This window comes from Kitasatospora sp. cg17-2 (assembly GCF_054031055.1).
On the sequence record NZ_CM132923.1, the window covers coordinates 4,453,943 to 4,676,617 of the forward strand.

The window sequence follows — 222,675 nt, forward strand, 5'->3', positions numbered from 1 at the left end:
GGCCGAACCGATCCGCACCTGCGTCACCTGGGCGATCCGGGCCGCGCCCGGCACCAGCAGATCCGCCAGCGGCGTCGGCAGCCAGACGGTCAGCGCGCACGGCGCGGGGGCCGCGAGGGCGCCCAGCAGCCGATGGGCGTCGGCCGGCGAGACGAACGTCGGGATGATGTCGAGCAGCCCGTCCGCCACCACCTCGGACACGTCGCTGCGGTGCCCCTGGGCGAGCCGACGGAGCAGCAGCTGCTCGGCGGCGGTGATTCGGACGGTCAGCATGACCTCGTCGCACTCCATTGCGCGATTTCCTCCTCAGTTCCTCCCCGTGCCGGACCGGGTGGCCCGGCACGCACTACCCCCGTCGCACCTCGGCCCGGCTTCCTGGTCTGGAGCGCCGGGCCGGTGTGTGGTTCCGGTTCCGGTCAGAGCCCCGCGTAGGAGTGCTTGCCGGTCACGAAGATGTTCACGCCGTAGTAGTTGAACAGCCAGCAGGCGAAGGCGCCGAGGGCCAGGTAGGCGGCCTTGCGTCCCTTCCAGCCGGCCGTGGCGCGGGCGTGCAGGTAGCACGCGTAGGCGACCCAGGTGATGAACGACCAGGTCTCCTTCGGGTCCCACTCCCAGTACTTGCCCCAGGCGGCCTCGGCCCAGATCGCGCCCGCGATGATGGTGAAGGTCCAGAGCGGGAAGACCAGCGCGTTGATCCGGTAGGACAGCTTGTCCAGGGTCGAGGCGGCGGGCAGCCGGCGCCAGATCGACGGCGAGGTGCCGAGCGGGCCCTTGGTCAGGCCGGCCGCCGTCCGCTTGTCGAAGGAGTCCTTGCCCAGGTAGAGCAGGGTCGTGATGAACCCCGCGTAGAAGGCGCCGCCGCAGACGATCGCGGTGGAGACGTGGATCGCCAGCCAGTACGAGTGCAGGGCCGGGACGAGCTGCTCGGACTCGGTGTACAGCACCTCGGTCGCGATGCCGAGGGTGAGCACGACGGCCAGGGTGACCGGCAGGCCGAGCCAGCGGACCGGCTTCTTCGAGAGCAGCAGGCCGATGAAGGCCAGCGTCATGGCGAGCGCGAAGGCGCAGGAGAACTCGTACATGTTGCCCCACGGCCAGCGGGACACCGAGAGGCCGCGGGTGAGGACGCCGCCGATGTGCAGCAGGGCGCCGAGCACGGTGAGCGAGACCGCGATCCGGCCGGACAGGTCGGCCTTCTCGCTGGTGCCGGCCGCGCCGGGGCCGTCGACGTCCTCGTCGCCGCGCCCGCCGGTCACCACCGTCGCGCCCTCGCCGGCCAGCGCCGTGCGGGTGAGCGTGGTGGTGCCGCCGCCCGCCGAGGCGACGGTGACGGTGACCTTCTTGGCGCCCTTGGCCCTGGCCTCCGCCGCGGCGACGGTCCCGGCCAGGCCCGCCTGCTCGGTGGAGCGGACGGCGACGGCGCCCTTGGAGCCGAAGGTCCACTCGAACATGTAGGCGAACATGGCGATCAGGTAGACCGCCATCGCCGAATAGATCAGCTTGTTGGACAGGTCGGCCAGCTGCGGGTCGACCGACGAGGCGAGGTGCACCGTCTACTCCTTGGAGTTCTGATCGGCGGGAACTGCGGATTCTGCGGGTGCCGAGACCTCGTCGGCCTCCGCGGAGCGGTCCTCGGACTCGTCGTCGGACTCGTCGTGGGGTTCGTTCCCGGGCTCGTTCCCCGGTTCGTTCCCGGGCTCGTTCTCAGGCTCGTCCTCGGGCTCGTCGTCGAGCGCCGGGGCGTCGTCCTGGAGGTCCACCGCGAGCGCGGCCAGCTCCTCGGCGATCTTCGCCGACTCGCTGCGGCCCAGCCCGGCCAGCTCGACCTGCGTCCCGCCGCCCGGCAGGGCCACCGCCCGCACCCAGATCCGGCGCCGCTGGATGAACAGCGAGCCGATCAGGCCGGCGATCGCCAGCACCGCGCCGATCAGCGCGATCGCGTTCCCCGGACGGTGCGAGACGTTGAAGCTGGCCCACTGCTTGTAGCCCTCGAAGGTGACCGAGCCGTAGCCGTCGGGCAGCGCCCAGGCCTCGCCCGGCTTCATCCGGACCTTGGCCGGCTGGCCGTCCTGCTGGAGCTGGGTCAGGTTCTTGGTGTTGAGCTGGTAGATGTTCTGCGGCAGGCCGGAGTCGGTGCCCAGGTCGCCCGCGTAGGCGTTGAGCACGATCACCGGGTCCGCGTCACCGGGGAACAGCGAGCGCGGGCCGGTGTTCCGGTCGAAGGCCACCGGGGCGGTCGGCAGGAAGAAGCCGGACAGGCCCAGCTGGGTCCGCTTCCCGTCCTTCTCGCCGTAGTCGGAGACCTTGATGACACCGGTGGAGGTCAGGTTGCCGTCCTGCGGCAGGAACGGGGTGGCGCCGGTGTAGACGATGTCGCCGGCGCCGTTGCGCACGGTGATCACCGGGGCGTAGCCGTGGCCGATCAGGAAGAACTTGCTGCCGCCGATCTCCAGCGGGTGGTTGACCTCGATCTTGCCCTGCTTGAGCTTCGCCGGGTCGCTGCCCGCGTAGTAGTCGACGTTCGCGGTGAACTCCCGCGCGCTGCCGATCTGCGAGCCGTTGTTCTGGAACTTCGAGGTGAACCTGTTCAGCTTCACGTAGAAGGGGTCGAGGTCCTCGGTCCCGTAGAACCGGGTGCCGGTGAAGTCGTCGAGCTGGGTGATCGTGTTGGAGTAGCCCTCCCCCTCGACCAGCAGCTTGCCGCCGGTGCCGCTGGCCAGGCTCGCCCAGGCGAAGCCCCCGAGCAGCGCGAACAGCGACAGGTGGAAGACCAGGTTGCCGACCTCGCGCAGATAGCCCTTCTCGGCCGCCACCGCGCCGCCGTCCAGGTGCGCCCGGAAGCGCCGCCCGCGCAGCAGCCGGTGGGCGGCGGCGTTGACGGCCGCGGCGTCCGCGTCCGTCCGCCAGACCGCGTACACCGGCATCCGGGTCAGGTTGCGCGGCGCCGCCGGCGGCCGGGAGCGCAGCACCCCGACGAACTGCCAGGTGCGCGGCACGATGCAGCCGGCCAGCGAGACGAACAGCAGGATGTAGATCGCGGAGAACCACACCGAGCTGTAGACGTCGAACAGCTGGAGCTTCTCGTAGATCGGCGCGACCGTCGCGTGCTGCGCCTTCCAGGACTCGACCTTGAACTGGTTCTGACCGTTCTGCGGGATCAGCGAGCCCGGGATGGCCGCCAGCGAGAGCAGGAAGAGCAGGATCAGCGCGACCCGCATCGAGGTCAGCTGGCGCCACATCCAGCGCAGCCAGCCGACCACGCCGATGCCGGTGGGGCCGTCGGACTCGGCCGGGGCGGTGGTGAGCCGCTCGGCCGCGGCCTCGGTGGCGCCCTGCGCCGCGTCACCGGCCCGTTCACGGTCGGTCGTCGTGTTGGTCACGGGTCAGATTCCGATCTGGAAGCCGGCGAACTGGTTCTGCAGGTCACTCACCATGGCGTCCCAGACTCCGGTGACCAGCAGCAGACCGACCACGACGAGCATGCCGCCGCCGATCCGCATGACGAGCGGGTAGTGCCGCTTCACCCAGCCGAAGGCGCCCAGCGCCCGGCGGAAGGCCAGCGCGGCCACGATGAACGGTACGCCGAGACCGAGGCAGTAGAAGACCATCAGCAGCGCACCGCGCTGGGCGTCCGCCTGGTTGAGCGCGAGGTTGGTGACGGTGGCCAGGGTCGGCCCCATGCACGGGGTCCAGCCGACCCCGAAGACCACACCCAGCAGCGGCGCGCCGAGCAGCCCGACCACCGGGCGGCGGTGGGTGCGCACCTCGCGCATGCTCAGTCCGGGCACCAGCCCCATGAAGGCCAGGCCCATCACGATGGTGAGCGCCCCGAGCACCTTGCTGATGACCGCCTGGTGCTCCTTGAGCGTGTCGCCGAACTGTCCGAACAGCGCGCCGCTGGAGACGAAGACGGCGGTGAAGCCGAGGATGAACAGCCCCGCGCCGGCCAGCATCCGGCCGCGCCGGGCCCCGCGCGCGTCGGCGAGGTCGGCGGCCGAGAAGCCGGTCACGTAGGACAGGTAGCCGGGGACGAGCGGCAGCACGCAGGGCGAGAAGAACGACACCAGGCCGGCCGCCAGCGCGATCGGCGCCGCGACCAGCAGCGCCCCGCTCTGGATGGTCCCGATGTTGTCGGCGAGCTGCAGCGTCCCGCTCACCGCTGCTGCTCCGCCAGCACCGGCTGGAGCATCGTCTCGAGGGCGTCGTCGGTCTGGCCGCCGACGGCCCGGGCGGCGAGCCGGCCGTCCCGGTCGACCACCAGGGTGGTCGGGATGGACTGCGGGTTGAGGCTGCCCTTGGGGAACTTGAGCAGCTGGGCGCCGGCCGGGTCGTAGATGCTGGGGAAGGTGACGCCCTTCTCCTGCTCGAAGCGGACGGCGTTCTTGATCTCGGTGTCCCGGGTGTTGATCCCGAGGAACTGCACGCCCTGGTCCTTGTACTTGTCCCAGATCCGCTGGAGGTCGTCGGCCTCCGAGCGGCACGGGCCGCACCAGGAGCCCCAGACGTTCAGCACGACGACCTTGCCCCGGTAGTCGGAGAGCTTGGCCGGGGCGCCCTCCAGGGTGTCGCCGCCGATGTCCGGCGCCTCCTGGCGGTGGCCGACGGCGGCGGTGGAGATGTTGCTGCCCTTGGCGGTGACGAAACCGATCTGCCCGTCACCACTGGCCGAGGAGCCGGAGGAGCTGCAGGCGGTGAGGACCAGCGCGGCAGCGGCGGCGGTGACCGCGGCGGCGGCGAGACGGGGACGGGGGCGCGTCATGCCAGACATGTGAAAAGTTTCGCATGGAGTCACGGGCAGGTACCGGGGGGTCCGGCATTGTCTGCCGGACCCCCTCTGACCTGCGGCGGGACCGATCTCCGGGGTGTCGCGGGAGTGTGACCCAGGTCTTACTCACACGGCTCTTACACCGAATCGGGAACCATGAACACCGTTCCGCTCGTCCGGTCCTCCTCGGCGTACCCGGAACCGGGAGATCCGGTTCGGCCCCTGTCCGGTTCTCGGCGCCGACCGGCCCCGGAGCCGGCGTCAGGCGCCGAAGCTCTTGCCCACCGGCTTGCTCCTGCCGCCCTTGCCGACCAGATGGGCCGGCAGCAGGTCGCGGGCCGGCTCGCGGTAGCCCACCGAGACGATCCGGTCGCCCTCGTAGGTGAAGCTGGTCAGCGAGGCCAGCGAGCACTGCCGGTTGCGCGGGTCGTGCCAGAGCCGGCGGCGCTCCACGAAGGAGCGGACGATCCAGATCGGCAGCTGGTGGCTGACGCAGACCGCCTCGTGCCCCCGCGCGGCGTCCCGGGCGGCGGCCAGCGCGCCCATCATCCGCACCGCCTGCTCCAGGTACGGCTCGCCCCAGGACGGCTTGAACGGGTTGGTCAGGTACTTCCAGTAGGACGGGTTGCGCAACGAGCCGTCGCCCACTCCGAAGGTCTTGCCCTCGAAGATGTTCTCCGCCTCGATCAGCCGGTCGTCCGACGCGAGGTCCAGGCCGTGCGACCGGGCGATCGGCGCGGCGGTCTCCTGGGCGCGCTCCAGCGGGGACGCCACCACGTGGGTGATGTCCCGCCCGGCCAGGTCCTCGGCGACCCGCTCGGCCATCTCCCGGCCCAGTTCGGACAGCCGGTAGCCCGGGAGGCGGCCGTAGAGGACGCCCTCCGGGTTGTGCACCTCACCGTGCCGCATCAGATGGACGACGGTGATGTCCTTGGCGCTCACTTCTCAGTACTCCTGGGACTCGTAAGGGCTGGGCGCCGGGCCTGGTGGCCCCGGCGGTGGCTCAGGCGGCGGCTTCGGCGGCGGCCCGGGCGGCGGCGGGCAGGGCGGCGGCGATCCGCTCGATCGCCCGCTCGTCGTGCGCCGAGGAGACGAACCAGGACTCGAAGGCCGACGGCGGCAGGTAGACGCCCTGCGACAGCATCGAGTGGAAGAACGCGGTGAAGCGGAAGGACTCCTGGGTCTTCGCCTCGTCGTAGTTCGTCACGGCGTCCTCGGTGAAGAACACCGAGAACATGTTCCCGGCGGTCTGCAGCCGGTGCGTCACGCCCTCCTTGGCGAGCGCGGCGGAGACCAGGCCGGAGACCTCGGCGGCGACCCGGTCGACGGCCGTGTAGACCTCGTCGGTGCAGCCCCGCAGCTGGGCCAGGCCCGCCGCGGTGGCGATCGGGTTCCCGGACAGCGTGCCGGCCTGGTAGACCGGTCCGGCCGGGGCGAGGTGGGCCATCACGTCGGCACGGCCGCCGAAGGCCGCCGCCGGGAAGCCGCCGCCCATGACCTTGCCGAAGGTCAGCAGGTCGGGCGCCCAGCCCTCGTGCGCCGCCTCCAGGCCGTACCAGCCCGCCTTCGACACGCGGAAGCCGGTCATCACCTCGTCGGAGACGAACAGCGCGCCGTTCTCCCGGCAGAGCCGGGCCAGGCCGCCGTTGAAGCCGGGCAGCGGCGGGACGACGCCCATGTTGCCGGGCGAGGCCTCGGTGATCACGCAGGCGATCTCGCCGGGGTGGGCCCGGAAGGCCGCCTCGACGGCGGCGAGGTCGTTGTACGGCAGCACGATGGTGTCGCCGGCCTGGGCGCCGGTGACGCCCGGGGTGTCCGGCAGCCCGAAGGTGGCGAGGCCGGAACCGGCGGCGGCCAGCAGCGCGTCCACGTGGCCGTGGTAGCAGCCGGCGAACTTCACGATCTTGGCCCGGCCGGTGAAGCCCCGGGCCAGCCGGATCGCCGACATGGTGGCCTCGGTGCCGGAGGAGACCAGCCGGACCTGCTCGACCGGGGCGACCCGGGCGACGATCTCCTCGGCCAGCTCGACCTCGCCCTGCCCGGGCGTGCCGAAGGAGGTGCCGCGGGAGACCGCGTCCCGCACCGCGTCCAGGACGGCGGGGTGCGCGTGGCCGAGGATCATCGGACCCCACGAGCAGACCAGGTCGACGTACTCGCGGCCGTCGGCGTCGGTCAGGTAGGGGCCGGTTCCGGACACCATGAAGCGCGGCGTGCCGCCGACGGCGCGGAAGGCGCGCACCGGGGAGTTGACGCCGCCGGGCGTGACGACCGAGGCACGATCGAAGAGCGACTGGGACTGGGGTGCTTCGTAGGGGTAGCTCACGGGAGACATGGTCTCAAATCGTGTCCTTCACCTCTGCATGTCGGACCTCATCATCTGGAACGATGATCCGGGCGCCCGAGTCTGTACGGTTATCCGTACAACAGGACCCCTGGCTGCGACGGCCACCCGGACCAGTCAGACTATGTACCCGGAGTGTCTCCGGGGTTCGTCCGGCCGCGAGGGTGGGCAGGAACCCCGGGTCGATGCAGGGGTGTGAAGAGGACTGCCGCGTACCTCGACTGGGTACGGCGGCGCATGACGGGTAAGGAGCACGTCCGGAGGACACCGGACGTGCGGGGGTCTGTCGATTCCGGCGAGTTCCGGTGAGGATGGTCCGAGTGTCCGAGGCGCAGGACGGCTACGACGAGGCCGCGGGTGGCCCCCGCCGGCCCGCCGAGACCGCACGCGGGGGTACGGGAGCGGGAACGGGGCGTGGCGGCCGTGGCCGTGAGAGGCGGGGTGAGGGACGCGTGGGGGTGACGTACAAGTACTTCGGCGCACCCGACCGGGCGACCGCGGCCCGGGTCCCGACCGCGCTGGGCCCCGGCGGGCTCGGCCTGGACGCGGGCGAACTCGGCTCGCTCGGCCGGCTCGGCGATCTGATGGAGACCAGCGGCTCGCCCAACGGCCACCTCTCCACCAAGATCAAGCCGGAGACCATGAGCGCGATGGTCCTCACCGGCATCCAGGGCGTGCCGCTGCACCAGGTGCCCCCGCTGGAACTGGTCGTGCTGCACCCGGACTACGCCGTCGTCCAGCTCCCCCACAACGTCGTCGAACCGCTGCGGAAGGCCGACGAGACCGAGCTCGGCGCCGCCGCCTTCATCTGGTCCACCGTCCCCGACCGCCGGGGCCCGCGCGACGCCTTCGTGATCTACAGCATGCTGCACGAGTGGCAGGACTTCGCCAACCGCCTGCACGACGCCGGCCACCAGCTGTACTGCCTGGTCTGGCCCTGACCCACCCGCTCCGCCGGACGTTCGACGGGCGGGTCCCCGGCGTGGTGCCGGGGGCCCGCCCGTCGGTGTCGGGGGAGGCTCCGGGGGGTCAGCCGCCCGAGCCGTAGCTGGTGTTGGCGCAGATGTCGTCGTCCGCCGAGCGGGCTTCCTCGGTGACCGAGCTGGGCAGCGGGGCGGGGGCGACCGGGGTGCCCGGAGCGGCCGTGCCGGCGCCGCCGTTGGCGTCGGCGTAGTCCTTGCCGAGGACGACGCTGATGCCGGCCGCCGTGGTGGAGGTGAGGGTGGCCCCGGGGAACAGCGCGGCGACCTTCTCGGCGTTGGCCTTCTGCCCGGCGCCGTACTCGACCGTGGTGGTGAGCTTGTTGGTGGACTTCGCCTGGTTGACGCCGGTGACGGTGAACTGCGCCGCCTTCAGCGCGTCACCCGCCTTGGCCCCCAGCCCGTTGACGGTCGTTCCGTTGTAGACCGCGACCTTGATCGGGGTCGCCGCGGTGCGCGCGGGCGGCGCGGTGGTGGTCGGCGGGGCCTCCGGGGTGGCCGCGGGAGCGGCCGGGGTCTCCGGCGCCGCGGCCTGCTCGCCGGTGGCGTCCTTGCCGTCCAGGGTGCGGTCGGCCTTGATGGCCTCCCACAGCTTGTCCACGTCGGGCTTCACCAGGTCGAGGTTGGCATCGCTGTAACGCCACGGCGGGGTCACGAACTTGAGGTCGTGCAGGTCGATGTTCTTCAGCGAGAGGGCGAAGGACATCAGCTTGTCGACCGAGTTGAGCCCCTCGTCCACCCGCAGCGACTTGGTGGCCGCGTCGGCCAGCGGCAGCAGGGTGGTGGGCTCCAGGCCCTTCTTCTTCACCGTGCTGATCATCGAACTCATGAAGGCCTGCTGACGCTTCATCCGGCCGATGTCGGAACCGTCGCCGATGCCGTGCCGCAGCCGGACGTAGTCGAGCGCCTTCTGGCCCTCCACCTTCTGCCGTCCGGCCGGGAGGACCTGGGCGCCCCTCTTCTGGAGGTTCGGGTTGATGTCGCCCTCGTAGATGACCTTGGGCAGGCAGACCTCGACGCCGCCGACGGCCTTGGTCATCGCCGCGAAGCCCGAGAAGTCGACCACCAGGGTGTGGTCGACCCGGATCCCGGTGAGCTTCTCCACCGTGTTCTGGGTGCAGGCGGCGTTGCCCTCCGACGAGTCGCCCTGCGAGAACGCGGCGTTGAACAGGACGTCCTTGCCCTTCTGCTCCTTGGTCCACTTGCCGTTGGGGAGCTTGCAGGGCGGGATGGTCACCAGGGTGTTGCGCGGGATCGAGACGCCGATGGCGTTCTTGTGGTCGGCGTAGACGTGCAACAGGATCGTGGTGTCCGAGCGGGCCCCTTCGGCGTCGCCGCCGCCGAGGTCGGAGTTGCCGGCGCCCCGGCTGTCGGAGCCGATCAGCAGGATGTTCACCGGCTTGTTGCCGTTGGCGTCCGCCGCGGACTCCGGCGGGCGGTCCTTGCTGAGCCCGTCCGAGTCGATGGTCTTGATGTTGCCGTTGAGCTTGAAGTAGATCGCCCCGCCGGTCCCGGCTATGAGCACCAGGGCGCCCACGGCCGTCCAGCCGACGATCTTCTTCATGTTGCGCTCGGGCTTCTTGCCGCGCCCACCGGCCTTGCGGTGGCCCGAGCCGGCCGATCCGCCGTCACCGCCCGCGCCGCCGCGGCCGCCCTTGCCCTGGGCCGCGCGCCTGGCCTCGGCCCGGCCGCCGGTCCTGGGCGCCGGGATCGAGCCACCGGTGCCGGCCGTACCGGTGCCGGAACCGCCCGCGGCGGCGCCGTCCGCGGAACCGCTCCCGGACGCACCCGAACCCGCCGAGCCGGTCGGATCCTCCGAACGCGGCCTGGCCACGCTGGACCGACTCCTGTCTCGGCGACCCGACATCCCCGCACCTCTCACGGCTGTGTCCTCGAACGATCGGCGGCCAGGACGTCCGCCCCGGCGCCACGTGGAGCATACAAGCCGACCGGAAACGACCTGTCGCCGCTCCGGGGCCTGGGGCAGTCGTCGAAGCCCCGGCCCCGCCCGCGGGGCGGGCGGGGCCGGGGGCCGGGTCCGTGCACCAGGGGCGTGCGTGCCCCGGAGGGGGTCCGTCACCTCTTCTGACGCGGCAGCAGCGCGGTGACGGCGAAGGCCAGGGCCAGCAGCCCGGCGGCGACCGCGAAGGCGAGCCGGAAGCCTCCGGTGAGCGCCTCCGCCGCGGGCCGGCCGGCGGCGGCCAGGGCCTCGCCGCGGGAGGTGGCCAGGGTGGAGAGCACGGCCACCCCGAGCGCGGCACCGACCTGCTGGGTGGTGTTGAACAGCCCGGAGGCCGTCCCGGCGTCCGCCTCGCCGGCGCCGGACATGCCCAGCGCGGCCAGTCCGGAGAGCACCAGCCCGCCGCCGCCGACGAGCAGCATGGTCGGCAGCAGGTCGACCAGGTAGCCCGCGTCGGCCGGCAGCCGGGTCAGCAGGCCGAGCGCCGCGACCAGCAGCCCGAGGCCGGCCAGCAGGACGGCGCGCTCGCCGAACCGGGCGCTCAGCCGGGCGGACAGCAGCAGGGAGACGGCACCGATGGCGACGGCGGCCGGGAGCATGGCGAGGCCGGTGGCGGCGGGCCCGTAGCCGCGGACGTTCTGCAGGTAGAGGGCGACCAGGACCTGGAAGCCGAACATCCCGGAGATGACCAGCACCTGCACCGCGTTGGCGGTGGAGACGGCCCGCGAGCGGAACATCCGCAGGGGCAGCAGCGGCGTCGCGGCCAGGGCCTGCCGGACCAGGAAGCCGGCCAGCAGGACCAGCGAGAGCGCGCCGAGGCCGAGGGTCCGCGCGGAGGTCCAGCCGTGCTCGGCGGTGCCGACGACGGTGTAGATGCCGAGCATCAGCGCGGCCGTGATCAGCACCGCGCCCAGGGCGTCGGCGCCGGCCCGCAGCCCGGGGCCCCGGTCGGGGGCCAGGACGCGCAGCGCCAGCAGGGCGGCGGTCAGGCCGAGCGGCAGGTTGATCAGGAAGATCCAGTGCCAGTCCAGCGCCTCGGTGAGGACACCGCCGAGCACCTGGCCGATCGACGCGCCGGCCGCGCCGACGAAGCTGAACGCGCCGATGGCGCGGCCGCGCTCGCCCGGCTCGGGGAAGAGCGTGACCAGCATGCCGAGGCTGACCGAGGAGGCCAGGGCGCCGCCGACGCCCTGCAGGAAGCGCGCGGCGATCAGCAGCTCCGGGCCGGTGGCCAGGGCGCACAGCAGCGAGGCCGCGGTGAACAGCGCCAGGCCGGAGACGAACACCTTCCGGCGGCCGACGAGGTCCCCGAGCCGGCCGGCGAGCAGGAGCAGCCCGGCGAAGGCGATCAGATAGGCGTTGACGGTCCAGGTCAGGCCCGCGGGGGTGAAGCCGAGGTCCTGCTGGATGGCCGGCAGGGCGACCGTGACGATCGAGCCGTCCAGGACGATCATCAGCATCCCCGCGCAGAGCACCGCCAGGGCGAGGAGTCGCGAGCGGGTCGGGGCGGGCGCGCTCGGAGCGGCCGCCTTCGACGGTCGAGCGGTCGGGGCGTGCGTGGTCATAACGGATCTCCCGGTGGGTCGGCTACCGGGTAAGACGTTAGCAGATGGTTTTGTTGTGGACTATCTCTTCCGAGAGAATCTCCCTGGGGATGATCCTCTTCCTTGTTCCAGCCCCGGGAGCGGCTTCGGCCCTTGGAGCGGTTCCAGCCCCGGGAGCGGCCTCAGCCCCGGGAGCGACGGGCCCGGCGGACCGTCCGCTCGCTCTCCACCGGCTCCGCCAGCGGCCCGCCCACCAGCCGGGTCAGCGCCGCGACGAAGGCCGTGCGCTCCTCCTCCGGCAGCGCCTCCAGCACGTCCCGGTGCACCCGGTCGGCGATCGCGGTGCCCTGCTCGACGGCCCGCTCCCCCGCCTCGGTCACCGAGATGATCCGGGCCCGGCGGTCGACGGCGGACGGCCGGCGCTCGGCCAGCCCGGCCTTCTCCAGCTCGTCGACGGTCACCACCATGGTGGTCTTGTCCAGGTCCGCCAGCTCGGCCAGCTGGATCTGGGTGCGCTCGGCCTCCATCGCGTGGAACAGCACGCAGTAGGCGCGCGGGGTGATCCCGAGCTCGGTGAACGCGGCCGACATCCGGGTCGCGAGCACATGGCTGGCATGGTCCAGCAGGCCGGAGAGGTCACGGATCTGCCGCACGGGCGGGCTGGTCGTCATGCCCTCGAGGTTAGCAACGACCGTCCGCCGACGGACGATCCCGTGCGGGACTGTTTCCGGACGGCGGGTACCTCGGCACACGGCGCGCCGGGGTGCCGCAGCCCACCGGGGTGCCGCGCGCGCCGGGGTGCCGCCGGGTTACGGGATGCCGAGCTCGAACAGCGCGTACCCCGCGTACCAGCCCGCCGCCACCGCCGGCATCGCGAACAGGCCGGCCACCGTGCTCGGCCGCAGCCGGCGCAGCGCCACCGCCAGGCCGACGCACAGCGGGAAGGCCGGCAGCAGGTAGCGCGAGATGTTGCCGTAGATCTGGTTGCTGCTCAGCGCCATGAAGACGGTCAGCAGCGTGTAGATCACCAGGACCAGCGGCGGCCGCAGCCTCAGCAGCAGCACCAGCAGTCCGGGCAGGGCGATCAGCAGGCACACCGCGATGAGGTCCGGCGCCGGGTTGGACTGCCAGAACGTCCAGTGCCCGGTGACCGTGTCCAGGGTGCTGCTCAGGGTGGACGAGCCCCAGTCGAAGTAGCGGTTCCAGGCGCCGCGCTGGAGCTTGAAGTAGCCGGTCCAGTCGCCCATCCGCCAGCCGACCCAGGCGATGTACCCGAGCATGCCCCAGGGCGTCATCAGCATCGCGGTCAGCGGCCGGGCCACCCCGTCGGTACGCCGCACCAGCGCCACCAGCGCCGAGATCGAGACCGCGGCGATCACCGTGGCCGCCGTGGGCCGGTTGAGACCGGCCACCAGGGCGAGGGTCCCGGCGGCGATCCAGCGGCGGGTCATCACGCAGTAGCAGGCCCAGGCCGAGAGGGCGACGAACAGGGAGTCGGAGTAGACCGCCCACTCCACGCCCGACCCCGGGAACAGGCCCCAGATCACCGCCGCCGTCACACCGGCCCGGAAGCCGCCGAGCCGCTCCGCGATCGCGAAGATCCCGGCGGCGGCGACGAAGGAGGCCAGCACCGAGACGACGATCCCCGAGCCGTACGGTCCGAGCCCGGTCACCGCCCCGACCAGCCGCATCAGCCAGGGGTAGAGCGGGAAGAACGCCGCCGAGTTCTCGTAGTAGGTGGCCAGCGGGTAGCCGTGCAGCGGGATCAGCTGCGGGTCGTAGCCGTTCTCCGCGATCCGCTGGTACCAGATGCCGTCCCAGGTGCCGAGCACGTCCCAGGGGCGGGCGCCGCCGCCGCGCCCCGGGTCCTTCTTCAGGAAGTCCTCGGTGTGCGAGAGCAGCAGCAGGAAGACGGTCAGCCCGGTCGCCTTGACCACCGCGTACGCGCCGAGCGCCGGCGCGAAGCGGTCGACCAGGGCGCCGATCCGGCCCGGTCCCTGGACCGGGGCGTCCGGCCGGCCGGTCTCCTCCGGGTCCGCCGACCCGGACGGCGGCGACGAAGGGGAGGACGACGAGGGCACGCCCGCGCCCCCGCCCGACGACTCGGTGCTCGATGCCGTGCTCATCAGCTCTGGTACTCCCCGCCCCACTCGCGTCCGGCGCGCCGACCGACACCGCGACGCCGGGCGAGCCTACGACACCCCGGTCGCCGCACGGGCGGGCAGCCCGCCCCGCGGGCGGACGGGCGGGTCGTGGACGGACCGGCCGCGGCGGCGGCGGGGAGCGGGCCCGGCCCCACCGGGGGACCGGGAGGGGCAGGAGGGGCAGGAGGGGCGGTGCCGACGGCGGCCGCCGTCGGCACCAGGGGCGACAACGCCGCGAGCCGCCACTCCGCACCCCAGGAGGGAAGCGCGGGAGCGGCGGCTCGCACCGGCCGGACCGAGGATCGATCAGCCGTTGTTGACGCAGGTGTTGCCGAAGGACGGGTTCAGCAGACCGATGATGTCGATCGTGTTGCCGCACAGGTTGACCGGCACGTGCACCGGAATCTGGAGCTGGTTGCCCGAGATGACACCCGGGGAACCGGCGGCGACGCCCTCCGCGCCGGAGCTGGCCATCGCGGAACCGGCACCGGCGGCCACGATGCCGACAACAGCGGCGCCGACGGCGGCCGTCTTCTTGATGCTCATGAGGAGCCTCCTGACTGTTCGACAGAGATGCACGGGGAGTGCGACATCTCCAACGAGACCCGGTCGAGCCGGTTGCGAGGGCATGCCCACTGTCACCCATCCGGACGAACGGACCCCCGGCCGGGCATTCGGGTGACTGCCGCATCCGACCGTTTCCCCCGGCGCGCTGCCTCGTTCTCACAGTCGGAACACGCTCCACCTGCCCGCTACGACGAGGAGATCCGCCGCCGGTCCAAGCCCGTCCGGAATTCCTCCCGGTCGCGCGTCGATGCGAATTCTTCCCGGCCGTGCGGGAATCGTTCGCGGCGCACGGTACCGCGGCGGCCGCTCATCGCCCGCGCCACGGGCGACACGCGCCATCTGGGCCGCCCGAGTGACAATCACGGTATTCCCAGAAGCCACCGGGCCAGGATTTCACCTCGCCCGGATCCCGACTATTCCACAGACGGTCGGGCAGAAATCGGAGGAAGAACCACATGCGTAACCTCAAGAAGGCTGCCGCCCTGTCCCTCGCCGCCGCCGGCCTGGTGGTCGGTGCGGCCGGTGGCGCGTTCGCCAGCTCCGGTGCCCAGGGTGTCGCCGCCGGCTCCCCGGGTGTGCTCTCCGGCAACCAGATCCAGATCCCGGTGCACATCCCGGTCAACGTCTGCGGCAACTCCATCGGGCTCGTCAGCATCCTGAACCCGGCGTTCGGCAACACCTGCGTCAACCAGGGCTGACCCGGCCGTCGCCGCACCGGCGACAGTCGATCGGCCGTGCCCGTGCCGTACCCCGCCCCGGGCGGGGTGCGGCCCGCTCAACCCGTGTGTGATCTAGGAGATCAACCCCCATGCAGAACGTGAAGAAGGCCGCCGTCCTCTCCGCCGCCGCCGCCGGCCTGGTGCTCGGCGCCGCGGGCGGTGCCGCCGCCAGCTCCGGCGCGGAGGGCGTCGCCGCCGGCTCGCCCGGTGTCGCCTCCGGCAACCAGCTCCAGGTCCCGGTGCACATCCCGGTCAACCTGTGCGGCAACTCCATCAACGTGATCGGTCTGCTGAACCCCGCGTTCGGCAACACCTGCATCAACGCGGAGGCGGAGCACCACCACCACGACATGGACGACTGCTGATCCCCATCGGCACGCGTTCCGCCCGCACTGCCCCCCGGCCCGCCGGCCGGGGGGCGGTTCGGCGTACCCGGGCGCGGTCCGGCCGCCCGGGGCACCCCTCCCCCCGAAGGTGATTGCGCATGGTTTCGAAGAAGAGCGGGGCCGGCCTCGCCGCCGCCCTGGGCGCCGCGGTGCTGCTCGGCGGCGCCGGTGCGGGCGCGGCGCACGCGGCCCCCGCCGAGGGCGGTGCCGCCCTGGCCAAGACCGACGTCAACCAGGCACTCGGCGGCACCACCACCGGGCTCGGTTACGCCGTGGCGCCGGTCAAGGACCTCCGCCTGGACCCGTGGGCCAACTCCTCGGCCGACGTGCTGAACAACGGCGCGACCGTGCAGCCGGAGAACTCCGGCCTGGCCCCGATCGGCACCGACCTGCTGACCGGGCCGCTCAGCGCCGGCGGCGGTCCGCGCGACCTGCCGCTGGTCGGCGGAGTGCTCGGCACGCTGCCGGGCTGAGCCGCCGCACCGGCACCGCGCACGCCGGAGCCCGGCACCCCGTCCTGCGACACGGGGTGCCGGGCTCCCGGGCTGTCCGGGGCCGGACGGCCCTCCTACAGCTGGGCCAGGCCCGCCAGACCGGTCTCCTGGACCACGCCGGTGGTGGTCGCGGTCGTGGTGGTCGCCAGGTTGTCCACCGAGTCGGTCACCGAGATCCGCTCGTCCTCGTTGCCCAGCGTGGCACTGGCGCCGGGCACCGCCTGCACCGCGCCGGTCACCAGCCTCGGGTCGATCTCGTCCACCTTGACCCGGCCGTCGGCGAGCTGGCCGGTGCCGTCCTTGGCCAGCGAGAGCGGCTTGCCGAGACCGATCCCGGGGGTGTCGGCGTGCAGCGGCGCCGCCGGGGCGTCCAGCAGCAGCTCGCCGAGGTCGGCGCCCTGGTCCAGCAGCGGCAGCGGCAGCTCGGCCTTGGCGGTCGGACCGACCCGGCCGGTGCCCAGCGGCGGCACGATGCGCTCCGGGATCAGCGCGTCCCCGGTGGTGTGGGCGGGCACCGGGGGCATCACCAGCGAGGTCGGGATGCCGCCCGAGATCCGGCTGTCCAGCGGCGCCAGCGGGATGTCCACCGGCACCTGCTGGGTGGCCAGCTGCTCCTCCAGCGCCCCCACCTGCTCGGGCCCGACCGGGGCGGCGGAGGCCGCCCCCTGGGAGGCGAGCATGCCCGCACCGACCGCCAGCAGCATCGCGCCGGCCCGCTTGGAGAACCTCATGCTTTTCACCGTTCTGCCTGTCCGTAGTGGAGATCTCTACAGGGAAGGCTGCGCGGGCGCAGCCGAAAGCAATGTGCTCAACGAGCCACCCGGATCCCGGATTGCGGCCGTTAACCGGTTCGGGCTAATAATCCGACAAGAAACACCCGGCCGTCGCGCCTCCCGGACTCTTTTCAGAAATCCCCGTAACCTTCCGTGCCGTCATTCTTTGATCTGAGCGTCAGTGACCGCAGACCGGGTCTGAGCGTTGTACGCGTTGTACGCACGGAAACCAAGAGCTTTTCAGAGAGGGATCTCCCCATGATCCAGAAGTCCTTCGCGGCCGCCGGCCTGGCCGCCGCCGCGCTGGCCGTCGCCGCGGCGCCGGCCTCGGCCATCGGTGACTCGGACGGCTCCGCCGGGTCGTTCCAGGGCAACGGCGGCACCAACTTCACCGGCACCGTCGGTGACCACAGCCCGAACTTCCACTTCCTGGACAACGCGAACGTCTGCCTGCCCGAGATCCACAACATCGCGGTCGGCGTCCTCGGCGTGGCCGTCCCGGTCGAGGTCCCGATCGCCAACAGCGGTGGCAAGCAGTACTGCACCCAGGGCCAGGGCACCCAGAGCAAGGGCGACTCGGGCGTCTCCCACCTGATCGGCTGACCTGCTCGTCCCAAGCTGCGTCACCCCTCCTGATCCACCCTTCGAATCGCTCCCCGATTCACCCCTGAGAGGAACACCGAAATGATCAAGAAGTCTCTCGCCGCCGCCGGTCTGGCCGCCGCCGCCATCGCGATGTCCGCCGGTTCCGCCTCCGCCATCGCCGACTCGGACGGCGCCGCCGTCTCCGCCCAGGGCAACGGCGGCACCAACCAGACCGGCACCCACGGCGACCACAGCCCGAACTTCCACACCCTCGACAACGCGAACATCTGCCTGCCGGAGGTCCACAACATCGCGGTCGCCGTCCTCGGCGTGGCCGTCCCGGTCGAGGTGCCGATCCTCAACAGCACCCCGAAGCAGATCTGCAACGTCGGCCAGAACACCCAGTCCTCGGGCGACGCGGGTGTCTCGCACCTGATCGGCTGATCAGGCCGCACGGCGCGACGGAGGGCCCGGGGACGTCTGGTCCCCGGGCCCTCCGGGCGTACCGGGCCGGACGCCGGCCGGGCCGCACCGGCGGCGTCCGGCCGGGTGACAGGCCGTCGGCGGGGCGCGTGGGGCGCCGCGACGGACGGCAGCGTGTGGTCCCGTGTCAGGGCCGGCCCCCGGCAACGGACCGGAGCACACGTCAGAGGCCGAGCGTCCGCACGGGGCGCTCCGGAAGAGAGGGCAGATCCATGAAGAACAAGCTGGTCAAGGTCACTCTGACCGCCGTCGGCGCGCTGGCGCTGGCCGGCCTGGCCGCCCCGGCGGCCTCCGCGCACGTCGGCCTGGCCGGCGGCGCCGAGTTCGCCGCCTCGGCCCACCCGGTGTTCGCGGCCGGCGAGTGGGGCGGCATCGCCCACACCTCGCACATCCACACCGGTGCGCACGGCTGGGGCGCCGCCACCTCCACCGACGCGGTCGGCGGCGAGGAGGGCTTCGCCCACATCGCCGACTGGTAGCGAGCACGGAGGCCGGGTCCCCTCCCGAAGGGGGCCCGGCCTCCGCCGTGTCCGGGGATCCTGTCCCGGTGCCGGTCCGGCTACTTCACCATCGCGGCGGCCTCGAGGGCCCAGTAGGTGAGGATCTGCTCGGCGCCGGCCCGGCGCAGCGAGGTCAGCGTCTCCAGGATCATCCGCTCGCGGTCGATCCAGCCGTTGGCCGCGGCCGCCTCGACCATCGCGTACTCGCCGGACACCTGGTACGCGGAGACCGGCACCGGCGAGGCGTCGGCGACCTGGCGCAGGATGTCGAGGTAGGCCATGCCGGGCTTGACCATCACCAGGTCGGCGCCCTCGGCGATGTCCAGCTCCAGCTCCCGCAGCGCCTCCCGGGCGTTGGCCGGGTCCTGCTGGTAGCTCTTGCGGTCGCCCTTCAGCGAGGAGCCGACCGCCTCCCGGAACGGGCCGTAGAACGCCGAGGCGTACTTGGCGGTGTAGGCGAGGATGCCGACGTCCTGGTGGCCGGCCTCGTCCAGGGCCCGGCGGACCACCCGGATCTGGCCGTCCATCATCCCGGACGGACCGACCAGGTGGACGCCCGCGTCCGCCTGCACCCGGGCCATCTCGGCGTAGCGCTCCAGGGTGGCGTCGTTGTCCACCGAGCCGTCCGCGGCCAGCACGCCGCAGTGGCCGTGGTCGGTGTACTCGTCCAGGCAGAGGTCCGACATGACCACCAGGGAGTCGCCGACCTCGGCGACCACGTCCCGGATCGCCTGCTGGAGGATGCCGTCCGGGTTGGTGCCCTCGGTGCCGGTCGCGTCCTGCGTCTCGGGGACGCCGAACAGCATGACGCCGCCCAGGCCCGCCTCGGCCGCCTCGGTGACGGTCTTGCGCAGGGTCTCCCGGGTGTGCTGGACCACGCCCGGCATCGACGAGACCGGGACCGGCTCGCGCACGCCCTCGCGGACGAACAGCGGCAGGATCAGCTCCGCCGGGTGCAGCCGGGTCTCCGCGACCAGCCGGCGCATCGCCGGGGTCGAGCGCAGCCGGCGCGGGCGGACGTACGGGAATTCAGCGGACACGGCTTCTCTCTCCGAACGGTGGTGCTGGTGCCGGGGGCGGCGGATGGTCCGCCCCCGGCCTCGATTCAGCGCGCGGCCTTGCGGCGCGAGCCGGGGCGGCGCTCACTGGGCCGGTAGACCGGCTCGCCGGCGGCGGTCGCGGTGTCCCGGCGCTTGGCCCCGAAGTCTGCCAGGGCCTGGGCCAGCGCCGCGGCCGACGGGGCCGGGGCCATCACGTCGACCCGCAGGCCGTGCTCCTCGGCGGTCTTCGCGGTGGCCGGGCCGATGCAGGCGATGACCGTCACGTTGTGCGGCTTGCCGGCGATGCCGACCAGGTTCCGCACGGTCGAGGACGAGGTGAACAGCACCGCGTCGAAGCCGCCGCCCTTGATCGCCTCCCGGGTCTCGGCCGGCGGCGGCGAGGCGCGCACCGTCCGGTACGCCGTCACGTCGTCGACCTCCCAGCCCAGCTCGACCAGGCCGGCCACCAGGGTCTCGGTGGCGATGTCGGCGCGCGGCAGCAGCACCCGGTCGATCGGGTCGAACACCGGGTCGTAGGGCGGCCAGTCCTCCAGCAGCCCGGCCGCGGACTGCTCCCCGGACGGCACCAGGTCCGGCTTCACACCGAAGTCGACCAGCGCCTGCGCGGTGGTCTCGCCGACCGCCGCGACCTTGATCCCGGCGAACGCCCGGGCGTCCAGGCCGTACTCCTCGAACTTCTCGCGCACCGCGCGCACCGCGTTCACCGAGGTGAAGGCGATCCACTCGTACCGGCCGGTGACCAGGCCCTTGATCGCCCGCTCCATCTGCTGCGGGGTCCGCGGCGGCTCGACCGCGATGGTCGGCACCTCCTGCGGCACCGCGCCGTACGAGCGCAGCTGCTCGGACAGGCCGTGCGCCTGCTCCTTGGTGCGCGGCACCAGGACGTTCCAGCCGAACAGCGGCTTGGTCTCGAACCAGGAGTGCGAGGAGCGGTGGGCGACCTGCTCACCGACCACGGCTATGACCGGGGTGGCGGGGTCCACCGGAGCGGACACCGGCGCGGGCAGCACCCGAGCGGCCTTGAGGTCCGCCGCGATGGTGGCCAGGGTCGCGGTGAAGGTCCGCTGGCGGGTGGTGGTGCCGGAGAGCGTGGCGCTGAGCGCCGACTCCGGCTTGCGGCCGTTGGAGACCAGCGCGTTGGCGGTGGCCGGCAGCTGGCCCAGGGTGGTGCGCACGACCAGGGTGGTCTCCGGCGCGCCCAGGTCCACCGGGGAGCCGGCCAGCAGCGCGGCGGCCTCCACGAAGCGGACGTCCGTCCCTGCGGCGCCGCGCAGCGGCACCCCCGCGTAGGCCGGCACGCCGACCGACTGGGCGACGCCCGGGATCACCTCGAAGGCGATCCCGGCCCCGGCGCAGCCGAGCATCTCCTCGGCGGCGCAGCCGTCCAGGCCCGGGTCGCCGTCGACGGTCCGCACCACGTGCTTGCCGGAGCGCACGGCCTCGGCGACCAGGCGCGCCAGGTCGAAGTCCGGCCCCTCGGTGCCGGGGGCGTGCACCTGCACACCGGAGGGACAGTGGCTGCGCACGGCGGCCGCGGTCAGCGGGTCGGCGACCAGGACGTCGGCCGAGGCCAGGACCTCGACCGCGCGCAGGGTCAGCAGGCCCGGGTCGCCGGGGCCCGCGCCCAGGAAGGTGCACCGGCCGGTGGCGGGCACCGTGCCCCCGAACGGGCTGTCGGCCGGGAACGGGCTGTCGGTGGCGGCGGTGGGGCTCATCGGGCTCGCTCCCCCATCAGGGCGGCCGCGCCCGCGTCGAGCAGCCGGGCGGCCAGCGCGCGGCCGAGGGCCACCGCCTGCTGCTCGGCGGTCTCGTCGAGGACGATCGGACCGTGGGCGGACATCTTCAGCAGGTCGGCGCCGTCGACGGTGCCGACCACGCCCTCCAGCCGCAGTTCGGATCGGTGGTCCCAGCCGGCCAGCGCGGCGACCGGTGCGGAGCAGCCGGCCTCCAGGGTGGCGAGCAGGGCCCGCTCGGCGGCCACCGCGACCCGGGTGGGGGCGTGGTCGAGGGCCGCCAGCGCGGCGGCCAGACCGCCCCCTTCCGGGAGCGCAGCGGCGGCGGTGCACTCGATGGCGAGCGCGCCCTGGCCGGGGGCCGGGACCATCAGCTCGGGGTCGAGGTGCTCGGTGATCTCCGCGGACCGGCCGAGCCGGTTCAGACCCGCGGTGGCCAGCACCACGGCGTCCAGCTCGCCGGAGGCCACGAAGCCGATCCGGGTGTCCACGTTGCCGCGGATCGCGACGGTCTCCAGCCGGTCGCCGCGTTCGCGGGCCCAGGCGTTCAGCTGCGCCATGCGGCGCGGCGAGCCGGTGCCGATCCGGGCCGGGCGGCCGGCTCCGGCCAGCTTCTCGACCAGTTCGCCGAGGGTCAGGCCCTCGCGCGCGACCAGGGCGTCGCGGCTGTCCTCGCGCTCGGGGACGGCGGCCAGCAGCAGGCCCTCGGGGGCCGCGGTCGGCAGGTCCTTGAGCGAGTGCACGGCGAAGTCGATCCGTCCCTCCAGCAGCGCGTCGCGCAGCGCGGAGACGAACACACCGGTGCCGCCGATCTGGGCCAGCGCCTCGCGGGAGGTGTCGCCGTAGGTGGTGATCTCCACCAGTTCGACGGGGCGCCCGGTGAGGCGGGTCACCTCGCGGGCGACCATGCCCGACTGCGCCATGGCGAGCGCGCTGCGCCGGGTGCCGAGCCGCAGGGGTGCCGCGGTGGTGTCCGGTGCCTGGCCGGTGAGCGGTTGACCATTCATGGGGTGATCGTCCCGGTGGTACTCGTGGGATGGCTGACGGTTCATCCGGCGCCCCCGCCCGCGGGCTGGGTGCCGATCGGGGTGCCCGAGACCGCGTGGACGGCGGCCGGGTCGAGGTCGAACAGTTCACGCAGTGCCTCCGCGTAGGAGGCGCCGCCGGGTTCGGCGGCCAGCTGCTTCACCCGCACGGTGGGGGCGTGCAGCAGCTTGTCGACGACCCGGCGGACGGTCTGGCCGATCTCGGCGCGCGAGCGCTCGTCCAGACCGGGCAGCCGGGAGTCCAGGCGGGCCAGCTCGGTGGCGACCACTCCGGAGGCCATCGCGCGCAGCGCCACCACGGTGGGGGCGATCCGCGCGGCCCGCTGGGCGGCACCGAAGGCGGTGACCTCCTCGGCGACGATGCCGGTGACGGCGTCGACGTCCCCGGCGCCGGGGGTGGCGGCGTGGGCGTGCGAGAGGCTCTCCAGGTCGACCAGGAGCGCGCCGGGCAGCTCGTGCACGGCGTGGTCGACGTCGCGCGGCATGGCGAGGTCGAGGAAGGCGAGGGGGGTCGCGGCGGCGCGCGCCGCGACGGCGGCGGCGACGTCGTCCGCCCCGATCACCGTGCCGGCCGCGCCGGTGCAGGAGATCACCAGATCGACGTCGGCCAGCGCCTCGGGCACCTTGGCCAGGTCCAGGGTGCGGGCGACGTCCCCGCCGAGGATCTCGACCAGCCGCTCGGCGCGCTCCGGCGTCCGGTTGGCGATCAGCAGGTCCGTCACGCCGGAGCGGACCAGGGTGGCGGCGGCCAGCGAGCTCATCGAGCCCGCGCCGACCACCAGCGCCCGCTTGCCCGCGATCGCGCCCGCGCCGGCCGCGACCTGCTCCAGGCCGAAGGTCACCAGGGACTGGCCGGCCTTGTCGATGCCGGTCTCGCTGTGCGCCCGCTTGCCGACCCGCAGGGCCTGCTGGAAGAGCTCGTTGAGGCCGCGCGCGGCGGTGTGCTCCTCCTGCGCCTTGGCCAGGGCGTCGCGCAGCTGGCCGAGGATCTGGCCCTCGCCGACCACCATCGAGTCCAGGCCGCAGGCCACCGAGAAGAGGTGGTGGACCGCGCGGTCCTCGTAGTGGACGTAGAGGTGGGAGGTCAGCTCCTCCAGGTCGACCCCGCTGTGGTGGGCGAGCAGCAGCGACAGCTCGGCGACGCCGGCGTGGAACTTGTCCACGTCCGCGTACAGCTCGATCCGGTTGCAGGTGTTGACCAGCGCCGCCTCGGCGACGGTCGCGGACGCGGCCGCGTCGTGCAGCAGCCGGGTCGGCACCTCACCGGTCAGCGCGGCCCGCTCCAGCACGCCGACCGGGGCCGTGCGATGGCTCAGCCCTACGACGAGAAGACTCACGCCCGCCCCCTGGTCCCACGATTCTCGGTCCCGCTCATGCCGGCATCACCGCGGACAGCTCGCCCTCGCCGGGCTTGCCCGGCTTGCCCTGCGCCGTCGGCTCGGCGTCCTTGGCCGGCTCGGCGGCGGTGCGGGGCTTGGTGCTGCCGCCGGCCGCGCGGCGCAGCTTGGCCGCGGCGGCGCGGACCGGGCCGGGGGCGCGGTCGAGCACGGACTCCGTGCGGTCGGGCTCGTCGCCGGCCTTGCGCTGCTCGTGGAAGGCGAGGATCTGCAGCTCGATGGAGAGGTCCACCTTGCGCACGTCCACGCCGTCCGGGACGGTCAGCACGGTCGGGGCGAAGTTCAGGATGCTGGTGACACCGGCCTCGACCAGCCGGTCGCAGACCTGCTGGGCGGCGCCGGGCGGCGTGGTGATGACACCGATCGAGACGTGCTGGCTCTCCACGATGGATTCCAGTTCGTCCATGTGGCGCACCGGCAGGCCGGCCGCGCTGCTGCCGACCACGGTCGGGTCGGCGTCCAGCAGGGCGGCCACCCGGAAGCCCCGGGAGGCGAAGCCGCCGTAGTTGGCGAGCGCGTGGCCGAGGTTCCCGATGCCGACGATGACGACCGGCCAGTCCTGGGTCAGGCCCAGCTCGCGGGAGATCTGGTAGACGAGGTACTCGACGTCGTAGCCGACCCCGCGGGTGCCGTACGAGCCCAGGTACGAGAAGTCCTTGCGCAGCTTGGCGGAGTTCACCCCGGCCGCGGCCGCCAGCTCCTCGGAGGAGACGGTCGGCACCGAGCGCTCGGAGAGCGCGGTGAGCGCGCGCAGGTACAGCGGAAGCCGGGCGACCGTCGCCTCCGGGATGCCCCGGGCGCGCGAAGGTCGACGCGCGGCGCCCTGGTCGGGCGTCTGCGAACTGCTCTGTGGTGATCGGCCGATTGCCACGGTGCTCCTGTGGGTGAAGCTGGGCTTTGGCAGCCAGGCTATGCGTTTGTGAACGTGTGCACAAAGATGGTGTCCGATTTGTCCACACACAGTGATGCGCATCACGCCGTGGACCCCATAGCACCGGCCCCTTTCCGGGCCACCGCCGGGGGCGGTGCAAGGGGTGGCCGAGGGCCGTACAGCAGGCCGTTCGGCAGCACCGGCGGAGCCGGGCGGGAGGACCCCCGCAGGACCAGCGGCACCGGCTCCCCGGACAGGCGGGACCGGGCCCGCCCCAGCCTCGGCCACGGCACCGCGGCCGCCTCCCGCAGCGGCCCCGCCCAGTCGCCCGGCGGGCCGGACGGCGCGTCCAGGCAGTGGCGCAGCAGGCCGGCGGTGGCCCGGGCGTCGCCGAGCGCGGTGTGCGCGGCGAAGCCGTCGAGGCCGGCCGCCGCCACACAGGCCGCCAGGCCGAAGCCGCCGGCCTCCGGCAGCCGGTCCCGGGCCAGCCGCATCGTGCACAGCGAGGGCACCGGCGGCAGCGGGACCCCGATCCGGGCGAACTCGCGGTCCAGGAAGGCGTGGTCGCAGGTGACGTGATGGCCGACCAGCACCCGGCCGGCCAGCAGCTCCAGCAGCAGCGGCGCGATCTCGCGGAAGCGCGGGGCGCCCTCGACGTCCTCCTGCGCTATCCGGTGCACATGGGTCGGGCCGACCGGGCCGAGCGGGTCCAGCAGGGTGCAGAACTCGCCCTCGGGGCGGAGCCGCTCGTCCAGCAGCACCACCGCCACCTCGACCACCCGGTGCCGCCAGGGGCTGCGGCCGGTCGCCTCCACGTCCACCACGGCGAAGCCCCCGCGCGCGGCCGACGGCTCGGCGGGCGTGATCGGGGGCGGACCGGGAAGCACGGCGGCACTCCTCGTGTGCTCAGCCCCCCATGGGCGCGGACGAGTTCGATCGTAAGCCGACCGACGGCCGGTGCCCCAAGCCCGGAACGCGGATTCTTCACAACGATTCGGCGAACCGCCCCCGCCGTTCGGCGGGGGCGCGGGAGGCGCCCGGCGGAGCGGGCCGGAGCCTCCCCGCCGGGTCCGCCGGGGCCCGGGTCAGGCGCCGAGGGCGCTGCGCAGGCGCTTCTCGTCCACCCGCCAGAAGTCGTGCTGGCGCCCGTCGATCAGGGTCACCGGGATCTGCTCCCAGTAGAGGTGGTGCAGCTCCGGGTCCTGGGTGATGTCCTTCTCCTCGAAGGCCGCGCCCAGCTCGGCCGTCACCCGGACGATCACCTCCCGGGCGTCGTCGCACAGATGGCAGCCAGGCTTGGCCACCAGGGTCACCGTCCGGTCGGCCGACCCCGGGCCCCGGTTCTTGTCACGTCGCAGCAGTGGACTCACCCCGCCATTGTGCGCCGCCCCGACGGGCGGGCCGGACCCGGCCGCCCCTCCCGCCGTTCACCCGGCGGGCACGTCGCCGTCACGGCCGCCGCACAGGTGGCTGGCTATGCTCGATGACATGGCCGTGCTCCGAAGGCTCACCCAGTCAAGGCGCCCCACCGGCCCGCGGACCGCGCTGGCGGGCGAGGCCGCGGCGGAGGCGGCGGAGGCCGCCCTGCGGGCCGCCCCGGCACCGGCCGGGGAGGTCCCGACGGAGCCGGCCGACGGCACCGGGCCCGCGGCGGACGCCGGGCCGGCCGAGGAGGCCGGGCCCGCCGGGGACGCGGAACCCGCCCGACGCGGCCGGACGCCCAGGCCGCCCGCCGAGAACCACACCCCCGAACCGGACGACCCGCGCGCCGCCGCCTTCTTCGACTGCGACAACACCATCCTGCGCGGGGCCGCGATCTTCTACCTCGGGGTCGGCCTCTACCGCCGGGGCTTCCTCACCCGCCGCGACATCGCGCGCTTCGCCTGGCAGCAGGCCTGGTTCCGGCTGTACGGCGCCGAGGACCCGGACCACATGGCCGACGCCCAGCACACCGCCCTGGGCCTGGTCGCCGGCAAGCGCACCGCCGAACTGGAGGCGCTCTGCGAGGAGGTCTTCGAGGAGGTCATCGCCGACAAGGTGTGGCCGGGCACCCGCGCCCTGGTCCAGATGCACCTGGACGCCGGGCAGCGGGTCTGGCTGGTCACCGCCGCGCCGGTGGAGGTGGCGCGGATCATCGCGGCCCGGCTCGGCATGACGGGGGCGCTCGGCACCGTCGCCGAGGCGCGCGACGGCGCGTACACCGGCCGGCTGGTCGGCGAGCTGCTGCACGGGCCGGCCAAGGCCGCCGCGGTGGGCTCGCTGGCCCGGCGGGAGCGGCTCGACCTCGACCGCTGCGCCGCGTACAGCGACTCGGCCAACGACATCCCGATGCTCTCGCTGGTGGGCCACCCCTACGTGGTGAACCCGGACGGCGCGCTGCGGCGGCACGCCCGCGCGCAGGGCTGGCGGGTCCGGGACTTCCGGACCGGGCGGAAGGCCGCCCGGGTCGGGCTGCCGGCCGCCGCCGCGCTCGGCGTGACCGCGGGCGCGGTCGCGGCCTGGGCCGCGCTGCACCGCCGGCACCACGCCTGAACGGAGCGGACGCCGCGCCGGACGGAGCGGACCGAACGACCCGGGTCGGGCGACCGGGCCGGGCGGACCCCGCGGACGGCCGTCCGGGGCCCGCGCCGGGGTGAGTCCGGTCAATTCGCGCGCTGACGATGCCGCCCGTACGGGCGAACTCCCGCGCGTCGCGGGCCCGTCCGGCCCCCTCGACCGAACTCGCCAGCCAGTGACCGGATCTGATCGTTCGCCAGCTCGACAAAGTCGGGGGTTATCGGGCCCCAGAACCGGGAAACCGCCCGCCTCACCACCGAATTGGTCACCAGGCGCACCCGTTCTGTCACGTTGAGCCAGGCGATCGCCGACATGTTCGGTCACTGTCGGCCGGATATACGTTCAATGCGGATCCCAAACGACCACTTCGACCACACGGTGTAGCTGTCATTGCACAAAGCGTTATTCTCTCCTGGATGCACGTCACCCAACCGCCCCAGCGCGACCCGGGGGGCGCGGACGTGCTCTCCGCGCAGGCGGAGGTGATCCGTCCACAGTTCTGCCTCTGGGAGTCCCGTGTACCCACCCGTCCGGAACGACGCGCCTGCACCCTCCCGCCCGTCGTCCGCGCCCCTGCGCTCCCGCACCAGCCTCCGCGGCCGCCCGGTCCCGCCCCGGCAGATCTCCACCGGCCTGGAGCTGCTGCGCACCCTGCTCCGCAGCCAGCTCCCCGTCACCCCCCAACTGGTGCCCGCCGGAGCCGCGTTCGGCCAGACCCAGGACCGCCCCGGCACCCCCCTGCTGCGCACCACCGCGGCCGGTTCGGCCGGGGCCGGCACCCGGGGCCGGGCCGGCAGCACCGGCGGCCGCAGCCGCTCCCGCACCACCACCGGCCCCGGTTACGAGACCGAGCACAACCCGATCATGGAGCTGGTCGAGCGCGCCCAGGCCGGCGAGAGCGAGGCCTTCGGCCGGCTCTACGACCACTACTCGGACACCGTCTACCGCTACATCTACTACCGGGTCGGCAGCCGGGCCACCGCCGAGGACCTCACCAGCGAGACGTTCCTGCGCGCGCTGCGCCGGATCGGCACCTTCACCTGGCAGGGCCGGGACTTCGGCGCCTGGCTGGTGACCATCGCCCGCAACCTGGTCGCCGACCACTTCAAGTCCAGCCGGTTCCGGCTGGAGGTCACCACGGGCGAGATGCTCGACTCCAACGAGTGCGAACGCAGCCCCGAGGACTCGGTGCTGGAGTCGCTCTCCAACGCGGCACTGCTGGAGGCGGTCCGCCGGCTGAACCCGCAGCAGCAGGAGTGCGTCACGCTGCGCTTCCTGCAGGGGCTGTCGGTCGCCGAGACCGCCCGGATCATGGGCAAGAACGAGGGCGCCATCAAGACCCTCCAGTACCGGGCCGTGCGCACCCTGGCCCGCCTGCTCCCGCCCGACGCCCGGTGAACCGGCGGCGGTCCGGGGAGGCCCCCGGGGAAGCGGCGGGAGAGATAGTGGGCGGGCCGTCACCCTCGGCGGCGGCCCGACACATCCGGGTGAAGGGTCGGTCCGATGATCAGTCGTGCGTAACCGACCACCCGCGCCGCTCGTTGGCCAGCTTGCAAGCCTCCACCAGGCGTGCGGTCAAGTCGAATTGCGACCTCTCACCCGATGGAGTGGCTTTGGCTTGCCGGGGCAACCGTCCGGCAGGCCGGGGTGTCGACAACGACGAAGGGAGGTGTGGCCCGTGACGGCAAACGTGCTGGAGCACCGGCGGGCGAAGGCCTTCGCCGAGGCGCTGGAGGCCCACCAGGCGGAGCAACGCGCTGCCGACGGCAACGGAACGGCCACCACCGCTACCGGCAACGCCGGTTCGGTCGCGATGGCCGAACTCATCGACACGGTCGGCGCGCTCGGCGCGCTGCCCGTCCCGGAGCTCGACCACGAGGTCCGGACCGTCCAACGCGCCCAGCTGATGGCCGCGTTCGAGCAGGCCTTCGCGGGCGGGCCGGGCATCACCGTGCCGCGCCAGCGCCGCCACCGGGCCGTCCGCACGGCGCCGCGCGGACGCTGGAGCCGCCGGTTCGCGATCGGCGGGCTCGTCGCCGGCCTCGCCGTCGGCAGCTTCGCCGGCGCCGCGGCCGCCAGTGGAAACGCCCTCCCCGGCGACCCGCTGTACGGCATGAAGCGCGGACTGGAGGGACTGCGGCTCAACCTCGCGGACACCGACAGCGAGCGCGGCGAGCTGCTGCTCGACCACGCGGCCACCCGGCTCGGCGAGGCCCGGTCGCTGGTGGGCCGGTCCGGCACCGGCGGTTCGCTCAGTCCGGGCACCGTCGAGCAGGTCCGCAAGGCCCTCGACGACATGCACAACGACGCCCTCAAGGGCCGCGACCTGCTGCGCGCCGTCTACCGGAACAACGGCTCGCTCGACCCGATGCGCACCCTGGCCGGCTTCGCCCACGACGAGGACGGCACCTGGGCCGAGGTCCAGTCCCGGCTCCCGGACCAGCTGGTCCCGCAGGCCCACCTGGTGGACCAGCTCTTCGACGACATAAGCCAGGACGTCGCGCCCCTGCGTCTGGTCCAGCAGCCCGCCAAGAGCGGGATGCCGGACGACGGCGGGGCGGGCGACGGCACCCGCGGACCGGACGGGCAGGGCGGCCCCTCGGCCGGCACCTCGCCCGGCGGCCCGGCGGTCGGCGGGGCACCGGTCCAGGGCGGTGCCACCGGCGGACCGGCCGGCACCTCGGTCGGCGGTCGGCCCGGCAGCACCCCGCTGGTCCCGCCGCAGGGCGGCGCGCCCGCACCGGCGGCGCCCGCGGCCCCCGGCGCACCGGTCGCACCGGCGCCCAGCGGTGAGACCAATGTCGTGCCGGCCCCGGTCGGCGGCCTGGTCGACAACCTCACCAGCGGGCTCACCGGGGCCAAGCCCTCGCCCAGCGCGGACGCGCCGGCCCCGGCCCCGGCGCCGGACCGGTCCCCGGCGCAGCCGTCCGAGTCGCCCAGCGCGAGCGGCGGCCCGGCCCAGCAGCAGGGGGTCGAGGTGCCCCCGCTGATCCCGGGCCTGCTGCCCGGTCTGCGGATCCTCGGCGGCTGACCCGGCCGAGCGGTACGGCGGGGCCCCGGCGGACGTGCTGTCCGCCGGGGCCCGGCCGTTTCCCGAGAGACCCGGAAGGCCCCGGAACGACTCAGAAGGACCCGGAACGACTCAGAAGAAGACCGAGCGCCGCCGCACCAGCAGCTGGTACAGCGTGTGCTGGATGGTCTCCCGGACCTCGTCGGCCAGGTCGAAGACCAGCATCGGGTCGTCCGCCGCCTCCACCGGGTGCCGGTCGGTCGCGATCGGCTCGCCGAACTCGATGATCCACTTGGTGGGCAGCGGCACCGCCCCCAGCGGGCCCAGCCACGGGAAGGTCGGCGTGATCGGCACGTACGGCAGGCCCAGCAGCCGGGCCAGGGTCCGGAAGTCGCCGATCATCGGGTAGGTCTCCTCCGCCCCGACGATCGAGCACGGCACGATCGGCACCCGGGCCCGCAGCGCCGAGGAGACGAAGCCGCCGCGGCCGAAGCGCTGGAGCTTGTACCGCTCGGAGAACGGCTTGCCGACCCCCTTGAAGCCCTCCGGCCACACCCCGACCAGTTCGCCGCGCTCCAGCAGGGCCTGGGCGTCCTCGTTGCAGGCCAGGGTGTGCCCGGCCTTGCGGGCCAGCTCGTTGATCCCGGGCAGGACGAACACCAGGTCGGCCGCGAGCATCCGCAGGTGCCGGTGGTGCGGGTGGTGGTCGTGTATCACCACCTGGGTCATCAGCGCGTCCAGCGGGATCGTCCCGGAGTGGTTGGCGACGATCAGCGCGCCGCCCTCGGCCGGGATGTTCTCGATCCCGCGCACCTCGATCCGGAAGTACTTCTCCGCCAGCGGCCGCAGCAGCCCGAGCAGCACCTCCTCGGTGAGCTCCCGGTCGAAGCCGAACTCGTCCACCTCGTAGTCGCCGGTGATCCGGCGGCGCAGGAAGGCCAGGCCGTCGGCGGCCCGGTCCTCCCAGCCCTTGCCGAACGCGCGGGTCGCGGCGGCGCCGAGCCGACCGGCCAGCGCGCCGCCGACGGCGCCGGCCACCCGGTCGGCCAGGCCGGAGCCGTCGGCCGGCGGCTCGCTCCAGCTGGGGGCGGACTCGATCGGGATGACCTTCGCCTCACCCGGCGCGTTCTCGGCGGCGGCACTCATGCGGGCTCAGCTCCTGGGTCGGTGCGGTCGGGCGGGGGCGCCCGGGGCGGTGGTGCCCGGGCCGGCAGTCCGGCCGGCCTCCGGGCCGAGCAGCGCGGCCAGCCCGTCGGTGACGGCGGTCAGCCGCCGCGGCGGCAGCAGGCCCGGCGACTGCGCGGCGGCGAAGTCCGCGAAGGCCTCCGGGGTGCTGAACACCGGGCGGTAGCCGAAGGACTCGCGCAGCCGGACGGTGTCCACCACCCGGCCGTGGGTCAGCAGCCGCAGGTGCTCGGGCGAGACGTCGACCAGCCGGGTCTGCCGGGCCAGTCCGGCGATCCAGCTGACCGCCGGCAGCAGCAGCGGCAGGGTCGGCCGGCCCAGTCGGCGGGCGCACTGGGAGAGCAGCAGCACGCCCTCCCCGGCGACGTTGACGGTGCCGGTGTTCACGGTGCCGGGCCCGGCCGGGAAGGAGGCCCGGCAGAGCACCTCGACCACGTCGTCCTCGTGCGCGAACTGCAGCCGGGGGTCGTAGCCGAGCACGGTCGGCAGGACCGGCAGCGCGAAGTAGTCGGTCAGCGGGGTGTCGGCGCCCGGGCCGACGATGTTGGCGAACCGCAGCACCGTGACCGCGACGTCCGGACGGCGCCGGGCGAAGCCCCGGACGTAGCCCTCCACCTCGACCGCGTCCTTGGCGAAACCGCCGCCCGGCAGGGTCTTCGGCTGGGTCCGCTCGGTGAACACGGCCGGGTCGCGCGGCGCCGAGCCGTAGACGCCGGTGGTCGACTTCACCACCAGCCGGCGCACCCCCGGCGCCTTCTGGCAGGCGCCGAGCAGTTGCATGGTGCCGATGACATTGGCCTCCTTCACCGCGGAGCGGTTGGTGGAGCCCAGTCCGGTGGCGCTGACCGCGAGGTGCACCACGGTGTCGACGCCGTGCTCGGCGATCACCCGCGCCACGGCGGGGCGGCGCAGGTCCAGCTGGTGGAAGCGGTACGGCGCGGCGGGCCCGTCCGGCTCGGCGAGCGCGCGCAGCGCGGGGCTCGGTGGCTGCACGTCCACGCCGACCACCAGGTCCACCCCCGGCCGGCGGCGCAGCTCGGCGGCGAAGCGGGCGCCCAGGTGCCGGCCGACGCCGGTGACGAGCACGACCGTTCCCACAGCGCTGCACCCCATTCCTCGGCCCGGGAGACCTGCGTGCACCGTACCGCGCCGCCGCGGCGGGCCGGGAAACACCGGGCCGGTGAACCCCGGTCCGGGAATCGACCGGCAGGGGGAGCGGCCGAACCGGTGACGCCCGGCCCGGAGAACGACGCCGCCCGCCCAGGCCGGAGGGCCAGGACGGGCGGTGTCAAGCGCTGGGCGCGCGAGCGCGGCCGGGGACGCTTACTTCTTGTTGCGACGCTGAACGCGCGTGCGCTTGAGAAGCTTGCGGTGCTTCTTCTTGGCCATACGCTTGCGACGCTTCTTGATGACAGAGCCCACGGAACAACCCTCGCTCACTGAGACTCTCGCCCGTGAGAGACGGAGTCCATACGACTGACGTGAGGGCCCAGCCTACCGTCCACTCGCCCAGGGTCGTAATCGCACCCCGGAAGCAGGCGAACCGCAGGCGAATCCGGAGCGAACGGAGACGGGGTCCACCGGTGGTGGACCCCGCCCGGACCGGCCTTCGCCTACGCGCTTTCGAGCCGCACGTAGGACTCCTTGAGGTACTCGTGCACTGCCTGCTGGGGCACCCTGAACGAGCGGCCGACCCGGATGGCAGGCAGCTCACCGCTGTGCACCAACCGGTAGACCGTCATCTTGGAGACCCGCATGACCGCGGCCACCTCGGCCACGGTCAGGAAGACGACGTCCTGCAAGGGGCGTTCGCCGGAACTCATGACCATCACCCGACCCTTACCCGTGTGCAAGGCACCGGCTTCCCCTCCGGTGACTCCACCGGCACACGTGTATCCCCAGAGTAGTTATGGGTGGTACCAGTGGGAAGAGGGAGAAGCCCAGTCCTCGTACGGTGAGGGATAAGTCGGTTGCAGTACGTAGTCGATCGGCGATTTGTACCGGTCGGCCTGCGCACGGAACGCGACCGGGCACCAGGTCCTCACAAGCGGACGGCGCCCCTTCGACTTCCGCTCAGGGCAGCAGGCCGTGGTGCGGCAGGACGGCGCGCCGGGCGGCCAGAATCGCCTGGTCGAGGCGGTCCGCCGGATCGTATCCCGCGTCGAAGTCGCGCCAGACCGGACGGGCGCCGTCGGTCATCCGCAGCGGGGCGGGGCCCCGGGTGCGCCGGTAGACCTCGGCGCGCCAGGACTCCGGCGTCTCGGTGGCCGGGTCGACCGGCCGTCCCGCGGCGGTGGCCACCAGGTGGGTCCAGGCCCTCGGGACGACGTCGACGACCGCGTAGCCGCCCCCGCCGAGCGCGATCCACCGGCCGTCGGCGTGCTCGTGCGCCAGCCCGTGCAGCTCCTCGGCGATGGCCCGCTGGGCGTCCACGGTGACGGCCAGGTGGGCGAGCGGGTCCTCCAGATGGGTGTCGGCGCCGTGCTGGGTGACCAGGACCTGCGGGCGGAAGGCGGCGAGCAGCTCGGGCACCAGGGCGTGGAAGGCGCGCAGCCAGCCGGCGTCGCCGGTGCCGGCCGGCAGCGGGAGGTTGGCGGCGGAGCCCTCGGCGCCCGGGCCGCCGGTCTCGGTGCTCCAGCCGGTCTGCGGGAAGAGCGTGGCCGGGTGCTCGTGCAGCGAGACGGTGAGCACCCGGGGGTCGTCCCAGAACGCCTGCTGGACGCCGTCGCCGTGGTGGACGTCCACGTCGACGTAGGCGATCCGCTCGGCGCCGAGTTCGAGCAGCCGGGCGATGGCGAGGGCCGGGTCGTTGTAGACGCAGAAGCCGGAGGCACGGTCGGGCATCGCGTGGTGGAGGCCGCCGGCGAAGTTCACCGCGTGCGGGGTCTCGCCGCGCCAGACGGCCTCGGCGGCGGCGACGGACTGGCCGGCGATCAGCGCGGAGGCGGAGTGGAGGGCGGGGAAGGACCAGTTGTCGTCGGTGCCGAGGCCGTGCCGCGGGTCCTGCCGGTCGGGGTCGGCGGCGGCCCGCTTGACCGCCTCGACGTACGCCGCGGTGTGCACCAGGCCGAGGGTGGAGTCGCCCGCGGCGGGCGCGGAGCGGACGGTGACGCCCGGTCCGGCGGCGAGGCCGAGGTCCTCGACCAGGCGCATGGTGAGCGACAGCCGGGTGGGATCCATCGGGTGGCCCGGGCCGAAGTCGTAGGCGGTGACCGCCTCGTCCCAGAAGAGGTGCAGGCCGCAGGAGGGGTCACGCTCGGCGTCGGGCATGGCCTCCACCGTAGTGGGTGACGGCCGCGCGACCGGGCAACGGGTCCTTGAACGCCGGCGGTACGGGAGTCAGATCCGGGTGCCCGCCCCCGGGACGGACGCGGCGGCGCCGACGGGGTCGGACCCGGGGGCGGGCACCGCGGCACGGACGGCGGCCGGGACGGCGGCGCGGGCGGCCCGGCGGCCGGCCAGCCGGCAGCCGAGGCAGTCGGGGTGGCCGTGGCGGCCGGCCGGGTCGGGGGTGCGCCAGTGCCGCAGTCCCGGCGGGCGCGGCCCGGTGGCCTTGCCCCGCCCGGCCAGGTGCAGCGCCCAGGCGGCGACCGCCCCGAGGAGGACCAGCGCCGCCCCGGCCCAGAGCCCCGGCCCGGAGCCCGCGACGAAGGCCGCGCCCGCGACGGCGAAGCCCAGGGTGACGACGGCGGTGCCGGTCCAGCCGGCGACGGTGTGGCCCATGTCGTGATCGGCGTGTGCGCCCATGTGTCCTCGTTTGGTGTGATGGACGGGTCCACCCGGGCTCCCGTCCGCGAACGGACTGATGTCTTATCTCACGAGGTAAGTAACTTAGATGCTAAGGAGATTTCCCGTGGAGGGCAAGCCGCGCCCCGAGGCGTCGCCCGAGCAGGCGCTCTACGCGATGGACCGGATGATCGCGCTCTCGCAGTTCGGCCAGCAGGACATCGCGGCGCGGCTCGGCCTGAACGTCACCGACCTCACCTGCGTCGGCTTCCTGATCGAGGCGGCGACGGCCGGCGAGGCCCTGGCCGCGGGCGATCTCGCCGAACGCGCGCAGCTCACCACCGGCGCGGTCACCGGCGTGCTCAACCGGCTGGAGAAGGCCGGGTACGCCCGGCGCGAGGCCGACCCGGACGACCGCCGCCGGGTGCGGGTGGTGCTGGAGGCCGCCGCGCAGGACCGGATCATGGAGGTCTACGGCCCGTTCTACGGACGGATCAACGACCTCTTCGCCGACTACACCCCGGCCGAGGTCGCCGTGCTCACCGACTGGTTCACCCGCGCGAAGGCGATCCTGCACGAGTCGCTGGCGGAGATCAGGGAGGCGACACCCTGAGGCCGACCCCCCTGGACCCGTCCCCCGACGGCGGCGCGCCCTACGGCGTGCCCCGGACGGCGTCCCGGACGGCCGGACCGGCGGCCGGACCGGTTGGCGAACCGGCGGGCGAACCTGCGGCCGGGCCGGCGGATGCCGGGGACACCGCCGCCGGCGCGGCGAAGCGGTCCGCCAGCGGCAGCACCGCCAGCACCAGCAGCATCGGCGCCAGCAGCGCCCAGCGGTACGAACTCGCGTCCGCGAGCGCCCCCACCAGCGGCGAACCCACCAGGAACCCCACGTAGTTGAACAGGTTGAGCCGGGCCACCGCCGCGTCCGAGTCGGCCGGGAACAGCCGCCCGCCGGCCGCGAACACCTGCGGGATGATCGCGCAGATCCCCAGCCCCAGCACGGTGAACCCGGCGATCCCGGCCCAGGCGGCGGGCGCGGCGGCGGCCAGCGCGAACCCGAGCGCCGACAGCGCGGCACCGGACCGCACCACCGGGACGGCGCCCCAGCGCTGCACCGCGCGGTCGCCGAGCGCCCGGCCCAGCAGCATCGCCACCATGTAGCCGAGGTAGGAGAGCTTGGCGACGTCCTCGGGACTGCCCAGCCCGTCGGTCAGGTACTTGACGCTGTAGTTGGAGACCGAGGCGTCGGCGATGTAGGCGAAGGCCATCACCAGGCAGAGCGGCAGCAGCGGCCGCCAGGGGATCGACCGGGCGGCGGCGGCCGCGGCCTCCCGTACCGCGTCGCCGAGTTCGGCCGGTCCGGCGAACCTCGTGCCCGCCAGCAGCGCGAGCGGGGCGACCACCGCGGCCGCCGTCCCGAACAGCACCGGCAGTCCGAGCCCGACGTGCGCGCCGAGCCCGGCGACGGCCGCGCCGACGATGCCGCCGAGGCTGAACGCGGCGTGGAAACCGAGCATCACCGAGCGGCCGTAACGGTGCTGGAGCCCGACCCCGAGCATGTTCATACTCGCGTCCAGCGCGCCGACCAGCAGCCCGAAGGCGCCCAGGGCCAGCGCCAGTTGCCAGAGCCGGTCGCCCAGACCGGCGGCGGCCAGGGTGGCGCAGACCGCCGGCTGGACCACCCGCAGCACGGCCCGCGCGCTCGTCCGGCGCACCAGCCGCTCGGAGGCGATCGACCCCACCCCGGCCAGCACCGGCACCGCGGCCAGGAAGAGCGGCAGCAGGGAGTCGCTCAGCCCGTACCGGTCCTGGATCTCCGGGATGCAGGTGACCAGCAGGGCGAAGGTGACGCCCTGCAGGAGGAAGCTCGCGGCCAGCGCCGCCCGGCCGACCCGCAGCCCCGGCGTGACCGGGCCGCCCCCGTCCCCCGCGTCCCCCGCGTCGCTCCCGGAACGGTAGGCACTCTCGGTAGGCACATCCACCTCGCTACTGGCCGGTACGGCGGTCGGTGGCGAGAGCGTAGGCGCTGACGGGCGTTCGCGGGAGGGGGTGCGCGCGTGAGACACCCGCGCGGAGGTCCGCCGACCGACCTCGCGCCACCTGCGGCATCGCCTCCGGCGCCGTCCCACAGCTGTCTCATGATCGGCCCGCGGAGCGGATTGAGACAGTCCGGGCCTTGGCCGTCCGCCCCCGAACGAGCAGAGTCGTCGCCAGTCCGGCCCCACGCCGGACGCACCGACCGTGTGCCGACCGCGGCACACGTTCACAGGGAGGGAACCCTCATGCGCAAGATCATCACCGGCCTGGCCGTCGCCGGCCTCGTGTTCGCCGGCGGCGTCTCCACCGCCACCACCGCCTCCGCCGCGAGCAGCGGCCAGCCCTGCTCCGAGTGGAGCACCTCCGAGCCGCTGCTGAAGGCCAACGCCACCGGCAACGCGGTGCGCGAGCTGCAGTGCGAGCTCAACCGCTCCATCCACCCGGACCGGGGCTACAAGCTGATCGCCGACGGCGTGTTCGGCCAGGCCACCCTCAACGCGGTGATCTACTTCCAGGGCTGTGTGCACCTCCAGCAGGACGGCGAGGTCGGCCCGCAGACCTGGTCGAAGCTGGACTACTGGAACGTGCAGCCGAACTACGCCTGCTGACCGTCCGCCACAGGAGCGGTCCGTCGCAGGACCGAGGGGTGGGGCACCGGCGCGCGGTGCCCCACCCCTCGGGGGTTCCGGGCGCTAGCGGTCGAGCAGGGGGAGCGCCTCGGCGAGGTCGCCGATCAGGCCGGTGGCACCGGCGGCGGTCAGCTTCGCCGGGTCGGTCAGCGCGGTGTAGCCGTACACGTCCATACCGGCCGCGCGGGCGGCCAGCACGCCGTTCGGGCTGTCCTCCAGCACCAGGCAGGCGGCCGGGTCGACGCCGAGGGTGCGGGCGGCGTGCAGGAACAGGTCCGGCGCCGGCTTGCCCACCCCCACGTCCTGGGCGCTGAAGATCCGCTCCTCCGGGAACCACCCGCGCAGACCGGTGACGTCCAGCGCGGCGCGGATCCAGCTGTGGTGCGCGGACGAGGCCAGGCAGTACGGCACGGACCGCTGCCGGAGCTCCTTCAGCAGCGTCTCCGCGCCCCGCACGGCGGCGAGTTCGGTGGTGAAGGTGTCGAAGACCCGGCCGTGGAACGACTCGTCGAAGCCCTCCGGGAGGAGAGCGCCGTCGTACCGCTCGGCGATCACGTCGTGCACCCGGTGGGCCGCGGTGCCCATGAAGTCCCGGTAGGAGTCCTCGACGGTGGTCGGGTAGCCCAGTTCGGTCAGGTACTCGGCGAGCACCCGGTTGGAGAGCGGCTCGCTGTCCACCAGGACACCGTCGTTGTCGAAGATCACCAGTTCGTAGGCCATGCGGGCGACCCTACCGGCCGTCCCCGCCGGTCACTTGCCGCCGGAGGCCAGCTCCCGGGAACGGTCCCGGGCCGCCTCCAGGGCGCTCAGCAGGGCCGCCCGCACCCCGTGGTTCTCCAGCTCGCGGATGGCGGAGATGGTGGTGCCGGCCGGCGAGGTGACCGCCTCGCGCAGCTTCACCGGGTGCTCCCCGGAGTCCCGCAGCATCACCGAGGCGCCGATCGCCGACTGCACGATGAGGTCGTGCGCCACCTGCCGGGGCAGCCCGAGCAGGATGCCCGCGTCGGTCATCGCCTCGACCAGGAAGTAGAAGTACGCCGGGCCGGAGCCGGAGAGCGCGGTCGCCGCGTCCTGCTGGGACTCGGGCAGCCGCAGCGCCTTGCCGACCGAGCGGAAGATCTCCTCCGCCCGCTCCAGGTGCGCCTCGGCGGCGTGCGACCCGCCGGAGATGACGCTCATGCCCTCGTCCACCAGCACGGGCGTGTTCGGCATCACCCGGACCACCGGGGTGCCGGGCGCCAGCCTGGCCTCGAACCAGGCGGTGGGGATGCCGGCCGCGGCCGAGATCACCAGCCGGTCGGGGTCGATGTGCGGCGCCAGCTCGTCCAGCAGGGTGCCCATGTCCTGCGGCTTCACCGCGAGGATCAGGGTGTCCGCGAGCTTGGCGGCCTCCGCGTTGCCCACCGCGCCGACCCCGTACCTGGCGGCCAGTTCGGCGGCCCGCTCGGGCCGGCGGGCCGTCACCAGGACGTCCGCCGGGTCCTTGCCGGCCCGCAGCAGACCGGAGAGCAGGGCCTCCCCGATCTTGCCCGTGCCGAGGAAGGCGATCTTCTGTCCGTGTGCCGCGCTGCTGGTCATGGCCGCTCCTTGCCTCCGGTGCCGCGTCCCGTCGTCCCGGCCATCCTCGCACCGCGCCCCTCCCCGGGGCGGCACCGTCCACCCTGCGGGCACCCGGCGGAGCGGCACCCCTAGGGCGAAACTCCGGGTTCTCCCCTATGGCCCGGCGGTGGACGCGGGCGCACCGTGGAGGCATGGCACACGGAGAGATGTCCCGACGTGAGAACCGGCAGGTCGCCGTCGCGGCGGCGACCTTGGGACCGTGGCGGACCGCCGCGGGGGTCGGTGCGCTGGTGGGGGCGACGGACCTGGTGATCGATCTGATCGACGGGGACTGGTCGCTGAGCATGCTGGCCGGTCCGGCCGGCGTCGCCCTGTTCTTCTTCTTCCTGGTCGGCACGGTGGGCGGCCGGCTGCGCCGGGACACCGCCGACCGGCGGCTGCAGAAGTGGGCGAACGAGCACCCCTGGCAGGCCGCGCTCCCGGCGGCGGGCGGAATGCTCCTCCTGAACACGCTGGCCCAGCTGTTCCTCGGCGACGCGGGCGTGTTCGAGGCGTTCTTCCTCTCGCTGTTCCCGGCGGCCATGGTCCTGGGTGTGGCGGGGGTGGTCGGCTCGGTGAAGCGTGCCCGCAGCAAGGACTGACGTTCCGGGAGGAAACGGGTGGTCTGCCGCCCCGCGCCGACCCGGTGTTCACCCGACGGTGCGACCCCGATCGAACAGCTGTCACACCCCGTCGGCATACTGGCGCGATGCCGATCGCCGAAGACCCCGAACCGCGTCCGTCCGAGGAGCCGAAGGACGGGAAGGACCCGTTCGCCAACCTCGTGCTCGACGAGGAGTTCGTCCGCGGCGCCGCCGTGAAGGAGCAGACGGGCCGCACCCGGATGCTCGCCGCCCGGTGGCAGCACACGCCGCCGGTCGACCCCGGCGGCCGCCGCTCGGTGAACGACGGGCCCCGGCCGCCGAAGCGCTTCGCCCGCAGGCCCCGGCCGGTCGACCCGTGGGGCAACCCCCGGCCGCGCCGCGGCGGGTGGTGGCGGACGCCGCTGTTCGTGGTGCTCACCGTCGCCCTGGTGCTCGCCGCGCTGAACGTCGAGGGCCTGCGGTCCTGGTACTCGACCCGGTTCGGCGACGGCTCCGGCGGCACGACGGCCGGCACGCCGGTGGCGACCGTCGCACCGGAGACCGGGGCGCCGACCGCCGCGCCGCCGCCGGTCGACCCGGCGCAGCCGACCGTCGACCACCCGTGGGCGGGCTCCCCCGCCGAGGGGTGGCCCACCACCGTCGACGCCTTCGGGCCCGAACCGGGCACGGTCACCAGGATCGGCGTGTTCGGCGCCGACCAGGTCGCCGCGCAGGTCGAGCTGGTCAAGCGGTACCTGACGGCGGCCAATCTGGACCCGCGCACGGTGGCCGGCGGCCGCCCGGAGGCGGCCCTGGCCATGCTGAGCCCGGAGGGCCGGGCCCAGGCCGAGAAGGCGCTGGCCGCGCCCTCCCGCGACCAGGACCCGACCGGCTGGTTCAGCCGCTTCGACGGGCGGGACGCGATCCCGGTCGGCGACACCTACCGGCTCCAGGGCCGGATCAGCGTCGAGGGGGACGGCAAGCGGGGCGTGCTGGTGCACACCGACTTCACCTTCGTCTACCCGCTCCGGCCCGGCCCGGACGCCGCCAAGCGCGCCACCGCGCCCAAGCCCTCCGGTCCGCCGCGGCCGACGGGCAGCCCGGCCCCCGGCGGGGGCGGCGTGGCGAAGCCGGTCGGCCTGCTCACCCCGGCGGCCGACGTGGCCGGGGACACCTGGACGGCGCGGACCGTCGTGCGCCGGGTGGACACCTTCCGCTTCTACGACCCGGCGAAGTTCGACGTCGAGCGGGACCGGCTCTACTTCGAGCGGACCATGACCGACGCGGGCAACACCGAGTGCGGGGTGTACGACGGCTCCTACCACCCGCAGTTCGACCAGTTCACGGCCGCCCAAGCCCCGAACCCCGACCAGTCCGGGCCGACCTCGGACCCGTACGACCGCAGCCAGGAGCTGCGCGCGGACGGCGTCTGCGGCACGGTCAGCCGCAGCTGACCCGGCCGGGGCCGCGCCGGATCAGCGCGCGCGTGCGGCCGCGGCCCTGGGCGCCGGTACCGGTGCCGGGCCGGCCGCTGCGGCCGGCCTGCTCGTGCTGGGCGAGCGCCTTCTCGTAGCGGGCCCGGTGCAGCGCCTCGCCGGGGGCCTCGCGCAGGGCGCGGAGGAAGTAGGCGAGCAGCGAGCCGACCCCGCCGATCACCCAGACCACGCCGAGCGACTTGTCCTCGGCCATCCAGCCGGTCAGCGCGTCCCGGCCCTCGGTGAGCAGCTTCCAGGTGCGCAGCGCGGCGAGCAGCGAGCAGATCGCGACGGCGGCGACCAGCAGTCCGTTGAGGAAGCCCCCGTTGTCGGCGACCCGGATGCCGTCGACGGCGAGGCGCAGCACGAAGGCGCCGGCCGCGGCGGCGAGCAGCGCCCCGAGCGGGACGAGGACGCGGCGCAGCCGGTAGTCGCCGCCGCGATCGACCCAGCTGGTGCCGAACCAGCGGATCGGCTCCGGCTCGGGGGTGCCGGCGGGCTGGGTGGTGGGGGTGCGTTCCTGGGTCACGGGTCCGATTATCCCCGCTGGGCGGGAACGGCGGAGGCGCCGTCCCGGTGGCCGGGACGGCGCCTCGTGACCGCGGTCGGGGTCAGCCGAGCTTGCTGACGTCCCGGACGGCGCCCTTGTCGGCGGAGGTGGCCATCGCGGCGTAGGCGCGCAGGGCCTGGCTGACGTGGCGCTCGCGGTTCTTCGGCCGGTAGCCGTGGCCGGCCTCCAGGGCGCGGCGGCGCTCGTCCAGGACCTCGGCCGGGACCTCCAGGGAGATCCGTCGGCCCGGGATGTCGATGGCGATGGTGTCGCCGTCCTCGACCAGGGCGATGGTGCCGCCGGACGCGGCCTCCGGGGAGGCGTGGCCGATCGACAGGCCCGAGGTGCCGCCGGAGAAGCGGCCGTCGGTGACCAGCGCGCAGGCCTTGCCCAGGCCCCGGCCCTTGAGGAACGAGGTCGGGTAGAGCATCTCCTGCATGCCGGGGCCGCCCTTGGGGCCCTCGTAGCGGATGACGACGACGTCGCCCTCCTTGATCCGCTTGGCGAGGATCGCCTCGACCGCGTCCTCCTGGGACTCGACGACGACGGCCGGGCCGCTGAACGTCCAGATCGACTCGTCCACGCCGGCGGTCTTCACGATGCAGCCGTCCTCGGCGAGGTTGCCGTACAGCACGGCGAGCCCGCCCTCGACGGAGTAGGCGTGCTCGACACCGCGGATGCAGCCCCCGGCGGCGTCGGTGTCCAGCGACTCCCAGCGCTCGGACTGCGAGAAGGCCTCGGCGGAGCGGACGCAGCCGGGGGCGGCGTGCCACAGCTCGACGGCCTCGGCGGACGGCGAGCCGCCCCGGACGTCCCAGGTCTTGAGCCACTCGGTGAGCGAGTCGGAGTGCACGGTGTGCACGTCCTCGTTCAGCAGCCCGCCGCGGTGCAGCTCGCCGAGGATGGCCGGGATCCCGCCGGCCCGGTGCACGTCCTCCATGTAGTACGCGCCGTTGGGCGCGACCTTGGACAGGCACGGCACCTTGCGAGAGGTGGCGTCGATGGCCCGCAGGTCGAAGTCCAGCTCGGCCTCCTGGGCGGCGGCGAGCAGGTGCAGGATGGTGTTGGTCGAGCCGCCCATGGCGATGTCGAGGGCCATGGCGTTCTCGAAGGCGGCGCGGGAGGCGATCGAGCGCGGCAGGACGGAGTGGTCGTCCTGGCCGTAGTGCCTGTTGGTGATCTCGACGACGGTCCGGCCGGCGGCCTCGTAGAGGGCGCGGCGGGCGGTGTGGGTGGCGAGCAGCGAGCCGTTGCCGGGCAGCGAGAGGCCGATCGCCTCGGTGAGGCAGTTCATCGAGTTGGCGGTGAACATGCCCGAGCAGGAGCCGCAGGTCGGACAGGCGTTCTCCTCGATGATCGCGATGTCCTCGTCGGAGACGTTCTCGTTGACCGCCTGCGAGATCGCGTCGACCAGGTCGAGCTTGCGCACCGTGCCGTCGACCAGGGTGGCCTTGCCGGCCTCCATCGGGCCGCCGGAGACGAAGACCGTCGGGATGTTCAGCCGCAGTGCGGCCATCAGCATGCCGGGGGTGATCTTGTCGCAGTTGGAGATGCAGATCAGCGCGTCCGCGCAGTGCGCGTTGACCATGTACTCGACCGAGTCGGCGATCAGGTCGCGCGAGGGCAGCGAGTAGAGCATGCCGCTGTGGCCCATCGCGATGCCGTCGTCCACCGCGATGGTGTTGAACTCGCGGGGGATGCCGCCGGCCTGCTTGATCGCCTCGGACACGATCCGGCCGACCGGCTGGAGGTGGGTGTGGCCGGGGACGAACTCGGTGAAGGAGTTGGCGACCGCGATGATCGGCTTGCCGAAGTCCTCGCGGGCTACGCCGGCCGCCCGGAGAAGCGCCCGGGCGCCTGCCATGTTGCGACCGTGGGTGACCGTACGGGACCTCAGCTCGGGCACTGTGCTCCACTCCTTCGGAGGCTGACTGGCGGCCCCGCTCGATCAGGAGGGTGCGGGGCCACTGTGTCTGTCGAGCCTACGCCCGCCGTCCGGGCGGCGGACACGGCGTCCGCGATGCGGTCAGCCGGGTGGGCGCACCGCCGGGCCGGGCCGCCCCCGGCGCGGCTCAGGACGGGGTGATCGCGACGGTCAGGTCCAGCACGTACGGCTCGACGACCGTGCCGTCCGGGAACTCCGCCCGCAGGGCCTCGCGCTCGACGGCCAGCAGCGGCGCGCGCTGCTCCGGGGTGAGCGCGGCGAGGTAGGAGCGGGAGGTGAGGTCGGTGATCATGTGGTCCACGGTGATCCGGCGCTCCCAGCGGAGCCGGGTGCGCTCCACCCGCAGGTCGTACGGGGCGAGGTGGGAGGCGACCTCGTCGACGGCGCCGTAGCCGTGGTAGGTCGTGGGCAGCGCGGCGTGCAGCCGCTCGCCCATCGCCCGCACCCAGGCCGCGTTGCTGTCCTTCACGTTCCACCAGAGGGCCAGCGCGCCGCCGGGCCGCAGGACCCGGACCGCCTCCGGCACGGACTTGTCCGGGGTGGTCCAGTGGAAGGCCTGGGCGTAGGTGACGAAGTCCGCCGAGGCGTCGTGGAACGGCAGCTCGTCGCCGCTGCCCCGGACCAGCCCGAGCCCGGGCGAGCCGGCGAGGAACTGCGCGGCCATGCCCGCGTTCGGCTCCACCGCGAGCACGTCGGCGCCGCGGCCGGCCAGCAGCCGGGTGGAGATGCCGGTGCCGGCGCCGACGTCCAGCACCCGCGCGCCCTCCAGACCGCGCCCGGCCAGCCGCTCCAGCGCGTCGAACAACTCCTGCGGGTACGAGGGCCTGGCCCGGTCGTACTCCGCCGCCACGCCGCCGAAGGACTTCGCGAGTTCGCGGAAGTCGCTGCTGGGCCCGGTTCCGGTCTTTTCCGCCATGTGTCCCCCTGTGGACGGCAGTTCGTGTGCCGTCAGCGTACGCGCGCGGAGGTGGCCAGGTGCAGGCGGGTGAAGGCGAGGGCCTCGGCGAGATCGGCCTCGCGTTCGGCGGGCGACGTCGAGCGGCGGGTGTTGACCTCCAGCACGACGTGGCCGTCGAAGCCGGTCCGGGCGAGGTGTTCCAGCAGTTCGGCGCAGGGCTGCTTGCCCCGGCCGGGGATGAGGTGCTCGTCCTTGCCGGAGCCGGAGCCGTCCGCCAGGTGGATGTGGGCGAGCCGGTCCCCCATCCGCTCGACCATCGCGAAGGCGTCCACCCGCGAGGTGGCGACGTGCGACAGGTCGATGGTGAAGTGCCGGTACTCCTCCTCGGTGACGTCCCAGCCCGGCGCGTACGCCAGCATCTCGCGGTCCTTGTACCGCCACGGGTACATGTTCTCGACCGCGAAGCGGACGTCCGTCTCCCCCGCCATCCGGTGGATGCCCTCGACGAACTCCCGGGCGTACTGGCGCTGCCAGCGGAACGGCGGGTGGACGACGACCGCGCTCGCGCCGAGCTTCTCGGCCGCCGCGCGGGCGCGGACCAGCTTGGTCCACGGGTCGGTGCTCCACACCCGCTGGGTGATCAGCAGGCACGGCGCGTGCACGGCGAGGATCGGCATCCGGTGGGCGTCGGAGAGCCGGCGCAGCGCCTCGATGTCCTGGCTGACCGGGTCGTTCCAGACCATCACCTCGACACCGTCGTAGCCGAGTTTGGCGGCCAGCTCGAAGGCGACCGCGGTGGTGGCCGGGTAGACCGAGGCGGTGGAGAGGACGACCTTGGTGTCCGGGATGTGCAGGGCCGGGTGCGGGGGCAGGACCAGGCGGTCGGTGGTGCGCAGCAGCGGCGGGCGGGCGGCGGCCTGGCGGGCGGCCTTGACCGACTTCACGGACTGGACGGCGGCCTTGGCGGCACCGGCCGCCCGGGCGGTCCGGGTGGGCTCGGCGCCGGGGGCCTTGGGGCCCTTGGGCGCCCTGGCGGTCTTCGCCGCTCCGGTGGCCCCGGTCGCCCGGGTGGCCTTGGTGGCTTTGGTGGACTTGGTGGCCGCGCGGCTCGCGGCCTTGCGGGCCGCCTTCTCGGCGACGCCGCCGGCCGCCTCCCGGGCCGCCTTCACGGCCTTGACGCCCTTCACGGCCTTGCCGAGCCTGCGGGTCGGTGCGGGATCCGCGGCGACGTCCGGAGCGGGATCCCGGGCCGGATCCGGGGCGGCGTCCGGGCCGGTGCGGCGCCCGGTGCGGCGCGGGGCGTCCGGCCGCGGCTTCCCGTCCTGGGGCCCGCGGCCCTCCCGCGTCCCGTCCTCGTCCGCTGGTTGCGCCACGGGAGACAGCGTAAGCGGACCACGCCCCGAACGGGGAGCCGGTCGGCGCGCGCCCGGCCGCCCCGCTCCCGGGGTCAGGGGGTGAGCGCGACGGGCCGACGGCGGTCGGCCGGGCTGTCCATGGCGTCCAGCCGGCGCAGGATGATGCCCTCGCGCAGCGCCCAGGGACAGACGTCCAGCTCGTCCAGGCCGAACAGGTCCATCGCCGCGTCGGCGACCAGCGCGCCCGCGAGCAGCTGCTTGGCGCGGCCCTCGGAGACCCCGGGGATCTGCGCCCGTTCGGCGACGGTCATCGCCGACAGCCGGGGCAGCCAGGCGGCGAGGTTGTGGCGGGTGAGCCGGCGGTCGGTGTACGGACCGGCGTCGGCCGGGGCCGCGCCGGTCATCCGGGCCAGCTGCTTGAAGGTCTTGGAGGTGGCGACGGCGTGGTCCGGCGCGCCGAGCCGGGAGACCTCGCCGACGACGGTGGCGATCTCGGCGCGGATGTGCCGTCTGAGCTCGCGCAGCCGCTCCGGGTCGGCGACGTCGCCGGGCAGCCAGCGGGCGGTCAGCCGGCCGGCGCCCAGCGGCACCGAGCAGGCCACGTCCGGCTGCTCGTCCAGGCCGCAGGCGATCTCCAGCGAGCCGCCGCCGATGTCGAGGTTGAGCAGCCGGCCGGAGGACCAGCCGAACCAGCGGCGGACCGCGAGGAAGGTGAGCCGGGCCTCGTCCTGGCCGGAGAGCACCCGCAGTTCGACCCCGGTCTCCTCGGCGACCCGGCGCAGCACCTCCTCGCCGTTGGCGGCCTCGCGCACGGCGGAGGTGGCGAAGGGCAGTATGTCGACGACGCCCTTGTCCTCGGCGACCCGCAGCGAGGAGGCGATCATGCCGATCAGCTTCTCGACCCCGGATCCGTCGATCGCGCCCTGCTCGTCGAGGAGTTCGGCGAGCCGCAGCTCGGCCTTGTGGGAGTACGCGGGCAGGGGTGCGGCGCCCGGGTGGGCGTCGACCACCAGGAAGTGGACCGTGTTGGAACCTACGTCGAGTACACCGAGTCGCATAACCCTCCACGCTACGCGATCCCACGCCGGAGGAGACCGGTCGTGCCGGTGTTCGTGCTGGTCCGGGTACTGATCGCGGCCCGGGGAGGGCCGACCCGGCCGGACCGGGGCCCCGGTTCGAACGGCATTCGGCCGGTGTTGCCCCGGAGTTCACCGGGCCCGGCGGTGAACTCGCCGTGAACCGCGCGACCACGGACGGTTCGCAGCTCCGCGGAGGCTCTACCCTTGCCGGGTGGCAGCAGCAGACACGTCCCAGCACAGCGGCACCTCCAAGGGCGGGAAGAAGAAGTCCGGGAGCGGCGGCCCCGGCGCCGTCGACCTGGCGATGCCGACCCTCCGCTCCGAACTCCGCCCCGAGGTCCCGCTCGACTTCGCGCGCGCCTGGGTCGAGTTCACCGACCCCGAGGACGAGGAGCAGGTCTTCCGCTGCGACCTGACCTGGCTGACCTCCCGCTGGTCGTGCATCTTCGGCCAGGGCTGCCAGGGCATCCGCGAGGGCCGGGGCGAGTCCGACGGCTGCTGCACCCTGGGCGCGCACTACTCGGACGAGGACGACGAGAAGCGTGTCGTCGGCCACGCCGCCCGGCTGACCCCGGAGCTGTGGGAGAACCACGCGCACGGCACGGACGCCAAGGGCCGGATCAAGGTCGACGGCGGCATCACCATGTTCGACGAGGACGGCGACCGCCAGACCCGGCGGGTCGACGGCGCCTGCATCTTCGTGAACAGCCCCGGTTTCGCCGGCGGAGGGGGCTGCGCCCTGCACGCGCTGGCGCTCGCGGAGGGCCGTGAGCCGCTGGAGACCAAGCCGGACGTCTGCTGGCAGCTGCCGGTCCGCCGCACCTACGACTGGATCGACCGGCCCGACGACACCCGCTACCTCCAGGTCACCATCGGCGAGTACGACCGCCGGGGCTGGGGCCCGGGCGGCCACGACCTGCACTGGTGGTGCACCGGCAGCCCGGACGCGCACCAGGGCGCCGACCCGGTGTACGTCAGCTACCGCCCGGAGCTCACCGAGCTGATGGGCCGGGCCGCGTACCGGGTGCTGGCCGGCCTCTGCGAGGAGCGGATCGCCACCAAGGGCGACCGCAAGGTGGCCCCGCACCCGGCCGACCCGGTGAAGCGGCCGAAGGCGCCGAAGAAGTAGCGCGCCCCGGCGGCGAGCGGCCCACCGGCCGCTCGTCGCCGGCCGGCTACTTGTCGATGTCGCCGACGACGAAGAACATCGAGCCCAGGATCGCCACCATGTCCGCGACCAGCGTCCCCGGCAGCAGCTCGGTCAGCGTCTGGATGTTGTTGAACGAGGCCGAGCGCAGCTTCAGCCGCCACGGCGTCTTGTCGCCGCGCGACACCAGGTAGTAGCCGTTGACGCCGAGCGGGTTCTCGGTCCAGGCGTAGGTGCTGCCCTCCGGGGCCTTGAGCACCTTGGGCAGCCGCAGGTTGACCGGCCCCGGAGCGAGCACCGCCAGCTTGTCGAGGCAGGCGTCGGCGAGGTCGAGCGCGTTGACGGTCTGCTCCAGCAGGCACTCGAAGCGGGCCAGGCAGTCGCCCTCCTCGCGGGTGACCACCGTCAGCACCTGCCGCAGCTCCTCGCTGCCGTACGCCAGGTAGGGCTCGTCCCGGCGCAGGTCGAGGTCCAGCCCGCTGGCCCGCGCGATCGGGCCGCTGGCGCCGTACGCCTCGGCCTGCGCCCGGGTCAGGACGCCGACCCCGGCGGTGCGGGCGCGGAAGATCTCGTTGCCCAGCACCAGGTCCTCGAAGACCGGCAGCTGGGAGCGGACCACGGCGACGGCGGCGCGGACCCGGCCGAGCCAGCCGGCCGGCAGGTCCTCCTTGAGGCCGCCGACCCGGTTGAACATGTAGTGCATCCGGCCGCCGGAGGCCTCCTCCAGCACGTGCTGGAGGTCCTCGCGGCCGGTGAAGGCATGGAAGATCGGGGTGATCCCGCCCAGCTCCAGCGGGTAGGAGCCGAGGAACATCAGGTGGTTGAGGACGCGGTTCAGCTCGGCCAGCAGGGTGCGGATCCACACCGCCCGCTCGGGCACCTCCATGCCGAGCATCCGCTCGACGCCGAGCACCACGCCCAGTTCGTTGGAGAAGGCCGAGAGCCAGTCGTGCCGGTTCGCCAGCATGATGATCTGCCGGTAGTCCCGGGCCTCGAAGAGCTTCTCCGCGCCCCGGTGCATGTAGCCGATCACCGGCTCGGCGCTGACGATGCGCTCGCCGTCCAGCACCAGGCGCAGCCGCAGCACACCGTGGGTCGCCGGGTGCTGCGGGCCGATGTTGAGCACCATGTCGGTGCTGCCCGCCCCGCCCGTGAAGTTCTCGGCTCCCGCCCCGATGCCGACCGTGGTCTCCCTCATGGGGTCAGAGTCTGCCATCCCGGCAGCGCCCCGAGGCTCGGCGGTACCGGCATCCGGACGGCCTGCGAGAGCCAGCCGAATCCGCCCAGGCCGGCGGGGTCGGTGAGCTCGGCGCCCTCGCCCGCGCCGCCGAGCGCGCGCAGGTAGCCGACCGGGTCGCTGGAGGCGAGGGCCAGCGGCGGTCGGGCGCCGCTGACCCCGAGCGCCCGCAGCGCCTCCCGCTGCGTCGTCCACAGGCTGTGGAAGCCGGGCGCCGCCACCGCGTCCAGTGCCACGTGCGCGGTGACGTCGCACGAGCCGTCGGGCACCGGGGCCACCTCGCGGCCGGCCCGGAAACCGGTCCGGGTGGGGAACGGCGGCCGGCCCCCGGCGGTGTGCCCGTAGTCGACGGCGACGGCCAGGCCCCGCTCCAGGCCCGCCACCGCGTGCGCCCAGGCGGCGTCCCTGGGCGCGCCGAACTCGACGAAGTCCCCGGGCCGTTCGGCCGGCCACCAGCGGGCGGCCCAGTCGGCGTCGGCCGCGTCCACCGGCCCGCCGAGCCGCTCCTCGCCGGTCGCCGGGTCCACCTCCAGGTAGCGGAGCAGCCCGTCCTCGCCGACCTCGCCGGTGTCCAGCGGCACGTTGTCCAGCCACTCGTTGGCGAACAGCAGCCCGGTGACGCCGCGCGGCACCTCCGCCGTCCACACCGTCGCGGCCCGGCTCCGCTCCGTCCACAGGCCTGTGGACGGAGCGGCGGGCGGGAGGTCCGGGCGGTCGGCGAGCTCCACCGCCCACACCCGCAGCCGCTCCCCCAGCTCCTCCGGCAGTTCGGCCAGCACCCCGGCGACCAGCTCGCCCCGGCCGGCCCCGACGTCCACGAAGGCCAGCTCCTCCGGACGGCCGAGCGCCGCGTCCACCTCCAGCAGCAGCCGGGCCACCGCCCGGGCGAACAGCGGCGAGGCGTGCACCGAGGTCCGGAAGTGCCCGGCCGGGCCCTCCGGCCTGCGGTAGAAGCCGCCGTCGGGGTCGTAGAGGGCACGCTCCGTGGCGGGCGCCCACCGCATCCAGGTCATGGGGCGGGACGCTACACACCCGGTCCGTACCCGCCCAATCCCTACGGCAGCGGCATGCCGGGCTCTCCGACCTAGGGAGTAGGGCGGATCGCCCTCCCGGCGGACCTGGGCACGGTGCGCGACTGCCTACGCTTGAGTCGTGCATCGACTCAACGCCTGGCTCCGCCGTCACCCCATGGTGATCGACTCCGTCTGGGCCGCGATGGTGCTCTTCGTCGGCGTGCTGCCGGAGGACGGGAGCGTGGACAGCGGCTGGCGGATCGGGATCCACTACGCCGTCGCCGTCCTGCTGCCCCTGCTGATGGTCTTCCGCCGCCGCTTCCCCGACGCCACCGTGGCCGCCGCGGGCCTGATCGGCTTCACCCAGGTCCTGCTGGACGTCAACCCGGCCATCTCCAGCATCGCCTACCTGGTGTTCGCCTACACCGGCGCCGCGTTCGGCCGGCCCTGGACGTCCCGGTTCGCCCTGCTCGGCGGCCTGGCCGCGGGCCCGCTGGTGTACTGGCGGCTGCATCCGCAGAAGATCCAGTCGGTCGGCGACTCCGACGTCCACTTCGTCAGCTACTCCGCCCCCGAGGCGCTGCTCATCATCGGCCTGATGACCACCCCGTTCCTGCTCTGCTGGGGCTGGGGACGGCTGACCCGGGTGCGCCGGGCGTACCTGGTCGAGCTGGAGGACCGCGCGGCCCGGCTGGAGCGGGAGCGCGACGCCCAGTCCAAGGTCGCGGTCGCCGCCGAGCGGGCCCGGATCGCCCGCGAGCTGCACGACGTGGTCGCGCACAACGTCTCGGTGATGATCGTCCAGGCCGACGGCGCCGCCTACGTCCTGGACAACTCGCCGCAGCAGGCGAAGGAGGCGCTGAGCACCATCGCCTCCACCGGCCGACAGGCGCTGGTCGAGATGCGCCGGCTGCTGGGCGTGCTGCGCAGCGCCGACAGCAAGGGCGAGGAGTACGTGCCGCAGCCCGGCGTCGAGGAGCTGCCGGAGCTGCTCGACCAGGTCCGCACGGCCGGCCTCCAGGTGGACTTCGCCACCTCCGGCCACCCGCGCGAGCTGCCGCGCGGCGTCGAGCTGACGGTCTACCGGATCGTCCAGGAGGCGCTGACCAACGTCCGCAAGCACGGCGGCCCCGATGTCCACGCCCGGGTCGCGGTCGACTTCGGCGAGCGCGAGCTCGCGGTGCTGGTCGAGGACGACGGCCGCGGCAGCACCGACGAACAGCTCGCCGCCGGCGGCCCCGACGGGCAGGGCCACGGCCTGATCGGCATGCGCGAGCGGGTCGGTATGGTCAGCGGCAGCCTCGACATCGGGCCGCGCCCCGGCGGCGGATTCCGGATCCGCGCCGTCCTGCCGCTCAAGGCCGCCTGACCCCCGGACACCCGCAGTCCCGCCGACGGGCGCCACCGCCCCCGCCGTCCTCCCCGAGGAACCTAGGAGCCACCCATGACCATCCGCGTGATGCTGGTCGACGACCAGGAGCTGCTGCGCACCGGATTCCGGATGATCCTCCAGTCCCAGGGGGACATCGAGATCGCCGCCGAGGCCGGGGACGGCGCCCAGGCCGTGGAGAAGCTCCGGCACACGGAGGTGGACGTGATCCTCATGGACGTCCGGATGCCGCGGCTGGACGGTGTGCAGGCGACCCGGCGGATCTGCCTGGCCGAGGACGGCAGCCCGCTGCCGGACGCCCCGCACGTGCTCATCCTCACCACCTTCGACCTCGACGAGTACGCCTTCGCCGCGCTCAAGGCCGGGGCCAGCGGCTTCCTGCTCAAGGACGTGCCGCCGACCGAGCTGGTGGCCGCGATCCGCGCCGTCCACGGCGGGGACGCCGTGGTCGCGCCGACCACCACCCGCCGCATGATCGACCGCTTCGCCGAGGTGCTGCCGACCCCGCAGAGCGGCCCGGGCGGCTCCGACACCCTGGGCCCGCTCACCGAGCGCGAGCGCGAGGTGTTCCTGCTGGTCGCCCAGGGCCTGTCGAACGGGGAGATCGCGGCCCGGCTGGTGCTCTCCGAGGCCACCGTGAAGACCCACGTCGGGCGGATCCTGGCCAAGCTGGGCCTGCGCGACCGGGTCCAGGCCGTGGTCCTGGCCTACGAGGCCGGGCTGATCCGGGCCGGCGCCACCGACTGACCCGCCCGCGCCCTCTCCCGCGCTCCGCCGCCCACCCGCGCTCCGGCCCCGCCCACGCTCCGGACCCGGCCCCGTGCCCGGTCCGGAGCGAACCGCTCCGCGGGCCCGGCCCCGCCCGTAGAATGGGCCGGTACGTCCGGTACCCCGGCAGTGGACTGGAACGGAACCCCTGGACAAAGGTGGACGCGTGAGTCCGTCCGACTTCGCCGACCGAGGCGAGTTCGCCCCGCTCGCCGACGGCCTCGGCGACCCGGCCGACCCCGGCAACCGCCCCGCCCGCCTGGCCGTCGGCGTGGTCGGCACCGGCCGGGTCGGCCCGGCGCTCGGCGCCGCCCTCCAGCTCGCCGGCCACAAGGTGGTCGCCGCCTCCGCGGTGTCCGCCGCCTCGCGCCGCCGGGCCGAGACCCTGCTGCCGGGCGTACGGATCGTCACCCCGCCGCAGGTGCTGGCCGCCGCCGACCTGGTCCTGCTCACCGTCCCCGACGACGCGCTGGCCGACCTGGTCACCGGCCTGGCCGCGACCGGCGCCGTCCGGCCCGGCCAGATCCTGGTGCACACCTCCGGCGCGCACGGCGTGGCCGTGCTGGAGCCGGCCGCCGCGGCCGGCGCGCTGCCGCTCGCGCTGCACCCCGCGATGACCTTCACCGGCACCTCCGTCGACCTGGCCCGGCTGGCCGGCTGTCCCTTCGGGGTGACCGCCCCCGAGGAGCTGCGCCCGGTCGCCGAGGCGCTGGTGGTGGAGATGGGCGGCGAACCCGAATGGGTGCCGGAGAGCGTCCGCCCGATGTACCACACCGCCCTCGCGCACGGCGCCAACCACCTGGTCACGCTGGTCGCGCAGGCGATGGAACTGCTGCGCACGGCCGGCGTCGCCGAGCCCGGCCGGATGCTCGGCCCGCTGCTCGGCGCCGCGCTCGACAACTCCCTGCGCTCCGGCGACGCGGCCCTCACCGGCCCGGTCGCCCGGGGCGACGCCGGCACCGTACGCCGCCACCTGGCGCAGCTCAGTACGGTGTCCCCGGACATCCCCGCCGCCTACCGGGCGATGGCCCGGGCCACCGCCCAGCGGGCCCTGGCCCGCGGAACGATCGACGAAACGTCGGCGGCGGCGCTGCTGGACGTACTGAACGAGGAGAAGCAGTAATGGCACGCGGCAAGCAGCCGGGCAAGACCCAGCACGCCCCGAAGGTCCACCGGGCCGTCGTCACCCGCACCGTCGACGACTTCGAGTCGGCGTTCTGGCCGGACGAGCAGCCGGTCGACAACGCGGTCGTGATGACGATGGGCGCCCTGCACGAGGGCCACGCCGCGCTGATCCGGGCCGCCCGCAAGCAGGTCGGCCGGGACGGCCGGGTCGCCGTCACCGTCTTCGTCAACCCGCTGCAGTTCGGCGCCGGCGAGGACCTGGAGCGCTACCCGCGCAGCCTGGACGACGACGTGCGGCTGGCCGAGGCCAGCGGCGCCGACGTGGTCTTCGCGCCGTCCGTCGACGAGGTCTACCCGAACGGCGAGCCGCAGGTGCGGATGGCGGCCGGCCCGATGGGCGAGCGCTTCGAGGGCGCCACCCGGCCCGGCCACTTCGACGGGGTGCTGACCGTCGTCGCCAAGCTGCTGCACATCACCGACCCGGACTTCGCGTTCTTCGGCGAGAAGGACGCCCAGCAGCTGGCGGTCGTCCGCCGGATGGTGGCCGACCTGGACTTCGACGTCGAGATCGTCGGCGTGCCGACCGTCCGCGAGGAGGACGGCCTCGCGCTCTCCTCCCGCAACCGCTACCTCTCGGCCGAGGAGCGCGACCACGCCCTGGCCCTGTCCGGAGCCCTGTTCGCCGGCCGGGACGCGGCCGCGCGCGGCCCCAAGGCCGTGCTCGACGCCGCCTCGGCCGTGCTCGACGCCGCCGAGGGCGTCGACCTCGACTACCTCGCCCTGATCGATCCGTACGACTTCACCGAGGCCCCGGACGACTTCCAGGGCGAGGCGGTGCTGGCCGTCGCCGCGAAGACGGGCGCGACCCGTCTGATCGACAACGTCCGCATCGTCGTCCGGTAGCCACCGCGCCGGACCGCACCACTGCACCACTGCACCACTGCACCACTGCACCACCGAACCGCAGTACCGCAGTACCGCAGTACCGCAGCACCCGGACCGGAACGCCGGACCGAAACAAACGCTCGCCCGCAGAGCGTTGGGCAGCAAGTACCCCCTAGGCATGCACTCACAGGAGGCGTGACCCGCAATGCTCCGCACCATGCTCAAGTCCAAGATCCACCGGGCCACCGTGACCCAGGCCGACCTGCACTACGTCGGCTCGGTCACCGTGGACGAGGACCTGCTCGACGCCGCCGACCTGCTCCCCGGCGAGCTGGTCCACATCGTCGACATCAACAACGGCGCCCGGCTGGAGACATACACCATCGCCGGCCCGCGCGGCTCCGGCGTCATCGGCATCAACGGCGCCGCCGCCCGGCTGGTCCACCCCGGCGACCTGGTCATCCTGATCGCCTACGGGCAGATGGACACCGCCGAGGCCAAGGGCTACCTCCCCAAGGTGGTCTTCGTCGACGAGCGGAACCGGGTCACCGGCACCGGCGGCGACCCGGCCGAGGCCGGGGAGGGCACCGGACTGCTGCGCGGCGACGCGGCGTACCGTGGCGACAACGGTGCGGCCGACCCGGTCGCGCGCTGAAGGAGCCACTGAAGTCATGTCCGTCACCCACCGCCTCACCGCCCCCGCACCGGGCTGGACCACCGACACCGACGTCGTCGTGGTCGGCTCCGGCGTGGCCGGGCTCACCGTCGCCCTCAACGTCCGCCGGGCCGGCCTGCGGGCCATGGTGGTCACCAAGGCGATGCTGGACGACGGGTCCACCCGCTGGGCCCAGGGCGGCATCGCGGCCGCCCTGGGCGAGGGCGACACCCCCGAGCAGCACCTGACCGACACCCTGGTGGCGGGCGCCGGGCTGTGCGACGGGGACAGCGTCCGCACCCTGGTCACCGAGGGCCCGGACGCGGTCCGCCGGCTGATCGCGGTCGGCGCGGCCTTCGACCGGGGCGAGGACGGCGACGTCCTGCTCACCCGCGAGGGCGGCCACCACCGGAACCGGATCGCGCACGCCGGCGGGGACGCCACCGGCGCCGAGATATCCCGCGCGCTGGTCGAAGCCGTCCGCCGGGACCCGGACGTCGAGCTGATCGAGCACGCCCTGGTGCTCGACCTGCTCACCGACGCCGACGGGCACGCCGCCGGGCTCACCCTGCACGTGATGGGCGAGGGCCAGCGGGACGGCGTCGGCGCCGTCCGCGCCCGCGCGGTGGTGCTCGCCACCGGCGGCATGGGCCAGGTCTTCTCGGCCACCACCAACCCGGCGGTGTCCACCGGCGACGGCGTGGCGCTCGCGCTGCGGGCCGGCGCCGAGGTCACCGACCTGGAGTTCGTCCAGTTCCACCCCACCGTGCTCTGGCTCGGCCCCGAGGCGGAGGGCCAGCAGCCGCTGGTCTCCGAGGCGGTCCGCGGCGAGGGCGCGCACCTGGTCGACGCGGACGGCGTCCGGTTCATGCTCGGTCAGCACGAGCTGGCCGAACTCGCCCCGCGCGACATCGTCGCCAAGGCGATCACCCGCCGGATGCGGGAGCACGGCACCGACCACATGTACCTGGACGGGCGGCACTTCGGCGCCGAGATGTGGCAGCGGCGCTTCCCCACCATCCTGGCCTCCTGCCGCGCGCACGGCATCGACCCGGTCACCGAGCCGATCCCGGTCGCGCCGGCCGCGCACTACGCCTCCGGCGGGGTGCGCACCGACACCCGCGGCCGGACGTCCGTGCCCGGCCTCTCCGCGTGCGGCGAAGTGGCCTGCACCGGGGTGCACGGCGCCAACCGGCTGGCCTCCAACTCCCTGCTGGAGGGCCTGGTCTTCGCCGAGCGGATCGCCGCCGACCTGACCGCCCGGCACGCCGCCGGGGACCTGCCCGAGCGCGTCGTCGACGTCGAGGCGGCCAGGGCCGCCCGCCCGGTGCCGCTGCCCGCGCCCGAGGCGCGGGCCGAGATCCAGCGGCTGATGTCGCGCGGCACCGGCGTGCTGCGCTCGGCTGCGTCGATGGCCGCCACCGCGGCGGGCCTCGCCCGACTCGCCGAGCAGACCCGCGCCGCCGTCGCCGAGGAGAAGCCGGCCGACCCCCGGGTGGAGACCTGGGAGGCCGCCAACCTGCTGCTGGTCGCCGACGCCCTGGTCACCGCCGCCGCGCAGCGCGAGGAGACCCGCGGCTGCCACTGGCGCGAGGACTTCCCGGAGCGCGACGACGCGCACTGGCAACGCCATCTGATCACCACCCTCACCGCCTCCGGCGGACCCGTCAGCACCCTCGAGGAGCCGTAACACCATGACCGACGCGACCGACGTGACCCACCTGCACGAGCACGAGCACGACGAGCTCCCGCTGGCCGGCGGCTGCGGCGACGGCTGCGCCTGCGGGGACGGCGAGGGCTACGAGACCGGCCTGGACCCCCAGCTCGCCGAACTGCTGGAGGAGGCCGGCCTGGACCCGGTCGAGGTCGAGGACATCGCGACCCTGGCGCTGGCCGAGGACCTCGCCGGCGGCGAGGACGTCACCTCGGTGGCCACCGTGCCCGCCGACGCCGTCGCCACCGCCGACTTCACCGCCCGCGAGGCGGGCGTGGTGGCCGGCCTGCGGATCGCCGAGGCCGTCGTCTCGCTGGTCTGCGAGGAGGAGTTCGAGGTCGAGCGGCACGTCCAGGACGGCGACCGGGTCGAGGCCGGCCAGGTGCTGCTCTCGGTCCGCTCCCGCACCCGGGACCTGCTGACCGCCGAGCGCAGCGCGCTGAACCTGCTCTGCCACCTGTCCGGCATCGCCACCGCCACCCGCGCCTGGGCGGACGCCCTGGAGGGCACCGACGCGGTGGTCCGCGACACCCGCAAGACCACCCCGGGCCTGCGCGCGCTGGAGAAGTTCGCGGTCCGCTGCGGCGGCGGCGCCAACCACCGGATGGCGCTCTCGGACGCGGCCCTGGTGAAGGACAACCACGTGGTCGCGGCCGGCGGCGTCGCCGAGGCGTTCCGGGCCGTCCGGGCCGCCTACCCGGAGCTGCCGGTCGAGGTCGAGGTCGACACCCTGGAGCAGATCGCCCCGGTCCTGGACGCCGGCGCGGAGCTGATCCTGCTGGACAACTTCACCGTCCCGCAGCTGCGCGAGGCGGTCGCCCTGGTGGCCGGCCGGGCCGAGCTGGAGGCGTCCGGCGGACTCACCCTGGCCACCGCGCGCGAGGTCGCCCAGACTGGGGTCCAGTACCTGGCGGTCGGCGCGCTGACCCACTCCTCGCCGATCCTGGACATCGGCCTGGACCTGCGCGCCTGACCGTCCGTCCGACCCGTTCGCCCGTTCGCCCCTGGTCCTCGACGCAGAAAGCACCTGATGCTGCTCACCATCGACGTCGGCAACACCCAGACCACCCTCGGCCTGTTCGGCGGTGAGGAGGTGGTCGAGACCTGGCGGATCTCCACCGATCCGCGCCGCACGGCGGACGAGCTGGCGGTGCTGCTGCACGGCCTGATGGGCTCGCAGGGGGCGAACGGCTCGCGCACCGCGATCGCGGACGCGAAGGTCGAGGGCCTGGCGATCTGCTCCTCCGTCCCCTCCGTGCTCCACGAGTTCCGCGAGGTGGCGCGCCGGTACTACGGCGACGTCCCCGCGGTGATCGTGGAGCCGGGGGTGAAGACGGGGGTGCACGTCCTGATGGACAACCCCAAGGAGGTCGGCGCCGACCGGATCGTCAACGCGCTGGCCGCCAACCACCTCTACGGCGGCCCCTGCATCGTGGTCGACTTCGGCACCGCCACCACCTTCGACGCGGTCAACGCCCGCGGCGACTACGTCGGCGGCGCGATCGCCCCCGGCATCGAGATCTCGGTCGAGGCGCTCGGCAACCGCGGCGCCCTGCTGCGCAAGATCGAACTGACCCGCCCGCGCAACGTGATCGGCAAGAACACCGTCGAGGGCATGCAGTCCGGCATCCTCTACGGCTTCGCCGGGCAGGTCGACGGCCTGGTCGACCGGATGGCCCGGGAGCTGTCCAAGGACCCCGACGACGTCCAGGTGATCGCCACCGGCGGCCTGGCCCCGCTCGTCCTCGGCGAGGCCGGCTCCCTCGACGTCCACGAGCCCTGGCTCACCCTCATCGGCCTGCGCCTGGTCTTCGAACGCAACCGCCCGAGCTGACCCGGGGGCGCCGCAGCGTCCGAACGTGGGGGCTCGGCGCGACACTACCGACAAATCGGATATTCCTCACGTAGTGTCAGCCCATGCCTACGCCACACGGATCGCGCGGCGGCATGGCCTTCAGCGCCGACGAAGTCCGCGTGCTGCGCCGCGCCCTCGCCCAAGCCCTGCACCCCGCCGTCCCCGTCCACCTCCAGCTCCCCGACCGGTCGCTGCTGTACGCCGACGCGGGTGCCGCCCTGTGGGCCGAGGACGTCCAGGACGCACTGCGCCTGACCGAGGCGATCGACGAGGCCGTCCAGGAGGGGGGCCGGCTGCGCGCCTTCCTCCTCGCCGACCTCACCCGCTACCGGGCCGCCCTGCCCGGCAGCGCCAGCGGCTACCTGGAACGGCTGGAGGAGGCGGTGACCGACGGCTACCTCCCGGGACCGGAGGACCTCACCGCGCTGCGCGGACTGTCCCGCCAGCCCTGCGGCCAGCACGAGCGCTCCCGCCGCTCCCGGCTGGCCGGTCGCTGCCACGCGCTGGCCGAGGCCGCCGTCCGCGAACGGCTCGCCCTCACCACCGGCCAGCGCCACCTCGTCGCCGTACCGAGCCCCGCCGCACCCCCGAGCAGTCCCCTCATCCCTGTTGGAGGACGGATCCCGATGAGCAGCACCGAGCACCCCGCCGAGCAGCCCGCCGCCGCCCGCAAGGGCGCGCCCCGCGGCCCGCAGGACCAGCAGCCCGCCCGGCCGCACCGGATGCCCACCCCGGCGGAACTGTTCGGCCGCCGCCCCAAGGCCGCGCCGCATCCGGACCGGCCGGCCCACCCGGCGGCGCCCGAGGACCTGGAGCTGGCCACCGGCACCGGCTGAGCCCGCCCCGCCACCGCCTCCCGGGGAGGCCGCGCCGCACCGAGCGGCCCGGCCTCCCCGGTCCGTCCGTCGACCATCGCGTTCCCCGGGCCGCTCGTTCCGGTCACAACTCGATAACCATCACCGCGCGCGCCGCCGGATCGCTCCCGTCCTGACCGAATTGATGGGCGATCAACCGGCTTGACGTCCGTCCGGCCGTCCATAGGGTCGCGGGGACACCCCACGATCAAGAGGATCCCCGTGAACTCGACCCGCGCGCGCCGGGTGCTCGGCTCGGCCGCGGCCACGGCCGTCGCCGCCCTGTCCGTCGGCACGCTCGCCGTCCCCGCCCACGCCGCGGGACCGGCCCTCAGCCTCGAAGTCGGCTCCCTGATCCAGATCCAGGGCGAGCCGACCACCCAGCCGCAGTTCGGCGAGAACGTCTTCCTCCGGATCGGCCGGACCGGCACCGCCCCGGTCCAGGGCGCCAGGCTCACCCTCGACACCTCCGGGCTGGACGGCGTCGCCGTGCTCACCGCCTCCGGCGGCCGCTGCGTCACCGCGGCCCGGACGATCACCTGCGACCTCGGCTACCTCAACAGCGACAGCGTCAACATCACCGACCACCTGTGGGCGAGCGCCGTGCCCGGGGCCAAGGCCGGCACGAGGGGCGTGGTGCACGCCGCGCTGACCGCGCCCGGCGCCGAACCGGCGGACAAGGACTTCGCGGTCGAGGTCGGCGGCGCCGCGTTCCGGGCCGCCGAGATCGCCGCCAAGCAGCACGCCAAGGTCGGCAGCACCTTCACCCCGGCCGTGCGGTTCGCCAACCGCGGCGGCGTCTCGGCCGCCCGGGCGGTCGTCGAGGTCCTGATCCTGCCCGGCCTGAAGGTCGAGAACTGGCCGTCCAACTGCGAGTACGCCACCGACCCGGGCCAGATCGGCCGCGAGGGCTTCGGCACGCCGATCGCGACCATCCACGGCATCTGCACCGTCGAGGGCGAGATCCTGCCCAACGAGCCGGTCCGGCTGAACGGCCTCGACCTCACCGTCACCTCGGAGGCCGAGTACACCATGGCGGACTTCATGGTCTTCGCCGACCCGAACGCGGCCGGCACCCAGGGGGCGGAACTGCGCCGGCGGCTCTCCTTCGAGCGCGGCACCGGCGCGCCCGCCACCCTGACCCGGGACTCCGCCGAGGGCATCCCCTCCGGCTACCCCGACGCCAACGGCCACTTCACCGAGCAGGAGGTGTTCGCGGACAACGGCGCCGACTTCGGCCTGACCGGCACCTGGACCCCGGACGCCTCCGGCCGCGCGGGCACGCTCACCGTCACGGCCGCCAACCGCGGTCCGGCGTCGATCTTCGACCGCAGCGGCGGCGAGGGCACCCCGTTCGTCCGGATCCAGCTGCCCGAGGGCGCCACGGTCACCGACCTGCCCGAGAACTGCCGGGCGAACAACCGCGTCCTGGGGGAGCCGCAGGACCGCCCGCTCAACAAGTTCGACTGCAAGGCCTTCGACTTCTTCATGGCGAACGGCTCGTCCAGCCGCCACGTCCTGGGCCTGGCGCTGGACGAGGGCACCGTCCCGCTGTCCGCCACCGTCTCGTTCCAGAACCAGCTCAGCGACCTGGAGGAGGGCTACCCGAGCGCCCCCATGAGCTGGGACCCCGACCCGGACAACGACCGGATCAAGGTCGCGCTGCGCTCGGCCCCCGTGCCCGACCCCGTCGTCCCGGACAACGGGGCCGGGACCCCGGTGGAGCCGGTCGCGCCGGTCGTACCGGCCTCGGCGGCGGACTCCACCGGCACCGGCACCGCGACCGGGGCCACCGCGACCGGCTCCACCGGCCGCAGCACCGGCACCGCCGCGGCGGGCCGGACCGCCACCGGGAGCACCGGCACGGTGGCGCTCGACCTCGCGGACGGCGGCGAGCTGGCCGACAGCGGTCGGGGCGACGCCGTCCCGCTGGCCTGGGCCTCCGCCACCGCGCTGACCCTGGGCGGCGCCGCGCTCCTCGGCTCCCGCCGCCTCGGCCGCCGGCGCTCCTGAACCCGTCGCGCGGGGCGCGGGCGGCGTACCCCGCCCCCGTCCCGCGCGGCGCGGCAATCCCGTGGCGGAGCACCACCGAGGGCTGGCTACCCTGGTGGGGTGAGCGATCAGAGTCCCATCACCGCGACCGACGACCTTCCCGAGCAGATGCGCGTCCGGCGCGAGAAGCTGGACCGGCTCCGGGCGGCCGGCATCGACCCGTACCCGGTCGGCTTCCCCCGCACCAGCACCATCGCCGACCTCCGGGACAAGCACCCGGACCTGGCCCCGGACACCGCGACCGGCGAGCGGACCGGCATCACCGGCCGGGTGATCCTCTCCCGCACCGGCGGCAAGCTCTGCTTCGCGACCCTGCGCGACGGCTCCGGCGACCTCCAGGTGATGCTGTCCCTGGACAAGCTGGGCGAGGAGCGGCTGGCGGCCTGGAAGTCGGACATCGACCTGGGCGACCAGGTCGGCGTCGAGGGCGAGGTGATCACCTCCCGACGCGGCGAGCTGTCGGTGATGGTGGACCGCTGGGAGCTCACCGCCAAGTGCCTGCGCCCGCTGCCCGACAAGCACAAGGGCCTGACCGACCCGGAGGCCCGGGTCCGCCAGCGGTACGTCGACCTGATCGTCAACCCCGAGGCCCGCGAGATCCTGCACCTGCGCTCCAAGGTGGTCCGCTCGATCCGCCGCACCTACGAGGAGCGCGGCTACATCGAGGTCGAGACCCCGATGCTGCAGCCGGTGCACGGCGGCGCCAACGCGCGTCCGTTCAAGACGCACATCAACGCCTACGACATCGACCTCTTCATGCGGATCGCCCCCGAGCTCTACCTCAAGCGGCTGGTGGTCGGCGGCGCGGAGAAGGTCTTCGAGATCAACCGCAACTTCCGCAACGAGGGCGCGGACTCCACCCACAACCCGGAGTTCACCTCGCTGGAGTCGTACGAGGCCTACGGCGACTACGACACCCAGGCCGAGCTGATCCGGGCCACCATCGTCAACGCGGCCCGGGACGCGCTGGGCACCACCGTGATCAAGGGCCTGGACCCGCACGGCGTCGAGCACGAGATCGACCTGGCCGAGCCCTGGGCCGAGGTGAGCGTCTACCCGGGCATCTCCGCGCACCTGGGCACCGAGGTCACCCCGGAGACCGGCGTCGAGGAGCTGCGCAGGCTGGCCTCCGAGCACGGCATCCCCTTCGAGAAGACCTGGGGCCACGGCCAGATCGTGCTGGAGATGGTCGAGCGCCTGCTGGAGGAGAACGCCGTCCGGCCGACCTTCATCAAGGACTACCCGACCGAGGTCTCCCCGCTGACCCGCCAGCACCGCTCGATCCCGGGCGTGGCCGAGAAGTGGGACCTGGTGATCTTCGGCACCGAGATCGGCACCGCCTACTCCGAGCTGATCGACCCGGTCGAGCAGCGCGCCCGCCTCACCGCGCAGTCCCTGCTCGCGGCCGGCGGCGACGTCGAGGCGATGCAGATCGACGAGGACTTCCTGCGGGCCCTGGAGTACGCGATGCCGCCCACCGGCGGCCTCGGGCTCGGGGTGGACCGCCTGATCATGCTGCTCACCGGCAAGAACATCCGGGAGACCGTGCTCTTCCCGCTGGTGAAGCCGGAGCCCAAGGCGTCCGCCGGTACGGCGGAGCAGACCGAGGAGGAGTGACCTGATGGACTACGTCAGCGCGATCGTCCCACCGCTGGTCATGGCGATCGGCTTCGGCTTCCTGGTGCGGGCCATCATCCGCACCCAGGGCGGCGCCCAGAAGGCCAAGGAGGACCTGGTCGACTGAGTGCCCGCACGGCCGCCCGGCCTCCGCCGGACGCCCCCGTCGCACCCCGCGCCGCCATTCCCGGATTCCGGGGGTGGCGGCGCGCCGGTTTCGCGGCACTTCACAAGTTTTGCCCCGTTCACTCCCTATCCTGGCCGGACTATGGTCCGGCAACTCGGCGAACTTGAGAACGCCATCATGACCCGGGTGTGGCAGTGGAACCGTCCGGTCACGGTTCGCGAGGTCCTTCTGGATCTGCGGTCGGAACGGGAAATCGCGTACACCACGGTGATGACCGTCCTGGACAAGCTGCACCGAAAGGGCTGGCTCCGCCGGGAGCGCGTCGGCCGGGCCTATCGATATGAACCGGTCTCCTCGCGCGAGGCGTACACGGCGGCCCTGATGAACGACGCCTGGGCGACCGGCGACAATCCGGCCGCGGCCCTGGTGCACTTCTTCGGCCTGATGTCGCCGGAGCAACGGGAGGCGCTGCGGGACGCCTTGCGGGTGGCCGCTCTGTTCCCGACCGATCCGGCGGCCCCGGATTCCCCGGAGAGCGGACCGGAGAGCGGACCGGGGGGCGGAGCGGATACCGGGGAGACCGGATCGGGGCCGGCACGATAACGTCCCGCCATGGAGGTCACCATCCGCCGGGCGCGGACCACGGACGTGCGGGCAGTGCGCGGGCTCATCGACACCTACTCGCGTGACGGGATTCTGCTCGACAAGCCCACCGTCACGCTGTTCGAATCGGTGCAGGAGTTCTGGGTCGCGGAACGCGACGACAACGGGACGGTAGTGGCCTGCGGCGCGCTCCACGTCATGTGGGAGGACCTCGCCGAGGTGCGCACGCTCGCCGTCGACGAGTCCTGCCGGGGCCACGGCGTCGGACACCTGCTGCTGGAGAAGCTGCTGCAGACCGCCCGTTGGCTCGGCGTCCGTCGGATTTTCTGCTTGACGTTCGAGGTCCCGTTCTTCGCGAAACACGGTTTCGTGGAGATCGGAGAGGCCCAGGAAACCGATGATGGTACGACAGACCCGGCGGCGATCGCTACGGATGTCTATGAAGAACTTCTCCGCTCGTACGATGAAGGTGTTGCCGAGTTCCTCGACCTGGAGCGGGTGAAGCCCAACACGCTGGGCAACTCGCGCATGCTGCTGCACCTGTGAGCCGCCCCCGGACGGTCAGGGGTTTGTGTTTTCCGGGAAAAGGCGCTTTCCTTTCCTTAGGCAATGGGTCGTTTAGCGGAAAGGGAAGCCCGTGGCACAGAGGGTGCAGGTCATTCTTGAAGACGATCTCGACGGCGGGTCGGCGGACGAGACGGTGACGTTCGCGCTCGACGGCGTTGCCTACGAGATCGATCTGAAGAGCGCCAACGCGGACAAGCTCCGCGGTCTGCTGGCGCCGTACGTCGAGAAGGGGCGCAAGCAGAGCGGCCGCCTCGCCGGCCCCCGCCGCGCGGGCCGCAGCACCGCCCCGCGCCCGTCCGGCAGCGTCCCGGACACCGCCAAGATCCGCGCGTGGGCCAAGGAGCAGGGCCTGGAGGTCAACGACCGCGGTCGCGTCCCCAGCAACGTGCGCGAGGCCTACGAGAAGGCCAACGCGGCCTGATCCGGGCACGGCCCGGCCGCCCGGACGGGTGCGGTGCCACGGGCACCGGCCGGAGCGTCCACGGCACACGCGCGGGGCGCGGAGGGATTCCCTCCGCGCCCTGCGGCGTACGTCCGGACGGCGCCGCGGCGGCCCGGCGCGGGCGCGGGCGCCCGTTCGGGCAGCGGGCCGGGTACGGACTCGGGCGGCAGAACGGTCACGGCCTGTGCAACGCTGGAGGGGCGAAGCGGTAACGCGGACACCACCGGGATGGCGTACCGGCCACCGCGGCCGCGACTGACCGACCGTCAGTGGCGGCCGACTTCTCGCCAGGCGAACACCGCCACCGCGGAAACTGCGCGAGAACCGCCCCGATACCGGGTATGAATGCAGATGGACGGGGTCCGTGGCCCCGTCCGCGACAGTACGCGTGACCGGTCGGACGCCCACCGACTGCGCCGCGGCGGCGGTTGTTCGCCGATGGCGTAGCGGTATCCGGTGCATCCGGCCCGCGTGCGGGAACACCGTCTCCCAACATCGGGTTGGGATTGGTGTCGGCTGGTCGCGCAGCATGTCGCTCCTCGCGAGGGGAGCGAATCCGTGGGCCGCGCCGCTGAGCGGGACTAGCATGCGGAAGGACAGGGCGGGGACGGACCCCGAACTGCCCGACCGCTCTGAGGAGCGATAAACGATGTTCGAGAGGTTCACCGACCGCGCGCGGCGGGTTGTCGTCCTGGCTCAGGAAGAAGCCCGGATGCTCAACCACAACTACATCGGCACCGAGCACATCCTCCTGGGTCTGATCCACGAGGGTGAGGGTGTCGCCGCTAAGGCCCTGGAGAGCCTCGGGATTTCTCTTGAGGCCGTTCGCCAGCAGGTCGAGGAGATCATCGGCCAGGGCCAGCAGGCCCCGTCCGGTCACATTCCCTTCACCCCGCGGGCCAAGAAGGTCCTGGAGCTGTCGCTCCGGGAGGCCCTGCAGCTCGGCCACAACTACATCGGCACCGAGCACATCCTGCTCGGCCTGATCCGCGAGGGCGAGGGCGTCGCCGCCCAGGTCCTGGTGAAGCTGGGCGCCGACCTGAACCGGGTCCGTCAGCAGGTCATCCAGCTGCTCTCCGGTTACCAGACCCCCGGCGGCAAGGAGTCGGCCACGGCCGGCGGGCCGGCCGAGGGCACCCCGTCGACCTCGCTGGTCCTGGACCAGTTCGGCCGCAACCTCACCCAGGCCGCCCGCGAGGCCAAGCTCGACCCGGTGATCGGGCGCGAGAAGGAGATCGAGCGGGTCATGCAGGTGCTGTCCCGCCGCACCAAGAACAACCCGGTCCTGATCGGTGAGCCCGGCGTCGGCAAGACCGCCGTCGTCGAGGGCCTGGCCCAGGCGATCGTCAAGGGCGAGGTCCCGGAGACGCTCAAGGACAAGCAGCTCTACACGCTGGACCTGGGCGCCCTGGTGGCCGGCTCCCGCTACCGCGGTGACTTCGAGGAGCGCCTGAAGAAGGTCCTCAAGGAGATCCGCACCCGCGGCGACATCATCCTGTTCATCGACGAGCTGCACACCCTGGTCGGCGCGGGCGCCGCCGAGGGTGCCATCGACGCCGCCTCGATCCTCAAGCCGATGCTGGCCCGCGGTGAGCTCCAGACCATCGGTGCCACCACGCTCGACGAGTACCGCAAGCACCTGGAGAAGGACGCCGCGCTGGAGCGCCGCTTCCAGCCGATCCAGGTCGCCGAGCCCTCGCTGCCGCACACCATCGAGATCCTCAAGGGCCTGCGCGACCGCTACGAGGCCCACCACCGGGTCTCGATCACGGACGCCGCCCTGGTCGCCGCCGCCACCCTGGCCGACCGGTACATCTCGGACCGCTTCCTGCCGGACAAGGCGATCGACCTGATCGACGAGGCCGGCTCCCGGATGCGCATCCGCCGGATGACCGCGCCGCCGGACCTCCGCGAGTTCGACGAGAAGATCGCCGACGTGCGCCGCGAGAAGGAGAGCGCGATCGACGCGCAGGACTTCGAGAAGGCCGCGTCCCTGCGCGACGACGAGAAGCAGCTCCTGCAGGCCAAGGCCAAGCGCGAGAAGGAGTGGAAGGCCGGCGACATGGATGTCGTCGCGGAGGTCGACGAGGAGCTCATCGCCGAGGTCCTGGCCACCGCCACCGGCATCCCGGTCTTCAAGCTGACCGAGGAGGAGACCTCCCGGCTGCTGCGCATGGAGGACGAGCTGCACAAGCGCGTCATCGGCCAGAAGGACGCCATCAAGGCGCTCTCCCAGGCCATCCGGCGCACCCGTGCGGGCCTCAAGGACCCGAAGCGCCCCGGCGGCTCGTTCATCTTCGCCGGCCCGTCCGGCGTCGGTAAGACCGAGCTGTCCAAGACGCTCGCCGAGTTCCTCTTCGGCGACGAGGACGCGCTGATCGCGCTGGACATGTCGGAGTTCTCGGAGAAGCACACCGTCTCCCGGCTCTTCGGCTCGCCCCCCGGCTACGTCGGCTACGAGGAGGGCGGCCAGCTCACCGAGAAGGTGCGCCGCAAGCCGTTCTCCGTCGTCCTCTTCGACGAGGTCGAGAAGGCCCACCCGGACATCTTCAACTCGCTGCTGCAGATCCTGGAGGACGGTCGCCTGACCGACTCCCAGGGCCGCGTGGTCGACTTCAAGAACACCGTCATCATCATGACGACCAACCTCGGCACCCGGGACATCTCCAAGGGCTTCAACCTGGGCTTCGCGGCCCAGGGCGACACCCAGACCGGGTACGACCGGATGAAGGCGAAGGTCGGCGAGGAGCTCAAGCAGCACTTCCGCCCCGAGTTCCTGAACCGCGTCGACGACATCGTGGTCTTCCACCAGCTGACCGAGGAAGACATCATCCAGATCGTCGACCTCATGATCGACAAGGTGGACGAGCGGCTCAAGGACAAGGACATGGGCCTGGAGCTCAGCGTCGAGGCCAAGAAGCTGCTGGCCAAGCGCGGCTACGACCCGATCCTGGGCGCCCGTCCGCTGCGTCGGACCATCCAGCGCGAGATCGAGGACCACCTCTCCGAGAAGATCCTCTTCGGCGAGCTGCGGGCCGGCCACATCGTGGTCGTCGGTGTCGAGGGCGAGGGCAAGGAAGCGAAGTTCACCTTCCGCGGCGAGGAGAAGTCCGCGGTCGCGGACACTCCGGCCGCCGTCGCCTCGCCGGGTCCGGACCTGACGAAGTAGCAACATTTAACAGACAACAGCAACGGTTAGGGCCCCCGGCGTTCGCGCCGGGGGCCCTGACCGTTTTCCGCACGCCCGTCGAAACTGTGATCAGGACCACGAATCAGCAGGTCGCTGGCCTGAACGGGGGCCGGTGCGGGTGCGATCGAAGCTACGGTCATCTTTAATGACAATGATGTTGACAGGACGTCAGCTGATACGCAGTCGCGGAGGATAGCGCTGTGGCCATGTCACGGTCAAGGTCTATCTTTTCCGTCCACGCTTGGATCAAATGACGTCCACCTGTCTTTCATTGGTTTACCGGAAGGCCAAGAGCCGGACGGTTTGGGGAGGACGTCACAACGTTGAAGATGACCAGGAAAGCCGCTTCGGCCGTCTCAGTCGCGGCGGTCATAGCCGCGCTCGGCGCGGGACTGCTCCCGAGCACGGCGGTCGCCGCCGGTGCCGCCCCCGTCCCGCAGGACCCGGCCGACGCCGTTCAGACCAGCACTGAGCACAACATTCCCGGCCCGCTGACCGAGAAGGTCGAGGCCGAGCAGAAGGCCGCGACCGAGCAGCTGCTCGCGGGCACGGCCCAGATCGAGCAGCACGGCGGCGGCTCCAGCATCAAGCTGGGCAAGGACAAGTACGTCGAGCTGGCCCGTGAGCGCACGGACAAGATCTTCACCATCCTGGTGGAGTTCGGCGACGAGGTGGACAACACCACCAAGACCCCGGACGGCAAGATCAAGTACGGCGGCCAGCCCGGCCCGCAGCGCAACCAGATCGAGAAGCCCGACGCCGCGACCAACAACTCCACCCTCTGGCAGGCTGACTACAACCAGCAGCACTACCAGGACCTGTACTTCAACAAGTCCGGTGACTCGCTGAAGACCTACTACGAGAAGCAGTCCTCGGGCCGCTACTCGGTCGACGGTCAGGTCACCGACTGGGTGAAGGTCAAGTACAACGAGGCCCGTTACGGCTCGGACTACTGCGGCCAGCACGTCTGCGCCAACGCGCAGGACCTGATCCGCGACGCGATCAACACCTGGGTCGCCGACCAGAAGGCCAAGGGCCAGACGGACGCGCAGATCAAGGCCACCATCGCGCAGTACGACCAGTGGGACCGGTACGACTACAACCACAACGGCAACTTCAACGAGCCGGACGGTTACATCGACCACTTCCAGATCGTGCACGCCGGTGAGGACCAGTCGGCCGGCGGCGGCAAGCAGGGCACTGACGCCCTGTGGGCCCACCGCTCGTACGCCTACGGCACCGGCGCCGGCACCACCGGCCCGGACACCAACAAGCTCGGCGGCACCCCCGTCGGCGGCACCGGCGTCTGGGTCGGCGACTACACCATGCAGCCCGAGAACGGCGGCCTCGGTGTCTTCGCCCACGAGTACGGCCACGACCTCGGTCTGCCGGACCTCTACGACACCTCCGGCAGCGGCATCGACAACTCGGTCGGCTTCTGGTCGCTGATGTCGTCCGGTTCCTGGCTCGGCGAGGGCAAGAACTCGATCGGCGACATGCCGAACGACCTCGACGCCTGGAGCAAGCTCAAGCTCGGCTGGCTGAAGTTCGACAAGGCCAAGGCCGGCACCGAGTCGACCCACCACATCGGCCCGGTCGAGTACAACAGCGCGCTCCCGCAGGCGCTCGTCGTCGACCTGCCGAAGAAGGCCGTCACCACCACCATCAACAAGCCCTTCGCGGGCGCCAACGAGTGGTGGAGCGGCAGCGCGGACGACCTCAACGTCTCGCTGACCCGTGACCTCGACCTGACCGGCAAGGCCAAGGCCTCGCTGTCGGCCAAGGCCTGGTACGACATCGAGCAGGACTTCGACTACGGCTACGCCGAGGTCTCCACCGACGGTGGCGCCAACTGGGTCGCCCTCGACGGCACCTACAACGGCGTCGCGCTGCCGAAGGACCCCTCCGGCAAGGCCTCGCTGACCGGCAACTCGGGCGACAAGTGGGGCGACCTCGCCTTCCCGCTGGACGCCTACGCCGGCAAGGCCGTCAAGGTCCGCTTCCGCTACACCACCGATGGCGGTCTGCACCTCAAGGGCCTGGCCCTGGACGACATCGCGGTGACCGCGGACGGCGCCAACGTCTTCACCGACGGTGCCGAGAACGGTGACAACGGCTGGACCGCCAAGGGCTTCTCGCGGACCACCGGCTCGTTCACCAACGACTACAACCAGTACTACATCGCGGAGAACCGGCAGTACGTCTCGTACGACCGCACCCTCAAGGTCGGCCCGTACAACTTCGGCTTCGCCGACAAGCCGCTCTTCGTCGAGCACTACCCGTACCAGGCCGGTCTGCTGATCTGGTACTGGGACGAGTCGCAGACCGACAACAACGTCACCAACCACCCGGGTCAGGGCCTGATCCTGCCGGTCGACTCGCACCCGACCCCGCTGAAGTGGAAGGACGGCTCGCTGATGCGCCCGCGCATCAACGGCTACGACTCCACCTTCGGCTCGCGCCGCACCGACGGTCTGACCCTGCACAAGGCGGGCGTCGAGACGGTCATCCCGAAGGCCAAGGGTGTCGACGAGTTCTCCGACCTGAAGTCCTACTGGACCAAGGACAACCCGTACAGCAGCGTCATCGTCCCGAAGACGGGCACCAGCATCGAGGTCGAGAACGAGTCCTCGAACTACCTGGAGACCTGGATCCGCGTCCGCCCGGTCGACAACTGATCGAACCGAGCTCTGACGCCCGGTCCGTGACCAGGCACCGCTGAGCCGATCCGGCCCGCTCCCGCACCCGCGGGGGCGGGCCGGATTCTTTGCTGGACTCTTTGTACCCGGACGGTCCAAACCCGGCGGGCAGGTGGTGCTCCTCACAGCCCTCGGGGGCGGTACGAGCGGGGGTAGTAGGACGGCGGGACCGGCGGGGCCGGTCCTCGTCCCATGAACGGAGCATCCGATCGCATGATCGTTACTCCGTCGGTTTGAATTTCCGGCCCGATGATGACTACACGCCGTAGTACGTCACACGGTTTGGGAGTCCGGTCGGTGACGGTTACACCTGAGTGGTCCCCCACTCTGCACGCCCGAACGGGCTCAGCGTGCTGCCCCCGTACGTGTTCGTGAGGTTCCGATGTCTCCTGTCCCGCCGCTGGGGCCGACCCTGTGCCGGCTCGCCGACTCCTTCCTTCGGCAGACCGACCGGAACCGCTCCACCACCGCCGCCGCGGCCGGGGCGGCCGTCCTGACCGGTGCCCTGGTGCTCACCGCCGCGGTCAGCGCCTCGGCGCAGACCATCGCCCCGACCACCCCCGGCAGCTCGGTGTTCACCGCGCCGCACGGCGCGGCCCCGGCGCCCGCACTGGTCCAGGTCGCCGGACCCAGCCCGTACACCCTGCCGTCGGAGCAGTCCTCGGCCCAGGACTCGGTGGCGATCGCCGTCAATCTGCTGCCCGCGCAGGCGGAGGCCCCGGCGCCGTCCGCCGACCAGGCCCCGGCCGAGGGGCAGCCCGAGGGAGGGGCCCCGGCCGAGGAGCAGGCACCCGCCGCCGAGCCGGAGCCCGCCGCACCGGAGCAGGCCCCCGCACCCGCCGCCCCTGCCCCTGCCCCCGCGCCGACCCCGGCCCCGGCCCGGCAGTGGTCCGCGCCGATCCCGGGAGCGCCGACCAGCAACCCCTACGGCGTGCGCAACCCCGAGTACGCGGCCGGGTACCACACCGGCGTGGACTTCGCGGTATCCCCCGGCACCGCGCTGCTCGCGGTCGGCAACGCCACCGTGGTGTCGGCCGGCTGGGACGGCGCGTACGGCAAGGAGGTCGTCCTGCGGCTGGCCGACGGCCGCTTCGCCCAGTACGCGCACATGTCGGCGCTCGCGGTGTCGCCGGGCCAGAAGGTCGCGGCCGGGCAGCAGATCGGCCGCTCCGGCAACACCGGCAACTCGACCGGGCCGCACCTGCACTTCGAGATCCGCTCGGCCAACCAGTACGGCGCGGTGATCAACCCGATCGCCTACCTCGCCGCGCGCGGGGTCACCGACTTCTGATCCCCCGGGCAGTGGGGGCGAGGGCCGCTCGGGGGATTCGGGCGGCGGCGGGCGAGGGGCAGCGGGGCGCGGGCCGGTCGGTGCGCGCCCCTCGAACAACTCAGTCCGTCGGGGCGGGCCGCACGATCAACCGGCAGATCTCCAGCGCCACGTGCTGGGCGGCCTCGATCGCCTCCTCGCGGGTGGCCTCGGCGACCGGGATGTCCCCGACGTAGCGGTCGACCCCGGGCCGCTGGTCCTGGTACAGCAGGAAGAGCGCCGAGTTGATGGTGAAGAGGGACATCATCGCCCGCAGCCGGTCCTCGAAGGTCGCCCCGGGGCCGTGCACCAGCCGGACCAGGGCGATCATGCGGTCCCGGAACTCCTGACCGGCCGGCAGGTCGCGCAGCGCGGGCTGGTTCTCCTGGAAGAAGCGCAGCAGCGGCACCCGCTCGGCCATCCCGGCCGCGAACCGGCGGATCAGCTCGTCCCGCACCTCGGGGGTCCAGGTCTGCTCGCGGCCCCAGGCGATCAGCTCGTCGATCGGCGCCGCGGTGGTCGCCACGATGCCGTGGACGATGTCTTCCTTCGTCTTGAAGTGGTAGTAGAGCGCGGCCTTGGTGACGCCCAGCCGGTCCGCGATCTCCCGCAGCGAGGTGCGCTCGTAGCCCTGCTCGGAGAAGAGCTCCAGGGCGATCGCGACGATGCGCGCCCGGGTGTCGCTACGGGGGCTCTGCGTCGTGCCCATCGCCTGCCTCTGACTGCGTCGTGGTTCGGTCCCCGGCGACCTGCGGCCGCCGCGGCATGAGCGGCGGGCGCCCCGACCGGCGACCACTGGTGCGCCCATTCTTCCTGCCCCGGGAGTCCACCGAAAAACTGGCTTGACGACCGGCTAGTGAACAACCTACCGTGCCCACGGTCCACAAACTAGCCGGGCGACAAGTAAGGGGGCTTCCGCAGGCCCCACCGGTCGCCCGCCCCCTGTCCGGGAGTCCCACCCATGTCACAGCCCAAGGCCGGCACCGCGGCCCCCGAGAAGCAACCGGCCGAGGACGAGCAGCCCCGTTCGGCCCGCGAGATCCGCCTGGTCATGATCGGCCTGGTCGTCACCATGCTGCTCGCCATGCTCGACGGCCTGATCGTCGGCACCGCGATGCCGACCATCGTCGGCGAGCTCGGCGGCGCCGAGCACCTCTCGTGGGTGGTCACCTCCTACACCCTGGCCACCGCCGCCTCCACCCCGATCTGGGGCAAGCTCGGCGACCTCTACGGCCGCAAGGGCGTCTTCCTCACCTCGATCGTGATCTTCCTGGCGGGCTCGGCGCTCTCCGGCCTCTCCCAGGACATGACGGAGCTCATCGGCTTCCGCGCCCTCCAGGGCCTGGGCGCCGGCGGTCTGATGGTCGGCGTGATGTCGATCATGGGCGCGCTGGTCCCGCCGCGCGACCGCGGCAAGTACCAGGGCATGTTCGCCGCGGTGATGGCGCTCGCCACCATCGGCGGTCCGCTGGTCGGCGGCTTCATCACCGACCACCTGAACTGGCGCTGGACCTTCTACATCAACCTGCCGCTCGGCGCCGTCGCGCTCGCCGTCGTCGTGGTCACCCTGAAGCTGCCGAAGGTCCGCAGCAAGGCCAGGATCGACTACCTCGGCGCGCTGCTGCTCACCACCGGCATCACCTCGCTCACCCTGATCACCACCTGGGGCGGCCAGGAGTACGCCTGGGGCTCGAAGCAGATCCTCGGCCTGAGCGCGCTGGCCGCGTCCACCCTGATCGGCTTCTGCTACGTCGAGCAGCGGGTCGAGGAGCCGATGCTGCCGCTGTCGCTGTTCAAGAACCTGAACTTCACCCTGGTCTCGATCATCGGCTTCGTGGTCGGCTTCGTGATGTTCGGCTCGACCGTCTTCCTGCCGCTCTACCAGCAGACCGTGCAGGGCGCCTCGGCGACCAACTCCGGCCTGCTGCTGATGCCGATGATGTTCGGGATGCTGGTCGTCTCGCTGGTGGTCGGCCAGGCGGTGACCAAGACCGGCAAGTACCGGATCTACCCGATCATCGGCACCGTCGTGATGACCGCCGGCATGGTGCTGCTGTCGACCCTCTCCACCGACACCTCGGGCTTCACCTCCGCCTGCTGGATGGTGGTGCTCGGTGCCGGTATGGGCTTCCTGATGCAGATCACCATGCTGGTCGCGCAGAACAGCGTCGAGCTCAAGGACATGGGTGTGGCCAGCTCCACCGCCACCCTGTTCCGCACCATCGGCGGCTCCTTCGGTGTGGCGCTCTTCGGCGCGCTGTTCAACAACCGGGTCACCGAGACCATGAACGAGCGGCTCGGTTCGGCCGCCGGGGCGGGTTCCGCGCAGGGCGGCGACCCGGCCCAGCTGAGCCCGAACGCGCTCAAGGCGCTGCCCGCGCCGGTCCAGGACGCCTACCACCACGCGGTGGCCAACGGCATGCACACCGTCTTCCTCTGGGGTGCGGCCGCCGCCGTGATCGCGGTCGCCGCCGCCGTCTTCATGCGGGAGGTGCCGCTGCGCGGGGCCGGCGAGCCGCCCGCCGACGCCAAGGACGGCGAGGCCGGCAAGGGCGCCTCGGTCGGCAACGCCGAGGCCGTCGCGATCTGACCGGGTCCGCCCCGGAACGCACCGGGCCCCCGCTCGCCGAACCGGCGGGCGGGGGCCTCTGTCGTTCCCGGGGTCGGTACCGCTACCGGGGCAGCCGGTAGACGCCCTGCTCGACCGGCTCGACCAGCCCGTCGGCGACCAGCCCGTCCAGGGCGCGGGCGCGCTGCACGGCGTCCGGCCAGACCTCGTCGAGCCGGGCCTGCGGCACCTCGTCGTGCGCCTCGCGGAGCACCGCGAGCAGCTTGCCGCGCACCTGGCGGTCGGTGCCCTCGTAGGTCTGGCCGCGCCGGGCCGGGCCCTCGTAGGGCGGGCGGCCGGCCCGCTGCCAGGCGCAGGAGGTGAACAGCGGGCAGTCCCCGCACTCCGGGCTCCGGGCCGTGCAGACCAGCGCGCCCAGCTCCATCACGGCGACCGCCCAGGTGGCGGCCGTGCGGTCGGCGGCGGGCAGCAGCGCGGTCGCGGTCCGCCGCTCGGCCGCCGTGGTGGCCTGCGCCGGGTACTCGGCACCGGTCACGGCGCGGGCGAACACCCGGCGGACATTGGTGTCCAGCACCACGTGCCGCTGGCCGAAGGCGAAGGAGGCCACCGCCGCCGCGGTGTACTCACCGACCCCGGGCAGCGAGAGCAGGGTCGCGTGGTCCTCCGGGACCTCGCCGCCGTGCTTCTCGGTGATCGCCACCGCGGCGCCGTGCAGGCGCAGCGCCCGGCGCGGGTAGCCCAGCCGCCCCCACATCCGGACGGCCTCGCCGGGCGCCTCGGCGGCCAGGTCGGCCGGGGTGGGCCAGCGCTCCATCCAGGTCTCCCAGACGGGCAGGACGCGCTTCACCGGGGTCTGCTGGAGCATGAACTCGCTGACCATCACGGCCCAGGGCGAGGCGTCCGGCGTCCGCCAGGGCAGCTCCCTGGCGTTGGCCGCGTACCAGTCGAGCACGGTCGCGTGCAGGACCGGCAGGGGCAGTCCGAGCTTCGGCGCGGCCTCGGCGGACGTCCCGGGACCCGGGGGCGCGGCGGGGCCGGCGGGTGCGGGGAGGACGGGGGTGACGGTGTTGGCAGCCATGGCCCTTCGATCCTCCCACGCCCGAGCCGACCACCGAAGCGGATCATGAGATTCCGGTTCAGCGCGCAAAACACCCCATTCAGCCTCGCCCGAACGGCGCAAATGGCGGATCATGTGAAGGAAGGGGTGACTGTGCGGTGTTGGTGCGTCAAGGGGCACACACTGTCTCGTAGAGTTTGGGCGTGCCCTCTCTCCGTCAACCCGTAGGACCGCTGCCGGCCTCGATCTACTGGCGTCGGCGTGTCGTCGTGATCGTCGCCGCCGTCGCGGTCGCCGCCCTCGTCATCTGGCTGATGGCCGATCAGGGCGGGGGTGGCGACGGAGCGAAGGACAAGGCCGCACAGGCCGCACCGACCCAGTCGCAGAACCAGACGCCCGCCCAGGCGATCACGCCGGGCGCCTCGCCGAGCGGACCGGCCAACAACTCCCGGCCCGGCAGCGGCAGTGGCGGCGGCAGCGCCTCCGGCGGCGCGGTGGGCGGCTCCGGCGGCGGCGACGTCAGCCTCAGCACCGGCGGCACGACCGGCGGCACCGCCCCGGCACCCGCCACCGGCGGGGCGGCCGGCGGCGGCGCGGCCGGCGGTGCGGCGGCGGCGGCGCGGCCGGCGGTGCGGCCGGCGGTGGCACGAGCGGCGGCGGCACGGGCACGAGCGGCGGAAGCGCCTCGGGCGGCGGCGCTCCGGCCGGTACCGGCGGCGCGGGCGGCAACGGCGGCCAGCCCCCGGTGAACACCACCGACATCATGGCCCTGCCGGTCTGCGCCTCCTCCCAGGTGACGCTCAATCTGGCCAGCGCCCAGAACTCCTACCAGCCCAAGGACAAGCCCAAGCTGGCGCTGACCATCAACAACTCCTCGGCCACCAACTGCCGGGTGGACCTGGGCCGGACCGCCTCCGCGATCACCGTCACCGCCAGCAACGGCGAGCGCATCTGGTCCTCCGGCGACTGCCCGGCCGACCGGAGCAGCGCCTGGGTCCAGCTCCCCGCCAACGGCGGGCTGACCGAGACCTTCGGCTGGGACCGGGTCCGCAGCAAGCCTCAGTGCGCGACCGCCGACCCGGCGACCGCCCCGGCCGGCAACTACCTGGTGGTCGCCGACCTCACCGGCCTCTCCGGCGGCCAGGCCTCGGCCCGCTCCCCGATCCGGCTGGAGAACTGAGGCCGGTCCTTCCGGACACGCAGAAGGCCCGGACCGTTTCCACGGTCCGGGCCTTCTGCATGTCCGGGGCCGGGCACCTCGTGGCGCCCGCGTCCGATCAGACGTAGCGCTCCAGGATGGACGATTCGGCAAGGCGGGACAGGCCCTCGCGGACCGAGCGGGCCCGGGTCTCGCCGACGCCCTCGACCGTCTGCAGATCGTCGATGCTGGCGGCCAGCAGCTTCTGCAGTCCGCCGAAGTGCTCCACCAGGCGCTCTATCACCGTGTTGGGCAGGCGCGGGATCTTGGCCAGCAGCCGGTAGCCGCGCGGCGAGACCGCCGAGTCCAGCGACTCCGGCGTGCCCGAGTAACCGAGCGCCTTGGCCACCGTCGTGAGGTCGAGCAGCTCGGCGTGGGTCAGCGCCTCCAGGTCGGCCAGGACCTCGGTGACGGTCCGGCCCTTCTTGGCGGCGCGCTCCGGGAAGTAGTCCCGGGCGACCAGCTCGCGCTCCGGCTCCACACCCGCGATCAGCTCGTCCAGCTGGAGCGAGAGCAGTCGGCCGTCGATGCCGAGCTCCAGCACGTAGCCGGCGATCTCGGTGGCGATCAGCCGGACCATCTCCAGCCGCTGCGCGACGGCGGTGACGTCCCGGACCGTCACCAGGTCCTCGATCTCCAGTGCGGAGAGCGTGCCCGCCACCTCGTCCAGGCGCAGCTTGTAGCGCTCCAGGGTGGCCAGCGCCTGGTTCGCGCGGGACAGCACGGTGGTGGAGTCCTCCAGCACCCGGCGGGTGCCGTTGACGTACATGGCGATCAGCCGCATCGAGTGCGAGACCGCCACCACCGGGAAGCCGGTCTGCCGGTTGACCCGCTCGGCGGTGCGGTGGCGGGTACCGGTCTCGTCGGTCGGGATGGTGGAGTCCGGCATCAGGTGGACGCCGGCCCGGACGATCTTGGTGATGTCCTTGTCCAGCACCACGGCGCCGTCGAGCTTGCACAGCTCGCGCAGCCTGGTCGCGGTGAACTCGACGTCGAGCACGAAGCCGCCGGTACAGATCGGCTCGACGGTCTTGTCGAAACCGAGCACGATCAGACCGCCGGTGTTGGCCCGGAGCACCCGCTCCAGACCGTCACGCAGTGCGGTGCCGGGGGCGATGGCGGTGAGGGAGGCCCGCAGCAGGGCCTCCTCGCGGGAGGACTTGTCCGCCCGGTCGCTGGCTGCCACGTGACTCCTCCGGTCGACCCCGTACCGGTCGCCTCGTGCGGGGGGCGCCGGCCTGCGGTCTGTTGCTCTGTCGCTTAGTACTGCCTTATCACCAATGAGACAGGGGAAAGTCTAACTGCGTGCGGCAACGACAGGGCTTGGGTCAGTGCAGTTCGTCGGAGTCGAGCGACTCCCACCCCTCCATGACCTCCTCCGGGTAGGCCGCCGGCCGGTGCGCGCGGGGGGCCGGCGGCGCCGACGGGGCCTCACCCTTCGGCTTCGCGGCGGCCCGACGGCGGCCCGGGAGCGCGCGCAGCGCCTCGCCGATGTCCGCCACCTCGACCACCTTCATGCCCGGCGGGACCTTGCCCGGGTCCGGCGGGACGAGCGCGTGGGTGAAGCCCAGCCGGTGCGCCTCGGCCAGCCGCCGCTGCACACCCGTCACCCGCCGCACCTCACCGGCCAGGCCGACCTCGCCGATCGCGACCAGGTTGCTGGGCAGCGGGGTGTCCGAGGAGGAGCTGGCCACCGCGAGGGCGATCGCGAGGTCCGCCGAGGGCTCGGAGAGCTTCACACCGCCGACGGTGGCGGTGTAGATGTCCTGCTTGCCGAGCTTCACGCCGCCGTGGCGCTCGACCACGGCGAGGATCATCGCGATCCGGGGCGACTCCAGGCCGGAGGTGGTCCGGCGGGGCGAGGGGATCTGCGAATCCACCATCAGCGCCTGCACCTCGGCGACCAGGGGGCGCTTCCCCTCCAGGGTCACGGTCAGGCACGTCCCGGGCACCGGCTTGTCACGCCTGGTCAGGAAGAGGCCGGACGGGTCGGCCAGGCCCTCGATGCCCTCGTCGTGCAGCTCGAAGCAGCCGACCTCGTCGGTCGCGCCGTACCGGTTCTTGATCCCGCGGATGATCCGCAGCCGGGCGTGGCGGTCGCCCTCGAAGCTCAGGACGACGTCCACCAGGTGCTCCAGCAGGCGGGGGCCCGCGATCTGGCCGTCCTTGGTGACGTGGCCGACCAGCAGGGTGGCCATGCCCCGGTCCTTGGAGGCCCGGATCAGCGCGCCGGCCACCTCGCGGACCTGGGCCGGGCCGCCGGGCGCGCCGTCCAGCTCGGCGGAGGCGATGGTCTGCACCGAGTCCAGGATCAGCAGACCGGGGTCGACCGCCTCGATGTGGCCGAGGACGGCGCCGAGGTCGGACTCGGCGGCGAGGTAGAGGTGCTCGGAGAGCGCGTTGATCCGGTCCGCGCGCAGCCGCACCTGGCCGGCCGACTCCTCGCCGGTGACGTAGAGCGTGCGGTGCTGCGCGCCGGCGGCCTTGGCCGCGACGTCCAGCAGCAGGGTGGACTTGCCGACGCCCGGCTCGCCGGCCAGCAGCACCACGGCGCCCGGGACCAGACCGCCGCCGAGCACCCGGTCCAGCTCGGGCACGCCGGTGGAGCGGGCCGTCGCCACCTGGCCGTCCACCTGGCCGATCGGGCGGGCGGGCGAGCTGACCGGCCCGGCGGCCGTCGTCCGGATCGGCACCGCGCCGTACTCCTCGACCGTGCCCCAGGCGTTGCACTCCGGGCAGCGGCCGACCCACTTGGGCAGTTGGTTGCCGCACTCGGTGCAGCGGTAGGCCGGGCGCGGCTTGGCGGTGGTCTTGGTACGGGCAGCCATGCGGTCACCGTAGCGCCCGGGTACGACAACGCGGGGGGCGGCCGGGCCGGGCGGCCCGGGCGGGGAGGCGCGGGGGCGGGAAGGCGCCGGGGCGGGAAGGCGCCGGGGGCGGGAGCGGGATCCGGTCCACGAATGAGCGATGTTGTTACCCGAAAGAAGTACAACCGCGCGGAATGGCCCGGGACGGGCCGCCGCCGTCTCTACCGTCGGACGGGTGACGACGAGTACGGAAGGGCCGCGCGACGCCGTCCTCGCGGCATACGAGCGACAGGTCGACGGCCTCTTCACCTACTGCCTCTCGGTGCTGTGCGAGCACGAGGCCGCGGCGGCCGCCCTGCGGGAGGTGCGCGAGCTGGCGGTGCGGCACGGGGCCCGGCTGGCCGAGCCCGGGCTGCTCCGGGCCTGGCTCTACTCGCTGGCCCGGTACTGCTGCCTGCGGCGGCTGGCGGACGGCCCGCAGGGCGGTCCGGAGACGGGTGCGGCGGGTGCGGCGGGCACGACGGGTGCGGCGCGGAGCGCGCGCGGGATCGGGGCGGTCGGGGCGGGCCGGGAGGCAGTGGGCAGGGACGCGGCGGGAGGGGACGGCGACGGCGGGACGGAGGCGGTCCGGCGGCGGCGCGAGCTGGCCTCGCTGGCCTGGCCCGAGGCAGCCGGCACCGACCCCGAGCAGCGCGAGGCGCTGGAGCTGGCGGTCCGCCACCGGCTCAGCCCGATCGAGGTGGCCGCCGTCCTGGGCCGGCCCTTCGACACCGTCCGGGTGCTGCTCGCCTCCGCGCGGGCCGAGGTCGACCGGACCAGGGCCGCCCTGCTGGTGCTCGGCGTGGGCAGCTGCCCCGAACTGGACCGGCTCGGCGGCGCCGGGGCGGAGAGCTGGCGGGACTGGGTGCTCGGCCCGGCGCTCCGCCGGGAGCTGGTGCAGCACGTGGTGGACTGCCCGACCTGCCGGGGCACGGCGGAGCGGGTCGCGGACCAGGTGCCGCAGGGCCCGGGGCTGTCCGGGCTGCCGGTGCTCACCGCGCCGGTCGGAGCGGGGTCGGGGCCGGACTCGGGAGCGGGGACGGGAACAGCGACGGGAGCGGGGGCGGGAGCAGGGGCGGCGGGCTCACCGGCCGGCGGGTCCGGCGCTCCGGCGGGCGCCCTGGCGTTCCTGCCGTCGGCGCCCCGGGAGCCGACCGGGCGACGGGCGGGCACGCCGGTCCCGGTGACCGAGCCCGGGCTCCGCTTCGACCAGGGCGGGTTCCCCCGCCATCGCGCGCCGGACTCCGGACGCGGGCCCACGGTGCGGCGTCGGGTGGTGACCACCGGGGTGCTGGCCGCCGTGCTGGCCGCGCCGGTCGTCGCGCTGTGGGCCGGGCACCGGAGCGGCGGCGGGCCGGGGGCGGCCGCGGCGGTCTCCTCGGTCCGGGTCGAGGAGGACGGGCGCCCGGCGGGCGGCAGGCGCCCCGGGGGCGCAGCGGACGGTACGGCGGGCCGGGGCCCGGACGCCTCGGTCGTCCCGGTGGACGGCACGGTGCTCGGCGCCGTGATCGGCGCGGCCGGGGGGACCGGCGGAGTCGGCGGGATCGGCGCTGCCCCGGGCCGGGGCAGCGGACCGGCGGTGGCCGGGATGGAGCTCGCCGGGGCGGGGCCGGTCAGTGCAGAAACGTTGCTTCCTGGGATCCAGGGCCCACTGATCCCGGTCCCCGCCCACGGCGCGACCCCGCTCGCCAGCCCCACCCTGGTCGCGGCTCCGGCCCCCGTCGGCGGGACGGCGGTGGTGCCGTCCGGCCCGGGTGCCTCCTCGAACGGGGCTCCCGCACCGTCCGGTCTGCTGACCGTCGAGGCCGGCGAGTACGGCAACCGGACGGTGCTCACCCTCACGAACTCCGGCGGCACCGAGATCCGCTGGCACGCCGTGGTGGACGTGTCCTGGCTGCGGCTCAGCCGCGACTCCGGGACGCTCGCGCCCGGTCAGCGGATCACGGTGATCGTCAGCGTCGACGAGGACCTCGCCCCGGCGACCCGCTGGACCGCCCGGATCGCGCTGCCGCCCTCGCAGGCCGTCGTCACCCTGGAGGGCGGACCGCAGCACCGGGGCGGGTCCACCTCGGCTCCGGCCGAGCCGGGCACCGGCGAACCGACCGCCGTGCCGAGCCCCACCCCCACCGGCGGGCCGGCCCCGTCCGGCACCCCGGCACCCACCGCCGCGCCGACGGTCACCCCGGCCCCGACGAGCACCCCGACCGGCGGCACGACCCCGACCGCGACGCCCACGCCGCCGGCTCCGACACCGACTCCCACGTCCACGCCGAGCCCGACCGGGTCGGCGACCCCGTCCCCCGCCCCGTCCACAGCCGCCCCCTCGGAGCCGCCCGCTTCGCCGGGTCCTTCGGCGCACTGAGCCGTTCGGGAGGGCCGCGCGGCGCAGGGCGGCTCGGGGCGGCTCGGGGCGGCTCGGCACGGGGCAGCGCGCGGCGCTACCGCCGGCGCAGCGGCGGGAGGCGGTACGACCCGTCCAGGGCCGCCGGGCCCGGCCGGTAGAGCCGCATCACCGGGCGGAACGGGCCGTCGGGCGCGGGCAGCCAGTTGGCGGCCCCGGCCGGGTCGGCGGGCCGTTCGTGGCCCAGGTGGAGGGTGAGACCGCCGTCCGGGTCGCGGACCAGGCCGGGGGTCCGGTCGCCGATCGCGTACCGGCCGCCCGGGTCGGGCACCAGGCGGTGGTCGGGCAGGCCGTACACGGTGAGGGACCAGAAGGCCGCCACCGGCGGCAGGCCGTCCGGCGGGAAGCGGAGGGTGTACTGGTGGGCGCCGTCCAGCGGGCGGCCGTCGGCGTCCTCGGTGGTGGCCGCCGACAGCGCCTCGTAGGCGTGGCTGCCCCAGAGGCCGGCCCGGGCGGCGGCGGCCCGGCTGAGGTAGGCGGCGCGGCGGTCCGCGATCCGCCACTCGGGGCCGTCCAGGGTCCCCGGGCCGAGGAAGTCGACATTGTGGTCGAACAGGTGGAGGGCCGCCCGCCATTCGCCGGCCGGGTGGTCCTCGGGCGGCCGGGTGGCGTCCTCGACCCGTTCGCGACCGGCGGCGAGGCCGCTCGCCAGGGCGAGCGTCCAGTCCGGGACGGCCCCGCGGTACGGGGAGGGCCCGGGGTCGAGCAGGCCGAGCGGTGCGAACCGCTGCTGGTAGTCCTGGTCGGGCCCGGCCGGGGGGAAGGCGGCCGCCCAGATCCGGAGCCGTTCGAAGAAGGCCAGCCGTTCGGGCACCTCCGGGTCCGGCGCCGGCAGTCCGGCGGCGAGGCCACCCGGTTCCATCGGTTCGAGGACCAGCCCGGCCTGGAGCGCCCGCACCCGGGACAGGTCCTCCGGGCCGGCGCAGGCGAACCGGCCGACCAGGACGGCGACGGTCGTCGGCGCGACGATCACCCGGTCCGGGTCGGTCGGGGTGCCGTGCCACCCGGGCGGCACGATCAGCCAGGTCTGGGCGGCCGTGCCGGTGGCCCGGCTGCCGATGTAGGCGAAGTTGGCGGTCCACGCGTCGACGAACTGCAGCACGTAGTAGGCCGGTCCGGCCTCCGGCACCCGCAGCAGCTGCGGCCCCTCGGAGAGGTCCAGCGGGGCGACCGAGTAGAGGACGTCGACGTTGGCGGAGCCGAAGTCGTCCTCGGGGCCCGCCCGGCGGGTGGCGTGGGCGAAGCGGTTGAACGGGGCGGGCGGCAGGACGCCCAGACCGCCGTTGACGAAGCGGTCGAGCATGGTGAGGCCGGCGACCAGCGGATAGCCGTAGACGTAGGCGTCGGCGGCCATGGCCTCCAACTCCGGCTGGGTCATGGGGGCGTCCTTCCCGGGCCCGGGGTACAGCTCGGATGCTATGCGGGTCCCCGGGAGGCGGCATCCCGGTGAGGGCTGCGCCAGCGGGTGGAGGGCGGCAGCGGGTGGACGGGCGCGGGGGCGGACGGGCACGGAGCGGCCGGTCCGGGGGCGGGCTGCCGGAAGCCGGGCCTCCGCCCAGGGCGAACGGCGGTATGCGGAGCGAGTGGCCGGGACAGCCTTGCCGGTATGAAGATCCTTCTGCTCGGCGGCTCCTCCTTCCTGGGGCGGGCGTTCGCCTCCGAGGCCCTTTCCCGGGGCCACCAGGTCACCACCTTCAACCGCGGCCGCACGGCCGCCGATCTGCCGGGCGTCGAGGCCGTCCACGGCGACCGCGACTCGGCCGAGGACCTGGCGCGGCTGGTCGAGGGCCGGCACTGGGACGCCGTGGTCGACTCATCGGCCCAGCAGCCCGCCCAGGCCGCCGCCACGGCCCGGCTGCTGCGCGACCGCGTCGGCCACTACACCCTGATCTCCTCCGTCCACGCCTTCGCCGACTGGCCGGCCCGAACCGTCGACGAGACCTCGCCGCTGCACCCCTGCCCCGCCGACACCCCGCCCGGGCAGGAGTTCAGCGCCGCGCTCAAGGCCGGGTGCGAGCGCGCCGTCCTGGAGTACTTCGGCGCCGACCGCGCGCTGGTCCTCAACAGCGGACTGCTGATCGGCCCGTACGAACGGGGTGGCCGGCTGCCCTGGTGGCTGGAGCGGATGGCCCGGGGCGGCCGGGTACTGGCGCCGGGCGAGCCGGGCCGGCCGATGCAGCTGATCGACGTCCGGGACTTCGCGGCCTTCGGTCTCGACCTGCTGACGGCGGGCACCACCGGGCGCTTCCTCACCACGGCACCGCCCGACCGGCTCACCTACGGGGAGTTCCTGGCGGAGTGCGCGGCGGTGGCCGGCGGCGCGGACGTCGAGCTGGTCTGGGTCCCGGACGCGCAGTTGCTGAAGGAGGGCCCGGACAGCGTCCAGCCGTGGAGCGAACTGCCGCTCTGGCTGCCCGAGGAGGCCGATTCGGCGGGGACCTGGCGGGTCGGCACCGGGCGGGCGGAGGCGGCCGGACTGCGCTGCCGCCCCTTCGCCGAGACCGCCAGGGACACCTGGGACTGGCTGCGCCGACGCGGAGCGGCCGAGGACACCGAGCCGGACGGGCGCAAGCGCGGCCGGATCGTCCACGGCATCGAACCGGCGAAGGAGCGGCGACTGTTGGAGGCCTCGGCCTGACGGCGGCGGCGGGCCCGGGCCTCCGGGCCCGACCTTGGCCCCGGCCCCGGGACGAGCGGCGGGCCCGCTCCCCGGCGGCCGCGCCCGGCCTCAGTGCGTCCGGCGGGTGACCAGCTCGGCGAGCGCGAGCAGTTCGTCGGCCGCCGAGGGCTCGGGCACCGCCAGCGCCAGCTGGGACATCGCCGCCGCCATCCGCTCACAGGACTCGCCCTGCGCCCAGGCCCGCCCGCCCGCACCCTCGACGGCGGCCGCGCAGCTCGCCAACTCCTCGGCGGTCAGCTGCCGTTCCAGCGCGTAGAGCTCCGCCAGACGCTCCCCGTCGGGCGTCCCGGACCGGAGCGCGGCGACCACCGGCAGCGACTTCTTGCGGACCAGGAGGTCCGCGCCGACCGGCTTGCCGGTGACCTCCGGGTCCCCCCAGATGCCGATCAGGTCGTCGATCAGCTGGAAGGCCAGACCGATCTCCCGGCCGAAGCCGTCCAGCGCCTGTGCGGCCTCCTCGGAGCCGCCCGCGTACCGGGCGCCCATCGCGCAGGCGGCGCCGAGCAGGGCGCCGGTCTTGGCCTCGGCCATCGCCAGGCACTCGGTCAGCGAGACGTCGCTGCGCTGCTCGAAGGCGCAGTCGATCTGCTGGCCCTCGCACAGCTCCACCACGCAGTCGGCCAGCCGGCGGACGGCGTCGCCCGCCACCGCGTGGCCGTCCTCTGCCAGCAGGCGCAGGGCCAGCGAGTGCATCGCGTCGCCGGCCAGGATGGCCTCGGTGGTGCCGAACACCAGCCAGGCGGTGGGGCGGTGCCGCCTGGTCTCGTCCCGGTCGATGATGTCGTCGTGCAGCAGCGTGAAGTTGTGCACCAGCTCGACGGCGGCCGCGGCGGCGGTGGCCTTGGCCGGGTCCCCGCCCAGGGCCTGGGTGGCGGCGAGCACCAGGGCGGGCCGGATGGCCTTGCCGGAGGGCGCGGCCGACGGCGAGCCGTCCGCCTCCCACCAGCCGAAGTGGTAGCCGGCCACCCGGCGCATGGTGCCGGGCAGCGAGTCCACGGCGGCCCGCAGCACCGGGTCGACCAGGGTGCGGGTGCGCGCGAGGACGTCCCGCGCCTCGTGCCCCTCACGATGGTCGCGCTCCAGCGTGAACATTCCCATGGGTCCTCCCCCTTGGTGGTACGACGGGCCGGCCCGGTGGCGGACGGGCCCCGCGGCGGGCCGGGATCGTCAGGGGCGCCGTCCGGCCGGGGTGCTTCCCCGACCGGACGGACGACGCGATCCCGGCCGACCCGGTCAGTCCTGGCGGTGGGCGATGTCGACGTTCTCCAGCACGCCGACGGCGTCCGGCACCAGAATCGCGGCCGAGTAGTAGGCGCTCACCAGATAGGAAATGATGGCCTTCTCGTCGATTCCCATGAATCGCACCGAAAGGCTCGGCTCGACTTCATCCGGAATTCCGGTCTGGTGCAGACCGATGACACCCTGGTTCTCCTCGCCGGTACGCATCGCGAGGATCGAGGTGGTGCTGCCGCCGACGATCGGGATCTTGTTGCACGGGAGGAGCGGCACCCCGCGCCAGCCGAGGACCTGGCGGCCCTGCAGCTCGACGGTGTCCGGGTAGAGGCCGCGCCGGTTCCACTCGCGGCCGATGGCGGCAATGGCCCTCGGGTGGGCCAGGAAGAGCTTGGTGCCGCGGCGGCGGCTCAGCAGCTCGTCCATGTCGTCCGGGGTGGGCGGGCCGGAGTGGGTCTGGATCCGCTGCTCGTGGTCGGCGTTCCGGAGCAGACCGAACTCCGGGTTGTTGATCAGCTCGTGCTCCTGGCGCTCGCGCAGCGCCTCGACCGTCAGCCGGAGCTGGTGCTCGGTCTGGTTCATCGGCTGGTTGTAGAGGTCGGCGACCCGGGAGTGCACCTTGAGCACCGTCTGGGCGACGCTGAGCTCGTACTCGCGCGGCCTGAGCTCGTAGTCCACGAAGGCGGTGGGGAGTTCGTACTCGCCGTGGTGCCCGGCAGACAGGCCGATCGCGGCCTCGCCGTGCTTGTTCTGCGGCTGCTGGAAGCCTTCCAGGTACTCCATGATCTGCAGCTGGAGGGCGTCGGAGCGGTCGACGAGCTCCTGGAAGTCGGCCCAGCGCAGCGACAGCACGGTGCCGGCGGTGGCCGCCCGGACGGTGTACGGCCAGTCGCCGCCCTCCTGCCGGAGCGCCTCGTCGCCGAGGTGGTCGCCGTCGGCCAGGGTGCCGACCACGGTCTCCTCGCCGTACTTGCCCGTTCCCAACCGGTTGAGCTTCCCGTACGCGATGATGAGGACTTCGTCGATCGGTGCTCCGGCGGCGACCAGGACCTCACCCGCGGAGAACTCGCGTTGGACGAAGCGCCCGGCCAGCTCCTCCAGCACCGCGTCGTCCGGGAAGCCCCGCAGGACCGGCACCTCGCGCAGGGTCTGGGGCAGGACCCGGGCCTCGCTGCCCGTCCGGTCGAAGCTCACCCGGCCCCGGCCGACGGCGTGGCGCAGCCGGCGGTTGACCCGGTACGTGCCGCCCGAGACCTGGACCCAGGGGAGCGTCCTGAGCAGCCAACGGGGGCTGATCTCCTGCATCTGCGGCGCGGACTTGGTCGTCGTCGCGAGGTTGCGCGCGGCCGCGGTCGCGAGACTCTGCTGGTCCCGGGTCTGCGCTTCACCGCCCGGTGCAGGAATACCGGCGTTGGTTTCGGTCGACATAGGGAGCCCTTCGCGTACCCGTACCCGATGAAGTGTCGCCTTGCAACTTGCAACAATCATGGTGGGCCCATTCGGAGGGTCGCCGCAATCACTCTTTCGAGTGGTCGGAATGGCCGAAAAAATAGTACGAATAGAATGTCTGATCGATATTGAATCGATCAAGTGATCTACTGCGTTCCGGAACAGGACGGTCCGGTTCGCCCCTTCGGTCGGCACGCGGCGGACCCGCGACGGACCCACCCCGCGTTCGGGCCCGTTCGACAGGCCGCTAAGGTGCGACCTCAAAGGGCCACGGAGCCAGGACGAATGCGGCCGAACCAGAGCCCTTCCCCCTCGTTCACCCCTGCCCTGGGAGCCCCCTTGAGCGCCCCCGTCACCGTCTGGCTCAACCGCACGTACGCCGAGAACGTGTTCTTCATCGAACAGCTGCACGCGGCCCCGCGCGCCGTCCGGGTCCACGCGACCCACGTCGACCCCGACTCCCCCGTCCTCGCCGCCGCCGACACCGCCGGCCTGGAACCCGCCGACCTCACCCCCGACGCCTACGTCGCCTACGCCCTCGACCACTGCGCCCGCCACCGCGTCGACGTGTTCGTGCCCCGGCTGCACCAGCTCGCGATATCCCTGCACCGCCACGAGTTCGAGGCCGTCGGCACCGCCCTCGCCTGCCCGCCCGCCACCGCGATCGCCGCCTTCGGCAGCAAGGCCGACGGCTACGCGGCGATCGCCGCCGCCGGACTGCCCACCCCGCCCTGGTGGCTGGTGCGCACCGCCGAGGAACTGGTCGACGCCGTCGACCTGATCGAGGCGGCCGGCCTCACCGCCTGCCTCAAGCCCGCCTCCGGCGCCGGCGGGGAGGGCTTCCGGATGCTCACCCGCGAACCCTTCGGACTGCACCGGCTGGCCGGCTGGGACAGCCGCGTCCAGGTCGACCAGGTGGCCGCCGCACTCGACCTGGCGGCCCGCGAGACCCCCGGCACCCCCGCCGACCTGCTGGTCATGCCCTACCTCGACGGCCCCGAGGTGTCCGTGGACTGCCTCGCCGACCTGGACGGCACCCTGCTGGCCGCCGTCGGCCGCAGCAAGCACTCGCGCCGCCGCAGCTTCACCACCGAGCCCCGGTACCTCGAACCGGCCCGCCGCCTGGTCGAGGCCACCGGCATGGCCTACCTCTCCAATGTGCAGTTCCGCCACCTGCACGGGGAGCCGGTGGTCATCGACGTCAACACCCGCCCCTCCGGCGGACTGCACCAGCTGCGCCTGTGCGGGCTCAACCTCCCCTGGAACGCGGTCCAGCTGGCGCTCGGCGAACGCCCGGACACCGACTGGGCCGGGGACCCGACCGGGATCGAGTACACCCTGGTGTCCGGCATCCAGCCGGTACTGCCGCACCGGCTGCCGCCGTTCGTCCCCGACGGCCGCCCGGCGGGCGAGCTGGTGCACTGACGCACCGTCATCCGCCCGGCTAGAGCGGCCCGTTCCAGTCCAGCGTCGGCTCCAGCACCCCTTCCAGGGTCAGCAGCCAGCGCTTCACGTCGATCCCGACCCGGCCGCCGCCGAAGCCGCCGATCCCGTCCGCGGCCACCACCCGGTGGCAGGGCACCAGCAGCGCGACGGGGTTGGCGGCCATCATCTGCCCGACCGTCCTGGCCGCCAGGCCGGGCTCCTCGACCCCGGCGAACACCCCGCTGCGGGCGGCGAGTTCGCCGTAGGTGATGGTCCGCCCGTACGGCACCCCGTGGAACAGGGTCCGCAGCACCTCCCGGTGCGGACCGGTGCTCAGGCTCCAGTCGATCGGCAGCCCCAGCTCCCGGCGCCGCCCCGCCAGGTACTCGCCGACCCGGTCGGTGACCGCGGCGATCTTCGACTCGTCGGTGCAGCGGGGCAGTTCGCCCTCCCGCCCGAGGTAGCCGACCGCCGCCACCCCCTGCGCGGTGACCGCGATGTGCAGCGGCCCGCTGGGCAGCGGTGTCTCCACCGTCAGCCAGGACAACGGCGCCGTCGTACTCCCCGCCACGTCTTCCCCCCTGCTGTCCGCCGCGCCGGTGGTACCGCCCGGGTCCGTCCGGACGCGCACCGGCCACCCGGCCCGCGCGCCATCGTACGGCGGACCGGGCGGACGCCCCGGCGCGGCGGCGGTCAGGAGCGCCGCCCCTTCAGCTCCGCGGCGGCCGACCGCGACCAGCGCGCCAGCTCGGCGCGGTCGGCGGGCATGCCCTCGCACAGGGCCGCGAGCTGGGCGTCGTTGATCCGGTTCGGCCCCGGGATCTCCAGCAGGTAGGCGAGCTCGTCCAGAACGGTCGCGAGCCGCACGGCGTCCGTGCGGTCCAGCGACGCGGCCGCCTCGTGGTGGCCGATGGTGAGAGAACCGGGCATGGTCTGCCTCCTCCGTTCGCCCCCGCACCACCCACGGTACGACCGCCCGCCTCACCCGGCACCCGCCGCGGACCGGGCCGGCTCCACCACCTCCGCGTCGACCCCCGGCTCCCCGTCCCAGCCCCGGCGGCGCACGGCGCGCACCGCCAGCACCGCCGCCGCGGCCAGCAGCTGCCACCCCGCACCGAAGGCCAGCACGGCCGCCACTCCCACCCGGTCGGCCAGCGGGCCGGCCGCCGCCAGGCCCAGCGGCCCCAGCACGAACGCCCCCAGCCCGCCGAACGCCGTCACCCGCGCCAGCACCTCGGCCGGTACCCAGCGCTGCAGCGTGGACTCGTACAGCGAGCCGCAGACCGCCGCACCGGACCCCGCCACCAACGCCGCCGCGACCGTCCAGCCGAGCGGCAGCCCCGCCGCGAGCGAGGCCGAGGGCAGCGCCCAGCCGAGGGTCGCCACCGTCGCCACCGCGAGCGGCCGCCCGGGCCGGCGCCCGAGCATCAGCAGCCCGCCCAGCACCGCCCCGACCCCGTACACGCCCATCACCAGGCCCCAGGCCCGTGCCCCGCCCAGCTCCCGCTGCGCGGTCAGCGGGCCGAGCACCAGGAACGGCGCCCAGACCAGCAGGTTGAACAGCCCCATCTGCACGGTGGTCACCCAGAGCCAGCGCCGGGAGCGGAACGCGCTCCAGCCGTCGCGGAGGTCGGCCAGCATCGAGTCCCCGCGACCCCCCTCCCCCGCTGCCGCCGCTCCCCGGGGCGCGACGGACAGCCGGGCCAGCGCGAGCGCGCCGACCCCGTAGGTCACCGCGTCGATCACCAGCACCGCCCCCGGCCCGTACCCCGCCGTGATCACACCGGCGAGCGCCGGTCCGGCCACCGTCGACACCGAACGCGCCAGCCCCAGCAAGGTGTTGGCGTCCGGCAGCCGCTCCTCCCGACGGACCAGCGCGGGCACCAGCGCGCCCAGCGAGGGCAGGAACACCCCCTCGCCCAGGCCCCAGACGGCGACCAGGACCACCATCACCCAGAGCCGCGCGTGCCCGGTGAGCAGCAGCACCGCGAAGACGCCCTGCACCGCGCAGCGCAGCACGTCCGCGGCGAGCATCACCCGGCGACTGCCCAGCCGGTCGGCGACCACCCCGCCGAACAGCATCACCAGCACGATCGGCAGGATCCGGGCGGCCATCACCCAGCCCAGCTCCGTCCCGCCGCCCCCGCCGCCGAGCACGGCGAAGGCCACCGCCACCGGCGCCATCGAGGAGCCGACCAGCGAGGTCGCGTAGCCGACGAAGAACCACCTGAAGTCGCGTTCGCCCAGCACGGCCGGACGGCCCGGAAGCCGTCGACGGCGGGCCGGGAACCGTTCCGTCTCCCCTGTCATGGGCACCCACTCTGCCCACCGGCGGGAGCGGGCGGCAAGGCTTTCCGAAGAAAAGATTGAGCCTTTCCGTATCAATTCCTGGCCGCCCTCCCACTGCCGCAGTAAACAGCGCCAAAAATGGCTTTCACCTGCTGTTTACTGCGCCGGAGGCTATGCTGTCCGAGCATCCGACCGCCATCGTTTACTGCGGAAAGCAGGCATCCGCTTGGACACCCCACCCCCGGTCGAGTACGCGGTCGCCGTCGAGCGCTACCTGGCCGCCGCCGGACTCGGCGACGGCTCCCGCCGCGTCTACCGGATCGCCCTGGACACCTGGGCCTGGGCGCTCGCCGACCGCCCCGTCCCGGCCGGACCGGCCCGTCGCCGCGCCCGGCCGCCCGTCCTGCCGCTCGCCCTGCTCGACCACCCCTCGGCCGCCGAGCGGCTGCGGACCGCCGTCGAGCGCCGCCGCACCGGGACCGACCCGCGCACCCTCAACCGCGAACTGTCCACGCTGCGCGCCGCCCTCGCCTGGTGGCGGGCCCGGGGCTGGATCGGCACCGACCCCGCCGACGGCCTGCGCCCCCTCCCGCTCCCCTCCCCCGACCCCGGCGCCGGGCCGCTCACCACCGAGCAGCTGCGCGCCCTGTTCGCCCTCCGCGTCCCGCTCCGCGAACAGCTCCTCTGGCGCCTCCTCCACGAGAGCGGCGCCCCCGTCGAGACCGTGCTCGCCCTGGACGTCGACGACCTCGACCTCCCGCACCGCCGCACCCACCCCTCGGCCCCGCCGCTGACCTGGCAGGGCGGCACCGCCCGACTGCTCCCGCTCCACCTCGCCGGCCGCACCGCCGGCCCGCTCCTCCTCACCGACCGCCGCGCCCCGGCCGCCACCCCCGCCGCCGACCGCTGCCCCCACACCCACCGCGCCCGGCTCTCCTACCGCCGCGCCGCCGAGCTCTTCACCACCCACGCCCCCGACCACACCCTGCGTCAGCTCCGCCCCGCCCGCCGCCCCCTCGCCTGAGGGCGGGCGGACCCGACGGCCGCGCGCCGGGGAACGACGAAGGCCCCCCGGCTGCGCGCCGGGGGGCCTTCGTCGAGGGCCTGCGGAGCCCCCTGTCGGATTCGAACCGACGACCTACGCTTTACAAGAGCGGTGCTCTGGCCAGCTGAGCTAAGGAGGCATGGTGACCGTCCGCGACGGATCACGGCGGCACCGGGGGCAGTCTACCGGGCGTGGAGCGGGCGGTGGGGGGATATCCGGGGTCGGGCGGCAGCGGGCGCGGTGACGGGCCGGTGGCGGGCCGGACGGGGCACGCGTGATGGAACCGATGCCGAAATCCGTCCGTCGAGGGGCTGACAACCGGCGTACACGCAGGTAGCGTCGCCCGGAGCCGGATTCGCACAGAGGTTCAGACCACCCCTGGGAACCGGCCGACTGGTGATCCCCCCACCCTTTACTTCGGATCGTCCGGCACGTTCCTGCCGGTGAAGGAGAGCACAGCCATGGCTTCTGTGACGTTCGACCAGGCGACCCGTGTCTACCCCGGGGCGACCACGCCCTCGGTCGACGCGCTCGACCTCCAGATCGAGCACGGCGAGTTCCTCGTCCTGGTCGGCCCCTCCGGCTGTGGCAAGTCCACCAGCCTCCGCATGCTGGCCGGCCTCGAGGACGTCAACAGCGGCGCCATCCGCATCGGCGACCGCGACGTGACCCACCTGCCGCCGAAGGACCGGGACATCGCGATGGTGTTCCAGAACTACGCGCTGTACCCGCACATGACCGTCGCGGAGAACATGGGCTTCGCGCTCAAGATCGCGGGCGTCAACAAGTCGGAGATCCGCACCAAGGTCGAAGAGGCCGCCAAGATCCTCGACCTCACCGACTACCTGGACCGCAAGCCGAAGGCGCTCTCCGGCGGTCAGCGCCAGCGCGTCGCGATGGGCCGCGCGATCGTCCGCGAGCCCCAGGTCTTCCTGATGGACGAGCCGCTGTCCAACCTGGACGCCAAGCTCCGCGTCTCGACCCGTACCCAGATCGCCGGCCTGCAGCGCCGCCTGGGCATCACCACCGTCTACGTGACCCACGACCAGACCGAGGCGCTCACCATGGGCGACCGCGTCGCGGTCCTCAAGGGCGGTGTCCTGCAGCAGGTCGACACCCCGCGCAACATGTACGACCGGCCCTCCAACCTCTTCGTGGCCGGCTTCATCGGCTCGCCCGCGATGAACCTGGTCGAGGTGCCGCTGGTGGACGGCGGCGTGAAGTTCGGCGGCTCGGTCGTCAACATCTCCCGCGAGGACCTGGCCGGCGCCGGCACCGACAAGAACGTGACCGTCGGCATCCGCCCGGAGCACTTCGAGATCGTCCCCGGCGGCGGCATCGAGGGCGTCGCGGTCACCGTCAACGTGGTCGAGGAGCTCGGCTCGGACGGCTTCGTCTACGGCACCACCAAGATCGGCGGCGAGGACAAGGACCTGGTCGTCCGCGTGCACGGCCGCCAGATCCCGGCCCGCGGCGAGACGATCCACGTCGTGCCCGTCGCCAACGAGACCCACGTGTTCTCCAGCAGCACCGGCGCCCGCCTCTCCAGCTGAGCCACGCCGGGCCACCGCCCGCCGCGCGGAGCCCCGTCCGACCGTCACCGGTCCGGCGGGGCTCCCGCCGTTCCGGGCCACTCCGACGGACGACGGCGTCAACCCGGTGACGGGACGAACCGGGACACCGTGTCACTCGATGGTGTAACGGAGGGCGATCCGAGCCCTACCCACCGCTACTCTCCTGTCCGTGAAGCAGCTAGTTCGCCGTATCGGCCAGACCGTCGCCCTCACCCTGCCCGTCGTCCTGGTGACCACCGGCACCCTCGCCGTGACCAGGGTCCCGTGGGCCCCGCCCACGTCGCTGGACCAGCAGGTCGTGGCGGCGTCCAGCGGGGACGGCGCGGGGATCGGCCGGACCGCCAGCACCACCACGACGTCCGACGGGCTCGCCCCGCAGGACGCGCTGCGCGTCGCGCTCATGGACGAGCTGCGGGCCCACAACCCGGGCAGCGCGCTCGACCTGCTGGAGCGCGCGATGCGCGAGCAGCCCGCGCTCACGCCCTACTGCAGCTCGCTCGCCACCGAACTCGGCAAGGCGGCGGTGCGCAAGTACCAGGGCGACGTCCAGCGGGCCCGGACCTTCGCCCGCGCGGTCTGCGACGGCTCGTTCGCCGCCGGCGCGGCGGGCTGACCGGGCCGGGAGCCATCGGAGAGCCGACGGAGAGCCACCCGGGAGCCCGCCACCGGGCGGACCGCGGGCGCGGCCGACCGCGGCGGACGGCCGCCCACCCGGGCCCGGCGCGCCTATTGTTCAGCCATGACCGCTGACTCCGGCCCCACGGCCACTCCCCCGCCCGCACCCGCCGTCGGCCCGGTGCCGGTGACCCAGGCCGTCATCCTGGCCGGCGGCCAGGGCTCCCGGCTGCGCCCCTACACGGACGACCGCCCCAAGCCGCTGGTCGAGATCCCGGGCACGGGCACGCCCATCCTGGGCCACCAGCTCGCCTGGCTGGCCGCCGAGGGCGTCACCGACGCGGTCATCTCCTGCGGCCACCTGGCCGACGTGCTGGAGGACTGGCTCGACAAGGCCGAACTGCCGCTGCGGGTCCGCACGGTGGTCGAGGCCGAGCCGCTCGGCCGGGGCGGCGGCCTCAAGTACGCCGCGAAGGCGCTGCCCCGCCCCGACGAGCCCTGGTACGCCACCAACGGCGACATCTGGACCAGGTTCAGCCTGCGCGACATGGCCGCCTTCCACCACGAGCGGGACGCCGTCGCGACGCTCGCGCTGGCCCGGCCGCGGATCCCGTGGGGCGCGGTGGAGACCGACCAGTTCGGCAACGTCCTCGACTTCATCGAGGCCCCGCCCTCGCCGTTCCTCATCAACGCCGGCCTCTACGTCTTCGGCCCGGACTTCGCCGAGCTGCTGCCGGACGTCGGCGACCACGAGCGGACCACCTTCCCGCAGCTGGCCCGCAGCAAGCGGCTGGCCGGCTACCAGCTGCCGCAGGGCGTCTACTGGCGGGCCATCGACACCGCGAAGGACCTCACCGAGGCCGCCAAGGAGCTCGCCGGGGGCGCCGGCCGCGCCCCGCAGTAGCACGGGCCCGGCGGAGCGCCCGACCGAGGTTCCGCACGCACAACGCCGACCGGCCGGGTGCTCCCCCACGGAGCACCCGGCCGGTCGCCGTTCCCGGGCCGGTCCGCCCGGCCCGCCCGTCAGGTCGCCGTGGCCGGCTCCGGACGGGAGCTGCGGGCGCCACCGCCGGACAGCTCCGCCAGCGGCGCGCTGCCCAGCACCCCGCCCAGCAGTCCCGAGCCGCCCGGCGAGGCGCCGGACCCGCTCGGGGTGCCGCCCGTCCCGCTCCCGGTGCTCGGGGCCGGCTTCGGCGCCGTCCCGGTCCCGGCCGCCGGGGCGGCGGGAGTGGCACGCTGCGCGGGCGTCGACCCGGCCGGGGCGGCCGGCGGCGCGGAGGCCGCCGGAGCGGGCGGTGCGGCCGGGGCCGCGGTGCCGGTCTCCGGCTTCGCCGAGGGCTTCGCCTTGCCGCTCGGGGTGGCCTGGGCCGCCTTCGGCGAGGCCGGGGTGCCGGACGGCGCGGCGGTGGTGGCCGCGGCGCTCGGCGTGGCCGGCCGGGACGGGGCCGGCGAGGGCGCCGTGCCGGCCGGGTTCTTGCCGCCGGGGGCCACCGACGGCCCGCCGCTCGGCCAGACCGGCGTGCCGAAGTCGGTGGCGGGCCGGGACGGCGCCGGGTGCGGCCGGGCACCGGTCCGGACCGCCCCGCCCAGCATCGAGCCGAGCAGCAGCGTCAGACCGACCACCGCCGCGGTGACCACGGCACCGCGCCGCAGCACCCGCCGGCGCAGCGCGGCCGGCGCGCCCGCGCCGTACCGCCGCCAGGCCTCCAGGTTGAGTCGCCCGTCCAGCGAGGCGAACGGCGCCCCGGCGATCAGCAGCGGGCTCCACGCGGCCAGGAAGATCAGGTCCGGCGTGTCGTACACCGGCACGGCCCGCCAGCTCACCGTGAACAGCAGCACCGCGGACAGCGCCATCGCCGCCCCGGCCGCGAGCCGCTGCCAGAGCCCGAGCAGGGTGAGCACCCCGACCACGATCTCGGTGAACGACACCACCAGGCCGGAGCCGACCGGGTGCGCCATGGCGAAGGCCAGCAGCGGCTCGGCGACCTTCCAGGGGTGCAGCGAGGACAGCCAGCGCATCATCGAGCCGCGCTCGCCGCCGTCGAAGTACACCGGGTCGCAGAGCTTGCTGAACCCGGCGTAGACGGAGAGCGAGCCGAGCACCGCGCGCAGCGGCAGCAGCACCAGGCCGAGGTCCACCCGGCGGCCGGGGTACCAGGGCTGCTTGCCCTCGGCGCCGGCGGCCGAGACCTCGGGCAGCTCGCCGCTGGGCGTCCAGCCCTGCGGCGCGCCGACCGGGCCGACGCCGCCCTCGGTGGCGGTGCCGTCGCCCTCGCGCGGCTGGCGCGGCACCGTCCGGGCGCCGCCGTACGGCGGGACGAGCCGGGTGTCCGCGTCCGCCAGGGAGCCGCCGGGGAGGCCGCCCCCGCGTCCGCCGACCCCGGCCGGGACGCCGCCCAGTCGGACGGCCTCCAGCAACCGGGTGGCCGCGATGTCGTCCGGCCGCGCCTCGCCGGTCCAGGTGACCGGGGTGACCCGGCCCTTGCGGCGCGGCGGCGCCCCGGCGAGCGCCGACACGTCGCCGACCGGGACGACCACCTGCGGGGTGACCGAGGGGCGGCGGATCAGGCCCTGGGTGCCGTACGGGTCGCCGAACGCGGCGCCGGTGGACAGCAGTCCGGCCGGGGCGTCGATCAGCGGCGCCACCGGGGTGCCGAGCCGGAGCCGGAAGCTCGCCTGGGTGCTGCTGAGGCGTGCCGGGTCCGACGGCACCTTGGCGGTGTTGAGGCCGGGGCCCGCTTCTATCCCGGTGCTGCCACCGCCCAGGAGCGGGCGCCGAGGTGTTCTGGTGTCCACGCCCGTCTAACCGGGTGACACCCGGTTAGGACACTCTCCCGAGTGGATATCGGGAGTCCCCTTGAAGTGATCATGAGAAAAGCGATCGGATCCGGGCGGATCCGATCGCTTTCCATTGATTGCGGGCGGACGGTGGGCGGTTCCGGAGAACGCCTTGCGCCCAGCACCCGCCGTGTGCGGCTACCGCCGACGGACCGGAGGGTCAGCCGACCTTGCGGCGCAGCCGGGCCGCCTCGTACAGCACGACGCCCGCCGCGACACCGGCGTTCAGCGACTCGGTGAGCCCGGACATCGGGATCCGCACCAGCACGTCGCAGGTCTCGGCGACGAGCCGGGACAGGCCCTTGCCCTCGCTGCCCGCGACGACCACCACCGGGCCGGTCAGCACGTCCAGGTCACCGATCTCGGCCTCGCCGTCGGCGGCCAGGCCGACCACGGTCAGACCGGCCTTCTGGTACGCCTCCAGGGCGCGGGTCAGGTTGGTCGCCCGGGCGACGGGCAGCCGGGCCGCGGCGCCCGAGGAGGTCTTCCAGGCACCGGCGGTCATGCCGGCCGCCCGGCGCTCCGGGATCACCACGCCGTGCGCGCCGAAGGCGGCGGCGGAGCGGACCACGGCGCCCAGGTTGCGGGAGTCGGTCACCCCGTCCAGCGCCACGATCAGCGCGTCCTCGCCGGAGTCCGCCGCCCCGGCCAGCAGGTCGTCGGGGTGGGCGTACTCGTACGGCGGGACCTGGAGCACCAGGCCCTGGTGGTTCATCCCGCCGGTCATCTGGTCCAGCTGCGGGCGCGGGGCCTCCATCAGCGGGATGCCCCGGTCGTTGGCGGCCTGGAAGGCGTCGCGGACCCGGTCGTCGGTGTCGATGAACTGCTGGACGTACAGCGCGTTGGCCGGCACGTCGCCCTGCAGCGCCTCGACCACCGAGTTGCGTCCGAAGACCAGCTCGGCGGAGCCGGCGCCGCCGCGGCCGCCCCGGCCGCCGGCCCCGGCCCGGCGCATGCCGGCGCGGGCCTTGGCGTCCCGCTCGCGCTTGACCGCGGCGTTGGCGGCCCGCTGCTTCGGGTGACCCTTGCGCTCCGCTCCGGGCGGCGTCGGGCCCTTGCCCTGGAGTGCCTTCCGGCTGTGGCCGCCGGTACCGACACTCGCGCCCTTCTTCGACCCGGGGTTGCGGCGGTTCCTGCGCTGGCTGTTGCCGGCCATGGCTGTACTTCCTGTCTGTCTGTCCGGCATGGCCGACCGCGCCGGCTCGGGCCGGTGCGGTCGACGGCATGCGTTCCGTCATGCGGGAGGGCCGCACCGGTCCGGTACGGCCCACCGCTCACCCCTCGGTCACCCGGGGGTTACTGGCTGTTGATCGTCCAGCGCGGGCCGGACGGGGTGTCCTCGATCGCCAGCCCGGCCAGGCCGAGCTGGTCGCGGATGGCGTCCGCGGTCGCGAAGTCCTTGCGGGCCCTTGCCGCCTGGCGCTGCTCCAGGACCAGGTGGACCAACGAGTCGACGACGCCGTGCAGGTCCTCGCCGCGCTCCGCCCCGGCCCACTGCGGGTCGAGCGGGTCGAGTCCCAGTACTCCGAGCATCGCACGGACCTCGGCCAATCGCGCCACCGCGTTCTCCTTGTCGTCCGCGGTGAGGGCGCTGTTGCCCTGGCGGACGGCGGTGTGCACGACCGCGAGTGCCTGCGGCACGCCCAGGTCGTCGTCCATCGCCTCGGCGAAGGCCGGCGGCACCTCGGGCGCCGCGTCGACCGTGCCGCAGCGCTCCACGGCGCGCTGGATGAAGCCCTCGATCCGGCCGAATCCCGCCTCGGCCTCGCGCAGCGACTCCTCGCTGTACTCGATCATCGAGCGGTAGTGCGGGGCGGACAGGTAGTACCGGAGCACGATCGGCCGCCACCGGCGGACCATCTCGGAGACCAGCACCGAGTTGCCGAGGGACTTGCTCATCTTCTCGCCGGCCATGGTGACCCAGGCGTTGTGCACCCAGAAGTTGGCGAAGTCGTCGCCGAAGGCCTTGGACTGGGCGATCTCGTTCTCGTGGTGCGGGAAGATCAGGTCGAGACCGCCGCCGTGGATGTCGAAGGCCTCGCCCAGGTACTTGTGGGCCATCGCCGAGCACTCCAGGTGCCAGCCCGGACGGCCTCTGCCCCACGGGGTGTCCCAGCTGGGCTCGCCCGGCTTGGCCGCCTTCCACATCGCGAAGTCGCGCGGGTCGCGCTTGCCGGTCTCGCCCTCGCCGCTGGGCTGCTGGAGGTTCTCCAGCTTCTGGTTGGAGAGCGCGAGGTACTCGGGGTAGGACTTCACGTCGAAGTAGACGTTGCCCTCCGCCGCGTAGGCGTGGCCCTTCTCGATGAGACCGCGCATCATCGCGACCATCTCGGGGATGTGCCCGGTCGCCCGCGGCTCGACGGTCGGCCGCAGGCAGCCCAGCGCGTCGTAACCGTCGTTGAAGGCACGCTCGTTCTCGTAGGCGATCTGCCACCACGGCGTGCCGAGCTCGCGCTCCTTGGCGATGATCTTGTCGTCGATGTCGGTGACGTTCCGGGCGAAGGTCACCTGGTAGCCGCGGTAGGCGAACCACCGCTGCATCACGTCGAAGTTGAGGTAGGACCGGATGTGCCCGATGTGTGGCGCCGACTGGACGGTAGCGCCGCACAGGTAGATCGAGACACAACCCGGTACAAGCGGGACGAAGTCGCGTACCTGGCGGGTGCTGGTGTCGTACAGGCGAATGCTCACAGCGTCAAGCGTAGTGGGCAGCAGGGGGTGCCTCGCGACATTCCGAAATGTCAAGACCGCGGCGGACGCTTTTCCGCCGGGTGACGTCCCGGTGGTGCCCCGAGGGACCGCGGCGGGACACCCCCTCGCTTCCCGGTGGGCTCAGATCGAGCCGACGACCTTCCGCGGGGTGAGGCGCACGACCACCCGCACGTCCTCGGGGCCGTCGAAGCCGTACGTCGCCTCGCCCCGGTACTTCAGCGACAGCTCGTCGATCAGCTCCCGGCCGCCCTCCCGGGTCAGCGAGACCTCGCCGCGGACCTCCAGGTAGGTGTACGGGTTCTCCGGCGGGTTGACCAGCAGCGAGACCCGCGCGTCCTTCAGCAGGTTGAGGTGCTTGCGGCGCCCCTCGACGGTGGAGAACAGGATGTCCTCGCCGTCGCGCTTCACCCACACGACCGAGGACTGCGGGCTGCCGTCCGGCTGGAGGGTGGTGATCACGGCGAAGCTCTTGTCGTCGATCAGGGCCTTGGCCTGGTCGGAGAGGTTTGCGGCCATCGGGACCTCGTTCTTCTCGTCGAGCGGCGGTGGAAAGGCGACTGCTGGGGCGAACCCGCATCGAAGAGTAGCGATTCGGGCTCCGGCAAAGGGTGTTGAACACCCGTCACCCCCGGTCTATTTCCGCCGCGGGTGCCCCGGCCCGCCGCCGGGCCACCGCCGCCGACCGGCGGCGGGTGCCGCGGCGGGTCAACGCCGTTCGTACACCAGGGCGGTGGCGATCGCGGCGAGGCCCTCGGCCCGGCCGGTGAGGCCGAGTCCGTCGGTGGTGGTGCCGGAGACCGAGACCGGGGCGCCGACCGCGGCACCGAGCGCGTCCTGCGCCTCCGCCCGGCGCTTGCCGATCTTCGGCCGGATCCCGATCACCTGGATCGCCACATTGCCGATCTCGAACCCGGCCTCGCGCACCAGCCGGGCCGCCTCGCCGAGCAGTTTCACCCCGGAGGCGCCGGCCCACTCCGGACGGTCGGTGCCGAAGTGCGCGCCCAGGTCGCCGATCCCGGCGGCCGAGAACAGCGCGTCGCAGGCCGCGTGCGCGGCCACGTCGGCGTCCGAGTGCCCGGCCAGGCCGACCTCGGCGTCCGGCCACTCCAGTCCGGCCACCCACAGCGGGCGGCCGGGCTCGAAGGCGTGCACATCGGTGCCGATGCCCACCCGGGGCAGGACGGGGGCGTGCGGATCAGTAGGCATCGGCGGCCCTCCGGCGGGCGAGTACGGCCTCGGCGAGCACGAGGTCCAGCGGACGGGTCACCTTGAAGGCCTCCTCGTGACCGGGCACCACGACCACCCGGCCGCCGAAGCGCTCCACCAGCCCGGCGTCGTCGGTGACCGGCGGCAGCGCGCCCCCGGACCCCGCCGACTCCTCGGCCAGCGCCTTGGCGTGCACCTCGGCCAGCGTGTCCCGGCGGAAGCCCTGCGGGGTCTGCACCGCGCGCAGGGTGGCCCGGTCGGGTGTGTCGAGCACCGGCTCGGGCCCGCCCCGGACGGGCTCGACCCGCTTGACGGTGTCGGCCAGCGGCACCGCCGGCACCACCGCCTCGGCACCGGCCCGGACGGCGGCCGCGACCGCGTCCACCACCTCGACCGGGACCAGCGGCCGGGCCGCGTCGTGCACCAGCACGATCCCGACCTCGGCCGGGATGGCGGCCAGCCCCAGGCGGACCGACTCCTGGCGGGTGTCCCCGCCGGCCACCACCCGGATGTCCTTGCCCTCGAGACCGTGGCTGTCGAGCAGGGCGACCACCTCGGCCACCCCGTCGGCGGGGGCCGCGACCACGACCAGGCCGACCGCGCGACTGCGGGTCAGCGCCCGGACCGCGTGCACCAGGAGCGGCACGCCGCCCAGGTCACGCAGGGCCTTGGGGGCGCCCGGTCCCAGCCGCTCGCCGCGGCCGGCGGCGGGAACCACTGCTGCTGCGATTGCTCCTGTGGCGTTCAGGTTTCACTCCTTCGGCGAAGTGGGTATGGCCATGGCGTGCACGACGGGCGCGGACCCCTTCCGAAGCACCACCGTCTTCCGCCCGCAAGATCAGCAGAAACGGTCATGCAGACCCGAGGCCGACCGGGCCACCGGGTGCGGGGCGTCGTCCGGACACGCCTCAGCGCCCGAAGTGCCACTGCACCACCCACGGACCGTAGGTCCGGTGGGCGGCGCGCCGGCATCGGGCGCTGTGAGCGTTGTGGAGCGGACGGCCGCTACGAGGCGAGCACCTCGTCGAGCAGCGTCTCCGCCTTGTCCTCGTTGGTGTTCTCCGCCAGCGCGAGCTCACTGACGAGGATCTGGCGCGCCTTGGCGAGCATGCGCTTCTCACCTGCGGAGAGGCCGCGCTCGCGCTCGCGACGCCAGAGGTCGCGCACAACCTCGGCGACCTTGATAACGTCACCCGAGGCGAGCTTCTCCAGATTCGCCTTGTAGCGACGGGACCAGTTGGTCGGCTCTTCGGTGTACGGTGCGCGAAGCACCTCGAAGACCCGGTCCAGACCCTCCTGGCCGACCACATCGCGAACGCCGACGAACTCCGCGTTCTCGGCGGGCACGCGGAGCGTCAGGTCTCCCTGCTGCACCTTGAGCACCAGGTAGGTCTTGTCCACACCTTTGATCTGGCGAATTTCGATGGCCTCGATCAGTGCGGCCCCGTGATGGGGGTAGACCACCGTGTCGCCAACCTTGAACGTCATGTGACAGGACCCCTTCCGTGGCTTTCCAGAATAACACGCTTTTCGGCGCACCCGAAGGGCGTTTTCGCAGGTCAGGGCCGGTCTCGGGGCTTGACAAGGACCCCCATGACGTGCTGCGACCGGTGTTCGAGGAGGGCTTCCCGCAGGTCGGAGGCGGTTCGACTGCCTGCCGAAACCTCTGGCAACGCTCCCGAAACCATGATTGGATCTTGGGTTTTCACCGTTTATCGGGCCGTTTCCCGATCGTGATCCGATCTTGGTCCCCGATTGACCTGAACACGCGGAGGTACCGCCGTCCGGAGGCCCCGGCGGGCGGATCGTGACACGAAGGGACCACCCCGTGAGGACGGCATAAGCGTGGTCGATAATCTGAACCTGACCTATCGACACGTGACCTAGGAGAAGCCGCCGCCGTGAGCCGCAGCCTTCGACGCGGCGGCATCGCCGCCATCGCCGCCCTCGCCATCGCCTCGCTGTCCTCCTGTGCCGCCGGGAACACCCCGGAGACGCTGGAGGTCAAGCCCGACACCGCGTCGGCGACCCTGGGCACCGACATCCGCCTGAACAACATCGTCGTGGTCACCGGGGACGAGTCCTCCGGCGAGCACACCGGCCCCGCCAACGTGACGGTGAACATCAGCAACAGCGGGACCGAGCCGATCGAGCTGCAGTCCATCACCGTCGGCACCGGGGCGACCGCCTCCTTCGCCGACGACAAGGGCGCCGCACTGCCCGCCATCGTCGTTCCGGCCGGCGGCGCGCTGCTGCTCGGCGGCCCGGGCGCCCCGACCGCCAAGATCGCCTCCACCACCGTGAGCGTGGGCGGCTACGTGCCGGCCTCGTTCGCGTTCAAGAACCACGAGAAGGTCGAGGCCGAGGCCCAGGTCAGCCCGAACAAGGGCCTGTACAAGGGCTACGGCCCGACCGCCGCCCCGGCCGCCGTGCCGCCGAAGGCCACCGCGCCGGCGACCGCCCCGGCCACCGGCGCCACCACCCCGGCGGCCCCGGCCACGGGCACCACCGCTCCCGCCGCCCACTGAGGCACAGCCGCGGCACGGGGCCGCGCGCCCACGGCCGCGGCCCAGGGCAGCACAAGGGGAACGCCCCCTCCGGAAGGATCCGGAGGGGGCGTTCGCCTGGGCTTCGGGCCGACCCGTCGGGGCCGGCCAGGCGGTTTACGGCTCGAACTTGTAGCCGAGGCCACGCACCGTGACCAGGTAGCGCGGCGCGCCCGGGTCCGGCTCGATCTTCGCCCGCAGCCGCTTGACGTGGACGTCCAGCGTCTTGGTGTCACCGACGTAGTCCGCGCCCCAGACCCGGTCGATCAGCTGCATCCGGGTGAGCACCCGGCCGGCGTTGCGCAGCAGCATCTCCAGCAGGTCGAACTCCTTGAGCGGGAGGTCCACCTTGGCGCCGTCCACGGTCACCACGTGCCGGTCGACGTCCATCCGGACCGGGCCCGCCTCCAGGGCGCCCGGGCCGCCGCCGTCGCCGGGGCCCTCGTTCTCGCCGCGGCGGCGCAGCACCGCACGGATGCGGGCCACCAGCTCACGGGTGGAGTAGGGCTTGGTGACGTAGTCGTCCGCGCCTATCTCCAGCCCGACCACCTTGTCGATCTCGCTGTCCTTGGCGGTGACCATGATCACCGGCACGTTGGAGCGGACCCGAAGCTGGCGGCAGACCTCGGTGCCGGGCAGCCCCGGCAGCATCAGGTCGAGCAGGACGAGGTCGGCGCCGTTCCGTTCGAACTGCTCCAGGGCGTCGGGGCCGGTGGCGGCGATGGCCACCTCGAAGCCTTCCTTGCGGAGCATGTACGAGAGAGCGTCGCTGAACGACTCCTCGTCCTCGACCACCAGTACTCGGGTCACGATCAGGCCTCCGGGGCAAGCTGGGGGGTTGTTTCTGACAGGGACTGCGGGGATCCGCCCACCAGGGGGCGGTCCACGGGGGCCTGCCCTGCGGGCAGGCGGACGGTGAAGGTGGAGCCCTGGCCCTCGACGCTCCACACCGAGACGGTGCCGCCGTGGGAGGCGGCCACGTGCTTGACGATGGAGAGGCCGAGACCGGTGCCGCCGGTCTGCCGCGAGCGTGCCGGGTCCACCCGGTAGAACCGTTCGAACACCCGCTCGCGGTCCTTCTCCGAGATGCCGATGCCCTGGTCGGTCACGGAGATCTCGATGAGCTCGCCGTCCGCCTCGCCCAGGGCGGCGGCGCTGGAGATCCGGCGGGTGGCGATGGCGACCCTGGTCCGGGGCGGGCTGTAGTTGACCGCGTTCTCGACCAGGTTGCCGAGTGCGGCGGCCAGCTGGCCCCGGTTGCCGTGCAGGTAGAGGCCGGCGATGCCGCCGGCCGCGATGAGGATCTGCTTGGCGGCGGCCTGCTGGCGGCAGCGGTCGATCGCCTCGGCGATCAGCTCGTCCACCGCGACCGGCTCCGGGTCGACCATCAGCCGGTCGTCCTGGACCCGGGAGAGGTCGATGATCTCCTGGACCAGGCTGGCCAGCCTGGTCGCCTCGATCTGCATCCGGCCGGCGAAGCGCTGCACCGCCTCCGGGTCGTCGGCCGCGTCGGCGACCGCCTCGGAGAGCAGCGAGAGCGCGCCGACCGGGGTCTTGAGCTCATGGCTGACGTTGGCCACGAAGTCCCGGCGGACGGCCTCCACCCGGCGGCGCTCGGTCTGGTCCTCGACCAGGACCAGGACCAGCCGGGAGCCCAGCGGGGCGACCCGGACCGAGACCGCCAGCGGTTCGGCGGCCCGCGCCGCGCCCGGACGGGGCAGCTCCAGCTCGATCTGCCGGATCTCGCCGTCCCGGCGGGTGCCCCTGGCCAGCGCGAGCAACTGGTCCAGGGCGACCGCGCCGCCGCGGACCAGGCCCATCGCGTAGGCCGCCGAGCTGGCCTTGACCACCTCGTCGCCCTCGCCGAGCACGATCGCGCAGGAGCGCAGCACGGAGAGGACCGTGTCGACGCCCGGCGGGAGCGGGGGTTCCTGCGCGGGGCCGAGGCCCTGATTCCGATTGGTGCCGCTGTGCCTGCCCTTCGCCTGCTCGCGCTCGCTCCAACGGAAAGCGATCGAGGCCGTGAGGCCGACGCCGAGCCCGGCTATGGCGCAGGCAGCGGCGGCGGCCACGTTCACGTCCATGGCGCCAGCCTAAGCGCACGATGCGGCCGTTCCCCCAGGTCCGGGTCAAGGGATCGACCACGCGTTGCCGAGAATTCACCTTCAAGTAGCTGCTGATTCACCGGACAGGTCGTGCGCGGTCGCCCGGACGGCCCAGAGTGGGCGCCGGAGCCCGTGTGGGAAGGGTGGCCCGGCCGAACAGCCGTCCGCCACCCCGGGTGCGCGCGTACGATGCGCGCCACCAGCAGCGGTCATTGGTGCGCCGTTCGGACGGTCGGCACCGGATGACCGGTCGGCACCGCCACCGACACAGCTACTGAGGAGAGAACAATGCGCGACGCGTACCACGAGGAACTCGACTCGATCGGCGACAGCCTGGTCGAGATGGCCCGGCTGGTCGGTTCCGCCCTCGGGCGGGCCACCACCGCCCTCCTCGACGCGGACCTGGCGCTTGCGGAGAGCGTGATCGCCGCCGACGGCAAGGTCAACGACCTGCACCACGACCTGGAGAACCGGGCGATCGACCTGCTCGCCCGCCAGCAGCCGGTCGCCACCGACCTGCGCATCGTCGTCACGTCGCTGCGGATGAGCGCGGACCTGGAGCGCTGCGGCGACCTCGCCCGTCACGTCGCCAAGGTCGCGCGGCTGCGCTACCCCGAGTGCGCCGTCCCGGCCGACCTGCACGCGACCGTCCTGGAGCTGGGCCAGCTCGCCCAGCGGCTGGTGGCCAAGGCCGGCCTGGTGATCGCCACCAAGGACGTCGACAAGGCGCTGGAGCTGGAGCAGGACGACGACGCGATCGACGCGCTGCACCGCGAGCTGTTCGCGCACCTCATCGACGAGCGCTGGCACCACGGCATCGAGACCGCGGTGGACGTCACCCTGGTCGGCCGCTACTACGAGCGCTTCGCCGACCACGCCGTCTCGGTGGCCAAGCGCGTGGTGTACCTGGTGACCGGCGAGCACGTGGACGAGTTCGTCGCCGCCTCCGAGGCCGCGGCCCAGCTCGACTGACCTCCCGCCGGGCGCCCGTCCTGGACTCCTCTCCCGGACTCCTCTCCCGGACGGCGCCCGGCCCCGGGAACGGGTAAACCCCGGCCGAGGGTGGTGGGGAAGCACACGAGCGTGGACTCCCCACCACCGCGCGCCTGTTGACGCCTCCTCCGGTCGGCGGTTTCACTCGATCCCGTGGGCACCGAAGCGTGCCCGTCATAAGGAGGGGTCCGCGCGATGAAGGCAAACCCGACCGGCCAGACCTCGGCTCCCGACACCGTGGAACCGCCCGCCCCGCGGCTGCTTCCCGTCCTCGCCGCCGGCTGCGGCTGCGGTCCGGGCTGCGGCTGCGGCTGTCAGTCCGGCGCACCCTGCCAGTGCGGCGGGGCCCAGGGCGGCTGCTGCGGCCACTGAGCGGCGTCCGGCCCGTCCGCTCCGCCGGACCCGTCCCCGGTACCGCCGCGGAGCTCCGGGGCGCGCGGCCGCCGTGGGAGACGGCCGTGCGCCCCGGACTCCTCACCGCCGGGACGCCGACGGGGCCTGCTGGGACGACCGGGACGACCGGCGTCAGAACCTGACGTCGGTGCAGGAGTAGAAGGCGTTGCCGGTGTCCGCGATCTCCCAGACCGCGACGACCACCTGGTGCCCGGTCCGCCCGCTCGGCAGGGGCGCGGTGTGGCTGAGGGTACTGGGCACCTGCGTGCCGTTGTAGGGGACGTTCAGGAACGGGGTCGACTCCAGGTTCGCCCGGGTGACCTTCTGGGTGGCGTCGTAGCCCGCCTTGGTCAGGTAGTACTTGAAGCCGGTCGTGGCGTGCCGGGCGGTGAACTTCCAGGTGAAGGTCAGCCGTTGGCCCGCCGAGACGGCGGTGGTCGGCCAGCCGCCGCCGCGCGGGTCGTCCAGTTCGGCGAACCGGCTGTTGCCGCCGGCGCAGATCGCGCCGTCGGCCGGACCTCTGCTCGGGAAGCCCTTCGGCCCCTCGACGCTCTGCGGCTCCCACTGGATCGCGCCGCAGTTCTGCACGGTGCCCGCCGCGCACAGCGCGGCCCGGCTGGGCGGGGTGCTGATGTAGCCGTGCGACTGGGCCGGCAGGGCGACCGCGACAGGCACCGACAGTGCGGCGATCACGGCTCCGACGACATGACGTGTGCGCATGGTGCTCCTCCGTGGGGGTGGATGGAGAGTGCGCCGAGCGCGGACACGCGCGCGTGGGGGCTTGGCATGCCTGCGCCGGGTGGCTGCTCACACGGTAGGAGCCGCCACCGGGACCGTCAATGGTCTGAACCACTTTTGCGGCACGCCGAACTCCCGCCCGGAACAGGGGAGTTGAACGCGACAGGCTCCGCCCTGCCGACAGCGGCAGCGGGACCGACGCAGCGGATCAGGAGATCCGGCAGAAGGCCACCGTTGCGTCGTCGCCGGACTTGAAGCGCGGCCAGCGGAGCCCCTCCGGATCCGTGGCCTCGACCCTCCGGACCGCCGAGATCAGCCCGGCGGCACCGTCCTCCCGGAGCGTCGCGAAGGCGTCCGCCCACGATGCGGCGCGGTACTCGGTGACGAGTCGCGAGGCCCCGTCGGACAGGACGGCCACCGCCCGGACGTCGGCCGGCGGCACGGCGCCCGTCAGCGCGTGCCGCGCCGCGTCCCCGCTGGAGGCGGCCACCCAGTAGCCGCCCGCGGTGTTCCGGGTGAGCCGCTGGGCCTCGACCATCCGGCGGACGGCCTCGGTGTGCTCGGGCGTCCCGGTGGCGAACCGTTCGGCCTCGGCGCGGAGTTCGGGCACCGTGGCGTCCACCCGCAGATCGGTGACCACCTGGTGGCCGTCGGCCCGCTCGAAGACGATCGGCGAGTCGGCGAGGACCAGGTAGTCGAGGCTGTCGACCCCGGCCCGCAGGACCGACACCGTGGCCGACGGCGTACCCGGGTTGCCGAGGTCGCACCCGGGGTGGAGCGCGGCCACCTGGTCGAGGGCCCGGGCCAGCCCGTCGGCCAGCGGCCGGCCGGGCTCCGCCAGCGCGGCCACCAGGTGCCCGCCCAACTGGGCGACGTACCAGGGGACGCCGTGCCGGCAGCCGGTGTCCAGCCCGGCCGTGCTCAGGCCGTCCAGGACGACGGCGAGCGTGGACGTGGCCGCCACCCAGTCCTCGTTGGGGTTCGAGCCGCCCGGGGCGGTCGCGACGGAAACGCGCATCTGTCAGGCCTCGTGTCGGTGGATCGGAGTGGCCTTGCCGCTCTCCGGAGCTTCCGGTGCCTCCGGTGCCACGGCAGGAGGGCCGAGGGCGGGCCACGAAGGCTGACGGCCCGCGGACGGCCCCGACGTACCGACGGCCCCGATATGAGGACGGCCCCTCACCGGCGCCGAACGCGCAGGTGGGGGCCGTTCCGGCAAGTGGCTTACTTCTTGCCCTGGTTCTTGACCGCCTCGATCGCGGCCGCGGCGGCGTCCGGGTCGAGGTAGCGGCCGCCGGGGACGGTCGGCTTGAAGTCGGCGTCCAGCTCGTAGACCAGCGGGATGCCGGTCGGGATGTTCAGGCCCGCGATGTCGGCGTCGGAGATGCCGTCGAGGTGCTTGACCAGCGCGCGCAGGCTGTTGCCGTGGGCGGTGACCAGCACGGTGCGGCCGGCGGTGAGGTCCGGGACGATGGCGTCGTACCAGTACGGCAGCATCCGCTCGACGACGTCCTGGAGGCACTCGGTGCGCGGACGGAGCTCGCTCGGGATCCCGGCGTAACGGGCGTCGCCGGCCTGCGAGTACTCGGAGTCGTCGGCCAGCACCGGCGGCGGGGTGTCGTACGAGCGGCGCCAGAGCTGGAACTGCTCCTCGCCGAACTCCGCCAGGGTCTGGGCCTTGTCCTTGCCCTGGAGCGCGCCGTAGTGCCGCTCGTTCAGGCGCCAGCTGCGGCTGACCGGGATCCAGTGGCGGTCGGCCTTGTCCAGCGCGATCTGCGAGGTGCGGATCGCGCGGCGCAGCAGCGAGGTGTGCAGGACGTCCGGGAGGTAGCCCTCGGCGGCGAGCAGCTCGCCGCCGCGCGCGGCCTCCTTCTCGCCCTTCTCGTTGAGGTCGACGTCGACCCAACCGGTGAACAGGTTCTTCTGGTTCCACTCGCTCTCGCCGTGACGGAGCAGGATGAGTCGGTACGTCGTGTCAGCCATGGCGCCCAGCTTAGTGGAGCCCGATAAAACCCCTGGTGGGCGGACCCCCTGATGGGTAAGGTGTGCATCACGTCAGTGACACTTACCTTGCCGCCGAGCGGTCCTGCCCGAGTGCTCGGTGGTCGGCCGCCTGCCCGGGAGCCCCCACATGCCCGTTTCCGTCCGTGCCCGCGCGGTCAGAGCCGTCGTCGAAGCCATGAGCGGACTGCCGCGGCAGTTCTGGTGGCTCTGGACCAGCACCCTGATCAACAAGCTGGGCGCGTTCGTGGTCACGTTCCTGGCACTCTACTTGACCACCGAGCGGGGCTACTCGGCCTCCTACGCGGGGCTGGTCGCCTCGTTGTTCGGCCTGGGCTCGGCGTTCGCCTCGCTCGTCGCCGGGGTGCTGAGCGACCGGATCGGACGGCGGCCGACGCTGGTCGCCGCGCAGCTCGGCACCGCGCTGTTCACCGCGGTGCTCGGCTTCACCGACGGCCAGGTGGCCATCGCGGTGGTCGCCTTCCTGGTCGGCTTCTGCAACAACGCGACCCGGCCCGCCACCTCGGCGATCATCGCGGACATCGTGCCCGCGGAGGACCGGGTCCGCGCCTTCGCGCTGAACTACTGGGCGATCAACATCGGCTTCGGCCTCTCCGCGGCGGCGGCCGGCCTGATCGCGACCCACGGCTACCTCACGCTCTTCCTGCTGGACGCGCTCTCCACGGTGGTCTGCGCGGTGGTCATCTTCGTCCGCATCCCCGAGACCAGGCCCGACACCCCCGCCGTGACCCCGGGCGGCCCGAAGGCGAAGCCGGCGATCGGCCTCGCCGCGGTCTTCCGGGACGGCCGCTTCATGGCGGTGGTGGTGCTCAACCTGCTGCTCGCCCTGGTCGCCCAGCAGGGCTCCACCACGCTGGCCGTGGACATGGGCCGGTCCGGCATCACCGCCACCCAGTACGGCTTGGTGATCGGCCTCAACGGCCTGCTCATCGTGGTGCTCCAGATCCCGCTCACCCGGTGGATGGAGGGCCGGGACCGGACGGCGCTGCTCGTCGCCAGCGCGCTGTTCATCGGCTGGGGCTTCGGGCTGACCGCGCTGGCCGGATCCTCGGCCTGGTTCTACGCCTTCACGGTGGCGGTCTGGACGCTCGGCGAGATCCTGAACGCGCCGACCATGATGGGCCTGGTCGCCGAGCTGTCGCCGGCCGAGGCGCGCGGCCGCTACCAGGGCGTGTACTCGCTCTCCTGGTCGCTGGCCTCGTTCCTCGGGCCGGCCGCGGGCGGGGTGCTGCTGGAGCGGGCCGGCAGCGGGGTGATGTGGGGGGCGTGCGCGGTGCTCGGCACGGTCGCCGCGGGCGGGTACGTCCTGCTCGGCCGGCGGCCGGGGGCGGCGCTGGCCACGTCGGACGTGGTGGGGGCGGGAACGGTGGCGCCGGGCACCGCGGGGCCGGGAACGGTGCGGGTGGTCCCGGCGGACGCCGTCGAGCCGGAGCGGGCCGCGACGGGCGGCTGAGCCTGCCAGCCCCTCCGGCCCGCCCGCCGTCGGCCCGCTACTCGGCGGCGGCGGGCGCCGTCGCGGCGGGATCCGGGACCGGCCCGGCGAGGTGGGCGAAGGCCGCCAGGTTGCGGGTCGACTCCCCGCGCTTGGTGCGCCACTCCCACTCCCGCCGGATCGCGGTGGCGAAGCCCAGCTCCAGCAGGGTGTTGAACGGCTCGTCGGCGTTCTCCAGCACCGTGCCCAGCAGCCGGTCCACGGTGTCCGGGGTCAGCGCCTCCAGCGGCAGCCGGCCCGCCAGGTAGACGTCCCCGAGCCGGTCGACCGCGTACGCCACGCCGTACAGGCGGGTGTTGCGCTCCAGCAGCCAGCGGTAGACGGCCTCGTGGTTCTCGTCCGGGCGCCGGACCACGAAGGCGTTGACCGAGAGGGTGTGGTCACCGATCCGCAGCGCACACGTGGTGCTCAGCTTCCGGGTGCCCGGGAGGGTCGCCACCAGGGTGAACGGATCGGCGGCGGCCGTCTCCCAGGCCACCCCGGCCTCGTCCAGGGCGGTGCGCAGGAGGGTCAGGGCCTCGTCCTTGGTGCGGAATGCCATGGGGCTGACGTTACTCGGGAGTACGGCGGCGCGCAGCAGCGCGGGTCGCGCCGAGGCCCGGCGACGGGCGGCCGGGGCGCGGCCCGCGCCCCGGCCGCTCAGGCGAGCAGCCTGCGGGCCCCGGTCAGCCGGCCCGCCGGGCGGGCCAGGGTGCCGGCGTACACCTCGGCGGTGGTCGCGGCGGCGGTGTCCCAGCCGAACCCGGCCGCGTGCCGCGCCGCCGCACCGCCCCGCCGGACCACCAGCTCCGGGTCGACGACGTACGGCTCCAGCGCCCGCGACCAGTCCGCCGGGTCGTGGCCGTGCACCAGGGTGCCCGTCACGCCGTCCCGGACGGCGACCGGCAGGCCGCCCACCGCGGCCGCGACCACCGGGGTGCCGCAGGCCTGCGCCTCCAGCGCGACCAGCCCGAACGACTCGCTGTACGAGGGCATCACCAGCGCGGTCGCGGCCCGGTACCACTCGGCGAGCATCGCCTGGCCGACCGGCGGGTGGAACCGCACCACATCGCCGATGCCCAGCTGGGCGGCGAGCTTGTGCAGGCTCTCCGGACGGGCCAGGCCGGTGCCGGACGGACCGCCGACCACCGGCACCACCAGCCGCTCGCGCAGCTCCGGACGCCGCTCCAGCAGCACCGCGACCGCGCGCAGCAGCACGTCCGGGGCCTTCAGCGGCTGGATCCGGCCCGCGAAGAGCAGCACCGCCGCGTCGGCGGGCAGTCCCAGCCGGGCCCGGGCGGCGCGGCGGGCCTCCGCCGTCCCCGGGGCGCCCGCACCGCCGGGGCGGAAGACGTCCAGATTGACGCCCGGGTGGACGACGGCCAGCTGCTCGGGGCGGGCCGCGTAGAAGCGGGCCAGCTCGGCGGCCTCCTCGGTGGTGTTGGCGATCAGCCGGTCAGCCGCCTCCACCACCTGGGTCTCGCCGATGACCCGGGCCGTCGGCTCGGGGGTGTCGCCCTCGGCCAGCGCCGCGTTCTTCACCTTCGCCATGGTGTGCATGGTGTGCACCAGCGGGACGCCCCAGCGCTGCGCGGCCAGCCAGCCGACCTGGCCGGAGAGCCAGTAGTGCGAGTGGACCAGGTCGTAGTGCCCGGGCCGGTGGCCGGCCTCGGTGCGCAGCACCCCGTGGGTGAAGGCGCAGAGCTGGGCCGGCAGGTCCTCCTTGACCAGTCCCTCGTACGGACCGGCCGTGACGTGCCGCACCAGCACGCCGGGGGCCAGCTCCACGGTGGGCTCGTCGTCCGAGCAGATCGACCGGGTGAAGACCTCGACCTCGATGTTGAGCGCGGCCAGGCGCTTGGCCAGCTCGACGATGTAGACGTTCATGCCGCCCGCGTCGCCCGTGCCCGGCTGGTGCAGCGGGGAGGTGTGGACACTGAGCATCGCTATCCGGCGCGGGCGGCGCCGGCCGGCCTGGACGAGCGACTGGATCCGGCCGCGCGCGGGCGTGGCCGACTGGGCACGGCGTACCGAACGGACGGGGTGCTGGATCACCTGGCTGAAGCCTCCTCGTGTGCTGCCCGCCTCGCAGCCCTTGCCTGCTGCCTACTGCCTGTTTCCTGCGTGTTCCGGTGTGTGCGCCGCCGCCCGCGCCGCCCGGCCGGACGTCCGCCCGGGGCGCGCGTCGGCCTGCCGCCCCGTCCGGGCACACATCACCACCAGTCTGCCAACCACGCGATCGGCGACCCGCATTCCCGGATCGCCGGACGAGATGGCCCACGTGGCCGGGGGTCGGTGCCCGCGGCCCCGCCGGTGGCTCCGGTCGCTGCCCAGCCGCCGCCCAGCCGCCGCCCCGTCGCGGGCCCGCCTCGGAGTGCCCGCGGGTCCGCCGCAGGGCACCCGCCGTCCGGTCGGGGCCGGGCCCGTACCCTGAGGGACATGGCCGCCTCCTCCTTCGATTCCGCGACCGCGCCCGCCCGCGGACCGGCCCGGCGGCCGGTGGGCACCGTGACCCGCGGCACCACCAACACCAACCGGCTGCGGCGGATGGACCGCTGGATCGCCCACACGCTCGGGCCCGCGCTGCGGTCCGCCGACCGCCCGCCGACCGCCGTCGACCTCGGGTACGGCGCCGCCCCGTGGACGGCCGTCGAGCTGTCCGGGCGGCTGCGGACGGTACGGCCGGACGTCCGGGTGGTCGGCATCGAGATCGAACCGGCCCGGGTCGCCGCGGCGCTGCCGTACGCGGTGCCGCCGCTGCTGACCTTCCGGCGCGGCGGCTTCGAGGTCCCGCTGGACGGCGGCGGGTCCGCCCAGCTGATCCGGGCCGCCAATGTGCTGCGCCAGTACGACGAGTCCCAGGTGGCCTCGGTCTGGGAGCGGCTGTGCGCCCGGCTGTCCCCGGACGGGCTGCTGGTCGAGGGCACCTGCGACGAGATCGGCCGCCGGCACGTCTGGGTGGCGCTCGGCCCGGAGGGACCGAGGACGGTCACCTTCGCGGCCCGGCTGGGCGGCCTCGACCGGCCGTCCGACCTGGCCGAACGGCTGCCGAAGGCGCTGATCCACCACAACGTGCCGGGCCGGCCGGTGCACGCGTTCCTCCGCGACTTCGACCGGGCCTGGGCCGCGGCCGCGCCCTACGGGGCGTTCGGCGCCCGGCAGCGCTGGGTGGCCGCCTGCACCGCGCTGGCCGGGGCCTGGCCGCTGGTGGACGCGCGCGGCCGGTGGCGGCAGGGCGAGGTCACCCTGCCGTGGACGGCCCTGGCCCCGTAGCCGCCACCGGTCCCCCGGCCCGCTCCCCCGACCGGCGGCGCACCGGACGGGCAGCTCGGCGAGTGCCCGCGAGCGAGTCCACGGATTCACTCGAACGAGTTATCGAATATCTCTGGCGTGTTGACGCCCCGTCACGCCACCATGGGAGCACCCGGTCAGTACCTCACTCCTGCCCCGTCAGCCCCAGCTCCCGTCCGACCCCGGCGAAGACTTCGTACATCTCCGCCCCGAACAGCACGAACCGCACCTCCTCCGGCCCGTCCTCGCGCTCCGCCACCACCGCCGCGACGGTCCCGAGCGCGATCCTGGCCGCATCCGCCGGCGGCCACCCGTAGATCCCGGCCGACACCGCCGGGAAGGCCACCGTGCGCGCGCCCAGCTCCGCCGCCACCCGGAGCGACTCGCGGTAGCAGGAGGCCAGCAGCTCCGCCCGCTCCTCGTACTCGTCCGCCAGATGGACCGGCCCCACGGTGTGCACCACCCAGCGGGCCGGGAGGTCACCGGCCGTGGTCGCCACCGCCCGCCCGGTGGCCAGCCCCCGCCCGTACCGTGAGGCCCGCAGCTCGCGGCACTCCGCCAGAATCCGCGGTCCGCCCCGGCGGTGGATCGCACCGTCCACCCCACCACCGCCCAACAATGAGGAATTGGCGGCGTTCACCACCACGTCCACCTGCTGCGCCGTGATGTCACCCTCGACCAGGGTGATGCGCGTCACCGTGTCACAACCCCTTTCCAGACCCGACCCGGCGCCCGCTCCACGGGCCACCGCTCACTTCCCCGCCCTGTCCGTCACACTGCCACCGGCACGGCACGAGCCACAACGACGCCGGCCGGCCAGAGAAATCCCCGGAGATCACGTTATGGTCGCCAGAAGTTCCCCGACGCAGGGTGCCGAGCGGGCACTGCGGACGGACGTCGGCCGTTACGCACTCGGGGAAAGGGAGGATCAGTCGATGCCCGCAACGGGAGACGGGCGGGCACCTGGTGCCACGGGCTCGCCGGGCGCCCAGGGCGGCGCCCGACCCGGGCACGCCCAGGACCGGTCCGCCCCCGGAGCGCCCGCCCACGGCTGCGCTCCCGACCGCACCCCGACGCCGGGGAAGCACCCGGCCCGGCCACCGGAACGCCGGGCGGACCGGCGCTCGGAGCGCCCCGCCAAGGCCACCGCGCCGATACCCCACCCCCGGTCGAAGGCCGCCGCCGGACCGGCGCCGACCACCGGACCGGCCACCTCCCCCGTCACCGCCCCGCTCAAACTGCTGGTCATCGAGGACGACGCCACCGATGCCCACCTGCTCAAGGCCGCGGTGGCCGACAGCGGCGCCCCGATCGAGATCCACTGGACCCGCGGCCTCGACCAGGCCTTCGCCCTGCTCGCCCCCACCTCGTCCGGCTCCCGGCGCGGCCGGTCGCGCGGCGGCGATCCCGGCCGGGGCGGCGACTTCAGCTGCGTCCTGCTCGACCTCGCCGCCCCCGCCGACCTGCCCCACCCCTCCGACCCCTCCGACGGTCTGGAGGGCCTGCACGAGCTGCTCCGCCGGGCCCCGCACACCGCCGTCGTGGTGCTCACCGACGCCGCCGGCGCCGAACTCGGAGCGGCCGCCGTGGCCGCCGGCGCCCAGGACTTCCTGATCAAGAACGAGACCGACGGCCCGCTGCTCGCCCGCGCCCTGCGGTACGCCGTCGAACGCAAGCGTGCCGACGAGTCGCAGCGCCGGCTCGTCGAGGCCGAGCTGCGCGGCCAGGAGAACGCCCGCCTCCAGCGCCACCTGCTGCCCACCCCGCTGCTCGACGGTGCCAACCTCTCCTTCACCCGCCGCTACCGCCCCGGCCGCCGCCGCGCCCTGCTCGGCGGCGACTTCTACGACGCGGTCCGCACCGACGACGGCACCGTCCACGTGGTGATCGGGGACGTCTGCGGCCACGGCCCCGACGAGGCCGCGCTCGGGGTGGCGCTCCGGATAGCGTGGCGCACCCTGGTCTTCGCCGGCCTCACCGGCGAGACCCTGCTGACCACCCTCCAGCACGTCCTGGAGCACGAACGGCGCAGCGACGAGATCTTCGCGACGCTGTGCATGCTGGTCATCGAGCCGGTCGACCCCGGCAACCCCGGGGCCGTCGAACGGGCCCGGCTCTACCTCGCCGGCCATCCCCCGCCGCTGCTGCTCGGCGAGGACCACACCCCGATCGGGCTCCCCGCCGAGCACGCCGGCCCCGCCCTCGGACTGCTCCCCTGCGACGACGGCCAGGCCGTCTGGCCGTCGCACGTCTTCGAGCTGCGCCGCGGCTGGCGGCTGCTGCTCTACACGGACGGACTGATCGAGGGCCGGATCGGCGCCGGTTCGCGCCGCCTCGGCCAGGACGGCCTGGCCGAGCTGATCGGCGACCACCAGTCCGCCGGGCTCACCCGGGGGCGGCTGGTCGACAGCGCGATCGCCGAGGTCGAGGAGCTGAACGGCGGGGCCCTGACGGACGATGTCGCGGTGCTGCTGCTGGAGCGCAACCCGACCCAGCTGATCCTGGGCTGACGGCCGGGAACGGCCGGGCCCCGGTCGTCCGGCGGGTCGCTCCGCCCGGACGACCGGGGCCCGGCTGTCCACTGCTGTCGGGGCCGGGCCCGTCGCCGGGCCCGAGCGGCTACCAGGGTCCGTACGGCCCCATGTTGCGCTGGTCGCCCCGGCCGCCGCCCCGGTTGGTGAGCGCGCGGATCGCCGGGCGGACATCGACCACGTAGACGATCGCGGCGACCAGGCCCCCCAGCGTGAGGAAGCTGGTCATGAAGTTGGCGCCGAAGAGCAGGTCCAGACCGAACGCGATACCGAGGACCGCCAGCCAGAAACCCTTGGTCTTCTTGTCGGCCGCCCGGTACCCGTCCTCCGGGCGGGTGGCGGCGTCGACCAGGGCGAACAGCTTGTAGCCCAGGATGGCGACGGCCAGCCACCAGAACGGGTTCAAGTAGTCCAGGATCAGAATCTGGGCCACTCCGCCCATCACGGCCTCCTCTGCGTCTCGCTGCGGCACACCTGCCCGCCCATCCTGGCACGGCGCACGGTCCACCAAGGGGTCAAACGGCCCGGCGGCACCCGACGTGCCCCGGGGTGCCGGAGCTCCGGCCCGGCCGGCGCGGAGCTACTCCGCGCTCTTGCGGGACCGGCCGCGCTTCGGGGCGACCGGCGCCTCCTCCTCGACCAGCTCGCCCTCGACCAGCTCGCCGGCCTCGGCCGACTCCGGGTCCACCCGCTCGGCGACGGCCTCGCCCGCGACGGCCCCGTCGTCGGCGCCACGGCCCCGGTCCACCGCGACCTTGCCGCGCTCGGCCAGGTCGTCGTAGGTCTCCTTGGCCTTGACCGCCAGCTCGACGGCGCGGCCGACCTGCTGGAGGGCGAAGCTCTGCGCCTTCTCCTGCAGCGCCTTCAGGTCGGTCGGCAGGGCGGTCACCGAGCCGCTGACCTTGGCCTGCGCGTCGACCAGCCGGGCCTGGGCCTCGGCCAGCGCGGCGGTGGCCTTCTCCTGGGTGCCCTTGCGGTCGGCCGCGAGCGCCTCCACCCGGCCCGGCACCTCGCGGAGCTTCTCGTACGCGAGGTCGCCGGCTCCGGCGAGCGCGTAGAGCGGGGTCGGGTCGGTCAGGGTCTTCTTGATGTCGTCCGTGATCGGCATGGCCGGTCCTCCCGTGGTGTTTAGGGTGCCTCGCCCCGGTGCTCGTCCGTGCTCCCGCCCACGCCTCCGGCCGGGTCCTCGGCGGCGTTCTCCTTGAGGAAGGCGTCGTAGACCGCGAGCAGCGCCTGCTTCTGCCGCTCGTTGATCAGCGGATCGGCCAGGATCGAGGCCCGCAGCTCCAGGCCCTCACCGCGCCGTTCCTCCAGGATTCCGGCCTGGACGTAGAGCGTCTCCGCCGAGATCCGCAGTGCCTTGGCGATCTGCTGCAGGATCTCCGCGCTCGGCTTGCGCAACCCTCGCTCGATCTGGCTGAGGTAGGGGTTGGACACGCCGGCGGCCTCCGCCAGCTGCCGCAGCGAGTACTGCGCATTGCGCCGCTGCTCGCGGATGTACTCGCCCAGCGGGCCGACGTTCAGTGAGGCCATGCGAACACCCTGCCCCACCGCGCTTGCAATTGCAAGCACCGTGCTAGCGCCAGCAAACAGCCGACCCGACGCGAGGCGCGTCGGGCCGGCTCCGGTGCCGGGCGGGCTCCGGTGCCGGGCGGGCTCCGGTGTCGGGCGGGCTCCGGTGTCGGGCGGGGAGGCTTCGGGCTCAGGCGGGGAGGCGGACCGGCATCAGGACGGAGAAGGTGCCGGGGCGGTCGGCGGGGCGGACGGCGAGGGGCGTGATCGGGCCGCCGAGTTCGAGGACCAGCTGCCCCGGGGCGTCGACCGGGAGGGCCTCCAGGAGGAAGTCGCGGTTGACCGCCACCCGGAGGGCACCCGCGGCCCCGTCGGCCTCGGCGTCCGGCGCGGCGACGGCGAACCGGCCCTCGCCGTCGACGGTCAGCAGGGCGACCTCGCAGGCCGCGCCGTGCGGTCCGGACGGCAGGCTGCTGGTCGCGGCGGACACGAGGGCCGCGCGCAGCTCGGCGGCGGGCAGGTCGATCCGGTGGACCGGCTCCAGCCGGACCAGGGGCCGGTAGTCCGGGTAGTCGTGGTCCAGCGCGGCGCCCTCGATCCGGTGGCCGCCCACCGTGACACGCACCTCCCCGGCGCCGAGCGCCAGCTCCACCGCCCCCTCGGCGGAGCCGAGCAGCGCGCGGACGGCGTCGGCCAGCGCGACCGGCACGACGGCCGACGCGGCGGGCGCGGCAGGTGCGGCAGGTGCGGCAGGCGCCACGGACTCCTCGGACCCCTCGGACCTCGAAGACTCCACAGTCACCTCGGCGAGGGCGATCCGGTAGCGGTCGGTCGCGACCAGCCGCAGCAGACCGCCGTCGAGGTCGAACAGCACGCCGGACAGCACCGGCAGCTCGGGGTCGCCGCCGACGGCGAAGCGGACCGCGTCCAGGGCTTCGGCCAGCTCCCGGGCGGGAACGGTGAAGCGGTACTCCACGGGGGTCGTGGTCATCGGGTTCTCCCTCTGGTCGATCAACCGGCGGATCGAGGAGAGTTCGCGGCGCGCGTCGGCGAGGCCGTCCTCCAGCCGGCGCAGATGCCCGTCCACCAGTCGCTGGGCGGCGCCGCTGCCGGGCGCCGCGCCGAGCACGGCCCGGATGTCGGCCAGCGGCAGGCCCACCCGGCGCAGCCGGGCGAGCAGGCGGGCGTCGGCGAGCTGCCCCGGGGCGTACCAGCGGTAGCCGGTGCGCGGGTCGACGCGGGCGGGGGCGAGCACCCCGGCGCCGTCGTAGAAACGCAGGGCGCTGATGCTCAGACCACTGTCGCGGGCCAGCTCGCCGATGCTGCGCAGGTCGCTCTCCATGCCGGGGACTCTGGGGCCTCGACCGGGTCGAGGGTCAAGCGGGGAGGCCGGACCGGGCCGACGATACCGCCGCCCGACACGCCGGACGGAAGTTCTCGCGATCATTGGTTGAACTTTGAACGAGTCGGGTCTACAGTGGAGACATCAAGTTGAAGCCTAAACAAATGGCTTCGAACCCGAGGAGGAGCCATGGGCCTGTTCAACCGCACCAAGACCATCGAGACCGCGACCACCGCCGTCGCCGTCGCCGAGAACCCGGCCGGCCAGGACCTCGGGCTCGGCCACCTCACCGGTGACTGGACCATCGACACCACCCACAGCGAGATCGGCTTCGCCGTCCGCCACGCGATGGTCACCAACGTCAAGGGCCGCTTCACCGAGTACGAGGGCAAGCTGCACCTGGACGGCACCACCCCGACCGACTCCCGCGCCGATCTGGTGATCAAGGTCGCGAGCATCGACACCAACCAGGCCCAGCGCGACGAGCACCTGCGCACCAGCGACTTCTTCGCCGCCGAGACCTTCCCGGAGATGCGCTTCCGCAGCACCGCCGCCGAGCGGGTGGGCGACGAGTCCTACCGGATGAGCGGCGAGCTGACCATCAAGGACGTCACCCGCCCGATCACCCTGGACCTCGACTTCACCGGTCACGCCGTCGACGCCTACGGTGCCGACCGGGTCGGATTCGAGGGCAAGGCCGTCCTGGACCGCACCGACTGGGGCCTGACCTACAACGCCGCGCTGGAGACCGGCGGCGTGCTGATCGGCGAGAAGGTCAAGCTCACCTTCGACATCTCCGCCGTGAAGGCGGCCTGACCCGGCCGACCTCGGCTGCGGGCCCTGCGGGGCTCCCGACAGCGCGGGCGCGCGCGTCGGCCCTCCGGCCGACCGCCCGCCGGCACCCGATTCCACCGCTGCCGACCCCCGAGCGGCAGGGGTGGAGTCGTATCCCGCCACAACAACCCGTCGTGGCACGGTGATTCCTGATCCGGTGAATCCCGGGCCGGTGAATCCGGCTCCGGTGAGTCCCGGTTCGGTGAGTCCCGGGCCGGTGAATCGATCGAATCCGATCGGCCGGCCGGTCCCCTACTGGACCGCCAGCAGCGCGGCGTCCGGCACCGGCAGCCAGCTGCCCGCCGGGCGGCGCAACCAGCGCTCGCGCGCGCCGAGTTCGGCCGCCGCCGCCAGCAGCGCGGTCAGCCCGGGATGCCGCAGGTCCGGGCGGTGCACCAGGCTCACCAGACTGAGCGGGACCGGCTCGACCAGCGGCACGTTCACCGCACCCGGCAGCACCGGGCCGCCGACGGTGGTCAGCATCGGGTCGCCGTGCCGGGCCAGGTAGCGGGCCGTCTCGTCGACCCCCACCGGCGGGACCCGCGGGGGCGCCGCGTCCAGACCGTGCTCGTCCAGCAGCAGCCGGCCGAGGTCGGCCCACTCGGTGGTCGCCGGATTGCCCGCGCAGATGTCCACCGGGTGCCCGGCCAGTTCGGCGAGCCGCAGCGCCGGCCGTCCGGCCAGCGGGTGGCCGGCCGCCATCATCACCGAGACCGCCTCCAACCTGACCGGGCGCTGCGCGAGCCGGGACCTCGCCCCGGCAGGCAGTCCGGCGTAGCGGCCGAACGACACGTCCAGCCGGTGCGCGAGCAGTTCGGTGGCCGCGGCCGCCAGACCGCCGTGGAAGCGAGCCAGCAGTTCGCCCTCCGGCCAGGCGGCACGGGCCCGTTGGAGCAGCCGGTCGCTGGTGAGGTCCGGGCCGGTCACGTCGCTGTTGAGGTCGAGCAGCAGCGGCCGGTGCGCGACACCGGCCAGGATCTCGTCGTGCAGGGCCAGCAGTCGGCGCGCCTTGGGCAGCAACCCGTGCCCGGCGGTGGTGAGTTCGACACTGCGGGTGGTGCGGAGGAACAGCGTGTCGCCGAGCAGCCGTTCCAGCGTCCGGACGTCCCGGCTGAGCGCCTGCTGGGCCACGTGCAGCCGCTCCGCGGCGCGGCCGAAGTGCAGCGTCTCGGCGGTCGCGACGAAGCCTCGCAGCAGGCGGGGGTGCAGGTCGTGGGGCATGGCGGCAGGCTAGCAACGCGGGGCCGACCGGTCGGGCGGGGCCGTACGAAGGCCGCCCGACCCCCGTCAACAGCATTCTGTTGTCAGTCCGGCGGAACAGGTGTTGGACCGCGAACGACCGGCGGCCCGAGGCTGGAGCCCTTCCCCTCCCCCTCTCTCCCGCGGAGTCCCGTGCTCGCCCCGTACCGACGTCTGTTCACCCGGCCCGGCACCGTCGCCTTCACCCTGGCCGGACTGCTCGCCCGGCTCTCGATGTCGATGACCGGCGTCTCCCTGGTGGTGCTGATCGCCGAACGGCGCGGCTCCTACGCGCTCGCGGGCACCGTCGCCGCGGCCGGGCTGGTCGCCGTGGCCATCGGCATGCCGCTGATCGGCCGGCTCGTCGACCGGTTCGGGCAGGCCCGGGTGACCGTCCCGGCGGTGCTGTACAACCTGGTACCGCTGTGCGGACTGCTGCTCTGCGTCCGCCTCGGCGCGCCCGACTGGACGCTCTACCTCTGCTGGGCGGCCGGGTCCGCGGTGCCGAACCTCGGCGGCATGGCGCGGGCCCGCTGGGCGCACCTGCTCCGTGACGCACCGGACGACCGGCACCTCGCCAACTCCCTGGAACAGGCCCTGGACGAGCTCTGCTTCATGGCCGGACCGGTGCTCGGCATGGTCCTGTGCACGACGGTCGCCCCGGAGGCGGGAATGCTCGCCGCCGGCGGGGCCGGTGCGGGCGGCGCGCTGCTCTTCGCGGCCCAGCGGCGGACCGAACCGCCGACGGCCGCCCGCCCCACCGCCACCGCCACCGGCACCGGCACCGGCACCGGCGCCACGGACGGAACGCGCTCGCCGCTGCGGGTACCGGCGCTCCGGGTGCTCACCCTGACCTTCCTCAGCACCGGCATGGTCTTCGGCGCACTCGACCTGACCACCGTCGCGTACGCGGACGCGCTGGGGAACCGGCCGGTCGCCGGCGGGCTGCTGGCCCTGGTGGCGGCCGGATCCTGTGTGGCGGGGCTGGTCTTCGGCACCCTGCGGCCGACCGGCCCCGCAGGTGCGCGCTTCCTGCGGGGCGTGGCGGCGATGGCGGGGCTCCTGCTCCTGCCGCTCGCCGCCGGGCTGGGCGGCGCGGGGCTCGCACTGCTAGGCGTCGCCCTCTTCGTGGCCGGCACGGGCACCGCGCCGACCATGGTCACCGGCATGACGCTGATCCAGGAGCTGCTGCCCCAGCGGCAGTTGAACGAGGCGATGGCGATCGCGGTGTCCGGGATCATGATCGGCATATCCGCCGGTTCGGCGCTGGCCGGCACCCTCGCCGAACACGCCGGGCCCGGCGCGGGCTACTGGATCCCGGCGGGGGCGGCGGCGCTCGCCCTGCTGATCGCCCTCGCGGGCCGCCGCCACCTGGGCGTCGGGGCCCGGCCCTCGGACCGAACGGCTTCCGGAGCCACTGTCAGTACCACCCGCTAGTTTTCGGGCATGACCAGCACCGTCGAATACGTCCGGGGCGATGCCACGGCGCCCCTGGGCAAGGGGGCGAAGGTGATCGCGCACGTCTGCAACGACCTCGGGGGCTGGGGGAAGGGGTTTGTGCTGGCGGTCTCCCGGCGCTGGGCCGAGCCGGAGGCGGCGTACCGGCGGTGGCACCGGGAGCGCGCGGAGAACGACTTCGGGCTCGGCGCGGTCCAGTTGGTCCAGGTCGCGGAGTACCTCTGGGTGGCCAACCTGATCGGCCAGCGCGGCATCCGGAAGGGTCGCTCCTCCGGGCCGCCGGTGCGGTACGAGGCGATCGACACCGCGCTGGCGACACTCGGCGGGCACGCGCTGGCCCTCGGCGCCTCGGTGCACATGCCGCGGATCGGCTGCGGACTGGCGGGCGGGCGCTGGGAGTCGGTGGAGCCGCTGGTGCGGGCCCGGCTGACGGAACGGGGGGTGCCGGTGACGGTCTACGACCGCGACTGACCGGCCGGCGCGACGGCCGACCAGGTGTACTCGTACTCGGGCAGCGTGTGACCACCGGGGAAGACGCCCTGCCCGGCCGCGGTGCGCCTGCCGCCGGCGCGCTCGTAGAACGCGATCGCGCGGGTGTTGGCCTGCAGCACCTCCAGGTAGAGGTCGGCCCCGGGGTGCTGTCGGGCGACATGGGCGCGGGCCGCGTCCAGCAGGTCCCCGCCGATCCCGGAGCCGGTCAGCCCGGGGCGGACGTGCAGGTTGTCGAGCAGCACCCGGCCGTCCGGCATCGGGACCAGGTAGGCGAATCCCACGGTGTCGCCCGCCCGTTCGGCGATCAGCAGTTCGGGGGTCGCCTCCGGGCTTCCGTAGTCGACGCTCAGCCGCAGTTCCCAGATCTCGCGCCGCTCGTCCGCCAGCCCGTCGCCGAGGGCGCTGTCGGGGACGAGACCGGTGTACGCGCTGCGCCAGCTGGCGGCGTGCAGTGCGGCGACGGCGTCGGCGTCCCGGGCGTTCCCCCGGCGGATGGTGGTGATCACGGAACGAGCCTCTCATCCGGCCTGAACGCGTTCAAGCCCTGCTCGAAGTCATGGCATGCTTTTGAACGCGTTCGAAGAGATTCGAGAAGAGTTCACGGAGAACGGTGCCCGCGTCGGCACCGGATGCGGAGGGGGCATCCGGTGCCGTCCGTGCCGGCACCGCCTGGGACTCGGCCGATCGGGTCAGGCCCTCTCTGTCGGATCACGTCGGACCAGTGGGCGTTGTTGGAGTGCGTGCCTCGGCGGTGCGGAGGAGGGAGTCCATGCGGAGCATCGGCGACCGACGACAAGCCGGCGAGGTGCGTGCTCCGGCGGCGCCCGCCCGGCGTGATCCGACAGAGAGGGCCTAGGCTCGGGGCCGTGGACGACCTGGCAGCGACGAACGGCCCGAGCGCGACGAACGACGGCAGCGGCACCGACGGCGGCACCCCTTCGGCACCCGCCGAGACACGTGGCAGTCGCGCCCAGCCGAAGACGGACAAGAGCGAGCAGACCCGGGCCCTGATCCTGGAGACCGCGATGCGGCTCTTCCAGGAGCGCGGCTACGAGAAGACCACCATGCGGGCCATCGCCGCCGAGGCGGGTGTTTCGGTCGGAAATGCTTATTACTACTTCTCGGCAAAAGAATTTCTCATCCAGGGTTTCTACGACCGGATGACGTACGACCACGCGGCGGACGCCAGGAATCGCATGGCCGACACCCGGGACTTCGCCGAGCGCCTGGAGATCGCCCTGGTCTCCTGGCTCGACACGGCGGCCCCGTACCACGAGTTCGCCGCGCAGTTCTTCCGCACGGCGGCCGACCCCTCCAGCGCCCTGAGCCCGTTCTCCAACGAGTCGCACCCGGCCCGGGCCACCGCGGTCGCACTGTTCCGCGACGTGCTGCAGGGCTCCGACCTGGCACCGAAGCTGGACGCCGAACTGGTCGAGCTGCTGCCCGACGTGCTCTGGCTGCACCTCATGGTCGTCGTCCTCTACTGGGTCTTCGACCGGACCGAGGACACCGAACGGACCCGGGAATTCGTCCGTCGGTCCACCCCCATGGCGGCCCGGGTGATCAACCTCTCGCGTTATCGGGTGTTCCGCCCGATCGTCCGTGACGCCAAGGGACTCATCCAGGACTTCATCCTTCCCACCATCGGGAAGACCGCCGTCAAATAGCGCGCGGAGAACCGCACTCAGCAAAGCGGAACGGCCGGACCGCGGGCAGCGGGCCGGCCGTTCTCGATCCGTGCGGGCGCATCAGAATCCGTCGATGTTCCAGGCCGCCAGCGGCGTGCGGAACAGCAGGTCCGCGGCCGCCGCCGCGCCGGGGCGCAGCTCGGTGACCAGCCCGGCCACGGCGAGCCGCGGCAGCGTCTCGCCGCCCAGGTAGAGCGCGCCCAGCGCCGAGGCGCCCAGCGCCAGATCGGGCTCGTCGGTCGTCCGGACGCAGCGTCCGGTGCCGTCCGCGGCGACCTCGACCGCCCAGCGCCCGGCCACGTAGCCCGCCGGGTCGTCGACCTCCAGCACCGTGCGACCGGCCGCGCCGTACGTCCGGGCGTTGAACGCGGCCTCGATGTCGAGCACCCGCAGCCACATGTAGTCGGCGTTGTCGACGTGCGGCGTCGCCGCCCTAGGGTCGTTCAGAAGCACCGGCAGCGGGTCGTCCGGGCCGACGTTCTCGACCACGACCTTGCGGACCCAGTCGATCGAGCAGACGAACCGCCACAGCTCGGTGGCCGTGGGCCGGTCGAGGGCGAACAGGTCGACGAGGGTGAGCGTGCAGTTGGGGTAGGAGCCGTCCCACTCGTCGTCGATCCGGTAGACGGCCAGACCGGTCGGGGTGCCGTCGGCGTCCCGGTGGACGGCCGCGAACGGCTCCTTCCAGTCGAAGCCGGGCACCTCGATCTCGCCGGTCGACCGCTGCCAGAAGAGCTCGTCCCGGCCGATCACGCCCGCCTGGGTGACCCGCCAGCGGTCGAACAGCTCGGGGCCGATCTTGCGCAGCTCCGCCATCTCCACCAGGTCGATCCGCCCGCCGGGCACGGTGGGCAGGCCGTCCCGCAGGCCGCCGGCCCGGAGCAGGTCGATGTTCCAGCCGTGGCCCCGGGTCGCGGGGCCGAAGCCGTAGCGGCCGTAGATGTTGTACTCGGCGGCGATCAGGATCGCGACCGGGACGCCGCGCTCGCGGGCGGCCGCCAGGTCCGCGGTCATCATCCGGCGGAGCAGGCCGCGCCGGCGGTGGGTGGCGGTCACGGTGACGGCGGTGATCGCGTCGGCCGTGACGACCGCGCCGCCGGGGACGGTCAGCTCGGTGTCGAAGCTGCGGAAGGTGGCCACGAACCGGCCGTCGGCCAGCGCCCCGACCATCCGGCCCGGCTCCCACTGCCGACGGCGGAAGTCCGTCGCCGGACCTATGTGCGGACGCAGGAAGCCCTTGACGAGCGCCCGGTCCCACGCCTCGACCTCGTCCTCGCCGATCGCGCGGATCTCGATCCCGTCGCCCGCGCCGGTCTGCTCCCCCGGTCGGCCGCTGCCCGGCTCCCGGGGCCCGCCGTTCGTCTCGTTGCCCATCCGCCCACGGTACGGCGGGGTTTCGGCGACGGCATCCGATTTATTCCGCTCCTGGACGCCGCCCCCTGACGGACCGCCCGGCAGCCCCGGCTCCCACCGCGACCCCCACGGCCCCCACGCGAAATTCCGGTGCGAAACGCCCGGGACCTGCGGAACAGTGGCTCCGGTGATCGTGATGCAGCCCGTGCTGGACTTCTGGGACTCCGACGGCTTCGACCTCTGGCCGGTCGCCGAGGTCGACCCGTTCCTGACGCTGCACGGCCGGCTCACCCCGGCCGAGGTCGGCACGGCGGTGATGCGCATCGTCGCCTTCAACGACCTCGACCCCGAGCCCCGGGAACGCCCCCGCCGTCCGCCGCGCCCGCGCGAGCCGCTCGACTCCTTCCTGCACGGGCTGCTCACCTTCGAGTCCGTCCACGCGGCCGGCGGGCTGCGGGTGGCGGACGACGCCACCGGCACCACCTCCCTGCCGGGCTGCTGCACCGGGATCGGGGAGTGGCGCGACTGGTTCGACGTGCTCGACGGCGGCGGCGCGACCGTGTTCGGACACGAGCCCGTCGCCCAGGTCGAACGCACGGGCGACACCGTCCGCCTCCTCGTCGACGCGGAACTGGACGACAGCCCGGTGATCGAGCTCCCGGCCGCCGAGGCCCGCCGCCTGCTCGCCGGCGTCGAGCGCGACCTGACGGCCTTCCACACCCTGGCCGCCGGATGGGCCGCCCACCACCTGCCCGGTCACGCCGGCCCGGTCACCGCCGCCCTCGCCGAGGCCCTGAACCTGTGACCGCCGACGCCGTGACGGTCCACGGCGGGTACAGGCTCCACCCGTGACGGGGTCGGTGGGACGGACGAGGTCGTGGGTGCCGGCGTCCCGTCCGTCCGGGGTGGGCCGAGGTCGATGACAGTGGTCGTCGCTAGCCTCTCCGCGTGACTGATACCAGTGATCGACAGCTCCCTGTCGCACTCGCCGCCGCACTGGCGGTTCCGTTCGACTACGACGACGGCAAAGGGATCGACTTCGAGCCCTTCCCGGACTTCCGGTCCGCCGAGGACACCACCGACTGGTTCCGGTCCTGGACCGGCAACACGGAGCTGAACGGTGACGACTTCCGTGTGTTCGGCCAGGACGGCACGGGTGGATACGCGGCGTTCTGGCTGGTCCGCCCGGGCCGACCACTCACGGAGCAGCCCGTCGTCTTCCTCGGTTCCGAGGGCGAGACCGGCGTACTGGCACGCGACCTGGGCGACTTCCTGTGGCTGCTGGCCGGCGGCTTCGGCCCCTGGGAAGCAGCCACCTCGTACGAACACGGCTGGGTGCCGCGGCCCAACCCGAAGCTCACGGCCGTCGCGGAACGATTCGCCCCCGACCGGCAGCAGCCGCCCACCGCCGTCATCGAGCAAGCAGCCCGGGAGTTCCCCGACTTCGACGACACGATCATGGATCTCTGCCGCTGACTCCGTGTCCCGCCCGCTCCTCGCCCGCGCAGCCACGGCGACGGGCTCGTGAGGAAGCGGGGCCGAGTTCGAGAACCGGCGGCCGGTCAGCGGCCGGTCAGGGCCGGGCGTAGAAGTCCGGGGTGCCCATGATCCAGAGGCTGGCCTGCTTGATCGGCATCCCGACCCGGGGGGCCTCGATCATCTGGTCGTCGCCGATGTAGAGGCCGACGTGGTGGATGTCGGCGGCCCGGCCGGTGGCGCTCCAGAAGACCAGGTCGCCGGGGCGGAGCTGGCGGTAGGTGACCGGGGTGGACTGCGCGTACTGGTCGGCGGCGAAGTGGTTGAGCCGCTTGCCGCCCTCGCGCCAGGCCATCATGGTCAGCCCCGAGCAGTCGTAGCCGGCCGGGCCCTCGCCGCCCCAGATGTAGGGCAGACCGATCCTGGCGCGGGCGAAGGCCACCGCGGAGGCCGCGTTCTCCGCCGACCAGGGCCGTCCGGCCGGGGGTGCGGCGGCGGCCTGGCCGGCCTTCGCGGGGGTGGAAGCGGCGGCGGCAGCGGCCTCGGCGGCGGCCCGTTCGGCGGCCGCCTTCTCCGCCGCCGCCTTCTCCGCCGCGGCCAGCTCGGCCGCGGCCCGTTCCGCCGCCTCGCGCTCGGCGGCCGCCTTCTCCGCGGCCGCGCGCGCCGCCGCCTCGGCCTCCCGGGCCGCGATCGCCTCCAGCGCCTCGCGCCGCTGCCGCTCCAGTTCGACGGTGGTGTGGCGGGCGGCCGCCAGGTCGGCGAGCAGTCGTTCGCGTCTCAGGCCGGTGGACGTGACCTGGTTCTGCTGCTCCGTCAGCCGGGCCTCGGCCTGCTCCCGGGCCGCGCCGACCGCCGCGGCGGCCCGTTCGGCGGCCTCGGCCGCGGTGCGCGCGGCGGCGGCGGCCCGACCGGCCCCGGCGGCCGTGGAGACGGCCGCGTCGAGGATCTGCCGGGAGCGGTCGCTGGCGATCCCGACCACGGCGGCCCGGTCCCCGGCCTCGCGCGGGCCGCGGGCGCCGAGCAGGGCGTTGATCGCGGAGAGCTCGGCGCTGGTGCCCTGCCGGTACGTTTCGGCGGCCAGGGCCGCGGCGTCCTCGGCGGCGGCGGACCGCTCGGCCTCGGCCGCCGCCGACCGGTCGGCGGCGGCGGACTCCTCGGCCCGGGCCCGGGTGAGGGCCAGCTGGGCGCCGTTGTACGCCTCGACGGCCTGCTCGGCGGTCCGGGCGGCGGTGTCGAGTTCGGCCCTGGCGGCGGTGAGGCCGGCCTCGATGGCGGTGACCGAGCCGGCCGTGGCGTCGGCCTCGGCCCGGGACCGGTCGATCTCCTCGACGGAGGGGTAGGCCCCCTCCCCCGGAACCCCGGCGGCACCGGGCCCGCCGGAAGAACCGGCCCCGGGCCCGGACGGTTCGGCGGCGGCGCTGGGCTCGCCCGGCTCCACCGGGGCGGCCGCCGCGACGGGCAGCAGTCCGAGCAGGGCGGTGAGGGACAACAGGAGGGTCGGCAGGAATCTGCGCGCCACGATTCATCCCTTCGAACGGTCACGAGGGAGCGGCCGCGCACCCGCGCCGCGGTGCGGCCGGGGCGGCGCCGGGACCGGGGGCGGCGGCGGGGGCCGACCGGCTCCGGCGGATCGCCGGTCCGTCACCCGCCCACCGTCCGCCCCTCGCCCGTCCGGCGCCGAGAGGTGCGACAGAACAGCCCATTCCGTGACAAGACGGTCACTGCACGCCATGTTCTCAAGCGGGGCGGGTTTCACACCTCAAGTCCGCACCGCCGGCCGGGTGACCATCCGATGATCCGACCGCAGAACGGCCCCGACCGGGCGGCCAGAGTATGCGAACTAACGGCTCATCCGACGCGTCCTCGGCCGCAGCCAGCGGTGTCGCCCCGGACGGAGGGGCTGCCCGGTCGGCCGAACGGCGTACGTCCGGTCCCGGCCGGCCCGGACGGTGCGACGGCGCCGCTGGGACCCGTCCCGCGGCCCCGCCTGATCGGCCGACCCGCCGTAGCCGCCCGCCCCGCCGTACGCCGCCCCGTTGCCGGCGCCCCCGTTGCCGTTCGCCCCGGAGGTCCGGTGGTTGCCCGACGGGTGCTCCCCGCCCGCCGCCGAGCGCCGGTCGGCCAGCCGCGCGGAGCGCCGGGTCAGCGCCCGGGCGGCGTGCGCGTCCAGGTGCGCGCTGGCCCGGGCGGCCATCCGCTCGGCCACCCGGTGGGCGGCAGGGTGGTTGGCCGACACCTTGTCCGGCGCCCCGGCGATCAGGTCGAAAAGCCAGGTGCGGGCGATGTCCGCGCGCCGGTGCAGACGACGCTCGCGCCGGAGCGCCCGGGCCCGGCGGCGCGGGCGTCCGGCGTACCGCCAGCGCGCCCAGGGGCTGCTCGGCCGGGCCAGCCGGATCGCGCCGACCCAGGAGAGGCCGGGCACCATGATGCCGAGCAGACCGGTCCACATCTTGCCCTTGAGCAGGGTGACGACCATGGCCAGCGCGTTCACCGAGATCACCGTGACCAGGCCCCACCTGGTCTCCCCGGTGGGCTCCGCGCCGAGCGGCACGTAGCCGACCAGCAGCAGGCCGGTGAAGAGGATGCCGAAGATCACCGCGTCCACCGACTTGCGGCCCTGCTCGCTCCAGTAGACGTCGTCCAGGTGCAGGATCAGCGCGAACTCGTCCAGCACCAGACCGCAGCCGATGCCGAAGAGCAGGCCGAAGAGGTCGATCCACGGGTGGCCGCCGTAGGTGGCGAACACCCCGATGCCGCCGACCAGCAGGAAGCCCAGGCCGAAGACCATGTGGTGGATGTGCAGCCCGCCGGGCGTCACGTTGCCGGGCCACCAGCGGACCTGGGCCCTGATCATCCGCACGCTGAACCGGATGAAGACGAACGAGGTGATGAACCCGACCAGCAGCAGGAACAGCGGTTGCTTGTGCGCGGCGACGATGTGCTCGCGGTAGCCGTCCAGCAGTGTGGTCATGCGTCTTACCTTCGTTCCTGGTGCTGCGTGCGGTCTGCCACGACATGGCCCGGAGGCCAACGATCGGCGTCAGAAACCGCGAGTGCGCTTGGCCGCCCGGCGCGGGATCACCGGGGCGAGCGACGGCCGCTCGACCCCGACCGGGAGCTTCATGAAGAGCCGGGCGATCTCCCCGCCCAGGTTCACCCCGATGGCCAGCGCCAGGGCGATCGCCGCCGCCCTGGTGATCTGGACCAGGCCGCCGCTGGCGTGGCCCTGGGCGAACGACAGCATGCCGAGGTAGAGCGCCGAACCGGGCATCAGCGGCCCGATCGCGGCGGTGACGTACGGCAGCGCGGAGCCGTTGCGGTAGCGCGCCATCAGCTGGCCGAAGAGGCCGACCAGGCCGGCCGCCACACCGGTCGCGACGATCGGCGAGAGCTGGGCGTTGTAGGCCAGCACCCCGTAGCTGGCCCAGCCGATGCCGCTGTTCAGGGTGACCAGCGCCAGCGAGCGCCGGTCGGTCTGCAGCAGCATCGCGAAGGCGCAGGTCAGCACCAGCGCCGCGACCATCTGGACCGGCGGGTAGCTCACCCCCACCAGTGACTCGTCCGGCTTGAGCTTCGCCTGGAAGCCCACCCCCAGATAGAGGATCAGCATCACGCCGATGACGATGCCCGCCACCAGGTAGATCACCTCCAGCAGCCGGGCCGCCGCGGTGATGTAGAAGCCCGTCAGACCGTCCTGCACCGCCGCGACCAGGGCGCGCCCGGGCAGCAGCGCGAACAGCCCACCGGTGATCACCACCGAGCCGCGCAGGCCCAGGTCGTTGAAGGAGAGCACGATGCCGGAGGCCGCGGCCGGCATCGCGGCCAGCACGAACTGGTAGAACTCCGGCAGGCCGCGACGGGCGATCAGCGAGGCCAGCCGGTCGCCGAGCACGGCGGCGACGAAGGCGCTGAGGAAGACCAGCCCGGCCTTGTCGTCGAGCCGGCCACCGACCAGGAAGGTTGCCGCGCCGGCCAGCAGACCGGTGTTCAGGGCGAGCATCCAGGCCGGGTAGGGGTGGCGGTTGCGGCGGATCGCCGCGAGCCGGCGGTAGGCGTCGTTGACGCTCACCTTCTCGGCGGTGATGTCCGCGACCAGCTCGTACACCGCGTTCAGCCGGGTGTAGTCGGAGGTGCGGCGGCGGACCACCCGGTCGGCGGTGATCGGCGGCTCGACCAGCGAGGGCTGGTGCGAGATGCCGATCAGGGTGAAGGTGACCTGCGGCTCGCAGCGGTCCAGCCGGTAGGCGTGCGCGATCCCGAGCATGGCCGCCTCGACGTCCTCGGCGGCCTCGCCGCTGGCCAGCAGCAGTTCGCCGATGCGCAGGGTCAGGTCGAGGACGCGCGGGACGTTGCGGCCGGCGGCGACCGAGGGGTGCAGCTCGCGGGCGGTGCGCTCGAAGGCCGGGCGCTCGGACATCGGGGTGCGCAGCAGGGTGCGCATCCGGTCCGGCCACGGCGCCTCGCCGGGCGCGCCGGGACTGAGGGCGCCGACCGGGATGCCGAGCGGCGGGGTGTAGCCGGCGGCCCGCCACTCCTCGGGGGTGAGGGTGTCCTCGGCCACCGAACGGCGGCGCCGGCCCGGGGCGGCCGGCTCGCCGTCGGCCGGCACCGCCTCCGCGGGTGGCGCGTCGACCGCCGACGCACCGGGCTCGGGCCGGGCCTCCGCCTCCGGCTCCGGCTCCGGTTCGGGTGCCAGCAGGCCCCTGGTCTCGGGCGCGGGCAGCAGGAGCGGGATCTCCACGGTCGGTTCGACGACCGGGGCGGGGTGCCCGAGCAGGCCCTCGGTGGGCGGCGCGGCGGACGGGTGGAGCGGGCGCGGCTCCGGGGCGGGCCGGGACTGCGGCCGGGGCGTTCGGCCGCCCCGGCCGCCCCTGGCCTTCTTGCCGCCGCCCGGCCGGCCCCGCTTCGGCACTTCCGCTCCTTGCCACCCCTGGCGGTGCCGGTCCCCCGGGCCGCCGTTCGATCTCGGGATACACCATGCCCGATCGAACTGCCGGACGCACATGTACGGGGCGGCGGACCCGGCCGGGCGCGGACGCCTACCCGGCGCGATGGCGGCCGCCGGCCCCGGCCGTCGGGGCCTCGGCACGGTCCGGGTGCCCGGCTCCGTCGGCCGCCGCGGCCCGGCCGGAGCGCCGGGCGCGGAGCAGTTCGACGGCCACCGGGACCACCGAGACCAGCACGATGCCGACCAGGATCGCCTCGATGTTCTCCCGGACGAACGGGATCTGCCCGAGGAAGTAGCCGAGCACCGTGACGCCCGCGCCCCAGAGCACGCCGCCGATGACGTTGAAGAGGACGAAGACCCGGTAGTTCATCGCGCCCACCCCGGCGACGATCGGGGTGAAGGTGCGCACGATCGGCACGAACCGGGCCAGCACGATCGCCTTCGGGCCGTGCCGGTCGAAGAAGGCGGCCGCCTTCTCCACGTTCTCCCGCTTGAACAGCCGGGAGTCGGGGCGGCGGAACAGGCCCGGTCCGACCTTCCGTCCGAACAGGTAGCCGACCTGGTCGCCGGCCACCGCCGCCAGCACGATCAGCGCGCAGACCAGCCAGAGCGGCTGGTGCAGGTAGGTGCCGCCGGCCACCAGCAGACCGGTGGTGAAGAGCAGCGAGTCGCCCGGGAGGAAGAAGCCGATCAGCAGGCCCGACTCGGCGAAGACGATGGCCAGGATGCCGATCAGCCCGAAGGTGGAGATCAGGTAGGTCGGATCGAGCCAGGACGGGCCGAGGGCGAGGCTGGTCACGGGGCGGACTCCTGAGGGCCTGAAGGGTCGACTCTTGGCAATGAAACAGTAAAGCATTCACCAAGGAACCTTCGAACACCCCAGGTCCGGGCAGCAGTCGGACAATCATCCGGGTACCACCATCGGGCGAATCCTCGCCCATTCGGTGGAGTTCTTCCGGGGCCCTGATGAATCCTGGTCGTGCGACGTCAGGCAACGGCGCTTCGGAGCGGCCACTCCGGAACGCGCCACCATTCGCACTCCACCCTCAGGGAGACCATCGTGTCCCGTATCCGCGCAGCCGCCGCCGTCACCGCCCTCGGGGCCTTCCTCCTCGCCGGCATCGGCACCGCCCACGCCGACAACGGCGCCGGCGCGGACCACCACTCCAACAGCAGCGTGGTGAGCAACACCGGCTCCGGCAACATCATCGGAAACGTCCACGGCAACGTGGTCAGCACCCAGCAGACCGCCACCGGCTCGGGCGCCAGCAACCAGAACAACACCCTCGCGGCGACCGGGAACGCCGGCAACATCGGCGCCCTCCAGGGCAACGGCAACCTCGCCGCCCTGTTCGCCCCGCACATCGGCGGCTGAGCGACGCTCCGCCCCCGAGGGGTTCTCTGACAGCCCCTGGCACATCCGCCGATCGCGGCCGGGTGGGCACCCCACGCGGCGGGGTGCCCACCCGGCCGCGTCGCTCCGGCCTCCCGGGTCCGGCGGCTCCGGGAGGCCGAGCACGGCCCGGCCGAGCCGCGGCAGGCCGTCGCCCGCATCCGGCCGGGCACTGTGCGGCCGTTCCGCACCCCGCCGTTGACCAGCGGGAACAGCGCGAACGTGCCGCTCCGCCGACCCTGGACAGCCGAAGCTACCCCCGATTAACTTGTGGGGCCATCGGCGGGCCGCCCGGCCACGCCGTGCCGGGCACGTCGAAGGGAGCACCGCCGTGCGCCGCACCGTGTTCACCGAGGACCACGAGGCCTTCCGCGAGACCATCCGCGACTTCATCGCCAACGAGGTCGTCCCCGTGTACGAGGAGTGGGAGGCCGCGGGCCACCCGCCGCGCGACTTCTACCGCACCCTGGGCGCGCTCGGCGTCTACGGCATCGAGGTGCCCGAGGAGTACGGCGGCGCGGGCGAGAGCGGCTTCAAGTACCAGGCGGTGGTGGCCGAGGAGACCGCGCGGGCCGGCGTCGGCTTCGGGTCATCGGGCGTCCACACCGGCCTGGTGCTGCCCTATCTGCTGGAGTACGCCAACGAGGAGCAGAAGGCGCGCTGGCTGCCCGGCTTCGTCTCCGGCGACATCATGACCGCGATCGCGATGACCGAGCCGGGCGCCGGCTCCGACCTCGCCGGCATCTCCACCACCGCCCGGCTCTCCGAGGACGGCACCCACTACGTCCTCAACGGCGCCAAGACCTTCATCACCGGCGGCGTGCTCGCCGACCTCGTCCTGGTGGTCTGCCGCACTTCGCCGTACGACCCGGACAACCGCCGGGCCGGGCTCTCCATCCTCTGTGTGGACACCACCTCCCCCGGCTACACGGTCGGCCGCAAGCTCCAGAAGATCGGCCTGCGCAGCTCGGACACCGCCGAACTGGCCTTCTCGGACGTCAAGGTGCCGGTGGAGAACCTGCTCGGCGAGGAGGGGAGAGCCTTCACCTACCTGACCCACAACCTGGTGCAGGAGCGGCTGGCGATCGCGGTCGGCGCGTACGCGGCCGCCGCGGCGGCGGTGCGGTTCGCGGTGCAGTACGTCAAGGAGCGCAAGGTGTTCGGGAAGACGGTCGCCGAGTTCCAGAACACCAAGTTCACCCTGGCCGACTGCGAGTCGCAGGTGGTGGCGCAGCAGTCGATGGTCGACCGCGCGCTGGAGCTGTACCAGAACGGCGAGCTGACGGTCGCGGACGCCGCGGCGGCGAAGCTGTTCTGCACCGAGTCGGCGTCCGGCGTGATCGACAAGTGCCTTCAGCTGCACGGTGGTTACGGCTACATCCTGGAGTACCCGATCGCCCGGCTCTACACCGACAACCGGGTCTTCCGGATCTACGGCGGCACCAGCGAGGTCATGCGCAGCATCGTCGCCAAGTCGCTCGGCCTCTAGGGGCCCGGCCGGACCCCGTCGGCGTTCGCCCGTCCCCGTGGACGGGCGAACGCGCGGACGGGCGAACGGCGCCGGCCCGGGGATCAGTTGGGCGAGTGGTGCTCCGTGCGCCAGGCCTCCCAGCCCGCCGAGGACGCCACCTTGGCCTCGTGCAGGGCCCGCTGGGCCAGGGCCTGCGGCGGGGTGTCCAGCCGCCGCACCCAGTCGCGGCCGGCCGTGGCCAGCGCCGCACACACCATCACCGCACCCGCCGTCCCGAACAGCGCGCCGATGCCCGTGAGCACCGCGCCGCCGGCCAGCAGCGAGCGGTTGACCTGGAACCCGCTGAAAGAACGCTCGTTGGTCGCCATGCCCTCCACCATGAGCGCAGTCGGCCGCCTCCGCACGCCGAGCGCGTCCGCACGCGGGCGCCGCTCGGCGTGCGGGCGCGGGGCGGGTCCGGGACGCTGGGCCGCAAGGGCCCCCGGCAGGGCAACAGGACGGCAGGAGGACGCGCGATGGTGGATCTCGAACAGCTCGTCGCGGAACACGCGGCCAGGGCGGCCGAGAGCCCGCACGGCCGCAGCGCCCATCTGGTGCTGCACGACGGGGTCCTGCGGCAGACCGTGATCGCCCTGACCGCGGGCACCTCGCTCGACGAGCACAACGCCCCGGCCGCCGCCAGCCTCCAGGTGCTGCGCGGACGGGTGTCGCTCACCGTCGCGGGGCGGCGCGAGGAACTCTCCGCCGGTCAGCTGCAGACCGTCCCGCAGGAGCGGCACGGCCTGCTCGCGCACATCGACTCGGTGGTGCTGCTGACGGCCGTCACCGCCTGAGGCTCAGCCGGTGGGCCCGTGCCACGGCGGGCCGTCCGCTGCGGCGCCCTTCGGCTTCAGCACCGAGCCGCCGACCAGCTCCAGACCGCGCAGGAAGTCCCGCCCGCGCGGCGCGAGGTCGGGGGTGGCCAGCCACTGGCCGGCCAGGCCGACCAGCAGCGCCTGGTAGAAGATGCCCCGGGACAGCTCCTCCTCGGTGTCCGGGACCTCGGGCAGCCCCTGGAACAGCGCCGACAGCCCGAGCCGCCCGTGCTTCTGGATCCCGGCGAGCGCCTCCCGCAGCTCGGGCACCCGCTCCGCCTGCAGCATCACCTCGAACTGCGAGGCCCAGAGGCCGCGGTGCTCGGCGATGGTCCCGAGCACGCCGTCCCAGACCGCGACGAAGCGCTCCGCCGGATCCTCGGACGCCTCGCTCGCCCGCGCCACCACCGTCGCCAGCACGGCGCCCCACTCCTCCGTGGCCTCGATCAGCGCCGCGTTGAGCAGCGCCTCCTTGGAGCCGAAGTGGTAGCCGATCGCCGCCAGACTGACGCCCGAGGCGGTGGCGATGTCCCGGGCGGTGCTGCGCGCGTAGCCCTTCTCGAAGAGGCATTGCTTGGCGCCGGCCATGAGGTCCTCACGATTTCCCATGTCCGCATGCTACGTCCGATCAAGACGTTTGTCTTGCACGCATGTCTCGCACATATGTCTAGCACGTGAGTCTCGCACGATCGATTCAGACGCTCGTACTAGACAAACGTCTGACACGTCCGTACCGTCTTCCTCATGACCGCCACCACCGGCCGCGCAGGCCGTCGCGAATGGATCGGCCTCGCCGTCCTCCTGCTCCCGACCCTCGTCCTGACCATGGACATGGGCGTGCTCTTCTTCGCCGTCCCCTACATCTCCACCACGCTGGCGCCGAGCGGCACCGAGCAGCTGTGGATCATGGACATGTACTCGTTCCTGCTGGCCGGGCTGCTCATCACCATGGGCGCGCTGGGCGACCGGATCGGCCGGCGCCGGCTGCTGATGATCGGCGCGGCCGGATTCATCGGCGCCTCGCTGCTCGCCGCCTACGCGGACGGTGCCGGCCAGCTGATCGCCGCCCGCGCCGTGCTGGGCATCGCCGGGGCCACTGTGATGCCCTCGACCCTCGCGCTGATCCGCAACATGTTCCACGACCCCAAGCAGCGTCAGATCGCGCTCGGCGCCTGGGGCGGCATCCTCACCACCGGCGCCACCCTCGGCCCCGTGGCGGGCGGCCTGCTGCTCGACCACTTCTGGTGGGGCTCGGTCTTCCTGCTCGCCGTCCCGGTGATGGCCCTGGTCCTGCTCACCGCCCCGGCCCTGCTCCCCGAGTACCGCTCCCCCCGGCGCGGCGGCTTCGACCTGCTCGGCGCCGTCCTCTCGATGAGTGCCGTGCTGCCCCTGGTCTACGGCGTCAAGACGCTCGCGGTGGACGGCTGGGACCCGGTCGCCGCGCTCGCCGTCCCGGTCGGCCTGCTGCTGGCCGGCGCGTTCTACTGGCGCCAGCGCACCGCCGCCGACCCGCTGCTCGACCTCGCCCTGTTCCGGATCCGCACCTTCAGCGGGGCGATCACCGTCAACACCGTGGCGATGTTCGCGATGATGGGCTTCACCCTCTTCACCTCGCAGTACCTGCAGCTGGTCAAGGGCATGAGCCCGCTCACCGCCTCGCTCTGGTCGCTCGTGCCCAGCGTCGGTGTCGGCGCGGCCGTCGGCCTCGGCGCGGCGCTCGCCGGGAAGGTCCGCCCGGCGGCGATGATGGCCGGCGGCTTCCTGATCGGCGCGACCGGCTTCGCGATGATGACCCTGGTCGGCCCGGACTCGCCGCTGGCGCTCGTCCTCACCGCGGCCGGCGTGCTGGCCGCCGGCACCGTCGGCACCATGACCCTCACCGCCGAGATGGTCGTCTCCGCCGCCCCGGTCGAGCGGGCCGGCGCCGCCTCCGCCACCTCCGAGACCGCCGTCGAACTCGGCAGCTCCCTCGGCATCGCCCTGCTGGGCGCGGCCGGCGCCGCCGTCTACCGCTCCGGGATGGACGGCGCCCTCCCGGCCGGTCTGGACGGCGAGGCCGCCCGCACCGCGCAGGACACCCTCGGCGGCGCCGTCACCGTCGCCGCCCAGCTGCCCGGCCGGCTCGGCACCGACCTGCTCGCCACCGCCCGGGCCGCCTTCACCGACGGCCTGCACGTCGCCGCCGTGGTCGGCCTGGTCCTCGCGATCGGCGCCTCCTTCCTCGCCCACCGTCTGATGCGCCACCTCCCCGCCGCCGCCCCGGCCGCCAAGAGCCCCGAACCCGCCACCGTCTGACCCACCCGCTCCACCCGGTCCCCCGCACGCGCGTCATCGCGGCCCCCGCCCACCCCGGGCGGGGGCCGCCGCGTTCGACGGCCGGCCCGCCTGTTCCGCCGTTCGACCGTGCGGGGCCGGGCCGCGTGCCAGGCTGCCGGGATGAGCGACGACGGTGGGCACGGGCGGGTGCGGACGAGCTACGACACGGTGGCGGAGGAGTACCGGAAGCGGATCGGGGGCGAGCTGGCGTTCAAGGTGATGGACCGCGCGCTGCTCGGGGTGGTGCTGGAGGAGGCCGCCGGGGGAACGGTGGCGGACCTGGGGTGCGGGCCCGGGCACATCACCGGGTGGCTGAGTGAGCGGGGGACGGCCGTCGGGGTGGACCTGTCGCCCGCGATGGTGGCGGTCGCCCGGCGGGAGCACCCCGGGGCGGAGTTCCGGGTCGGCGACCTGCTGGCACTGCCCGCCGCCGACGGGGAGTTCGCCGCCGCGGTGGCGCTCTACTCGGTGATCCACCTCGAACCGGGCGAGCTGCGGCCCGCCTTCGAGGAGATGCGCCGGGTGCTGCGGCCGTCCGGGGTGCTGCTGGTCTCGTTCCACCTGGGCACCGGGGTGACGACGCTGGACGAGTGGTGGGGCCACCGGGTGGACGTGGACTTCCGCTCCCTGGAGACCGACGCCGTCGCCGACCTGCTGACGGAGGCCGGTTTCACCGTCACGGCCCGGTTGGAGCGCGACCCGTACCCCGAGGAGGCACCGACCCGCCGCGGCAGTCTGCTGGCCCGTCGGACCTGATCCGAGGGGCGTCCCGCACCCCTCGGTCGTCCGTCCGCGCAGCACCTGGTTTTTGACCAGCGTTTCCCGGCCGGTGTATACGTTCGCCGCTGCGGACAGGCATACTGGCCAGGACGGGCGCTTTGCCCAACTGTGACGTACGACTCTAGACGAGAAAGGACCGGTGGCCAGGGATGCTGCGTAACGGTCTTGAGCCCTGGCACGTGCTTGTGGTGCTGGCTGTCGTGATCCTGCTGTTCGGGTCGAAGAAGCTGCCGGAGATGGCCCGCGGCCTCGGCAAGTCGATGCGAATCCTCAAGGCGGAGACGAAGGCGATGCGTGAGGACGACACTCCCGCCGCCGACGCCGCGCCGGGTACCGCCCAGAGCACCGCCGCCCCGGCCCAGCCGGCTGCCGAGCAGCCCCGCCCGGCCGCCGTCAACCCGACCAACGTGACCAAGGCGACCGAGACGCCCCGGTCCACCACCGCCTGATCCACGGCGGCAAGAGCCGGCCGAAGCCCCCGCCCGGAACGGCGGGGGCTTCGTCGTGTCCGGCCCCGGCGACTCCCCCGGCCCTCTGCGTCCGGCACGCGGCCGGGACCGAACTGCCCCGCCCGGACCGAACTGCCCGCCCCGGACGGCCCGAACGGCCCGGACGGAGCAGCCCGGGCGGCGGCCCGGGCCGCGCCGGGGCAGGCTGGCCGGGATGTCCGCGAACCAGCAGCCGCCGACGCCCCAGCCCCTGCAGCGTCCAGACCTGCGGGCCTGGGGACTGCTGCTGGGCTCGTTCGCCCTGCTGATGCTCGGCTACTTCACCCTGCCGCTGCGTGCCCTGGGCGACGACCACCCGCTGCTGAGCTGGGTGCTCTTCGCCGCGGTGCTGACCCTGCTGACCGGGCTGCTGCTGGCCCGGATCGTCGACAGCATGCGCGGCACCGGGCGCCATCCCGGCGTCTGGCTGGCCTTCCTGATCTGCTTCTCGCTGACCGTCTTCGCCGGCACCTACTACGTCCTGGCCGACCGTCCGGGCGAGTTCCACGGGCTGGTGACCCGGCTGGACGCGCTGTACTTCACGGTCGTCACGATGGCGACCATCGGCTACGGCGACATCACCGCGGCGGGCCAGGGGCCGCGGCTGGTGGTGCTCCTGCAGATCGCCTACAACTTCGTGTTCCTGGCGGCGGCCGCCGGCGCCCTGAGCCGGACCGTCCGCTCCGGGATGGAGGTCCGCGCCCACCGCTCCGAGGACGAACCCCCTCCCGGCCACCGACTCGGCCACCACGGCCACGGCCACGGCGCCGGATCGCGCCCCGGCCCGGGCCAGGGCCGCCGCAGCCGGGGCCTCCTGCGCGGCCGCAAGCACGACGAGGACGACGGCGGACACGAGGGCGGTCGGCCCGGGAGCGGTCGGCCCGGGGGCGGCTAGGACCGGCTGCTGTCGATCACGCAGAACCGGTTGCCGTCCGGGCAGGCGAGCACCACGAAGTCCGGGTCCTCCGGGTAGAGGTCCCAGTCGACCCGGCTCGCGCCCAGGCCGACCAGCCGCTCCACCTCGGCCGCCTGGTCCGCCGCGTCGGTCGCGTAGAGGTCCAGGTGCACCCGCGGGTGTTCCTGCGGCGGGGTGGTGCTCCGGCCGAGCGCCACCTGCACCCCGGGGGCGCCGTCCGCCGGGACGAGCACCACCCAGTCGTCCCCGGCCCCGCCGTCCCGGGGCGTGTACCCCAGGGCCTCGCCCCAGAACGCCGCCGCGCGGCCGACGTCCACCACTCCGAGCACCACCGAACCGACTCTCAGCATGCCGCCGATTGTGCCCGACCGGCCGACCGGACCACCGGTCGGCCGGACGGGCGACGCACGGTCAGGCCGGGACGAGGCCCGGCTCGCCGGCCACCACCGCCCAGGAGGCGGCGGTCCGCACCGGCGACTCGCGGACGGCGATGCTGTCGACCGTCCGGGCGTCCGTCAGCCACCGCTCGCGGTCCACGTCCAGGCGCAGATAGCCGTGGCGCAGGCCGTCGAAGTAGCGGACCTGCGGGTTGAGCGTGGGGTTGAGCGCCTTGAGCGGCCCGTCGAACGCGGCCGGGAAGTCGGAACTGACGCTGGTCGCCGTGAACTCGACGGCGACCGGCGCGGACGCGAGGTCGTCCCGGTCGATCCGCAGGTCGCTGAACCAGGAGGAGTGGATGTCACCGGCCAGCACCACCGGGTTGGCGACCGCCGCGTCCCGCAGGAAGCGCAGCAGCCGGGTGCGGGCCGGGTCGTAGCCGTCCCACTGGTCGAGGTTGGCGAGCGGCGGCAGCGGGTGGGCCGGGTCCAGGAAGTTGGGGAAGCGGATCTGGCTCATCATCACCTGCTGGGCGATGACGTTCCATCGCGCCCGGGAGCCGGACAGGCCCCGGCGCAGCCACTGCTCCTGCTCGGCGCCGGTCAGGGTGCCGTCGGCGTTGCCCAGGCCGTCCGCGACGGGGCCGAAGTCCTGGGAGTGGCCGCCCGGCTGGTCGGTGCGGTACTGACGGGTGTCGAGCACGTTGAGGCGCAGCAGGTCACCGAAGTCGAAGCGGCGATACAGGCGGTAGTCCGGCGAGCCGGTGCGGTACGGGTTCCGCAGCGGCATGTGCTCGTAGTAGGCCTGGTAGGCGGCGGCGCGCTCGCGGGCGAAGGCGGCGGTGTCCTGGTGGCGGGCGCCGGTGTCGTCGACCTCGTCGGCCGGGCCGGCGTAGTTGTTCTCGACCTCGTGGTCGTCCCAGGTGACGATCCAGGGGAAGGCGGCGTGCGCGCCCTGGAGGGCCGGGTCGGTCTTGTACAGCGCGTGCCTGGCCCGGTAGTCGGCCAGGGTGAGGAGCTGGTTGAGCCCGGGAGTCCCGGGGGTGGTGTGCAGGCGGTCCGGGTACTGGCTGTGCGGGTCGGTCTCGTAGATGTAGTCGCCGAGGTGCACGACGGCGTCGAGGTCCTCGGCGGCCAGGGCGGTGTACGCGGGCCAGTAACCGTTCTGCCAGTCCTGGCAGTTGACCACGCCGAGGCGGAGCCGGCCGGGACGCGCGCCGGCCGCCGGGGCGGTGCGGGTGCGGCCGGACGGGCTCAGGTGGCGGCCCGCGCGGAAGCGGTACCAGTAGTCGCGGCCGGGCTGGAGCCCGCGCACGTCGACGTGCACGCTGTGCCCGCGCCCGGCCTCGGCGGCGGCGACGCCGCGCCGGACGATCCGGCGGAAGCCCTGGTCCGCCGCGACCTCCCAGGACACCGGCACGGAGCGGGGGCCCATGGCGGCGGCGTCGAAGGGGTCGGCGACCAGCCTGGTCCACAGGACGACGGCGTCCGGCAGCGGGTCGCCGCTGGCCACGCCGAGCAGGAACGGGTCGCGGCGGACCGGTTCCGCGTGCGCCGTACGGATGTTGAGCGCCTGGGCGCCCACGGCGACGGCCGCGCCGACCAGCAGGCCGCGGCGGCCGATCGCGGCGCCCAGCGGCCGCCCGGGGGCGGACGGGGCCGGGGACGGCAGCGGGGACGGGGGCGGGGACGACGGCACGGGAGACCTCCTGCAGCTGTTGCGCATCGGTGACACCACGGCCGGCAATTCCATCAGACGGGGATGGAGTGCCCCGTGAACGGCAGGCGACGTCTTCGCCCTTTTTCCCGTTCCCGTCAACGGAGTTGACCCGGCGTCGCCGGACCGACGTCGCCGGAGCGGCCTCGGCGACCGGCCTCGCCGGACCGGCGACAGCCCCCGGTCGGCCGCCGCTACTTCCCGCCGCCCGCCGCTCCGCCGCCCTTCCGGCGCAGGGACATCAGGAGCAGGAGGACGGCCGACAGCACCGCCGCCACCCGCAGCACCCCCGGTGCCGCCTCCCACATCGCGTGGGAGCCCTGCTCGCCCGGCGGCGGGGCCACGCCCCAGCGGCCCTGCGCGCGCCCCCAGTAGAAGAGCGAGCTGCCGCTGATCACCATCAGCGGGATCCCGAACACCGCCAACTTCCGCATGAAGTCGGACAGCTGACGGGACAGATAGCCGAGCGCCCAGCCGATCAGCATCGCGATCAGCTGACCGGTGACGGCCCCGCCGACCAGCACCGCGGCGGCGAGCAGCAGCAGGGGCGAGGGGCGCCGCCCGCCCGGGGCCTTGGCCGGACCGCCCTTCGCGGCGGGGGCGCCCTCGGCGGGGCCCGACCCGGCGGGGCCGTCCTTCCCCCCGGCCGGGGTCTTCTTCCCGCCGGTTCTCTTCCCGGCCGGCTCCTTCCCGCTGCCCCTGGCCCTGCCCTTCCGCTTGCCCTTCCCGGCCGCCCCGCCCTCCGGCGCCGCCGTGTCCTCCTCGTCCGGCGCCGACGGGTCGCCCTGGCCCGCGTCCTCGCCCGCCCCGGGCGCCGAACCGGCGGCGGCGGTCCGCTGTTCCGGGATCGGACGGTTGGAGGCGACCGGGCCGTCCCCGAAGTCGATGGTCACGTAGTTCCACTCGCCCGTGCTCACGGCGCGGTAGGCCGGGGGCAGCGCCTCCGGGTCCGCGGGGGCGTCCTCGACCGGCTTCGCCAGCCACGACGGTCCGTCGTCCCGTGCCGTGCCCCGGTCGGCGCCCCGGTCGGCGCCCCGGCCCTGGCCGGACCGCGTGGGGGGCGGCAGGAACGCGGCGGGCGACCCGGACGTCCCGGCGTCGGACCCACCGGACGGGGGCCCGACGGGACGCGGCGGCTCCTGGGGGCGCGGCGGCACGGCGGGTGCCGGCTCGCCCGCGTACACGCTGTCCCCGTCACCACCCGCGCCGGAGGCCCCCGCACCCCCCGGCGGCTCGCTCCAGGGTCCCTGCTTGCGCCACCACTCGCCGTCCGACATCCCCACGCACCCCGCCTTGCCCGTACCGATCGCCCGTACCGATGGCCTGTTACCGCTTGCCGTGCCGCTCGCCCGTACCGAGGTCCGCCCCGGAGCGGACCCGCCACCGGTCCGGACTCGGCGTCGTCCCCGCCGACCGTGACGCTACCCACCCGCCACCCCGCCGCGCGAGCCGGAACGCCGCCCGGCCGCACCCGTGTTCGCCCCGACGGCACCCGACCGGGCCCCGCGGCCGAGACACCGGCCGAGGCACCGGCCGGAGCACCGACCCCGCCCGGACCGCCGTGTGTCGGCCCCCGGGCGTTCCACCGCCCCGCCGATCCCGTCAACCCCCGTGCGGCCGCCGCCCCCCGCGCAACCCGCCGCCGCCCCCGGATCCACCGGCGCCGAGGCCCTTCCACCCCGCCGCCGCCCGACTAACCTAGGTCGAATGACCACACAGCAGGGCCCACAGCGCCAGGCCAAGTCCCCCGCGGGCGCCCGCACCCTCGCCGAGGAGCTGCGCGCCCGGCCCGACGACGACCTCGTCGCCCTGCTCCGGTCCCGCCCCGACCTGCTCAACCCCGTGCCCGGCGACCTCACCCAGCTCACCGCCCGGCTCTCCTCCCGCGCCTCCGCCCTGCGCGCGCTGGAACGCCTGGACCGCTTCACCCTGCAGACCGCCGAGGCCCTGGCCGCGCTCCCCGACGCCTCCTCGCCGACCGCCGTGCGCACCCTGCTGGCCGGCCCGGCCAAGGTGAAGCCGCACCCCGAGGCCACCCCGCTGAGCGCCGCCGACCGCGCCGCCGTCGCCGCCGCGCTGCCCCGCGCCCTGGCCACCCTGCGCGACCGGGCCCTGCTCTGGGGGCCCGACAACGGCCTGCGCCTGGTCATCGCGGCCCGCGAGGCGCTCGCGCCGACCGCCGCCAACCCCGGCCGCACCGGCCTCGGCCCGACCTTCGCCGAGGCGAGCACCGGCATGTCCCCGGCCCGGCTCCAGCAACTGCTCGCCTCCGCCGGGCAGCCCGCGACGCCCGACCCGGTCACCGCCGTCGCCGCGTTCACCACCCTGCTCGGCGACCGCGCCCGCTGCGAGGCCCTGCTCGCCACCGCCCCCGAGCCCGCGCTGCGACTGCTCGACCGGCTGGTGTGGGGACCGCCCACCGGCACCGTCCCGGACGCCACCCGCCCGGTCACCGCGCAGGACGCCCAGAGCCCGGTCGAATGGCTGCTGGCCCGGGGCCTGCTGCTGCCCACCAGCCCCGGCAGCGTCGTCCTGCCCCGTGAACTCGCCCTGCACCTGCGCGGCGGACGCTCGCACCGCACCGTCGAACCGCTCCAGCCCGAGCCCGCGCCGGCCGCCGCGCCGCGCGATCCCGGGACGGTGGACGGCGCGGCCGCCGGACAGGCGCACACCGCCGTCCGGACCGTCGAGGAACTGCTGGAGCTCTGGGGCCTCACCCCGCCGCCCACCCTGCGCGCCGGCGGCCTCGGGGTGCGCGATCTCAAGCGCACCGCCCAGGCCCTGGAGAGCACCGAGCAGACCACCGCGTTCTGGCTCGAACTCGCCCACACCTCGGGCCTGCTGGCCCCGGACGGCGAGGTCGACGAGCACTGGGCGCCGACACCCGGGTACGACGAGTGGCTGCGCCTGGACACCGCCGCGCGCTGGACCGTGCTCGCCCGCGCCTGGCTCGCCGCGACCCGCGTCCCGGCCCTGGCCGGCACCGCCGACGGCAAGGGCAAGCAGCGCGCCGCGCTCGGCCCCGAACTGGACCGCACCCTCGCCCCGTCGGTCCGCCGCGCCGCCCTGGCGCTGCTCGCCGAACTCCCGCCCGGCACCGCGGCCACCCCCGCCGAACTCCTGCCCACCCTGCGCTGGCAGCGCCCGCTGCGCGGCGGGCCGACCGACCCCGACGGCCGCGACCTGCGCGAACACCTGGTCGGCTGGACCCTGGCCGAGGCCGAACTCCTCGGCGTCACCGGCCGCGGCGCGCTCGCCGCCCCCGCCCGCGCGCTGCTCACCGCCGAGGCCGACCCCGCCACCGTGCTCGCCCCGCTGCTGCCGCAGCCGCTCGACCACGTGATCCTCCAGCCGGACCTCACCGCGATCGCGCCCGGCCCGCTGCTCACCCCGCTCGCCCAGGCGCTCGCGCTCTGCGCCGACATCGAGTCCAAGGGCGGCGCGACCGTCTACCGCTTCACCCCGGAGTCGGTCCGGCGCGCCCTCGACGCCGGGCGCAGCGCCGCCGACCTGCGGGCCTTCCTGGACCAGCACTCCCGTACGCCGCTCCCGCAGCCGCTCGGCTACCTGATCGACGACGTGGCCCGCCGGCACGGCCTGCTGCGGGTCGGGGCCGCCTCGTCGTACCTGCGCTGCGACGACCCGGCCCTGCTGAACGAGATCCTCGCCGACCGCCGCTCCGCCGACCTGCGGCTGCGGCTGCTCGCGCCGACCGTGCTGGCCGCCCAGGCCGCGCCGGACGTCCTGCTCGGCACGCTGCGCTCGATGGGGTACGCGCCCGCGGCCGAGTCCGCCGAGGGCGATGTGCTGATCACCCGCCCGGACAGCCACCGCACCCCGCCCCGGGCGGCTCCGGTGCCCGTCCCGGACGGCCCGCCGACCCCCGACGACACCCTGCTCGCCGCCGCCGTCAAGGCGATCCGGGCCGGTGACCGGGCCGCCACCGCCGTCCGCCGCGAGCCCGCCGCCGCGTCCGGGCGGCAGCTGCCGCGCACCGCCGCCGCCGAGACGCTGGCGACCCTGCAGACGGCGGTCCTGCTCGGCGAGCGGATGTGGATCGGCTACCTCAACGCGGAGGGCCTCGCCAGTCAGCGGATCATCGACCCGGTGAAGGTCGAGGGCGGCTACGTGACCGCCTTCGACCACCACGACGGCGAGCTGCGCACCTTCGCGCTGCACCGGATCACCGGGGTCGCCGAACTCGACGAGTGACCCCCGGGGTCAGTGGCCCTGCGGCTCAGTGGCCCTGCGGCTGAGCAATCCTGCGGCTCAGTGGCCCTGCGACTGGGCCTGCTGCTGCTGGGCCTCCTCGGCCTGCTTCTGCTTCATCGCCTTGTCCGCCATGGCCGCGAGGTCGCCCTGCCCGACCGGCATCACGGAGTTCGCGCCGGCCAGGTCCGCGAGCAGGAACCCGGGCGCCGCCAGCAGCCCGCCGGGCCCCTCGCCGACACCCGCGACCGCGTGCGCGGAACCGGCCGAGGAGGCGGTGGCGGCGAAGGCCGTACCGGCGAGGGCGAGAGCGGTGAGGACACGCTTCGACTTGTTCATGCAGGGATCAACGAGCCACTCCCGCCACGGTCACCCCCCGCGTCCCCGGCCGCACGACCCGTGCCACCGGTTGACGCCCCGCCCGCACCGGCGTAGTCCGGAATCACGGGGGTGACGAAAGGAGTCATCATGCTCGGCGATCTCATCGGCCGGACCGAGAACCGGGACACCGGCCGCCGCGTCCTCGACGCCGGGGACGGCCACGTGGTGGTCGAGGTCTCGTTCGAGTCCAAGGGCAGCTACTACGACACTCCGGTCAACGGCTTCGGCACCTACGAGTCCGAGATGCGCCCCGACGGCAATCTGCGCGGCGAGGGCCAGGGCGTCGACATGACGGCCGACGGCCAGAGCGTCATCTGGCACGGCACCGCGCTCGGCCGTTTCACCGAGGGCGGCGGCACCAGCTGGCGCGGCGCCCTCTTCTTCTCCACCGCCTCGTCGCAGCTCGACCGCCTCAACCACGTCGTCGGTCTCTTCGAGTACGAGGTCGCCCCGGACGGCAAGTCCACCGGCGTGTACTACGAGTGGAAGTAGCCGCTCGCCGAGGGCGGTCCCCGTCCACCCCGCCGGATGCGCGACACTGGAGGGTCGGCGTGCCGCAGGACCCGCGGACCCGACCGACCTGTCAGCCAGTGGAGGGCTTCCCCGCGTGAACGACGGACCGCTCATCGTCCAGAGCGACAAAACTCTCCTCCTGGAGATCGACCACCCCAGGGCCGCCGAGTGCCGGCGGGCCATCGCGCCGTTCGCCGAACTGGAGCGGGCGCCGGAGCACGTCCACACGTACCGGGTGACACCGCTCGGGCTGTGGAACGCGCGGGCCGCGGGCCACGACGCCGAGCAGGTCGTCGACGCCCTGGTGACGTACTCCCGCTACCCGGTGCCGCACGCGCTGCTGGTCGACGTGGCCGACACGATGGCCAGGTACGGGCGGCTGCGGCTGACCAAGCACCCGACCCACGGCCTGGTGCTGTCCACCACCGACCGACCGGTGCTGGAGGAGGTGCTGCGCTCCAAGAAGATCGTGCCGCTGGTCGGCGACCGGGTCGACCCGGACACCGTGGTCGTGCACCCCTCGGAGCGCGGCCAGATCAAGCAGGTGCTGCTCAAGCTCGGCTGGCCCGCCGAGGACTTCGCCGGCTACGTGGACGGCGAGGCGCACCCGATCGAGCTGGCCGAGGACGGCTGGAGCCTGCGCCCCTACCAGGCGCAGGCGGTCGAGGGCTTCTGGCACGGCGGCTCGGGCGTGGTCGTGCTGCCCTGCGGCGCCGGCAAGACCCTGGTCGGCGCGGCGGCGATGGCGCACGCCAAGTCGACCACGCTGATCCTGGTCACCAACACCGTCTCGGCCCGCCAGTGGAAGCACGAGCTGGTCAAGCGGACCTCGCTGACCGAGGACGAGATCGGCGAGTACAGCGGCACCAGGAAGGAGATCCGCCCGGTCACCATCGCGACGTACCAGGTGATGACCACCAAGCGGAAGGGCGTCTACGCCCACCTGGAGCTGTTCGACGCGCGCAACTGGGGCCTGGTCGTCTACGACGAGGTCCACCTGCTGCCGGCCCCGGTGTTCAAGTTCACCGCCGACCTCCAGGCCCGCCGCCGGCTCGGCCTGACCGCCACCCTGGTGCGCGAGGACGGCCGCGAGGGCGACGTGTTCAGCCTCATCGGCCCGAAGCGCTTCGACGCGCCGTGGAAGGAGATCGAGGCGCAGGGCTACATCGCGCCCGCCGACTGCTGCGAGGTCCGGGTCACCCTGACCGACTCCGAGCGGCTCGCCTACGCCACCGCCGAGCCGGAGGAGCGCTACCGGTTCTGCGCCACCACGGCGACCAAGCGCCGGGTGGTGGAGGCGCTGGTCAAGAAGCACGAGAAGGACCAGACGCTGATCATCGGCCAGTACATCGACCAGTTGGACGAGCTCGGCGAGGTCCTGGACGCCCCGGTGATCAAGGGCGAGACCAGCAACGCCCAGCGCGAGAAGCTGTTCGAGGCGTTCCGCAACAAGGAGATCGGCGTCCTGGTCGTCTCCAAGGTGGCCAACTTCTCCATCGACCTGCCGGAGGCGACCGTCGCCATCCAGGTCTCCGGGACCTTCGGCTCCCGGCAGGAGGAGGCCCAGCGCCTCGGCCGGGTCCTGCGGCCCAAGGCGGACGGCCACTCCGCCCACTTCTACTCCGTGGTCGCCCGGGACACCGTCGACCAGGACTTCGCGGCCCACCGCCAGCGCTTCCTCGCCGAACAGGGCTACGCCTACCGCATCATCGACGCGGACGACGTGCTGTAGCGGGCGAGGCGCTGCCGCGGACGACGTGCTGCAGCGCGCGGAGCGCCCAGGGGGGCGGAGCGCTCAGTAACGGACGCCGTCGCGCCCGAGGAGGATCACGCGCGCGGCGGTGTCCAGGGCGATGCCGACGTTGCGGACGGTGGTGGTCAGGGGGTGGCGGCGGCGGCCGGTGGTGGCGGTGGCGCCGGACGGGGCGGTGCGGGTGCGGTGCTGGGATGTGCTCATGCATTCCACGGTAGGCACCCGAACGGCCGCCGCCATCACCCCGAAGGCCGTATCCGGCAGGACGTAGGTCGTCCTCCCGGAGTACGGAGGCCCCGAGTCCGTCGGGGTGGAACCCGGAGGCCGACGCGGCCTGACCCTCTCCTCCGGATCACGCCGGGCGGTCGCTGGCGTGATCCGGAAGGGAGGGTCTAGGATCGTCCGTCTGCCCCCTCCCGAACCGTGGTACCCGCTGTAGTCGCGCGGGCAGCCGGGGGAGGTGCCGACCGCACGGCAACCGGTCGGCTGTATCCACCGTGAGCTCCTACGATCCGCTGCGCCCGGTCCCCGGGGCAGCCGGAAAGGTTCGCTGTGCCCGCCACCCCCACCACCGACCCCCTGCAGCGCGAGCGGGACCACCTGGCCGCGTCCAGGTCCGCCCTGCGCTCGATGCGCGAGGACGTCCAGTCCCTGGACATCAGAGACGTGACCGGCACCTGGGTCACCGCCATCGTGCTGCAGAAGCAGATCGAGGCCCGGATCGCCGCCCTGGCCGACCTCGCCCACACCCCGCTGTTCTTCGGCCGGCTCGACTACCTGCACCCGATCGGCGAGGACCTCAGCGAGGGCTCCGGCGGGGACAGCTTCTACATCGGGCGCCGGCACGTGCACGACGCCCACGGCGACCCGATGGTGATCGACTGGCGCGCGCCGGTCTCCCAGCCGTTCTACCGGGCCAGCCGCACCGCCCCGATGGACGTCGAGCGCCGCCGCCGCTTCGGCTACACCGGCGGCGAGCTGACCGCGTACGAGGACGAGCACCTCACCGATCCGGCCGAGGGCGACACCGCCTCCGCCCTGCTGGCCGCCGAGATCGAGAAGCCCCGCGTCGGCCCGATGCGCGACATCGTGGCCACCATCCAGCCGGAGCAGGACGAGATCGTCCGCGCCGACATCTCCGGCACCCTCTGCGTCCAGGGCGCGCCCGGCACCGGGAAGACCGCCGTCGGCCTGCACCGGGTGGCGTACCTGCTGTACGCGCACCGGGAGCGGCTGGCCCGCACCGGCACCCTGGTGATCGGCCCGAACAACGCCTTCCTCTCCTACATCGAGCAGGTGCTGCCCGCGCTCGGCGAGCTGGACGTCGCCCAGGCGACCGTGCAGCAGTTGGTCGGGCATGTCGAGGTGCGCGGCGAGGACTCCGCCGGGGCGGCCCGGCTGAAGGGCGACGCCCGGATGGCCGAGGTGCTGCGGCGGGCGGTGCGCTCCGGCATCGCGCTGCCCACCGAGCCCTGCGTGGTGGTTCGCGGCTCCCGCCGCTGGCGCGTCCCGGTCCACGAACTGACGGCGATCATCGAGGAGTTGAAGGGCCGGGAGACCCGCTACGGCGCGGCCGCGGAGGCGCTGCCGCAGCGGATCGCGCACGCCGTGCTGCTGAAGATGGAGCAGTCCGGCGAGGCCCCGGACGACCGGGTGCAGGACGCGGTGGCCCGCAACGCCGCCGTGAAGGCGACGGTCAAGCAGTGCTGGCCCGCGGTCGATCCGGCCAAGCTGGTGCTGCGACTGCTGTCCGATCCCGAGTTCCTGGCCGGGTGCGCGGAGGGCGTGCTGACCGCCGAGGAGCAGGCCGCCGTGCTGTGGCCCAAGGCGGGCCGCTCGGTGCGGACCGCCCGCTGGACCGCCGCCGACGCCGTGCTGGTCGACGAGGCGATGGACCTGGTGCGGCGCACCCCGTCGCTCGGGCACGTGGTGCTGGACGAGGCCCAGGACCTCTCCCCGATGCAGTACCGCGCCGTCGGCCGCCGCTGCAGCACCAGCTCGGCGACCGTGCTCGGCGACCTCGCCCAGGGCACCACCCCGTGGGCGACGGCGAGTTGGCCGGAGGCGCTGCACCACCTGGGCAAGCCGGCCGCGCACATCGAGGAGCTGACCAAGGGCTTCCGGGTGCCGGAGGAGGTCATCGCGTACGCCTCCCGGCTGCTGCCGTCGATCGCCCCCGGTCTGGCGCCGGCCGGTTCGGTCCGTGACGCCCCGGGCTCGCTGACGGTCCGCCGGGTCGACCCGGAGGAGCGCACCGACGCGGTGGTCGAGGCCTGTCTGCGGGCGCTCGGCCGGGAGGGCTCGACCGGTCTGATCGCCGCCGACGCGCGGGTGCCGCTGCTGGCCGAGGCGCTGACGGCGGCCGGGCTGCCGCACCTCGCTCCGGGCGCCGAGACCAGCGCGGAGGCCCGGCTGACCCTCGTCCCGGCCTCGCTGGCGAAGGGTCTGGAGTACGACTACGTGGTGCTGGACGAGCCGGCCGCGGTGGTCGCGGGCGAGCCGGACGAGCGGACCGGGCTGCGGCGGCTGTACGTGGCGCTGACCCGCGCGGTCTCCGGCCTGGAGGTGCTGCACGCCGAGCCGCTGCCGGCGCAGCTGGGCTGAGCACGACGGACGGCGGGCGACGGCACCGGTTCCGGTGTCGCCGCCCGCCGTCCTGGAGCCGCTGCTCAGCCGTCGATCAGCGCCCGCCACTCGGCGACCTTGGCGGCGTCCACCGGCGACTGCCAGCCGTCGACCCGCACCGCGCCGCCGACGTGGAAGGCGTCGAAGCCGGCCCCGCGCAGCCCCGGCAGGTGCTCGGCCCGCAGGCCGCCGCCGATGAGGATCCGCTGGGTGTAGCCGGGCTCGCCGGCCCGGGCCAGTTCGGCCAGCAGGACGTCGAGCCCCGCGTCCACGCCGCCGGCCGCGCCGGAGGTGAGGAAGGTGTCCAGTCCGGGCAGCGCGCCGACGGCGGCCCGGACGGCGGCCCGGTCGGCGCTGTGGTCGATCGCCCGGTGGAAGGTCCAGCGGCAGCCGGCGATCGCCTCGACGACGGCCTCGGTGGCGGCCAGGTCGACCGCGCCGTCGGCGTCGAGGAAGCCGAGGACGAACTCGTCGGCGCCCTCGGCCCGGAGCGCGGCGGCGCGGTCGCGCAGCGCGTCCAGGTCACCGGGGGCGAAGCCGTCCCGGATCCGGAGCATCACCCGCAGCGGGAGGTCGACGGCGGCCCGGATCTTGGCGAAGTCCTCCACCCCGGGGGTGAGGCCGTCGGCGGCCATGTCGGTGACCAGTTCGAGCCGGTCGGCGCCGCCCGACTCGGCGGCCTGGGCATCCTGGGGCGTCAGCGCGATGACTTCGAAAATTGGTCTAGACATATTAGACAGAGTGCCACATCGCCCCGGCCCCGGCGAGCCCCGTGCGGCCACTTGGCCGGACAACACCCGTGCCCCGGAGAGCGCGGAACGGCGCGCCCCCGAGAACACGGAACGGCACGCCCCCGGAAACGCGGAACGGCCGGACGGTCCGGGCCCACAACCCGGTCGTCCGGCCGTTCGGAGCGGCGAGGCCCCGGCCGTCCCCGCTCAGGCGAGGCTCCGGCGACCTCCCGCCCCGGTATCGCGGTGCAGCAGCCCTGCGGCCACCATCGTCCCCACCAGCACCAGGCCCACCACCGGCAGCAGTCGCCAGACCCCGCCGATCGACTGCCAGATCTGGAACAGGCTGAACGTCAGGGTCAGCGGCAGCACCGCCAGCCCCATCGCGGCCGGGACCAGCCGGTCGCGCGCCACGAAGAGCAGCGTCAGCAGCGGGAGGAGCACCAGCGCGGCGCCCGCCCTTCCGTCCATCAGCACCCAGGAGCTGTAGAAGTCCTGCGCCACCAGGACCAGTCCGCCGCCCGCGGCCGCGGCCAGCACCATCGCCCGGTCGCTCCGGGTCTGCCGCCGTCGCAGCAGCTCCTGGGGCGCGAGCGCGAACAGCAGTCCGGCGAACAGCTGCGGGGTCGCCTCGCAGGACTTGTTGAGCACCAGCCAGAAGTCGGGCTGGACCAGGGCCGCCAGCGTCACCCCCAGGGCCCCCACGGCCGCCACCGCGACGGCCGCCGTCCGGGCGAGCCGCCACCGGCCGGCCAGCACCGCGCCGACCAGCAGCAGCGGCGCCAGCAGCTGACCGTAGTACAGGGCGTGGGCGGGGAGCTGCTGCACCCGGTCCGGCGCCTCCCACATCCACCAGTCGACGGGCATCGAGACGTCGTGCAGGAACCGGGTCAGCCCCAGCCCAGCGATCGCCCCGGCGACCAGCGGCGCCGCCAGCGCGAACAGCCGCCCGGCGGTGGACGAGGCGGTCAGGCCGGTGCGCATCCGCAGCCCGTACACCCCGAGGTCGAGCGCCTCGCGCGCGGTGGCGAGCTTGCCGCCCTCGGCCGTGGAGTCGGCGAAGACGGCGGACAGCTCGTCGCCGCGCTCACGCCGGTAGCGGGCCGGGTAGAGCCGGAGCGCGGCCCGGAACGCCACCGGGTCCGCCGACCCCGGGAAGAACTGGATCGTCATGCGATTGTCCCCCTGACCTTGAAGAACGCTAGCTTGCCGCCCCCGGCCACGGGGCGGACGGCAGCCGGTCGGGCGGTCGGCTCGCGGACGGCGGCCAGCCGCCGCTGGGCCTCCTCGGCGACGGCGCTCAGCCGCTCCGCCTCGGTGGTCAGCGCACCGCGCCCGCCCTCGGTGAGGGCGTAGGTGCGCCGGGCCCGGCCGTCGACGATCTCCTCGGCCGCGACCTCGATCAGCCCCTGCTGCAGCAGCCGGTCCAGCGCGCCGTACAGGGTGCCGGTGCGCATCTTCACCCGGCCGTCCGAGATCGCGGCGATCTCCTGGATCAGCGCGTAGCCGTGCCGCGGGGCGTCGGCCAGCGCGGTGAGCAGGAGCAGCGTCGGCTCTTGCATCGCCCGTTCAGTCATGGAGCTACATATACCTTTCGTCGACATATCATGTCCAGCGGAATCTTTGGGGCTCCGGCCCGGCCCAGCAGAATGGCGCCATGCCGGAAGCCGACGCCCCCGCCACCGACGCCCCCGCCCCTGCCACCGCCACCGCGGCCAGCACCACCGAGGACCTGCTCACCGCCTGGACCGCCCTGCTGCACCGCTGCGGCGCGGCCACCGACCCCGAACCGGCCGGGCGGGAGCTGCTGCGCCGCTGGTCCGAGCCGCAGCGCCGGTACCACACCGTCGACCACCTGCGCGCCGTACTCGGCCACGTCGACACGCTCGCCGAGCACGCCGACGACCCGGACGCCGTCCGGCTGGCCGCCTGGTTCCACGACGCCGTCTACCGGCCGGACCGCTCCGAGAACGAGGAGCGCAGCGCCGCCCTGGCCGTCCGGGCGCTCGACGGCACCGGACTCCCGGCGGCCCGGGTCGCGGAGGTCGCCCGGCTGGTCCGGCTCACCGTCACCCACCGCCCCGAGCCCGGGGACCGCGACGGCGAGGTGCTGTGCGACGCCGACCTCGCGGTGCTCGGCGGCGGGCCGGCGGCCTACGCGGCGTACGCGGCGGCCGTCCGGGAGGAGTACGCCTTCGTGCCCGAGCCGGACTTCCGCGCCGGGCGCGCGGCGGTGCTGCGCGGGTTGCTCGCGCTGCCCGCGCTCTACCGCACCACGACCGCGCACCGACGCTTCGACGCCCCGGCCCGGGCCAACCTCGCCGCCGAGCTGGCCGAACTCGCCGAACCCGCCGAACCCGCCGAACTGGCCGAACCCGCAGCCCCCGGGGCGACGGACGGGTCCGCCTGACAGCCCCGAACGCGTCCGGGCCCGTACCGGTGGCCGCCCACCGGCACGGGCCCGGACGCCCGCCGTCAGCCCGTCAGTCCGTCAGTCCGTCGGTCCGTCAGCCAGCCCGCCGCGCCAGCGGCAGCCGGCCCCGGCTGAAGGCGGCCGCCCCGAGGCCCGCCACCACCGGCAGCACCACCGTGATCAGCACCAGCAGCCCCCAGGGCGCGGCGAACGGCACCGCCGGGGCGCCGAGCTGCCCGGCCGTGTGCGACCGCAGCAGCCCCAGCGCGGGCACGTACCCGCTCACCGTCCCCAGCACCGCGCCGATGCCCGCGATCAGCGTGCACTGCAGCCCGGCCTGGATCCGGTTCATCCTCGGCGGCGCACCCACCGCGGCCAGCGTGGCCCGGTCGTTGCGCGAGTCGGCGGCGGCCAGCCCGGTGGCCACGGCCGCGGCGCCGAGCACCACCACCACGGCGAACCCGCCGAGCGCGAGGGTGTTCATGTCGCCCTTCGGCTGGTAGCCGCGCTCCACCGTCAGCTGGGCGTGCGGGACGAGCTGGGCCACGGCCGCCTCGGCGCGCTGCTGCGCCTTGCCGTCGGGCACGACCTCGGGGCTCCACACCGAGCCGTTGGGCCTGGCCGTGAGTCCGGCCTTGCGCACCGCCTCCGGGCCCATCAGCACCGCCCCGTACCGGGCCGCGTCGGGGTTCTCCACCAGGACCGCCTCGACCGGGACCTCGATCTTCTCCGTCCCCGGCACCTGCCCGGGCTGGACCGGTCCGCCCGCGGCGCCCTGCATCGTCAGGATCGCCCGGCCGCCGTTCAGGTAGGCGGGGTCGAAGACCACCGCCCGGCCCGCGGCCAGGGCCTCCTCGGCCACCCGGTCGCGCACCCCGAACAGGTTGTGCAGGACCGTCGTGTCGCCGGACAGCACCCGGCTCAGGATGCCGCCGAACTCCGAGCGCACACCGCTCCCCTTGGCCTGCACCGTGCTGGAGCAGTTGTCGCAGAACACGTAGGTCACGTCCTGGACGTCGGCGCGGGTGCCCAGGTTCGGCAGGGCCTGCTCGACGGCGCGGCGCAGTCGGACCGTCTCCGGGCTGCCCGGCGCCGCGGGGGCGTCCAGCACGACGGCGCCCAGCGGGGCCGTCGGCCGGTAGGAGGCCCGCTCCTGGGCCTCGGTGCCGGTGCTGTAGACACCGACGGCGACGGCTCCGGCGACGGCGGCCATCACGGCGGCCACGGCGGGCGCGGTCCGGCCGCGGTGGCGGGCCGAGTCGCGCAGGGCCAGCCGGGGGCCGAGCGGCAGCCGGCCGGCGAACCGGCCGAAGAGGGCGATCAGCATCGGGGTGAAGAACAGGATGCCGACCTCGGCGGTGGCCGCGCCGGCGAGCACCGAGAGCGCCCGCTTGTTGAGCCCGCCGAGCACCGGCATGGTGCCGCTCTGGTACGTCCCGGCGCCGTAGAGCGCCACCGCCGCACCGGCGCCGACCAGCAGCAGGCCGACGACCGGCAGCAGGCGGCTGGGCGTGGCGACGGTGTCGCGGCCGGTGAGTCCGGCCACCACGTCCCGGCGGGCCGCCTGCACCGCGGGCAGCACGGCGGCGGCGAGCGCGGTCAGCACCCCCACGGCGGCGATCGCCAGCAGGTCGAGCGGGGCGATCGCGAAGTGTCCGAAGCGGCTGCCGCCCGCCCCTTCCAGCCAGGGCCGCAGTGCGGCGACCAGGACGGTGCCGAGCGCCACCCCGAGGGCGGCCCCGGCCAGACCGAGCACCAGCCCGCCGCCGAGCACGATGGCCCGGACGTGGCCCCGGTGGCCGCCGGCGGCGCCGACGAGGGCCAGCTGCCGCCGGGAGCGCCGGGCGCCGACCGCGAAGGCCGGGCCGGCCAGCAGGGTGACCTCCAGCAGCGCCATGCCGATCACGGTGACCAGGATGACGGTCCGGTTGTCGCTCTCCGGGGAGACCCACCGGTTGACGTTGTAGGGGACGGCGGAGGTCGGCGGCGGGTCGAGGGCGACCGCCCGGGAGGTCACGGTGAAGCCGTACCGGTTGAGCTTCTGGACGGCCGTCCAGTCGAGTCCGGCGCCGGCGGGCAGCCGGACCAGCCAGCTCTCGGTGCGGACGGCCTCGCTCCTGCCCGCGGCGACCGGTCCGCCCGGGGCGTCCGGCGCGGCGGCGGCCGCCGCGGCCAGCGGGGAGATCACCTGGCCGGGCCGGGCGACCAGTTCCACCTTCTTGAGGTCACCGGGGTGCTCGACCACGCCGGTCAGCAGGAACGGGGTCTGCTCCAGTCCCTTGACCGTGGTGGAGTCGCCCAGCTTCAGTCCGGCCTCGTCGAGGAAGGCCCGGGTGACGGCGGCCTCGTTGCGCGCGGCCGGCGCCCGGCCCTCGACCAGGTCGAGCCGTCCCGACCAGACCGGGTCGGTCAGATCGGCCTCGGCGGTGGAGGTGGTGAACAGGCCCTCCCGGGTCGAGGCGCTGACCTCGGGCCCGGACGTGGCCGGAAGCAGCACCGAGGCGGCCGGCAGCAGCCCGCCCAACTGCTCGGCGGAGCTCGCCGCCCCGGCGGCCGCGGGGGCGGAGGCGGGGTCGGTCCGGGCCTCCGGCAGCACCAGGACGCCGTCCTCGGCGAAGGGCGCCTGCTCGACGGAGCGGCCCGGGCGGTAGGCGGAGACCAGGGCGTCCGCCCCGCCCATCAGCCGCTCGACCCGCTCGGCGGGGGTGAGCGAACCGCTCTGGTGGACGATGTCGGCGCCGGTGACACCGAGCACCGGCAGCGCGACCATGGCGATCACCAGGGCGCTGCGGCCCTTGGCCTTGAGGGCGTCGCGGCGGGCGATGCGCAGCGCGACGCGCAGGGCGGAGAGCTTCATCGCCGTCCCCCGTTGCCACCGGTGAGCAGCGGGTGCGCGGCCTGGCCGACGCCCCCGTCGACGACGGCGCCGTCGTTCAGGACGACCACGCGGTCGGCCCAGACGGCGTGGCGGGCGTCGTGGGTGACCATCATCGCGGCGGCGCCGGCGTCGCAGCGGGCGCGCAGCACGGCCAGCACGGCCTCGCCGGTGGCGGAGTCGAGCGCGCCGGTGGGCTCGTCGGCGAGGACGAGGCGGCGGTCGCCGACCAGGGCGCGGGCGATCGCGACGCGCTGCTGCTGGCCGCCGGAGAGCTGCTCGGGGAAGCGGTCGGCCAGGTCGGGGATGCCCATCTCGCGCAGGGCGGTCAGGGCCTCCCGGCGGGCGGTCCGACCGGACACCCCGTCGAGCTCGCGGGGCAGGGCCACGTTCTCGGCCGCGGTCAGCGCCGGGACGAGGTTGTAGTCCTGGAAGACGTAGCCGACGGAGCGGCGGCGCACGGCGGCCAGCCGGGTCCGGTTCAGGCCGCTCAGCTCGACGCCCTCGACGAGCACCTGCCCGCCGCTGGGCCGGTCGAGGCCGCCGGCCAGGGTCAGCAGGGTGGACTTGCCGGAGCCGGAGGGCCCCATGACGGCGACGAACTCGCCGGCGTGCACGGCCAGGTCGACGCCGCGCAGGGCATGCACCTCGGCCTCGCCGTGCCCGTGCGTCCGGGTGACGGCGCGCAGTTCGAGGACCGGACGGGTCGGATCGGGCTGGGACATGGTTCTCCCCACTCAGTGCCGAAAAGAAGGACTCGGACGGACTATATATGTCGTTGGACTGCATATGTAGTCCGACGGTTCCATCGGCGCGAAAAAACCGCCGCCGCACCCGGAGGCGCGACGGCGGTACGGAGGGAGGAGGAGCGGCTACAGCTCGCCCACGGCGGCCACGACGGCGCCGCGCTTGCCGCACACCCAGTGCGGCTCCGGCCCCAGCTCCGGCTCCACGCCCAGCGCGTGCGGGTCGCCGTCGGCCGCGCAGTCCGCGCACAGCGGCCAGCGGCCGTGGCTCTCCAGCAGCGCGTCCTGGACGTCCTGGGCGACCAGCCCCAGCACGTACTCGGTGCCGTCCGGCCACTGCTCCAGCCACCAGCGCCGGTGCGTCACGGCCTGCTCCACCAGGGACACCACAACGGGGTCGGCGGCGTCCCGCGCGGTCAGGTCGGCCAGGATCAGCGCCCGCGCGGTGTGCAGCGCCGTCTCGATGTCGTCTGTCGTAGCCATCCGTCCAGTCTCCCAAGAACGCCCGGAAACCCGGGAACCCACCACGGCCCCCGGCCCCGGGGACCGTCCCCGGGAACGCCGCGAGGGCGGCTCCCCGTCGGGGAACCGCCCTCGCGGACGAAAGACCTGCTGATCCGATCGGAACGATCAGGATCAGAAGTCCATGTCACCGCCCGGCATGCCGCCGCCGGCGGCCGCGGAGGCCTTCTCCGGCTTGTCGGCGATGACGGCCTCGGTGGTGAGGAACAGCGCCGCGATGGAGGCGGCGTTCTGCAGCGCGGAGCGGGTGACCTTGGCCGGGTCGATGATGCCCGCGGCGACCAGGTCGACGTACTCGTTGGTGGCGGCGTTCAGACCGTGACCGGCGGGGAGGTTGCGAACCTTCTCCACCACGACACCGCCCTCGAGGCCGGCGTTGGTCGCGATCTGCTTGATCGGGGCCTCCAGCGCGACCTTGACGATGTTGGCACCGGTGGCCTCGTCGCCCTCCAGCTCCAGCTTGTCGAAGGCGACCGAGGCCTGCAGCAGCGCGACGCCACCACCGGCGACGATGCCCTCCTCGACAGCGGCCTTCGCGTTGCGGACGGCGTCCTCGATGCGGTGCTTGCGCTCCTTGAGCTCCACCTCGGTGGCCGCGCCGGCCTTGATGACGGCCACGCCGCCGGCCAGCTTGGCGAGGCGCTCCTGGAGCTTCTCGCGGTCGTAGTCCGAGTCGCTGTTCTCGATCTCGGCGCGGATCTGGTTGACCCGGCCCGCGACCTGCTCGCTGTCGCCGCCACCGTCGACGATGGTGGTCTCGTCCTTGGTGATGACGACCTTGCGGGCGCTGCCCAGCAGGTCGACGCCGGCGCTCTCCAGCTTCAGGCCGACCTCCTCGGAGATCACGGTGCCGCCGGTGAGGATGGCGATGTCCTGGAGCATGGCCTTGCGGCGGTCGCCGAAGCCCGGGGCCTTGACGGCGACGGACTTGAAGGTGCCGCGGATCTTGTTCACGACCAGGGTCGACAGGGCCTCGCCCTCGACGTCCTCGGCGATGATGACGAGCGGCTTGCCGCTCTGCATGACCTTCTCCAGCAGCGGCAGCAGGTCCTTGACCGAGCCGATCTTGGAGTTGGCGATCAGGATGTAGGGGTCCTCGAACGAGGTCTCCATACGCTCCAGGTCGGTGGCGAAGTAGGCCGAGATGTAGCCCTTGTCGAAGCGCATGCCCTCGGTGAGCTCGAGCTCCAGACCGAAGGTGTTGCTCTCCTCGACGGTGATGACGCCTTCCTTGCCGACCTTGTCCATGGCCTCGGCGATGAGCTCGCCGATCTGGGTGTCGGCGGCCGAGATGGAGGCGGTGGAGGCGATCTGCTCCTTGGTCTCCACGTCCTTGGCCTGGGCCAGGAGCTGGTCGGAGACGGCGACGACGGCCTTCTCGATACCGCGCTTCAGGGCCATCGGGTTGGCGCCGGCGGCGACGTTGCGCAGACCCTCGCGGACGAGCGCCTGGGCCAGCACGGTGGCGGTGGTGGTGCCGTCACCCGCGACGTCGTCGGTCTTCTTGGCGACCTCCTTGACGAGCTCCGCGCCGATCTTCTCGTACGGGTCCTCGAGCTCGATCTCCTTGGCGATGGAGACACCGTCGTTGGTGATCGTGGGGGCGCCCCACTTCTTCTCCAGAACGACGTTGCGGCCCTTGGGGCCGAGCGTGACCTTCACTGCGTCGGCAAGCTGGTTCATGCCACGCTCAAGGCCGCGGCGAGCTTCCTCATCAAAGGCGATGATCTTGGCCATCAGAAGTGGTCCTCCGGGACACGGTCGACTGCTCGGACCAAGGGGTGCCCGCGACGGACGGCCCTGGTGTGCGGGGGTCCATTCCCCTACCGCTCCCTGGGGCCTCACCGACCCGGTCCGCTGTCACTCTCAAGCTGTGAGTGCTAACGCCAATGATTAGCACTCCGGGTGGGTGAGTGCAAGCCCAATCGGGCAATCCGCGAGCCGCGCCGCCCGCCCCGCGCGCCCGCCCGGGACCGCCCCCGACCGCCTCCCACCGGCCCGGATCCACCCCCGCCCGCAGCGCCCCGGGCACGACGGCGGACGGAGCGACGGACACGGCGGGACACGGCGGCGGGCCCGTACGACCGAGGTCGCACGGGCCCGCCGTGAGAATCAAGAGGTGCGCCAGCCGATGGGCCGAGCAGAGCTCCCGGGTGTCGGAAAGGTCAGACCGCCGCGCGGACCATGTCCGCCTGCGGACCCTTCTGCCCCTGAGAGATCTCGAACTCGACCCGCTGGCCCTCCTCAAGGGTGCGGTAGCCGTCCATCTGGATCGCGCTGTAGTGGACGAAGACGTCCGCACCACCGTCGACCGCGATGAAGCCGTAACCCTTCTCCGCGTTGAACCACTTGACGGTGCCCTGAGCCATTCCGAACTCCCCTAGTGCTGTGCTGGCCCTTCACGCGCCCGCAGGTCTGCGGGCCCGGGTCTGGTTGGAGGCCGGCCCGGGGAACCCCCCCTGGGCGCAGCCGCGCACGCCACAATCCTCCCGATGACGCCGAACGGCATCCGGCGAACGGGCGATTGCGTCGACCGCGGCTGAATGTATCCGGATCGACGCCCTCTGCAACAGGGTCAATGGCGGGGAATTCACCCGCGGCAGCGCAGGACAGGACGGGCGCAATCGGGAGAAAGTCCTGCATTCTCCGCCGGACATAGCGGACGTATTACCAGAAATCCCCGCCAGAATTCTGACACCGGCCTGACATGTATCCAGGTCCCGGGTCCCTCGCGACTCCCGCCGGAGGGGAGCCGGCGGTGGTGGCGGTGCGGTGGATTCGTTCCCGGACCAGGGGGACGGGCGCGCCCTGTTCCCGGTCCAGCGACACTTTACTCCGCCCGGGACCGAAGATATTCCCGCCAAAATGCGCACGGCCGTCCGCGGCACGGAATTCCGTGCCGCGGACGGCCTTCGACGACGCGCCCGCCCCGGGGGGAACGGACCGCCCGCGGATCACCCGCCGGCGACCGCCGGGATGATCGAAATGCTCGCGCCGTCCTTGATCTCCGTCTCCAGGCCCTCGGCGAACCGCACGTCGTCGTCGTTCACATAGACATTGACGAAACGGCGCAGCTTGCCGGTGTCGTCGAGGATCCGCGCGGCGATCCCGGCGTGGTTGCGCTCCAGGTCGGCGATCACCTCGCCCAGCGTGGCGCCCTCGGCGGGCACCTCGCTGACACCGCCGGTGTAGGTGCGCAGGATGGTCGGGATGCGGACGTTGGCGCTCATGGGGGTCTCCTCGTTACGGGCGCGGAACGGGTCGATCGGGGGGCGGCGGAATCAGGCGGAGGCCAGGCCGGCGCCCCGGAAGGCGTCCAGGGTCGGCCGGATGACGGCGGTCATGCCGGCCTCGGAGACCGCGTCGAGGGTCTTCAGCCCGTCACCGGTGTTGATGGCGACGGTCTCCTTCGACGGGTCCAGCTGCCCGGTCTCGACCAGCTTCCTGAGCACGCCGACGGTCACGCCGCCCGCGGTCTCCGCGAAGATGCCCTCGGTCCGGGCCAGCAGCCGGATCGCCGCCACGACCTCCTCGTCCGTGACGTCCTCCACCGCGCCGCCGGTGCGCCGGGCGATGTCCAGCACGTACGGGCCGTCGGCCGGGTTGCCGATCGCCAGCGACTTGGCGATGGTGTCCGGCTTGACCGGCCGGATCACGTCGTGGCCGGCCTTGTAGGCCGCCGAGACCGGCGAGCAGCCCTCGGCCTGGGCGCCGAAGATCCGGTACGGCCGGTCCTCGACCAGGCCCAGCTTGATCAGCTCCTGCAGACCCTTGTCGATCTTGGTGAGCTGGGAGCCCGAGGCGACCGGGATCACGATCTGCTCCGGCAGCCGCCAGCCGAGCTGCTCGCAGATCTCGTAGGCGAGCGTCTTGGAGCCCTCGCCGTAGTACGGCCGCAGATTGACGTTGACGAAGCCCCAGCCCTCGCCGGCCGGGTCGCCGATCAGCTCCGAGCAGAAGCGGTTCACATCGTCGTAGTTGCCCTCGATGCCGACCAGCTCGCCGCCGTACACCCCGGCCATCACGACCTTGCCCTGCTCCAGGTCGTGCGGGATGAACACGCAGGACCGGAAGCCCGCCCGGGCCGCCGCCGCGCCGACCGCGCCGGCCAGGTTGCCGGTCGACGAGCAGGACAGCGTGGTGTAGCCGAACGCCCGGGCCGCCTCGATGGCGCAGGCCACCACGCGGTCCTTGAAGGAGTGGGTGGGGTTCCCGGAGTCGTCCTTGATGTGCAGCTGCCCGGTGAAGCCGAGCTCGCGGCCCAGGTTGTCCGCCTTCACCAGCGGGGTCCACCCCGGGTTGAGGTTCGGCTTGGTCGCCACGTCGGCCGGGACGGGCAGCAGCGGCGCGTAGCGCCAGATCGACGACGGACCGGCCTCGATCCGCTTGCGCAGCTCCTCGGCGCCCTCGCTGCCGAAGTCGTAGGCGATCTCCAGCGGACCGAAACACTCGAGACAGGCGAAGCTGGGACCGAGCGGGAACCGGGTGCCGCACTCGCGACAGGACAGCGCGGTGGCGGGGCCGAGGTCGACGGATGGGGGTCCCCCCGGCCGAAGGTTGGGGGAAGGTGCGACGGTGTCGATAGCCATGATGGGCGGAGGCCTCTCTCCTCATCTTCCCCGTGACGCGGTCGCGCCCGGGACGGAATTGGCACCTGTCCCGCCGGGGCGTGAAGCCAGCCGTGCGAGAAGGTTGCCGGGACGTCAACGGGCCGTTCCCTCAGTCCCTCTGGATGAGCTCTGTGAAGTTGTGGGTTCTGCTCAGCGGAGACCCCGGCGTGCGAAGGTCCGATCGCTGTACGAAGACTGTATCCGAAGGCGTCGGCCCCGAACCCGACCGTCCGCCACGCGAGATGACCCGTCCCAACCTCCCCCGGGCTCCGGCCGGGGGACCCCATCCGTCGAGGAGAGCACCGTGCCCGCCGAACCGACCCCCGCGCTCCTCCCCGAGACCGCGTCCTGGCTGCGCCGGCGCTCGTGGACCGCGGCCGACCGACCGGTTCACACCCTCCCGGCCGCCAAGCGCGCCCTCGGTCCGGCGGGCACCGTCAGCGTCGTCCTGCCCGCCCTGGACGAGGAGGCCACCGTCGGCGAGATCGTCCGGGTCATCCGGCGGGAGCTGATGGAACGACTACCGCTGGTGGACGAGCTGGTCGTGGTCGACTCCGGTTCCGTCGACGCCACCGCCGAGGTCGCCGCCGAGGCCGGGGCCACCGTCGTCCACCGGGACACCGTGCTGCCCCGGCTGCCCGCCGCCCCCGGCAAGGGCGAGGTGCTGTGGCGTTCGCTGCTGGTCACCCGCGGCGAGATCGTCTGCTTCGTGGACGCCGACCTGCGCGAGTTCGACCCGGCCCTGGTCTCCGGCATCATCGGCCCGCTGCTCACCGATCCGGACCTCCAGCTGGTCAAGGCGATGTACGACCGGCCGCTGGAGACCGACGGCGCGGTGGTGCCGGCCGGCGGCGGCCGGGTCACCGAACTGGTCGCCCGTCCGCTGCTCAATCTGCACTGGCCGGAACTCGCCGGTTTCGCCCAGCCGCTCGGCGGCGAGTACGCGGCCCGCCGCTCACTGCTCGAACGGCTGCCCTTCCCCACCGGCTACGGCGTCGAGCTCGGCCTGCTCGTCGACGCCCTGGAGACGGCCGGACTGGACGCGCTCGCCCAGGTGGACGTCGGCATCCGCCACCACCGGCACCAGGACGCCCAGGCACTCGGCCGGATGGCGGCCACGATCTACCGCACCGCGCTGGAAAGACTGGACCGCACCCACCGGCTGAAGGCCTCCGCCGACCTGGTCCGCCCACTGCTCACCCAGTTCACCCGCGACCCGCTGACCCGCGCCTTCGCCGCCCACACCCACCCGGTCACCGCGACCGAGCGGCCGCCGATGCACACCGTGCCCGAGTACGCCACCCGACGCCGATGACCCGTCCCGCGGGTTTGCCGCCCCGGACCCCCGGCAACGAACCAACCATGGGTGATCTCACGACCGAGCGTTCGAATCCGACCGGCACCGCCCCCGTCCTGGTGGCGTCCAACCGGGGACCGGTGTCCTTCGGCACCGCGGACGACGGCACACTGACCCTCCGCAGAGGCGGCGGCGGACTGGTCTCCGGGCTGTCCGCGATCGACGACCCGGACGCCGTCTGGGTCTGCGCCGCCCTGTCCGACGCCGACCGCCGGGCCGCCCGCGAGGCCCCGGACGGACGGCTCGACCGGGCCGGCCACGACGTCGGCGGCCAGGCCGTCCGGATGCTCGGCATCGACCCGGAGACCTTCGCCCGCGCCTACAACGGCATCGCCAACTCGACCCTCTGGTTCGTCCACCACCTGCTCTGGAACACCCCGACCGCCCCCGTCTTCGACGCCGGCTTCCGCACCGAGTGGGCGGCCTACACCGCGTACAACACGGCCTTCGCCGAGGCCCTCGCCGCCGAGGCCGCCCCCGGGGCCGCCGTCCTGGTGCAGGACTACCACCTCTCCCTGGTCCCGGAGCTGCTCCGCGCCGCCCGCCCCGACCTGCGGATCGGCCACTTCTCGCACACCCCGTGGGCGCCGCCCGAGTACCTGCGGCTGCTGCCCGACGACATCGCCGGGGCCGTCCTCACCGGCATCCTCGGCGCCGACCGGGCGGGCTTCCTGACCCGCCGCTGGGCGCTCGCCTTCGCCGACTGCTGCGAGCGGTACCTCGGCGCGGACGTCGACCGCGAGGCGCTCACCGTGACGCACGGCGGCCGCACCACCGCCCTCGGCGTCCACGGCCTCGGCGCCGACGCCGACTTCCTGCGCGAGCGGGCCCACCGGCCGGACGTCGACGAGCGGCTCGCCACCCTGCGCGCGACCGTCGGCGACCGCCGCACCGTCGTCCGGGTCGACCGCACCGAGCTGAGCAAGAACATCGTCCGCGGCTTCCTGGCCTACCGGCACCTGCTGCGCACCCGCCCGGAGTGGCACGACCGGGTGGTCCACATCGCCTTCGCCTACCCGTCCCGCACCGACCTCGCCGAGTACCGGGCCTACACCGACCAGGTGCGGGCGCTCGCCGCGGAGATCGAGGCGGAGTTCGGCACCCCGGACTGGCGGCCGCTGCTCCTCCACGTCGACGACGACTTCCCGCGCTCGCTGGCCGCCTACCGGCTGGCCGACGTGGCCCTGGTCAACCCGATCCGGGACGGTATGAACCTCGTCGCCAAGGAGGTCCCGGTGGTCTCCGACCAGGGGTGCGCGCTGGTGCTCTCCCGGGAGGCCGGCGCGCACGCCGAACTCGGCCAGGACGCGCTGAGCGTCAACCCCTACGACATCGTGGCCACCGCCGAGGCACTGCACGCCGGGCTCACCATGCCGGCCGACGAACGGGCCGACCGCACCAAGCGGCTGGCCGCCGCGGCGACGGCACTGCCGCCGCAGCAGTGGTTCCTGGACCAGCTCAACGCCCTGCGGCCGGGCGGCTGAGCTCCTCCCCCAGCGCGACCAGCAGTTCCACCACGCCGGCCGGGCCCGGGACCACCAGGTCCGCCCGGTCGGCGAGCTCGCGCACCGGCGCGTCCCCCACCGCGCCGCTGCACACCAGCAGCCCGGCCAGGCCCTCCGGCCGCAGCTTCTCCACCGCCGCGAAGGCCGGCACGTCCCCCAGGTCGTCGCCCGCGTAGAGCACCGAACGGGCCCCGCGCTCGCGCAGCAGCCCGGTCAGCGCCGCGCCCTTGTCCACGCCCGGCGGCCGCAGCTCCAGCACCAGCCGGCCCGGCTCCACCACCAGCCCGTGCTCGGCCGCCAGCCGTTCCATCGGCGCCCGCAGCAGCTCGAACGCGGCCGTCGGGTCCGCCGTCCGCCGGGTGTGCACGGCCACCGAGCGGCCCTTGTCCTCCACCCAGGTGCCCTCGGGCGCGCCCAGCGCCTCCAGCCGCTCCGCCAGCTCCGCCCGCACCGCGGCCACGCCCGGGTGCGGCGGCGGCGCGGTCAGCCGGCCGTCCTCCCAGCGCTCGGCACCGTAGTGGCCGAGCACCACCACCCCGTCGATGCCGGCCAGCCCGCCGTACTCCACCGCCAGGGCGGCCGGGCGGCCGGTCACCACCGCGACCGCGCCGACCCGCGGGGCCAGCGCGCGCAGCGCGGGCGCCACGCCGGGGTCCGCCCTGGCCCGGTCCGGGTCCGGGACGATCGGGGCGAGCGTCCCGTCGAAGTCGAGGGCGATCACGGCGTCACGGGGTGCGGCGAGCAGCGCCGCCAGCCCCGCGCGCCCGGCGTCCGTCAGCGGTCGCGTCATGTCGGAAAGGCCCATGCCCGGCACCGTACCCAGCCCGGGCGGGGGCAACCGGTCCGGCCGGACCGGCGGCTCAGCGGGCCGCCCGGCGGGCGTCGCGGACCCGGCGCAGCCGGTTGACCAGCACCGGGGCGTGCGCCAACGCCTCCGGACGGTCCAGCAGTCCGTTCAACAGCTGGTAGTACCGGGTGCTGGAGAGCCCCAGCTCCTCCCGGACGGCCCGCTCCTTGGCCCCGGCCGTCCGCCAGCTCCTGGCCTCCAGCGCCAGCACGGCCCGGTCCCTGGCGTCCAGCCCGGCCGGCCCGCCTGCCCCGTCCTGCTGCTCCGGACCGTCCGCCCGCTCCGGTTCCGGCCGTGCCGCTTCCTCGTCCGCGCCCATCCGGGCCCACCTCCGCCCATCACTACGGAGTGTCATTCTCCCCCGCGGACCCGACACACCCTGCCCGCTGCGCCGCCCCGGTCCGCCGACTAGCGTCGCCCCCATGACCAGCATCCCGACCGCCGCCTTCGCCCTGCACGTGCCGACCGCCGAGCTCGAACCCGACCCGCTCGACCCGGCGCAGATCGTCTCCGGCACCCCCGAGGTGTCCGGCCTGGTGCTCTCCGAGTCCGCCTCCGGCGAGTCGGGCATCTGGCAGATCACCCCGGGCGTGGTCACCGACACCGAGGCGGCGGAGGTCTTCGTGGTGCTGAGCGGCCGGGCCACCGTCGTGGTCGACGGCGGCCCGGTGCTGGAGCTCGGCCCGGGCGTCGCCGGGGTGTTCCAGGAGGGCGACCGCACCACCTGGACCGTCCTGGAGACGCTCCGCAAGGTCTACGCGATCACCTACTGACCGCGATCACCCACTGACGTCCGTCGGCCGGGCCCGGATCACTTGCGGATCCGGGCCGCCTCCTTCACCGCCGCCTGCTGGAGGTCCTCCAGCACCGGCTTGGGCTCGGCGGTCGCCGCCGCCCCGATGCCGGTCTTGATCCGGTTGGAGACCTCGGCCCAGGCCGGGTCGCCGAAGGGGTAGAAGCTCGCGTTGCCGAGCCCGGCCGCGAACTGCTTGAGGTCCGCGTGCTTCGGGTCCGAGGTCATCGCGTCGAACGCGTCCTGGGTGACCGGCAGCAGGTTGTAGGTCTCGTCGAACTTGAGCTGGTTCTCCTTGGCGTAGGCGAAGGAGAGGAAGCGGCGGATCTCGTTCTTGTGGCCGTTGGCCTTGAACGCCATCATCCAGTCGGCCACCCCGAGGCTGCCGGTCTTCGCCAGGCCGTCCTTCTTGGGGATCGCGGCCGTACCGAAGTCGATCTTCCCGTTGGTGGCCATCCGCAGCAGCGTGGGGTGACCGTTGAGCATCGCCACCTTGCCGGCCGCGAAGTCGCTGTAGACCGGGGTGCGGTTCATCTTCCCGGGCTCGGGGTAGGTCAGACCGGTGGCGACCAGGTTGGTCCGCAGCCAGTTGAAGGTGGCCTGGTTCTTGTCGCTGTCGATGGTGTAGTTGCCGACGTCGTCGGAGAGGCTGCCGCCGCCGCTCAGCGTCCAGAGCATCGACTCGGCCGGCGCCTCCTCGGGCCCCAGCGGCAGCCCGTACGGGGTGACGCCCGGGACCTTCGCCTTGATCTTCTCGGCCGCCGCCTTGAGCTCGTTCCAGGTGGTCGGCGGCTGGGCGATGCCCGCCTTCTGGAAGATCGCCTTGTTGTAGAAGAGCACCCGGGAGGAGGAGACGAACGGGATGCCGTACTGCGTGCCGAGCACCTGCCCGGCGTGCGAGAACGACTCCATGATGTTGGCCTGGGTCTCCAGCGAGAGCACGTCCGAGGCGTTGTACAGCCGGTCCGCGGCGGCCTGGTCGGCGAAGCCGCCGGTCTGCAGCAGGTCGGGGGACTTGCCGGTCCTGACCAGTTCGTCGACCCGCTTGCCGATGTCGGTCCAGCTCGCCACCTCGACGTCGACCTTGATGCCGGGGTTGGCGGTCTCGAAACGGCGGGCGACGTCGTCCCAGTACAGCTTGGAGCTGGTGTCCGCGCTCTCGCCGTAGTCGGCCGCCACCAGCCGGAGGGTGACCGGACCGTTGTCCTGGCCGCCGCAGCCGGTGAGCACGAGGGCTCCGGCCAGGGCGCCGGCCATCGTGACGCCGAACAACCGGGTGGGGACCTGGGCGCGCCTGTCCAACGCGGGTACCGCCTTCGGGGGGATCCTGCTTGAGGGGGGAACGGACCGGATCGGGGGGAGATCCGGCCGGGGGGAGGCCGCAAGGGTGCCAAACCGGGCATGCGGTGGTCCAGACCTCCGGCCCCCGACGGCCGGGTAGTTATCGAAGTGCGGGATTTGTTGCACACCGCGCAACAAAATCCGCGAATCCGACCTCCCGGACGCCCTGTCCTGCCCTTCCGCACCGTCCCCGCGACCCACCCGGCGACCCGCTCAAAGTGCCGCACACCGCACACTTCTGCGACAAAGCTCACCCCTTTGGACCAGACCAATGCGACAACTGGACTAGACCTCTTAGACCGGACCGAGGGAAACTGTCCCCCGTGAAGCACGTGATCGCACTCGATGTTGGCGGCACCGGCATGAAAGCCGCGTTGCTCGCCCAGGACGGCTCCGTGCTGTTCGAAGCACGACGCCCGACCGGGCGGGAACACGGCACGGACGCCGTGGTCGCCGCCATCCTCGACTTCGCCGCCGATCTGGCGGACGAGGGCCGCGCCCGCTTCGGCGTCGCGCCCCTGGCGGCGGGCGTCGCCGTCCCGGGCACGATCGACGAACAGCGGGGGATCGCGGTCTTCTCCGCCAACCTCGGCTGGCGCGACCTGCCCCTGCGCACCCTGCTGGGCGGGCGCCTGGCCGGCCCGGGCGGCGCGATGCCGGTCGCCCTCGGCCACGACGTGCGCTCCGGCGGTCTCGCCGAGGGCCGGCTCGGGGCCGGCCGGGGCGTCGACCGCTTCCTCTTCGTCGCCCTCGGCACCGGCATCGCCGGCGCCATCGGCATCGACGGCCGGATCGAGGCCGGCGCCCACGGCTACGGCGGCGAGATCGGCCACGTGGTGGTCCGCCCCGGCGGCCCCGCCTGCGGCTGCGGCGCCCGGGGCTGCCTGGAGACCCTCGCCTCCGCCTCCGCCGTCTCCCGCGCCTGGGCCGAGGCCGTGGGCGACCCCGACGCCGACGCGGCATCCTGCGCCGTCGCGGTGGACGCCGGGGACCCGCGCGCGGTCGCGGTCTGGCAGCGCGCGGTCGACGCCCTGGCCGACGGCATCGTGCTCGCCCAGAGCCTGCTCGACCCGTCCCGGGTGATCGTCGGCGGCGGCCTGGCCGAGGCCGGGGACACCCTCTTCACCCCCCTGCGGGCGGCGGTCACGGAGCGGCTGACGTTCCAGATGCCCCCCGAGGTCGTACCCGCCATGCTCAAAGACACCGCCGCGTCGCTGGGCGCCGGCCTGCTCGCCTGGGATCTGCTCTCCATGGAGGTGACCGCGTGACCGCGGACCGACTCGCACTGTCCGGCGCCCGGCTGGTCCTGCCCGGCGGCGTGGTCGAGGGCGACCGTCTCGCCGTCGAGGGCGAGCGGATCGCCGGCCTCGGCGGTACCGCCACCCCCGGCGACCTCGACCTGACCGGGTACACCGTCGTACCCGGCTTCGTCGACCTGCACGTGCACGGCGGCGGCGGCGCCTCCTACGCCTCCGGCATCGCCGAGGAGGCCCTGCGCGCCGCCCGCACCCACCTCGAACACGGCACCACCACCACCGTCGCCTCCACCGTCACCGGCGAGATCGACGACCTCGCCCGCCAGGCCGCCGTGCTGTCCGAACTCGCCGAGGACGGCGTCGTCGCCGGCGTCCACTTCGAGGGCCCCTTCATCTCCCGCAACCGCTGCGGCGCCCACCGCCCCGACCTGCTGCGCGACCCCGACCCGGCCCTGGTCCGCAAGCTCGTCGACGCCGCCCGCGGCCACGCGAGGATGGTCACCCTCGCCCCCGAACTGCCCGGCGGCCTCGACTCGGTCCGGATGCTCGCCGACCTCGGCGTCATCGCCGCCGTCGGCCACACCGACTCCGACTACGGCCGGACCCTGGAGGCGATCGACGCCGGCGCCACCGTCGCCACCCACCTCTTCAACGCCATGCCCGGCATCGCCCACCGCGCCCCCGGCCCGATCGTGGCCCTGCTGGAGGACGAGCGCGTCACCGTCGAGCTCATCAACGACGGCGTCCACCTCCACCCCTCCGTGCTCGACCTCGCCTACGGCACCGCCGGCGCCTCCCGGGTCGCCCTCATCACCGACGCCATGGGCGCCGCCGGCATGGGCGACGGCCTCTACCCCCTCGGCCCGCTCCAGGTCGAGGTCAAGGACGGCGTGGCCCGACTCGTCGAGGGCGGCGCGATCGCCGGCTCGACGCTCACCCTGGACGTCGCCTTCAAGCGCTCGGTGACGGTCAACGGCCTCGGCCTGAACCAGGCCGTGGAGTCGCTCTCCACCGTCCCGGCCCGGCTGCTCGGCCTCGCCGACCGGGTCGGCAGCCTGGAGACCGGCAAGCTCGCCGACCTCGTCGTCGTCGACTCCAGCAGCTACGACCTGGTCGCCGTCATGCGCCGCGGCGAGTGGATCACCGGCGGCGACCGCTTCGCCCCGATCACCACCGCCTGACCCCACCCGGCACGACGAACGGCCGTCCGCTCCCCCGCGAGGGGGGCGGACGGCCGTTCGTCACAGCGCGGGAAGGCCTCAGGAAGCGGCCTCCAGCACCACCTGGTCGACCAGGATCGTGCCGCTGCCCGCCGGCACCGAGATCACCACGGTGTTCGGGCCCGCCACCATCGGCGGCGTTATGTAGGTGTTGAACCAGGACGAGGCCGGGTCCTTGCCGGGGGAGTAGTTCTTGAAGCCCAGCCCGCCCGGCCAGTCCTTGCCGTTGACCGTCGCCGCCGCCCGCACGTCGGCGGCGGCGTTGCTGTAGTGCACGGTGAACTTGTAGGTGCCGGCCGTCGCCAGCTCACCGCTCCAGGTGATCGTCCCACCGGGGTTGAGCGTCAGATAGCTGCCGTCCGCCGACTTGGCGCCCTTGACGGTGTTGCCGGCCGGCGCGTTCTGCGCCTGCAGCTGGCTCGCGTCCACCGGGCCCAGGCCACCGGTGCCGGAGGCGGTCGCCGCCGGCGTGGCCGACGCGGAGCCGGTCGGGTTCGCGCTGCCGGTGCCGCTGCCCGGGCCGGCCGAGGCGCTGGCCGAGGCACCGCCCTTGGTGTCCTTGTCCTTGCCGGTGTCCGGGTCACCGCCGGTGAGGGCCACCGCGGCACCGATCGCGATCGCCGCGACCACGGCCACCGCGCCGATGACGGCGCCCTTGCCCCGGCCGCCGCCGCTCGGACGCTCCTCGCCCGGCTGCGGGCGGGAGTGCTCGGCGTAGCGGGTCTGCTGGGTGGGGGCGGCACCGAAGTCGCCCTGCGCCGGGTACGGCTGCTGCGGCGGCTGGGCCTGCGGGTAACCCTGCTGCGGGTAGCCGGGCTGCTGCTGGTGGGGCTGCTGCGCCCTGGGCGGCTGGCCGTACTGGGCGCGGCCGACCTCCATCGGGCGGCTGTACGAGGTGCGGGGCACACCCTGCTGCGGCTCGGCCGGCTGCCCGGAGGCGCCGTCGGCCGGACGGTAGAGGTAGCCGAACGGATCGTCGTCCTGAGGGGCGCCGCCCTCCGGGCCCTGGGGCTCCCCGCTGCTGCCGGCGGTGGTCACGGTGGTCAACTCCCCCATCGCGGTCGCGCCGCCGCACTTCCGTGCCGTCGGACGCTGATCGTGGTCGCTCGTACCCCCGGAACACTACCTGTCGTCGGCTACGCCCCGAAAAGACCCCTTGACAACCCATGGGTAGCTCGCGCCCGCCCGACCCCGGGGCCGGGCCGCCGGAGCGGTCGGAGGAACACGACCTAACCGGCCCGCCGGTGCGAGCGCTCGCCGCGGGCCCCGCGCACCGCGCCGCCCCGGGCCCGCTTCTCGTCGTACATCCGCTCGTCGGCGGTGTGCAGGACCTCCTCGATGCTCATCCCGCAGCCGGCCCAGCCGATGCCGAGGCTGACCCCGACCCGCATCGCCCGGCCGTCGATCCGCATCGGCGGGATGATCGCGTTGCGCAGCCGGTGGGAGAGGTCCTTCGCCTCGTCGCGGCCGATGCCGTCGGCCAGCACCACGAACTCGTCGCCGCCGAACCGGGCCACCGTGTCGCCGTCCCGGACGGCCCCGCTGAGCCGGCGGGCGACCTCGACCAGGACGGCGTCCCCGGCGTTGTGCCCGAACCGGTCGTTGATCGACTTGAAGCCGTCCAGGTCGCAGAAGAGCACCGCGAGCCCCTTCTCCACGGCGACCGGGGGGCTCGAACGGAACGGGCCGGTCCTGATCTCCGCGCCCGGGCCGTGGTCGGGCGGCACCACGGCGTGCACGTGGTCGCCGTAGCCGTTCGCCCCGTCCGGCACGCCGACGGACGCGGCCGCCGGGTAGCCCTCCGGAAGGCCGTAGCCGTGCGCCGGGTCCGCGCCCTCGTACCCGCCGGGCGTGCGGTGGGCGTCGCCGAACAGGTGCTCCGGGTACCCGCCGAAGCCGTCCTCGGGGCGGAGCGCGGCCGCGTACCCGGCGCCGCCGTGGCCGGGGCCCCCGGGCGGGGCCGCCTGGTGCCCGGCGGTCACCGCCTGCGGCAGGGCGCAGAGCCGGCGCCCGAGCCTGGCCTTGAGCTCGGCCCCGTTCGGCAGTCCGGTGAGCGCGTCGTGGCTGGCCCGGTGGGCGAGCTGGAGCTCGTGCCGCTTGCGGTCCTCGATGTCCTCGACGTGGGTGAGCAGGAAGCTCGGGCCCTCGGCGGCGTCGGCCACGATCGAGTTCCGCAGACAGACCCACTGGTACCCGCCGTCGCGGCGGGAGAGCCGCAGTTCCGCCCGGCCGCTCTCGGCGCTGGTGCGCTCCAGCAGCGTCCGGTCGTCGGGGTGCACGAGATCGGCGAAGCTCTGCTGGCGCAGCACCGCCCGGGGGCGGCCGAGCAGACGACAGAGCGCGTCGTTGACCCTGGTCAGCTGGCCCCGGCCGGCGCCGTGGAGTTCGGTGATGGCCATCCCGCTGGGGGCGTACTCGAAGGCCTGGCGGAAGCTCTCCTCGCTGGCCCGCAGCGCCTGCTGCTCCTTCTCCAGGCGGGCCAGCGCGCGTTGCATCTCGGCGCGCAGCCGGGCGTTGCCGATCGCGATGGAGGCCTGCAGGGAGAACATCTCCAGCGCCTCGCGGGTCCAGGCCCCGGGCCGTTTGCCGCTGCGCGGCCGGTCCACCGAGAGGACGCCGAGCAGGTCGCCGCCGGCGCTGTACATCGGGGCGAGCAGGCCGTCGGCCGGGTGCCAGTCGTTGGCGTAGACCGGCATCGCGCCGTCCCCGATCCAGCGGGGGATGTCGCTGGCCACCGCCCAGCCGCGGTCGTAGGGGAGGAAGCGCAGGGTGCCCCAGTGGTCGCTGACGCCGAGCAGCCGGTCCCAGGACTCGCGGGAGCCGACCTGGCCGAGCAGTACGGAGGGGCCGCCCATGGCGCTCTCCTCCAGCTCCCAGACGGCCGCCACCACCAGGTCGCCGTCGGGCCGGACCAGGCTGACCGCGGCGGCGTCGAATCCGAGCCCGTGCACGGCGCCCTCGACCACGGCCTGCAGCGTTCCCGCCAGGCTGCGGGCAGCGTTGAGGTCCGCCACGACCCGGTGCAAGGTGCGGAGGGTCGCGAGACGGACATAAGGCTCCGACTCGGCTTCCATGCGGGGGCTCCCCGGCTGCTTCGGATAGGTCTTGATTGGTTATCGTCCGATTGCCAGAAGAACTGAATCACAGGGAGCACAGCGTTCGGCACGCTCGGTCAGCAATAGGTCAGCACTTGTGACTTAAATCACACGACGCTAATGCACCCTTAATCGGTTCATCTGCCCCATAACGGGACAAAAAGCCTCATCGGCACATTTCCGGTGGTCGGTCGTACCGGCCCCGAGCTGTAGCCGACTGACCGCCGGGCAGGCCCTCCCCTTCACTCCTGGGAGTGAGGCCGGGCGCGAACCGTAACCTTCCCGGGGCCCGGACGGACCGAGCCGCGCTGCGTCGCTGGTCCTACGACCAGGGCCCGATGTCGTTTCCCCCGGTCGCGGGCTAGCGTGCCTACGTGTACCCGTCCCCGCAGCCCGAAGCTGCCTCCCAAGCGACCCCCGACGAGTTCCGGGCGGCGCTCTCCCAGCTCGCCTCCGGTGTCAGCCTGGTGACCGTCCACGACCCGGACGACGGCGAGGACGTCGGCATGACCGCGACGTCCTTCCTGTCCGTGTCGCTGGAGCCGCCGCTGGTCCTGATCTCCGTCCGCGAGGACTCCCGGATGGACGAGGTGCTCTCCCGGGCCGGGACCTGGGCGGTCTCGCTGCTGTCCGAGGAGCAGAAGGCGCTCGGCTCGCGGTTCGCCATGAAGGGCCGGCTCAGCGACCGGCTGCTGTTCGCCGACGCCCCGCACCACCGCGGCACCCACAGCGGAGCCCCGCTGATCAGCGGCGCGCTCGCCACCGTCGAGTGCCGCACCGAGCAGCGGATGCCCGCCGGCGACCACACCCTGCTGCTCGGCCGGGTCCTGGAGGCCCGGGTGCCCGACCCCGGCGGCCGCCCGCTGCTGTACTTCCGCGGCGGCTACCGCTCCCTCGGCTGACCCCGGCACCGCCGGACCCGCCGGGTGCCGCTGGGCACCGCCGTCGGACCCGCCGGGAACTGCCGCCGCTACTCCCCGCCGCGCGGGGAGCGCCGCCCCTGCTTCAGCTCGGAGCGGTGCTTCTTGTTGGTGAGCCGCCGCTCGACCATGCCCCGGCTGGGCCTGGTCGCCCGGCGCGCCTTCGGCGGCGGGGCGGTCGCCTCGCCGAGCAGCGAGGCCAGCCGGGCCGCGGCGACCTCCCGGTTGCGCCACTGCGAACGGTGCTCGGAGGCCCGGACCACCAGCACCCGGCCGTCCACCAGCCGGCCGGCCAGCCGCTCCAGGGCGCGCTCCTTCCACACCTCGGGCAGCGCCGCGGAGGCGGCCACGTCGTAGCGGAGCTCGACCTGGGTGTCGGAGGTGTTGACGTGCTGGCCACCGGGGCCGGAGGAACGCGAGAAGCGCCAGACGAGCTCGGCGTCGGGGACGACCACCGACCCCCGTACGCGGATGGGCTCAGGCATGGGCCCATCATCCCGCGCCGGACCACGCCGGGTCACCCGGTTATCCGGCCGTCCCCCGCCAACCCCGACAATGTCCCTGTGATCGAGCTCGGCTACTCCCTCTCCAACCGTTTCCCCGACCCCCCGCAGACCGACTACCGGTCCGCCGGCGTGCGCGAGCTGCGGTACGACCTGTTCTGCGGCGACGTCCACGTCGAGGACGAGGAATCCGACCTGTCCACAGCCTGGGGATGGGTCCCGGTGCTGGACTTCGCCTGGGCCCTGTGCGACATCGTCGAGGAACTCGACCGCGACCCGGACGGCGGCCGCGCCGCCCGGGTGCAGACCGCCGACCTCGACTTCACCCAGAACACCCATCTGCTGCGGTTCGCCCGCCGCTTCAACTGGGTCGAGGTCACCGCCACCTGGCTGCCGGACGAGCCGCCGGTCGTGGTCCGCCACGGCGATCTGCGCCGCGAGGCCAGGGATTTCCTCCAGGACACTCTCGCCGACCTCTTCGACATGCACCCGGATCTCGCCGACAATCCGGTTGTCTGGGAACTCCAGGGCAGGTTCCGGCGCGTCTGACGGGGAATACCCGGAACCGTGCCGGCGGCGGAAAAGAACCGGCCGCGCGGAACCATCCCTCGCGGTTCCCGCGTTATCCCCGGCAACAGCAATCGAAGGGACAGCACACACCATGCCAGTGAGCCTCTCCAAGGGTGGCAACGTCTCGCTGACCAAGGAGGCCCCCGGCCTGACCGCGGTCACCGTCGGCCTCGGCTGGGACGTCCGCACCACGACCGGTGCCGAGTTCGACCTGGACGCCAGCGCCATCGTGCTGAACGCGGACGGAAAGGTGCTGTCCAACAGCCACTTCGTCTTCTTCAACAACACCAGCACCCCGGACAACACGGTCGTCCACACCGGTGACAACCGCACCGGCGAGGGCGCCGGCGACGACGAGGCGATCAACGTCAACCTCGCCACGCTGCCGGCCGAGGCCACCAAGATCACCTTCCCGGTCTCGATCTACGACGCCGTCGCCCGGTCGCAGAACTTCGGCCAGGTCCGCAACGCCTACATCCGCGTGGTGAACGCGGCCGGCGGCGCCGAGATCGCCCGCTACGACCTCTCCGAGGACGCCGCGACCGAGACCGCCATGATCTTCGGCGAGCTCTACCGCAACGGCGCCGAGTGGAAGTTCCGCGCGGTCGGCCAGGGCTACGCCTCCGGCCTGGCCGGCATCGCCCAGGACTTCGGCGTCCAGCTCTGACGCTCCGCCCCCGCGGTGCCTCCCGGCGCCCGTCCCGCCACCCGGCGGGGCGGGCGCCGCGTCGTTCCCGGCGTCCCCGGCCGCCCTCGGCCCCCGAAGGCACCGGACCCTGAGCACCGGGCCCGGAACGACGGAGCGGCGCGGGCGGACGGAGAACCGTCCACCCGCGCCGCTCGGCACCGGCCGCTCGCGCCGCCTCAGCGGGAGGCGCGGAGCTCCGGCACCTCGATCTGCTCGGTCTCGTCGTGCGGGGTCAGGTCGACCACCTCGGGCGTCCCCGTCCGGCCGACCCGGGGCAGCACCTGGGTCCGCTCCTCGGCGTCCTCCGGAGCCCCGCCCGCCACCGGCGCCGCGTCCTGCGCCCGGGCCTCGGCCTCGGCCTGAGCCTGGGTCTGGGCCTGTATCTGAGCCTGGGCCTGGGCCTGCGCCTGGGCGGCGACCACCTCGTCCCCCACCACGTCCGCGAGGTCGGCCCGGTCGCCGAGCTCCGCGACACTGCCCACCACCGGCGTCGGAGCGGCCGGCCGGGCGCCGGCACCGGCCCCCCGGCCGAAGAAACTGAAGCCCTGGGGCCGCGCGGCCGCGGGCACCGTCGGCCGGGGCCGCTGCCGCTCGGCCGGCCGCACCGGCTGCGCCGAGGGCGCCCCGCCGAGCTGCCCCACGGTCGCCGTCAGCACCGGCCGGACCGGCGCCGCGGGAACCGGCGTGGCCGCACCGGAGGCGGAGTGCGCGGACGGCGCCGTGCCGGGCGCGGGCACCCCGGGAGCGACCGGAGCCGGCACCACCGGCGCCACGCGCTCGGGCTTCGCCCCGGACACCGGCGCGGACGTCGTCGCGGGCGCCGTACGGGCCCGCAGCGCGACCTCCGCACCCGCCGCGCGCTCCCGCTCGGCGGCCCGCTCGGCCTCCCGCAGGGCGTCCCGCTCCCGCTGCGCCTCCGCCTGCGCCGCCCGCCGCTCCAGCTGCCGCAGCACGGCCCCGGCCCGGACGAAGGCGGCCGGACTGGCCGGGTACTGGGGGCGGCTCGCGGCAAGGGCGCGCTGGGCCGCCTCGGCCTCCTTGAGCGCCTGCGCGGCGACCGCCACGGCCCGCTCCTTGAGCAGCCGGGCGATCTCCGTCTCGGCCTTCGCCAGCCGGGACTTCTCGGCGGTCAGCCGCCGCCCGAACCTGGTCGCCCGCTCCTCGGCCACCTCGGCCGCGTACTCCGCCTCGGCGAGCTGCTCCTCGAACCGCTCCTCGGCCCGCAGCCGCTGCGCCACGGAGACCTCGGCCGCCGCCCGGGCGGCCCGGTCGCGCTGCCGCAGCAGCACGGCGAAGCCGAGCGTCGCGAGCACCGCGGCGGCACCCACCGAGCGCACCAGCACGGTGTCCTGACTGAACAGCAGCGCTCCCAGCGCGGCGACGAGGAGCACGCCGGCGGCGGTGGGGGGGAAGACCCGGCCGAGGACGGAGGAATGACGGTGGCGTCCGCGAGACATGCCAAGAAACTAGCGTGCGAATTGGGGCCGTGTCAGCCCAGGGTCGGCTTCGGCCCTTGACACCGGGCCGGACCGGCCGGACACGCCCGGGAAATCACTCGGGCCCACCGGAACGGGGTCGGTCAGTGGTGGGTGGCCGCGGGCCCGTGCCCGCCCGGGTCGTCGTGGTTCTCCGGCAGCCGGCAGATGTGCTGCAGCCAGAGCGCCGCCGCGATCACGGCCACGCCCGCCAGCACCGCGAGCCCGGCGGTGATCGCCTGGTCCTTGCGGGCCGGCACGTCGAGTTCGCCCAGCAGCTGGATCCCGGCGCCCGCGTAGATCCCGGTGACCACCGCCGAGACCAGCGCGCTGGCCTGGGCGAGCACCACCGCGCGGGCCGCGCCCAGCGGGTCCACCCGCTTCGCGCCGGGCTGCCGCTCGCGCGCCGCCTTCAGCCGCGAGCGCAGCGAGAGCGCGGTCGCCAGCAGGATCACCGCCACCGCGGCCAGCACCACCGGCGCCGCGCCCGGCACCGCGGGCAGCGTGTCCAGGGAGGCCCAGAGCTTGGCACCGGCCCAGGACAGCACCGCCGTGACGACGGTGATGCCGACCAGCAGACGGAGGCGGAGCAGCTTCACTCGGACGGGGTCCTTTCCCGGGCGACGGGCGAGGGGCGACGGACGACGGAGCCGCCCGCCCCGGGGCTCCGGTGCGGCGGCGTCAGGCCACCGTACCGGGCCCGGCCCGGAGGGGTCCCCGGACCGGGGCCGACACCATGGGTACGCCCGACGGCCCCGCGTGAGTTCCCCGGCCCGCCCGGCCGGGAAGGCGCGGACCTACTCCGGCAGGGTCAGCCGGATGTCCTCACGGCGCCGGACACCCTGGGCGTCCGGACCACCGAGGGCCGCCAGCAGCTCGCCGACCGGCCCGTGCCCGGGCACCTCGGCCTCCGGCTGGGCGTCCAGCCACGGTGCCAGCACGAAGGCGCGCTCGTGCGAGCGCGGGTGCGGCAGCAGCAGCTCCGGGTCCTCGCTGAGGACGCCCTCGTAGGCCAGGATGTCGACGTCCAGGGTGCGCGGGCCCCAGTGGACGGTGCGGACCCGGCCGAAGGCGTCCTCGATCGCGTTGCCGCGCTCCAGCAGGTCGCGGGGCGGCAGCGTGGTGCGGAGCACGACCACCGCGTTGTAGTACGCGGGCTGCTCCGAGGGGCCCCCCACGGCGTCCGTCTCGTACACGGCGGAGACGGCCTTGATCTTCAGCCCGGGCGTGTCCGCGAGGGCGTCCACGGCCCCCTGGAGGGTGTCCAGGCGGTTGCCGAGGTTGGAGCCGAGGGCGATCACGGCGCAGCGCTGGCTGTGCAGGGTGGTGTCGGCCGAGTCGACCCGCTGCTCCAGGTCGAAGGTGCTCGGCGCGGCGGTCGGGTCACTGGTGGTCATCGCACTTCCCCTAGGGCTGAGACGGGCCGCGCTGCGGCGGACACCGGACACGCGGTACAGATCACCCGCGGGCCCGGTGGATGGTCACGGTCACGTCGTCGAACGGCACGGTGATCGGCGCGTCCGGCTTGTGCACGGTCACCTCGACCTCCTGCACCGGCTCGTGCTTCAGGCACTGGTCCGCGATCCGCTGGGCCAGGGTCTCGATCAGCTCGACCGGCTCGCCGGCGATGATCGCGGTGACCTCCTCGGCCACGATGCCGTAGTGCGCCGTGCGGGTCAGGTCGTCGCCGGCGGCGGCGGGACGGGTGTCCAGGAACAGCACCAGGTCGACCGAGAAGGTCTGGCCCTCGGCCCGCTCACGTTCGAAAACACCGTGGTGGCCGCGGGCACGCAGGCCCCGCAGAGTGACGCGGTCCAGCAAACGAATCACTGCTCCAAGTCGGACGGGCCCCACCCGGACGAGAACGGCGGGCAGGGCGGAGACGGGCGTCGCGCCCGCCGCTGACCTTTTTGAATCTACCCGCGCGCGCCGACAACACCCGACCGTCCTACCCGGCACGAACCGTCGTCACGCACGCCGTATCGGCGATTGACGTGAACGTTCGGTGACCTGCCGGGAATTCCCCGGCCACCGGCCGGGGCCGTTTTCCCCGGATTTCCGGGCGGATCCCGGAATCAGTCCTCGTCGTCCTCGTCGGCGCTGGTCAGAACGGGTGAACCGTGGTGCGACCACAGTTTCCACCCGGCCGGAGTGCGCCGGAAGAGATTGGTCGACACGACCTTTCCGCCGACCAGCGGACCGAGCTCGCCCTCCTCCTCCGCCTCGCCGCCGGAAAGGATGTTCTCGGTGCACGTGACAAGGGCCACATCGCCCTGCACCTCCGCCTCCTCGTCGGTGAGGATGAACTGGATGTACTCGGTGTTCGCCATGATCAGCATGTAGGAGCGGGTCACCTGGGCCCGCCCGCGCAGCACCGGCCACCCCGGGTGGACGCAGACGACGCCCCCCTTGTCGTCCGCCTCGCCCGCGCCGAGCCAGGCGTCCTCCACCGCCTCCTGGTCGCCGTTCTCCAGCGCCTCGTAGAGCGCGCGGTTGGCCTCCAGGGCCGCCTCGCGGTCCGCCTCGATGGACCGTCGGCCCGCTGTCTCCCCGCTCAACCTGCCGTCACCTGCCATGACCCTCCCGTCTTCGCCAAGCGCTCACTCCTGCCGGGCCGCGCGCTGCCAGGCCGCGACCACGCGGACGGCATCCGCCGTCCCGGACACGTCGTGCACCCGCACCGCCCAGGCCCCGGCCCCCGCCGACAGCACCGACACCGCGGCAGTGGCGTCGTCGCGCTCCCGGGCCGGGCGCAGCTCCCCGGTTTCCGGGTCGGCCAGCAGCGTACCCAGGAACCGCTTGCGCGATGCGGCGACCAGGACGGGACGGCGGAGCGCGGTGAGGGCGTCGAGCCGGCCGAGCAGCGCCCAGTTGTGCTCGGCGGTCTTCGCGAAGCCGAGCCCCGGGTCGAGGATCAGCTGCCGCTCGTCGACCCCGTCGGCGACCAGCGCGTCCACCCGGGCGGTGAGTTCGCCGACCACGTCGGCGACCACGTCGCCGTAGACGGCCAGCCGGTCCATGTCGGCGGACTGCCCGCGCCAGTGCATCACCACGAAGGGCACTCCGGTCGCGGCCACCACCCGGGCCATCGCGGGGTCGGCCAGCCCCCCGGAGACGTCGTTGACGAGCAGCGCGCCGGCCTCCACCGCCCGCTCGGCGACCGAGGCCCGCATGGTGTCGACGGAGACCGCGACCCCGGCGGCGGCCAGTTCCCGCACCACCGGGACGACCCGGCGCAGTTCCTCCTCCTCCGGCACCCGCTGCGACCCCGGCCGGGTGGACTCGCCGCCCACGTCGACCAGGTCGGCGCCCCGGGCGCGCAGCGCGAGGCCGTGGGCGATCGCCTTGGCGGGGTCGTGCCACAGGCCGCCGTCCGAGAAGGAGTCCGGGGTCACGTTGACCACGCCCATGACCGCGCAGCGGTCCAGCCGCGGCAGTCCGGAGGGCAGCGAGTAGGGCACCGAATTGCTCATGCCCCCATTATCCGGTGGCCCGGTCCGGGCCACCCGGCACCCGCCCCTCCCCCGGCCCGCGCCCTCCGCCGGACCCGGCCCGCACCCTCCCCCGGGGCCCGGACCGCACCCGTCCCGGGCCCCGGCCGCCGCTGTCCCGGACAACGGGCCGGCCCCCGCCGAGGAGCGTCCTCGACGGGGGCCGGCGGGCCGTGCGCCCGGCTCAGGCGGCCTCGGTGACCTCCGGCCTGGCCCCCGCCGGCTGCAGCCCCTGGCGCCGCGGCTTGCGGCCGAAGCTCGGCATGCCGAGGGTGATGAAGGCCTCCGCCTGCATCGCCGCGAAGCCGATCCTGGGCAGGTCCCTGGTGTTCGGGAAGACCAGGAAGCGCGGCTCCCACTCCGGCTGGAACTTCGCATTGAACTTGTACAGCGACTCGATCTGGAACCAGCGCGACAGGAACACCAGCAGCCCGCGCCAGGCGCGCAGCACCGGTCCCGCGCCGATCCGCTCGCCGCGCGCGAGCGCCGAGCGGAACATCGCGAAGTTCAGCGACACCCGGCGCACCCCCATCGCCGGGACGGCCTGCAGCGCGGCCACGATCAGCAGCTCGTTCAGGCCCGGGTCGGCCGCCCGGTCACGGCGCATCAGCTCCAGCGAGATGCCGTCCTCGCCCCAGGGCACGAAGTGCAGCACCGCCTTGAGGTCGTCGCCGCTCTCGCCCTCCTCCGGCGCCTTGTGGGCGGTGACCACCACGCAGGCGTCGTCGCCCGGCTCGCCGAACCGGCCGAGGGCCATCGAGAAGCCGCGCTCGGTGTCGGTGCCGCGCCAGCGGGCCGCCGCGTCGGCGATCCGCTGCCGCTCCTCCCAGCCGAGCTCGGAGACCCGGCGGACCTGGCAGGAGTAGCCGTTGCGCTCGATCCGCTTGACCATCTGGCGGACGTTGCGCATGGCCCGGCCGGCGAGCGAGAAGGACGCGGTGTCGACGATCGCCTCGTCACCCAGCTCCAGCGCGTCCAGCCCCGCCTCCCGGGTCCAGACCTCGCCGCCGACCTCGCTGCAGCCCATCACGGCCGGCACCCAGGCGTGCTCGCGGGCCTCGGCCATGAACACCTTGATCGCGCCCGGCCAGGCCTCGACGTCGCCGACCGGGTCGCCGGAGGCCAGCATCACGCCGGACACCACCCGGTAGGAGATCGCCGCCTTGCCGGTGGGCGAGAACAGCACGCTCTTGTCCCGGCGCAGCGCGAAGTAGCCGAGCGAGTCCCGCTCGCCGTGCCGGTCCAGCAGCGCCCGGACCCGCACCTCGTCCTCGGCGGTCAGCTCCGGCTTCGGCTTCTCCGGCCGCAGCGCGAGATAGGTGGTGGTGAAGGCGGTGATCAGACCCATCGCGCCGAGCAGGTACCCGACCAGGTCCTCCATCCGGTCCGAGTTGTAGTGCACCGGTCCCTCGAAGCCGAACAGCCCGTACAGGACGTGCTCCAGCCGCTGGTCCAGGCCCGGGTGCCCCAGCTCGTACTTGGTCCGGGTGCTGACGATCAGCAGACCGATCAGCACGCTCACGGCGCCCAGGACGACCAGGTTGACCACCGCGCGCCAGCGGGTGCGCGGGTCGGCCTTGGCGTAGAACTCGCGCCGGTGGACCAGCATGACCACGAACAGCACCATCGAGATGACCGCCGGGCCGAGCTGGTGCCAGCGCAGCAGGTGCAGCGCGGCGCCCACCGGCAGCAGCACGCACACCACCCGCCAGGCGCGCCGCTTGCGCCGGCGCAGCGCGTGCGCGAGCAGCACCAGGAGCAGGCCGATCATCAGGGTGCCGGCCGCGGCCAGCGTCGTGGTGCCGCCCGGCAGCTGCCCGGCGAAGGTGTGCACCTTGGTGTGCCGGAGCTTGGGGAACACCGCGCTGGCGATGTCGACCAGTCCGATCAGCAGACAGGCGTAGCCGACCGCACCCGGGAGCCAGGCCCTCGGAACGGCGGCCGCTTGGGTACGAAGCGTCTGCAGGCCGCGACGGCGCTGCGGCTGCTCGGGGCTCGGCTCAACGGACACGGGAACGCTCATGGGGGTTCAGCGTAGAGGCTGTCGCGGGGTGTCCGGTCACTCCGGGGTGGGAGCCGTGATGGACCTTCATGCGTTTTCCTTCATCTGGCAAGACGCACACCAAGGAACCGGCAACGAAGGGTAAACCGGCGCCCCGGGGGCGCTGCTAATTGAGCCGAGGGGTGGGTCCCGGGGGCCCCTCGCCGCGTGGCGCGACGAGCCCCCGCGTACGTGCTACGTACGGTGGACGCCGCATTTTAGGGCGTCGGTTGCGCGCGAGCGCCACCGGGATCCCGACCCGTCCCGGCGTCCGGACAGCCTAGCCGCGGTGGCCCGGGCTGACGCACCGCCAGACGATGAAACCTGCACTGTCAGTGTCCCACCGGAAGGCCGACAGCATGGAACTGACCAGCGACGCGCTGATGAACTCGCTGCTTGCCCTGGGTTCGTCCGCGCTCGTGATCACGCTGTGGCTGTGGCCGAGGCTGGCCAGGCAGCGTCCACTCCCGGTGCTCGGCCGGGTCGGCCTGTTGACGGTGACTCAGATCGTGCTGGTGTCGGTGCTGGCGCTCAGCGTGAACAACTCTTTCGGGTTCTACACCTCCTGGGACGACCTGCTCGGCTCGGGAGGCACCAAGCTCGCGCTCACCAGCAACGAGAACCGCAAGGGCGGCGCGCCGGTCGGCGACGCGCTGGTCCAGCCGACCGAGGAGGGCGGACTGGAGACGGTCGGGGACCTTCCCAAGGGGCCGCCCGAGGAGGTCGGCAGGGTCGAGTCGGTCCGGGTCACCGGCAAGGAGACCGGACTGTCCGACCAGATGTTCGTCTACCTGCCGCCGGAGTACTTCGACCCCAAGCTCGCCCTGACCCGGTTCCCGGTGATGCTGGCGATCGCCGGCTACCCGGGCATCACGGTCAACCTGATGAAGGAGCTGCCGGTCGTCCAGCAGGCGGTGGAGCTCCAGCGGACCGGGAAGATGCAGCCGACCATCGTGGTGCTCTCCCGCCCGACCCTCACCCCGCCCCGGAACACCGAGTGCGTGGACGTCGTCGGCGGGCCCCGCACCGAGACCTGGTTCACCAAGGACGTCCCCGAGGCGCTGCACTCCGCCTACCGGATCGGCCGCTCCCCCGCCTCCTGGGCCGTCTTCGGCTACTCGACCGGCGGCAGCTGCGCGCTGCGCCTGGGGATGCGCTTCCCGAACGTGTTCGGCGCCACGGCCGGACTGCACGGCGACGTGAAGGTGGTCGAGGACCAGTTCACCGGCGGCAGCCTGTTCGGCGGGGACCGGACGCTGGCCGAGCAGAGCGACCTCGTCTGGCGGCTGCAGAACCTGCCCGCCCCGCCGCTGTCGATGCTGGTGGTCACCACCCGCAAGGAGGCCGACTACCCGCAGACGGTGCAGTTCGTCGAGCAGGCCCAGCAGCTGTCCGCCACCAACCCGCAGTTCCAGGTGGAGTCGATGTACCTGGACGACGGCGGCCACAACTTCGAGAGCTGGATCCGCGAGCTGCCGGCCACCCTGGAGTGGGTGGGCAACCACCTCGGCTAGGTCCTCTCTTTCGGATCACGTCGGACGAGCGGGCGTTGTTGGAGTGCGTGCCTCGGCGGTGCGGAGGAGGGAGTCCATGCGGAGCATCGGCGACCGACGACAAGCCGTCGAGGTGCGTGCTCCGGCGGCGACCGCCTGGCGTGATCCGAAAGAGAGGGCCTAGGGCGCGCCGCTAGGACACCTGAGTGATTACCGGCGGGTCGGGCGCAGCGCGCGCCGCCGCGGGGGACGTATCGCGACCGCCCCGGCCGACCGACGGCCGGTGCGGTCCCGGATCCGGGCAGGAGGCCCCATGCTCAGCACCCGATCGCTCTTCGAGGCGATCTACCGGAACGACGAGGCCTACCAGTTGTTCTGCAGCATCGCCGCCGGCGGCGAGGACCAGGGCGGCTGGGAGAACGAGCGGATCACCGAACTCACCCGTGACCCGGTCCTCGCCCCGAAGATCGCCCGGCACGGCGCCGACGAGCGCAAGCACGGCCGGATCTTCACCCAGCTGCTGCACAAGCGCGGCCTGCCCAGGGTCGACGTCCCCGCCGAGGCCGACTACTGCATGCTGCTGGAGCGGCAGGGCGTCGGCCTCGCCCACGAGCGGCTCACGACCGACGTCCCGCTGACCGAGCGCGAGATCATCACCTATCTGGCGCACAGCCGGGTGACCGAGCAGCGCGCGGCCGAGCAGATGCGCCAGCTGGTGAAGGTGTACGGGGACAACCCGGACCTCGGCCGGGCGATGCGGATGATCTCGGCGGACGAGGACAACCACCTCGCGTACTGCCACGAGGAGCTGCTGCGGCTGTCCGCGGCGGGCCACGGGCCGTACATCCGGCACGTCCTGGAGACCTGTGCCCGGGGCGAGATCCGCACCCACCGGGACGTCGGGCTGGCGGTGACGTCCCGGATGGCCCGGATCCTCGCCTGGCCGCGCTGGCAGCTGGCCGTGGTCACGGCCGGCCTGCACGCGCTGTACCTCTACGACCTGCTGTACGGCTGGCGGCGGATGGTGCGGCTGCGGATGCCCGCCCGGCGCGACGCGCTGGGCACCCCGGCCCCGCCGCACTCCGGGCCCGAGCCGCTCTGAGCGGCCCCGCCCGGCCGCCCGTACGGGGCCGTCGCGACCCGGTCAGCGCCCGATGATGAGGCTCATCGCCTCGGCCCGGGTGGCCGGGTCGCGCAGCTGTCCGCGCACGCAGGAGGTGATGGTCTTGGCCCCGGGCTTGCGGATGCCGCGCATCGACATGCACATGTGCTCGCACTCCACGACCACGATCGCGCCGCGCGGCTCCAGGATCCGCATCAGCGCGTCGGCGACCTGGCTGGTGAGCCGCTCCTGCACCTGCGGCCGCCGGGCGTAGACGTCGACCAGCCGGGCCAGCTTGGACAGGCCGGTGATCTTGCCGCTGGGGGACGGGATGTACCCGACGTGCGCGACACCCCGGAACGGCACCAGGTGGTGCTCGCAGACGGAGGTCAGCTCGATGTCCTTGACCAGCACCATCTCGTCGTGGCCGAGGTCGAAGGTGGTGGTCAGGACGTCCTCGGGCTCCTGCCAGAGGCCCGCGAATATCTCCTTGTAGGCCCGCGCCACCCGGGCGGGGGTCTCCAGCAGGCCCTCACGGTCCGGGTCCTCACCGACCGCGAGCAGGAGTTCACGGATCGCGTTCTCGGCCCGCTTCTGGTCGAACGTGCCGACGGCGGGCGGACCGTCGAGCGTCACCGGGTCGATCATGCGGGCCTCGCTAACTCGTTGGCGAACATGGGTTGAACAGCACGGATGCCGCGCCTCCAGGGTACAAACCCCGGTGACGCGGCATCCATTCCGGCGGGTGCCGGGCGGTTCGTCAGCCCTCGGTGGGCGGCTCGACGGGCAGCTGCGGGAGCTTGACCACGTCGGCCGGAGCGGCCTCGGCGGTGGCGGCGGCGCCGTTGGTGAGCGCCAGCTCCTTGGGCGACTGGACCGGCGGGCGGGTGGACGGCGTCCGACGGGCGGAGCCGGTCCAGGCCGGACGGGTCGGGCGCTTGACGATCGGCGCGAAGATCTCGGCGATCTGCTCCTTGTTGAGGGTCTCCTTCTCGAGGAGCTCCAGGACCAGGTTGTCGAGCACGTCGCGGTTCTCGACCAGGATCTCCCAGGCCTCGTTGTGCGCGCTCTCGATGAGCTTCTTGACCTCTTCGTCGACCAGCCCGGCGACCTCTTCCGAGTAGTCGCGCTGGTGGCCCATCTCACGGCCCAGGAACGGCTCCGAGGCGTCGTTGCCGAACTTGATGGCACCGAGGCGCTCGGTCATGCCGTACTGGGTGACCATGGCCCGCGCCGTGGCGGTGGCCTTCTCGATGTCGTTGGAGGCACCGGTGGTCGGGTCGTGGAAGACCAGCTCCTCCGCCGCGCGCCCGCCCAGCATGTAGGCCAGCTGGTCGAGCATCTCGTTGCGGGTGGTGGAGTACTTGTCCTCCTCCGGCAGCACCATGGTGTAGCCGAGGGCGCGGCCGCGGGACAGGATCGTGATCTTGTGCACCGGGTCGCTGTACTGGCAGGCCGCCGCGACCAGGGCGTGACCGCCCTCGTGGTACGCGGTGATCTTCTTCTCCCGGTCGGACATGATCCGCGTGCGCTTCTGCGGACCCGCCACGACGCGGTCGATGGCCTCGTCCAGGATGTAGTTGTCGATCAGCTTCTTGTCCGAGCGGGCGGTCAGCAGCGCCGCCTCGTTCAGGACGTTCGACAGATCGGCACCGGTGAAGCCGGGGGTGCGCTTGGCGACGGCCGAGAGGTCGACGTCGGGCGCGATCGGCTTGCCCTTCTGGTGCACCTTGAGGATGTCCAGACGGCCCTGGAGGTCGGGGCGCTCGACCGCGATCTGACGGTCGAAGCGGCCCGGGCGCAGCAGCGCCGGGTCGAGGATGTCCGGGCGGTTGGTGGCGGCGATCAGGATGACGCCGCCCTTGACGTCGAAGCCGTCCATCTCGACCAGCAGCTGGTTGAGAGTCTGCTCGCGCTCGTCGTGTCCGCCGCCGAGGCCCGCACCGCGGTGCCGGCCGACGGCGTCGATCTCGTCGACGAAGACGATCGCCGGGGCGTTCGCCTTGGCCTGCTCGAAGAGGTCGCGGACCCGGCTGGCGCCGACACCGACGAACATCTCGACGAAGTCGGAACCGGAGATCGAGTAGAACGGCACCCCGGCCTCGCCCGCGACGGCACGCGCCAGCAGGGTCTTGCCGGTCCCGGGCGGGCCGTAGAGCAGCACACCCTTGGGGATCTTGGCGCCGACGGCCTGGAACTTGGCCGGCTCCTGGAGGAACTCCTTGATCTCGTGGAGCTCCTCGACCGCCTCGTCCGCGCCTGCGACGTCGGAGAAGGTGGTCTTCGGGGTGTCCTTGGTGAGCAGCTTCGCCTTGGACTTGCCGAACTGCATGACGCGCGAGCCGCCGCCCTGCATCTGGTTCATCAGGAAGAGGAAGACCAGCACGATGATCACGATCGGCAGCATCGACAGCAGGAGGCTGACGAGGGTGCTCTGCTTCTCGGGGCTGATGGTGTAGCCCTCGGTCAGCGTGCTCTGGTCGTTGTCATTGATCTGGGCCTGCAGCTTGTCGGCGATGCCGACGCCCTGGTCCCCGATGTAGGAGGCCTGGAACTTGCTGCCGGACTGCGGCTTGCCGGTGCCAACGGCAGGCAGCTTCGCGCCGTCCTTCAGCTGAATCTTGATCGTGTTCGAGTCACCCGTGGTGATCTGCGCCGACTTGACCTGCTTCGCGTCGATCGCTGCGACGACCTGGCCGGTGTCCACCGTCTTGTAGCCGTTCGAATCCGAAACGACCTGCATCAGCACGATGACGGCGAGGACGGCCAACACGATCCACATGATCGGCGCACGGAAGTATCGCTTAACGTCCATCCATGCGGGGCGTTGCCGCCCCGTCCCTCCTGCCACTCAACGGCGCCGCGGGGCTGTGGGCCACCGGCGCATTCGGTCAGTCAGTGCTCATGTGAAGAGCGGTTTTATTGGACCGTACCGCAGGACGCCCCCCACGTGGCGGGAGCACGGCGATACGACGTTCTTCTATGGTCCCCCGATCCAACGGGCGGGAACAGGATCCTGTTCCCGCCCGTCGTCCGAACGGGTTCTCAGCCGCCGTAGACGTGCGGGGCGAGGGTGCCGATGAAGGGGAGGTTGCGGAGCTTCTCCGCGTAGTCGAGACCGTAGCCGACCACGAACTCGTTGGGGATGTCGAAGCCGACGTACTTGACGTCGATCTCGACCTTGGCCGCGTCCGGCTTGCGCAGCAGGGTGCAGACCTCCAGCGAGGCCGGGCCGCGCGAGCCCAGGTTGCCGAGCAGCCAGGACAGCGTCAGACCGGAGTCGATGATGTCCTCGACGATCAGCACGTCGCGGCCGGCGATGTCGGTGTCGAGGTCCTTCAGGATCCGGACGACGCCGGAGGACTTGGTGCCCATCCCGTAGGAGGAGACCGCCATCCAGTCCATGGTCACCTGCGAGTGCAGGGCGCGGGCGAGGTCCGCCATGACCATCACGGCCCCCTTGAGGACGCCGACGATCAGCAGGTCCTTGCCTGCGTAGTCCCGGTCGATGCGCTCGGCCAGCTCCAGGAGCTTCGCGTCGATCTCGTCCTTGCTGATGAGCACCTTCGCGAGGTCAGCGCCCATGTCGTTCTGGTCCACCGGGGATACGTCCTCAAACGTGTCGGGGTCTGGATGGCCGGCGGCCGGCTCCCCCGGGCATGCCCGCCCGTCAGTCGCCCTGCCGCCGAAAGACCAGCGTGCCACACCGCCGGGTGGCTTCGACGCCCCCGGGTAGGTGCAGGGGTCCCTGACCCCGCCATCCGGTGACCAGCAGGTCGATCGTCTCCAGGTGCCGGGCGAAGAGGTCCCCGGCCGGACAGCCCGCCCGCAGCGCGGCCCGGCGCAGCACCCGGCGGCGCACGGCGGGGGGCAGCTCGGACAGTTTCCCGGCGTCCAGGGTGCCTTCGCCCGTCCGGATGTCGCGCTCGGCCAGCGCGGCCCACTGGTCGAGCGCGTCGGCGTCGTCGCGGAACAGCCGGGCGGTGCGGGCGAGGGCCTCGACCACGCCGCCACCGAGGTGCTTCTCCAGCACCGGCAGCACCTCGTGGCGGACCCGGGCCCGGGTGTAGGCCGGGTCGCAGTTGTGCGGGTCGTCCCAGACCTGGATCGCCTGGGCGGAGCAGGCCTGCCGGGTGGCCGCCCGGTCGAGCTCCAGCAGCGGGCGGCGGTAGCGGCCCTTCTGGGCCGGCATGCCGGCCAGCGAGCGGGCCCCGGAACCCCGGGCCAGGCCCAGCAGGACGGTCTCGGCCTGGTCGTCGCGGGTGTGGCCGAGCAGGACGGCGACCGCGCGGTGCCGCTCGGCGGCCGCGTCCAGGGCCGCGTACCTGGCGTCCCGGGCGGCGGCCTCGGGGCCGCCCTCGCGGCCGACCCGGACGGCGATCGCCTCGACCGGGTCGAGGCCGAGCTCGCGCAGCCGGTCGGCGACCTGGTCGGCCCGCTCGGCGGAGCCCGACTGGAGGCCGTGGTCGACGGTGACGGCGCCGACCCGCAGACCGATCTTGGGGGCCTCGAAGGCGGCGGCGATGGCGAGCGCCATGGAGTCCGCGCCGCCGCTGACGGCGACCAGGACCAGCGGCGAGCCGGGCGCGGCGGGGGTGCGGGGCAGCCCGGACGGGTGGCGGTGGGCGTTGCCGATCAGCGTGGTGCCGACGGCGGCCGGCAGCGCGGCGGCGGCCACCGGCACGCCGGGGACGCGCTCGCGCTGCTCGCGGGCCGGCGCGGTGAAGGTGGAGCCGGCCTCGGCGGCGAGGTCGGCGAGGGTGCGGCGTACGGCCAGGCGTATCGCGGCTACAGCGGGGTGTGGGCCCACGGCGGACGACTCCTCGACGGAGGGGGGACAGGACTGCGGTGGGCGCGGCGGGGACCGCGCATCCATGAGCACCCTGTTACCGGGCGCTCACAGATGGTGGCAGAAAGGAGGCACCCGCTACGCCACCCGCGCCACCGGTACGACCACCGTCCCACGTTCGGGTGAATGAAGAAACGTATCTTCACCCGCCATGTGCACGACTGGACCACGCGTGCGAACGGAGCCGACCGCCCCCGGACCTGCCCGGCCCGCCCCGGACGGGGCCGTCAGCGGCCCACCCGGGCGACCCAGGCGGCCGGGTCGTGGATCTCGTCCTTGGTCGGCAGGGTGTTCGGCGAGGTCCAGACCCGGTTGAAGCCCTCCATGCCGACCCGCTCGACCACACCCCGGACGAAGACCGCGCCGTCCTGGTACTGGCGGAGCTTGGCGTCCATCCCGAGCAGTCGGCGCAGCACCAGGTCCAGCCGGTTGGCGCCGCGGTCCCGGCGCTGCTGGAACTTCTCCCGGATCTCGGCGACGCTCGGCACCACGGCCGGGCCCACACCGTCCATCACCACGTCCGCGTGCCCCTCCAGCAAGGACATCACGGCGGTCAGCCGGCCGAGGATCTCCCGCTGGGCCGGTGACTGGACGATCTCCAGCAGGCCGGCCGACGGGGCGTCGCCACTCCGGCCGCCGAGGCCGGGCAGGCCGGCACCGAGCGAACCGGCCGCGTCCCGCAGCCGCTCCACCAGCGCGCCGGGGTCGACGTCCGTCTCGGCCAGGAAGGACTGCACCTCGGACTGGATGTGGTCGCGCAGCCAGGGCACCGCGGTGAACTGGGTGCGGTGGGTCTCCTCGTGCAGGCAGACCCAGAGCCGGAAGTCGGCCGGGTCGACGTCCAGCTCCCGCTCGACGTGCACGATGTTGGGCGCCACCAGCAGCAGCCGGCCCGGACCGGGGCCCTCGGGGCCCAGCCGGGGCTTGTCGAACAGCGCGGCCGGGCTGTCCGGCGCCTCCAGCGAGGGCTCCGCCGGGGCGAAGGTCTCGTACTGGCCGAGCACCTTGGTGGAGAGGAACGCCAGCAGCGCGCCGACCTCGATCCCGGTGGCCTTCTCCCCCACCGTGCCGAGCACGGCGGAGGCCGAACCGCCCGTCCGGCGCGCCTGGAGCTTCTCCACCAGCGGCTGGACGATGGTGCGGAAGCCCGCCACATTGGCCCGCACCCAGCCGGGGCGGTCCACGATCAGCACCGGGGTCGCGGCGGCGTCGGCCAGGCTGCTGGAGCGCATGCCGGTGAACTCCCGGACGTGCTCCTCCGCCGCCAGGGCGTGCCGTCGCAGTTCGGCGACCACCGCGGCCGCCTCGGCCCGGCTCACCTCCGGCCCCGGCCGCACCAGCCTGGTCGCGGTCGCGACCGCGAGATTCCAGTCGACCATGTCGGCCCCGCCGCTCGCGCTCGTCATGCCCTCACCGTACGTGCTCCCGTGCGCCTGGGGGAGCCGGAACGGCCGGTCAATGGCGGCCCGGTGGCCGACCCGTGACCGCTCAGCGGCAGCCGCAGGCCGCCAGCCTGGCCACCACCCGGTCCATCGCGGCGCGGGCGGTGTCGACGGGGGCGCCGGTCCGGGTCATCAGGGCGAAGGCGAGCTGCCGCCCGTCGGCGTCCACCACGGTGCCCGCCAGGGTGTTGACGCCGCTGAGGCTGCCGGTCTTGGCCCGGACCAGGCCGGCCGCGTCGGCCGCCCCGGAGCCGGCGCCGAAGCGCTTGCCGAGGGTGCCGGTGAAGCCGGCGATCGGCAGGCCCGTCAGCACCGGACGCAGCGTCGGGTGCTGCGCCGAGGCGGCCAGGGCGAGCAGCTTGACCAGGACCACCGGCGGGATCGCGTTGCCGGGGTGCAGACCGCTGCCGTCGTTGAGCACCACGCCCGTCATCGGCACGCCGAGCCGGGTGAGTTCCTGGGTGACGGCGGTGGCGGCGCCCTCGAACGCGGCCGGCTGGTGGGCCGCGATCGCGGCCTGGCGGGCGATCGCCTCGGCGAGGGTGTTGTCGGAGGTGGTCAGCATCCGCTCGACCAGCCGGGCCATGGTGGGCGAGTCCACCCGGCCGAGCACGGGGGCGTCGGCGGCGGCCGGGGCGGTGGCGGCCTTCGCCTTGCCCTGGACGGTGACGCCCTGGGCCTTGAGCAGGTTGGCGAAGGACTCGGCGGCCGCGCCGGCCGGGTCGGTGACCCGGGCGGGGGCGTCGGCGAGGCTCTTCGGGTCGACCTTGCCCTCGTCCACCATCAGCGGCGTCACCGCGGCGATGTTCTCGGCGTCGTGGTTCTTGTGCAGCAGGGGGCCGGTGTAGAGCGTGACGTCGTAGTCGAGCGCGACGGTCGTGGTGCCGGCGGCCTTCAGCGCGGCGGCGGTCTGCCGGGCCAGCGCGTCCAGCGAGGCGGGGGCGGTGTCCGGGTCGGCGGGGACGCCCGCGACCTGCACCTGGTCGGCGGGGAGCGCGGTCAGCGTCGGGTCACCACCACCCACGAGGGTGATCCCGCCCGTCGCCGCGTTCTTGACGACCCGGGTGGCAAGCCGGGTGTCGCCCGGGATCAGCGAGAGGGCCGCGACCGAGGTGGCCAGCTTGGTGGTGGAGGCGGGGGTGGCGGCCGCGTTCTCCCCCTTGCCGTAGAGGAGTTGGCCGTCGGCGGCGTCCGCGACAGCGAGGCCGACGGTGCCGAGGTTCTGGTCGGTGAGCACGGTGGCGAGCGCCTGCTGGAGGCCCTGCGCGGTGGGCAGTCCGGCGCCCGGACCGGCCTCGGCGGCGGCCAGCACGGCACCGGCCGGGGCCGGCCGGGCGACGGCGGAGGGCTTGGCCGACGCGGACCCGGAGGCGGACGCGGAGGAAGGGGCAGAAGCGGAGGCAGAGGCGGAGGCGGACGGGGACGGGGAGGTCGACGCGGAGGCGGCGGTGGACGGCGGGGTGGTGGTCGGGCGGGCGGAGCCGCTGCCCGGGCTCCCGGGCCGGCCCGACTCCTCGCCGTGGTCCCCCCGGTCGCCCCTGTCCCCCTTGTCGCCCCTGTTCTCCCGGTCGCCGCCCCGCCTGCCGTTGCTCTCGTCCTGGTCGCCCCGGGTGCCGCCGGTCCCCGGTCCGCCCGGCGAGGCCGATCCGGACGGCGGCGCGGACGGCAGCGCGAACGCGCCTCCCGCCCCCAGCACCGTCGCGGCGACCAGCAACGACGCCCCGAACAGCCCCGCGGCCGTCCCCCCGCGCCGGCGCCCCGACACAGCCCCTGCTCGCACCGACCCGGCCCCTTTCCTGAGCACTCACTCCCGTAGGAGACACTTGGATTCTGTCAGTCCCTACCTTGGAGGAACCGTTGGAGTTCGACGTCCTTATCGAAATCCCTAAGGGCTCTCGTAACAAGTACGAGGTCGACCACGAGACCGGTCGCCTTCGGCTCGACCGGATGCTCTTCACCTCGACCCGCTACCCGGCCGACTACGGCTACGTCGAGGGCACCCTGGCGGACGACGGTGACCCGCTGGACGCCCTGGTCATCCTGGACGAGCCGACCTTCCCCGGTTGCCTGATCAAGTGCCGCGTCATCGGCATGTTCAAGATGACGGACGAGGCCGGCGGCGACGACAAGCTGCTCTGCGTCCCGGCGACGGACCCGCGCTGGGAGCACCTGCAGGACATCCACCACGTGTCGGAGTTCGACCGTCTGGAGATCCAGCACTTCTTCGAGGTCTACAAGGACCTGGAGCCCGGCAAGTCCGTCGAGGGTGCCAACTGGGTCGGCCGCGCCGAGGCCGAGGCCGAGGTCACCGCGTCGATCAAGCGCCTGGCGGAGCAGGGCGGCCACTGAGCCGTCCGCCCGTCTCGTTCGTCCGGCGGTCCGTCCGCCCGGGCGCTTCGGGGTAGGCGAGGCAGTCGAAGGCCGGGGTTCGCGGAGTACTTCCGCGGGCCCCGGCCTTCGCCGTTCCCGGGGCCGGGTGAGGATGGGTTCCCGACACCCTGTCGGCATAACGCAGCCTTAGGTTAGGCTAACCAAAGCAATCGGGGACGTACTCGACCACTGGAGGCCCGCATGCCCACTCCCGAGCAGCCCGTAGTCCCGTTCTCCACCGTGCTGCGCACCGCGAGCAGCGCCGAGCACGAGGCCGCCGAACAGTCCTCGTTCATGAGCCGCCTGCTCGGCGGGCACCTCGGGATCGAGGCGTACGCCGACCTCACCGGCCAGCTCTGGTTCGTCTACCGCGCCCTGGAGGAGCGGGCCGAGGAGCTCGCGGAGCACCCGGTGGCCGGGCCGTTCGTGGACAGCACGATCCTGCGCACCGCCGCCATCGAGCGCGACCTCGCCCACCTGCGGGGGCCGGACTGGCGCGAGGGCCTCGTCCCGCTGCCGGCCACCGCCGCGTACGTCGCCCGGCTGGAGGAGCTGGCCCGCGAGTGGCCGGCCGGCTGGATAGCGCACCACTACACCCGCTACCTGGGCGACCTCTCGGGCGGCCAGATCATCCGCGGCATCGCCGAGAAGACCTGGGGCTTCGAGCGCAAGGGCGACGGCGTGCGGTTCTACGTCTTCGAGCAGGTGGAGAACCCGGCCGCGTTCAAGCGCGACTACCGGGCCAAGCTGGACGCCGCCGGGCTGGCGCTGGACGAGGTCGAGCTCCGCCGGGTGGTCGAGGAGTGCAAGCGCGCCTTCCAGCTGAACGGCGCGCTCTTCCAGGACCTGGACACCCGGTACCCGCTGAGCGCCTGAGCATCCGAACGGCCGAACGGCCGAACGCCTCGGAGCAGGAAGTCGGTCGATCCGACTTCCTGCTCCGAGGCGCTTCACCGGACTTCCCGGGCCCTGCCGCCGTGCGGCGAGGGCGGTCAACAGTCCTCGTGCTCGCTGATGTCAGCCGCGGTAGGCCGGCAGGCCGACCCGGCTGGTGACCACGACGGGCTTGGCGGCACCGCTGACCGGGAGGGTGACGATGCCCTTCGGGGTGCGGGCGGCGATGGTCCGGCCGTCCGGCGAGAAGGTCGGCTGGGTGTAGTCGGTGGTGGCGTTGGGGGTGAGGTCCTTGGGGGCCTTGGCGCCGCGGGCCTTCACGAAGAGGTGGTCGTGCCCCTTCACCGAGCGGACGAAGACGACGTCCTCGCCACCGGGCGAGACCGCCGGCTGGGAGCCCTTGGCCACCTCGCCGGTCTGCGAGCGCAGGTAGTTGTCCTGGATGTAGACGGTGCCGTCGCCGGTGTTGGCGTAGACGGTGGCGCCGTTCCGACCGCCCGAGTTCGGCCAGATGTTGCCCGTCTGCGGCAGGGGGGCCTCGCCGGGGCCCGCCGAGGGGTGCACCTCGCGCGGCTCGCCCTGGACGGCCGTGACGGGAATGGTCAGCAGACGGGAGACACCGTTGGTCCGGGCCACGAAGACGATGCTGTTCCTGGCGGGCGACTCCGCCTCCGGGACGGCCGGGACCGTCTGCCAGGTGGGGTGGTTCCAGTTCTGGCCACCGGGGTTCTTGGCCACGACGACCCGGTTGCTGCCGTCCGCGTCGGAGACGACGAGGTTGCTCGAACCGTCCACGAAGACCGCCTTGTTGCCGTCCGGCGACCAGGCGAGGTCCCGCACGACGGTGCGGAAGTCGACGGTCTTGCCGTCGATCTGCACGTAACGGGTCCCGTTGCTGACGGTCAGCACGTTGTGCTTCAGCCCCTTCGAACCCGACGCACCGAGCGAGGCGGCCTGGGCGGCCGGGCTGACGGTGGCCGCGAGGGCCAGCGACAGAGCAGCCACAGCGGCGAACTTCGCGGCGCGGGACGAGGACTTGCGGAACGAAAGGGCCTTGCTCATGACTGGATTCCCCCAGGAACGACGTAATGGTCCGGTGCGTCACCAGAGTCGCGTCCGCCATCCCGGCGGATCGTCGTCCGCTTGTTCGGCCCCTCGCTGCTCTGTGCGATGAGAGAAGCCTGTCAGCCGTCCTTCGCTAATCCGTGCGCCAACCGTCACAGACGTGAAACAGCGTCACACGAGCTACACACCGGGACGCCGGGCCTCGGCCGCGACCAGGACTCGACCGGAACGCACAGGCGGCTCCCCCCGCCGGAGGGAAGCCGACGGGTCCGAGCTCCCGCGCCGAGCACCGGCAGAGCAGCCGGAAGCCCGAATGCCTCGGAGCAGGAAGTCGGTCCGGCCGACTTCCTGCTCCGAGGCGTTTCGCCGGCTTCCGCCGGGGGATCCGGCACTGTGCGACGAGGGCAGTTCCTGATACTGATGGGGCGTGCGCTTTGACACTGTCCCGATACCGCCGTCCGTCGATGCCCGGCCCCGCGATGTGCGCGGCTACCCCGTTCCGGCGATCACGCCGTGGGAGGGCGACCAGCCCCAGTTCGCGCTGACGGACTACGGCCGCAGCGCCGACTGCGCGCGGGAGCGGCTCTGCTCGGTCTGCAACCTGCTGATGCCCGAGGGGCCGGTGTGGCGGGTGGTCGGCGAGGCGGAGAGCGCCGCGATCGCCGAGGCACTGGAGGCCGGGCGTCCGTACCGCAACATGGCCCCGACCCTGGAGGGCCCCGGCCACCGCGCGTGCATGCTCTACGCCTCGATGGTCTGCCCGTACCTGGCCCGGCCCAACGCGCGGCGCAGGCAGTCGGCCGAGCAGCCCGACGAGATGACCGGACATGTCGTCCGGGGCGCGGTGCGGGGCACGACGGGCGCCGTGGTGGGCTTCGCCGACTACGAGTACGGGATCACCGAGACCCGGGTGCTGTTCCGCTTCATCGACGTGGTCGAGTTCCTGCCGCACGACAATGCGGACGAGCATCTCGCCGACCTGAAAACGGAGTTGGACCGCCGGGCCGGTCACTGACCAGGCCCGACGGTCCAACGGTTCTCGTGCTCGCTGATGTCAGCCGCGGTAGGCCGGCAGGCCGACGCGGCTGGTGACCACGACGGGCTTGGCGGCACCGCTGACCGGGAGGGTGACGATGCCCTTCGGGGTGCGGGCGGCGATGGTCCGGCCGTCCGGCGAGAAGGTCGGCTCGGTGTAGTCGGTGGTGGCGTTGGGGGTGAGGTCCTTGGGGGCCTTGGCGCCGCGGGCCTTCACGAAGAGGTGGTCGTGCCCCTTCACCGAGCGGACGAAGACGACATCCTCGCCACCGGGCGAGATCGCGGGCTCGGAGCCCTTGGCCACCTCGTCGGTCTGCGAGCGCAGGTTCTCGTCGCGGATGTAGACAGTGCCGTTGCCGGTGTTGGCGAAAACGCTGGCGCCGGTCTTGCTGCTCGCGTTCGGCCAGATGTTGCCGGTCTGCGGCGGGAAGTCGTCCTCGCCGCCCCAGACACTCAGATCGGCCGGCTGGCCCTGGACGGCCGAGGCGGGAACCGTCTTCAGCCGGGAGACACCGTTCGTCCGGGCGACGAAGACGATGCTGTTCCTGGCGGGAATGTCCGTCCCCGGGACGGCCGGGACCCAGTTCCAGGTGGGGTGGTTCCAGTTCTGGCCACCGGGGTTCTTGGCCACGGTGACCCGGTTGCTGCCGTCCGCGTCGGAGACGACGAGGTTGCTCGAACCGTCCACGAAGACCGCCTTGTTGCCGTCCGGCGACCAGGCGAGGTCCCGCACGACGGTGCGGAAGTCGACCGTCTTGCCGTCGATCTGCACGTAACGGGTCCCGTTGCTGACGGTCAGCACGTTGTGCTTCAGCCCCTTCGCACCTGACGCACCGAGCGAGGCGGCCTGGGCGGCCGGGCTGACGGTGGCCGCGAGGGCCAGCGACAGGGCGGCGACGGCGGCGAACTTCGCGGCGCGGGACGAGGACTTGCGGAACGAAAGGGCCTTGCTCATGATCGGTTCCCCCTGGAACAACGTGATGGTCCGGTGCGTCACCAGAGCCTCGTCCGCCACCCCGGCGGACTGTCGTCCGCTTGTTCGGCCCCTCGCTGCTCTGTGCGATGAGAGAAGCCTGTCAGCCGTCCTTCGCCAATCCGTGCGCCAACCGTCACGGATGTGAAACAGCGTCACGCGATCTGCACAAATGCGACGGAGCAGGCAGTCGGACCGGTCGACGTCCTGCTCCGGGGCGTCTCATCGAGGCCGATGGGGAGTGTCGCCCTCGGGGGCATGGGGCCGTCGGCACCCGCGGCAGGTGATCGGTGGCGGGGGTGGGCCGATCCTGAGCGCGGTGACGACGCCGGTGATCACGGTGGCGATGGCCAGGGCGAGGAGGGCGGCGAAGGCCGCGCCGATGAGGAAGGTGGTCATTCCCGGGCCGCTTCGCGGAGGAGGGTCAGGAGATTGAGGACGGTGGCGACGGAGGTGTCGCCGAAGTCGACGAGAAGGCGGCCGTCGATGGTGTTGCCGTTGACGGCGGCGGACCCCCAGCGGATGCCGAATGGCGCGCCCCGCTCGTGGAGTTCGCGGAGGAGGGCGGTCACTTCGGGCTCGGAGTAGGTGCGGAGGTAGGGGTCGTGCGGTTCGAGGGGGGTGTTCACGCGGCGGCGTCCAGCTCGAACCAGGCGACCTTGCCGGTCTTGGCGGGGTCGACACCGAAGCGGTGGGTGAGGGCGCGCACGAGGTGGAGGCCGCGCCCGGAGGTCGCGTAGAGGTCGGAGGGACGGGGGGAGGGCGGAAGGTCCGGGCAGTCGTCGCACACCGAGACCCGGAGCACGGCGGGCCGGAGGCAGACGAGGACGGCGGGCGCCTGGCAGCCCGCGTGCTGCCAGGCGTTGATGTACAGCTCGTGAAAGGCGAGTTCGGCATCGTCGATGACGTCCGGCGGCCAGCCGGCAGAGAGGAGGGCGGCCCGGAGTTCGGCACGGGCGAGGGAGCAGTCGGGCGGGTTGAGGGCGCGCATGACAGACCTCCGTGGGCGAGGCAGGGGGAGGGAAAGGCGTCGGCGGGCCGGACGGGCAGCATGCACCTACTGCCCTGGCCCAAGGCATTGCTGACAATTCGCCATGTGACCGACGCAACACTGACGGTAGGTCATAAAGTTCCACGCGTGCAACACGATCCAGGAAGATGAGCCGTCGGGAACGAGAGGCCTCACTCTCGCGAGTGGCATGCCGGACCCGAGCAGCGGGAGACTGCTCCGACACGGAAGGACACCCCTTGGCACTCAGGACCCAAATCAGTGAGAGGCAGCGGCGATTCGGCGCCGAACTGAGGCGCCTCCGCGAGGGCGCGGGGCTGGCGGTCAAAGACGCCGGAGCACTCGTCGGCATGGGCGGGCCGCAGCTGAGCCACATCGAGGCTGGGCGGACGGGGCTGGATCCTGATCGCTTGACTGTTCTACTGGGCGCTTACGGTCACATGGATGAGACCTATGTCGCGGCGCTCCAGCAGATGGGGCTCAGCAATGGGAAGGGCTGGTGGAGCGCCTTCAAGGGGCATGTCACCGCCGCCGCCCTCGATCTGGCGGAGTCCGAGTCGACCGCTGCCTCGCTGTCTAGCTACGAAACCCTGGTAATCCCTGGACTGCTTCAGCTCCCCAGCTACAGCGAGGTCATGCTCAGCGGCGACAAGAAGAAGGTGGAGTTTCGACAAAGCCGCCAACAGGTCGTGGGTGAGGATGTGGCTGTCCCGTTCCATGCGGTGATCCATGAGGCTGCTCTGCACACTCGATTCGGCGGCGCGGACGCCATAAGGGATCAGCTGGACCATCTGGTCGAGCTCAGCGAACTCCCTCACATCACCATTCAGATTCTGCCCTTTCGCTGCACCGACTTCGTCTCCACGGGTACGCCATTCATGATCATGCATGGTCGGCACCGCGATCTGGACACAGTGCTGTGGGAGCACCCCGGTGGCACCTCGTACTTGAGCGACCAGGAAGAAATCACTACCTACAACTCGAAGTTCGAGCGGCTCAAGTCCCTTGCTCTCCCAGCGCTGGACACGTCTCGCCCGCTGCGATCTCGTGTCGAGCACGACTCCTGGGGCCTGATTCAACATCTCCGTTACACCCTCTAAGGAAGGCGCACATGTCAGAGCTCGATTGGCAGAAGTCCAGCTTCAGCGGAGATGACGCCAACTGTGTAGAGGTCCGCGTAGGGGTTGGCCTGGTCGAACTCCGGGAATCCGACGACGGCGACGTCATCCTCCCCACCAACCCGGCCGCCTTCGCCAACCTCCTCAACACCATCAAGACCGGCGAACTCGACCACCACGCATAACCTCAACGCGCCCTCGCTCCACCAGAGCGAGGGCGCCAAAGACGGCTCTCAGCAGCCGCGCGGGAGGCAAGCAATGCACGAGCACCACTGGCAGAAGTCCAGCCACAGCGGAGATGATTCCAACTGTGTCGAGGTCCGCATCGGGGCTGGTCTGGTCGAACTCCGGGAATCCGACGACGGCGACGTCATCCTCCCCACCAACCCGGCCGCCTTCGCCAACCTCCTCACCACCATCAAGAGCGGCCAACTGAACCTCCACGCATAACCGACTCCCGCACAGCGCTGTGGCCCCTCGCTCGGATCGAGCGAGGGGCCACAGTTGTTCAAGCCAGCTGTCAGGCGCTGAGGGACGCGCGGCGGCGGCGGGCCAGGGCGGTGGCGCCACCACCCATCAGCAGCAGGCCGGCGGCGGTCGCCACCAGCGGGACCACCGGGGTGTCGGCACCGGTCGAGGCCAGCACGCCGCCACCACCGAGCGACGAAGTGCCGCTGCCGGTGGTGGTCAGGGACGCACCACCCACCGTGCTGCCCGTGCCCGAACCGGTACCCGTACCGCTACCGGCACCAGCACCACCGGCCGCACCGCCGGTGGTCGTGCCCGTGCCACCGGTCGTACCCGTGCCACCGGTCGGCAGCTGGGCGTTCTTGTCGAAGGCCAGCGACACGGTCACCGGGTCGAGCGCCTCGCCCGCCTTGTAGTTGGCAAAGGCCGGCACACCCTCCGCCGTCAGCTTGGCCGGGACCGCGTTCAGCGTCACCACACCGTTGACCGGGGCCAGGCTCGCCTTGGAGAGGTCCAGCTCGGCGATCCGCGCACCGGACAGCGTGCTCGTCTTCCCGTCCAGGGACTTGGCGTTGACGTCGGCCGTCAGGAACGCGCCGTCCTTGTCGATGCTCAGGCCCAGCTTCGAGAAGGTGGTGTCCAGCTGGTAGCCGCCGCCCTCGCCCGGGTGCCCGAGGAAGCGCACCGAACCGGCGAAGCCCGCCGAGAGCGCGTGGGTCTTGGTGTTGTACGCACCCTTGGCGCCGCTGAACTTGTAGTCGGCCGCGCCGCCCGCGAACTCGACCTTGCCGTTGGCCACCGGACTCTGCAGGTACTTGCGGAAGCTCTCCTTGACCTGCCAGTCCAGGGTGCCGTTCACCACCGCGAGCTCACCGGTGCTCGGCGCCGTGCTCGGGCTGCCGGTCGCGGTGGGCGACTTGGTCGCGCTCGGCGAGCCGGTGGCGGTCGGCGAGGAAGTCGCCGTCGGGGAGGAGGTGACCGTGGGCGAGGCGGTCGCCGTCGGCGAAGCGGTGGCGGTCGGCGACGCCGTGGCGGTCGGCGAGGCGGTGGCCGTCGGGCTGCCCGTCGCGGTCGGCGTGGCGGTGGCCGTGGGGGTCTGCGTCGGCGTGGCGGTCGGGGACGGCGTGGCCGGGCTCTGCTTGAGCAGCAGCGACAGCGGGTCCATGTCCGACCCGGCCGCGTAGAAGCCGGCGAACGCCTTGGCGCCCTCCTCCGTCAGCTTCGCCGCCGTCGGCGAGCCGTTGGTGGTGTCCCGGCCGACCGTGAAAGTCACCAGCGGGACGTCGTCGCGACGGGTGACGTCCGGAGCGCCCACGACCTCCTTGGACGCGGTGTCGGCGGTGAGCGTGCCGACCGTACCGGCGGTGGTGATCCTCAGGTCGCTCAGACCCACGTCCAGCGCACCGTGGTGGGCGGTGAACCGCACGCCGCCGGTGAAGGCGGAGGTCAGCGCGTGGCTGCCCATGTCGTAGCTCGCGCTCGCCAGCCCGAAGTGGAAGCTGCCGTCGGCGTTGGTCGTCGCGCCGCCGCTCAGCTCCACCGCGCCCTGGCCGACCGGCCCGGTGACGTAGCTCCGGAAGCTGGCCTTGACCCCCCAGTCCAGCGAGCCGGTGTCGTAGGTGACACTGCTCGGCGCGCCGGCGCCGAAGGCCAGGGCCGGAGCGCCGAAGGCGGTCAGGCCGAGGCCGACGGTGACGGCGGCCAGGGCGGCCATCCGGGTGCGGTTGCGGGACATGGGGGTCTCCGATCGGTGAGCGGGGAAGTGGAAGGGGGTTCAGGCCGCGTCGGCGGGGGTGGCACGACGGCGGCGGAGGACGAACAGACCGGCGGTCACGGCCAGCGCGGCGGCGAGCAGTCCGCCGCCGACCAGGGCCGCCGTCGGGACGCCGCCCGAGTCACCGGCGTCCGCGGCGACCGGCGCCGCGGCGGGCGTGGTCGGCGCAGCGGTGGTGGCCGACGGGGTCGGCGCGACCGCCGGGGCGCTGCCGAGGTCCGGCAGCGGCGGGAGGGCGGCGGCCGGGTCGAGCGCGACGGCGAAGCTCAGCGGGTCCATCGCGGTGCCCGCCGGGTAGAGGCCGCCGAAGGCCTTCCCGCCCGACTCGCTGAGCGTGAGCGGGAGTTCGACGGCCTTGAGCAGACCGCCCTCGGTGGTCAGCCCGGCCGGGTCGAAGGTGCCCAGCTCGACGCCGGTGAGCTGCTGGGTGGCACCGTCCGGGGTGCGGCCGGAGACGTCGGCGCGCAGCACGCCCTTGCCGTCGGCCACGGTGACGGCGGTGTTGGCCAGGGTGAGGTCCAGGCCGTAACTGTCGCCGCTCTTCAGCCCGGTGAAGCGGACGCTGCCGGCGAAGGCGGCGGTGAGCGCGCCGGTGGCCGGGTCGTAGCTGCCCTTGGCGGGCGTCCAGCGGTAGAACGCGCCGCCGTCGGCCGCGCCGCCGGAGAGCTCCCAGCGGCCCTGGGCGATGGTGCCGGTGACGTAGTCGCGGAAGGTCCGGCGCACACCCCAGTCGAGCGCGCCGTTGGCGAACTCGGTGGCGGGGGTGGCCTGCGGGGTGGCTGCCGGGCTGGTCGGAGCGCTCGGGCTCGCCGGAGCCGCCGGAGCGGTCGTGCTCGGCACGGGCGCCGCCGGGGCCGTCGTGGTCGGCGCCGCCGCGGTCGGCGAGGCCGGAGCCGTCGGTGTCGGGGTGGCCTGCGCCGCCGGGAGGTTGACCGAGAGGCTGACCGGGTCGAGGGCCGTCCCGGCGGTGTAGAAGCCGCCGAAGGCCTTGGCCCCCGCGTCGGTCAGGGTCGCCGGGACGTTGCTGAGGGTCAGGGTCCCGGCCGCGCCGCGCAGGTCGACACCGGCCAGCGAGAGCTCGGCCAGCTTGGCCTGGCTCGCGTTGCTGACCTGCCCGGTCTCCCGGGACTTGCTGCTGACGTCCGCGTACAGCCCGGCCGCGCCGCCCGCGGCGGCCCGGAAGGTGAGCCGGCCGATGCTCAGGTCGAGCGCGTTGGCGCCGTTCTCCTGGTGCCCGGTGAACCGGACCCCGCCCGAGAACGCCGCCGTCAGCGCGCCGCCCGCCGGATCGTACGAACCGGTGGCCGAGTGGAACCGGAAGCCGCTGCCCGACACCGTGGCCGCTCCCCCGGTGAGCGCCCAAGTGCCCTTGGCGATGGGGCCGGTGACGTAGGTCAGGAAGGACTGCTTGATCCCCCAGTCCAGCCGCCCGCCGGACACCTTGCCCTCGGCCGCCACCGCCTGGCCGGGGAGGACCACGACGGTCAGCAGGGCCGCCAGGGCGGTCACCAGGGCGGCGGCCATGCGGCGGAGCCGATGGGGCAGAGGCACGCGGATCACTCCTCGGCGGGACGGGAAGGCAGGTCGGAATCGGGGTCGGCGCAGCACAGACCCCCTTGCGAGCTTTAGGTAAGGCTAACCTAATATATGAGTCAAGAGCCCCGTCGACCGCCCCCGCACCCCCACTCCCCGGCGGCGACAACTCCCATCGAAGGGAACGACCTTGAGCAGCAGTACCCCACGAACCAGGGCCGCCCGCGGGCCCGCGATCCTGCTGCTGCTCCTCGGTCTGCTGCTCGCCCTGACCGCCTGCGGCTCGGCCTCCGGCGGCGCCGGCGCGGCCGCCGGAGCGGGCACCTCACGCGCCCCGGACACGGTCGAACCGCTGCCCGACGCGCCGGTCCCCGCCCTCCCGGCCACCGCGACCTCGGCCGACGGCCGGTCCGTCACCGTCGCCAGCGCCGAGCGGATCATCCCGCTCAACGGCAGCCTGGCCGAGATCGTCTTCAGCCTCGGCCTCGGTCCCAAGGTCGTCGCCCGGGACGTCTCCACGACCTTCCAGCAGGCCACCGCCCTGCCCGTGATCACCCAGGCCCACGACGTCTCCGCCGAGGGCGTGCTCTCGCTGCACCCGACCGTCGTCCTCGCCGACCGCTCCACCGGACCGGCCGAGGCGATCGCCCAGATCCGCGCCGCGGGCGTCCCCCTCCTCGTGCTCGACGACGCCAAGCGGCTGGAGGACGTCGGCCCGCGCATCGACACCGTCGCCGCCGCACTCGGCGTCCCGGACGCCGGCAAGCAGTTGAAGGAGCGCACCGAGCAGCGGATCACCGCCGCCAGGGCCGCCCTGCCCGCCGTCGACCGCCACCCCAAGGTCGCCTTCCTCTACCTGCGCGGCAGCGCCTCGGTCTACCTGCTCGGCGGCCCGGCCTCCGGCGCCGGCTCGCTGATCACGGCCGTCGGCGGCGAGGACGCCGGCACCGCCGCCGGCCTCAGCGGCGACTTCACCCCGCTCACCAGCGAGGCCCTGGTCAAGGCCGCCCCCGACGCGATCCTGGTGATGAGCAAGGGACTCGACTCCGTCGGCGGCGTCGACGGCCTGCTCAAGCTGCCCGGCGTCGCCCAGACCCCGGCCGGCCTGGACCGCCGGATCGTCTCGATCGAGGACGGCCAGCTGCTCAGCTACGGCCCGCGCACCCCCCAGGTGATCAACGAGATCGCCGAACAGCTCTACCCCAAGGCCGCCAAGTGACCGCCACCGCGACCGGCGGCAGCGCCGCCACGACCGTTCGGCGGCCCGGCCGGACCACCCTGCTCACCGTCGGCCTGGCCGTCGCCCTGGTGGTCTTCGCCGTCCTCGCGGCCGGGATCGGCGCCTACCGGATCCCGCTCGGCGACATCCTCGCCTCCTTCGGCCACCGGCTCGGCCTCGGCGGCCACGCACTCGACCGCGTCCCCGAGTCGGTGCTCTGGAACGTCCGGCTGCCCCGGGTGGTGCTGGCCCTGCTGGTCGGCGGCTCGCTCGGCTGCGCGGGCGCCCTGATGCAGGGCGTGTTCGGCAACCCGCTCGCCGAACCGGCCGTCATCGGCGTCTCCTCCGGCGGCGCGGTCGGCGCCGTCGGCTGCATCGTGCTCGGCCTGGACACGCTCGGGACCTGGACGGTCACCGCCTCCGCCTTCGTCACCGGCCTGCTGACGGTCTTCGCGGTGTACGCGATGTCCCGCTCCGGCGGCCGCTCCGAGGTCGTCACCCTGATCCTCACCGGCGTCGCGGTGAACGCCTTCTGCGGCGCCCTGATCGGCCTGTTCCTGTTCACCGCCGACACCGCCGCGATCAGCCAGGTCACCTTCTGGCAGCTCGGCTCGCTCTCCCAGGCCACCTGGGGCAAGGTCCTCGGCGTGCTCCCGTTCGCGCTCGTCGGCCTCGCCGTCGCACCCCGCTACGCCCGCTCGCTGGACCTGCTGGCGCTCGGCGAACGGCCCGCCCGGCACCTCGGCGTGGACGTCGAGCGGATGCGGCTGGTGCTGATCACCGTCGTCGCCCTGCTCACCGCCGCCGCGGTCGCGGTCAGCGGCATCATCGGCTTCGTCGGCCTGGTCGTCCCGCACCTGCTGCGGATGCTCGCCGGCCCCGGCCACCGCTTCCTGCTGCCCGCCTCCGCGCTCGCCGGCGCGCTCGTCCTGGTCGCCGCCGACCTCGCCGCCCGCACCCTGGCCGAACCGGCCGAACTCCCGCTCGGCGTACTCACCGCGCTGATCGGCAGCCCGTTCTTCTTCTGGCTGCTGCGCCGCACCAGGACCAAGCAGGGAGGCTGGGCATGAGACTCGGACTGCGCAACCGCCCCGAAGTACCCGAACGCCCCGACCCGGGCAGCGAACTGCTCACCGCGAAGGCCGTCCGGCTGAGCCTCGGCGGCCGCGAGCTGCTGGCCGGCGCGGACGTCCGGGTCACGGCCGGCGAGGTGGTCGCCCTGCTCGGCCCGAACGGCGCCGGCAAGTCCACCCTGCTCTCCGTCCTGGCCGGCGACCTCGTCCCGAGCGCGGGCGAAGTCCGGCTGGACGGCCGCCCGCTGGCCGACTACCGGCCCCTCGACCTCGCCCGGCGGCGCGCGCTGCTCCCGCAGGCGGCCGCGCTGTCCTTCCCGTTCCCGGCCGACGAGGTGGTCCGGATGGGCCGCGCCCCCTGGGCCGGCACCGCCGCCGCCGAGGAGGACGAACGGGTGGTGGCCGAGGCGATGGCCGCCACCGAGTCGGCCGCGTTCACCGGACGGCCGTTCACCGCCCTCTCCGGCGGCGAACGGGCCCGGGTCGCGCTGGCCCGGGTGCTCGCCCAGCGCGCTGCCCTGCTGCTGCTGGACGAACCCACCGCCGCGCTCGACCTGCGGCACCAGGAGCTCGTGCTGCGGCTCGCCCGGACCCGGGCCGCCGCCGGGGACGGCGTGGTCGTCGTGCTGCACGACCTGTCGCTGGCGGCGGCCTACGCGGACCGCGTGGTGCTGCTGGCCGACGGCGCCACCGTCGCCGACGGGCCGGTGGCGGAGGTGCTGCGGGCGCCGCTGCTCAGCGAGGTGTACGGGCACCCGGTCGAGGTGCTGCCGCACCCGCGGACGGGTGTGCCGCTGGTGCTGCCGGAACGCGGGTAGGCGCGCGCCGTCCTCAGCTCTCGTCGTCCAGCCGGAAGCCGATCTTCAGGCCGACCTGGAAGTGCTGGATCCCGCCGTCCGCGAGATGCCCCCGGACCTGCGTCACCTCGAACCAGTCGAGGTTGCGCAGGGTCCGGGAGGCCCGCTCCACGCCGTTGCGGATCGCGGCGTCGATGCTCTCGGGCGAGGACCCGACGATCTCGGTCACCCGGTACACGTGCTCGCTCATGACGGACTCCCTCAGCTGTGCGACGGCCCCCGGTCCACCGTGCACCGGCCCCCGCCCGTCCGCACTCCGGCAACCGCCGGACGGAGAGTGCCGGAGGTTCCCGGGGCGGGCGAACCCGCCCCGGGACCCACTCGCCCGCCCGCCCCGAGCCCCTCCCCTGCGAGCGGGCGACTCCCGCCCCGAGCCCCTCCCCTGCGAGCGGGCGACTCCCGCCCCGAGCCCCTCCCCTGCGAGCGGGCGACTCCCGCCCCGAGCCGAAGGGGCGCGCCGGTGCCGAAAGGGAGAGCGCGAGGGAGCGACGAAGGAGCGAGGGAGCGCCGACCGTCGGCACCGGACAAAAGCGCCCCGGAGGCGAGCGGGCGACTGTCAGAACGCCGCGCGCACCTCGCCCACCGGGACGCCGCCGCCCAGCAGCGGTGCGGCGGCGAGGCGGTCGATCGTGCCGTCCTCGGTGGTGACCCCGAGCCGGCGCAGGGCGGCGGCGAGGACCGGGCCGCGGGCCCGCTCCGCACCGTCGTCGATCTTGAAGGCGAGCGCCCGGCCGTCCGGCAGCGCGACCGCCTGGACGGCCTCGGCGCCCATCTTGGCGAGCGCGCCCGGCACCGCCCGCATCAGCCGGGTGTCGGCGCGGCGGGTGCCGGCCACGTACTCGGGGTGCGCCCGCATCGCGTCGGCGACCCGGCGCTGCGGGGTGCCGGGCTCGGCCAGCAGCAGCGAGCGGTAGCCGCGGGCCAGGCCGGTCAGGCTGACGGCCAGCAGCGGCGCGCCGCAGCCGTCCACCCCGGCGTGCGCGGAGGTCTCGCCGACGGCCTCCTCCAGGGCCTCCTGGGCCAGCCGCTGGATCGGGTGGGCCGGGTCGAGGTAGCTGTCGGTGGGCCAGTCGTTGGCCACGCAGGCGGCCAGCCAGCCGGCGTGCTTGCCGGAGCAGTCCATCAGCACGGGCTCGTGGTCGCCGCCCCAGCGCAGGTGGAGTTCGGCCTCCATCTCGTCCAGCGGGAGGTCGGCGGGGGTCCGCAGGGCGCTCTCGTCGAGGCCGGCGTCGGCCAGTATCCGTCGCACACCGGCAAGGTGAAACGATTCTGCGGAGTGGCTGGACGCCGCCAGCGCCAGCAGCTCACCCTCCAGCGCCAGACCGGCCCGCAGGGTGGCCACCGCCTGGAAGGGCTTGGCGCAGGAGCGGGGGAACACCGGGGCGTCCGGCGTGCCGAGGGAGAACTCGACCGAGCCGTCCGCGGCGAGCAGGACCAGCGAGCCGTGGTGCCGGCCCTCGACGAAGCCCGAGCGGACCACCTCGGCGAGCACGGGCAGGGCGGGGTTGGACATGGCGAAGAGCCTTCCGGAGGTGAGGGTGGGCCGGGGGCGAGCCGGGCCCGTCCCCACTCCGGGGGCCTCGTCCGATCAGAGCGGGCCGCCTGCGAGCAGGTCGTCGACCCGTGCTTCCCCATCACGGTACCTGCGGGTGATCTCGGCGTTGCAGCCGTCCGCCGTCCGCAGCAGCCGCTGCCGCCGCCCGGACACCTCGCGCTCGTGCGCGCGCAGCCGTTCCAGCGCCGCCAGCAGCTCCGCCGCCGGGTGCGCGGACAGGTCGGCCAGCTGCACGTCGCCCATCAGCGTGTCCGCCTCCAGCTGGGACTGCTGCCCCCGCGGCGGCCCCAGGGTGACGTGCCGGGCCGAGCGGCGGACGGTCGGCACCGCGTCCGTCAGGATGGCCGGCAGCCGGTCCAGCAGGGCGCCGGCCGGCTCCGCCCGGTCCGCCGGACGGGCCGCGCCGCCGTCGGGCCGGCGGTCCAGCTCGGCCAGCAGGATGTCCATCCGGCCGTGCAGCAGCCGCCGCAGGTAGGAGAGGTCCTCCTCCTGCTCCAGGGTGTCCCGGCGCAGGGTCCGCAGCTGGTCCAGGCCCAGCCCTTCGAGGTCCGGTTCGGAGCCGGGGTCCTCCGGCGCCCGCTCGTACCGGTCCTGTGCCGTGCCGATCGCGTCCATCAACCAACCCACCTGCCGTCGTCCCGATCCCGCCCGCTCGCGGCACCCCGTCGCCTGCCGCCGGTCCGGCCCGTCACCGCCGCGCGCGCCGTCGGCGCGTTCCCGTCCGGAGGCACGTCCGGACGCCCGCGATGGTTCCCTCCCCCGGCCGTGGCCACCCACCGGGGCGACACGACCAGAACGCCTGACCTACCGGCTCGACCGCCCGGCCGAACCGGGCCCGGCGCGGCGGACCTTCGGCGCCCCGGACCACGGACGTGCCCGGCCCCCTCCGCACGACGCGGCGGACGGCCGGATCCGCCCTTGTTACGGTCCCCCAGCGTGCCACCCCGCCCGCCGCCGCCGCACCGCCCGTGCACCCGAACGGCCCCCTGGCGAAGAGGGGTGGTTGATACGACCGAAGCTTTTCGCAGCAGGAGCGGCGCCAAGGAGCGCGCAGGCGCACGCTACCCGGCGCACGCCAGGCCACAGGGCGCCCCAGGGGGGCCTGCTCGCGCCCCCACCGCCTCCGGCACAATGACCGCATGCGAGCAGTGGTGCAGCGAGTCAGCGAGGCCCGGGTGACGGTGGCCGGGGAGACCGTCGGCGCGATCGAGGGGCCCGGGCTCTGCGCCCTGGTCGGCGTGACCCACGACGACACCCCCGCCAAGGCGGCGCAGCTCGCCCGCAAGCTCTGGACCCTGCGGCTGCTGCCCGCCGACGGGGACGGCGTCGAGCGGTCCTGCTCGGACATCGCGGCGCCGCTGCTGGTCATCAGCCAGTTCACGCTCTACGGCGACGCCCGCAAGGGCCGCCGCCCCACCTGGAACGCCGCCGCGCCCGGCCCGGTCGCCGAGCCGCTGGTGGACGAGGTGGTCGCCCAGCTGCGCGCGCTCGGCGCCGAGGTCGAGACCGGCCGTTTCGGCGCCGACATGAAGGTGGCGCTGGTGAACGACGGCCCGTTCACCGTCCTCGTCGAGGTCTGACCCCGGGCGGGGTCCGACCCGGCCCGGCCGCCTCCGCTACTGCGGGACGATCACGTCCTGCGTCCCCGGCACCGTGCCGGCCAGCAGCACCGCGTCCACCGGCACGTTCCGCTTCACGACGGCCAGCGCGACCGGCCCGAGCTCGTGGTGGCGCGCCGAGGAGGTCACGAAGCCGAGCGAGCGCCCCTGCGGGTCCGAGGCCAGCCGCACCTCCGTCCCGTGCGGGGGCAGCACCTCCTCGGTGCCGTCCAGGTGCAGGAAGACCAGCCGGCGCGGCGGCCGCCCCAGGTTGTGCACCCGGGCCACCGTCTCCTGGCCCCGGTAGCAGCCCTTCTGCAGGTGCACCGCGGTCTCCAGCCAGTCCACCTCGTGCGGGATGGTCCGGTGGTCGGTCTCGAAACCGAGCCTCGGCCGGTGGCCCTCGATCCGCAGCGCCTCGTACGCCCAGACGCCGGCCGCCGGGCCGTAGCCCGAGGTCAGTGCGGCGAGTTCGGCGCGCGGCAGGAAGAGGTCCCGCCCGTACGTCAGCTCGCGGACCGCGGCGGCGCCGTCGGCGGAGACGGTCGAGCCGGCCGGCAGGTGGACCACCGCGAAGTCGGCGGTCGCGTCGGCCACCTCGACCCGGTAGAAGAACTTCATGCTCTCCAGGTAGCCGATCAGCGCCTGCTGGGTGCCCGGCTCGACGTGCGCCCAGGTGGTGGTGCCGTCGTCGACCAGGTAGAGGGCGTGCTCGACGTGCCCGTTCGGGGAGAGCACCAGCGCCTCGGTGGCCTGTCCCGACGGCAGCGCGCTGACGTGCTGGGTGAGCAGCAGGTGCAGCCAGCTCAGCCGGTCGTCGCCGGTGACGGTGAGCACCCCGCGGTGCGAGAGGTCGACGAAGCCGGACCCCTGGGCGAGGCCGCGTTGCTCGCGGAAGATGTCGCCGTAGTGGGCGGCGACGCCCTCGTCGGCGCCCTCGGCGGGGACGGCTCCGGGCAGCGCAAGCAGCGGGCTCTTCAGACCGGTCATACCGGCAAGCTTACGACCGCTCGGCGGCGCGCTTCGCGGAGCAGTCGGCGCAGCGGCCGAAGATGGCGAAATGCTTGAGGTCGGTGTCGAAACCGTGCTGCGCGCGCAGGCTGTCGATCAGCGGCTGGGCGATCTCGGTACCGGTCTCGGTGACCTTCTCGCAGTCCCGGCAGACCAGGTGCAGATGGTGGTGCCGGCCGGCCAGGTGGTAGGTCGGGGCGCCGTGGCCGAGGTGCGCGTGCGAGACCAGGCCGAGTTCCTCCAGCAGCTCCAGGGTCCGGTAGACGGTGGAGATGTTGACGCCGCTGGCGGTCTGCCGGACGTGGCAGAGGATGTCGTCCGGGGTGGCGTGGTCGAGCGCGTCGACCGCCTCCAGGACGAGCTGGCGCTGCGGCGTGAGCCGGTAGCCGCGTTCGCGCAGGTCGGCCTTCCAGTCGCCGGAGAGCTGCCAGTCGGTGGTGCCGGTGTCCGCCACGGTCCTGTTCCCTGCCAAACGTCGGGGGTCCTGAAGCAAGTGTAGGGACCGGCCGACGGGCCGGTCCCTGCACCTGTGCGCCTCGGCGGACGCCGCGTGCTTCCTACTTGAAGAACGCGATGCCGTCGTCCGGCAGGTCGTTGATGTCCTTGATCAGCTGGGCCGGCGAGAGCACCTTCTTCAGCTGGGCGGACATGTACGGGCGCAGCGGGACGTTCGGGGCGGCCTTCTCGCCGACCCAGAGCAGTTCCTCGTTGACGAAGCCGTAGAGCCGCTTGCCGCCCGAGTACTCCGGGGAGCCCTCGATCCGGGCGACCGCGTCGGTGGAGACGTCGATCTGCGGCTTGCCGTCGGCCAGCTCGCCGTACCAGATCTCCACCGTGCCGTCGTCGCGGACGGAGGAGATCTCGATCCCGCGGGCACCGCTGGCGCCGTGCTGGTTGCTGGTGACACGCCAGAAGGCGTGCTCGTTCTCCAGCGGACGGACCTTCTCGCCCTCGTTGTCCAGCACCCAGGTGCGGGAGCGGAACTCCAGGAAGGGCCGTCCGTCGTGACGGATGACGATCTCCTGGCCGAAGTTGCACTTCTCGGTGTCCTGGCCCTCCGCGCCCGGCAGGGGGGCGTAGACGCCCGCGCCCTCCCAGGTGCCGAGGAGGAAGGCCAGCGGGACGACGTCCTTGTGGAGGTCAGAGGGGATCTCGATCATGTTCCTGGTCGCTGTCGTCGGTGCGGGATCACTTCAACCGTACGGCAGTCGCTCAGCGCTGGCCCTGGTACAGCTTCATCACCGAGAAGACGGCGAACCAGGTGATCAGCACGGCCATGAGGGCCAGCAGACCGTCGAAGAAGATTTCCAGACCGGACACGGGGGGCTCCCAGGGCGGCGACAGTGTGTGGATTTTGCTGCCGCTCACTCTATCCGGACGGTACCGACGGGTCTCGGTGAGCCCCACCACGACGGCGATCTAGTGTGTCGGGCATGTCGTCTCAGAAGAAGCTCGTCATCAAGGTCACCGCCGGAGCGGACGCGCCGGAGCGGTGCTCGCAGGCGTTCACGGTGGCGGCGGTCGCCGTCGCCAGCGGGGTCGAGGTCTCGCTCTGGCTGACCGGGGAGTCGTCCTGGTTCGCCCTGCCCGGGCGGGCGGCGGAGTTCGAGCTGCCGCACGCGGCCCCGCTGCCGGACCTGCTGGAGTCGGTCCTGGCGGCCGGCACGGTCACCCTCTGCACCCAGTGCGCGGTGCGGCGCGGGATCGAGCAGAAGGACACCGTCGAGGGTGTCCGGATCGCGGGCGCCCAGGTCTTCGTCAGCGAGATCATGGCCGACGGCGTGCAGGCGCTCGTCTACTGATCCCGCCACGGGTCCTCACCGTCGGGACGGCCCCGGTCGGGACGGTCGGGGCGGTCCCGGTCGTGGCCGGGCTCGCCCCACTTCGGGTCGTCCCAGCGCGGGTCGTCCCACCAGTCGTCCTCGGGGTCCCGCTTGTTGGCGAAGACCGCGGCGACGGGCGGGATCACCATCGCGACCACGCACATGCCGATCGCGGCCGGGACGGACCAGAACCGCACGACGCCCCAGGCCAGCACGAACAGCCCGAGGCAGACGCCCATCATGACGAAGTAGTAGCGGTGTCGCCGACGTGCCTGCACACCTCCACGGTATGCCCGAGGGCCCCCGCGTGGCAGGGGCCCTCGGTGACGCCGGTCCGTCGTGGACGGTCAGACCGCGATCGCGACCTCGGTCAGGTTGCCCTGGGAGGCGACCACCTGGCGGTCCACGGTCTGGCCCGGGATGAGCGCCCGCAGGGTCCACTTGCCCGGGCGGGCGAAGAACCGGAACTGGCCGGTCGCCGAGGTGGGCACCTCAGCCGTGAACTCGCCGCCCTCGTCGAGCAGTCGGACGTAGCCGTTGACCGGCTCGCCGTCGCGGGTCACGGAACCCTGGATGATCGTCTCGTTCGCCACGTCAACTCCTGCCAGGTCAGGCCCACCGGCCTTCGCACCGCACATGTCTTGTCTTCCCTTCAGCCTTACGGGTGGAGCGGGCGGCTCAGTTGCCGAGCTCGATCGGCACGCCGACGAGGCTGCCGTACTCGGTCCAGGAACCGTCGTAGTTCTTCACGTTCTCCTGGCCGAGCAGCTCGTGCAGGACGAACCAGGTGAGCGCGGAGCGCTCGCCGATGCGGCAGTAGGCGATGGTGTCCTTCGCCAGGTCGATGCCCTCGGCCTCGTACAGGGCCTTGAGCTCGTCGTCGCTCTTGAAGGTGCCGTCGTCGTTGGCGTTCTTCGCCCACGGGATGTTGCGCGCGGAGGGCACGTGGCCGGGGCGCTGCGACTGCTCCTGCGGGAGGTGGGCCGGGGCGAGCAGCTTGCCGGAGAACTCGTCGGGCGAGCGGACGTCGACCAGGTTGAGGGTGCCGATGGCGGCGATCACGTCGTCGCGGAAGGCGCGGATCGAGGAGTCGACGGCCTGCGCCGTGTACTCGGTCGCGGCGCGCTGCGGCACCTCGGCGACCAGGTCGCGGGAGTCGAGCTCCCACTTCTTGCGGCCGCCGTCGAGCAGGCGGACGTCACCGTGGCCGTACAGCTTGAAGTACCAGTAGGCGTACGAGGCGAACCAGTTGTTGTTGCCGCCGTACAGGACGACGGTGTCGTCGTTGGCGATGCCCTTGGCGCTGAGCAGCGCCTCGAAGCCGGCCTGGTCGATGAAGTCGCGGCGGACCGGGTCCTGGAGGTCGGACTTCCAGTCGATCCGGACGGCGTTGCGGATGTGGTTCTTGTCGTAGGCGGAGGTGTCCTCGTCGACCTCGACGATGACGACCTTCGGGTCGTCCAGGCGGGCCTGGACCCAGTCGGCGTCGACCAGGACGTCGCTGCGGCTCATGGTGATGTTCTCCATCCGGGGGCGGTTTGCGGAAGGTGGTGCTGCTGGTGGCTGCTTCGGGTGCTGCGGCGCAGCGGGGGTGCGGTCGCCCGTCGGACGCCGGTCCGAATTCCTGTCCGAATAGTGGGACATGCGGCGGCGTGCGGTGCGAGCGGGCGAGAGGTGCGGAGCAGGGCGGCCGCGCCCGGCCCGAGGGGCCGGCACAGGTCGCCGGAGAAATCGGCGGCGGGCGGCAACTGCCCTGCCAGGACGCCGAGTCAGCGCATTCGACACAGACAGGCGGCCACGCGGCACAGGTCTACCGCCCGCCGCTTCGTGAGGTCCGTCTGTCGCTTCATGCCGACGATGCTAGGGACACCCGAGGCCCGCTGTCATCAGCGTATCGAATACCGAGACCAGATCGCTCGCATGGTGGGATTTGACCCTTCCATGGGCCATGGGAACCGGCCACGGCCCGGCCGACGGGCCCCCGGGGGCCGGTCCGGGGGCGGGAACAGCACCGCTCCGCGGCCGGTGCTGGACAGCGCGTCTCGCGGAGCGGAACGGTGGGCGGCGGGGTCCGGTCGGCCGAGGGTCGGCCGACGGTCGGCCGGGGGTCAGCCGATGAGCTTGACGTCCTTGCCGTCGAAGGCCAGCCGGAAGCCCTCCTCCTGCGGCGTCACCGAGGCGAGGTTCAGCCCGGCGGGCAGCGCGGCGAGGGTGAAGCTGATCGGGGCGATGGCCTGGTCGGACACCCCGGCGAGCAGCGAGGCCATCGCGGTCATCCGGAAGCCGTCCACCGTCACGGTGTTGCCCTTGTTGTGCACCGAGGCCTCCCCGACCGGGAACGGCCCGAGCGAGGCCTTGACCTTGCCCGGCCCGCCGTAGGACAGGCTCAGCCGGGTGTTGGCGCCGAGCGAGAGCCGGCCCGCGTTCGGCACCAGCTCCGAGGCCGGCGGCAGCAGCCGCGACAGGTCCGCGTAGTCGATCAGACCGGAGCCGGAGCCGGTGTCCACGGTGGCGCTGCTCATGTTGTTGCTGACCTCGACACCGGAGAGTCTGGCCGAGAAGGAGTGCAGCGCGACCTTGTCCTTGCCCTCGCCGACGGTCAGCCCGTCCGCGGAGATCCGCACGTCGTCCAGCTTCTGCGAGACGACCTGGGTCAGGAACGGGAAGCCCTCGATCGAGACGTGCGGCTTCTGGCTCATCCGGCCGCTCTTCAGGATCTGGTCGGCCGCCTCGTCCTCGGCGACCCCCACGGCTATCCGGTCGGCCCCCACCAGCACCCCCGAGAGCACCACCACTCCGATGGTCGCCTTCAGCCAGCCGCGCATCGCTCTCCCCCGTCGTCGCCGGTCGCTGTCGTTCACTGTCGTGCACCGCACCGTCCTGGCGCCGCGGTCGTACCGCGGTCGGTCCGCACGGCGGCGGATCCGGGTACTCCGGTACGCCCGCTCCGCCCGACCGTACGACGTCCCGCCCCGGAGCATGGTTCCGGGGCGGGACGTCGTGGGGAAGGCCGCGTCGCGGCGGCGGTCAGCCGAGCAGGGCCGTGGCGATCCACACCAGCGGCGCCGCGACCGCGAGCGGCAGCGCCACGCCCGCCGTCATGTGCACGAACCGGGACGGGAAGTCGTACCCCGCCACCCGGCGGCCGATCAGCGCGCCGAGACCGGCCGCCGCGCCCAGCGCCGGCGGGGCGCCGACCGCGAGACCCAGCCCGACCGCCGCGAGCAGGCCCAGCAACGGGCCCAGCCACTTCGGCCCGGGCAGCGGCGCGGCCGCCAGCAGCGTCGCCAGCGCGACCGCCCCGACCGCCGCCGGCACCCAGTCCGACAGCAGCAGCGCCGTGCAGAGCACCGTCACCACGGTGGCCGAACCGAGCACGGTGAGCGCGTAGAACCGCTCCTTCGGATCGGCCGGCCGGAACGTCTGCAGCACCAGCACCAGCAGGAAGAACCCGCCGAGCGTGCCGACCACCGCCGCCGTGCCGCCGTCCTCGTCGGCCAGCAGCACGGCCACGTCGGCCACCACGCCGGACAGCGCGGCCAGCGCGATGCCCTGGCGGGCCGGCCACATGCCGTTCAGCCGGAACCAGCCGGCCGCCGTCAGGCCCTGGAGCAGCACGAGCACCAGCGCCAGCCCGACCTGGCCGAGCGCCGCGCCACCGGCCAGCAGGGCGGCGGCACCGGCGGTGATCAGCGCCGGCTGGAGGCCGGGGTCGTTGATCGGCGAACCGGTCCGGACGGCGGGCGCCGCCGGAGCCGCGGCCTGGACCGGGGCCGGGACCGGGTTGGTGAACGGCGCGGTGAACGGCGCGGCCGGAGCCGCGGGGGCGCCGTGGCCGCCGGGCGCCGGGTGCGCGTTCTGCGCGGCGCGGGCCGCCCTGGCCGCGCGGGCGGCGGCCGGGTCGGTCAGCACGGGGGCCGGCGGCTCCGGGAGCTTCAGGGTCATGGTCGGCTGGTCGAGGCCCTGCCCCTGGTCCGGCACGGGCGCCGGGGCCGGGGCGTGGGACTGCGGGTGAGCCTGCACCGGGGCCTGCGTGTGAGCCTGCACCGGGGCCTGCACCGGGGCCTGCGCGTGGGCCGGAGCCTGCGCGTGGCCCGGGGCCTGTGCCGGACCCTGACCGTACGGGGCCCCGGCGGGGGCCTGGCCCTGCGGCCGGCCGTGCCGGGCGCGGGGCCGGTCGTGGCCGGGGAACGGCTCGGCCGGCCGGCCCTGGACGCCCGGCGGTACCGCGCCGGACACCCGCACGGGCGGGAGCAGCGCCGTCGCGGCGTCGTCCAGCGGCGGCACCGGCGGGAGCAGCGCCGTCGCGGCGTCGTCCACGGCCGGACCACCGCCCGGCCCCGCTCCGTACGGCGGCTGCCCGTACGGCTGCTGCCCGTAGGCCTGCTGTCCGTACGGCTGCTGCTGGGGGTGCCCCGGCTGCTGCGCCGACGGTCCGCCGTACGGCGGCACACCCGCCCCGGGGGCGTGCGGCTGCGCCGCGAGCCCCTGCTGCGCATAGGGATCCGGCGCGTACCCCTGCTGGGGGGCGTACGGATACGGCGGCTGCTGGGGGTGGTACCCCTGCGCCCCCGGCTGCTGCTCCTGCCCCGGCTGCGCCGACTGCGGCTGCGGCTGCGGCTGCCCGTACGGGTACTGCGGTTGCTGCGGCGGCTGCGGCCGGTGCTGCCTCGGCCGACCCTCGGGGGCCCCGTTCGTCCCGGTCACGCCGCTCACCCGCCCGCGAACGGCGGGAGGACCTCGACGGTGCCGCCCTCGCTGAGCGCCACCGTCGAGTGGTCACGGCCGCCCACCGGCGAACCGTCCACCAGGTAGGAGCAGTGACCGAGCAGCAGGACCAGCTTCGGCCGGTCGGCGTGCCGCGCCCTGGCCTCCGCCAGCGCCTCGGCCAGGGTCGCCGCCAGGTACGGCTCCTCGGCCAGCCCGGCCTCCGACTTCGCCGCCGCCCAGTAGCGGATGGTTCCGCTCACCCGGACGGCGGCCGCCGGGTCGTGCCCGGTGGTCGCACCCATGGCAACCCCTTCTTGTTCGTCCTCGCCCGTTCCCGGGTACCCCGGCCGGGTCCACCACCGGAAGCGTCCGCGCCTCGCCCGAAAGGTGTACTCGCACGGTGCCGCCGATGTGCGTCCCATGATGTCGTGTTCGCCCGCACGAGCGGCAATCGCCCTGGCCCGGCCGCCGGTGGCGCCGTCGCGAAGCTGTGGCGGGGCTCACCCGGGGAGCGCCCGAAAAGGGCCGAACCGCCGGGTCGGAGCCCTCCCGGCCCGGAGACCGGTCGGCTATCCTCGACCCCTGAGGGATCCGGGCAGAGTCGCCCCCGGGTCCTTTTGTGCTTTCAGGACGCCAGTACGGACGTTCTTGCGAATCGTCGGCCCACCCCCGGCGGTCCGCGGGAACCGCCCCCGCCACCCGCGCGGCACAACGACGTGCCGGGCCCGGCAGGGGCGTCGGACAACCCCGGCTCCGGGCCGCCGCCCGGGACGGGCCAGGACCGGAAGGTTCGCGGGATGAACAGGGCAGAAACGGTGCGTCGCGGGTTGCGGGACCCCCGGCGCGCGCCCCGTTCGGCCGTCCGCGTCGGCGGATCCAGCGGTTCCCACCGGGCGTCCGCCTCCTCCCCCTCACCAGCACGTGCGCCATCCGGCTGTGGCGGCAGCCGGAACGCGACCGCGACGACCCGGAAAGGGGACTACCGGGTATGAGTTCTCTGCTCCTCCTCACCAACGCGCTGCAGCCCTCCGCGGAGGTACTGCCCGCGCTCGGCCTGCTGCTGCACAGCGTCCGGGTGGCGCCCGCCGAGGGTGCCGCCCTGGTCGACACCCCCAGC

At 73.6% G+C, this 222,675-nt stretch carries 216 protein-coding genes, 1 tRNA gene and 1 riboswitch (2 of these 218 only partly in view); of the genes, 88 read left to right on the top strand and 129 right to left on the bottom strand.

Annotated features, from left to right (window positions below; all coding sequences use genetic code 11):
- The 7 genes from ACW14Y_RS18630 to hemL all read right to left on the bottom strand — a co-directional run.
- On the bottom strand, positions 1–273 hold the 5' portion of the coding sequence (locus ACW14Y_RS18630) for a hypothetical protein (RefSeq protein WP_159394092.1). The gene continues 117 nt to the left of window position 1, outside the view; only the first 273 of its 390 coding nucleotides appear in the window; the start codon lies at positions 271–273; its stop codon lies beyond the left edge, outside the window.
- A gap of 143 nt (positions 274–416) precedes the next feature.
- A complete protein-coding gene (gene ccsB / locus ACW14Y_RS18635; RefSeq protein ID WP_380299895.1) occupies positions 417–1,550 on the bottom strand; it encodes a c-type cytochrome biogenesis protein CcsB in 1,134 nt (377 codons plus the stop codon).
- 3 nt (positions 1,551–1,553) lie between these two features.
- Positions 1,554–3,380 (bottom strand): cytochrome c biogenesis protein ResB, encoded by a 1,827-nt coding sequence (gene resB / locus ACW14Y_RS18640; protein WP_380299894.1) that lies wholly within the window; start codon positions 3,378–3,380, stop codon positions 1,554–1,556.
- 3 nt (positions 3,381–3,383) lie between these two features.
- Positions 3,384–4,157 carry a cytochrome c biogenesis CcdA family protein gene (locus ACW14Y_RS18645; RefSeq protein WP_037779811.1) on the bottom strand — a complete coding sequence of 258 codons (774 nt, stop codon included), beginning with the start codon at positions 4,155–4,157 and terminating at the stop codon, positions 3,384–3,386.
- Positions 4,154–4,759 carry a TlpA family protein disulfide reductase gene (locus ACW14Y_RS18650; protein WP_341845487.1) on the bottom strand — a complete coding sequence of 202 codons (606 nt, stop codon included), beginning with the start codon at positions 4,757–4,759 and terminating at the stop codon, positions 4,154–4,156. The genes ACW14Y_RS18645 and ACW14Y_RS18650 overlap by 4 nt, the downstream gene beginning before the upstream one ends.
- A gap of 267 nt (positions 4,760–5,026) precedes the next feature.
- Positions 5,027–5,674 carry a histidine phosphatase family protein gene (locus ACW14Y_RS18655; protein WP_380299903.1) on the bottom strand — a complete coding sequence of 216 codons (648 nt, stop codon included), beginning with the start codon at positions 5,672–5,674 and terminating at the stop codon, positions 5,027–5,029.
- A 94-nt stretch (positions 5,675–5,768) separates the two neighbouring features.
- Positions 5,769–7,097 (bottom strand): glutamate-1-semialdehyde 2,1-aminomutase, encoded by a 1,329-nt coding sequence (hemL, locus tag ACW14Y_RS18660; RefSeq protein ID WP_380299893.1) that lies wholly within the window; start codon positions 7,095–7,097, stop codon positions 5,769–5,771.
- A gap of 467 nt (positions 7,098–7,564) precedes the next feature.
- Here hemL and ACW14Y_RS18665 point away from each other — a divergent pair, with 467 nt between their 5' ends.
- Positions 7,565–8,047 carry a hypothetical protein gene (locus ACW14Y_RS18665; RefSeq protein ID WP_078879960.1) on the top strand — a complete coding sequence of 161 codons (483 nt, stop codon included), beginning with the start codon at positions 7,565–7,567 and terminating at the stop codon, positions 8,045–8,047.
- Positions 8,048–8,135: 88 nt separating this feature from the next.
- Here ACW14Y_RS18665 and ACW14Y_RS18670 read toward each other — a convergent pair whose 3' ends face one another.
- The 5 genes from ACW14Y_RS18670 to ACW14Y_RS18690 all read right to left on the bottom strand — a co-directional run bounded on the left by ACW14Y_RS18670 (position 8,136) and on the right by ACW14Y_RS18690 (position 14,280).
- A complete protein-coding gene (locus ACW14Y_RS18670; protein WP_455583925.1) occupies positions 8,136–9,920 on the bottom strand; it encodes an LCP family protein in 1,785 nt (594 codons plus the stop codon).
- A gap of 242 nt (positions 9,921–10,162) precedes the next feature.
- Positions 10,163–11,611, bottom strand: a complete 1,449-nt coding sequence (locus ACW14Y_RS18675; RefSeq protein WP_380299892.1) for a DHA2 family efflux MFS transporter permease subunit — start codon at positions 11,609–11,611, stop codon at positions 10,163–10,165.
- A 161-nt stretch (positions 11,612–11,772) separates the two neighbouring features.
- Positions 11,773–12,261 carry a MarR family winged helix-turn-helix transcriptional regulator gene (locus tag ACW14Y_RS18680; protein ID WP_380383422.1) on the bottom strand — a complete coding sequence of 163 codons (489 nt, stop codon included), beginning with the start codon at positions 12,259–12,261 and terminating at the stop codon, positions 11,773–11,775.
- Between the two features lie 138 nt (positions 12,262–12,399).
- Positions 12,400–13,716 carry a hypothetical protein gene (locus ACW14Y_RS18685; RefSeq protein ID WP_380299890.1) on the bottom strand — a complete coding sequence of 439 codons (1,317 nt, stop codon included), beginning with the start codon at positions 13,714–13,716 and terminating at the stop codon, positions 12,400–12,402.
- A 324-nt stretch (positions 13,717–14,040) separates the two neighbouring features.
- Entirely contained in the window at positions 14,041–14,280 is a 240-nt protein-coding gene (locus ACW14Y_RS18690; RefSeq protein WP_030393803.1) for a chaplin, read from the bottom strand.
- A gap of 476 nt (positions 14,281–14,756) precedes the next feature.
- Between ACW14Y_RS18690 and ACW14Y_RS18695 the strand changes: the two genes are divergently transcribed.
- From ACW14Y_RS18695 to ACW14Y_RS18705, 3 genes are all read left to right on the top strand, one after another.
- On the top strand, positions 14,757–14,999 hold the full coding sequence (locus ACW14Y_RS18695) for a chaplin (RefSeq protein ID WP_376001852.1): 243 nt from the start codon (positions 14,757–14,759) through the stop codon (positions 14,997–14,999).
- Between the two features lie 110 nt (positions 15,000–15,109).
- The gene (locus ACW14Y_RS18700) at positions 15,110–15,385 is read left to right on the top strand and encodes a chaplin (RefSeq protein ID WP_045937921.1); all 276 of its coding nucleotides are present in this window, start codon (positions 15,110–15,112) and stop codon (positions 15,383–15,385) included.
- A gap of 119 nt (positions 15,386–15,504) precedes the next feature.
- On the top strand, positions 15,505–15,879 hold the full coding sequence (locus ACW14Y_RS18705) for a hypothetical protein (protein ID WP_327073611.1): 375 nt from the start codon (positions 15,505–15,507) through the stop codon (positions 15,877–15,879).
- Between the two features lie 95 nt (positions 15,880–15,974).
- Here ACW14Y_RS18705 and ACW14Y_RS18710 read toward each other — a convergent pair whose 3' ends face one another.
- Entirely contained in the window at positions 15,975–16,631 is a 657-nt protein-coding gene (locus ACW14Y_RS18710) for a hypothetical protein (protein WP_043470878.1), read from the bottom strand.
- A 300-nt stretch (positions 16,632–16,931) separates the two neighbouring features.
- On the opposite strand from ACW14Y_RS18710, the gene ACW14Y_RS18715 reads away from it, so the two are divergent.
- From ACW14Y_RS18715 to ACW14Y_RS18725, 3 genes are all read left to right on the top strand, one after another.
- The gene (locus ACW14Y_RS18715; protein WP_340632150.1) at positions 16,932–17,276 is read left to right on the top strand and encodes a rodlet layer protein; all 345 of its coding nucleotides are present in this window, start codon (positions 16,932–16,934) and stop codon (positions 17,274–17,276) included.
- Between the two features lie 81 nt (positions 17,277–17,357).
- Positions 17,358–17,702 (top strand): hypothetical protein, encoded by a 345-nt coding sequence (locus ACW14Y_RS18720; protein WP_037779809.1) that lies wholly within the window; start codon positions 17,358–17,360, stop codon positions 17,700–17,702.
- Between the two features lie 251 nt (positions 17,703–17,953).
- Entirely contained in the window at positions 17,954–18,220 is a 267-nt protein-coding gene (locus ACW14Y_RS18725) for a hypothetical protein (protein WP_266270083.1), read from the top strand.
- 80 nt (positions 18,221–18,300) lie between these two features.
- Here ACW14Y_RS18725 and hemB read toward each other — a convergent pair whose 3' ends face one another.
- The 7 genes from hemB to ACW14Y_RS18760 all read right to left on the bottom strand — a co-directional run bounded on the left by hemB (position 18,301) and on the right by ACW14Y_RS18760 (position 25,719).
- A complete protein-coding gene (gene hemB, locus ACW14Y_RS18730) occupies positions 18,301–19,281 on the bottom strand; it encodes a porphobilinogen synthase (protein WP_380299889.1) in 981 nt (326 codons plus the stop codon).
- A gap of 65 nt (positions 19,282–19,346) precedes the next feature.
- Positions 19,347–21,017, bottom strand: coding sequence for a bifunctional uroporphyrinogen-III C-methyltransferase/uroporphyrinogen-III synthase (locus tag ACW14Y_RS18735; RefSeq protein ID WP_266311670.1), 1,671 nt, complete (start codon positions 21,015–21,017; stop codon positions 19,347–19,349).
- Positions 21,014–22,042 carry a hydroxymethylbilane synthase gene (hemC, locus tag ACW14Y_RS18740; protein WP_380299888.1) on the bottom strand — a complete coding sequence of 343 codons (1,029 nt, stop codon included), beginning with the start codon at positions 22,040–22,042 and terminating at the stop codon, positions 21,014–21,016. The genes ACW14Y_RS18735 and hemC overlap by 4 nt, the downstream gene beginning before the upstream one ends.
- 41 nt (positions 22,043–22,083) lie before the next feature.
- A complete protein-coding gene (locus tag ACW14Y_RS18745; protein WP_380299887.1) occupies positions 22,084–23,418 on the bottom strand; it encodes a glutamyl-tRNA reductase in 1,335 nt (444 codons plus the stop codon).
- A 34-nt stretch (positions 23,419–23,452) separates the two neighbouring features.
- Positions 23,453–24,349 carry a redox-sensing transcriptional repressor Rex gene (locus ACW14Y_RS18750; RefSeq protein WP_360014573.1) on the bottom strand — a complete coding sequence of 299 codons (897 nt, stop codon included), beginning with the start codon at positions 24,347–24,349 and terminating at the stop codon, positions 23,453–23,455.
- Positions 24,350–24,450: 101 nt separating this feature from the next.
- Positions 24,451–25,236: a 3'-5' exonuclease gene (locus ACW14Y_RS18755; protein WP_456987736.1), complete on the bottom strand. Its 786-nt coding sequence runs from the start codon at positions 25,234–25,236 to the stop codon at positions 24,451–24,453.
- A gap of 198 nt (positions 25,237–25,434) precedes the next feature.
- Positions 25,435–25,719, bottom strand: coding sequence for a glutaredoxin family protein (locus tag ACW14Y_RS18760; RefSeq protein WP_456987738.1), 285 nt, complete (start codon positions 25,717–25,719; stop codon positions 25,435–25,437).
- A gap of 118 nt (positions 25,720–25,837) precedes the next feature.
- Here ACW14Y_RS18760 and ACW14Y_RS18765 point away from each other — a divergent pair, with 118 nt between their 5' ends.
- The 3 genes from ACW14Y_RS18765 (at position 25,838) to ACW14Y_RS18775 (ending at position 29,936) form a co-directional block, all read left to right on the top strand.
- Positions 25,838–26,881, top strand: coding sequence for an HAD family hydrolase (locus ACW14Y_RS18765; protein ID WP_402722449.1), 1,044 nt, complete (start codon positions 25,838–25,840; stop codon positions 26,879–26,881).
- 657 nt (positions 26,882–27,538) lie between these two features.
- Positions 27,539–28,303: an ECF subfamily RNA polymerase sigma factor, BldN family gene (locus ACW14Y_RS18770; protein ID WP_380299901.1), complete on the top strand. Its 765-nt coding sequence runs from the start codon at positions 27,539–27,541 to the stop codon at positions 28,301–28,303.
- Positions 28,304–28,583: 280 nt separating this feature from the next.
- Positions 28,584–29,936 carry a DUF5667 domain-containing protein gene (locus ACW14Y_RS18775; RefSeq protein WP_380437641.1) on the top strand — a complete coding sequence of 451 codons (1,353 nt, stop codon included), beginning with the start codon at positions 28,584–28,586 and terminating at the stop codon, positions 29,934–29,936.
- 111 nt (positions 29,937–30,047) lie between these two features.
- Here ACW14Y_RS18775 and ACW14Y_RS18780 read toward each other — a convergent pair whose 3' ends face one another.
- From ACW14Y_RS18780 to ACW14Y_RS18805, 6 genes are all read right to left on the bottom strand, one after another.
- Positions 30,048–31,061 (bottom strand): lysophospholipid acyltransferase family protein, encoded by a 1,014-nt coding sequence (locus tag ACW14Y_RS18780; protein WP_045937931.1) that lies wholly within the window; start codon positions 31,059–31,061, stop codon positions 30,048–30,050.
- A 6-nt stretch (positions 31,062–31,067) separates the two neighbouring features.
- Positions 31,068–32,198 carry an NAD-dependent epimerase/dehydratase family protein gene (locus ACW14Y_RS18785; RefSeq protein WP_380299882.1) on the bottom strand — a complete coding sequence of 377 codons (1,131 nt, stop codon included), beginning with the start codon at positions 32,196–32,198 and terminating at the stop codon, positions 31,068–31,070.
- Between the two features lie 225 nt (positions 32,199–32,423).
- Positions 32,424–32,540 carry a 30S ribosomal protein bS22 gene (locus ACW14Y_RS18790; RefSeq protein WP_425311139.1) on the bottom strand — a complete coding sequence of 39 codons (117 nt, stop codon included), beginning with the start codon at positions 32,538–32,540 and terminating at the stop codon, positions 32,424–32,426.
- A gap of 173 nt (positions 32,541–32,713) precedes the next feature.
- Positions 32,714–32,923: a helix-turn-helix domain-containing protein gene (locus ACW14Y_RS18795; RefSeq protein ID WP_045937940.1), complete on the bottom strand. Its 210-nt coding sequence runs from the start codon at positions 32,921–32,923 to the stop codon at positions 32,714–32,716.
- Between the two features lie 250 nt (positions 32,924–33,173).
- Positions 33,174–34,370 carry an acetoin utilization protein AcuC gene (locus ACW14Y_RS18800; RefSeq protein ID WP_380299881.1) on the bottom strand — a complete coding sequence of 399 codons (1,197 nt, stop codon included), beginning with the start codon at positions 34,368–34,370 and terminating at the stop codon, positions 33,174–33,176.
- A gap of 69 nt (positions 34,371–34,439) precedes the next feature.
- Positions 34,440–34,847, bottom strand: a complete 408-nt coding sequence (locus tag ACW14Y_RS18805) for an HGxxPAAW family protein (protein WP_456987743.1) — start codon at positions 34,845–34,847, stop codon at positions 34,440–34,442.
- Between the two features lie 106 nt (positions 34,848–34,953).
- Here ACW14Y_RS18805 and ACW14Y_RS18810 point away from each other — a divergent pair, with 106 nt between their 5' ends.
- Complete coding sequence (locus ACW14Y_RS18810) at positions 34,954–35,439, top strand: MarR family winged helix-turn-helix transcriptional regulator (RefSeq protein ID WP_380383443.1); 486 nt, start codon at positions 34,954–34,956, stop codon at positions 35,437–35,439.
- A 40-nt stretch (positions 35,440–35,479) separates the two neighbouring features.
- On the opposite strand, the gene ACW14Y_RS18815 is transcribed toward ACW14Y_RS18810, so the two are convergent.
- Positions 35,480–36,727, bottom strand: coding sequence for an MFS transporter (locus ACW14Y_RS18815; protein ID WP_456988201.1), 1,248 nt, complete (start codon positions 36,725–36,727; stop codon positions 35,480–35,482).
- A gap of 384 nt (positions 36,728–37,111) precedes the next feature.
- Here ACW14Y_RS18815 and ACW14Y_RS18820 point away from each other — a divergent pair, with 384 nt between their 5' ends.
- Positions 37,112–37,474, top strand: coding sequence for a peptidoglycan-binding domain-containing protein (locus ACW14Y_RS18820; protein WP_380299878.1), 363 nt, complete (start codon positions 37,112–37,114; stop codon positions 37,472–37,474).
- A gap of 84 nt (positions 37,475–37,558) precedes the next feature.
- On the opposite strand, the gene ACW14Y_RS18825 is transcribed toward ACW14Y_RS18820, so the two are convergent.
- Entirely contained in the window at positions 37,559–38,215 is a 657-nt protein-coding gene (locus ACW14Y_RS18825; RefSeq protein WP_380437643.1) for an HAD family hydrolase, read from the bottom strand.
- A gap of 30 nt (positions 38,216–38,245) precedes the next feature.
- Complete coding sequence (gene proC, locus ACW14Y_RS18830) at positions 38,246–39,073, bottom strand: pyrroline-5-carboxylate reductase (protein WP_380299876.1); 828 nt, start codon at positions 39,071–39,073, stop codon at positions 38,246–38,248.
- Between the two features lie 188 nt (positions 39,074–39,261).
- Between proC and ACW14Y_RS18835 the strand changes: the two genes are divergently transcribed.
- Complete coding sequence (locus ACW14Y_RS18835; protein ID WP_380437645.1) at positions 39,262–39,696, top strand: hypothetical protein; 435 nt, start codon at positions 39,262–39,264, stop codon at positions 39,694–39,696.
- Between the two features lie 107 nt (positions 39,697–39,803).
- Positions 39,804–41,132, top strand: a complete 1,329-nt coding sequence (locus ACW14Y_RS18840; RefSeq protein WP_456987747.1) for an SCO2583/SCO2584 N-terminal domain-containing protein — start codon at positions 39,804–39,806, stop codon at positions 41,130–41,132.
- Here the strand turns inward: ACW14Y_RS18840 and ACW14Y_RS18845 are convergent.
- The 5 genes from ACW14Y_RS18845 to ACW14Y_RS18865 form a co-directional block, all read right to left on the bottom strand.
- Complete coding sequence (locus ACW14Y_RS18845) at positions 41,119–41,682, bottom strand: hypothetical protein (RefSeq protein ID WP_456987749.1); 564 nt, start codon at positions 41,680–41,682, stop codon at positions 41,119–41,121. The two genes, ACW14Y_RS18840 and ACW14Y_RS18845, sit on opposite strands and share 14 nt — an antisense overlap.
- Before the next feature lie 82 nt (positions 41,683–41,764).
- Positions 41,765–43,609 (bottom strand): dihydroxy-acid dehydratase, encoded by a 1,845-nt coding sequence (gene ilvD / locus ACW14Y_RS18850; RefSeq protein ID WP_380299872.1) that lies wholly within the window; start codon positions 43,607–43,609, stop codon positions 41,765–41,767.
- A 166-nt stretch (positions 43,610–43,775) separates the two neighbouring features.
- Entirely contained in the window at positions 43,776–44,564 is a 789-nt protein-coding gene (locus tag ACW14Y_RS18855) for a class I SAM-dependent methyltransferase (RefSeq protein ID WP_456987752.1), read from the bottom strand.
- A 32-nt stretch (positions 44,565–44,596) separates the two neighbouring features.
- Complete coding sequence (locus ACW14Y_RS18860; protein WP_266271745.1) at positions 44,597–45,400, bottom strand: sugar phosphate isomerase/epimerase family protein; 804 nt, start codon at positions 45,398–45,400, stop codon at positions 44,597–44,599.
- A gap of 593 nt (positions 45,401–45,993) precedes the next feature.
- On the bottom strand, positions 45,994–46,959 hold the full coding sequence (locus ACW14Y_RS18865; RefSeq protein WP_340632132.1) for a Ppx/GppA phosphatase family protein: 966 nt from the start codon (positions 46,957–46,959) through the stop codon (positions 45,994–45,996).
- A gap of 325 nt (positions 46,960–47,284) precedes the next feature.
- Here ACW14Y_RS18865 and ACW14Y_RS18870 point away from each other — a divergent pair, with 325 nt between their 5' ends.
- On the top strand, positions 47,285–48,109 hold the full coding sequence (locus tag ACW14Y_RS18870; RefSeq protein WP_375926527.1) for a hypothetical protein: 825 nt from the start codon (positions 47,285–47,287) through the stop codon (positions 48,107–48,109).
- 46 nt (positions 48,110–48,155) lie between these two features.
- Here the strand turns inward: ACW14Y_RS18870 and ACW14Y_RS18875 are convergent, their stop codons facing one another.
- Both ACW14Y_RS18875 and ACW14Y_RS18880 read right to left on the bottom strand, forming a co-directional pair.
- Positions 48,156–49,325 (bottom strand): NADH-quinone oxidoreductase subunit D, encoded by a 1,170-nt coding sequence (locus ACW14Y_RS18875; protein ID WP_340632131.1) that lies wholly within the window; start codon positions 49,323–49,325, stop codon positions 48,156–48,158.
- A complete protein-coding gene (locus tag ACW14Y_RS18880) occupies positions 49,322–50,377 on the bottom strand; it encodes an SAM-dependent methyltransferase (RefSeq protein ID WP_380299870.1) in 1,056 nt (351 codons plus the stop codon). The genes ACW14Y_RS18875 and ACW14Y_RS18880 overlap by 4 nt, the downstream gene beginning before the upstream one ends.
- Before the next feature lie 175 nt (positions 50,378–50,552).
- Between ACW14Y_RS18880 and ACW14Y_RS18885 the strand changes: the two genes are divergently transcribed.
- The 18 genes from ACW14Y_RS18885 to ACW14Y_RS18970 all read left to right on the top strand — a co-directional run bounded on the left by ACW14Y_RS18885 (position 50,553) and on the right by ACW14Y_RS18970 (position 72,211).
- Positions 50,553–51,746 carry a sensor histidine kinase gene (locus ACW14Y_RS18885; RefSeq protein WP_380383677.1) on the top strand — a complete coding sequence of 398 codons (1,194 nt, stop codon included), beginning with the start codon at positions 50,553–50,555 and terminating at the stop codon, positions 51,744–51,746.
- A 75-nt stretch (positions 51,747–51,821) separates the two neighbouring features.
- Positions 51,822–52,514: a response regulator gene (locus ACW14Y_RS18890; protein ID WP_030393768.1), complete on the top strand. Its 693-nt coding sequence runs from the start codon at positions 51,822–51,824 to the stop codon at positions 52,512–52,514.
- Positions 52,515–52,701: 187 nt separating this feature from the next.
- Positions 52,702–53,658, top strand: coding sequence for a Rossmann-like and DUF2520 domain-containing protein (locus tag ACW14Y_RS18895; protein WP_456987755.1), 957 nt, complete (start codon positions 52,702–52,704; stop codon positions 53,656–53,658).
- A complete protein-coding gene (gene panC, locus ACW14Y_RS18900; protein WP_380383458.1) occupies positions 53,658–54,563 on the top strand; it encodes a pantoate--beta-alanine ligase in 906 nt (301 codons plus the stop codon). Before ACW14Y_RS18895 ends, panC begins: the two co-directional genes overlap by 1 nt.
- Positions 54,564–54,750: 187 nt before the next feature.
- Positions 54,751–55,200 carry an aspartate 1-decarboxylase gene (gene panD, locus ACW14Y_RS18905; RefSeq protein WP_030393765.1) on the top strand — a complete coding sequence of 150 codons (450 nt, stop codon included), beginning with the start codon at positions 54,751–54,753 and terminating at the stop codon, positions 55,198–55,200.
- Positions 55,201–55,216: 16 nt separating this feature from the next.
- Complete coding sequence (locus ACW14Y_RS18910) at positions 55,217–56,890, top strand: L-aspartate oxidase (RefSeq protein WP_380299867.1); 1,674 nt, start codon at positions 55,217–55,219, stop codon at positions 56,888–56,890.
- 4 nt (positions 56,891–56,894) lie between these two features.
- The gene (gene nadC / locus ACW14Y_RS18915) at positions 56,895–57,887 is read left to right on the top strand and encodes a carboxylating nicotinate-nucleotide diphosphorylase (protein ID WP_380299866.1); all 993 of its coding nucleotides are present in this window, start codon (positions 56,895–56,897) and stop codon (positions 57,885–57,887) included.
- Between the two features lie 57 nt (positions 57,888–57,944).
- On the top strand, positions 57,945–58,748 hold the full coding sequence (locus ACW14Y_RS18920; protein WP_266270116.1) for a type III pantothenate kinase: 804 nt from the start codon (positions 57,945–57,947) through the stop codon (positions 58,746–58,748).
- A gap of 83 nt (positions 58,749–58,831) precedes the next feature.
- Positions 58,832–59,605: a hypothetical protein gene (locus tag ACW14Y_RS18925; protein ID WP_380299865.1), complete on the top strand. Its 774-nt coding sequence runs from the start codon at positions 58,832–58,834 to the stop codon at positions 59,603–59,605.
- A 240-nt stretch (positions 59,606–59,845) separates the two neighbouring features.
- A complete protein-coding gene (locus ACW14Y_RS18930) occupies positions 59,846–61,636 on the top strand; it encodes a hypothetical protein (protein WP_456987759.1) in 1,791 nt (596 codons plus the stop codon).
- A gap of 147 nt (positions 61,637–61,783) precedes the next feature.
- On the top strand, positions 61,784–63,292 hold the full coding sequence (gene lysX, locus ACW14Y_RS18935) for a bifunctional lysylphosphatidylglycerol synthetase/lysine--tRNA ligase LysX (protein WP_456988204.1): 1,509 nt from the start codon (positions 61,784–61,786) through the stop codon (positions 63,290–63,292).
- A gap of 4 nt (positions 63,293–63,296) precedes the next feature.
- On the top strand, positions 63,297–63,419 hold the full coding sequence (locus tag ACW14Y_RS18940) for a hypothetical protein (RefSeq protein ID WP_030393758.1): 123 nt from the start codon (positions 63,297–63,299) through the stop codon (positions 63,417–63,419).
- Between the two features lie 141 nt (positions 63,420–63,560).
- Positions 63,561–64,022, top strand: a complete 462-nt coding sequence (locus ACW14Y_RS18945; protein ID WP_380299862.1) for a BlaI/MecI/CopY family transcriptional regulator — start codon at positions 63,561–63,563, stop codon at positions 64,020–64,022.
- A 9-nt stretch (positions 64,023–64,031) separates the two neighbouring features.
- Complete coding sequence (locus ACW14Y_RS18950; protein WP_380299861.1) at positions 64,032–64,568, top strand: amino-acid N-acetyltransferase; 537 nt, start codon at positions 64,032–64,034, stop codon at positions 64,566–64,568.
- A gap of 91 nt (positions 64,569–64,659) precedes the next feature.
- Positions 64,660–65,010, top strand: a complete 351-nt coding sequence (locus tag ACW14Y_RS18955; protein WP_030393755.1) for a histone-like nucleoid-structuring protein Lsr2 — start codon at positions 64,660–64,662, stop codon at positions 65,008–65,010.
- Between the two features lie 670 nt (positions 65,011–65,680).
- Entirely contained in the window at positions 65,681–68,200 is a 2,520-nt protein-coding gene (locus ACW14Y_RS18960) for an ATP-dependent Clp protease ATP-binding subunit (RefSeq protein ID WP_266270125.1), read from the top strand.
- A gap of 350 nt (positions 68,201–68,550) precedes the next feature.
- Entirely contained in the window at positions 68,551–70,899 is a 2,349-nt protein-coding gene (locus ACW14Y_RS18965) for an immune inhibitor A domain-containing protein (protein WP_380299860.1), read from the top strand.
- A 403-nt stretch (positions 70,900–71,302) separates the two neighbouring features.
- Entirely contained in the window at positions 71,303–72,211 is a 909-nt protein-coding gene (locus tag ACW14Y_RS18970) for a M23 family metallopeptidase (protein WP_380299859.1), read from the top strand.
- A 100-nt stretch (positions 72,212–72,311) separates the two neighbouring features.
- On the opposite strand, the gene ACW14Y_RS18975 is transcribed toward ACW14Y_RS18970, so the two are convergent.
- Entirely contained in the window at positions 72,312–72,938 is a 627-nt protein-coding gene (locus tag ACW14Y_RS18975) for a TetR/AcrR family transcriptional regulator (protein WP_380299858.1), read from the bottom strand.
- 252 nt (positions 72,939–73,190) lie between these two features.
- On the opposite strand from ACW14Y_RS18975, the gene ACW14Y_RS18980 reads away from it, so the two are divergent.
- Positions 73,191–74,819, top strand: coding sequence for an MDR family MFS transporter (locus ACW14Y_RS18980; RefSeq protein ID WP_380299857.1), 1,629 nt, complete (start codon positions 73,191–73,193; stop codon positions 74,817–74,819).
- 82 nt (positions 74,820–74,901) lie between these two features.
- Here the strand turns inward: ACW14Y_RS18980 and ACW14Y_RS18985 are convergent, their stop codons facing one another.
- Positions 74,902–75,876: an HhH-GPD family protein gene (locus ACW14Y_RS18985; protein ID WP_380383467.1), complete on the bottom strand. Its 975-nt coding sequence runs from the start codon at positions 75,874–75,876 to the stop codon at positions 74,902–74,904.
- A gap of 182 nt (positions 75,877–76,058) precedes the next feature.
- On the opposite strand from ACW14Y_RS18985, the gene ACW14Y_RS18990 reads away from it, so the two are divergent.
- Positions 76,059–76,604 (top strand): hypothetical protein, encoded by a 546-nt coding sequence (locus ACW14Y_RS18990; protein WP_456987764.1) that lies wholly within the window; start codon positions 76,059–76,061, stop codon positions 76,602–76,604.
- On the top strand, positions 76,601–77,035 hold the full coding sequence (locus ACW14Y_RS18995; RefSeq protein WP_456987766.1) for a hypothetical protein: 435 nt from the start codon (positions 76,601–76,603) through the stop codon (positions 77,033–77,035). Before ACW14Y_RS18990 ends, ACW14Y_RS18995 begins: the two co-directional genes overlap by 4 nt.
- Before the next feature lie 97 nt (positions 77,036–77,132).
- Here ACW14Y_RS18995 and disA read toward each other — a convergent pair whose 3' ends face one another.
- Positions 77,133–78,239, bottom strand: coding sequence for a DNA integrity scanning diadenylate cyclase DisA (gene disA, locus ACW14Y_RS19000; RefSeq protein WP_051741604.1), 1,107 nt, complete (start codon positions 78,237–78,239; stop codon positions 77,133–77,135).
- Between the two features lie 142 nt (positions 78,240–78,381).
- Positions 78,382–79,881, bottom strand: a complete 1,500-nt coding sequence (gene radA / locus ACW14Y_RS19005; protein ID WP_456987769.1) for a DNA repair protein RadA — start codon at positions 79,879–79,881, stop codon at positions 78,382–78,384.
- 214 nt (positions 79,882–80,095) lie between these two features.
- Here radA and ACW14Y_RS19010 point away from each other — a divergent pair, with 214 nt between their 5' ends.
- Positions 80,096–82,261, top strand: coding sequence for a BACON domain-containing protein (locus tag ACW14Y_RS19010; protein WP_402722459.1), 2,166 nt, complete (start codon positions 80,096–80,098; stop codon positions 82,259–82,261).
- A 76-nt stretch (positions 82,262–82,337) separates the two neighbouring features.
- On the opposite strand, the gene ACW14Y_RS19015 is transcribed toward ACW14Y_RS19010, so the two are convergent.
- A complete protein-coding gene (locus ACW14Y_RS19015; RefSeq protein WP_380440251.1) occupies positions 82,338–83,678 on the bottom strand; it encodes a DUF1254 domain-containing protein in 1,341 nt (446 codons plus the stop codon).
- A gap of 228 nt (positions 83,679–83,906) precedes the next feature.
- Between ACW14Y_RS19015 and ACW14Y_RS19020 the strand changes: the two genes are divergently transcribed.
- Positions 83,907–84,938, top strand: coding sequence for an NAD-dependent epimerase/dehydratase family protein (locus tag ACW14Y_RS19020; RefSeq protein ID WP_380383477.1), 1,032 nt, complete (start codon positions 83,907–83,909; stop codon positions 84,936–84,938).
- 90 nt (positions 84,939–85,028) lie between these two features.
- Here ACW14Y_RS19020 and ACW14Y_RS19025 read toward each other — a convergent pair whose 3' ends face one another.
- Positions 85,029–86,078 carry a family 2 encapsulin nanocompartment cargo protein polyprenyl transferase gene (locus tag ACW14Y_RS19025; RefSeq protein ID WP_380312452.1) on the bottom strand — a complete coding sequence of 350 codons (1,050 nt, stop codon included), beginning with the start codon at positions 86,076–86,078 and terminating at the stop codon, positions 85,029–85,031.
- Between the two features lie 135 nt (positions 86,079–86,213).
- Entirely contained in the window at positions 86,214–87,641 is a 1,428-nt protein-coding gene (locus ACW14Y_RS19030) for a family 2B encapsulin nanocompartment shell protein (RefSeq protein ID WP_456987773.1), read from the bottom strand.
- Positions 87,642–88,001: 360 nt separating this feature from the next.
- Between ACW14Y_RS19030 and ACW14Y_RS19035 the strand changes: the two genes are divergently transcribed.
- Positions 88,002–89,087, top strand: coding sequence for an ATP-grasp domain-containing protein (locus ACW14Y_RS19035; RefSeq protein WP_380311831.1), 1,086 nt, complete (start codon positions 88,002–88,004; stop codon positions 89,085–89,087).
- Positions 89,088–89,106: 19 nt separating this feature from the next.
- Here ACW14Y_RS19035 and ACW14Y_RS19040 read toward each other — a convergent pair whose 3' ends face one another.
- The 3 genes from ACW14Y_RS19040 to ACW14Y_RS19050 all read right to left on the bottom strand — a co-directional run bounded on the left by ACW14Y_RS19040 (position 89,107) and on the right by ACW14Y_RS19050 (position 91,397).
- Positions 89,107–89,658 (bottom strand): methylated-DNA--[protein]-cysteine S-methyltransferase, encoded by a 552-nt coding sequence (locus ACW14Y_RS19040; protein WP_380383480.1) that lies wholly within the window; start codon positions 89,656–89,658, stop codon positions 89,107–89,109.
- Between the two features lie 122 nt (positions 89,659–89,780).
- Positions 89,781–90,017 (bottom strand): hypothetical protein, encoded by a 237-nt coding sequence (locus ACW14Y_RS19045; RefSeq protein ID WP_380311825.1) that lies wholly within the window; start codon positions 90,015–90,017, stop codon positions 89,781–89,783.
- A 51-nt stretch (positions 90,018–90,068) separates the two neighbouring features.
- Positions 90,069–91,397, bottom strand: a complete 1,329-nt coding sequence (locus tag ACW14Y_RS19050; protein ID WP_456987776.1) for an MFS transporter — start codon at positions 91,395–91,397, stop codon at positions 90,069–90,071.
- Positions 91,398–91,602: 205 nt separating this feature from the next.
- On the opposite strand from ACW14Y_RS19050, the gene ACW14Y_RS19055 reads away from it, so the two are divergent.
- The gene (locus tag ACW14Y_RS19055; protein WP_456987778.1) at positions 91,603–92,400 is read left to right on the top strand and encodes a hypothetical protein; all 798 of its coding nucleotides are present in this window, start codon (positions 91,603–91,605) and stop codon (positions 92,398–92,400) included.
- Between the two features lie 86 nt (positions 92,401–92,486).
- Here the strand turns inward: ACW14Y_RS19055 and ACW14Y_RS19060 are convergent.
- Positions 92,487–92,560, bottom strand: a tRNA-Thr gene (locus ACW14Y_RS19060).
- Positions 92,561–92,882: 322 nt separating this feature from the next.
- On the opposite strand from ACW14Y_RS19060, the gene ACW14Y_RS19065 reads away from it, so the two are divergent.
- The 3 genes from ACW14Y_RS19065 to ACW14Y_RS19075 all read left to right on the top strand — a co-directional run bounded on the left by ACW14Y_RS19065 (position 92,883) and on the right by ACW14Y_RS19075 (position 95,514).
- The gene (locus ACW14Y_RS19065; protein ID WP_045939607.1) at positions 92,883–93,974 is read left to right on the top strand and encodes an ABC transporter ATP-binding protein; all 1,092 of its coding nucleotides are present in this window, start codon (positions 92,883–92,885) and stop codon (positions 93,972–93,974) included.
- Between the two features lie 190 nt (positions 93,975–94,164).
- Positions 94,165–94,608 (top strand): hypothetical protein, encoded by a 444-nt coding sequence (locus tag ACW14Y_RS19070; RefSeq protein WP_380311815.1) that lies wholly within the window; start codon positions 94,165–94,167, stop codon positions 94,606–94,608.
- 126 nt (positions 94,609–94,734) lie between these two features.
- Entirely contained in the window at positions 94,735–95,514 is a 780-nt protein-coding gene (locus ACW14Y_RS19075; RefSeq protein ID WP_380311811.1) for a nucleotidyltransferase family protein, read from the top strand.
- A gap of 119 nt (positions 95,515–95,633) precedes the next feature.
- On the opposite strand, the gene ACW14Y_RS19080 is transcribed toward ACW14Y_RS19075, so the two are convergent.
- The 7 genes from ACW14Y_RS19080 to ACW14Y_RS19110 form a co-directional block, all read right to left on the bottom strand.
- Positions 95,634–97,406 (bottom strand): DoxX family membrane protein, encoded by a 1,773-nt coding sequence (locus ACW14Y_RS19080; RefSeq protein WP_402722464.1) that lies wholly within the window; start codon positions 97,404–97,406, stop codon positions 95,634–95,636.
- Between the two features lie 202 nt (positions 97,407–97,608).
- On the bottom strand, positions 97,609–98,604 hold the full coding sequence (rlmB, locus tag ACW14Y_RS19085) for a 23S rRNA (guanosine(2251)-2'-O)-methyltransferase RlmB (protein WP_380312636.1): 996 nt from the start codon (positions 98,602–98,604) through the stop codon (positions 97,609–97,611).
- A gap of 140 nt (positions 98,605–98,744) precedes the next feature.
- Entirely contained in the window at positions 98,745–100,139 is a 1,395-nt protein-coding gene (gene cysS / locus ACW14Y_RS19090) for a cysteine--tRNA ligase (protein WP_380312634.1), read from the bottom strand.
- A gap of 141 nt (positions 100,140–100,280) precedes the next feature.
- Complete coding sequence (locus ACW14Y_RS19095) at positions 100,281–100,676, bottom strand: PPOX class F420-dependent oxidoreductase (RefSeq protein WP_380312632.1); 396 nt, start codon at positions 100,674–100,676, stop codon at positions 100,281–100,283.
- A gap of 189 nt (positions 100,677–100,865) precedes the next feature.
- The gene (gene ispF, locus ACW14Y_RS19100) at positions 100,866–101,366 is read right to left on the bottom strand and encodes a 2-C-methyl-D-erythritol 2,4-cyclodiphosphate synthase (protein WP_380307980.1); all 501 of its coding nucleotides are present in this window, start codon (positions 101,364–101,366) and stop codon (positions 100,866–100,868) included.
- On the bottom strand, positions 101,356–102,114 hold the full coding sequence (gene ispD, locus ACW14Y_RS19105) for a 2-C-methyl-D-erythritol 4-phosphate cytidylyltransferase (RefSeq protein WP_456988206.1): 759 nt from the start codon (positions 102,112–102,114) through the stop codon (positions 101,356–101,358). The genes ispF and ispD overlap by 11 nt, the downstream gene beginning before the upstream one ends.
- Positions 102,115–102,371: 257 nt before the next feature.
- A complete protein-coding gene (locus ACW14Y_RS19110) occupies positions 102,372–102,854 on the bottom strand; it encodes a CarD family transcriptional regulator (RefSeq protein WP_030244332.1) in 483 nt (160 codons plus the stop codon).
- Between the two features lie 413 nt (positions 102,855–103,267).
- Here ACW14Y_RS19110 and ACW14Y_RS19115 point away from each other — a divergent pair, with 413 nt between their 5' ends.
- Positions 103,268–103,894 carry a DUF461 domain-containing protein gene (locus ACW14Y_RS19115; RefSeq protein ID WP_456987784.1) on the top strand — a complete coding sequence of 209 codons (627 nt, stop codon included), beginning with the start codon at positions 103,268–103,270 and terminating at the stop codon, positions 103,892–103,894.
- Between the two features lie 135 nt (positions 103,895–104,029).
- Here ACW14Y_RS19115 and ACW14Y_RS19120 read toward each other — a convergent pair whose 3' ends face one another.
- Complete coding sequence (locus ACW14Y_RS19120) at positions 104,030–104,722, bottom strand: response regulator transcription factor (RefSeq protein ID WP_030305055.1); 693 nt, start codon at positions 104,720–104,722, stop codon at positions 104,030–104,032.
- A gap of 2 nt (positions 104,723–104,724) precedes the next feature.
- Positions 104,725–105,996 carry a sensor histidine kinase gene (locus tag ACW14Y_RS19125; RefSeq protein ID WP_266311726.1) on the bottom strand — a complete coding sequence of 424 codons (1,272 nt, stop codon included), beginning with the start codon at positions 105,994–105,996 and terminating at the stop codon, positions 104,725–104,727.
- A 309-nt stretch (positions 105,997–106,305) separates the two neighbouring features.
- On the opposite strand from ACW14Y_RS19125, the gene phoU reads away from it, so the two are divergent.
- The gene (phoU, locus tag ACW14Y_RS19130; protein WP_266270156.1) at positions 106,306–106,989 is read left to right on the top strand and encodes a phosphate signaling complex protein PhoU; all 684 of its coding nucleotides are present in this window, start codon (positions 106,306–106,308) and stop codon (positions 106,987–106,989) included.
- Between the two features lie 546 nt (positions 106,990–107,535).
- Here the strand turns inward: phoU and ACW14Y_RS19135 are convergent.
- From ACW14Y_RS19135 to ACW14Y_RS19145, 3 genes are all read right to left on the bottom strand, one after another.
- Entirely contained in the window at positions 107,536–108,123 is a 588-nt protein-coding gene (locus tag ACW14Y_RS19135; RefSeq protein WP_456987787.1) for a lytic polysaccharide monooxygenase auxiliary activity family 9 protein, read from the bottom strand.
- Positions 108,124–108,349: 226 nt separating this feature from the next.
- Positions 108,350–109,159: a hypothetical protein gene (locus ACW14Y_RS19140; RefSeq protein WP_380307989.1), complete on the bottom strand. Its 810-nt coding sequence runs from the start codon at positions 109,157–109,159 to the stop codon at positions 108,350–108,352.
- Between the two features lie 203 nt (positions 109,160–109,362).
- The gene (locus ACW14Y_RS19145; protein ID WP_375984757.1) at positions 109,363–110,121 is read right to left on the bottom strand and encodes a phosphoglyceromutase; all 759 of its coding nucleotides are present in this window, start codon (positions 110,119–110,121) and stop codon (positions 109,363–109,365) included.
- A 148-nt stretch (positions 110,122–110,269) separates the two neighbouring features.
- On the opposite strand from ACW14Y_RS19145, the gene ACW14Y_RS19150 reads away from it, so the two are divergent.
- Positions 110,270–111,613 carry an MDR family MFS transporter gene (locus ACW14Y_RS19150; protein WP_456987790.1) on the top strand — a complete coding sequence of 448 codons (1,344 nt, stop codon included), beginning with the start codon at positions 110,270–110,272 and terminating at the stop codon, positions 111,611–111,613.
- Positions 111,614–111,650: 37 nt separating this feature from the next.
- Here ACW14Y_RS19150 and ACW14Y_RS19155 read toward each other — a convergent pair whose 3' ends face one another.
- Together ACW14Y_RS19155 and mshA are read right to left on the bottom strand one after the other, a co-directional pair.
- Positions 111,651–112,193 carry a type III secretion system chaperone family protein gene (locus ACW14Y_RS19155; protein WP_266311731.1) on the bottom strand — a complete coding sequence of 181 codons (543 nt, stop codon included), beginning with the start codon at positions 112,191–112,193 and terminating at the stop codon, positions 111,651–111,653.
- 98 nt (positions 112,194–112,291) lie between these two features.
- Positions 112,292–113,623 (bottom strand): D-inositol-3-phosphate glycosyltransferase, encoded by a 1,332-nt coding sequence (gene mshA, locus ACW14Y_RS19160; protein WP_380308016.1) that lies wholly within the window; start codon positions 113,621–113,623, stop codon positions 112,292–112,294.
- A 447-nt stretch (positions 113,624–114,070) separates the two neighbouring features.
- Here mshA and ACW14Y_RS19165 point away from each other — a divergent pair, with 447 nt between their 5' ends.
- A complete protein-coding gene (locus tag ACW14Y_RS19165; protein WP_053651105.1) occupies positions 114,071–114,904 on the top strand; it encodes a methyltransferase domain-containing protein in 834 nt (277 codons plus the stop codon).
- A 163-nt stretch (positions 114,905–115,067) separates the two neighbouring features.
- Here ACW14Y_RS19165 and ACW14Y_RS19170 read toward each other — a convergent pair whose 3' ends face one another.
- A complete protein-coding gene (locus ACW14Y_RS19170; RefSeq protein ID WP_380308018.1) occupies positions 115,068–115,619 on the bottom strand; it encodes an O-acetyl-ADP-ribose deacetylase in 552 nt (183 codons plus the stop codon).
- 238 nt (positions 115,620–115,857) lie between these two features.
- Here ACW14Y_RS19170 and ACW14Y_RS19175 point away from each other — a divergent pair, with 238 nt between their 5' ends.
- On the top strand, positions 115,858–117,432 hold the full coding sequence (locus tag ACW14Y_RS19175) for a PP2C family protein-serine/threonine phosphatase (RefSeq protein ID WP_380307994.1): 1,575 nt from the start codon (positions 115,858–115,860) through the stop codon (positions 117,430–117,432).
- A gap of 109 nt (positions 117,433–117,541) precedes the next feature.
- Here the strand turns inward: ACW14Y_RS19175 and ACW14Y_RS19180 are convergent, their stop codons facing one another.
- From ACW14Y_RS19180 to ACW14Y_RS19195, 4 genes are all read right to left on the bottom strand, one after another.
- Positions 117,542–117,895 carry a DUF2516 family protein gene (locus ACW14Y_RS19180; RefSeq protein ID WP_380307996.1) on the bottom strand — a complete coding sequence of 118 codons (354 nt, stop codon included), beginning with the start codon at positions 117,893–117,895 and terminating at the stop codon, positions 117,542–117,544.
- A gap of 138 nt (positions 117,896–118,033) precedes the next feature.
- Positions 118,034–118,561 (bottom strand): hypothetical protein, encoded by a 528-nt coding sequence (locus ACW14Y_RS19185; protein ID WP_456987794.1) that lies wholly within the window; start codon positions 118,559–118,561, stop codon positions 118,034–118,036.
- Positions 118,562–118,581: 20 nt separating this feature from the next.
- Positions 118,582–118,986, bottom strand: a complete 405-nt coding sequence (locus tag ACW14Y_RS19190; RefSeq protein ID WP_380308000.1) for a helix-turn-helix domain-containing protein — start codon at positions 118,984–118,986, stop codon at positions 118,582–118,584.
- Positions 118,987–119,155: 169 nt separating this feature from the next.
- Positions 119,156–120,307, bottom strand: coding sequence for a DNA polymerase III subunit beta family protein (locus tag ACW14Y_RS19195; protein WP_456987796.1), 1,152 nt, complete (start codon positions 120,305–120,307; stop codon positions 119,156–119,158).
- Positions 120,308–120,496: 189 nt separating this feature from the next.
- On the opposite strand from ACW14Y_RS19195, the gene ACW14Y_RS19200 reads away from it, so the two are divergent.
- Positions 120,497–121,123 (top strand): YceI family protein, encoded by a 627-nt coding sequence (locus ACW14Y_RS19200; protein WP_456987798.1) that lies wholly within the window; start codon positions 120,497–120,499, stop codon positions 121,121–121,123.
- Between the two features lie 270 nt (positions 121,124–121,393).
- Here ACW14Y_RS19200 and ACW14Y_RS19205 read toward each other — a convergent pair whose 3' ends face one another.
- Positions 121,394–122,362, bottom strand: a complete 969-nt coding sequence (locus ACW14Y_RS19205; protein ID WP_380440235.1) for a LysR family transcriptional regulator — start codon at positions 122,360–122,362, stop codon at positions 121,394–121,396.
- Between the two features lie 171 nt (positions 122,363–122,533).
- On the opposite strand from ACW14Y_RS19205, the gene ACW14Y_RS19210 reads away from it, so the two are divergent.
- Positions 122,534–123,817, top strand: coding sequence for an MFS transporter (locus ACW14Y_RS19210; protein ID WP_456987801.1), 1,284 nt, complete (start codon positions 122,534–122,536; stop codon positions 123,815–123,817).
- A 9-nt stretch (positions 123,818–123,826) separates the two neighbouring features.
- On the top strand, positions 123,827–124,309 hold the full coding sequence (locus tag ACW14Y_RS19215) for a macro domain-containing protein (protein ID WP_456987803.1): 483 nt from the start codon (positions 123,827–123,829) through the stop codon (positions 124,307–124,309).
- Here the strand turns inward: ACW14Y_RS19215 and ACW14Y_RS19220 are convergent.
- Positions 124,294–124,836, bottom strand: coding sequence for a GNAT family N-acetyltransferase (locus tag ACW14Y_RS19220; protein ID WP_456987805.1), 543 nt, complete (start codon positions 124,834–124,836; stop codon positions 124,294–124,296). The two genes, ACW14Y_RS19215 and ACW14Y_RS19220, sit on opposite strands and share 16 nt — an antisense overlap.
- A gap of 360 nt (positions 124,837–125,196) precedes the next feature.
- On the opposite strand from ACW14Y_RS19220, the gene ACW14Y_RS19225 reads away from it, so the two are divergent.
- On the top strand, positions 125,197–125,997 hold the full coding sequence (locus ACW14Y_RS19225; protein ID WP_266311741.1) for a TetR/AcrR family transcriptional regulator: 801 nt from the start codon (positions 125,197–125,199) through the stop codon (positions 125,995–125,997).
- 81 nt (positions 125,998–126,078) lie between these two features.
- Here ACW14Y_RS19225 and ACW14Y_RS19230 read toward each other — a convergent pair whose 3' ends face one another.
- Positions 126,079–127,392, bottom strand: a complete 1,314-nt coding sequence (locus ACW14Y_RS19230) for a GNAT family N-acetyltransferase (protein WP_456987808.1) — start codon at positions 127,390–127,392, stop codon at positions 126,079–126,081.
- Between the two features lie 175 nt (positions 127,393–127,567).
- On the opposite strand from ACW14Y_RS19230, the gene ACW14Y_RS19235 reads away from it, so the two are divergent.
- Positions 127,568–128,176: a hypothetical protein gene (locus ACW14Y_RS19235; RefSeq protein WP_456988208.1), complete on the top strand. Its 609-nt coding sequence runs from the start codon at positions 127,568–127,570 to the stop codon at positions 128,174–128,176.
- Between the two features lie 143 nt (positions 128,177–128,319).
- Complete coding sequence (locus tag ACW14Y_RS19240; RefSeq protein ID WP_456987810.1) at positions 128,320–128,847, top strand: SMI1/KNR4 family protein; 528 nt, start codon at positions 128,320–128,322, stop codon at positions 128,845–128,847.
- A 97-nt stretch (positions 128,848–128,944) separates the two neighbouring features.
- Here ACW14Y_RS19240 and ACW14Y_RS19245 read toward each other — a convergent pair whose 3' ends face one another.
- The 4 genes from ACW14Y_RS19245 to ACW14Y_RS19260 form a co-directional block, all read right to left on the bottom strand.
- Complete coding sequence (locus ACW14Y_RS19245) at positions 128,945–130,366, bottom strand: C40 family peptidase (RefSeq protein ID WP_456987812.1); 1,422 nt, start codon at positions 130,364–130,366, stop codon at positions 128,945–128,947.
- A gap of 321 nt (positions 130,367–130,687) precedes the next feature.
- The gene (locus ACW14Y_RS19250) at positions 130,688–131,818 is read right to left on the bottom strand and encodes a hypothetical protein (RefSeq protein ID WP_456987814.1); all 1,131 of its coding nucleotides are present in this window, start codon (positions 131,816–131,818) and stop codon (positions 130,688–130,690) included.
- 69 nt (positions 131,819–131,887) lie between these two features.
- Positions 131,888–133,759, bottom strand: coding sequence for a threonine/serine exporter family protein (locus ACW14Y_RS19255; RefSeq protein ID WP_456987816.1), 1,872 nt, complete (start codon positions 133,757–133,759; stop codon positions 131,888–131,890).
- A 127-nt stretch (positions 133,760–133,886) separates the two neighbouring features.
- Complete coding sequence (locus ACW14Y_RS19260) at positions 133,887–134,594, bottom strand: DedA family protein (RefSeq protein WP_456987818.1); 708 nt, start codon at positions 134,592–134,594, stop codon at positions 133,887–133,889.
- Positions 134,595–134,855: 261 nt separating this feature from the next.
- Here ACW14Y_RS19260 and ACW14Y_RS19265 point away from each other — a divergent pair, with 261 nt between their 5' ends.
- Together ACW14Y_RS19265 and ACW14Y_RS19270 are read left to right on the top strand one after the other, a co-directional pair.
- A complete protein-coding gene (locus tag ACW14Y_RS19265) occupies positions 134,856–135,170 on the top strand; it encodes a hypothetical protein (RefSeq protein ID WP_093861524.1) in 315 nt (104 codons plus the stop codon).
- Between the two features lie 349 nt (positions 135,171–135,519).
- Positions 135,520–136,677: an acyl-CoA dehydrogenase family protein gene (locus ACW14Y_RS19270; RefSeq protein WP_456987820.1), complete on the top strand. Its 1,158-nt coding sequence runs from the start codon at positions 135,520–135,522 to the stop codon at positions 136,675–136,677.
- Positions 136,678–136,760: 83 nt separating this feature from the next.
- Here ACW14Y_RS19270 and ACW14Y_RS19275 read toward each other — a convergent pair whose 3' ends face one another.
- Positions 136,761–137,027 carry a hypothetical protein gene (locus ACW14Y_RS19275; protein ID WP_030393695.1) on the bottom strand — a complete coding sequence of 89 codons (267 nt, stop codon included), beginning with the start codon at positions 137,025–137,027 and terminating at the stop codon, positions 136,761–136,763.
- A gap of 147 nt (positions 137,028–137,174) precedes the next feature.
- Between ACW14Y_RS19275 and ACW14Y_RS19280 the strand changes: the two genes are divergently transcribed.
- Complete coding sequence (locus ACW14Y_RS19280; RefSeq protein ID WP_045939570.1) at positions 137,175–137,492, top strand: cupin domain-containing protein; 318 nt, start codon at positions 137,175–137,177, stop codon at positions 137,490–137,492.
- Positions 137,493–137,495: 3 nt separating this feature from the next.
- Here the strand turns inward: ACW14Y_RS19280 and ACW14Y_RS19285 are convergent, their stop codons facing one another.
- Positions 137,496–138,122, bottom strand: coding sequence for a TetR/AcrR family transcriptional regulator (locus ACW14Y_RS19285; RefSeq protein ID WP_380304124.1), 627 nt, complete (start codon positions 138,120–138,122; stop codon positions 137,496–137,498).
- A 135-nt stretch (positions 138,123–138,257) separates the two neighbouring features.
- Here ACW14Y_RS19285 and ACW14Y_RS19290 point away from each other — a divergent pair, with 135 nt between their 5' ends.
- From ACW14Y_RS19290 to ACW14Y_RS19305, 4 genes are all read left to right on the top strand, one after another.
- Positions 138,258–139,808 (top strand): MFS transporter, encoded by a 1,551-nt coding sequence (locus ACW14Y_RS19290; protein WP_380304126.1) that lies wholly within the window; start codon positions 138,258–138,260, stop codon positions 139,806–139,808.
- 141 nt (positions 139,809–139,949) lie between these two features.
- Entirely contained in the window at positions 139,950–140,585 is a 636-nt protein-coding gene (locus ACW14Y_RS19295) for a class I SAM-dependent DNA methyltransferase (RefSeq protein WP_456987823.1), read from the top strand.
- 173 nt (positions 140,586–140,758) lie between these two features.
- Positions 140,759–141,058: a Sec-independent protein translocase subunit TatA gene (gene tatA, locus ACW14Y_RS19300; protein ID WP_266270191.1), complete on the top strand. Its 300-nt coding sequence runs from the start codon at positions 140,759–140,761 to the stop codon at positions 141,056–141,058.
- A gap of 214 nt (positions 141,059–141,272) precedes the next feature.
- Positions 141,273–141,992: a potassium channel family protein gene (locus ACW14Y_RS19305; protein ID WP_380389159.1), complete on the top strand. Its 720-nt coding sequence runs from the start codon at positions 141,273–141,275 to the stop codon at positions 141,990–141,992.
- Here the strand turns inward: ACW14Y_RS19305 and ACW14Y_RS19310 are convergent.
- The 3 genes from ACW14Y_RS19310 to ACW14Y_RS19320 form a co-directional block, all read right to left on the bottom strand.
- Positions 141,989–142,363 (bottom strand): VOC family protein, encoded by a 375-nt coding sequence (locus tag ACW14Y_RS19310; protein WP_380304132.1) that lies wholly within the window; start codon positions 142,361–142,363, stop codon positions 141,989–141,991. The genes ACW14Y_RS19305 and ACW14Y_RS19310 overlap by 4 nt on opposite strands.
- Positions 142,364–142,424: 61 nt before the next feature.
- Complete coding sequence (locus ACW14Y_RS19315) at positions 142,425–144,089, bottom strand: alkaline phosphatase D family protein (RefSeq protein WP_456987826.1); 1,665 nt, start codon at positions 144,087–144,089, stop codon at positions 142,425–142,427.
- 212 nt (positions 144,090–144,301) lie between these two features.
- On the bottom strand, positions 144,302–145,384 hold the full coding sequence (locus tag ACW14Y_RS19320) for a hypothetical protein (protein ID WP_402722484.1): 1,083 nt from the start codon (positions 145,382–145,384) through the stop codon (positions 144,302–144,304).
- A 430-nt stretch (positions 145,385–145,814) separates the two neighbouring features.
- Between ACW14Y_RS19320 and ACW14Y_RS19325 the strand changes: the two genes are divergently transcribed.
- Complete coding sequence (locus ACW14Y_RS19325) at positions 145,815–148,319, top strand: helicase C-terminal domain-containing protein (protein WP_456987828.1); 2,505 nt, start codon at positions 145,815–145,817, stop codon at positions 148,317–148,319.
- Positions 148,320–148,376: 57 nt separating this feature from the next.
- On the opposite strand, the gene ACW14Y_RS19330 is transcribed toward ACW14Y_RS19325, so the two are convergent.
- The gene (locus ACW14Y_RS19330; RefSeq protein ID WP_266270198.1) at positions 148,377–148,655 is read right to left on the bottom strand and encodes a hypothetical protein; all 279 of its coding nucleotides are present in this window, start codon (positions 148,653–148,655) and stop codon (positions 148,377–148,379) included.
- A 129-nt stretch (positions 148,656–148,784) separates the two neighbouring features.
- Between ACW14Y_RS19330 and ACW14Y_RS19335 the strand changes: the two genes are divergently transcribed.
- Positions 148,785–149,189: a hypothetical protein gene (locus tag ACW14Y_RS19335; RefSeq protein WP_266270199.1), complete on the top strand. Its 405-nt coding sequence runs from the start codon at positions 148,785–148,787 to the stop codon at positions 149,187–149,189.
- Between the two features lie 115 nt (positions 149,190–149,304).
- Positions 149,305–150,942, top strand: a complete 1,638-nt coding sequence (locus ACW14Y_RS19340) for a DNA repair helicase XPB (protein WP_402722486.1) — start codon at positions 149,305–149,307, stop codon at positions 150,940–150,942.
- A gap of 63 nt (positions 150,943–151,005) precedes the next feature.
- On the opposite strand, the gene ACW14Y_RS19345 is transcribed toward ACW14Y_RS19340, so the two are convergent.
- Complete coding sequence (locus ACW14Y_RS19345) at positions 151,006–151,167, bottom strand: hypothetical protein (RefSeq protein ID WP_360014831.1); 162 nt, start codon at positions 151,165–151,167, stop codon at positions 151,006–151,008.
- A gap of 348 nt (positions 151,168–151,515) precedes the next feature.
- On the opposite strand from ACW14Y_RS19345, the gene ACW14Y_RS19350 reads away from it, so the two are divergent.
- Positions 151,516–153,567 carry a HelD family protein gene (locus ACW14Y_RS19350; RefSeq protein ID WP_456987832.1) on the top strand — a complete coding sequence of 684 codons (2,052 nt, stop codon included), beginning with the start codon at positions 151,516–151,518 and terminating at the stop codon, positions 153,565–153,567.
- A 65-nt stretch (positions 153,568–153,632) separates the two neighbouring features.
- Here ACW14Y_RS19350 and ACW14Y_RS19355 read toward each other — a convergent pair whose 3' ends face one another.
- The 3 genes from ACW14Y_RS19355 to ACW14Y_RS19365 all read right to left on the bottom strand — a co-directional run bounded on the left by ACW14Y_RS19355 (position 153,633) and on the right by ACW14Y_RS19365 (position 155,896).
- Complete coding sequence (locus ACW14Y_RS19355; RefSeq protein ID WP_380304143.1) at positions 153,633–154,319, bottom strand: copper homeostasis protein CutC; 687 nt, start codon at positions 154,317–154,319, stop codon at positions 153,633–153,635.
- 207 nt (positions 154,320–154,526) lie between these two features.
- On the bottom strand, positions 154,527–155,492 hold the full coding sequence (locus ACW14Y_RS19360) for a hypothetical protein (protein ID WP_456987835.1): 966 nt from the start codon (positions 155,490–155,492) through the stop codon (positions 154,527–154,529).
- Positions 155,489–155,896: a PadR family transcriptional regulator gene (locus ACW14Y_RS19365; RefSeq protein ID WP_380304147.1), complete on the bottom strand. Its 408-nt coding sequence runs from the start codon at positions 155,894–155,896 to the stop codon at positions 155,489–155,491. Before ACW14Y_RS19365 ends, ACW14Y_RS19360 begins: the two co-directional genes overlap by 4 nt.
- 80 nt (positions 155,897–155,976) lie before the next feature.
- Here ACW14Y_RS19365 and ACW14Y_RS19370 point away from each other — a divergent pair, with 80 nt between their 5' ends.
- On the top strand, positions 155,977–156,729 hold the full coding sequence (locus ACW14Y_RS19370) for an HD domain-containing protein (protein ID WP_456987837.1): 753 nt from the start codon (positions 155,977–155,979) through the stop codon (positions 156,727–156,729).
- A gap of 97 nt (positions 156,730–156,826) precedes the next feature.
- Here the strand turns inward: ACW14Y_RS19370 and ACW14Y_RS19375 are convergent, their stop codons facing one another.
- From ACW14Y_RS19375 to thrC, 7 genes are all read right to left on the bottom strand, one after another.
- A complete protein-coding gene (locus tag ACW14Y_RS19375) occupies positions 156,827–159,589 on the bottom strand; it encodes an FtsX-like permease family protein (protein ID WP_456987839.1) in 2,763 nt (920 codons plus the stop codon).
- A complete protein-coding gene (locus ACW14Y_RS19380; RefSeq protein ID WP_380304153.1) occupies positions 159,586–160,332 on the bottom strand; it encodes an ABC transporter ATP-binding protein in 747 nt (248 codons plus the stop codon). Before ACW14Y_RS19380 ends, ACW14Y_RS19375 begins: the two co-directional genes overlap by 4 nt.
- Positions 160,333–160,479: 147 nt before the next feature.
- The gene (locus tag ACW14Y_RS19385) at positions 160,480–160,836 is read right to left on the bottom strand and encodes a hypothetical protein (RefSeq protein ID WP_402722492.1); all 357 of its coding nucleotides are present in this window, start codon (positions 160,834–160,836) and stop codon (positions 160,480–160,482) included.
- 153 nt (positions 160,837–160,989) lie between these two features.
- Positions 160,990–162,612, bottom strand: a complete 1,623-nt coding sequence (gene groL, locus ACW14Y_RS19390) for a chaperonin GroEL (protein WP_266270211.1) — start codon at positions 162,610–162,612, stop codon at positions 160,990–160,992.
- A 428-nt stretch (positions 162,613–163,040) separates the two neighbouring features.
- Positions 163,041–163,244: a cold-shock protein gene (locus ACW14Y_RS19395; protein ID WP_030289665.1), complete on the bottom strand. Its 204-nt coding sequence runs from the start codon at positions 163,242–163,244 to the stop codon at positions 163,041–163,043.
- Positions 163,245–163,829: 585 nt separating this feature from the next.
- Positions 163,830–164,105 carry a ubiquitin-like small modifier protein 1 gene (locus ACW14Y_RS19400; RefSeq protein WP_266311769.1) on the bottom strand — a complete coding sequence of 92 codons (276 nt, stop codon included), beginning with the start codon at positions 164,103–164,105 and terminating at the stop codon, positions 163,830–163,832.
- A 51-nt stretch (positions 164,106–164,156) separates the two neighbouring features.
- The gene (thrC, locus tag ACW14Y_RS19405; RefSeq protein WP_380389174.1) at positions 164,157–165,464 is read right to left on the bottom strand and encodes a threonine synthase; all 1,308 of its coding nucleotides are present in this window, start codon (positions 165,462–165,464) and stop codon (positions 164,157–164,159) included.
- A gap of 18 nt (positions 165,465–165,482) precedes the next feature.
- A riboswitch (SAM riboswitch) is annotated at positions 165,483–165,614 on the bottom strand.
- A 175-nt stretch (positions 165,615–165,789) separates the two neighbouring features.
- Here thrC and ACW14Y_RS19410 point away from each other — a divergent pair.
- Entirely contained in the window at positions 165,790–166,800 is a 1,011-nt protein-coding gene (locus ACW14Y_RS19410; RefSeq protein ID WP_380304158.1) for a glucosyl-3-phosphoglycerate synthase, read from the top strand.
- A gap of 47 nt (positions 166,801–166,847) precedes the next feature.
- A complete protein-coding gene (locus tag ACW14Y_RS19415) occupies positions 166,848–168,326 on the top strand; it encodes an alpha,alpha-trehalose-phosphate synthase (UDP-forming) (RefSeq protein WP_380304160.1) in 1,479 nt (492 codons plus the stop codon).
- Here ACW14Y_RS19415 and otsB read toward each other — a convergent pair.
- Both otsB and ACW14Y_RS19425 read right to left on the bottom strand, forming a co-directional pair.
- Entirely contained in the window at positions 168,301–169,152 is an 852-nt protein-coding gene (gene otsB, locus ACW14Y_RS19420) for a trehalose-phosphatase (protein WP_456987845.1), read from the bottom strand. The genes ACW14Y_RS19415 and otsB overlap by 26 nt on opposite strands.
- A gap of 55 nt (positions 169,153–169,207) precedes the next feature.
- Positions 169,208–169,513 carry a DUF3263 domain-containing protein gene (locus tag ACW14Y_RS19425; RefSeq protein ID WP_456987847.1) on the bottom strand — a complete coding sequence of 102 codons (306 nt, stop codon included), beginning with the start codon at positions 169,511–169,513 and terminating at the stop codon, positions 169,208–169,210.
- Positions 169,514–169,616: 103 nt separating this feature from the next.
- Here ACW14Y_RS19425 and ACW14Y_RS19430 point away from each other — a divergent pair, with 103 nt between their 5' ends.
- Complete coding sequence (locus tag ACW14Y_RS19430; RefSeq protein WP_045939548.1) at positions 169,617–169,967, top strand: cupin domain-containing protein; 351 nt, start codon at positions 169,617–169,619, stop codon at positions 169,965–169,967.
- 38 nt (positions 169,968–170,005) lie between these two features.
- On the opposite strand, the gene ACW14Y_RS19435 is transcribed toward ACW14Y_RS19430, so the two are convergent.
- The gene (locus tag ACW14Y_RS19435) at positions 170,006–171,289 is read right to left on the bottom strand and encodes an extracellular solute-binding protein (protein WP_380304167.1); all 1,284 of its coding nucleotides are present in this window, start codon (positions 171,287–171,289) and stop codon (positions 170,006–170,008) included.
- Between the two features lie 362 nt (positions 171,290–171,651).
- Here ACW14Y_RS19435 and ACW14Y_RS19440 point away from each other — a divergent pair, with 362 nt between their 5' ends.
- Positions 171,652–172,596, top strand: coding sequence for an ROK family protein (locus ACW14Y_RS19440; protein ID WP_053647100.1), 945 nt, complete (start codon positions 171,652–171,654; stop codon positions 172,594–172,596).
- Positions 172,593–173,765 (top strand): N-acetylglucosamine-6-phosphate deacetylase, encoded by a 1,173-nt coding sequence (gene nagA / locus ACW14Y_RS19445; RefSeq protein WP_380304171.1) that lies wholly within the window; start codon positions 172,593–172,595, stop codon positions 173,763–173,765. Before ACW14Y_RS19440 ends, nagA begins: the two co-directional genes overlap by 4 nt.
- A 78-nt stretch (positions 173,766–173,843) precedes the next feature.
- Here nagA and ACW14Y_RS19450 read toward each other — a convergent pair whose 3' ends face one another.
- Positions 173,844–174,842, bottom strand: coding sequence for a carbohydrate-binding protein (locus ACW14Y_RS19450; RefSeq protein ID WP_380311489.1), 999 nt, complete (start codon positions 174,840–174,842; stop codon positions 173,844–173,846).
- A 191-nt stretch (positions 174,843–175,033) separates the two neighbouring features.
- Positions 175,034–176,878 (bottom strand): GGDEF domain-containing protein, encoded by a 1,845-nt coding sequence (locus tag ACW14Y_RS19455; protein WP_380311487.1) that lies wholly within the window; start codon positions 176,876–176,878, stop codon positions 175,034–175,036.
- Between the two features lie 395 nt (positions 176,879–177,273).
- Between ACW14Y_RS19455 and ACW14Y_RS19460 the strand changes: the two genes are divergently transcribed.
- Positions 177,274–177,801 (top strand): flavin reductase family protein, encoded by a 528-nt coding sequence (locus ACW14Y_RS19460; RefSeq protein WP_380311485.1) that lies wholly within the window; start codon positions 177,274–177,276, stop codon positions 177,799–177,801.
- 68 nt (positions 177,802–177,869) lie between these two features.
- On the opposite strand, the gene arfB is transcribed toward ACW14Y_RS19460, so the two are convergent.
- Positions 177,870–178,304, bottom strand: a complete 435-nt coding sequence (arfB, locus tag ACW14Y_RS19465) for an alternative ribosome rescue aminoacyl-tRNA hydrolase ArfB (RefSeq protein WP_266270224.1) — start codon at positions 178,302–178,304, stop codon at positions 177,870–177,872.
- 78 nt (positions 178,305–178,382) lie between these two features.
- Between arfB and ACW14Y_RS19470 the strand changes: the two genes are divergently transcribed.
- A complete protein-coding gene (locus ACW14Y_RS19470) occupies positions 178,383–178,871 on the top strand; it encodes a hypothetical protein (RefSeq protein WP_045939014.1) in 489 nt (162 codons plus the stop codon).
- A 112-nt stretch (positions 178,872–178,983) separates the two neighbouring features.
- Positions 178,984–179,559 carry a TerD family protein gene (locus ACW14Y_RS19475; protein WP_093861491.1) on the top strand — a complete coding sequence of 192 codons (576 nt, stop codon included), beginning with the start codon at positions 178,984–178,986 and terminating at the stop codon, positions 179,557–179,559.
- 197 nt (positions 179,560–179,756) lie between these two features.
- Here the strand turns inward: ACW14Y_RS19475 and ACW14Y_RS19480 are convergent, their stop codons facing one another.
- The 7 genes from ACW14Y_RS19480 to ACW14Y_RS19510 all read right to left on the bottom strand — a co-directional run bounded on the left by ACW14Y_RS19480 (position 179,757) and on the right by ACW14Y_RS19510 (position 186,569).
- Entirely contained in the window at positions 179,757–181,037 is a 1,281-nt protein-coding gene (locus ACW14Y_RS19480; protein WP_456987853.1) for a hypothetical protein, read from the bottom strand.
- Between the two features lie 122 nt (positions 181,038–181,159).
- Positions 181,160–181,654: a DUF3180 domain-containing protein gene (locus tag ACW14Y_RS19485; protein ID WP_380311478.1), complete on the bottom strand. Its 495-nt coding sequence runs from the start codon at positions 181,652–181,654 to the stop codon at positions 181,160–181,162.
- Between the two features lie 198 nt (positions 181,655–181,852).
- Positions 181,853–182,452, bottom strand: coding sequence for a 2-amino-4-hydroxy-6-hydroxymethyldihydropteridine diphosphokinase (gene folK / locus ACW14Y_RS19490; RefSeq protein ID WP_380311476.1), 600 nt, complete (start codon positions 182,450–182,452; stop codon positions 181,853–181,855).
- Between the two features lie 61 nt (positions 182,453–182,513).
- The gene (gene folB / locus ACW14Y_RS19495; RefSeq protein ID WP_266271750.1) at positions 182,514–182,873 is read right to left on the bottom strand and encodes a dihydroneopterin aldolase; all 360 of its coding nucleotides are present in this window, start codon (positions 182,871–182,873) and stop codon (positions 182,514–182,516) included.
- 257 nt (positions 182,874–183,130) lie between these two features.
- Positions 183,131–183,613 (bottom strand): nuclear transport factor 2 family protein, encoded by a 483-nt coding sequence (locus tag ACW14Y_RS19500; RefSeq protein WP_231977725.1) that lies wholly within the window; start codon positions 183,611–183,613, stop codon positions 183,131–183,133.
- Positions 183,614–183,655: 42 nt separating this feature from the next.
- Positions 183,656–184,528, bottom strand: a complete 873-nt coding sequence (gene folP, locus ACW14Y_RS19505) for a dihydropteroate synthase (protein ID WP_380311474.1) — start codon at positions 184,526–184,528, stop codon at positions 183,656–183,658.
- Positions 184,529–184,730: 202 nt separating this feature from the next.
- Positions 184,731–186,569, bottom strand: coding sequence for a phosphatidylglycerol lysyltransferase domain-containing protein (locus ACW14Y_RS19510; RefSeq protein ID WP_380310771.1), 1,839 nt, complete (start codon positions 186,567–186,569; stop codon positions 184,731–184,733).
- Positions 186,570–186,946: 377 nt separating this feature from the next.
- Between ACW14Y_RS19510 and ACW14Y_RS19515 the strand changes: the two genes are divergently transcribed.
- A complete protein-coding gene (locus ACW14Y_RS19515) occupies positions 186,947–188,101 on the top strand; it encodes an alpha/beta hydrolase (RefSeq protein ID WP_380310769.1) in 1,155 nt (384 codons plus the stop codon).
- Positions 188,102–188,393: 292 nt separating this feature from the next.
- Positions 188,394–189,182 carry a ferritin-like domain-containing protein gene (locus ACW14Y_RS19520; RefSeq protein ID WP_380310768.1) on the top strand — a complete coding sequence of 263 codons (789 nt, stop codon included), beginning with the start codon at positions 188,394–188,396 and terminating at the stop codon, positions 189,180–189,182.
- A gap of 42 nt (positions 189,183–189,224) precedes the next feature.
- Here ACW14Y_RS19520 and folE read toward each other — a convergent pair whose 3' ends face one another.
- From folE to dacB, 6 genes are all read right to left on the bottom strand, one after another.
- Positions 189,225–189,830: a GTP cyclohydrolase I FolE gene (gene folE, locus ACW14Y_RS19525; protein ID WP_093861483.1), complete on the bottom strand. Its 606-nt coding sequence runs from the start codon at positions 189,828–189,830 to the stop codon at positions 189,225–189,227.
- Between the two features lie 112 nt (positions 189,831–189,942).
- Positions 189,943–191,997: an ATP-dependent zinc metalloprotease FtsH gene (gene ftsH / locus ACW14Y_RS19530; protein WP_380310766.1), complete on the bottom strand. Its 2,055-nt coding sequence runs from the start codon at positions 191,995–191,997 to the stop codon at positions 189,943–189,945.
- A gap of 230 nt (positions 191,998–192,227) precedes the next feature.
- Positions 192,228–192,782 (bottom strand): hypoxanthine phosphoribosyltransferase, encoded by a 555-nt coding sequence (gene hpt / locus ACW14Y_RS19535; protein ID WP_030059589.1) that lies wholly within the window; start codon positions 192,780–192,782, stop codon positions 192,228–192,230.
- A gap of 70 nt (positions 192,783–192,852) precedes the next feature.
- Positions 192,853–193,992: a tRNA lysidine(34) synthetase TilS gene (gene tilS / locus ACW14Y_RS19540; protein ID WP_456987859.1), complete on the bottom strand. Its 1,140-nt coding sequence runs from the start codon at positions 193,990–193,992 to the stop codon at positions 192,853–192,855.
- Positions 193,993–194,258: 266 nt separating this feature from the next.
- Complete coding sequence (locus ACW14Y_RS19545; protein WP_456987861.1) at positions 194,259–195,437, bottom strand: zinc-dependent metalloprotease; 1,179 nt, start codon at positions 195,435–195,437, stop codon at positions 194,259–194,261.
- Positions 195,438–195,519: 82 nt separating this feature from the next.
- Positions 195,520–197,253 (bottom strand): D-alanyl-D-alanine carboxypeptidase/D-alanyl-D-alanine endopeptidase, encoded by a 1,734-nt coding sequence (gene dacB / locus ACW14Y_RS19550; protein WP_456987863.1) that lies wholly within the window; start codon positions 197,251–197,253, stop codon positions 195,520–195,522.
- Between the two features lie 77 nt (positions 197,254–197,330).
- On the opposite strand from dacB, the gene ACW14Y_RS19555 reads away from it, so the two are divergent.
- Positions 197,331–197,822 carry an inorganic diphosphatase gene (locus ACW14Y_RS19555; protein WP_030397564.1) on the top strand — a complete coding sequence of 164 codons (492 nt, stop codon included), beginning with the start codon at positions 197,331–197,333 and terminating at the stop codon, positions 197,820–197,822.
- 222 nt (positions 197,823–198,044) lie between these two features.
- Positions 198,045–198,719, top strand: a complete 675-nt coding sequence (locus ACW14Y_RS19560; protein ID WP_266311793.1) for a biliverdin-producing heme oxygenase — start codon at positions 198,045–198,047, stop codon at positions 198,717–198,719.
- Between the two features lie 141 nt (positions 198,720–198,860).
- Here the strand turns inward: ACW14Y_RS19560 and ACW14Y_RS19565 are convergent, their stop codons facing one another.
- Complete coding sequence (locus tag ACW14Y_RS19565) at positions 198,861–199,799, bottom strand: TolB family protein (protein WP_402725176.1); 939 nt, start codon at positions 199,797–199,799, stop codon at positions 198,861–198,863.
- Positions 199,800–200,229: 430 nt separating this feature from the next.
- Here ACW14Y_RS19565 and ACW14Y_RS19570 point away from each other — a divergent pair, with 430 nt between their 5' ends.
- Positions 200,230–200,817, top strand: coding sequence for a hypothetical protein (locus tag ACW14Y_RS19570; protein WP_380389605.1), 588 nt, complete (start codon positions 200,230–200,232; stop codon positions 200,815–200,817).
- Between the two features lie 39 nt (positions 200,818–200,856).
- Here the strand turns inward: ACW14Y_RS19570 and ACW14Y_RS19575 are convergent, their stop codons facing one another.
- The 4 genes from ACW14Y_RS19575 to ACW14Y_RS19590 all read right to left on the bottom strand — a co-directional run bounded on the left by ACW14Y_RS19575 (position 200,857) and on the right by ACW14Y_RS19590 (position 202,801).
- A complete protein-coding gene (locus ACW14Y_RS19575; protein WP_456987866.1) occupies positions 200,857–201,792 on the bottom strand; it encodes a hypothetical protein in 936 nt (311 codons plus the stop codon).
- A gap of 240 nt (positions 201,793–202,032) precedes the next feature.
- Complete coding sequence (locus ACW14Y_RS19580) at positions 202,033–202,209, bottom strand: hypothetical protein (protein WP_456987868.1); 177 nt, start codon at positions 202,207–202,209, stop codon at positions 202,033–202,035.
- Positions 202,206–202,439, bottom strand: a complete 234-nt coding sequence (locus ACW14Y_RS19585) for a hypothetical protein (RefSeq protein ID WP_380309295.1) — start codon at positions 202,437–202,439, stop codon at positions 202,206–202,208. Before ACW14Y_RS19585 ends, ACW14Y_RS19580 begins: the two co-directional genes overlap by 4 nt.
- Complete coding sequence (locus ACW14Y_RS19590; RefSeq protein WP_380389599.1) at positions 202,436–202,801, bottom strand: ATP-binding protein; 366 nt, start codon at positions 202,799–202,801, stop codon at positions 202,436–202,438. The genes ACW14Y_RS19585 and ACW14Y_RS19590 overlap by 4 nt, the downstream gene beginning before the upstream one ends.
- Before the next feature lie 257 nt (positions 202,802–203,058).
- Between ACW14Y_RS19590 and ACW14Y_RS19595 the strand changes: the two genes are divergently transcribed.
- From ACW14Y_RS19595 to ACW14Y_RS19605, 3 genes are all read left to right on the top strand, one after another.
- Complete coding sequence (locus tag ACW14Y_RS19595; protein ID WP_380309299.1) at positions 203,059–203,919, top strand: helix-turn-helix domain-containing protein; 861 nt, start codon at positions 203,059–203,061, stop codon at positions 203,917–203,919.
- An 11-nt stretch (positions 203,920–203,930) separates the two neighbouring features.
- Positions 203,931–204,122, top strand: a complete 192-nt coding sequence (locus ACW14Y_RS19600) for a DUF397 domain-containing protein (RefSeq protein WP_456987871.1) — start codon at positions 203,931–203,933, stop codon at positions 204,120–204,122.
- A 73-nt stretch (positions 204,123–204,195) separates the two neighbouring features.
- Complete coding sequence (locus ACW14Y_RS19605; RefSeq protein ID WP_456987873.1) at positions 204,196–204,387, top strand: DUF397 domain-containing protein; 192 nt, start codon at positions 204,196–204,198, stop codon at positions 204,385–204,387.
- Between the two features lie 70 nt (positions 204,388–204,457).
- Here the strand turns inward: ACW14Y_RS19605 and ACW14Y_RS19610 are convergent, their stop codons facing one another.
- Both ACW14Y_RS19610 and ACW14Y_RS19615 read right to left on the bottom strand, forming a co-directional pair.
- The gene (locus tag ACW14Y_RS19610) at positions 204,458–206,140 is read right to left on the bottom strand and encodes an HtaA domain-containing protein (protein ID WP_456987875.1); all 1,683 of its coding nucleotides are present in this window, start codon (positions 206,138–206,140) and stop codon (positions 204,458–204,460) included.
- A 39-nt stretch (positions 206,141–206,179) separates the two neighbouring features.
- Complete coding sequence (locus ACW14Y_RS19615; RefSeq protein ID WP_456987877.1) at positions 206,180–207,730, bottom strand: HtaA domain-containing protein; 1,551 nt, start codon at positions 207,728–207,730, stop codon at positions 206,180–206,182.
- 172 nt (positions 207,731–207,902) lie between these two features.
- Here ACW14Y_RS19615 and ACW14Y_RS19620 point away from each other — a divergent pair, with 172 nt between their 5' ends.
- The 3 genes from ACW14Y_RS19620 to ACW14Y_RS19630 are packed head-to-tail and all read left to right on the top strand — an operon-like array spanning position 207,903 to position 210,822.
- Complete coding sequence (locus ACW14Y_RS19620; protein WP_456987879.1) at positions 207,903–208,931, top strand: heme/hemin ABC transporter substrate-binding protein; 1,029 nt, start codon at positions 207,903–207,905, stop codon at positions 208,929–208,931.
- Complete coding sequence (locus tag ACW14Y_RS19625) at positions 208,928–210,001, top strand: FecCD family ABC transporter permease (protein ID WP_380309308.1); 1,074 nt, start codon at positions 208,928–208,930, stop codon at positions 209,999–210,001. The genes ACW14Y_RS19620 and ACW14Y_RS19625 overlap by 4 nt, the downstream gene beginning before the upstream one ends.
- Positions 209,998–210,822, top strand: a complete 825-nt coding sequence (locus ACW14Y_RS19630) for a heme ABC transporter ATP-binding protein (protein WP_380309310.1) — start codon at positions 209,998–210,000, stop codon at positions 210,820–210,822. The genes ACW14Y_RS19625 and ACW14Y_RS19630 overlap by 4 nt, the downstream gene beginning before the upstream one ends.
- Positions 210,823–210,835: 13 nt before the next feature.
- On the opposite strand, the gene ACW14Y_RS19635 is transcribed toward ACW14Y_RS19630, so the two are convergent.
- The 3 genes from ACW14Y_RS19635 to ACW14Y_RS19645 form a co-directional block, all read right to left on the bottom strand.
- A complete protein-coding gene (locus tag ACW14Y_RS19635; RefSeq protein ID WP_266270256.1) occupies positions 210,836–211,051 on the bottom strand; it encodes a dodecin in 216 nt (71 codons plus the stop codon).
- A 366-nt stretch (positions 211,052–211,417) separates the two neighbouring features.
- Positions 211,418–212,374: an asparaginase gene (locus ACW14Y_RS19640; protein ID WP_402725163.1), complete on the bottom strand. Its 957-nt coding sequence runs from the start codon at positions 212,372–212,374 to the stop codon at positions 211,418–211,420.
- A gap of 75 nt (positions 212,375–212,449) precedes the next feature.
- Positions 212,450–213,031 (bottom strand): RsiG family protein, encoded by a 582-nt coding sequence (locus ACW14Y_RS19645; protein WP_380309314.1) that lies wholly within the window; start codon positions 213,029–213,031, stop codon positions 212,450–212,452.
- Between the two features lie 524 nt (positions 213,032–213,555).
- Between ACW14Y_RS19645 and dtd the strand changes: the two genes are divergently transcribed.
- Entirely contained in the window at positions 213,556–213,996 is a 441-nt protein-coding gene (dtd, locus tag ACW14Y_RS19650; RefSeq protein ID WP_030397548.1) for a D-aminoacyl-tRNA deacylase, read from the top strand.
- Positions 213,997–214,032: 36 nt separating this feature from the next.
- Here dtd and ygfZ read toward each other — a convergent pair whose 3' ends face one another.
- From ygfZ to ACW14Y_RS19665, 3 genes are all read right to left on the bottom strand, one after another.
- Entirely contained in the window at positions 214,033–214,995 is a 963-nt protein-coding gene (gene ygfZ, locus ACW14Y_RS19655; protein WP_380439230.1) for a CAF17-like 4Fe-4S cluster assembly/insertion protein YgfZ, read from the bottom strand.
- A gap of 19 nt (positions 214,996–215,014) precedes the next feature.
- Positions 215,015–215,479 (bottom strand): Fur family transcriptional regulator, encoded by a 465-nt coding sequence (locus ACW14Y_RS19660; protein WP_045938991.1) that lies wholly within the window; start codon positions 215,477–215,479, stop codon positions 215,015–215,017.
- A 103-nt stretch (positions 215,480–215,582) separates the two neighbouring features.
- Entirely contained in the window at positions 215,583–216,185 is a 603-nt protein-coding gene (locus ACW14Y_RS19665) for an FABP family protein (protein WP_340636628.1), read from the bottom strand.
- A gap of 273 nt (positions 216,186–216,458) precedes the next feature.
- On the opposite strand from ACW14Y_RS19665, the gene ACW14Y_RS19670 reads away from it, so the two are divergent.
- On the top strand, positions 216,459–216,827 hold the full coding sequence (locus ACW14Y_RS19670) for a DsrE family protein (protein WP_030397544.1): 369 nt from the start codon (positions 216,459–216,461) through the stop codon (positions 216,825–216,827).
- Here ACW14Y_RS19670 and ACW14Y_RS19675 read toward each other — a convergent pair.
- The 7 genes from ACW14Y_RS19675 to ACW14Y_RS19705 all read right to left on the bottom strand — a co-directional run bounded on the left by ACW14Y_RS19675 (position 216,821) and on the right by ACW14Y_RS19705 (position 221,860).
- Entirely contained in the window at positions 216,821–217,126 is a 306-nt protein-coding gene (locus ACW14Y_RS19675; protein WP_380309317.1) for a DUF3099 domain-containing protein, read from the bottom strand. The genes ACW14Y_RS19670 and ACW14Y_RS19675 overlap by 7 nt on opposite strands.
- A gap of 69 nt (positions 217,127–217,195) precedes the next feature.
- Entirely contained in the window at positions 217,196–217,486 is a 291-nt protein-coding gene (locus ACW14Y_RS19680) for a DUF1416 domain-containing protein (RefSeq protein ID WP_030397542.1), read from the bottom strand.
- A 40-nt stretch (positions 217,487–217,526) separates the two neighbouring features.
- Positions 217,527–218,360, bottom strand: coding sequence for a sulfurtransferase (locus ACW14Y_RS19685; RefSeq protein ID WP_030397541.1), 834 nt, complete (start codon positions 218,358–218,360; stop codon positions 217,527–217,529).
- Between the two features lie 257 nt (positions 218,361–218,617).
- On the bottom strand, positions 218,618–218,698 hold the full coding sequence (locus tag ACW14Y_RS19690; protein ID WP_350517234.1) for an Ms5788A family Cys-rich leader peptide: 81 nt from the start codon (positions 218,696–218,698) through the stop codon (positions 218,618–218,620).
- 258 nt (positions 218,699–218,956) lie between these two features.
- A complete protein-coding gene (locus tag ACW14Y_RS19695; RefSeq protein WP_380309319.1) occupies positions 218,957–219,673 on the bottom strand; it encodes an LmeA family phospholipid-binding protein in 717 nt (238 codons plus the stop codon).
- Between the two features lie 202 nt (positions 219,674–219,875).
- Complete coding sequence (locus ACW14Y_RS19700; RefSeq protein WP_456987886.1) at positions 219,876–221,555, bottom strand: hypothetical protein; 1,680 nt, start codon at positions 221,553–221,555, stop codon at positions 219,876–219,878.
- Between the two features lie 5 nt (positions 221,556–221,560).
- Positions 221,561–221,860, bottom strand: coding sequence for a MoaD/ThiS family protein (locus tag ACW14Y_RS19705; protein WP_053649936.1), 300 nt, complete (start codon positions 221,858–221,860; stop codon positions 221,561–221,563).
- A gap of 686 nt (positions 221,861–222,546) precedes the next feature.
- Here ACW14Y_RS19705 and ACW14Y_RS19710 point away from each other — a divergent pair.
- Positions 222,547–222,675, top strand: partial view of a response regulator transcription factor gene (locus ACW14Y_RS19710; RefSeq protein ID WP_380305950.1) — the beginning only. 606 nt of this gene lie beyond the right edge of the window; only the first 129 of its 735 coding nucleotides appear in the window; the start codon lies at positions 222,547–222,549; its stop codon lies beyond the right edge, outside the window.

Bases quoted from the DNA above. Each gene is read 5' to 3' on its own strand.
- ACW14Y_RS18725 (WP_266270083.1), top strand. From the start codon at position 17,954: ATGAAGAACAAGCTGGTCAAGGTCACTCTGACCGCCGTCGGCGCGCTG.
- ACW14Y_RS18865 (WP_340632132.1), bottom strand. From the start codon at position 46,959: ATGCGACTCGGTGTACTCGACGTAGGTTCCAACACGGTCCACTTCCTG.
- folP (WP_380311474.1), bottom strand. From the start codon at position 184,528: ATGAGCAATTCGGTGCCCTACTCGCTGCCCTCCGGACTGCCGCGGCTG.
- ACW14Y_RS19640 (WP_402725163.1), bottom strand. From the start codon at position 212,374: ATGTCCAACCCCGCCCTGCCCGTGCTCGCCGAGGTGGTCCGCTCGGGC.
- ACW14Y_RS18910 (WP_380299867.1), top strand. From the start codon at position 55,217: ATGTCCGTCACCCACCGCCTCACCGCCCCCGCACCGGGCTGGACCACC.
- folE (WP_093861483.1), bottom strand. From the start codon at position 189,830: ATGATCGACCCGGTGACGCTCGACGGTCCGCCCGCCGTCGGCACGTTC.
- ACW14Y_RS18965 (WP_380299860.1), top strand. From the start codon at position 68,551: ATGACCAGGAAAGCCGCTTCGGCCGTCTCAGTCGCGGCGGTCATAGCC.
- ACW14Y_RS18840 (WP_456987747.1), top strand. From the start codon at position 39,804: ATGCCGATCGCCGAAGACCCCGAACCGCGTCCGTCCGAGGAGCCGAAG.
- ACW14Y_RS19180 (WP_380307996.1), bottom strand. From the start codon at position 117,895: ATGGGCGGAGTGGCCCAGATTCTGATCCTGGACTACTTGAACCCGTTC.
- ACW14Y_RS19250 (WP_456987814.1), bottom strand. From the start codon at position 131,818: ATGACCACACTGCTGGACGGCTACCGCGAGCACATCGTCGCCGCGCAC.
- otsB (WP_456987845.1), bottom strand. From the start codon at position 169,152: ATGGGCCTTTCCGACATGACGCGACCGCTGACGGACGCCGGGCGCGCG.
- lysX (WP_456988204.1), top strand. From the start codon at position 61,784: ATGCGCGTCCGGCGCGAGAAGCTGGACCGGCTCCGGGCGGCCGGCATC.
- ACW14Y_RS19680 (WP_030397542.1), bottom strand. From the start codon at position 217,486: ATGTGCGGTGCGAAGGCCGGTGGGCCTGACCTGGCAGGAGTTGACGTG.
- ACW14Y_RS19600 (WP_456987871.1), top strand. From the start codon at position 203,931: ATGTCAGAGCTCGATTGGCAGAAGTCCAGCTTCAGCGGAGATGACGCC.
- ACW14Y_RS19630 (WP_380309310.1), top strand. From the start codon at position 209,998: ATGAGACTCGGACTGCGCAACCGCCCCGAAGTACCCGAACGCCCCGAC.
- ACW14Y_RS18715 (WP_340632150.1), top strand. From the start codon at position 16,932: ATGATCCAGAAGTCCTTCGCGGCCGCCGGCCTGGCCGCCGCCGCGCTG.
- ACW14Y_RS19330 (WP_266270198.1), bottom strand. From the start codon at position 148,655: ATGAACAAGTCGAAGCGTGTCCTCACCGCTCTCGCCCTCGCCGGTACG.
- ACW14Y_RS18885 (WP_380383677.1), top strand. From the start codon at position 50,553: ATGGTGATCGACTCCGTCTGGGCCGCGATGGTGCTCTTCGTCGGCGTG.
- ACW14Y_RS19610 (WP_456987875.1), bottom strand. From the start codon at position 206,140: ATGTCCCGCAACCGCACCCGGATGGCCGCCCTGGCCGCCGTCACCGTC.
- ACW14Y_RS19455 (WP_380311487.1), bottom strand. From the start codon at position 176,878: ATGGAAGCCGAGTCGGAGCCTTATGTCCGTCTCGCGACCCTCCGCACC.
- ACW14Y_RS18800 (WP_380299881.1), bottom strand. From the start codon at position 34,370: ATGCCCGACGCCGAGCGTGACCCCTCCTGCGGCCTGCACCTCTTCTGG.
- ispF (WP_380307980.1), bottom strand. From the start codon at position 101,366: ATGCCTACTGATCCGCACGCCCCCGTCCTGCCCCGGGTGGGCATCGGC.
- ACW14Y_RS19110 (WP_030244332.1), bottom strand. From the start codon at position 102,854: ATGACGTTCAAGGTTGGCGACACGGTGGTCTACCCCCATCACGGGGCC.
- ACW14Y_RS19345 (WP_360014831.1), bottom strand. From the start codon at position 151,167: ATGAGCACATCCCAGCACCGCACCCGCACCGCCCCGTCCGGCGCCACC.
- ACW14Y_RS19400 (WP_266311769.1), bottom strand. From the start codon at position 164,105: ATGAGCGCCAACGTCCGCATCCCGACCATCCTGCGCACCTACACCGGC.
- groL (WP_266270211.1), bottom strand. From the start codon at position 162,612: ATGGCCAAGATCATCGCCTTTGATGAGGAAGCTCGCCGCGGCCTTGAG.
- ACW14Y_RS19310 (WP_380304132.1), bottom strand. From the start codon at position 142,363: ATGCTGAGAGTCGGTTCGGTGGTGCTCGGAGTGGTGGACGTCGGCCGC.
- ACW14Y_RS19200 (WP_456987798.1), top strand. From the start codon at position 120,497: ATGGGCCTGTTCAACCGCACCAAGACCATCGAGACCGCGACCACCGCC.
- ACW14Y_RS18890 (WP_030393768.1), top strand. From the start codon at position 51,822: ATGACCATCCGCGTGATGCTGGTCGACGACCAGGAGCTGCTGCGCACC.
- ACW14Y_RS18720 (WP_037779809.1), top strand. From the start codon at position 17,358: ATGATCAAGAAGTCTCTCGCCGCCGCCGGTCTGGCCGCCGCCGCCATC.
- ACW14Y_RS19215 (WP_456987803.1), top strand. From the start codon at position 123,827: ATGACCAGCACCGTCGAATACGTCCGGGGCGATGCCACGGCGCCCCTG.
- ACW14Y_RS19025 (WP_380312452.1), bottom strand. From the start codon at position 86,078: ATGGGAATGTTCACGCTGGAGCGCGACCATCGTGAGGGGCACGAGGCG.
- ACW14Y_RS19480 (WP_456987853.1), bottom strand. From the start codon at position 181,037: ATGTCTCGCGGACGCCACCGTCATTCCTCCGTCCTCGGCCGGGTCTTC.
- ACW14Y_RS19195 (WP_456987796.1), bottom strand. From the start codon at position 120,307: ATGGAGAGCGACCTGCGCAGCATCGGCGAGCTGGCCCGCGACAGTGGT.
- ACW14Y_RS19385 (WP_402722492.1), bottom strand. From the start codon at position 160,836: ATGGCTACGACAGACGACATCGAGACGGCGCTGCACACCGCGCGGGCG.
- ACW14Y_RS19515 (WP_380310769.1), top strand. From the start codon at position 186,947: ATGGAACTGACCAGCGACGCGCTGATGAACTCGCTGCTTGCCCTGGGT.
- ACW14Y_RS19140 (WP_380307989.1), bottom strand. From the start codon at position 109,159: ATGCGCGTTTCCGTCGCGACCGCCCCGGGCGGCTCGAACCCCAACGAG.
- ACW14Y_RS19290 (WP_380304126.1), top strand. From the start codon at position 138,258: ATGACCGCCACCACCGGCCGCGCAGGCCGTCGCGAATGGATCGGCCTC.
- ACW14Y_RS19135 (WP_456987787.1), bottom strand. From the start codon at position 108,123: ATGCGCACACGTCATGTCGTCGGAGCCGTGATCGCCGCACTGTCGGTG.
- ACW14Y_RS19580 (WP_456987868.1), bottom strand. From the start codon at position 202,209: ATGACCACCTTCCTCATCGGCGCGGCCTTCGCCGCCCTCCTCGCCCTG.
- ACW14Y_RS18735 (WP_266311670.1), bottom strand. From the start codon at position 21,017: ATGAGCCCCACCGCCGCCACCGACAGCCCGTTCCCGGCCGACAGCCCG.
- panD (WP_030393765.1), top strand. From the start codon at position 54,751: ATGCTCCGCACCATGCTCAAGTCCAAGATCCACCGGGCCACCGTGACC.
- ACW14Y_RS18705 (WP_327073611.1), top strand. From the start codon at position 15,505: ATGGTTTCGAAGAAGAGCGGGGCCGGCCTCGCCGCCGCCCTGGGCGCC.
- ACW14Y_RS19695 (WP_380309319.1), bottom strand. From the start codon at position 219,673: ATGCGCGGCTGGCTGAAGGCGACCATCGGAGTGGTGGTGCTCTCGGGG.
- ACW14Y_RS18940 (WP_030393758.1), top strand. From the start codon at position 63,297: ATGGACTACGTCAGCGCGATCGTCCCACCGCTGGTCATGGCGATCGGC.
- ACW14Y_RS19030 (WP_456987773.1), bottom strand. From the start codon at position 87,641: ATGTCGACCGAAACCAACGCCGGTATTCCTGCACCGGGCGGTGAAGCG.
- ACW14Y_RS19430 (WP_045939548.1), top strand. From the start codon at position 169,617: ATGACCAGCATCCCGACCGCCGCCTTCGCCCTGCACGTGCCGACCGCC.
- ACW14Y_RS18960 (WP_266270125.1), top strand. From the start codon at position 65,681: ATGTTCGAGAGGTTCACCGACCGCGCGCGGCGGGTTGTCGTCCTGGCT.
- ACW14Y_RS19360 (WP_456987835.1), bottom strand. From the start codon at position 155,492: ATGACGATCCAGTTCTTCCCGGGGTCGGCGGACCCGGTGGCGTTCCGG.
- ACW14Y_RS18880 (WP_380299870.1), bottom strand. From the start codon at position 50,377: ATGACCTGGATGCGGTGGGCGCCCGCCACGGAGCGTGCCCTCTACGAC.
- ACW14Y_RS19415 (WP_380304160.1), top strand. From the start codon at position 166,848: ATGGGTGATCTCACGACCGAGCGTTCGAATCCGACCGGCACCGCCCCC.
- thrC (WP_380389174.1), bottom strand. From the start codon at position 165,464: ATGGCTATCGACACCGTCGCACCTTCCCCCAACCTTCGGCCGGGGGGA.
- ACW14Y_RS19685 (WP_030397541.1), bottom strand. From the start codon at position 218,360: ATGAGCCGCAGCGACGTCCTGGTCGACGCCGACTGGGTCCAGGCCCGC.
- ACW14Y_RS19590 (WP_380389599.1), bottom strand. From the start codon at position 202,801: ATGCGCGCCCTCAACCCGCCCGACTGCTCCCTCGCCCGTGCCGAACTC.
- ACW14Y_RS19425 (WP_456987847.1), bottom strand. From the start codon at position 169,513: ATGGGCGCGGACGAGGAAGCGGCACGGCCGGAACCGGAGCGGGCGGAC.
- hemL (WP_380299893.1), bottom strand. From the start codon at position 7,097: ATGTCTCCCGTGAGCTACCCCTACGAAGCACCCCAGTCCCAGTCGCTC.
- folK (WP_380311476.1), bottom strand. From the start codon at position 182,452: ATGACCACCAGTGACCCGACCGCCGCGCCGAGCACCTTCGACCTGGAG.
- dtd (WP_030397548.1), top strand. From the start codon at position 213,556: ATGCGAGCAGTGGTGCAGCGAGTCAGCGAGGCCCGGGTGACGGTGGCC.
- ACW14Y_RS19095 (WP_380312632.1), bottom strand. From the start codon at position 100,676: ATGGCCGCAAACCTCTCCGACCAGGCCAAGGCCCTGATCGACGACAAG.
- rlmB (WP_380312636.1), bottom strand. From the start codon at position 98,604: ATGGCCGGCAACAGCCAGCGCAGGAACCGCCGCAACCCCGGGTCGAAG.
- ACW14Y_RS19190 (WP_380308000.1), bottom strand. From the start codon at position 118,986: ATGGCCTCACTGAACGTCGGCCCGCTGGGCGAGTACATCCGCGAGCAG.
- ACW14Y_RS18655 (WP_380299903.1), bottom strand. From the start codon at position 5,674: ATGCGGCACGGTGAGGTGCACAACCCGGAGGGCGTCCTCTACGGCCGC.
- ACW14Y_RS19165 (WP_053651105.1), top strand. From the start codon at position 114,071: ATGGCCGCCTCCTCCTTCGATTCCGCGACCGCGCCCGCCCGCGGACCG.
- ACW14Y_RS19365 (WP_380304147.1), bottom strand. From the start codon at position 155,896: ATGACTGAACGGGCGATGCAAGAGCCGACGCTGCTCCTGCTCACCGCG.
- ACW14Y_RS18945 (WP_380299862.1), top strand. From the start codon at position 63,561: ATGGTCCGGCAACTCGGCGAACTTGAGAACGCCATCATGACCCGGGTG.
- ACW14Y_RS19145 (WP_375984757.1), bottom strand. From the start codon at position 110,121: ATGGCTGACACGACGTACCGACTCATCCTGCTCCGTCACGGCGAGAGC.
- ACW14Y_RS19150 (WP_456987790.1), top strand. From the start codon at position 110,270: ATGCCCGTTTCCGTCCGTGCCCGCGCGGTCAGAGCCGTCGTCGAAGCC.
- hemC (WP_380299888.1), bottom strand. From the start codon at position 22,042: ATGAATGGTCAACCGCTCACCGGCCAGGCACCGGACACCACCGCGGCA.
- ACW14Y_RS18980 (WP_380299857.1), top strand. From the start codon at position 73,191: ATGTCACAGCCCAAGGCCGGCACCGCGGCCCCCGAGAAGCAACCGGCC.
- ACW14Y_RS19015 (WP_380440251.1), bottom strand. From the start codon at position 83,678: ATGACCCAGCCGGAGTTGGAGGCCATGGCCGCCGACGCCTACGTCTAC.
- ACW14Y_RS19605 (WP_456987873.1), top strand. From the start codon at position 204,196: ATGCACGAGCACCACTGGCAGAAGTCCAGCCACAGCGGAGATGATTCC.
- ACW14Y_RS18710 (WP_043470878.1), bottom strand. From the start codon at position 16,631: ATGAGGTTCTCCAAGCGGGCCGGCGCGATGCTGCTGGCGGTCGGTGCG.
- ACW14Y_RS18695 (WP_376001852.1), top strand. From the start codon at position 14,757: ATGCGTAACCTCAAGAAGGCTGCCGCCCTGTCCCTCGCCGCCGCCGGC.
- ACW14Y_RS18650 (WP_341845487.1), bottom strand. From the start codon at position 4,759: ATGACGCGCCCCCGTCCCCGTCTCGCCGCCGCCGCGGTCACCGCCGCC.
- ACW14Y_RS19635 (WP_266270256.1), bottom strand. From the start codon at position 211,051: ATGAGCGAGCACGTGTACCGGGTGACCGAGATCGTCGGGTCCTCGCCC.
- ACW14Y_RS18875 (WP_340632131.1), bottom strand. From the start codon at position 49,325: ATGAGGGAGACCACGGTCGGCATCGGGGCGGGAGCCGAGAACTTCACG.
- ACW14Y_RS18970 (WP_380299859.1), top strand. From the start codon at position 71,303: ATGTCTCCTGTCCCGCCGCTGGGGCCGACCCTGTGCCGGCTCGCCGAC.
- ACW14Y_RS19575 (WP_456987866.1), bottom strand. From the start codon at position 201,792: ATGAGCAAGGCCCTTTCGTTCCGCAAGTCCTCGTCCCGCGCCGCGAAG.
- tatA (WP_266270191.1), top strand. From the start codon at position 140,759: ATGCTGCGTAACGGTCTTGAGCCCTGGCACGTGCTTGTGGTGCTGGCT.
- ACW14Y_RS18985 (WP_380383467.1), bottom strand. From the start codon at position 75,876: ATGGCTGCCAACACCGTCACCCCCGTCCTCCCCGCACCCGCCGGCCCC.
- ACW14Y_RS18805 (WP_456987743.1), bottom strand. From the start codon at position 34,847: ATGGGCGCACACGCCGATCACGACATGGGCCACACCGTCGCCGGCTGG.
- panC (WP_380383458.1), top strand. From the start codon at position 53,658: ATGGCACGCGGCAAGCAGCCGGGCAAGACCCAGCACGCCCCGAAGGTC.
- ACW14Y_RS19050 (WP_456987776.1), bottom strand. From the start codon at position 91,397: ATGACAGGGGAGACGGAACGGTTCCCGGCCCGCCGTCGACGGCTTCCG.
- ACW14Y_RS19370 (WP_456987837.1), top strand. From the start codon at position 155,977: ATGCCGGAAGCCGACGCCCCCGCCACCGACGCCCCCGCCCCTGCCACC.
- ACW14Y_RS19670 (WP_030397544.1), top strand. From the start codon at position 216,459: ATGTCGTCTCAGAAGAAGCTCGTCATCAAGGTCACCGCCGGAGCGGAC.
- radA (WP_456987769.1), bottom strand. From the start codon at position 79,881: ATGGCTGCCCGTACCAAGACCACCGCCAAGCCGCGCCCGGCCTACCGC.
- ACW14Y_RS19175 (WP_380307994.1), top strand. From the start codon at position 115,858: ATGCCCGCAACGGGAGACGGGCGGGCACCTGGTGCCACGGGCTCGCCG.
- ACW14Y_RS19280 (WP_045939570.1), top strand. From the start codon at position 137,175: ATGGTGGATCTCGAACAGCTCGTCGCGGAACACGCGGCCAGGGCGGCC.
- ACW14Y_RS18950 (WP_380299861.1), top strand. From the start codon at position 64,032: ATGGAGGTCACCATCCGCCGGGCGCGGACCACGGACGTGCGGGCAGTG.
- ACW14Y_RS19475 (WP_093861491.1), top strand. From the start codon at position 178,984: ATGCCAGTGAGCCTCTCCAAGGGTGGCAACGTCTCGCTGACCAAGGAG.
- ACW14Y_RS18675 (WP_380299892.1), bottom strand. From the start codon at position 11,611: ATGACCACGCACGCCCCGACCGCTCGACCGTCGAAGGCGGCCGCTCCG.
- ACW14Y_RS19510 (WP_380310771.1), bottom strand. From the start codon at position 186,569: ATGAGCGTTCCCGTGTCCGTTGAGCCGAGCCCCGAGCAGCCGCAGCGC.
- ACW14Y_RS18825 (WP_380437643.1), bottom strand. From the start codon at position 38,215: ATGGCCTACGAACTGGTGATCTTCGACAACGACGGTGTCCTGGTGGAC.
- ACW14Y_RS19205 (WP_380440235.1), bottom strand. From the start codon at position 122,362: ATGCCCCACGACCTGCACCCCCGCCTGCTGCGAGGCTTCGTCGCGACC.
- ACW14Y_RS18690 (WP_030393803.1), bottom strand. From the start codon at position 14,280: ATGAGCATCAAGAAGACGGCCGCCGTCGGCGCCGCTGTTGTCGGCATC.
- ACW14Y_RS19305 (WP_380389159.1), top strand. From the start codon at position 141,273: ATGTCCGCGAACCAGCAGCCGCCGACGCCCCAGCCCCTGCAGCGTCCA.
- ACW14Y_RS18925 (WP_380299865.1), top strand. From the start codon at position 58,832: ATGCCTACGCCACACGGATCGCGCGGCGGCATGGCCTTCAGCGCCGAC.
- ACW14Y_RS18920 (WP_266270116.1), top strand. From the start codon at position 57,945: ATGCTGCTCACCATCGACGTCGGCAACACCCAGACCACCCTCGGCCTG.
- ACW14Y_RS18855 (WP_456987752.1), bottom strand. From the start codon at position 44,564: ATGGCGGAAAAGACCGGAACCGGGCCCAGCAGCGACTTCCGCGAACTC.
- ACW14Y_RS19045 (WP_380311825.1), bottom strand. From the start codon at position 90,017: ATGCCCGGTTCTCTCACCATCGGCCACCACGAGGCGGCCGCGTCGCTG.
- ACW14Y_RS19565 (WP_402725176.1), bottom strand. From the start codon at position 199,799: ATGAGCAAGGCCCTTTCGTTCCGCAAGTCCTCGTCCCGCGCCGCGAAG.
- ACW14Y_RS19645 (WP_380309314.1), bottom strand. From the start codon at position 213,031: ATGGACGCGATCGGCACGGCACAGGACCGGTACGAGCGGGCGCCGGAG.
- ACW14Y_RS19125 (WP_266311726.1), bottom strand. From the start codon at position 105,996: ATGGACGTGAACGTGGCCGCCGCCGCTGCCTGCGCCATAGCCGGGCTC.
- ACW14Y_RS19705 (WP_053649936.1), bottom strand. From the start codon at position 221,860: ATGGGTGCGACCACCGGGCACGACCCGGCGGCCGCCGTCCGGGTGAGC.
- ACW14Y_RS18780 (WP_045937931.1), bottom strand. From the start codon at position 31,061: ATGAGTGCCGCCGCCGAGAACGCGCCGGGTGAGGCGAAGGTCATCCCG.
- ACW14Y_RS19325 (WP_456987828.1), top strand. From the start codon at position 145,815: ATGACCACACAGCAGGGCCCACAGCGCCAGGCCAAGTCCCCCGCGGGC.
- arfB (WP_266270224.1), bottom strand. From the start codon at position 178,304: ATGCCTGAGCCCATCCGCGTACGGGGGTCGGTGGTCGTCCCCGACGCC.
- ACW14Y_RS19665 (WP_340636628.1), bottom strand. From the start codon at position 216,185: ATGATCGAGATCCCCTCTGACCTCCACAAGGACGTCGTCCCGCTGGCC.
- ACW14Y_RS19075 (WP_380311811.1), top strand. From the start codon at position 94,735: ATGACCGCTGACTCCGGCCCCACGGCCACTCCCCCGCCCGCACCCGCC.
- ACW14Y_RS18680 (WP_380383422.1), bottom strand. From the start codon at position 12,261: ATGACGACCAGCCCGCCCGTGCGGCAGATCCGTGACCTCTCCGGCCTG.
- ACW14Y_RS19395 (WP_030289665.1), bottom strand. From the start codon at position 163,244: ATGGCTCAGGGCACCGTCAAGTGGTTCAACGCGGAGAAGGGTTACGGC.
- ACW14Y_RS19295 (WP_456987823.1), top strand. From the start codon at position 139,950: ATGAGCGACGACGGTGGGCACGGGCGGGTGCGGACGAGCTACGACACG.
- nadC (WP_380299866.1), top strand. From the start codon at position 56,895: ATGACCGACGCGACCGACGTGACCCACCTGCACGAGCACGAGCACGAC.
- ACW14Y_RS18975 (WP_380299858.1), bottom strand. From the start codon at position 72,938: ATGGGCACGACGCAGAGCCCCCGTAGCGACACCCGGGCGCGCATCGTC.
- ACW14Y_RS19275 (WP_030393695.1), bottom strand. From the start codon at position 137,027: ATGGCGACCAACGAGCGTTCTTTCAGCGGGTTCCAGGTCAACCGCTCG.
- ACW14Y_RS18685 (WP_380299890.1), bottom strand. From the start codon at position 13,716: ATGAGCACGGCATCGAGCACCGAGTCGTCGGGCGGGGGCGCGGGCGTG.
- proC (WP_380299876.1), bottom strand. From the start codon at position 39,073: ATGACCAGCAGCGCGGCACACGGACAGAAGATCGCCTTCCTCGGCACG.
- ACW14Y_RS19235 (WP_456988208.1), top strand. From the start codon at position 127,568: ATGCAGCCCGTGCTGGACTTCTGGGACTCCGACGGCTTCGACCTCTGG.
- ftsH (WP_380310766.1), bottom strand. From the start codon at position 191,997: ATGGACGTTAAGCGATACTTCCGTGCGCCGATCATGTGGATCGTGTTG.
- ACW14Y_RS18835 (WP_380437645.1), top strand. From the start codon at position 39,262: ATGTCCCGACGTGAGAACCGGCAGGTCGCCGTCGCGGCGGCGACCTTG.
- ACW14Y_RS18820 (WP_380299878.1), top strand. From the start codon at position 37,112: ATGCGCAAGATCATCACCGGCCTGGCCGTCGCCGGCCTCGTGTTCGCC.
- phoU (WP_266270156.1), top strand. From the start codon at position 106,306: ATGCGCGACGCGTACCACGAGGAACTCGACTCGATCGGCGACAGCCTG.
- ACW14Y_RS19690 (WP_350517234.1), bottom strand. From the start codon at position 218,698: ATGAAGCGACAGACGGACCTCACGAAGCGGCGGGCGGTAGACCTGTGC.
- ACW14Y_RS19185 (WP_456987794.1), bottom strand. From the start codon at position 118,561: ATGCCGATCACGGACGACATCAAGAAGACCCTGACCGACCCGACCCCG.
- ACW14Y_RS19020 (WP_380383477.1), top strand. From the start codon at position 83,907: ATGAAGATCCTTCTGCTCGGCGGCTCCTCCTTCCTGGGGCGGGCGTTC.
- ACW14Y_RS19380 (WP_380304153.1), bottom strand. From the start codon at position 160,332: ATGTCCCAGCCCGATCCGACCCGTCCGGTCCTCGAACTGCGCGCCGTC.
- ACW14Y_RS19285 (WP_380304124.1), bottom strand. From the start codon at position 138,122: ATGGGAAATCGTGAGGACCTCATGGCCGGCGCCAAGCAATGCCTCTTC.
- ACW14Y_RS19230 (WP_456987808.1), bottom strand. From the start codon at position 127,392: ATGGGCAACGAGACGAACGGCGGGCCCCGGGAGCCGGGCAGCGGCCGA.
- ACW14Y_RS18700 (WP_045937921.1), top strand. From the start codon at position 15,110: ATGCAGAACGTGAAGAAGGCCGCCGTCCTCTCCGCCGCCGCCGCCGGC.
- ACW14Y_RS18765 (WP_402722449.1), top strand. From the start codon at position 25,838: ATGGCCGTGCTCCGAAGGCTCACCCAGTCAAGGCGCCCCACCGGCCCG.
- ACW14Y_RS19320 (WP_402722484.1), bottom strand. From the start codon at position 145,384: ATGTCGGACGGCGAGTGGTGGCGCAAGCAGGGACCCTGGAGCGAGCCG.
- ACW14Y_RS19560 (WP_266311793.1), top strand. From the start codon at position 198,045: ATGCCCACTCCCGAGCAGCCCGTAGTCCCGTTCTCCACCGTGCTGCGC.
- ACW14Y_RS19375 (WP_456987839.1), bottom strand. From the start codon at position 159,589: ATGAAGCTCTCCGCCCTGCGCGTCGCGCTGCGCATCGCCCGCCGCGAC.
- ACW14Y_RS19065 (WP_045939607.1), top strand. From the start codon at position 92,883: ATGGCTTCTGTGACGTTCGACCAGGCGACCCGTGTCTACCCCGGGGCG.
- ACW14Y_RS19155 (WP_266311731.1), bottom strand. From the start codon at position 112,193: ATGGCATTCCGCACCAAGGACGAGGCCCTGACCCTCCTGCGCACCGCC.
- ACW14Y_RS19520 (WP_380310768.1), top strand. From the start codon at position 188,394: ATGCTCAGCACCCGATCGCTCTTCGAGGCGATCTACCGGAACGACGAG.
- ACW14Y_RS18870 (WP_375926527.1), top strand. From the start codon at position 47,285: ATGCCGACCCTCCGCTCCGAACTCCGCCCCGAGGTCCCGCTCGACTTC.
- ACW14Y_RS19355 (WP_380304143.1), bottom strand. From the start codon at position 154,319: ATGTCTAGACCAATTTTCGAAGTCATCGCGCTGACGCCCCAGGATGCC.
- ACW14Y_RS18795 (WP_045937940.1), bottom strand. From the start codon at position 32,923: ATGAGTTCCGGCGAACGCCCCTTGCAGGACGTCGTCTTCCTGACCGTG.
- ACW14Y_RS19335 (WP_266270199.1), top strand. From the start codon at position 148,785: ATGCTCGGCGATCTCATCGGCCGGACCGAGAACCGGGACACCGGCCGC.
- ACW14Y_RS19545 (WP_456987861.1), bottom strand. From the start codon at position 195,437: ATGACGAGCGCGAGCGGCGGGGCCGACATGGTCGACTGGAATCTCGCG.